The sequence below is a fragment of the Deltaproteobacteria bacterium genome (assembly GCA_016180845.1).
In the GTDB taxonomy this organism is placed as follows: domain Bacteria; phylum UBA10199; class UBA10199; order JACPAL01; family JACPAL01; genus JACPAK01.
In genome coordinates this window covers 1-229,025 of sequence record JACPAK010000002.1, presented here as the reverse complement: position 1 = coordinate 229,025, position 229,025 = coordinate 1, and the positions used below count along the sequence as shown (strand labels likewise).

Annotated in this window: 228 protein-coding genes, 5 tRNA genes and 1 pseudogene (1 of these 234 running past the window's edge); 92 read left to right on the top strand and 142 right to left on the bottom strand. The window is 50.0% G+C overall.

The window, feature by feature from the left end; genetic code table 11:
* The 3 genes in view from glnD to mutS are tightly spaced (each overlapping or abutting the next) and all read right to left on the bottom strand, a layout consistent with a single transcriptional unit that may run on beyond the window.
* A protein-coding gene (gene glnD, locus HYT76_05295) for a [protein-PII] uridylyltransferase (GenBank protein ID MBI2082965.1) crosses the window boundary here: on the bottom strand, window positions 1-126 show its 5' end (the start). The gene continues 2,439 nt to the left of window position 1, outside the view; only the first 126 of its 2,565 coding nucleotides appear in the window; the start codon lies at window positions 124-126; its stop codon lies beyond the left edge, outside the window.
* Window positions 123-872: an N-acetylmuramoyl-L-alanine amidase gene (locus HYT76_05290; GenBank protein ID MBI2082964.1), complete on the bottom strand. Its 750-nt coding sequence runs from the start codon at window positions 870-872 to the stop codon at window positions 123-125. Before HYT76_05290 ends, glnD begins: the two co-directional genes overlap by 4 nt.
* Window positions 850-3,315 (bottom strand): DNA mismatch repair protein MutS, encoded by a 2,466-nt coding sequence (gene mutS, locus HYT76_05285; GenBank protein MBI2082963.1) that lies wholly within the window; start codon window positions 3,313-3,315, stop codon window positions 850-852. The genes HYT76_05290 and mutS overlap by 23 nt, the downstream gene beginning before the upstream one ends.
* A 73-nt stretch (window positions 3,316-3,388) precedes the next feature.
* On the opposite strand from mutS, the gene HYT76_05280 reads away from it, so the two are divergent.
* Window positions 3,389-3,850 (top strand): hypothetical protein, encoded by a 462-nt coding sequence (locus HYT76_05280; protein ID MBI2082962.1) that lies wholly within the window; start codon window positions 3,389-3,391, stop codon window positions 3,848-3,850.
* A gap of 1 nt (window position 3,851) precedes the next feature.
* Here the strand turns inward: HYT76_05280 and HYT76_05275 are convergent, their stop codons facing one another.
* From HYT76_05275 to eno, 4 genes are read right to left on the bottom strand one after another with little or no spacing between them, the layout of a single operon-like run.
* Window positions 3,852-4,748: an RluA family pseudouridine synthase gene (locus HYT76_05275; GenBank protein MBI2082961.1), complete on the bottom strand. Its 897-nt coding sequence runs from the start codon at window positions 4,746-4,748 to the stop codon at window positions 3,852-3,854.
* A 15-nt stretch (window positions 4,749-4,763) separates the two neighbouring features.
* Window positions 4,764-5,366 carry an HNH endonuclease gene (locus tag HYT76_05270; GenBank protein ID MBI2082960.1) on the bottom strand — a complete coding sequence of 201 codons (603 nt, stop codon included), beginning with the start codon at window positions 5,364-5,366 and terminating at the stop codon, window positions 4,764-4,766.
* 36 nt (window positions 5,367-5,402) lie between these two features.
* The gene (gene rimI / locus HYT76_05265; protein MBI2082959.1) at window positions 5,403-5,837 is read right to left on the bottom strand and encodes a ribosomal protein S18-alanine N-acetyltransferase; all 435 of its coding nucleotides are present in this window, start codon (window positions 5,835-5,837) and stop codon (window positions 5,403-5,405) included.
* Between the two features lie 23 nt (window positions 5,838-5,860).
* A complete protein-coding gene (eno, locus tag HYT76_05260) occupies window positions 5,861-7,153 on the bottom strand; it encodes a phosphopyruvate hydratase (GenBank protein ID MBI2082958.1) in 1,293 nt (430 codons plus the stop codon).
* A gap of 72 nt (window positions 7,154-7,225) precedes the next feature.
* Here eno and HYT76_05255 point away from each other — a divergent pair, with 72 nt between their 5' ends.
* The gene (locus HYT76_05255) at window positions 7,226-8,251 is read left to right on the top strand and encodes a TIGR04552 family protein (protein ID MBI2082957.1); all 1,026 of its coding nucleotides are present in this window, start codon (window positions 7,226-7,228) and stop codon (window positions 8,249-8,251) included.
* A 1-nt stretch (window position 8,252) separates the two neighbouring features.
* Entirely contained in the window at window positions 8,253-8,717 is a 465-nt protein-coding gene (locus HYT76_05250; protein ID MBI2082956.1) for a restriction endonuclease, read from the top strand.
* On the opposite strand, the gene HYT76_05245 is transcribed toward HYT76_05250, so the two are convergent.
* Window positions 8,718-8,882 carry a hypothetical protein gene (locus HYT76_05245; GenBank protein ID MBI2082955.1) on the bottom strand — a complete coding sequence of 55 codons (165 nt, stop codon included), beginning with the start codon at window positions 8,880-8,882 and terminating at the stop codon, window positions 8,718-8,720.
* A 39-nt stretch (window positions 8,883-8,921) separates the two neighbouring features.
* Here HYT76_05245 and HYT76_05240 point away from each other — a divergent pair, with 39 nt between their 5' ends.
* Window positions 8,922-9,749 (top strand): CDP-alcohol phosphatidyltransferase family protein, encoded by an 828-nt coding sequence (locus tag HYT76_05240; GenBank protein MBI2082954.1) that lies wholly within the window; start codon window positions 8,922-8,924, stop codon window positions 9,747-9,749.
* Between the two features lie 154 nt (window positions 9,750-9,903).
* Here the strand turns inward: HYT76_05240 and HYT76_05235 are convergent, their stop codons facing one another.
* Window positions 9,904-11,853: a radical SAM protein gene (locus HYT76_05235; protein ID MBI2082953.1), complete on the bottom strand. Its 1,950-nt coding sequence runs from the start codon at window positions 11,851-11,853 to the stop codon at window positions 9,904-9,906.
* Window positions 11,854-12,040: 187 nt separating this feature from the next.
* Here HYT76_05235 and HYT76_05230 point away from each other — a divergent pair, with 187 nt between their 5' ends.
* Window positions 12,041-12,406: a DUF2203 domain-containing protein gene (locus HYT76_05230; GenBank protein MBI2082952.1), complete on the top strand. Its 366-nt coding sequence runs from the start codon at window positions 12,041-12,043 to the stop codon at window positions 12,404-12,406.
* Here HYT76_05230 and HYT76_05225 read toward each other — a convergent pair.
* Genes HYT76_05225 through HYT76_05215 form a run of 3 tightly spaced genes read right to left on the bottom strand, consistent with a single transcriptional unit; the run spans window position 12,403 to window position 14,110 of the window.
* Window positions 12,403-13,080 carry an HAD family phosphatase gene (locus HYT76_05225; protein ID MBI2082951.1) on the bottom strand — a complete coding sequence of 226 codons (678 nt, stop codon included), beginning with the start codon at window positions 13,078-13,080 and terminating at the stop codon, window positions 12,403-12,405. The two genes, HYT76_05230 and HYT76_05225, sit on opposite strands and share 4 nt — an antisense overlap.
* Window positions 13,080-13,562, bottom strand: a complete 483-nt coding sequence (greA, locus tag HYT76_05220; GenBank protein ID MBI2082950.1) for a transcription elongation factor GreA — start codon at window positions 13,560-13,562, stop codon at window positions 13,080-13,082. Before greA ends, HYT76_05225 begins: the two co-directional genes overlap by 1 nt.
* Window positions 13,559-14,110 (bottom strand): cob(I)yrinic acid a,c-diamide adenosyltransferase, encoded by a 552-nt coding sequence (locus HYT76_05215; GenBank protein ID MBI2082949.1) that lies wholly within the window; start codon window positions 14,108-14,110, stop codon window positions 13,559-13,561. Before HYT76_05215 ends, greA begins: the two co-directional genes overlap by 4 nt.
* Before the next feature lie 192 nt (window positions 14,111-14,302).
* Here HYT76_05215 and HYT76_05210 point away from each other — a divergent pair, with 192 nt between their 5' ends.
* Window positions 14,303-16,267 (top strand): hypothetical protein, encoded by a 1,965-nt coding sequence (locus HYT76_05210; GenBank protein ID MBI2082948.1) that lies wholly within the window; start codon window positions 14,303-14,305, stop codon window positions 16,265-16,267.
* Here HYT76_05210 and HYT76_05205 read toward each other — a convergent pair.
* Genes HYT76_05205 through HYT76_05185 form a run of 5 tightly spaced genes read right to left on the bottom strand, consistent with a single transcriptional unit; the run spans window position 16,248 to window position 20,239 of the window.
* Window positions 16,248-17,585: an FAD-dependent oxidoreductase gene (locus tag HYT76_05205; protein ID MBI2082947.1), complete on the bottom strand. Its 1,338-nt coding sequence runs from the start codon at window positions 17,583-17,585 to the stop codon at window positions 16,248-16,250. The genes HYT76_05210 and HYT76_05205 overlap by 20 nt on opposite strands.
* Entirely contained in the window at window positions 17,582-18,427 is an 846-nt protein-coding gene (locus tag HYT76_05200) for a squalene/phytoene synthase family protein (GenBank protein ID MBI2082946.1), read from the bottom strand. Before HYT76_05200 ends, HYT76_05205 begins: the two co-directional genes overlap by 4 nt.
* Window positions 18,424-19,260, bottom strand: coding sequence for a squalene synthase HpnC (gene hpnC / locus HYT76_05195; GenBank protein MBI2082945.1), 837 nt, complete (start codon window positions 19,258-19,260; stop codon window positions 18,424-18,426). Before hpnC ends, HYT76_05200 begins: the two co-directional genes overlap by 4 nt.
* Window positions 19,257-19,616 carry a hypothetical protein gene (locus HYT76_05190; GenBank protein ID MBI2082944.1) on the bottom strand — a complete coding sequence of 120 codons (360 nt, stop codon included), beginning with the start codon at window positions 19,614-19,616 and terminating at the stop codon, window positions 19,257-19,259. The genes hpnC and HYT76_05190 overlap by 4 nt, the downstream gene beginning before the upstream one ends.
* 44 nt (window positions 19,617-19,660) lie before the next feature.
* Entirely contained in the window at window positions 19,661-20,239 is a 579-nt protein-coding gene (locus HYT76_05185) for a MarR family transcriptional regulator (GenBank protein MBI2082943.1), read from the bottom strand.
* Between the two features lie 37 nt (window positions 20,240-20,276).
* Between HYT76_05185 and HYT76_05180 the strand changes: the two genes are divergently transcribed.
* Window positions 20,277-20,924: a rhomboid family intramembrane serine protease gene (locus tag HYT76_05180; GenBank protein ID MBI2082942.1), complete on the top strand. Its 648-nt coding sequence runs from the start codon at window positions 20,277-20,279 to the stop codon at window positions 20,922-20,924.
* On the top strand, window positions 20,921-21,856 hold the full coding sequence (locus HYT76_05175) for a PD-(D/E)XK nuclease family protein (protein MBI2082941.1): 936 nt from the start codon (window positions 20,921-20,923) through the stop codon (window positions 21,854-21,856). Before HYT76_05180 ends, HYT76_05175 begins: the two co-directional genes overlap by 4 nt.
* Here the strand turns inward: HYT76_05175 and HYT76_05170 are convergent.
* Genes HYT76_05170 through HYT76_05160 form a run of 3 tightly spaced genes read right to left on the bottom strand, consistent with a single transcriptional unit; the run spans window position 21,846 to window position 25,886 of the window.
* On the bottom strand, window positions 21,846-23,141 hold the full coding sequence (locus HYT76_05170; GenBank protein MBI2082940.1) for an adenylosuccinate synthase: 1,296 nt from the start codon (window positions 23,139-23,141) through the stop codon (window positions 21,846-21,848). The two genes, HYT76_05175 and HYT76_05170, sit on opposite strands and share 11 nt — an antisense overlap.
* A gap of 2 nt (window positions 23,142-23,143) precedes the next feature.
* Window positions 23,144-24,733 (bottom strand): phosphoglycerate dehydrogenase, encoded by a 1,590-nt coding sequence (locus HYT76_05165; protein MBI2082939.1) that lies wholly within the window; start codon window positions 24,731-24,733, stop codon window positions 23,144-23,146.
* A complete protein-coding gene (locus HYT76_05160) occupies window positions 24,726-25,886 on the bottom strand; it encodes an alanine--glyoxylate aminotransferase family protein (protein MBI2082938.1) in 1,161 nt (386 codons plus the stop codon). Before HYT76_05160 ends, HYT76_05165 begins: the two co-directional genes overlap by 8 nt.
* Window positions 25,887-26,000: 114 nt before the next feature.
* On the opposite strand from HYT76_05160, the gene HYT76_05155 reads away from it, so the two are divergent.
* A complete protein-coding gene (locus tag HYT76_05155; GenBank protein MBI2082937.1) occupies window positions 26,001-26,423 on the top strand; it encodes a hypothetical protein in 423 nt (140 codons plus the stop codon).
* On the opposite strand, the gene HYT76_05150 is transcribed toward HYT76_05155, so the two are convergent.
* The 6 genes from HYT76_05150 to HYT76_05125 all read right to left on the bottom strand — a co-directional run bounded on the left by HYT76_05150 (window position 26,410) and on the right by HYT76_05125 (window position 32,815).
* Window positions 26,410-27,456, bottom strand: a complete 1,047-nt coding sequence (locus tag HYT76_05150) for a hypothetical protein (protein MBI2082936.1) — start codon at window positions 27,454-27,456, stop codon at window positions 26,410-26,412. The genes HYT76_05155 and HYT76_05150 overlap by 14 nt on opposite strands.
* A gap of 38 nt (window positions 27,457-27,494) precedes the next feature.
* The gene (gene rodA, locus HYT76_05145) at window positions 27,495-28,601 is read right to left on the bottom strand and encodes a rod shape-determining protein RodA (protein MBI2082935.1); all 1,107 of its coding nucleotides are present in this window, start codon (window positions 28,599-28,601) and stop codon (window positions 27,495-27,497) included.
* Window positions 28,602-28,603: 2 nt separating this feature from the next.
* Window positions 28,604-30,439: a penicillin-binding protein 2 gene (gene mrdA / locus HYT76_05140; GenBank protein MBI2082934.1), complete on the bottom strand. Its 1,836-nt coding sequence runs from the start codon at window positions 30,437-30,439 to the stop codon at window positions 28,604-28,606.
* On the bottom strand, window positions 30,439-30,759 hold the full coding sequence (locus tag HYT76_05135) for a hypothetical protein (protein MBI2082933.1): 321 nt from the start codon (window positions 30,757-30,759) through the stop codon (window positions 30,439-30,441). Before HYT76_05135 ends, mrdA begins: the two co-directional genes overlap by 1 nt.
* A gap of 152 nt (window positions 30,760-30,911) precedes the next feature.
* Window positions 30,912-31,757, bottom strand: coding sequence for a rod shape-determining protein MreC (gene mreC / locus HYT76_05130; GenBank protein ID MBI2082932.1), 846 nt, complete (start codon window positions 31,755-31,757; stop codon window positions 30,912-30,914).
* Between the two features lie 20 nt (window positions 31,758-31,777).
* A complete protein-coding gene (locus HYT76_05125) occupies window positions 31,778-32,815 on the bottom strand; it encodes a rod shape-determining protein (GenBank protein ID MBI2082931.1) in 1,038 nt (345 codons plus the stop codon).
* Between the two features lie 83 nt (window positions 32,816-32,898).
* On the opposite strand from HYT76_05125, the gene HYT76_05120 reads away from it, so the two are divergent.
* The 4 genes from HYT76_05120 to HYT76_05105 are packed head-to-tail and all read left to right on the top strand — an operon-like array spanning window position 32,899 to window position 35,875.
* Complete coding sequence (locus tag HYT76_05120) at window positions 32,899-33,639, top strand: SurA N-terminal domain-containing protein (GenBank protein ID MBI2082930.1); 741 nt, start codon at window positions 32,899-32,901, stop codon at window positions 33,637-33,639.
* On the top strand, window positions 33,611-34,999 hold the full coding sequence (locus HYT76_05115; GenBank protein ID MBI2082929.1) for an HD domain-containing protein: 1,389 nt from the start codon (window positions 33,611-33,613) through the stop codon (window positions 34,997-34,999). The genes HYT76_05120 and HYT76_05115 overlap by 29 nt, the downstream gene beginning before the upstream one ends.
* Window positions 35,000-35,021: 22 nt before the next feature.
* Entirely contained in the window at window positions 35,022-35,255 is a 234-nt protein-coding gene (locus HYT76_05110; GenBank protein MBI2082928.1) for a hypothetical protein, read from the top strand.
* Window positions 35,252-35,875, top strand: coding sequence for a dephospho-CoA kinase (locus HYT76_05105; protein ID MBI2082927.1), 624 nt, complete (start codon window positions 35,252-35,254; stop codon window positions 35,873-35,875). Before HYT76_05110 ends, HYT76_05105 begins: the two co-directional genes overlap by 4 nt.
* Here the strand turns inward: HYT76_05105 and pnp are convergent.
* The 9 genes from pnp to HYT76_05060 form a co-directional block, all read right to left on the bottom strand.
* Window positions 35,817-38,039, bottom strand: a complete 2,223-nt coding sequence (gene pnp / locus HYT76_05100) for a polyribonucleotide nucleotidyltransferase (GenBank protein MBI2082926.1) — start codon at window positions 38,037-38,039, stop codon at window positions 35,817-35,819. The two genes, HYT76_05105 and pnp, sit on opposite strands and share 59 nt — an antisense overlap.
* Before the next feature lie 108 nt (window positions 38,040-38,147).
* The gene (rpsO, locus tag HYT76_05095; protein ID MBI2082925.1) at window positions 38,148-38,408 is read right to left on the bottom strand and encodes a 30S ribosomal protein S15; all 261 of its coding nucleotides are present in this window, start codon (window positions 38,406-38,408) and stop codon (window positions 38,148-38,150) included.
* A 51-nt stretch (window positions 38,409-38,459) separates the two neighbouring features.
* Window positions 38,460-39,476, bottom strand: a complete 1,017-nt coding sequence (locus HYT76_05090) for a bifunctional oligoribonuclease/PAP phosphatase NrnA (GenBank protein ID MBI2082924.1) — start codon at window positions 39,474-39,476, stop codon at window positions 38,460-38,462.
* Window positions 39,421-39,753 (bottom strand): 30S ribosome-binding factor RbfA, encoded by a 333-nt coding sequence (rbfA, locus tag HYT76_05085; GenBank protein MBI2082923.1) that lies wholly within the window; start codon window positions 39,751-39,753, stop codon window positions 39,421-39,423. The genes HYT76_05090 and rbfA overlap by 56 nt, the downstream gene beginning before the upstream one ends.
* Window positions 39,754-40,041, bottom strand: coding sequence for a DUF503 domain-containing protein (locus HYT76_05080; GenBank protein MBI2082922.1), 288 nt, complete (start codon window positions 40,039-40,041; stop codon window positions 39,754-39,756).
* Entirely contained in the window at window positions 40,038-42,236 is a 2,199-nt protein-coding gene (gene infB / locus HYT76_05075; protein MBI2082921.1) for a translation initiation factor IF-2, read from the bottom strand. The genes HYT76_05080 and infB overlap by 4 nt, the downstream gene beginning before the upstream one ends.
* 11 nt (window positions 42,237-42,247) lie before the next feature.
* Window positions 42,248-43,720 carry a transcription termination/antitermination protein NusA gene (gene nusA / locus HYT76_05070; protein MBI2082920.1) on the bottom strand — a complete coding sequence of 491 codons (1,473 nt, stop codon included), beginning with the start codon at window positions 43,718-43,720 and terminating at the stop codon, window positions 42,248-42,250.
* A gap of 11 nt (window positions 43,721-43,731) precedes the next feature.
* Window positions 43,732-44,181 carry a ribosome maturation factor RimP gene (locus tag HYT76_05065; GenBank protein MBI2082919.1) on the bottom strand — a complete coding sequence of 150 codons (450 nt, stop codon included), beginning with the start codon at window positions 44,179-44,181 and terminating at the stop codon, window positions 43,732-43,734.
* A gap of 100 nt (window positions 44,182-44,281) precedes the next feature.
* Window positions 44,282-45,205, bottom strand: coding sequence for a YihY family inner membrane protein (locus HYT76_05060; protein MBI2082918.1), 924 nt, complete (start codon window positions 45,203-45,205; stop codon window positions 44,282-44,284).
* Window positions 45,206-45,323: 118 nt separating this feature from the next.
* Between HYT76_05060 and HYT76_05055 the strand changes: the two genes are divergently transcribed.
* Together HYT76_05055 and HYT76_05050 are read left to right on the top strand one after the other, a co-directional pair.
* A tRNA-Gly gene (locus HYT76_05055) sits at window positions 45,324-45,395 on the top strand.
* 273 nt (window positions 45,396-45,668) lie between these two features.
* Window positions 45,669-46,391 (top strand): hypothetical protein, encoded by a 723-nt coding sequence (locus tag HYT76_05050; GenBank protein ID MBI2082917.1) that lies wholly within the window; start codon window positions 45,669-45,671, stop codon window positions 46,389-46,391.
* Here the strand turns inward: HYT76_05050 and HYT76_05045 are convergent.
* On the bottom strand, window positions 46,388-47,386 hold the full coding sequence (locus tag HYT76_05045) for a hypothetical protein (GenBank protein MBI2082916.1): 999 nt from the start codon (window positions 47,384-47,386) through the stop codon (window positions 46,388-46,390). The genes HYT76_05050 and HYT76_05045 overlap by 4 nt on opposite strands.
* Window positions 47,387-47,715: 329 nt before the next feature.
* Here HYT76_05045 and HYT76_05040 point away from each other — a divergent pair, with 329 nt between their 5' ends.
* A complete protein-coding gene (locus HYT76_05040) occupies window positions 47,716-47,871 on the top strand; it encodes a hypothetical protein (GenBank protein ID MBI2082915.1) in 156 nt (51 codons plus the stop codon).
* Here the strand turns inward: HYT76_05040 and HYT76_05035 are convergent.
* A complete protein-coding gene (locus tag HYT76_05035; protein MBI2082914.1) occupies window positions 47,868-49,253 on the bottom strand; it encodes an FAD-binding oxidoreductase in 1,386 nt (461 codons plus the stop codon). The two genes, HYT76_05040 and HYT76_05035, sit on opposite strands and share 4 nt — an antisense overlap.
* Window positions 49,254-49,373: 120 nt before the next feature.
* Between HYT76_05035 and HYT76_05030 the strand changes: the two genes are divergently transcribed.
* Window positions 49,374-52,373: a hypothetical protein gene (locus HYT76_05030; protein MBI2082913.1), complete on the top strand. Its 3,000-nt coding sequence runs from the start codon at window positions 49,374-49,376 to the stop codon at window positions 52,371-52,373.
* On the opposite strand, the gene guaA is transcribed toward HYT76_05030, so the two are convergent.
* From guaA to HYT76_05010, 4 genes are read right to left on the bottom strand one after another with little or no spacing between them, the layout of a single operon-like run.
* Window positions 52,357-53,892: a glutamine-hydrolyzing GMP synthase gene (guaA, locus tag HYT76_05025; protein MBI2082912.1), complete on the bottom strand. Its 1,536-nt coding sequence runs from the start codon at window positions 53,890-53,892 to the stop codon at window positions 52,357-52,359. The two genes, HYT76_05030 and guaA, sit on opposite strands and share 17 nt — an antisense overlap.
* On the bottom strand, window positions 53,889-55,346 hold the full coding sequence (gene guaB / locus HYT76_05020) for an IMP dehydrogenase (GenBank protein MBI2082911.1): 1,458 nt from the start codon (window positions 55,344-55,346) through the stop codon (window positions 53,889-53,891). The genes guaA and guaB overlap by 4 nt, the downstream gene beginning before the upstream one ends.
* 31 nt (window positions 55,347-55,377) lie before the next feature.
* Entirely contained in the window at window positions 55,378-56,547 is a 1,170-nt protein-coding gene (locus HYT76_05015) for a PQQ-binding-like beta-propeller repeat protein (GenBank protein ID MBI2082910.1), read from the bottom strand.
* Complete coding sequence (locus HYT76_05010; GenBank protein MBI2082909.1) at window positions 56,520-57,125, bottom strand: hypothetical protein; 606 nt, start codon at window positions 57,123-57,125, stop codon at window positions 56,520-56,522. The genes HYT76_05015 and HYT76_05010 overlap by 28 nt, the downstream gene beginning before the upstream one ends.
* 39 nt (window positions 57,126-57,164) lie before the next feature.
* Here HYT76_05010 and HYT76_05005 point away from each other — a divergent pair, with 39 nt between their 5' ends.
* Window positions 57,165-57,920: an alpha/beta fold hydrolase gene (locus HYT76_05005; GenBank protein MBI2082908.1), complete on the top strand. Its 756-nt coding sequence runs from the start codon at window positions 57,165-57,167 to the stop codon at window positions 57,918-57,920.
* On the opposite strand, the gene der is transcribed toward HYT76_05005, so the two are convergent.
* Window positions 57,904-59,211, bottom strand: coding sequence for a ribosome biogenesis GTPase Der (der, locus tag HYT76_05000; GenBank protein ID MBI2082907.1), 1,308 nt, complete (start codon window positions 59,209-59,211; stop codon window positions 57,904-57,906). The genes HYT76_05005 and der overlap by 17 nt on opposite strands.
* 54 nt (window positions 59,212-59,265) lie before the next feature.
* A tRNA-Met gene (locus tag HYT76_04995) sits at window positions 59,266-59,338 on the bottom strand.
* A gap of 46 nt (window positions 59,339-59,384) precedes the next feature.
* Here HYT76_04995 and HYT76_04990 point away from each other — a divergent pair.
* Complete coding sequence (locus tag HYT76_04990; protein ID MBI2082906.1) at window positions 59,385-60,188, top strand: SAM-dependent chlorinase/fluorinase; 804 nt, start codon at window positions 59,385-59,387, stop codon at window positions 60,186-60,188.
* Here HYT76_04990 and meaB read toward each other — a convergent pair.
* On the bottom strand, window positions 60,175-61,083 hold the full coding sequence (gene meaB, locus HYT76_04985; GenBank protein ID MBI2082905.1) for a methylmalonyl Co-A mutase-associated GTPase MeaB: 909 nt from the start codon (window positions 61,081-61,083) through the stop codon (window positions 60,175-60,177). The genes HYT76_04990 and meaB overlap by 14 nt on opposite strands.
* Before the next feature lie 200 nt (window positions 61,084-61,283).
* On the opposite strand from meaB, the gene HYT76_04980 reads away from it, so the two are divergent.
* The 5 genes from HYT76_04980 to HYT76_04960 all read left to right on the top strand — a co-directional run bounded on the left by HYT76_04980 (window position 61,284) and on the right by HYT76_04960 (window position 64,767).
* Window positions 61,284-61,976: a hypothetical protein gene (locus HYT76_04980; protein MBI2082904.1), complete on the top strand. Its 693-nt coding sequence runs from the start codon at window positions 61,284-61,286 to the stop codon at window positions 61,974-61,976.
* 9 nt (window positions 61,977-61,985) lie between these two features.
* On the top strand, window positions 61,986-62,537 hold the full coding sequence (locus HYT76_04975; protein ID MBI2082903.1) for a hypothetical protein: 552 nt from the start codon (window positions 61,986-61,988) through the stop codon (window positions 62,535-62,537).
* Window positions 62,538-62,678: 141 nt separating this feature from the next.
* Window positions 62,679-63,314, top strand: a complete 636-nt coding sequence (locus HYT76_04970) for a hypothetical protein (GenBank protein MBI2082902.1) — start codon at window positions 62,679-62,681, stop codon at window positions 63,312-63,314.
* Window positions 63,315-63,324: 10 nt separating this feature from the next.
* Window positions 63,325-63,834, top strand: coding sequence for a hypothetical protein (locus tag HYT76_04965; GenBank protein MBI2082901.1), 510 nt, complete (start codon window positions 63,325-63,327; stop codon window positions 63,832-63,834).
* A 210-nt stretch (window positions 63,835-64,044) separates the two neighbouring features.
* Window positions 64,045-64,767 carry a hypothetical protein gene (locus HYT76_04960; protein ID MBI2082900.1) on the top strand — a complete coding sequence of 241 codons (723 nt, stop codon included), beginning with the start codon at window positions 64,045-64,047 and terminating at the stop codon, window positions 64,765-64,767.
* Here the strand turns inward: HYT76_04960 and HYT76_04955 are convergent.
* From HYT76_04955 to lipA, 7 genes are read right to left on the bottom strand one after another with little or no spacing between them, the layout of a single operon-like run.
* Window positions 64,721-65,080: a LapA family protein gene (locus HYT76_04955; protein ID MBI2082899.1), complete on the bottom strand. Its 360-nt coding sequence runs from the start codon at window positions 65,078-65,080 to the stop codon at window positions 64,721-64,723. The two genes, HYT76_04960 and HYT76_04955, sit on opposite strands and share 47 nt — an antisense overlap.
* Window positions 65,077-65,559 carry an HIT domain-containing protein gene (locus tag HYT76_04950; protein ID MBI2082898.1) on the bottom strand — a complete coding sequence of 161 codons (483 nt, stop codon included), beginning with the start codon at window positions 65,557-65,559 and terminating at the stop codon, window positions 65,077-65,079. Before HYT76_04950 ends, HYT76_04955 begins: the two co-directional genes overlap by 4 nt.
* 35 nt (window positions 65,560-65,594) lie before the next feature.
* Window positions 65,595-66,074, bottom strand: a complete 480-nt coding sequence (locus HYT76_04945) for a GNAT family N-acetyltransferase (GenBank protein MBI2082897.1) — start codon at window positions 66,072-66,074, stop codon at window positions 65,595-65,597.
* Window positions 66,075-66,077: 3 nt separating this feature from the next.
* Window positions 66,078-67,154 carry a threonine synthase gene (locus tag HYT76_04940; protein MBI2082896.1) on the bottom strand — a complete coding sequence of 359 codons (1,077 nt, stop codon included), beginning with the start codon at window positions 67,152-67,154 and terminating at the stop codon, window positions 66,078-66,080.
* Window positions 67,151-68,431, bottom strand: coding sequence for a homoserine dehydrogenase (locus tag HYT76_04935; GenBank protein ID MBI2082895.1), 1,281 nt, complete (start codon window positions 68,429-68,431; stop codon window positions 67,151-67,153). The genes HYT76_04940 and HYT76_04935 overlap by 4 nt, the downstream gene beginning before the upstream one ends.
* 5 nt (window positions 68,432-68,436) lie before the next feature.
* Complete coding sequence (locus HYT76_04930; protein MBI2082894.1) at window positions 68,437-69,654, bottom strand: aminotransferase class I/II-fold pyridoxal phosphate-dependent enzyme; 1,218 nt, start codon at window positions 69,652-69,654, stop codon at window positions 68,437-68,439.
* A complete protein-coding gene (lipA, locus tag HYT76_04925) occupies window positions 69,590-70,450 on the bottom strand; it encodes a lipoyl synthase (protein MBI2082893.1) in 861 nt (286 codons plus the stop codon). Before lipA ends, HYT76_04930 begins: the two co-directional genes overlap by 65 nt.
* A gap of 32 nt (window positions 70,451-70,482) precedes the next feature.
* Between lipA and HYT76_04920 the strand changes: the two genes are divergently transcribed.
* Window positions 70,483-70,968 (top strand): hypothetical protein, encoded by a 486-nt coding sequence (locus HYT76_04920; protein MBI2082892.1) that lies wholly within the window; start codon window positions 70,483-70,485, stop codon window positions 70,966-70,968.
* 16 nt (window positions 70,969-70,984) lie between these two features.
* On the top strand, window positions 70,985-71,989 hold the full coding sequence (aroF, locus tag HYT76_04915; GenBank protein ID MBI2082891.1) for a 3-deoxy-7-phosphoheptulonate synthase: 1,005 nt from the start codon (window positions 70,985-70,987) through the stop codon (window positions 71,987-71,989).
* Between the two features lie 102 nt (window positions 71,990-72,091).
* Here aroF and HYT76_04910 read toward each other — a convergent pair whose 3' ends face one another.
* Window positions 72,092-72,907: a hypothetical protein gene (locus HYT76_04910; GenBank protein MBI2082890.1), complete on the bottom strand. Its 816-nt coding sequence runs from the start codon at window positions 72,905-72,907 to the stop codon at window positions 72,092-72,094.
* 133 nt (window positions 72,908-73,040) lie between these two features.
* Between HYT76_04910 and HYT76_04905 the strand changes: the two genes are divergently transcribed.
* Window positions 73,041-73,229 (top strand): hypothetical protein, encoded by a 189-nt coding sequence (locus HYT76_04905; GenBank protein ID MBI2082889.1) that lies wholly within the window; start codon window positions 73,041-73,043, stop codon window positions 73,227-73,229.
* Window positions 73,229-73,624 carry a PIN domain-containing protein gene (locus tag HYT76_04900; protein ID MBI2082888.1) on the top strand — a complete coding sequence of 132 codons (396 nt, stop codon included), beginning with the start codon at window positions 73,229-73,231 and terminating at the stop codon, window positions 73,622-73,624. The genes HYT76_04905 and HYT76_04900 overlap by 1 nt, the downstream gene beginning before the upstream one ends.
* A gap of 1 nt (window position 73,625) precedes the next feature.
* On the opposite strand, the gene HYT76_04895 is transcribed toward HYT76_04900, so the two are convergent.
* Together HYT76_04895 and pgsA are read right to left on the bottom strand one after the other, a co-directional pair.
* The gene (locus HYT76_04895) at window positions 73,626-73,829 is read right to left on the bottom strand and encodes a dodecin domain-containing protein (protein ID MBI2082887.1); all 204 of its coding nucleotides are present in this window, start codon (window positions 73,827-73,829) and stop codon (window positions 73,626-73,628) included.
* Between the two features lie 23 nt (window positions 73,830-73,852).
* On the bottom strand, window positions 73,853-74,494 hold the full coding sequence (gene pgsA / locus HYT76_04890; GenBank protein ID MBI2082886.1) for a CDP-diacylglycerol--glycerol-3-phosphate 3-phosphatidyltransferase: 642 nt from the start codon (window positions 74,492-74,494) through the stop codon (window positions 73,853-73,855).
* A gap of 69 nt (window positions 74,495-74,563) precedes the next feature.
* Here pgsA and nadB point away from each other — a divergent pair, with 69 nt between their 5' ends.
* Entirely contained in the window at window positions 74,564-76,171 is a 1,608-nt protein-coding gene (gene nadB / locus HYT76_04885) for an L-aspartate oxidase (GenBank protein ID MBI2082885.1), read from the top strand.
* Here the strand turns inward: nadB and HYT76_04880 are convergent.
* From HYT76_04880 to dnaJ, 3 genes are read right to left on the bottom strand one after another with little or no spacing between them, the layout of a single operon-like run.
* A complete protein-coding gene (locus HYT76_04880) occupies window positions 76,168-76,704 on the bottom strand; it encodes a hypothetical protein (GenBank protein MBI2082884.1) in 537 nt (178 codons plus the stop codon). The genes nadB and HYT76_04880 overlap by 4 nt on opposite strands.
* 37 nt (window positions 76,705-76,741) lie before the next feature.
* The gene (locus HYT76_04875) at window positions 76,742-77,578 is read right to left on the bottom strand and encodes a lysophospholipase (GenBank protein ID MBI2082883.1); all 837 of its coding nucleotides are present in this window, start codon (window positions 77,576-77,578) and stop codon (window positions 76,742-76,744) included.
* Entirely contained in the window at window positions 77,575-78,666 is a 1,092-nt protein-coding gene (gene dnaJ / locus HYT76_04870; protein MBI2082882.1) for a molecular chaperone DnaJ, read from the bottom strand. The genes HYT76_04875 and dnaJ overlap by 4 nt, the downstream gene beginning before the upstream one ends.
* 113 nt (window positions 78,667-78,779) lie before the next feature.
* On the opposite strand from dnaJ, the gene dnaK reads away from it, so the two are divergent.
* The 3 genes from dnaK to HYT76_04855 are packed head-to-tail and all read left to right on the top strand — an operon-like array spanning window position 78,780 to window position 82,785.
* On the top strand, window positions 78,780-80,690 hold the full coding sequence (dnaK, locus tag HYT76_04865) for a molecular chaperone DnaK (GenBank protein ID MBI2082881.1): 1,911 nt from the start codon (window positions 78,780-78,782) through the stop codon (window positions 80,688-80,690).
* Between the two features lie 39 nt (window positions 80,691-80,729).
* Window positions 80,730-81,524, top strand: coding sequence for a menaquinone biosynthesis protein (locus HYT76_04860; protein ID MBI2082880.1), 795 nt, complete (start codon window positions 80,730-80,732; stop codon window positions 81,522-81,524).
* A complete protein-coding gene (locus HYT76_04855) occupies window positions 81,490-82,785 on the top strand; it encodes a radical SAM protein (protein ID MBI2082879.1) in 1,296 nt (431 codons plus the stop codon). The genes HYT76_04860 and HYT76_04855 overlap by 35 nt, the downstream gene beginning before the upstream one ends.
* Here the strand turns inward: HYT76_04855 and HYT76_04850 are convergent.
* Window positions 82,760-83,788, bottom strand: a complete 1,029-nt coding sequence (locus tag HYT76_04850; GenBank protein ID MBI2082878.1) for a radical SAM protein — start codon at window positions 83,786-83,788, stop codon at window positions 82,760-82,762. The genes HYT76_04855 and HYT76_04850 overlap by 26 nt on opposite strands.
* 69 nt (window positions 83,789-83,857) lie before the next feature.
* On the opposite strand from HYT76_04850, the gene HYT76_04845 reads away from it, so the two are divergent.
* From HYT76_04845 to HYT76_04820, 6 genes are read left to right on the top strand one after another with little or no spacing between them, the layout of a single operon-like run.
* Window positions 83,858-85,450 (top strand): hypothetical protein, encoded by a 1,593-nt coding sequence (locus HYT76_04845; GenBank protein ID MBI2082877.1) that lies wholly within the window; start codon window positions 83,858-83,860, stop codon window positions 85,448-85,450.
* A gap of 32 nt (window positions 85,451-85,482) precedes the next feature.
* Complete coding sequence (locus HYT76_04840; GenBank protein ID MBI2082876.1) at window positions 85,483-86,679, top strand: amidohydrolase family protein; 1,197 nt, start codon at window positions 85,483-85,485, stop codon at window positions 86,677-86,679.
* A complete protein-coding gene (locus HYT76_04835; protein ID MBI2082875.1) occupies window positions 86,672-88,126 on the top strand; it encodes a menaquinone biosynthesis decarboxylase in 1,455 nt (484 codons plus the stop codon). The genes HYT76_04840 and HYT76_04835 overlap by 8 nt, the downstream gene beginning before the upstream one ends.
* A complete protein-coding gene (locus HYT76_04830; protein MBI2082874.1) occupies window positions 88,123-88,815 on the top strand; it encodes a ubiquinone/menaquinone biosynthesis methyltransferase in 693 nt (230 codons plus the stop codon). Before HYT76_04835 ends, HYT76_04830 begins: the two co-directional genes overlap by 4 nt.
* Entirely contained in the window at window positions 88,812-89,357 is a 546-nt protein-coding gene (locus HYT76_04825; protein MBI2082873.1) for a UbiX family flavin prenyltransferase, read from the top strand. Before HYT76_04830 ends, HYT76_04825 begins: the two co-directional genes overlap by 4 nt.
* Window positions 89,345-90,190 (top strand): UbiA family prenyltransferase, encoded by an 846-nt coding sequence (locus HYT76_04820; GenBank protein MBI2082872.1) that lies wholly within the window; start codon window positions 89,345-89,347, stop codon window positions 90,188-90,190. The genes HYT76_04825 and HYT76_04820 overlap by 13 nt, the downstream gene beginning before the upstream one ends.
* Before the next feature lie 74 nt (window positions 90,191-90,264).
* On the opposite strand, the gene HYT76_04815 is transcribed toward HYT76_04820, so the two are convergent.
* The 5 genes from HYT76_04815 to HYT76_04795 all read right to left on the bottom strand — a co-directional run bounded on the left by HYT76_04815 (window position 90,265) and on the right by HYT76_04795 (window position 98,590).
* Complete coding sequence (locus tag HYT76_04815; GenBank protein ID MBI2082871.1) at window positions 90,265-93,906, bottom strand: hypothetical protein; 3,642 nt, start codon at window positions 93,904-93,906, stop codon at window positions 90,265-90,267.
* Window positions 93,906-94,934, bottom strand: coding sequence for a hypothetical protein (locus HYT76_04810; protein MBI2082870.1), 1,029 nt, complete (start codon window positions 94,932-94,934; stop codon window positions 93,906-93,908). The genes HYT76_04815 and HYT76_04810 overlap by 1 nt, the downstream gene beginning before the upstream one ends.
* 100 nt (window positions 94,935-95,034) lie before the next feature.
* On the bottom strand, window positions 95,035-96,225 hold the full coding sequence (locus tag HYT76_04805) for a hypothetical protein (protein ID MBI2082869.1): 1,191 nt from the start codon (window positions 96,223-96,225) through the stop codon (window positions 95,035-95,037).
* Window positions 96,226-96,235: 10 nt separating this feature from the next.
* The gene (locus HYT76_04800) at window positions 96,236-97,384 is read right to left on the bottom strand and encodes a hypothetical protein (GenBank protein MBI2082868.1); all 1,149 of its coding nucleotides are present in this window, start codon (window positions 97,382-97,384) and stop codon (window positions 96,236-96,238) included.
* A gap of 36 nt (window positions 97,385-97,420) precedes the next feature.
* Complete coding sequence (locus HYT76_04795) at window positions 97,421-98,590, bottom strand: hypothetical protein (protein MBI2082867.1); 1,170 nt, start codon at window positions 98,588-98,590, stop codon at window positions 97,421-97,423.
* A 106-nt stretch (window positions 98,591-98,696) separates the two neighbouring features.
* On the opposite strand from HYT76_04795, the gene HYT76_04790 reads away from it, so the two are divergent.
* Genes HYT76_04790 through HYT76_04780 form a run of 3 tightly spaced genes read left to right on the top strand, consistent with a single transcriptional unit; the run spans window position 98,697 to window position 101,601 of the window.
* Window positions 98,697-99,776 carry a M20/M25/M40 family metallo-hydrolase gene (locus tag HYT76_04790; protein ID MBI2082866.1) on the top strand — a complete coding sequence of 360 codons (1,080 nt, stop codon included), beginning with the start codon at window positions 98,697-98,699 and terminating at the stop codon, window positions 99,774-99,776.
* Between the two features lie 2 nt (window positions 99,777-99,778).
* Entirely contained in the window at window positions 99,779-100,561 is a 783-nt protein-coding gene (lsrF, locus tag HYT76_04785; protein MBI2082865.1) for a 3-hydroxy-5-phosphonooxypentane-2,4-dione thiolase, read from the top strand.
* Between the two features lie 11 nt (window positions 100,562-100,572).
* The gene (locus HYT76_04780) at window positions 100,573-101,601 is read left to right on the top strand and encodes an alcohol dehydrogenase catalytic domain-containing protein (protein ID MBI2082864.1); all 1,029 of its coding nucleotides are present in this window, start codon (window positions 100,573-100,575) and stop codon (window positions 101,599-101,601) included.
* Between the two features lie 9 nt (window positions 101,602-101,610).
* On the opposite strand, the gene HYT76_04775 is transcribed toward HYT76_04780, so the two are convergent.
* From HYT76_04775 to HYT76_04760, 4 genes are all read right to left on the bottom strand, one after another.
* Complete coding sequence (locus HYT76_04775) at window positions 101,611-102,906, bottom strand: NHL repeat-containing protein (protein MBI2082863.1); 1,296 nt, start codon at window positions 102,904-102,906, stop codon at window positions 101,611-101,613.
* A gap of 147 nt (window positions 102,907-103,053) precedes the next feature.
* Window positions 103,054-103,263 carry a hypothetical protein gene (locus HYT76_04770; GenBank protein ID MBI2082862.1) on the bottom strand — a complete coding sequence of 70 codons (210 nt, stop codon included), beginning with the start codon at window positions 103,261-103,263 and terminating at the stop codon, window positions 103,054-103,056.
* 3 nt (window positions 103,264-103,266) lie between these two features.
* Window positions 103,267-104,349 (bottom strand): lamin tail domain-containing protein, encoded by a 1,083-nt coding sequence (locus HYT76_04765; GenBank protein MBI2082861.1) that lies wholly within the window; start codon window positions 104,347-104,349, stop codon window positions 103,267-103,269.
* Entirely contained in the window at window positions 104,346-105,041 is a 696-nt protein-coding gene (locus HYT76_04760; GenBank protein MBI2082860.1) for a hypothetical protein, read from the bottom strand. The genes HYT76_04765 and HYT76_04760 overlap by 4 nt, the downstream gene beginning before the upstream one ends.
* Between HYT76_04760 and HYT76_04755 the strand changes: the two are divergent.
* Window positions 104,956-105,855: pseudogene (locus HYT76_04755) on the top strand (MBL fold metallo-hydrolase). The gene HYT76_04760 and the pseudogene HYT76_04755 overlap by 86 nt on opposite strands.
* Before the next feature lie 147 nt (window positions 105,856-106,002).
* Here HYT76_04755 and HYT76_04750 read toward each other — a convergent pair.
* A tRNA-Cys gene (locus HYT76_04750) sits at window positions 106,003-106,074 on the bottom strand.
* 120 nt (window positions 106,075-106,194) lie between these two features.
* Between HYT76_04750 and HYT76_04745 the strand changes: the two genes are divergently transcribed.
* On the top strand, window positions 106,195-106,566 hold the full coding sequence (locus HYT76_04745) for a response regulator (GenBank protein MBI2082859.1): 372 nt from the start codon (window positions 106,195-106,197) through the stop codon (window positions 106,564-106,566).
* A 76-nt stretch (window positions 106,567-106,642) separates the two neighbouring features.
* A tRNA-Leu gene (locus tag HYT76_04740) sits at window positions 106,643-106,731 on the top strand.
* A gap of 7 nt (window positions 106,732-106,738) precedes the next feature.
* On the opposite strand, the gene HYT76_04735 is transcribed toward HYT76_04740, so the two are convergent.
* Entirely contained in the window at window positions 106,739-107,566 is an 828-nt protein-coding gene (locus HYT76_04735; protein ID MBI2082858.1) for a hypothetical protein, read from the bottom strand.
* A 79-nt stretch (window positions 107,567-107,645) separates the two neighbouring features.
* On the opposite strand from HYT76_04735, the gene HYT76_04730 reads away from it, so the two are divergent.
* On the top strand, window positions 107,646-109,028 hold the full coding sequence (locus tag HYT76_04730) for a TldD/PmbA family protein (GenBank protein ID MBI2082857.1): 1,383 nt from the start codon (window positions 107,646-107,648) through the stop codon (window positions 109,026-109,028).
* 4 nt (window positions 109,029-109,032) lie between these two features.
* Here the strand turns inward: HYT76_04730 and HYT76_04725 are convergent, their stop codons facing one another.
* The 14 genes from HYT76_04725 to HYT76_04660 all read right to left on the bottom strand — a co-directional run bounded on the left by HYT76_04725 (window position 109,033) and on the right by HYT76_04660 (window position 121,763).
* Window positions 109,033-109,554 (bottom strand): hypothetical protein, encoded by a 522-nt coding sequence (locus HYT76_04725; GenBank protein MBI2082856.1) that lies wholly within the window; start codon window positions 109,552-109,554, stop codon window positions 109,033-109,035.
* Window positions 109,529-109,840 (bottom strand): AbrB/MazE/SpoVT family DNA-binding domain-containing protein, encoded by a 312-nt coding sequence (locus HYT76_04720; protein MBI2082855.1) that lies wholly within the window; start codon window positions 109,838-109,840, stop codon window positions 109,529-109,531. Before HYT76_04720 ends, HYT76_04725 begins: the two co-directional genes overlap by 26 nt.
* A 68-nt stretch (window positions 109,841-109,908) precedes the next feature.
* The gene (locus HYT76_04715) at window positions 109,909-111,024 is read right to left on the bottom strand and encodes a flavodoxin-dependent (E)-4-hydroxy-3-methylbut-2-enyl-diphosphate synthase (protein ID MBI2082854.1); all 1,116 of its coding nucleotides are present in this window, start codon (window positions 111,022-111,024) and stop codon (window positions 109,909-109,911) included.
* Between the two features lie 5 nt (window positions 111,025-111,029).
* Window positions 111,030-112,355: a hypothetical protein gene (locus tag HYT76_04710; protein ID MBI2082853.1), complete on the bottom strand. Its 1,326-nt coding sequence runs from the start codon at window positions 112,353-112,355 to the stop codon at window positions 111,030-111,032.
* 1 nt (window position 112,356) lies between these two features.
* Window positions 112,357-112,962, bottom strand: a complete 606-nt coding sequence (locus HYT76_04705) for a hypothetical protein (GenBank protein ID MBI2082852.1) — start codon at window positions 112,960-112,962, stop codon at window positions 112,357-112,359.
* Between the two features lie 34 nt (window positions 112,963-112,996).
* Window positions 112,997-113,500, bottom strand: a complete 504-nt coding sequence (locus HYT76_04700; protein ID MBI2082851.1) for a hypothetical protein — start codon at window positions 113,498-113,500, stop codon at window positions 112,997-112,999.
* A 2-nt stretch (window positions 113,501-113,502) separates the two neighbouring features.
* On the bottom strand, window positions 113,503-114,486 hold the full coding sequence (locus HYT76_04695) for a dipeptide ABC transporter ATP-binding protein (GenBank protein ID MBI2082850.1): 984 nt from the start codon (window positions 114,484-114,486) through the stop codon (window positions 113,503-113,505).
* Complete coding sequence (locus HYT76_04690; GenBank protein ID MBI2082849.1) at window positions 114,464-115,255, bottom strand: ABC transporter ATP-binding protein; 792 nt, start codon at window positions 115,253-115,255, stop codon at window positions 114,464-114,466. The genes HYT76_04695 and HYT76_04690 overlap by 23 nt, the downstream gene beginning before the upstream one ends.
* Complete coding sequence (locus tag HYT76_04685) at window positions 115,255-116,100, bottom strand: ABC transporter permease (protein ID MBI2082848.1); 846 nt, start codon at window positions 116,098-116,100, stop codon at window positions 115,255-115,257. Before HYT76_04685 ends, HYT76_04690 begins: the two co-directional genes overlap by 1 nt.
* Window positions 116,097-117,101 (bottom strand): ABC transporter permease, encoded by a 1,005-nt coding sequence (locus HYT76_04680; protein ID MBI2082847.1) that lies wholly within the window; start codon window positions 117,099-117,101, stop codon window positions 116,097-116,099. Before HYT76_04680 ends, HYT76_04685 begins: the two co-directional genes overlap by 4 nt.
* Window positions 117,098-118,666, bottom strand: coding sequence for a hypothetical protein (locus HYT76_04675; GenBank protein ID MBI2082846.1), 1,569 nt, complete (start codon window positions 118,664-118,666; stop codon window positions 117,098-117,100). The genes HYT76_04680 and HYT76_04675 overlap by 4 nt, the downstream gene beginning before the upstream one ends.
* Window positions 118,659-119,429 carry a DUF4292 domain-containing protein gene (locus tag HYT76_04670; GenBank protein MBI2082845.1) on the bottom strand — a complete coding sequence of 257 codons (771 nt, stop codon included), beginning with the start codon at window positions 119,427-119,429 and terminating at the stop codon, window positions 118,659-118,661. The genes HYT76_04675 and HYT76_04670 overlap by 8 nt, the downstream gene beginning before the upstream one ends.
* Entirely contained in the window at window positions 119,392-121,029 is a 1,638-nt protein-coding gene (locus HYT76_04665) for a tetratricopeptide repeat protein (GenBank protein MBI2082844.1), read from the bottom strand. Before HYT76_04665 ends, HYT76_04670 begins: the two co-directional genes overlap by 38 nt.
* A 5-nt stretch (window positions 121,030-121,034) precedes the next feature.
* Complete coding sequence (locus tag HYT76_04660) at window positions 121,035-121,763, bottom strand: TlyA family RNA methyltransferase (GenBank protein ID MBI2082843.1); 729 nt, start codon at window positions 121,761-121,763, stop codon at window positions 121,035-121,037.
* An 89-nt stretch (window positions 121,764-121,852) separates the two neighbouring features.
* Between HYT76_04660 and HYT76_04655 the strand changes: the two genes are divergently transcribed.
* Window positions 121,853-122,878, top strand: coding sequence for an alcohol dehydrogenase catalytic domain-containing protein (locus HYT76_04655; protein MBI2082842.1), 1,026 nt, complete (start codon window positions 121,853-121,855; stop codon window positions 122,876-122,878).
* Here HYT76_04655 and HYT76_04650 read toward each other — a convergent pair.
* From HYT76_04650 to HYT76_04630, 5 genes are read right to left on the bottom strand one after another with little or no spacing between them, the layout of a single operon-like run.
* Window positions 122,875-123,762 (bottom strand): polyprenyl synthetase family protein, encoded by an 888-nt coding sequence (locus HYT76_04650; protein MBI2082841.1) that lies wholly within the window; start codon window positions 123,760-123,762, stop codon window positions 122,875-122,877. The genes HYT76_04655 and HYT76_04650 overlap by 4 nt on opposite strands.
* Complete coding sequence (gene xseB, locus HYT76_04645) at window positions 123,759-123,983, bottom strand: exodeoxyribonuclease VII small subunit (protein MBI2082840.1); 225 nt, start codon at window positions 123,981-123,983, stop codon at window positions 123,759-123,761. The genes HYT76_04650 and xseB overlap by 4 nt, the downstream gene beginning before the upstream one ends.
* Window positions 123,984-123,994: 11 nt before the next feature.
* The gene (gene xseA / locus HYT76_04640) at window positions 123,995-125,179 is read right to left on the bottom strand and encodes an exodeoxyribonuclease VII large subunit (GenBank protein ID MBI2082839.1); all 1,185 of its coding nucleotides are present in this window, start codon (window positions 125,177-125,179) and stop codon (window positions 123,995-123,997) included.
* On the bottom strand, window positions 125,176-126,546 hold the full coding sequence (locus HYT76_04635) for a patatin-like phospholipase family protein (protein MBI2082838.1): 1,371 nt from the start codon (window positions 126,544-126,546) through the stop codon (window positions 125,176-125,178). The genes xseA and HYT76_04635 overlap by 4 nt, the downstream gene beginning before the upstream one ends.
* Before the next feature lie 42 nt (window positions 126,547-126,588).
* The gene (locus HYT76_04630; GenBank protein ID MBI2082837.1) at window positions 126,589-127,572 is read right to left on the bottom strand and encodes a hypothetical protein; all 984 of its coding nucleotides are present in this window, start codon (window positions 127,570-127,572) and stop codon (window positions 126,589-126,591) included.
* A gap of 60 nt (window positions 127,573-127,632) precedes the next feature.
* Between HYT76_04630 and HYT76_04625 the strand changes: the two genes are divergently transcribed.
* Both HYT76_04625 and HYT76_04620 read left to right on the top strand, forming a co-directional pair.
* Complete coding sequence (locus HYT76_04625; GenBank protein MBI2082836.1) at window positions 127,633-128,619, top strand: diguanylate cyclase response regulator; 987 nt, start codon at window positions 127,633-127,635, stop codon at window positions 128,617-128,619.
* A 231-nt stretch (window positions 128,620-128,850) separates the two neighbouring features.
* Window positions 128,851-130,452: a hypothetical protein gene (locus HYT76_04620; GenBank protein ID MBI2082835.1), complete on the top strand. Its 1,602-nt coding sequence runs from the start codon at window positions 128,851-128,853 to the stop codon at window positions 130,450-130,452.
* Window positions 130,453-130,758: 306 nt separating this feature from the next.
* On the opposite strand, the gene HYT76_04615 is transcribed toward HYT76_04620, so the two are convergent.
* The 3 genes from HYT76_04615 to HYT76_04605 form a co-directional block, all read right to left on the bottom strand.
* Window positions 130,759-130,986 carry a YgiT-type zinc finger protein gene (locus HYT76_04615; protein MBI2082834.1) on the bottom strand — a complete coding sequence of 76 codons (228 nt, stop codon included), beginning with the start codon at window positions 130,984-130,986 and terminating at the stop codon, window positions 130,759-130,761.
* Window positions 130,983-131,240, bottom strand: a complete 258-nt coding sequence (locus HYT76_04610; GenBank protein MBI2082833.1) for a DUF4258 domain-containing protein — start codon at window positions 131,238-131,240, stop codon at window positions 130,983-130,985. Before HYT76_04610 ends, HYT76_04615 begins: the two co-directional genes overlap by 4 nt.
* Window positions 131,241-131,386: 146 nt before the next feature.
* Complete coding sequence (locus HYT76_04605; protein ID MBI2082832.1) at window positions 131,387-131,926, bottom strand: hypothetical protein; 540 nt, start codon at window positions 131,924-131,926, stop codon at window positions 131,387-131,389.
* A 112-nt stretch (window positions 131,927-132,038) separates the two neighbouring features.
* Between HYT76_04605 and lgt the strand changes: the two genes are divergently transcribed.
* Genes lgt through HYT76_04570 form a run of 7 tightly spaced genes read left to right on the top strand, consistent with a single transcriptional unit; the run spans window position 132,039 to window position 138,805 of the window.
* Window positions 132,039-132,818, top strand: a complete 780-nt coding sequence (gene lgt / locus HYT76_04600; protein MBI2082831.1) for a prolipoprotein diacylglyceryl transferase — start codon at window positions 132,039-132,041, stop codon at window positions 132,816-132,818.
* Window positions 132,815-133,288 (top strand): hypothetical protein, encoded by a 474-nt coding sequence (locus HYT76_04595; GenBank protein MBI2082830.1) that lies wholly within the window; start codon window positions 132,815-132,817, stop codon window positions 133,286-133,288. Before lgt ends, HYT76_04595 begins: the two co-directional genes overlap by 4 nt.
* A complete protein-coding gene (gene ileS, locus HYT76_04590) occupies window positions 133,288-136,242 on the top strand; it encodes an isoleucine--tRNA ligase (GenBank protein MBI2082829.1) in 2,955 nt (984 codons plus the stop codon). Before HYT76_04595 ends, ileS begins: the two co-directional genes overlap by 1 nt.
* Entirely contained in the window at window positions 136,239-136,760 is a 522-nt protein-coding gene (lspA, locus tag HYT76_04585) for a signal peptidase II (protein ID MBI2082828.1), read from the top strand. Before ileS ends, lspA begins: the two co-directional genes overlap by 4 nt.
* Entirely contained in the window at window positions 136,757-137,536 is a 780-nt protein-coding gene (locus HYT76_04580; protein ID MBI2082827.1) for a prolipoprotein diacylglyceryl transferase, read from the top strand. The genes lspA and HYT76_04580 overlap by 4 nt, the downstream gene beginning before the upstream one ends.
* Window positions 137,526-138,146: a CPBP family intramembrane metalloprotease gene (locus HYT76_04575; GenBank protein MBI2082826.1), complete on the top strand. Its 621-nt coding sequence runs from the start codon at window positions 137,526-137,528 to the stop codon at window positions 138,144-138,146. The genes HYT76_04580 and HYT76_04575 overlap by 11 nt, the downstream gene beginning before the upstream one ends.
* On the top strand, window positions 138,146-138,805 hold the full coding sequence (locus HYT76_04570) for an RluA family pseudouridine synthase (protein MBI2082825.1): 660 nt from the start codon (window positions 138,146-138,148) through the stop codon (window positions 138,803-138,805). The genes HYT76_04575 and HYT76_04570 overlap by 1 nt, the downstream gene beginning before the upstream one ends.
* Here HYT76_04570 and murJ read toward each other — a convergent pair.
* From murJ to HYT76_04555, 3 genes are all read right to left on the bottom strand, one after another.
* Entirely contained in the window at window positions 138,786-140,336 is a 1,551-nt protein-coding gene (gene murJ / locus HYT76_04565) for a murein biosynthesis integral membrane protein MurJ (protein MBI2082824.1), read from the bottom strand. The genes HYT76_04570 and murJ overlap by 20 nt on opposite strands.
* Window positions 140,337-140,403: 67 nt before the next feature.
* On the bottom strand, window positions 140,404-141,459 hold the full coding sequence (locus tag HYT76_04560; protein ID MBI2082823.1) for a hypothetical protein: 1,056 nt from the start codon (window positions 141,457-141,459) through the stop codon (window positions 140,404-140,406).
* 281 nt (window positions 141,460-141,740) lie between these two features.
* Complete coding sequence (locus HYT76_04555) at window positions 141,741-143,054, bottom strand: hypothetical protein (GenBank protein MBI2082822.1); 1,314 nt, start codon at window positions 143,052-143,054, stop codon at window positions 141,741-141,743.
* Window positions 143,055-143,115: 61 nt separating this feature from the next.
* On the opposite strand from HYT76_04555, the gene rpsT reads away from it, so the two are divergent.
* Window positions 143,116-143,427 carry a 30S ribosomal protein S20 gene (gene rpsT / locus HYT76_04550; protein MBI2082821.1) on the top strand — a complete coding sequence of 104 codons (312 nt, stop codon included), beginning with the start codon at window positions 143,116-143,118 and terminating at the stop codon, window positions 143,425-143,427.
* Between the two features lie 5 nt (window positions 143,428-143,432).
* On the opposite strand, the gene holA is transcribed toward rpsT, so the two are convergent.
* Genes holA through trpE form a run of 11 tightly spaced genes read right to left on the bottom strand, consistent with a single transcriptional unit; the run spans window position 143,433 to window position 154,435 of the window.
* Window positions 143,433-144,332, bottom strand: a complete 900-nt coding sequence (holA, locus tag HYT76_04545) for a DNA polymerase III subunit delta (GenBank protein MBI2082820.1) — start codon at window positions 144,330-144,332, stop codon at window positions 143,433-143,435.
* A complete protein-coding gene (locus tag HYT76_04540) occupies window positions 144,329-146,767 on the bottom strand; it encodes a leucine--tRNA ligase (protein ID MBI2082819.1) in 2,439 nt (812 codons plus the stop codon). Before HYT76_04540 ends, holA begins: the two co-directional genes overlap by 4 nt.
* A 59-nt stretch (window positions 146,768-146,826) precedes the next feature.
* Window positions 146,827-147,489: a hypothetical protein gene (locus tag HYT76_04535; protein MBI2082818.1), complete on the bottom strand. Its 663-nt coding sequence runs from the start codon at window positions 147,487-147,489 to the stop codon at window positions 146,827-146,829.
* Between the two features lie 13 nt (window positions 147,490-147,502).
* Window positions 147,503-148,057 (bottom strand): hypothetical protein, encoded by a 555-nt coding sequence (locus tag HYT76_04530; GenBank protein MBI2082817.1) that lies wholly within the window; start codon window positions 148,055-148,057, stop codon window positions 147,503-147,505.
* Window positions 148,058-148,116: 59 nt separating this feature from the next.
* On the bottom strand, window positions 148,117-148,899 hold the full coding sequence (locus HYT76_04525; GenBank protein MBI2082816.1) for a tryptophan synthase subunit alpha: 783 nt from the start codon (window positions 148,897-148,899) through the stop codon (window positions 148,117-148,119).
* Window positions 148,880-150,034, bottom strand: a complete 1,155-nt coding sequence (gene trpB / locus HYT76_04520) for a tryptophan synthase subunit beta (GenBank protein MBI2082815.1) — start codon at window positions 150,032-150,034, stop codon at window positions 148,880-148,882. Before trpB ends, HYT76_04525 begins: the two co-directional genes overlap by 20 nt.
* Window positions 150,031-150,648: a phosphoribosylanthranilate isomerase gene (locus HYT76_04515; protein MBI2082814.1), complete on the bottom strand. Its 618-nt coding sequence runs from the start codon at window positions 150,646-150,648 to the stop codon at window positions 150,031-150,033. Before HYT76_04515 ends, trpB begins: the two co-directional genes overlap by 4 nt.
* Entirely contained in the window at window positions 150,645-151,427 is a 783-nt protein-coding gene (gene trpC, locus HYT76_04510; protein MBI2082813.1) for an indole-3-glycerol phosphate synthase TrpC, read from the bottom strand. The genes HYT76_04515 and trpC overlap by 4 nt, the downstream gene beginning before the upstream one ends.
* Window positions 151,420-152,427 carry an anthranilate phosphoribosyltransferase gene (gene trpD / locus HYT76_04505; protein MBI2082812.1) on the bottom strand — a complete coding sequence of 336 codons (1,008 nt, stop codon included), beginning with the start codon at window positions 152,425-152,427 and terminating at the stop codon, window positions 151,420-151,422. Before trpD ends, trpC begins: the two co-directional genes overlap by 8 nt.
* Complete coding sequence (locus tag HYT76_04500; GenBank protein MBI2082811.1) at window positions 152,424-152,990, bottom strand: aminodeoxychorismate/anthranilate synthase component II; 567 nt, start codon at window positions 152,988-152,990, stop codon at window positions 152,424-152,426. Before HYT76_04500 ends, trpD begins: the two co-directional genes overlap by 4 nt.
* Entirely contained in the window at window positions 152,990-154,435 is a 1,446-nt protein-coding gene (trpE, locus tag HYT76_04495) for an anthranilate synthase component I (GenBank protein ID MBI2082810.1), read from the bottom strand. The genes HYT76_04500 and trpE overlap by 1 nt, the downstream gene beginning before the upstream one ends.
* 64 nt (window positions 154,436-154,499) lie before the next feature.
* On the opposite strand from trpE, the gene HYT76_04490 reads away from it, so the two are divergent.
* On the top strand, window positions 154,500-156,932 hold the full coding sequence (locus HYT76_04490) for an MMPL family transporter (protein ID MBI2082809.1): 2,433 nt from the start codon (window positions 154,500-154,502) through the stop codon (window positions 156,930-156,932).
* A 90-nt stretch (window positions 156,933-157,022) separates the two neighbouring features.
* Here HYT76_04490 and htpX read toward each other — a convergent pair whose 3' ends face one another.
* The 7 genes from htpX to HYT76_04455 form a co-directional block, all read right to left on the bottom strand.
* The gene (htpX, locus tag HYT76_04485; protein ID MBI2082808.1) at window positions 157,023-157,865 is read right to left on the bottom strand and encodes a zinc metalloprotease HtpX; all 843 of its coding nucleotides are present in this window, start codon (window positions 157,863-157,865) and stop codon (window positions 157,023-157,025) included.
* An 18-nt stretch (window positions 157,866-157,883) separates the two neighbouring features.
* Window positions 157,884-158,840: an ROK family protein gene (locus tag HYT76_04480; protein MBI2082807.1), complete on the bottom strand. Its 957-nt coding sequence runs from the start codon at window positions 158,838-158,840 to the stop codon at window positions 157,884-157,886.
* Between the two features lie 18 nt (window positions 158,841-158,858).
* On the bottom strand, window positions 158,859-159,284 hold the full coding sequence (locus HYT76_04475) for a type II toxin-antitoxin system VapC family toxin (GenBank protein MBI2082806.1): 426 nt from the start codon (window positions 159,282-159,284) through the stop codon (window positions 158,859-158,861).
* The gene (locus HYT76_04470) at window positions 159,281-159,526 is read right to left on the bottom strand and encodes an AbrB/MazE/SpoVT family DNA-binding domain-containing protein (GenBank protein MBI2082805.1); all 246 of its coding nucleotides are present in this window, start codon (window positions 159,524-159,526) and stop codon (window positions 159,281-159,283) included. The genes HYT76_04475 and HYT76_04470 overlap by 4 nt, the downstream gene beginning before the upstream one ends.
* Before the next feature lie 126 nt (window positions 159,527-159,652).
* Entirely contained in the window at window positions 159,653-160,168 is a 516-nt protein-coding gene (locus HYT76_04465) for a hypothetical protein (GenBank protein ID MBI2082804.1), read from the bottom strand.
* A gap of 227 nt (window positions 160,169-160,395) precedes the next feature.
* A complete protein-coding gene (locus tag HYT76_04460; protein MBI2082803.1) occupies window positions 160,396-160,782 on the bottom strand; it encodes a hypothetical protein in 387 nt (128 codons plus the stop codon).
* A gap of 15 nt (window positions 160,783-160,797) precedes the next feature.
* Window positions 160,798-162,276, bottom strand: a complete 1,479-nt coding sequence (locus HYT76_04455; protein ID MBI2082802.1) for a hypothetical protein — start codon at window positions 162,274-162,276, stop codon at window positions 160,798-160,800.
* An 85-nt stretch (window positions 162,277-162,361) separates the two neighbouring features.
* On the opposite strand from HYT76_04455, the gene HYT76_04450 reads away from it, so the two are divergent.
* From HYT76_04450 to HYT76_04400, 11 genes are read left to right on the top strand one after another with little or no spacing between them, the layout of a single operon-like run.
* Window positions 162,362-163,159, top strand: a complete 798-nt coding sequence (locus HYT76_04450) for a 16S rRNA (uracil(1498)-N(3))-methyltransferase (protein MBI2082801.1) — start codon at window positions 162,362-162,364, stop codon at window positions 163,157-163,159.
* A complete protein-coding gene (locus tag HYT76_04445; GenBank protein ID MBI2082800.1) occupies window positions 163,140-163,880 on the top strand; it encodes a hypothetical protein in 741 nt (246 codons plus the stop codon). The genes HYT76_04450 and HYT76_04445 overlap by 20 nt, the downstream gene beginning before the upstream one ends.
* Entirely contained in the window at window positions 163,855-165,285 is a 1,431-nt protein-coding gene (locus tag HYT76_04440; protein ID MBI2082799.1) for an RDD family protein, read from the top strand. Before HYT76_04445 ends, HYT76_04440 begins: the two co-directional genes overlap by 26 nt.
* A gap of 58 nt (window positions 165,286-165,343) precedes the next feature.
* Entirely contained in the window at window positions 165,344-165,556 is a 213-nt protein-coding gene (locus tag HYT76_04435; protein ID MBI2082798.1) for an AbrB/MazE/SpoVT family DNA-binding domain-containing protein, read from the top strand.
* Window positions 165,553-165,963 carry a PIN domain-containing protein gene (locus tag HYT76_04430; GenBank protein MBI2082797.1) on the top strand — a complete coding sequence of 137 codons (411 nt, stop codon included), beginning with the start codon at window positions 165,553-165,555 and terminating at the stop codon, window positions 165,961-165,963. The genes HYT76_04435 and HYT76_04430 overlap by 4 nt, the downstream gene beginning before the upstream one ends.
* A 53-nt stretch (window positions 165,964-166,016) precedes the next feature.
* Entirely contained in the window at window positions 166,017-166,775 is a 759-nt protein-coding gene (locus tag HYT76_04425; GenBank protein ID MBI2082796.1) for a YebC/PmpR family DNA-binding transcriptional regulator, read from the top strand.
* Between the two features lie 3 nt (window positions 166,776-166,778).
* Window positions 166,779-167,270, top strand: a complete 492-nt coding sequence (gene ruvC, locus HYT76_04420) for a crossover junction endodeoxyribonuclease RuvC (GenBank protein ID MBI2082795.1) — start codon at window positions 166,779-166,781, stop codon at window positions 167,268-167,270.
* A complete protein-coding gene (gene ruvA / locus HYT76_04415) occupies window positions 167,267-167,872 on the top strand; it encodes a Holliday junction branch migration protein RuvA (GenBank protein ID MBI2082794.1) in 606 nt (201 codons plus the stop codon). The genes ruvC and ruvA overlap by 4 nt, the downstream gene beginning before the upstream one ends.
* Entirely contained in the window at window positions 167,869-168,897 is a 1,029-nt protein-coding gene (ruvB, locus tag HYT76_04410; protein MBI2082793.1) for a Holliday junction branch migration DNA helicase RuvB, read from the top strand. Before ruvA ends, ruvB begins: the two co-directional genes overlap by 4 nt.
* Complete coding sequence (locus HYT76_04405; GenBank protein MBI2082792.1) at window positions 168,897-169,163, top strand: septum formation initiator family protein; 267 nt, start codon at window positions 168,897-168,899, stop codon at window positions 169,161-169,163. The genes ruvB and HYT76_04405 overlap by 1 nt, the downstream gene beginning before the upstream one ends.
* Window positions 169,164-169,218: 55 nt before the next feature.
* Window positions 169,219-169,455 carry a cold-shock protein gene (locus tag HYT76_04400; protein MBI2082791.1) on the top strand — a complete coding sequence of 79 codons (237 nt, stop codon included), beginning with the start codon at window positions 169,219-169,221 and terminating at the stop codon, window positions 169,453-169,455.
* A 1-nt stretch (window position 169,456) separates the two neighbouring features.
* Here HYT76_04400 and HYT76_04395 read toward each other — a convergent pair whose 3' ends face one another.
* From HYT76_04395 to HYT76_04335, 13 genes are all read right to left on the bottom strand, one after another.
* Complete coding sequence (locus HYT76_04395) at window positions 169,457-170,716, bottom strand: sigma 54-interacting transcriptional regulator (protein MBI2082790.1); 1,260 nt, start codon at window positions 170,714-170,716, stop codon at window positions 169,457-169,459.
* A 420-nt stretch (window positions 170,717-171,136) separates the two neighbouring features.
* On the bottom strand, window positions 171,137-172,030 hold the full coding sequence (gene gspN, locus HYT76_04390; GenBank protein ID MBI2082789.1) for a type II secretion system protein GspN: 894 nt from the start codon (window positions 172,028-172,030) through the stop codon (window positions 171,137-171,139).
* A 5-nt stretch (window positions 172,031-172,035) separates the two neighbouring features.
* Entirely contained in the window at window positions 172,036-172,617 is a 582-nt protein-coding gene (locus HYT76_04385) for a type II secretion system protein M (protein ID MBI2082788.1), read from the bottom strand.
* Window positions 172,607-174,244, bottom strand: coding sequence for a pilus assembly protein PilM (gene pilM / locus HYT76_04380; protein MBI2082787.1), 1,638 nt, complete (start codon window positions 174,242-174,244; stop codon window positions 172,607-172,609). The genes HYT76_04385 and pilM overlap by 11 nt, the downstream gene beginning before the upstream one ends.
* A 16-nt stretch (window positions 174,245-174,260) precedes the next feature.
* On the bottom strand, window positions 174,261-175,583 hold the full coding sequence (locus HYT76_04375) for a general secretion pathway protein GspK (GenBank protein ID MBI2082786.1): 1,323 nt from the start codon (window positions 175,581-175,583) through the stop codon (window positions 174,261-174,263).
* 34 nt (window positions 175,584-175,617) lie between these two features.
* The gene (locus HYT76_04370; protein ID MBI2082785.1) at window positions 175,618-176,304 is read right to left on the bottom strand and encodes a prepilin-type N-terminal cleavage/methylation domain-containing protein; all 687 of its coding nucleotides are present in this window, start codon (window positions 176,302-176,304) and stop codon (window positions 175,618-175,620) included.
* A complete protein-coding gene (locus HYT76_04365) occupies window positions 176,301-176,792 on the bottom strand; it encodes a type II secretion system protein (GenBank protein ID MBI2082784.1) in 492 nt (163 codons plus the stop codon). Before HYT76_04365 ends, HYT76_04370 begins: the two co-directional genes overlap by 4 nt.
* Window positions 176,770-177,444, bottom strand: coding sequence for a prepilin-type N-terminal cleavage/methylation domain-containing protein (locus HYT76_04360; GenBank protein MBI2082783.1), 675 nt, complete (start codon window positions 177,442-177,444; stop codon window positions 176,770-176,772). The genes HYT76_04365 and HYT76_04360 overlap by 23 nt, the downstream gene beginning before the upstream one ends.
* The gene (gene gspG, locus HYT76_04355) at window positions 177,398-177,859 is read right to left on the bottom strand and encodes a type II secretion system major pseudopilin GspG (protein ID MBI2082782.1); all 462 of its coding nucleotides are present in this window, start codon (window positions 177,857-177,859) and stop codon (window positions 177,398-177,400) included. The genes HYT76_04360 and gspG overlap by 47 nt, the downstream gene beginning before the upstream one ends.
* A 26-nt stretch (window positions 177,860-177,885) precedes the next feature.
* Entirely contained in the window at window positions 177,886-179,118 is a 1,233-nt protein-coding gene (gene gspF, locus HYT76_04350) for a type II secretion system inner membrane protein GspF (protein MBI2082781.1), read from the bottom strand.
* A 4-nt stretch (window positions 179,119-179,122) separates the two neighbouring features.
* On the bottom strand, window positions 179,123-180,892 hold the full coding sequence (gspE, locus tag HYT76_04345) for a type II secretion system ATPase GspE (GenBank protein ID MBI2082780.1): 1,770 nt from the start codon (window positions 180,890-180,892) through the stop codon (window positions 179,123-179,125).
* A gap of 25 nt (window positions 180,893-180,917) precedes the next feature.
* Window positions 180,918-183,425: a type II secretion system secretin GspD gene (gspD, locus tag HYT76_04340; GenBank protein ID MBI2082779.1), complete on the bottom strand. Its 2,508-nt coding sequence runs from the start codon at window positions 183,423-183,425 to the stop codon at window positions 180,918-180,920.
* A gap of 40 nt (window positions 183,426-183,465) precedes the next feature.
* Window positions 183,466-184,434 carry a hypothetical protein gene (locus tag HYT76_04335; GenBank protein MBI2082778.1) on the bottom strand — a complete coding sequence of 323 codons (969 nt, stop codon included), beginning with the start codon at window positions 184,432-184,434 and terminating at the stop codon, window positions 183,466-183,468.
* A gap of 127 nt (window positions 184,435-184,561) precedes the next feature.
* Between HYT76_04335 and HYT76_04330 the strand changes: the two genes are divergently transcribed.
* Complete coding sequence (locus HYT76_04330; protein MBI2082777.1) at window positions 184,562-184,783, top strand: DNA-directed RNA polymerase subunit omega; 222 nt, start codon at window positions 184,562-184,564, stop codon at window positions 184,781-184,783.
* A 10-nt stretch (window positions 184,784-184,793) separates the two neighbouring features.
* Here the strand turns inward: HYT76_04330 and HYT76_04325 are convergent.
* A tRNA-Thr gene (locus HYT76_04325) sits at window positions 184,794-184,865 on the bottom strand.
* 146 nt (window positions 184,866-185,011) lie between these two features.
* Between HYT76_04325 and hisA the strand changes: the two genes are divergently transcribed.
* From hisA to HYT76_04305, 4 genes are all read left to right on the top strand, one after another.
* On the top strand, window positions 185,012-185,725 hold the full coding sequence (gene hisA / locus HYT76_04320; GenBank protein MBI2082776.1) for a 1-(5-phosphoribosyl)-5-[(5-phosphoribosylamino)methylideneamino]imidazole-4-carboxamide isomerase: 714 nt from the start codon (window positions 185,012-185,014) through the stop codon (window positions 185,723-185,725).
* Window positions 185,726-185,845: 120 nt separating this feature from the next.
* A complete protein-coding gene (gene hisF, locus HYT76_04315) occupies window positions 185,846-186,610 on the top strand; it encodes an imidazole glycerol phosphate synthase subunit HisF (GenBank protein ID MBI2082775.1) in 765 nt (254 codons plus the stop codon).
* Between the two features lie 178 nt (window positions 186,611-186,788).
* Window positions 186,789-187,175 carry a phosphoribosyl-AMP cyclohydrolase gene (gene hisI, locus HYT76_04310; protein ID MBI2082774.1) on the top strand — a complete coding sequence of 129 codons (387 nt, stop codon included), beginning with the start codon at window positions 186,789-186,791 and terminating at the stop codon, window positions 187,173-187,175.
* Entirely contained in the window at window positions 187,172-187,510 is a 339-nt protein-coding gene (locus HYT76_04305) for a histidine triad nucleotide-binding protein (GenBank protein ID MBI2082773.1), read from the top strand. The genes hisI and HYT76_04305 overlap by 4 nt, the downstream gene beginning before the upstream one ends.
* Window positions 187,511-187,517: 7 nt before the next feature.
* On the opposite strand, the gene HYT76_04300 is transcribed toward HYT76_04305, so the two are convergent.
* Complete coding sequence (locus HYT76_04300) at window positions 187,518-188,999, bottom strand: response regulator (protein MBI2082772.1); 1,482 nt, start codon at window positions 188,997-188,999, stop codon at window positions 187,518-187,520.
* A 192-nt stretch (window positions 189,000-189,191) separates the two neighbouring features.
* Between HYT76_04300 and HYT76_04295 the strand changes: the two genes are divergently transcribed.
* From HYT76_04295 to HYT76_04285, 3 genes are read left to right on the top strand one after another with little or no spacing between them, the layout of a single operon-like run.
* Window positions 189,192-190,280 (top strand): hypothetical protein, encoded by a 1,089-nt coding sequence (locus tag HYT76_04295; protein ID MBI2082771.1) that lies wholly within the window; start codon window positions 189,192-189,194, stop codon window positions 190,278-190,280.
* Between the two features lie 9 nt (window positions 190,281-190,289).
* Complete coding sequence (locus HYT76_04290; protein ID MBI2082770.1) at window positions 190,290-194,135, top strand: protein kinase; 3,846 nt, start codon at window positions 190,290-190,292, stop codon at window positions 194,133-194,135.
* The gene (locus tag HYT76_04285; GenBank protein MBI2082769.1) at window positions 194,136-194,510 is read left to right on the top strand and encodes a response regulator; all 375 of its coding nucleotides are present in this window, start codon (window positions 194,136-194,138) and stop codon (window positions 194,508-194,510) included.
* Here HYT76_04285 and HYT76_04280 read toward each other — a convergent pair.
* The 4 genes from HYT76_04280 to HYT76_04265 all read right to left on the bottom strand — a co-directional run bounded on the left by HYT76_04280 (window position 194,499) and on the right by HYT76_04265 (window position 199,913).
* On the bottom strand, window positions 194,499-195,905 hold the full coding sequence (locus tag HYT76_04280) for a hypothetical protein (GenBank protein MBI2082768.1): 1,407 nt from the start codon (window positions 195,903-195,905) through the stop codon (window positions 194,499-194,501). The two genes, HYT76_04285 and HYT76_04280, sit on opposite strands and share 12 nt — an antisense overlap.
* Window positions 195,906-195,923: 18 nt before the next feature.
* On the bottom strand, window positions 195,924-196,367 hold the full coding sequence (locus tag HYT76_04275) for a hypothetical protein (protein MBI2082767.1): 444 nt from the start codon (window positions 196,365-196,367) through the stop codon (window positions 195,924-195,926).
* Window positions 196,364-196,918: a nucleotidyltransferase domain-containing protein gene (locus HYT76_04270; GenBank protein MBI2082766.1), complete on the bottom strand. Its 555-nt coding sequence runs from the start codon at window positions 196,916-196,918 to the stop codon at window positions 196,364-196,366. Before HYT76_04270 ends, HYT76_04275 begins: the two co-directional genes overlap by 4 nt.
* Window positions 196,919-196,988: 70 nt before the next feature.
* Window positions 196,989-199,913 (bottom strand): hypothetical protein, encoded by a 2,925-nt coding sequence (locus HYT76_04265; protein ID MBI2082765.1) that lies wholly within the window; start codon window positions 199,911-199,913, stop codon window positions 196,989-196,991.
* A gap of 70 nt (window positions 199,914-199,983) precedes the next feature.
* Here HYT76_04265 and mfd point away from each other — a divergent pair, with 70 nt between their 5' ends.
* Entirely contained in the window at window positions 199,984-203,349 is a 3,366-nt protein-coding gene (gene mfd / locus HYT76_04260; GenBank protein MBI2082764.1) for a transcription-repair coupling factor, read from the top strand.
* A 39-nt stretch (window positions 203,350-203,388) separates the two neighbouring features.
* On the opposite strand, the gene HYT76_04255 is transcribed toward mfd, so the two are convergent.
* Window positions 203,389-204,108 carry a hypothetical protein gene (locus HYT76_04255; protein ID MBI2082763.1) on the bottom strand — a complete coding sequence of 240 codons (720 nt, stop codon included), beginning with the start codon at window positions 204,106-204,108 and terminating at the stop codon, window positions 203,389-203,391.
* Entirely contained in the window at window positions 204,101-204,523 is a 423-nt protein-coding gene (locus HYT76_04250) for a hypothetical protein (protein MBI2082762.1), read from the bottom strand. The genes HYT76_04255 and HYT76_04250 overlap by 8 nt, the downstream gene beginning before the upstream one ends.
* A 169-nt stretch (window positions 204,524-204,692) precedes the next feature.
* Between HYT76_04250 and HYT76_04245 the strand changes: the two genes are divergently transcribed.
* The 8 genes from HYT76_04245 to HYT76_04210 all read left to right on the top strand — a co-directional run bounded on the left by HYT76_04245 (window position 204,693) and on the right by HYT76_04210 (window position 214,907).
* On the top strand, window positions 204,693-205,628 hold the full coding sequence (locus tag HYT76_04245; protein ID MBI2082761.1) for a SurA N-terminal domain-containing protein: 936 nt from the start codon (window positions 204,693-204,695) through the stop codon (window positions 205,626-205,628).
* Window positions 205,625-206,182 (top strand): SurA N-terminal domain-containing protein, encoded by a 558-nt coding sequence (locus HYT76_04240; protein ID MBI2082760.1) that lies wholly within the window; start codon window positions 205,625-205,627, stop codon window positions 206,180-206,182. Before HYT76_04245 ends, HYT76_04240 begins: the two co-directional genes overlap by 4 nt.
* A gap of 22 nt (window positions 206,183-206,204) precedes the next feature.
* A complete protein-coding gene (gene pdxA / locus HYT76_04235; protein ID MBI2082759.1) occupies window positions 206,205-207,071 on the top strand; it encodes a 4-hydroxythreonine-4-phosphate dehydrogenase PdxA in 867 nt (288 codons plus the stop codon).
* A 5-nt stretch (window positions 207,072-207,076) separates the two neighbouring features.
* Complete coding sequence (locus HYT76_04230; GenBank protein MBI2082758.1) at window positions 207,077-208,477, top strand: phosphoglucomutase/phosphomannomutase family protein; 1,401 nt, start codon at window positions 207,077-207,079, stop codon at window positions 208,475-208,477.
* Window positions 208,471-210,522 carry a hypothetical protein gene (locus HYT76_04225; GenBank protein MBI2082757.1) on the top strand — a complete coding sequence of 684 codons (2,052 nt, stop codon included), beginning with the start codon at window positions 208,471-208,473 and terminating at the stop codon, window positions 210,520-210,522. The genes HYT76_04230 and HYT76_04225 overlap by 7 nt, the downstream gene beginning before the upstream one ends.
* A 101-nt stretch (window positions 210,523-210,623) precedes the next feature.
* Window positions 210,624-213,470 carry an excinuclease ABC subunit UvrA gene (gene uvrA, locus HYT76_04220; GenBank protein MBI2082756.1) on the top strand — a complete coding sequence of 949 codons (2,847 nt, stop codon included), beginning with the start codon at window positions 210,624-210,626 and terminating at the stop codon, window positions 213,468-213,470.
* 56 nt (window positions 213,471-213,526) lie between these two features.
* Entirely contained in the window at window positions 213,527-214,156 is a 630-nt protein-coding gene (locus tag HYT76_04215) for a hypothetical protein (protein ID MBI2082755.1), read from the top strand.
* Window positions 214,137-214,907: a nucleotidyl transferase AbiEii/AbiGii toxin family protein gene (locus tag HYT76_04210; GenBank protein MBI2082754.1), complete on the top strand. Its 771-nt coding sequence runs from the start codon at window positions 214,137-214,139 to the stop codon at window positions 214,905-214,907. The genes HYT76_04215 and HYT76_04210 overlap by 20 nt, the downstream gene beginning before the upstream one ends.
* Here the strand turns inward: HYT76_04210 and mltG are convergent.
* Together mltG and ruvX are read right to left on the bottom strand one after the other, a co-directional pair.
* Entirely contained in the window at window positions 214,882-215,838 is a 957-nt protein-coding gene (mltG, locus tag HYT76_04205) for an endolytic transglycosylase MltG (GenBank protein ID MBI2082753.1), read from the bottom strand. The genes HYT76_04210 and mltG overlap by 26 nt on opposite strands.
* Window positions 215,835-216,272, bottom strand: coding sequence for a Holliday junction resolvase RuvX (gene ruvX, locus HYT76_04200; GenBank protein ID MBI2082752.1), 438 nt, complete (start codon window positions 216,270-216,272; stop codon window positions 215,835-215,837). Before ruvX ends, mltG begins: the two co-directional genes overlap by 4 nt.
* Window positions 216,273-216,331: 59 nt before the next feature.
* On the opposite strand from ruvX, the gene HYT76_04195 reads away from it, so the two are divergent.
* Together HYT76_04195 and HYT76_04190 are read left to right on the top strand one after the other, a co-directional pair.
* On the top strand, window positions 216,332-216,607 hold the full coding sequence (locus HYT76_04195; GenBank protein ID MBI2082751.1) for an acylphosphatase: 276 nt from the start codon (window positions 216,332-216,334) through the stop codon (window positions 216,605-216,607).
* A gap of 70 nt (window positions 216,608-216,677) precedes the next feature.
* A complete protein-coding gene (locus HYT76_04190) occupies window positions 216,678-217,640 on the top strand; it encodes a peptidylprolyl isomerase (protein ID MBI2082750.1) in 963 nt (320 codons plus the stop codon).
* On the opposite strand, the gene HYT76_04185 is transcribed toward HYT76_04190, so the two are convergent.
* Both HYT76_04185 and gyrA read right to left on the bottom strand, forming a co-directional pair.
* Window positions 217,573-218,043, bottom strand: coding sequence for a DUF192 domain-containing protein (locus HYT76_04185; GenBank protein MBI2082749.1), 471 nt, complete (start codon window positions 218,041-218,043; stop codon window positions 217,573-217,575). The two genes, HYT76_04190 and HYT76_04185, sit on opposite strands and share 68 nt — an antisense overlap.
* Entirely contained in the window at window positions 218,033-220,468 is a 2,436-nt protein-coding gene (gyrA, locus tag HYT76_04180) for a DNA gyrase subunit A (GenBank protein ID MBI2082748.1), read from the bottom strand. Before gyrA ends, HYT76_04185 begins: the two co-directional genes overlap by 11 nt.
* Before the next feature lie 196 nt (window positions 220,469-220,664).
* Between gyrA and HYT76_04175 the strand changes: the two genes are divergently transcribed.
* The 3 genes from HYT76_04175 to HYT76_04165 all read left to right on the top strand — a co-directional run bounded on the left by HYT76_04175 (window position 220,665) and on the right by HYT76_04165 (window position 223,166).
* Complete coding sequence (locus HYT76_04175) at window positions 220,665-220,937, top strand: HU family DNA-binding protein (GenBank protein ID MBI2082747.1); 273 nt, start codon at window positions 220,665-220,667, stop codon at window positions 220,935-220,937.
* 64 nt (window positions 220,938-221,001) lie between these two features.
* Complete coding sequence (gene gshB / locus HYT76_04170; protein MBI2082746.1) at window positions 221,002-221,943, top strand: glutathione synthase; 942 nt, start codon at window positions 221,002-221,004, stop codon at window positions 221,941-221,943.
* Window positions 221,944-221,945: 2 nt separating this feature from the next.
* Complete coding sequence (locus HYT76_04165) at window positions 221,946-223,166, top strand: hypothetical protein (protein MBI2082745.1); 1,221 nt, start codon at window positions 221,946-221,948, stop codon at window positions 223,164-223,166.
* Here HYT76_04165 and HYT76_04160 read toward each other — a convergent pair.
* The 3 genes from HYT76_04160 to HYT76_04150 all read right to left on the bottom strand — a co-directional run bounded on the left by HYT76_04160 (window position 223,105) and on the right by HYT76_04150 (window position 225,457).
* Window positions 223,105-223,878 (bottom strand): TatD family hydrolase, encoded by a 774-nt coding sequence (locus HYT76_04160; protein MBI2082744.1) that lies wholly within the window; start codon window positions 223,876-223,878, stop codon window positions 223,105-223,107. The genes HYT76_04165 and HYT76_04160 overlap by 62 nt on opposite strands.
* A gap of 152 nt (window positions 223,879-224,030) precedes the next feature.
* A complete protein-coding gene (locus tag HYT76_04155; protein MBI2082743.1) occupies window positions 224,031-224,744 on the bottom strand; it encodes a hypothetical protein in 714 nt (237 codons plus the stop codon).
* A 41-nt stretch (window positions 224,745-224,785) separates the two neighbouring features.
* Window positions 224,786-225,457 (bottom strand): hypothetical protein, encoded by a 672-nt coding sequence (locus HYT76_04150; GenBank protein ID MBI2082742.1) that lies wholly within the window; start codon window positions 225,455-225,457, stop codon window positions 224,786-224,788.
* Window positions 225,458-225,511: 54 nt separating this feature from the next.
* Here HYT76_04150 and HYT76_04145 point away from each other — a divergent pair, with 54 nt between their 5' ends.
* Window positions 225,512-225,685 (top strand): hypothetical protein, encoded by a 174-nt coding sequence (locus tag HYT76_04145; GenBank protein ID MBI2082741.1) that lies wholly within the window; start codon window positions 225,512-225,514, stop codon window positions 225,683-225,685.
* On the opposite strand, the gene HYT76_04140 is transcribed toward HYT76_04145, so the two are convergent.
* Window positions 225,672-225,887 (bottom strand): hypothetical protein, encoded by a 216-nt coding sequence (locus HYT76_04140; GenBank protein MBI2082740.1) that lies wholly within the window; start codon window positions 225,885-225,887, stop codon window positions 225,672-225,674. The two genes, HYT76_04145 and HYT76_04140, sit on opposite strands and share 14 nt — an antisense overlap.
* Before the next feature lie 6 nt (window positions 225,888-225,893).
* On the opposite strand from HYT76_04140, the gene HYT76_04135 reads away from it, so the two are divergent.
* Window positions 225,894-227,303, top strand: a complete 1,410-nt coding sequence (locus HYT76_04135) for an aspartate aminotransferase family protein (GenBank protein MBI2082739.1) — start codon at window positions 225,894-225,896, stop codon at window positions 227,301-227,303.
* Here HYT76_04135 and HYT76_04130 read toward each other — a convergent pair.
* Window positions 227,300-229,025 (bottom strand): hypothetical protein (locus HYT76_04130; protein ID MBI2082738.1); only part of this gene is annotated, 1,726 nt, incomplete at its 5' end. The genes HYT76_04135 and HYT76_04130 overlap by 4 nt on opposite strands.

Here is a 229,025-nt window from a genome sequence, read left to right as displayed (position 1 = left end):
AGATAAGAGGGCGATTTTAAGACCCCCCTTCTCTTTCTCTGCTGTTTCAAAAAGGGTGATCAGGAGCTTATCAATCTCATCTGTCCGACGAAGGATCGCTTCATACGATTCGCTTCCTTTTTTCACAAATCACTCCTCGCCTGACCCTGTCTTGTTAAATAGAGCTGAACACCATCCGCTAACGCCTCAGCGACTCGTGTCTGAAATTTTGGGTCTTTCAGCCGCTTCGCCTCCTTCGAATTTGTGAGGTACCCCATTTCGACCAAAAGGCTCGGACATTTTGCACCGACCAAGACATAAAACAGGGCTGTCTTCACACGAACCTCCGAAACCCCTTCCTTTCGCAGCCCATTCGCCAAAGATTTTCGTAAAATCCCGGCCAATTCCGCTGACTCTTCCGTCACCGCCGTCTGGATCAGATCAGACATGATCGCATCGACATCTTTCTGGCGTCTCTTGGATCCACGATTTTCCCTTTCGGCAAGACGCCGTGAAGCAGCGTCGGTTGCCTTATTCAGATAATAGATCTCTACCCCCTCTGCCTTTTTGTTTTTGGCAGAATTGGCATGGAGTGAGATAAAGAGATCACACTGTTTTGCATTCGCGACACGATTTCGTTCCTCCAGGGGAAGATACCTGTCGCGATTTCGCGTCAAAAAAACCTTCGCCCCTGTCTTTTTCCGGAGGGTCTCCTGAAGTCGTTTGGCGAATGTAAGAACCAATTTTTTCTCCGAAATCCCCCGATTCGCAACACTCCCGGGATCTTTTCCCCCATGACCGGGATCGATGACCACGATAGGTCCCTGGGCCAAGAGGTTCTGTGACAAGAAAAGAAAAGTCAGAAGGATTTTAAAAAAGTGTCCTTTGATCATTTGATGTTTTCTGTTTTTTCCCGAGACGTGGCGTCCCACGTTCGAACTCGCCTTGTTCCAGATTCTGAAGGACCTCCTTCGCCCTCTCCAGAATTTTTCCTGGAATACCAGCGAGGCGGGCGACATGAATCCCGTAACTATGACTCATCCCCCCCGGCGCCAGACGGTAAAGAAAGACAATCTCCTCCCCTTCCTCCTTGACCATCACATTATAATTCCGAATCCCCGCATGTGTTAAGGCCAGATCAATCAGCTCATGATAGTGTGTCGCAAATAACGTCCGGCTCTTCAGCGTGTCATGAAGATATTCAGCAAGGGCCCACGCGAGAGAGAGGCCATCAAAAGTCGATGTGCCTCGACCAATTTCATCGAGTAGAATCAGGCTCTTGCCTGTCGCATGGTGGAGAATCGATGCCGTCTCGCTCATCTCTACCATAAAAGTGCTCTCCCCTTGCGAGAGCCGGTCAGAGGCCCCGATCCGTGAAAAGAGGCGGTCGACAATACCGATCACCGCGGATTCTGCCGGGACAAAACTCCCGATCTGGGCCATCAAAACGATGAGACCGGCCTGACGGATCACGGTCGATTTCCCCGCCATATTCGGCCCTGTAATCAAAATAAGCCTCTGTTCTTCTGTATCCAGATGAAGATCGTTTGGGACAAAACGTCCCGCCGGGAGATAACTCTCCACTAGCAGATGCCTCCCCCCCTCGATCTCCAAGATCGATTCATCCACCATCGTGGGATGAATCAGTCGCCTGTTCAGCGCGACGCTGGCCAACGAAACCAACGTATCAACCTCCGCAACAAGCTCACTCTGGGCCTTGATGCGTGAAATCTCCTGGGAGACCTGGTCTCGAAGTTCGATGAAAATCTGATACTCGAGCGCCCGAATCTTGTCGTCGGCGCCCAAGATCTTTCCTTCAAATTCCTTGAGCTCCGGCGTGATAAATCGTTCGGCATTCGTCAGGGTTTGCTTGCGGAAATAATCGGACGGTACCTTTTGGAGGTGGGTCGTCGTGACCTCGATATAATACCCGAAAACTCGATTGAAACCGACCTTCAATGAGGAAATCCCTGTCCGCTCCCTCTCCTTTTTTTCAATCGCGGCGAGAGACTCCTGACTCGATTGTTTGATCTTCCGGAGTTCATCGAGATCCTCGCGAACCCCTTCCGCAATCATCCCCCCCTCATGCAGAGACAGAGGAGGATCGGATCGCAACGTCTTGCAGATCCGGGAAGAGCTCTCCGAAATCGGGTCCCACCGGCTGGCAATCTCTTTCATTCTGCTAGATGAGAGCTGTTGCAAAGACGTCCGCATCTCCTCCAATGCCCGGAGAGAGACCCCAAGGGCGAGCAGGTCCCGCGCATTGACTGTCTTCAATGATAATCGTGCCGTAAGCCTCTCCAGATCATAGATCTTCTTCAATGACTCCTGAAAACCGGCCGAAACAGTTTCCTTCTGAGTCAGCTCCTGGACCGTCTCAAGCCTCGATTCGATCTTTTCTTTTTGGGTCAGCGGATATCGAATCCATTGGCGGAGTCGCCGCCCCCCCATCGCCGTTTCGGTCCTGTCGAGGAGTTGGGTCAGACGATCGACCTCGAGGCTCTGATAGGTCTCATCGGAATAGACGAGAAAATCCCCCCTCTGATGCCGCTTCAGCGCCGTGATGTGTGGCAAGAAGTTCGTTTTCTGCGTCTCACGCACATAATGAAGGATCGCCCCGGCCGCGATCACCCCGAAGGGAATCCCTTCACAATCAAATCCGGAGAGCGTTGCCACCTGAAACTGTTCCTGAAGCAGCCGACGACCATAGGCCTCATCAAAAATCCACATTGGAAGACGATTTACTAAAAGATCCTTCAGCAAAGTTTTTTCTGAATCGGTATTGAAAGACTCTGGGAGGAGAATTTCCCGAACCGGTCGTGATCGGATCTCCTCACAGATCTCTTCGTAGGAAAGCTCGGCCACCTTAAACTCCCCGGTTGAGAATTCCAAAAAAGCAAAACCCCATTGCGGAACCTTAAGACAGGACCCGCCCCTATTTGGAGAAATGGCAACAAGATAGGAGGATCTAGGTGACGGATCGGTATCAATACTCAAGGAAGGAGTGATAACGCGCGTTACCTCGCGTCGCACGACCCCCTTCGCCTCTTTCGGATCCTCTACCTGATCACAGATCGCCACCTTACGACCGGCCTGAATCAGTTTCGCGATGTACGGCTCGACCGAATGATACGGGACACCGCAAAAAGGGATCGGTGTCGGATCGTTTTTATTCCGTGAAGTCAGGACAATATCGAGAATCTTCGAGGCTTGAACCGCATCGTCAAAAAACATCTCATAGAAATCCCCGATCCGGTACATGAGAATTGCATCACGATGACGCTCCTTGATCTCGAGATACTGGCGGAGCATCGGGGTGAGTTCTAACGGTGCCATGACTATAAAGAGCTGATTAACAAGGAACGGATTTTTTTAGCAACTTCAAAAGGCTGGGAACGAAAAGAGGGCAATGATTAGGGCAGCACAATTAACCCAATTGGGAGGCATTCCACTGGGACGTGAGCTTCGAGCTCTAGCGGCACGGACAATCCGCGAGGTAGAGGAAGTTGCAGGGCGTCTCTTAACAACACTGGGTGCCGAAGATCCGTTGCGTCCTCTTTTGGATGACCTCAATCGGCTTCCACCCCCTACCCGACTTTGGCGTGGCAGGATAGTTTTACTCTCAGCAGCAGTCGATTCGATAACCGACCGAAGTACCGATCTGGAAAGATTGGCGACCGGTGCGCGTAGACTCGTTATTATGAGCGATCCTCATGAAGCGAATGCTGCTTACCGGCTTGCTGCTGCCGCTAGTACGGCTCAACCTCGGTGGACAGCAGGGCCCTTACGAGCCCTATCGACAACCACGACGGGCGATGGACATGCGTCCATTTCAAGCGGTTATCGTGTCTCTCCCGGGGGAGCCGAATAAATTAGAGCCGATTGATAAGGCTCAAGAGCTCCTCAGGCAGTGAGGCAGAGAAACCCAATTCATTTCCCGTCTCCGGATGACGAAACTTGAGGGAGGCGGCATGCAAAAAAGGTCGAGTCAGGCCCTCGAGTCTCTTCGCCCCGTAATGTGTATCCCCCACAATCGGATGACCTGACTCGGAGAGGTGAACGCGAATCTGATGCGTCCGGCCTGTCTTCGGATAGACTTCCAATAACGACAAGGGGGGCAAAAATTCCCGAATGACCTTGTAATGTGTCACCGCCTCCCTTTTAAAACGGGACTTCGATGAAAATTTTCGACGATGAATTTGATCGCGACCGATTGCGAAATCGATCATCCCCTCTTTTTTTTTGAAATGACCAGAGACGAGGGCGAGATACGTTTTCTGAACCTCACGCTTTTTGAACTGGTTCATGAGATTCTTAAGCGCCGAGTCGGTCTTGGCGACAACCATGACGCCAGAGGTCCCTTTGTCGAGACGATGAACGATACCGGGTCTTAAATCTCCCCCTTCCCCCTCTTTGTCAAAGAGGGGGACTGAGGGGGGGATTTTCAAATGCCACATCAACGCATTCACGAGCGTCCCCGAATAATTCCCGGCCGCCGGATGGACCACCATGCCAGCCGGCTTGTTCACGACGAGGATCAGATCGTCTTCATAAAGGATATCGAGCGGGATCTCCTCGGGACCACTTTTGGGACGCGGTGGAGAACGCCTCTTGAACTCGATCTTTTCTCCACCTTTTAAGAGATAACTTGGCTTCCGGACGATCCCATCGACAGTGATCGCCCCCTCATCGATCCTATTTTTGAGTTCGGTTCGGCTGAGTTGGGGATGGTTCTTTGTGAGATAAATATCAAGACGGGTACGTTGCATTCAGATCCCCCGTCTTTACTCTTCCAATTCCAAATTCCAGTAGCTGAAATCGACCAGGTTTTTGAAGAAAGGTTTCCATTCTTTGTAGGAATGGGCCCGTCCGGAAAAATCAACAAACGGCGTCCATCGAGGTCTGATCGGATGGCGGATCAACGCAAGACCCGCCTCTGAAGGGAGACGCCCCCCCTTTTTTCGATTACATTCGATGCAGCTTGTGACCACATTTTCCCATGTCGTCTTCCCCCCACGAGACCGCGGAATCACATGGTCGAGATTCAACTCGTTCCGGGAAAAATCCTCACCGCAAAACTGGCACCGATTTCCATCACGAAGATAGATGTTGTTTCGCGAAAAACGAACATGACGACGCGGCATCCGGTCATAAGCGGTCAGGAGAATCACGCGCGGGATCCGGATAATATGGTTTACGAGACCGATCGTTTCATGATGCGAGTTGACGGAGAGCTCGGTCCAGCTCTTGAAATCAAACGTCTCAAAGAGTTCGTGGTCGACCGCCTTGGCAAGCCCCTGATAAAAGAGGACAAAGGCACGCCGCACCGAGGTGATATTGATGGGAACAAAAGAGCGGTTGAGGACTAATACGTTTGAGGAAAGCATTATTAATATCCATTATTTACTTAATTTGATGCCGAGTCAAGGTCTCCCACCCATCCCCTTTCGCATCACGAGCGCATCTTCATTATTATCCTTATAATACGCCTTCCGAACGGAGCTGGTTTTGAATCCATATTTTTCATAGAGGGCGATCGCGCCTTTATTAGAGACCCGAACATCGAGGTAAATTTCCTCGACATGATTCCCTTCACCATAAGAGACCATCGTCCTCATGAGAGATTCGCCGATACCGTGACGACGATACTCCGGGTGGACAGCGATATTGACGAGATGGATCTCAGGCCCCACATGCCAGAAGTCAATATAGCCAACCACCCTCCCCTGTTTTTTGGCAATCAAGAGATGCGCGATATCCAGGTAAAGCTCCATCTGAAAGAGTTTCAGCGTATAGGGATTCGGAAATGAAACCCTCTCGATCGACAAGATCTCTTCCAAATCCTCTACTTTTGCCAAAGAAATATCGAGATCCGGATCCATTAGTGCTTTGAGAGAAAAGTTCGATCAGGGAACCTGGCTGATTTTCCGAGTTCCTCTTCGATCCTCAAGAGTTGATTGTATTTGGCCAATCGCTCCGAACGGGCGAGACTCCCTGTCTTGATTTGACCCGCCTCAACCCCGACAGCCAAATCAGCAATGAAGGAATCCTCCGTCTCCCCGGATCGATGGGAAATGAGACACCGATAACCATGACTCTTCGCCAATCGAATTGTTTCGAGCGTTTCGGAAAGGGTTCCGATCTGATTGACCTTGATCAGGATCGCATTCCCCGCCTTGAGTTCGATCCCCTTACGGAGCCGGTCAGGATTTGTCACGAAGAGATCATCTCCAACCAACTGAAGAACACCACCCATCTGCCGGGTCATTGAAACCCATCCGGACCAATCCTCCTCCGCAAGACCATCCTCGATCGAAATAAGTTCAAAATCATTTTTGAGACGCCGGTAGTAATCTGACAGTTCTGCCGCTGTCCTTTTCACCCCCTCCTCGGTCCTCAATCGATACTCCCCATTCATAAAAAACTCGCTGGCCGCCACGTCCAATCCCAGAAAGACCTCTTTCCCAGCTCGATACCCCGCCTTCTTGATCGCTTCACACAAAAGCTCCAATACCTGCCGATTGGAATCGACCCGTGGCGCAAATCCCCCTTCATCCCCGACCGCCGTCGAAAGATTTTTTGACGAAAGGAGTTTTTTCAAATTCTGAAAAACCTCAACACCGATTTGAAGCGAGTGTGAGAACCGCTCTCCGATCGGAACAATCATAAACTCCTGGATATCAATATTATTGTCCGCATGCCGTCCCCCGTTAATCACATTCATGAAAGGGACAGGGAGCAGAGTTCCGGATTCCTGCGCCAAATCAGACAGGAGACGATAGAGGGGGATTTTTTTGGCGAGCGCGGTCGCCCTCGCATAGGCGAGCGAGACCGCCAGCATCGCATTCGCCCCGAGATGAGATTTTTCCTTCGTTCCGTCAATCTCAAGCAGCAGACGATCCAAGTCACCCTGTCGGCCGATCTCAAAACCCTTTAACTTTTCCGAAATCAGGGAATGGATATTCTGAATAGCCCTCCGGACACCTTTTCCAAGATACCGCTTTGAGTCACCATCCCTTAATTCGATCGCCTCAAAACTTCCGGTCGAGGCCCCTGAAGGGACCGCGGCACGCCCGATCATCTGGTTATCCAAAACAACATCTGCCTCTACGGTCGGCCACCCTCGGGAATCGATGATTTCACGCGCGTTAATCGCCAGAATTTTAGAAGTCATTTTGAATTTCTTTGCAGAAAAGCTTACTTATTGTCAATAAATGTAACATCTGATACGTTTTTGCCGACTGACATGACAACCAGAACTCCCAGAGAAAAGATCATTCTCAAGACGGCTCTCTTAGGCGAATCCGTGATCGACTGGCCTCAATTCTACTGTTCGACAAGAGAGGATGTGGTGCAAATTCTAAAGATCAATGAGTTTCATCTCAGCAATCCCAGAGACCATACAGCCCTCATGAGTCTCCAGAGTGAAGCGATCGGTTATATCCAGAATCAGCTTCGTCTCACACTGCCTGTTTCCCTTCTAAAACCGACATCGATCGAAGATATTTTTTTTGCCGCTTCCGATCTCAAGGATCCAAAAACCCAGAAGCTGGCCTGTGCCTTATTGAAGGTCATGAATGTCATCCATCTTCTGAACGGACGGGAACTCCTTTACAATCTTTCGATCAGCAATCGGAATCTTTTTAGTCTTGTCGAAGACAAAATGGAACGTGAGCTCTCTTCCCTGACCCGGATAGGGATAAAATACCAGGGAGGACGCAAACAAAAGGAGAGTCTCATTACCCGCATCATCTCCAAAAAAGGGACATTGGGGGTCCCCACTCATGATCGATTACGATTTCAGATCGTGACTCCGAAAAAAGAGAATCTCCTCGAGGTCATTCTTCATCTTTTCCAGACAGTTTTGCCCGTTAATTACGTAATTCCCAATCTCTCTGTAAATCGGCTGATCAATCTTCGTGACACTCTCCCCTGGAAACATCGTGCCTCCTATGCGTTTTCCAAAAAACTCAAGTCCATCAACAATCATCTGATCACCTCCCTTCCTTACGCGATACCTGATAAAGAGCATTCAGGGAAAAAATATGACCTGATTAAATTCGTGGTCGCGGTGCCTGTCCGGCTGGATCATTACGTCAGCAACTCCCAGCACCCGCTGGAGTCACTGGGCTGCATTACCCATGTACCCGTTGAAATTAGAATGATGGACCAGGAGACTGAACGCCTCAATAATCTTGGAGAAAACGTCTACTCTCTCTATAAGGAAAGACAACGAATCGGTGTCACCAAAAGAGTGATCCAAGGAGCTTGATGTGTCTGTCTTTTTTGTCATCGGATTTGGTCTTGCTTTTGGTTTTTTTCTGATCTTCCTCATCGCCCTTTCTGATCGGAAAAGAAAAATTCAGAAACTTCCCGAATCTTTTCAAAGTCCGATTCAGTTTTATCGTTCTTGCCTCGATCTGATCGATGCGATGAAACTCGAACTGATCGAAAAAGAAGAAAAAGGAAATCAGATCGATATCATGGCGCAAAACCCCGCTCCGATTACCGGTGGCCTGCTGCTGATTCGCGGACTCTTTCTTTCCCCATCGAGTGTTGTCGAGATCTCGCAAATCCTCGAATTTTCAAGCATGGTCCTTCAGGAACGCGTGACAAAAGGGATCTTCATCACTACAGGAGAATTTAGTCCGGAACTAAAGACAGTCATCGAGTTGGCACCGATAGAATTTATTGACGGGAAAAAATTCCTCGCCCTCCGCGAGAAATATTACCTTTAACTAAATCATTCTTTTGTAGATCTCGTCCTTTTTTCCTTCTTTGATGAGGCGATCATTCCGGACGATCTCGCGAAAAGCGGTATAGGTACAAGCGATCACCGCTACCATCATGATCAAGATAGCGATGTTGTCAGGTTGGGTGATAATTTTCAGAAAATTTTCCATTGATATTTCACCTAAACTCAATAGTTTACTGATGTCAATATGATCCAATATTTGATCCAACTGGACCCTATCTGGATATCGCTAGCACCCTTGATTGCAGTCAATATCCTTTTCCTCACGACGCTTGCTACCTTCAGATTCGTTCGCAACAAAAGGCCACGGCATGAGGATGTCGATCGGAAGGAGTATTCCAGATTCCTCTCAAAATTCCTCGTGGAGTATTGGTATTGGCTTCTGGGGCCGGTCGAAAGGTCTTTGGTTCGTCTCGGTATCAGCCCTGATGCCTTGACACTTCTTGGGCTCGTTGTCTCAGCCATCTCAGGTTACTTCTTTCACTTGGGGATGGTCGGTGCTGGTGGCTGGCTCATGATTTTTGGGGCGACGTTCGACCTGCTGGATGGACGCGTTGCCCGATTGACGAACCGGGAGACACGTTCGGGCGCCTTTTTTGATTCGGTAATTGATCGATTTGCTGAGGCGGTGGTGTTCCTTGGACTTGCGAGCTGGTACCGGGACAGTTGGGTCCTCTATTTCGTCGTCTCAGCATTAATTGGTTCCCTGATGGTTTCTTATACACGGGCTCGTGGAGAAGGGGTCGGTGTGAAAGTAACAAAAGGGATCATGCAAAGACCGGAACGTATCGTCTATCTCGGCGTTGGATCGATCTTCAGCCCGATCTTCGCTTACCTCGTTTCTTTTATCTGGGGAGTGCCGCATGACTTCCTGACAATGCTAGCACTCATCATTATCGCAATCTTTACGATCATCGGCGCCATCTATCGGATCCAGTATGTACTGATCCAACTCGATCCAGCACCTCAATCCAAACGGCTTTTTCGACGGTTTGTACAGAGATGGTTGATGTAAAAATCCCCCCTCAAATTAAAGCCACTGAATTCCTCAACCCCCCTTTTTCAAAGTGGGGTAAAAGGGGTAAAAAATGAGCAATCCAAATTTATTGACGCCCCACTTTAGCAAAGGGGGGCAATTGAAACTTGGGCAAACCACGGCGGGGGGATTTTTATTGCCTATACGCCGGCAAATCGAGAGAAGCCGGCAACTTCACATCAAACCCCTGATCCGGTACCGGCATCGGCCGGCTTCCCGCATACACGGCATGGCGACCATTCTTTTTGTACCAATCGCCAACATCGGCATTCTTGAACATATTTTCAATGATCTGCCTCCAACCAACTCCGGTATTGTAGGCACAGAAAGAGATCTCCCCTAATTGGGTGCCGTACGGGATAATACACATTTCTGTCCGGCGAAAATCATAATTGAAGAGATCCTGGAACCACATCCCGGCGACAAACATGAAGTGCCAACGATCCTTCTGGCGCTCGCGGCCAACCCCGTAATTTCCCTTGCCACCGCGCAACCCGCCACCGGTCCCTTTATCAAATTTTAAAAGAAAATCCTTGAGGGTAAGCTCCCTCGGAGCCTTTGAGGCGTTGTAGTTTCTCAAGAGAGAACAGGCGACCTCTGCCTTTGTGAGCCAAGCAGGTTGGCAGGCATCCGTGATTTCCTGAATGTCACTTAAAAGCTGCTCGATATTCAGAAACTCGGACATTGGCAACCACTCCTTGGAACGCTTATCGACAAAGAGCGCCATGCCAGTCCCACAATTAGGATGACATCCACATTTCAAGGTCCCCCAATCTTGATTGGGTCCCTTGAGATAATCGGCCAGATCGGAAAAGGGGCCAATCGCCGAAAGGGGGAACCAGTCCCGCAGGGGTTCCGAAATCCCAGTCTGTTTTTTCAGGTCATGGGCGAGATGAGAGAGGGTGTAACGTTGCTTTTTTCGATCCTCGTCAGAAACATCTTCGTCGCGTCCCGTGAATGAAACCGGCTGGAATGAGACAAAGGTGATCTTGTCCGAGTTTTGAATCGCAAAATCAACAATCGCTCCTACCTGGTCATCGTTTATGGTGTTCACAAGAGTCACGACGAGCACCACATCGATTCCGGCGTCATGCAGATTGGTAATGGCCCGAAGTTTTACGTCAAACAGATTACTGATTTTTCGATGCTCATTCTTCTCATTCCCGACACCATCGAACTGGAAATAGGCAATCCGAAGCCCGGCATCGTACGCCGCTTTTGCAAATTCAGGATCCTGAGCAAAACGGATCCCGTTTGTCGCCGCCTGCACACTGAAGTAACCAACCTCTTTGGCATACCGGATGGCATCGAGAAAATAGGGGGAGATCGTCGGCTCACCGCCGGAAAACTGAACTGACATCTGACGGCGTGGCTTAATCTTCAAGGAATTGTCGAGAATCTCTTTGACCTCATCCCAGGAAAGCTCATGGACATAACCGACCTGATTGGCATCCATGAAACAAGGATCGCACATCATGTTGCACCGGTTCGTCAGGTCGACAGTCAGAACCGAACCACGACCGTACTGAATCGAAGAGGTGCCGTGATTTCTCAGTTCCGTCAGCGGGGATTTAAAGTCTCTTCCGGGATAGAGCTTCTCAATTCTCTTCAAAAATTTCGGATCGATCGCCATCACATCCTCAAAATGGCCATGCTTCGGACATTCCTTGACCATCAAGATCTTGCCGTCTCGCTCGACGATCTCCGCCTTGATCTCGCCCGGCTTCTCTTGAATAAGCTGTGTGTAGTCTTTAACCCCGGAAACAATCTCTTCCCGAACCTCTTTAACGCAACGAGGGCAAAGAGAATCGGTGGTGCGTGGCCAGCCGAGCTGAGGAAACGTCCTCTCCTTCTTTTTGAGAAGAGGCGCCGGTGCCCATTTGGGTTGAAAGGCCTTTCCCTGATGAATCTTGTTGATCAAACGAAGAAGCGGCCAGAGGCTCTTGGCAAGGCCAACGACAATTTTATCAAGAAGCTTGAACCCCCCTTGGGCCAACTTCGTTGAGGAAAGTCCGGGACGATCCCCCTTCGGAGAGTAAAACTCGGTCTTGTTGGGTTGATGACTCCATTGTTCCTCTTGCATCTCTTTGAGTTCATCGTGGGCAATTGCCATTTTCAACTCCTCTTTGTTTAGATTGTTTTAAACGTTCTAAATATTTGATATTACTATAGAATTTCATTTTTCAGATAAACCTTATCTCTCGCTCAAAGTCAATAATTTTTACAGATCGGTTGACGAAAAACTCCATTTCGTCTAACGAATCATTCCCGTGAATAACGTCGTCGAACTCAAGAAAAATAAAAAATTCACCCTGAAAGAGGCTGAGGCGGTCCTACCCATTATCAGAAAAATTACGAGGGAAACGATTCGGCAGGTTCAGGATTTTGAATGGCGAACCAACTTTGGCAATTTTGCAAAAGATCAGCAACATCTCAGCCAGGAGGAGTCCCAACTCCAGATGATTATTGAACGCTGGACTGACAAGGTCTCAAAGCTTGGCGCCGAGCCGAAGGGCTTCTGGCTTGTCGATTTCGATTCTGGTGAGGGTTATTTTTGCTGGAAGTATCCTGAAGAACAGCTCAACTACTTTCACGAGTATAAAGGCGGATTCACAGGACGCACACCGATTGTCTAACAGCCCCCCACGATTGCTTTAAGATCAAATAAAGAAGCAAGAACCCAATCAGCAGCCTTGAGGTCTTCAGATTTATAGGAATTCGTTACCGCAACCGATTTCATCCCTGCCTTCTTCGCCGCCTCGATCCCCCACGGTGAATCTTCGATCACCAAGCATTCCTCAGGAAGCAGCATCTCGGATTCCGGGATATAATCACGATTGAGAAGTTTCAAGGCGGTCAGGAAACCCTCTGGATCCGGCTTTCCATGATTAACTTCCTCGGCGCTCACAATGACTTGAAAAAAGGACCCCAGTTTTTCTTTGGATAAAATCGCAACAATCTCACTCCTGAGCGCCCCAGAAACAATCGCGAGGTAATAACGCCCCCCCAAGGCTGTAAGCAACTCACGCACCTGTGGAAGCAAAAGAGACCCTGATTCGATCTTCTGAAGAATTTTTCGATTCTTTCTTTGAATCAGCTCCTTCAATTTTGGAGCAGAAAGAGGCTGCCCTGCCTTTTGATAAACTGCCCGAAAACAGCCGCGATCATCAAGCCCCAAAAATTCAGAATAATATTCCTCTTTTGTTAAAAGAATCCCCTCTTCTTTCAGGAGATCGTGAAACGCCCCGAAGTGAAGTGGTTCGGTATCGGCAAGAACTCCATCAAAATCAAAAAGGAGGGCTCGAAACATCATTCAAATCGGATTTCGAGGATCTCGAATTCCTTAGTCCCCTTCGGTGTCGAAACCTTGACCGTATCCCCTTTTTCTTTTCCAATAAGAGATTTCGCAATTGGTGACTCAATCGATATCTTTCCTCCCCGCACGTCGGATTCATCAGCCCCCACAATCTGATACTGGATCTCCTCTCCATTGTTGATATCAGAGATTTTTACCGTCGCCCCGAAAACGACCTTTTGATGATTCATCTTTGAAGGATCGATTATATGGGCCTGTGCCAGTTTGTTTTCGATTTCAGCAATCCGTGACGCGATGAAGCCCTGCTTCTCCTTGGCCGCGTGGTACTCGGCATTCTCAGAAAGATCGCCGAGCGATCTTGCATGTTCAATGTCAGCGACATTCTTCGGCCGATCCACCGCCTTCAGTTTTTTAAGCTCCTCATGAAGCCGCCGATGTCCCTCCGGAGTCATTGGAATCTGTCTTCTAGTTATCATCTCTTGATCCAGGCTGTTTCGGGAATACTCTGCTTAAAATTTACCCACCGTGCCAGGACAAATAACAAATCTGAAAGGCGATTCAAGTAAACAAGAATCGAGTTTTCAATAACCTCATTCTCACTCAAAAAAACAACCTCTCTCTCCGCTCGTCGACAAACGGTCCTTGCCAAATGAAGGGAAACAGCCAGATCAGATCCGCCAGGCAAGATAAAGTTTTTTAGCGGTGGCAAGTCCTCATCGTAATGATCAATCGTCTCCTCCAAAAAATGAATATCCGAATCCCCAAGCCCAGAAACTCCCCGCCCTGATAACTTTTCCCCTCCCGGTGTTGCGAGCTCTGCCCCGAGGGTAAAAAGGTCATTTTGAATACGATCCAAAAGTCGATCAACAGACGCCTCGGGATTCTTTGAACGAATCTGACCCAAGTGAGCATTCAGCTCATCGACGGTCCCATAGGCAATAATTCGAGGATGCGACTTTTTGACACGCCCCCCTCCGAAGAGGCCGGTCTCCCCCTGATCACCTGTCTTTGTATAAATTTTCATCTGTCAAATTTTTAACAGCTTTCGGGTTAAAAATAACCCGTCCTTTCTCACAAAATCAGAAGAGGAATAATCCGTAACTCCCTAAATTCCGATAACAATTCTTTTTAACAGACGCAAGCCTCTTAAAGGGAATAGATCTTGCATCCTACTTCCCCTCATGTAAAAGGTTTTCATCAAAATAGGGGGAAAACTATGAATACAAGATTCGCATTTAAATTCATTGCACTGACTATTGTGACAGGATTGCTTGCCAGTTGTTTTGGTGGAGGGGACGAAAATCAGGGGACCCGTGGATCCGGAGGCGAAGATGACGGCCGATTCGAAAGTGGTGAGTGCGAAGGGTTCTGCGGGACGGAAAAAACCGACGTCACGGTGGACCTTGCCGGGGCCCAGGCCCTCTTTACCGTCCAATCAGATAACTCATCTTCTGGAACATCTAAGAGTGAATCGGGACATTTGATCGCCTTGAAAGATGCGAGCAACGTCACGATCAATACAAGTTCACCCCTTTTTGCCGTCACAAATGACGGAATTAAGGGGATTTTGAGCGCCCTTGACCCCGAAGGTGGGGATGCCATCTCAGGTTTGCCTCGACTCTCTTTTGTTGCCGTCAGTCCCATAGGGGACGTCTTTCTAGCCTTTGAACACTCGTGGATCTATCGTGACAGTTATGATGATGGACAAGGGGTCATCACGATCGATGAATATTCCGATCCCTGGTCCCCCTCGTCTCCGTTTACCTGCCAGCTTTATTTAGTTGACCAAAACATTACTGAAGCCTCGGGAACTAGTGGTCTGATCTGCGTTAAGAACGGAATCGAGATCAATACCTACGATCAGCGAACGAAGAAGATCATGTTTGACGACGCCGGAAATGTCTATTTCACTGCCCATGTCCCTGGAAACTGGAAAGACCTCCTCTGGAAATATTCACCCTCTTCAGGTGAAACCTCTGAAGTCATCAACGCCAACATTTCATTCCGGAGGGTCCTTGTTACCGGATCAGGCGGCGTTCTCTACACAGGAAACACCTCCGTCGGAAGGGAAGACCATGGAGGTGAGAGCTTCTTCCGCTATATCAAACCAACGGGAGAACTCGTCCAGATCACAAGCGGTTGGTGGGATTTTGTCTTTGCCCCGATCGAGTCGAAGCTCGAAAACGGAACAGTCTCAAATAACTATTACAAAGGTCAGATCCTGTTTTTTGGTCCGGACCCTCAGGTCGCCACAAAGCCGGAGTGGGATGATTCTTGCCTCTTCCGGTTTGATCCATCGGCAACCGGTTCGGCCCGCTCAACAAAGATCGCCGACTGTAATATCGACATCTGGAATTACATCAATTTTGACAGCACCGGCGCCGTGAATACGATGGCGACCCAAAGAAGCCGCTGTCTTGAGACCAAATCAATGATGGGGGGTGGCAATCAGCCAGAGAAGATCCTTTTGGCCGACAAATTGGATGGAGATGGCCTGAATGAGATCTACGTCGTTGGTGACATCTTCGAGAAGTCGGCAAACGAATGGAAATGCGACCTCTGCACAAATGGAACCGTTTCATCCTATTGTGTCGTAAGCGGAACGTTACATTTCGAGGCAACTACCGCTTCGGCCTGTACGACAGCAGGTGGGACATTCACGACGAGTAGCGGATGCTTCAACGGTCAGGTGGACAAGACAGCGACCGGAAGTGTCTGTTCCTCCACCTTGCCGACCAATTGGGAGATGAACCATCAATGGTGTGAGTTTTCCGGAAATGCCGGTCGGGATACGCGCGCGTCCATGGCCCGTGTCGATGAAAACTACGATGGCGCCAACAGCAACCGGATCGTCCGACTCTCCGCAAATAATGAAATGGTGACGAACGGCTGGGCCATCGGAAACCGACTCGCTTATATTGCCTTCAACTCCACGAGCGGCGAATATGAGCTCCACGAGGTTGGAAAAACAACGACGCTTTTGACAGGGATCGAGGTCTATGAGTTGATGCAGGACCCGCGAGATTCGACAAAGTGGTTTTTCAACGGCCTGCGATTTTCCGATAACAGTTACGTCCTTGGAACCTTCAACCCAGACGCCTCAAGTCCTAGCTCGACACTGTCTGTAGAATCGGGGTTGACGGGACAGATTGATACACTGGTCATTGTGCCGGATTTATAATGAATTTGACCACCCTCTCCGCCGATCTCACCGCTCCCTCTATCGTCGCCGGGAGACCGGTATCGGTCCAGTCTCCCGCGAGATAAACATTTTTAAAGGGTGTTTTTTGCGAGGGGCGCAACGCCTCAATCCCGACGACAGGTGAGAGCGTTGCCTCGGGTTCCTTCATCACATGACTGTGAATCAGCTTTGCCTCTTTAAATTTTGGAAAAATCGATTCCAATTCACTTAACGCCAAAGAAACAAGTTCTGAAGCCGGTGTTTGAAGTTCGGCCCTCGCCCCGCTGATCACAAGTGAATAGTAAGAATTCTTTTCACTGTCTTTTAAGAGACGCCCCTTATTAAAGAGCCAATGAATCCGGGTTTCCCAAAAAGCGATAAAATCCTTCTCCACAAAATCCCGATCAAACCACAAATTGATCGCGACAATCGGCGACGATTTCATCAAACGCAGGGAATGAAAAAAAGGATCCTGGTAAATCATCCATTCCGGCAAAATTTTCCTCAAAGACCCGAAAGGTATCGCCAAAATCAGAATTTCCGGGGCGATTCTCCTCCCATCAAGAAGTTCGATCTCCCGAAGTTCATGCCCAGAAAAATGAAGCTTCACAACGCGAGTCTTTAGGAAAACCGATCCCCCATGCTCTTCAATAAAGGCACGGGCCGGATCCGCATAGAGCTCGGAGAGACCGACCCTCGAAAAACCGAGGCAGGCATTTTGAGCGCTTGAAAAAAGTGCCTCCCGAAGCACCGATTGAAAAACAGCTGCCGAAGAGATCTCCGGATCATCATTCAATGCTGCGAGGGCAATAAGATTCCAGAATCTCTCACACGCAACACGACTCTGTCCCAACTTCTGAAGCCACTGGGGAATTGTTAGCCGATCAAGCTGATCACGATGATCTTCTATCCCCCGCTTCAAGGCAAGAAATTGTCTCTTCTCCCGCCACGACAATCCGGAAAAGGAAAAAAGCCCCCCCAAGAGATGCCAAGGATTCGGAAGGGACCAGGAACGAAAATGGGAAAACTTTCCCCCCGGCGCCCCAAATTCAACAGCGAGTCGCCTCTGGAAAACAATATCCTCCCGCCGACCAATACGCTCTAGAAAACGAAGCGTCGCCTGATAACATCCCATGAAAAGATGCTGTCCATTATCGAGGAGTGAACCGGTCGCCGGATCGCGGAAGGAATAGGCACGCCCCCCCAAATGTCCTCGCTGTTCCAGAAGATGAACCTTATGACCCAAGGCCGCAAGCTCAACACCCGCCGAGAGCCCCGCAAAACCTCCGCCCAGGATGACCACATCTTTCTTGCTCATTTTGTTCTTAAATGAATCCAACTCGAGAGCAAAATCCGCCCTTTTTGGATCGGACCCAGACCGACACGTCGTCGAAGAGAGGGGAATTTTTCCCTCTCCATTTTTTTGAGAATCCCTTCGTAAAAACGTCGCATCACCTCGGCCGTCACGAAACGATTCCGCTCTGACGGTGACAATCTCTTTTTTGCCTGATCGAAGTAGCCCCAGGCCCGAGAGGCCTGAAATTTCATGAGCTCAAAAAAAGCCTTGTTTTCGATTTTTTTCTCAAGATCCTCAACACGGCAGGAAAAAGAGGCGACCTCTTCAAGTGGAAGGTAGAGACGCCCGCGATCGAGGTCCCCTCCAATATCTCTCAGAATATTGGTTAACTGAAAGGCGGTCCCCAACGACAAGGCATAGGCGCGATGGTTTTCAGAAGAGCCACCAAAAATCTGATTGCATAAAAGACCGACCGTTCCGGCAACGTGATAACAATACTTCTCTAATTCCTCAAAGGTCTTGTAGCGTGTCTTCACAAGATCCATCTCAACACCGATCAAAAGATCCTCAAAAATCGACTGGGAGATTTCAAACTGCCGAATCACCTCGGAAATCTCAGGAAGAAGCGGATGGGAATCAAACAGACGGCCATTGTAACAGCTTTTCAGGCGTTGTCTCCAGAGCTGAATTTCTTTCCTCGCATTTTCCCGATTTGTCGCCTCGTCCACCGAATCATCGACGAATCGACTAAACGCATAAATGGCGCAGATCGCCTCCCTCTTCTCCGCAGGAAGAAAAAAGAAGGCGGGATAAAAATTGGATCGACTCTTCTTGGCAACGGACTCACTAAAAGGGTATCTCATCTCGATATCCTCCCGAGGCGGTTTTGGGCAAAGAGACGAAGAAAATCGATCTTGTTCAAGGTTGGCCTCAAGCGGAAGATATCGTAATCGGCTAATTCAATCCTCTCGAGAATCTTGAGCGGCCCTGTCCACATCAGCTCGACCTGCCATCGGAGGCGACGGGAGAGAAAATTAAAAAGAGGCTGCCCGGCATAAAAAAGGTCTCGTGTCCTCCCGATCTCAAATCGGAGGAGATCGCGAAACGAGTCGTTGACCCTTCTCTCTTGCAGATCATCATACGAATATCCAAAACGTCTTAAATCTTCATGCGGCAGATAAACACGGTCCTTCTCGAGGTCGATACCGATATCCTGCCAATGATTCACAAGCTGAATGCCGGTACAAATCCGGTCTGAGAGTTCGAGAAGCCTTGGATCCTCATGTCCATACAAAATCAGAACCGCACGACCGATTGGGTTTGCAGAATACTGACAATACTGCTCAAGCTCACTGTAATCCTTATATCGAGATTTAGTGAGATCCATTCGAAAGGCGGTCAGAAGATCGGCCAAGAGTTGAGGAGGCAGAGAGGTTTCTCTGAAGGTAATGGCAAGCGCCTCGAAAAGCGGATGATCCGCCTCCCCTCTGCTCGCTTTTTTCAAACGCTCGGACCATTCTTCCAGACGACTCATCCTCTCTTCAGCAAATTGAGGCTCGTCGGCGAAGTCGTCCGCTGTTCTGGCGAATGCATAAAGTGCATAAATATATTTTCGGACCGATTTTGGAACAAACCAGCCAACCGGGAAATTCTCGTCATGACGAGCTATGTTTTCACAATATTGAAATGGATTCATAGGTCCTGATCGGAGAATTGAGTCACCTTCCAAACACCTTCCTGCAGTCTTATTCGGAGACGACTCTGTTTTTTGATCGGTTGAAAATCAGATGGGGAAATGGTCACGAGGAAAAGATAAACCGCCTCATCGCCATTGACCTGCCCTTCTATTTTTTTGAATGAAACCTCCGGCCGGCGCGTCGTCTCATCAATCGTCTGTCCCTCCCGCAACTGAACACTCGACTGAATTTTCTCGAGGGCCAGCCCGCTCGCTAGTTGTTCCGCCCTTTGGAGATCGGCAGAGACGTAATACGCCTCCATAAAATCATAGGCAACTCTTTCAGAGGGAACTAGGGAAGAGCAATTTAAAACCAAAAGGATGTTGAGAAATAGTAGATGGGTTTTTATCAACATCTTGGTTATTCGAGAATAGCTTTGCGAAGGAGATTCGTATTCACATCCCGACCTTGATAAAAATCATCGAAAATATGACTGGCGGCATTATAAAATGCGGAAAGCAACTGAAGCTGTAACTCCATGAATTGGGCGTCCTCGACCTCTTCCCCTTTTAACCCCTTTGACCCCTGTTCCAGTTCTGCAAGGCATCGGTGAATCACACGTGTCGAGTCTTCGATCCCGCGCCGCACACGATCGAAAAAATCCTTAAGCAGTTTTCGTGGATAATCCCTCTGGGCCTCATAATAATCCCGACGATCCCCCTTGACCCAAACCTTGCGGACGAGGCCAGCCTCTTCGAGCATCCGCACATTGACGCTGACACCCCCCTTCGAAACCTTCAGTTGCTCGGAGATCTGGTCCAGTGAAAGCGGATTTCGCGAGAGAAAGAGGAGGGAATAAATCTGCCCCCCTACCTTGGAGACCATCCCAAGCATATTTGCCGAAATTTTTCCGGCACTTTCGATCAGGCGGTCGCGAACCTCATCCAGTTTTGAAGAGGTTTTTTCAGACTTCTTGTCAGGAATAAGTTGTAACGCCATGGGGAGATGGTTTATCAGGGGCCAAGAAGAACTGTCAATGATCCCTTACAAAGACCTCAACCAGACACACCACGTTCCTTGGATGACTATCTTATTGATTTCAATCAATATTTTTGTCTTTGGACTCCAACTCCTTCTTCCTCTCGAAGCCTCCAAAGAGTTGCTCTACCGCTACGCGATCATCCCTTATGAGTTTAAAGTTGGTCCTCCTCCCGTAATCACCCTTTTTACCTCGATGTTTTTACACGGTGGTTTTTTCCATATCGGCAGCAATCTCCTCTACCTCTGGATTTTTGGAGACAATATTGAAGATCGCCTCGGTCCTTTCCGTTTTCTTTTTTTCTACCTCCTTTGTGGCCTCATCGCCGCCTTTGCCCAGATTTATTCTGATTTTGATTCCAGGCTCCCGGCCCTTGGGGCCTCCGGGGCGATTGCGGGCGTTCTCGGCGCCTACCTCTTCCTCTTTCCTCGGGCAAAAGTCATGATCCTTGTGCCGATCTTTTACTTTTTCCGAACCATCATCCTCCCCGCCTGGCTCGTCCTTGGGGGTTGGGTGCTGCTCCAGTTGATTCAGGTTTATGGACCGACCCGAGCCTCCACGGGGATCGCGCTTTATGCACACCTCGGAGGTTTCGTTGCCGGGCTCCTCCTCCTTCCTGCCTTCAAAAAAAGGAGCCGGCGATGAGCGACCCAAAATTCCAGACATGGCTCACAGACCACCTGTTCACCCCTTCTGAGTTTGAAGATTTTCTGCTCTGCCCGTTTCGATTCTATGTTGAATCCTATCTGGGTCTTGAACCGATACCTCCCCAAGAACCAGAACTGACCCCCTTGGAGATTGGAACCCTTATCCACCGCATTCTCCAGTTTTTTTTTGAAAAGCATGCGAAGGAAATCGGGATATCTTCAAAAGACAAATTGCAAGCGTCCCTCCGGAAAATCACAGTGCAGACATTGGAATCTTATCAGAAGAATCGGCCTCACCTGATCCCTGCCCTGCTCTCCTTTCAAAAAGAAAGGATCGAAAAAACCCTGACACAGGTCCTGGAAAAAGAAATTTCAATGGAACAAACAAAGAGCTCCTTAAAACCAACCACCTTCGAGTGGTCGTTTGGAAAAAAGGGGCCGTTGGAATTACCGGATGGCAAAGGGGGGGGAATTCGGATCAAGGGGAGAATCGACAGGATCGATGTCGATCATGAATCAAAACGTTTTCTCATCATTGATTATAAAACAGGCTCTCAAAAGATTACCGGAAACCAGTTGCGGCGAGGAGAGGCATTTCAACTTCCTCTGTATCTTCTCGCTGTCCAAAAACTCCTCCTCCCGGAGTACGAACCAATCGGCGGGCTCTACTACCATCTCTCGGATCTCTCAATGGATGCCGGCATGATCCGTTCGTCTCTGCTCCCCGACGGATTCAAGATCCACCCCTCCTCAAGCAGTTTTTTTTCCGAGATCGAATGGAAAGAGCTTTTCGAGACCACAACGAAGCACCTTCAATCAATCGTACAGGAAATTCGTGAGGAAAAATTTCCGTCTCGCGAGGAACCCTGCGAACCGTGGTGCCCGTGGAAGGATTTATGTAAAATTCGTTCGTTTGAAATTAGCGAGTGAAAGGATCCTTGATTAAAATGTACTGATCCCTCGAAGGGCCTATCGAAATCAAGCTGAGAGGAACCCCCGATTCCTTTTCGATCCGTTCCAGATAGGTACGAGCCGCCTTCGGAAGATCGGATAATCTCTTTACCCCCTCCAGATTTTCCTCCCACCCCTTCATCTCGTCATAAACTGGTTCACACTCCTGCAAGATTTCAACCGATGACGGCATTTCCCTGAAGAACTCTCCACGATACTTATAGGCGACACAAACCTTCAGGGTCTTGAGCCCCGACAGGACATCAAGCTTGGTCACAACAAGCCCGGTTAATCCGTTGGCACGAACGGCATGCCGTAAAACAACGAGATCCAACCAACCGCACCGACGCGGACGACCGGTCGTCGCTCCGAATTCTCCCCCTTTTTCCTGAAGCCTCTTCCCCACCTCATCCTGAAGCTCAGTAGGAAAAGGCCCCCCGCCAACCCTTGTCGTATAGGCCTTGCAGACACCAATCACCTCATCGATCGATTTTGGACCGATGCCGGAACCGACACAGGCATTCGCTGCGACCGTATTGGAGGAGGTCACAAACGGATAGGTGCCGCTATCAACATCGAGTGAAGTCCCCTGCGCCCCCTCAAAGAGGATATTCTTTTTTTGGCGAATCTCCTGATCCAACAAGATCGAGGTATTCGTCACATATTTTTTAAGCTCCTTGCCATCCTGCAAATAGCTTTCGAAAACCTCCTGAAAAGACTGTGGACGACCTCCCAGTATTTTTTCGATATAGAGGTTCTTCTCCGGCAACACCTCTTCCAGACGTTTTTTCAACCTCTCCGGAGAAACAAGCTCCTGCATCCGAATCCCCATCCTTGCCACCTTGTCTTCATAGGCAGGACCGATCCCACGACCCGTTGTCCCGATCTTCGATTTTCCGCGTCGTTCCTCACGCAGGAGATCGATCTCCCGATGATACGGAAAGATCACATGGGCATTTTCACTGATAAAAAGCTGGTCCTCTTTCTTAAGATAGCCGCGGGACTTGAGATCCCGAATCTCTTGAAGACAAACCTGGGGATCAATCACGACTCCATTGCCAATGATACAGGTAACCTGCGGATGAAGCACCCCCGAAGGAATCAGATGAAGAATGGTTTTCTGACCGGCGACCACAAGGGTATGGCCGGCGTTATTCCCCCCTTGAAATCGGACAACGAGATCCGCCTTCTCGGTAAAGAAGTCAACGATCTTCCCCTTCCCCTCGTCTCCCCATTGAGTCCCTACAATAACAACGTTGGACATGGTTAGAGGACAACCTTTTTCACAGAAATAATATTCGGCAACTTTCGGATCTCATCCAGAACCTGTTCGGAGACATCCCCATGGACATTATAAAGGGCGATCGCCTCAGCGGTCCCCTTTTCCATCCCGAGCTGCATCCGATCGATATTGATATTCCGTTTTCCCAAAAGGGTTCCGATATTTCCGATAACACCGGGACGATCATAGTTATGGATCACAAGAATCGTCCCCTCAGGAACCGCCTCGAGATAAAAATCATCGATCTGCACGATACGGGGGTTCATCTTCCCAAAAATGGTTCCGGAGATGGAGCGGATTGTCTCCCCATTTTTTAGCGTCAGGGTAACCAAGCTTGCGAAATCCCCCTGCTCACTGACACGAGACTCCACCACCTTAAGCCCCCTATCCCTGGCAATCATCGGGGCATTCACAAAATTGACGGTAACATCATTGACCATCCTCGACATCAGTCCTTTGAGCGCCGACTGGGTGACTGCGGTCACATTATATTGCGAAATATCTCCGCGATACTCGATATGGATCTCTCGAGGTAGTTTTTCCAAAAGCTGCCCCTCCAAGGAACCAAGCTTTTCTGCGAGTCGGATGTAAGGACCGAGAATCTTCATCACCTCTCCGGAGATAGAGGGAAAATTCACAGCGTTTCTGACAGTCCCCGTGGCAAAAAAATCGACCATCATCTCGGCCACCTCAATAGCGACATTCTCCTGGGCCTCATCGGTCGCCGCCCCGAGATGAGGGGTCACGACGACTTGATCCATCTTGAGAAAAGGATGGTCCGGCGGAGGGGGCTCTTTTTCGAAGACATCGAACGCAGCACCTTGAACGATCCCTTCCTCAATAGCGACTTTTAGATCCGCCTCATTCACGATCCCTCCTCGAGCACAATTAATCAGATAGACACCACGCTTCATCTGGGAAAACGCCTTGCGATCGACGAGATTCCGGGTCTTCTCATTTAAAGGAACATGAAGGGTAATGTAGTCCGATCTTTTGAAAAGGTCGTTTAACTCAACCAATTCAATCCCCATCTTCTCCGCCATCTCCCGCGAAAGAAAAGGATCGTAACCGATGACCTTCATCTTAAGCCCCAAAGCCCTGTCGGCAACGATACGACCGATATTCCCGACCCCCACGACACCGAGCGTCTTGTTACAGAGTTCGCTTCCGATAAACTTACTCCCCTTTTCCCATCGACCACTCTTGAGCGAGGCGTTTGCCTGCGGGATCCGTCGTGAGACCGCGAAAATCATCGCGATCGCATGTTCCGCCGTCGTGACCGCATTCCCGGACGGTGTATTCATCACCACGATCCCTTTTTTAGTCGCCGCCTCGACATCGACATTATCAACACCGATACCGGCTCGGCCGATCGCCTGAAGATTGGAAATCTCTATCAGATCCCCGGTCACTTTTGTGCCACTCCGAATAATAAGCCCCTGGTAGAGGGGAAGAATTTTTCTGAGCTCTTCGACTGAAAGCCCAGGCTTGTAATCAATCTGCAGATGAGTCGCCTTGTTTAAGATCGCCAATCCTTTTTCCGAAAGCTTGTCGCTGATTAATATTTTAACCACTGTCGCTCCTCTTTGGAGGGGAGTTACGTAGTGCCTGCATCGCCGCTGCAACCCCACTCCCCATCGGAAATTTGTAACCAAGATCGGTAAGCGTCCACTCTAGAGCCGCCAGTACCGATACGACATCCAGCTCATCGTAGTAACCGAGATGCGCAATCCGGAAAATCTTCCCCTTGGCGTCATCCTGACCACCGGCTATCGTCAGATTATATTTTTCCTGGAGATGTTTGACAATTTTCTGGGCATCCATACCGTCCGGAGAACAAACCGCCGTCAAGGAATTGGCCGGAGATTCGGCATAGAGTTTGAGTCCCAACCCCTTCATCCCCTCACGCGTAGCACGCGCCATCCGCTCATGCCTGCCGAACAACTCTTCAAGCCCTTCCTTCTTGAGTTCCCTGAGTGCCTCTGCCAGACCGACAATGAGGCTGATCGCCGGTGTATAGGCGGTCTGATTCTTCTGGAGATTTTTCTGTTCTTTTTTGAAATCAAAATAAAAACGAGGCAGGGTCGACTTTTCAACAAACCCCCACCCCTTTTCGGAAAGCGCCACAAAGGCGAGGCCGGGAGGAAGTCCCAACCCTTTTTGAGAACCAGCCAACAAGACATCGATCCCCCACGAATCCATCGGAAGATTGATCGCCCCCAAGGCAGAAATCGCATCGACAGCCAAAAGACAATTCGGATATTTCCTGACAATTTCGGCAATCTCCCGAATCGGGTGATAGACCCCGGTCGAGCTCTCGGAGGCCTGGACCAGAACCCCGCGAACATTCCCGCTTTTGAGCCTTTTTTCGATCTCCTGTGGAACGACCGCCTTCCCCCACTCTACCTTTATAATGTCGGTCTCGAGGCCGTAAGCCTGTCCAATCTTCCACCACCTCTCACCAAATTTCCCACCATCAACAACAATCAGACGATCTCCTTTTGAAAAGAGATTTGTGATTGTCCCTTCCATCGCCCCTGTCCCGGAGGAGGCGAGCAATAAAACATCCTGTTTTGTCTGAAAAAGCCATCGAAGTCCGTCTCTTACCTCCTGGATAATCCCCTCAAACACCTTTGTCCGATGGTGGATCATCGGATGGGCCATCGCGAGGGAGGCCTGTTCAGAAACAGGCGTGGGACCAGGTGTAAATAGACGATATTTTTTCATGGTTAATCGAAAACGACGGCAATGTAAGCGTATCGACCGAAATCCGTCAAGGAGAAGAAAACAAGAAACATTATTAGGGATTTGCCGAAAATAAGAACGTTTTAAGGAGGTTCTATGTCACGAATCAGACTTGCATTGGCTACGGCCCTTTTGGGGACACTCGCTGGCTGCTTTAGGTTTGAAACAGGGAATCCACCCACAACAACCCCTGAAAAGGAGTATCGCAAACTAAAACCTTACCCCTTGGGATCGGGAAACGCATTGGTCGCGATAAACTCAGATCCGACTAACGTCTTAGTCGAGGTGATCGGCCCTTGCGAAAGTGATGCCGAGGCCTCTGCAGCAGCGATGAGACCCGATGAGATTGCCGAATTTGTTTGTGGTAAGGGGAAAAAATTTCGGATCACCTCGCCTGTACGTGACTTCTTCCAACTCCAGACAACATGTCACGAAGGTCGCTTCCAGCAGCTTATTGGCAGGCTCTGTCAATTACCCCCGCTCTCCTGTGAACCAAACCAATCTTTCAATTGTCCCTAGCAGGATTCTGTCCATAATCAATTGACGTCTGCCAGATTCCGAGTGCAAAGGAAGGAATCATCAGGAAGGCCGACAAAAATCCAATCGCCGGTAGGGCAGAAACAGCACCAAGTATATTGACCCCTCCCATTGCCAAGCCAATACACGACGACTTTTCTTCCTTTTCATTCGTGGAAAGGAAAAAAAAGTTAACCAAACTTATCAACATAACCAAAAGTCCTGAAAGAATGGGGAGTGTTCTCCCGGCAAGAAATGCAGATCGATTCCACCGGGCAAATCCAAGGGCCGCCTGTTCCGCCTGTACGATGCTTCCTCTCCCTATGAAAGATTTTGAGGAAGAAACAAAATAAAGCGCACTCAAAACAGAAGGAGCACCGTACACAATATCCATTGTGGAATAAAGGATCGTCGAAAGCCTCCTGGAGGGAGGGGTATTTTCATCCGGTTTCAGGTGTTCCTGAAGTAGCTTGAAAATCCCCGTGACAGCAATAATACCAGAACCGATCGCCGAGGCTATTTGACCTCGAGCCAGCATCGTTTGTGAAAATAAGGACGAGACACGCGTCGCTTGAGAGGTCCCTAAAAGATAATGGATGGAGCGCATCGCAAAGAAAAAGACACCGAGTGTATCTCCTATGATGATACCGAACTTTAATGGATCTCCAGACGGCTCACCGATGTTGCCAAACAGACGGATCCCTTGGGAGATGAGAAATCCGGCGCTTGTTGCCGCCATCCATGGCATTGCCGCTCGATGAAGCGTTGTTGGCAGATCAGAAGAAGGACCAACGGAGGGATAAAAGAGACGCCGGCAAATCCTTCCTGTCCTTTTTTCAGGATCATAAAGATTCCTCGCCCAGGAAGGGGCCTGGGAAAACATCCCATCGAGAGACCCTGTTTCATATTCCGATGCCGCAATACGATATGACGGAATAATATTGGCGAGGGAGCTCACCGCAAGCGCTGCCGCCGCAAATTCCTGACGGAATACAATATGTCGGTTGTAAGGATCTTGGGCGATAGGTTCAGCCATTGGAGTCATCATCGAAAGAATCGCCCGGCAGTTGCTCCTTAAAACATAAACCGTCTCATCGAAACATTCAGCAGCAATCCTATCCCGATCAGGATCGTCACGAGGGAAGAGCCACCGTAAGAAAGGAGCGGAAAGGTCACCCCTGTCAACGGGATGAGCCCTAACACGCCGCTTAAATTGATCACTGTCTGCCAAAAAAGGAGGGCCGTTATCCCCAAGGCCAGAAAAAACCCGAACCGGTCCCTCGCCTTCCGTGTAATTTCAAGTCCGAAGACAAAAAGAGCGCCGTAGAGCCCCAAAACAACCATGGAACCCACAAAACCCCATTCCTCCGCCAGAACCGGAAAGATAAAATCAGTATGCTTCTCGGGGAGAAAGAGAAGCTTGCTGTGCATCCCCTTGAGATAGCCATTTCCTAAAATTCTCCCTGAGCCTACTGTGATCTTCGACTGAAGGATATGATACCCTTTCCCGCGAGGATCAGCCCCAGGATTCACAAAGGCCTCGATCCGCGCCCGCTGATGAGGAGAGAGAACAAATTGATAGGCAGTCGTCCCGGCAATGAGGATAAAGGCAAAACAGAAAAGCAAAACCTGCCGTCGAATACCGACAAAAAGCAGCAAGGTGACTGAAACAACAAGAAAAAAAAGAGCAGAACCTAAATCTTTTCCTAACACAATGAGAAACAATGGAAGCGCTGACAAAAATCCTGGAAGCAAGAGATCGACAAAACCATATCCCCCTTTCTCTTTTAAATGATCTGAGAGATAGCGGGAAAGAACGACCACAAGGGCCAGTTTTGCAAATTCTGATGGCTGAAATGTCAAGGGTCCCACAACAAGCCAGCTACGATTTCCAGCAACTGTCTTTCCAAAAAAAACAACCAGAATCAGAAGGAGAAGGGAGACTCCATAAGCCGGATAGGCCAGTCGAATCAGAATCCGATAATCAAGGATCAAAAAGAAAACGCCAACCCCCGTACCAATCACCAGCCAGGTGATTTGCGACCACAAGAGAGGAGAGGTCTCTCCTCGAGCCAAATTATAGGTGGCGCTGTGGAGATTCAGAATCCCGATAAAAACCAAGGCGACGGTGACACCCAATAGGGGCCAGTGAAAGTGAGAACGGTAAGTTTTATTCAACATTCTTACTTCTCCTTCGAAATCTCAAAAAACTTTTCGATAACCTTCTTGGCAATCGGCGCGGCAGCCGAGGCACCAAAGCCACCATGCTCGACAAGAACCGCAACGGCAATTTTTGGATCCTCTACTGGAGCAAAGGCGACAAACCAGGCATGATCACGAAATTGCTCCCCTCCTCCGACCCTCCGCCTCCCCTCCTCACTGATCACCTGGGCGGTCCCTGTCTTGCCTCCCATAGAAACGAGGGAGGAACGACTCCCATGGGCTGTCCCTGAAGGACTCGCAACAACATCTCCCAATGCAGTGCGGACAATCTCCAATGTCTCTTTTGAAACTGAAATCTTTTCTGAGGGAATCTCTCCCGCTTCTTTTAAAAGAGTCGGACGAATCCTGAGACCACCATTTGCGACCGAAGAGACAAGCAGCGCATTCTGAAGCGGAGTTACGAGAACCGATCCTTGCCCTACCGCAATAGACAAGGTCTCTCCAGGGAGCCAAGGCTGACCAAAGAGCTTTTTCTTCCAAGCCTCGGTAGGGATCAGCCCTTTCTTTTCCTCCTCCAGATCCAAACCGGTTCTCTCTCCCAAACCGAAAAGAGCGGCATACTTTGCCAAACGATCAACCCCCAATTTCAGGCCAACCTGGTAAAAATAGGTATCACAGGATTCGGCAAGGGCCCTCCGAAGATCGGTGAGACCATGCCCCCCTTCGCGCCAACAGTGAAAGAATCTTCCACCAAAATGAAGACCGCCGGCGCAGTTTATCTTTTCCTCGGGTTTAATGACCTTTTCTTCAAGTGCTGCGATGGCGGTTAAAATTTTATACGTCGAGCCAGGCGGATAAGACTGAACCGCTCGATTGAGCAATAATTTCCTCGGGTCGGCAACAAGCTTCTGCCAAAAATCAGCTGTGATATTCGCAGAGAGGGCTCGAGGATCATAAGAGGGAAGACTCACAAGGGAAAAAATCTCTCCCGTATGAGGATCCAGGGCCACGAGCGCTCCACTTTGACCCTGAAATTGTTCTTCCGCATACCTCTGAAGCTCTCTGTCAATTGTCAAAATCAGATGACTCCCTGGAAGAGGGGCCTTTTTTTTCAGAAGATAGGCGACATCCGGCGTCGTAATTTCGCGACCTACCGCATCCACAACTTTAATCTGATGTCCATCCTCGCCTTTAAGAACAGTCTCCCACTGCTTTTCAATACCAGCGACTCCAATCAGATCCCCCGGCCAATATTTGTCAGGATCGCTCTTCTGAAAATGTGTCAAATCCTCTTCTGAAATTTCCCTTAGATATCCGAGGATCGATGAAGCGGTAGAATCCAGCGGATAGCGCCTTAAAGGGCGCTGAACAATTTCGATCCCCCTCAGATCCCACGAATCCTCTTCCCCGACTGCTGTCACCTGGGCAACCTTCAGGCGAGCGGCAAGATCATACGAAATATCCGAAAAAATTCGTGAAGGATAGAAAGGGGGGAGACGTTTAGCCACCTGCCAGCTCGATTCAAATTGCTCCATAGGAAGAGAAATAAGATTTTCGAGGGTTTTTTGAAGCGCCGCCTTATTCACCACATATTGAGGAACCACAACTAGATCGAGTGAAGGTCTGTTATTAACAAGAACACGACGATGCCGATCCAGAATCGCTCCCCGAGTCGCCGGAATACGAATCTCCTTGAGCTTGTGTTCTGAAGCAAGCATCCAGAAGAAATGGCCCCGAACCACCTGGAGGTAACCAAGTCTGAAAATGATAAAAATAAAAAACGCGGCGACGGCCAGGTAACCAAAAATGACTTTTGAGGAGAGCTCTTTGACCCCTTCCTGAGAGAAATCAAGCATTACGTTCTCCTTCGAAGTTGCCCTTCTGCCTTAGAAACAAGATAGAAAAACCCAAGAAAAACAAATCCATGAAGTAAAGCTTGTCCTGTCAGCCAAAACCAGGATGGGAACAAGGTCTCTTCGTGAAAGAAAGCAGCCACAAGACCTTTTTGAAAAAAAACAAAAACAACTGTCCAGAGACCTCGCATCAAAATTCCTTCGAGAAACAAATGATTCTCCAGAATCTTTACGGTAAAAAAGACAATAAGATAAGATGTTGTCACGAGACCGACTGAAGGAACCGACCACGCCTCGAGAAGAAATCCAAAAAGAAGAATCAAAAGGCCTCCTTTTAAAAGAGAAAAGGTAAAACAGATATAAAAAATGACAAGGAGAGGGAGTTCCAATCGACAGGAAGCAAAAGGAAAATGGGGAAAAAACGCTTGGAACGATAAGGAAACCAGAAAAAGAAATGTCATCAGAAGAAGGCGTTTCAAGGTTTTAAGATTAAGACTTCTCTCAGTTTATAAAAATCAACAAAAGGGACGACGTCTCCATTGATAAAAACATCGAACTCCCCTTTGCGAACATTCCTCGTGGTCCCAATCGGAAGATTCTTTGGGAAAACCCCATCGAGTCCTGATGTCAGAAGGATGTCACTATCGGCAACCTCCTGAGAACTTTCCCACAACTCAAAAGCCCCCACAAAGATCTCTCTCGTAAAACCGAGGGCAACACCACGCCCCACGACAAGTCCCCTCGCCCCCGTTCTCTTGACCTCGGCATCCACAACACTCGTAGGGTCGGTAACCAAAAGAATCTGGGATTCATGAGGGTAAACCTTGATCACACGTCCTACCAACCCCTTCGATGAGAGAACCACCGCTCCACGCCGGATCCCTTCCTCTTTCCCGCGATCAACGGTCACTATTTGAAATTCGCCCACCGGAGAAAAACTGATCACACGAGCGGGGATCGTCTGAAAATCAAGATGCTTCTGAAAATCAATGAGTGCCGTTAATCGTTCGCTCTCACGGGCAATCCCTTCATAAAAAATTTCTTTGAGGTGGTATTGCTGAAGCTCGGAGCGCAACTTTTCGTTTTCTTTTGCCGTGTTGACGAGATAAAAATATCGGTGAATAACCGTGGAAATCTTTCCCCGAATTTCCACCATAGAATGAAAGACAGGGCTCAGCAACCAAACGGAAATCCGTTCAGACCAGCGGAGTTGACCTCCCATTCCCTGAGATGACTGATAATAAAAATAGGCTGGGGCAAGAAGAAGACCGATCAAGATAAGGATGACTCGATATTTTTTTAAGGGAGGACGCCTTGCCATTTTGGGTTAAAGAAAGGCTTCTAACTAATCGTTATCCCGCGAAGCGTATCCAACTGATCCAACGCCATCCCTGTCCCTCGAACCACACAGGTCATTGGATCCTCGGCCACCATCACCGGAAGCCCTGTCTCCTCACGAATCAGAACATCAAGATTTCGAAGCAAGGCCCCGCCTCCAGCAAGAAAAATCCCGCGATCAACAATATCGGCTGAGAGTTCTGGTGGCGTTCTTTCGAGGGCAACCTTGACGCTCTCAACAATCGCATTGACCGGCTCCTGGATCGCCTCACGGACCTCTTCTGAATTGATCTCAAGAGTTTTTGGAACTCCAGCAACGAGATCACGCCCCTTGACCTCCATGGTTCGAACTTCACTCTCTGGATAGGCAGTCCCGATAGCGATCTTGATCTGTTCAGCGGTCCGCTCTCCAATCAGGAGATTATATTTTCGCTTCAAATATTGAATAATCGACTCATCCAGCTTGTCCCCCGCAATCCGGAGAGACTTGCTAAAGACGATACCGGCCAGAGAAATAACCGCCACTTCCGTCGTCCCCCCACCAATATCAACAATCATATTTCCAGAGGGCTCCGTAATCGGTAGACCGGCACCGATCGAAGCGGCCATCGGTTCCTCGATCAAATAAACCTCACGAGCGCCGGCAGATTCTGCAGATTCGCGTACGGCACGTTTTTCCACTTCCGTAATCCCCGAAGGGACACAAATAATGATACGCGGGCGAATCAGGGTCTTCCGGTTGTGAGCCTTCCGAATGAAATAGCGGAGCATCGCCTCGGTCACTTCGAAATCGGCAATAACCCCCTCTTTCATCGGACGAATCGCCTCGATCGATCCGGGGGTCCGACCCAACATCTCCTTCGCCTCTTTTCCTACTGCAAGAACCCGTTTGGTTCCCCCCCGCGCGTCTTTTTGAACCGCAACAACAGAAGGCTCAAAGGCAATGATCCCTTTCCCCTTCGCATAGACAAGCGTGTTCGCTGTCCCAAGGTCAATCGCAAGATCATTGGAAAAAAGACCGATAATGGAATCGAAAATCATTGAATTCGCTTTCTAATCTTTCCATCCGGTCATGGCAATATATTTGTTGATTTTCAAGCATTTTCCAAGCTACTTCACCACAGGTGAATGAGCCTCTGGCTTTGCCAGGGCGAATGAAGGGGGACTGGGGGGATGGGGCCCGCTCCGCCGGAGGCGGAGGGGCAGCGATCCCCCCAATAAAAATGTTAGATCTACTTCGAAAAAGGGCTAGCTCCTGGGTCATCAAGATAACCCTCCTCTTGATTACGCTCTCGTTTGCCCTTTTTTTTGGCTACAACCAATTTGGAGGGGACATTCTAAATCAAAAACAGGCAATTGCACGTGTCGGGGAAAATCTGATCCCGCGGCAGAAGTTTGACCTTTTGTTGGAAGATACCCTCTCGAGGACCAAAGAGTCATTTAAAGAAGGGATGCCAAAAAATATTGAAGAGTTCCTTCGCCAGAATCTTTTGGATCAACTGATCTCACAGGAAGTCCTCTTTCTTTATGCGAGGAGTCTTGGAATTAACGCCTCTGATGAGGCATTGGCCCAGGAGATCCAGGGGAACCAAAATTTTTCCAAAAACGGGGTGTTTGACATCGAAGGTTATCATCAACGTTTTCGACCCTATTATCGACGGGCCTACGGAGAAGAGTTTGAAGACGCCTTAAGAAAAGACCTCATTCGAGAAAAACTCTTTCAGCTGGCTCAGGTCTCGTTTGAACCGTGGGAAAAGACCTTGGCAAAAACCCTCAAAGAAGGTGAATCCCCTGTTTCCTCAAACAGTCTCTTATTGCATTGGATCACAGAATTTCGTGAACAAAGAGAAATCGAACTTTATTAAGGCCCTGCTCGAAAAAGGAGCTGGAGTTTATGAGGTGGGAGGTACCGTTCGGGACCGGCTCCTGGGACTCGAACATAAGGACCGAGACCTTCTGGTCACCTCTCTGCCGCTCACAGAGCTTACCCATCTCTTGAAAAATTTCGGAGAGGTTCTTCTGGTCGGCAAAAGCTTTGGAGTCATCAAATTTTATCCGAAGGGAGAACCCCATGAGTCCTATGATATCGCCCTTCCGCGTCGTGAGATGTCGAGTGGACCGGGGCATCGGGATTTTGAAATCAGTTTTGATCCCTCGCTTCCGGCAGAAATCGATCTCTCCCGTCGCGATTTCACGATCAACGCGATGGCAAAAGAGATTGCGACAGACCGATTGGTGGACCCCTTTAATGGCCAAGAGGACCTTCGAAATCGGCTGTTGCGAATGGTTTCTGACAAGGCTTTTGAGGAAGATCCTTTAAGAATCCTGCGTGGGATCCAGTTTGCCGCCCGGTTTCAGCTCACGGTGGAAGAGAAAACCTATGAGGCGATGAGTAGAAACGCCTCCTTGATCAAAACAATCTCTGCAGAAAGGATCGCGGAAGAAATTCGAAAACTGCTGAGTGCCGAAAAACCCTCCTTCGGATTTATCCTGATGCAGAAAACAGGCGTCTTGAAAGATATTTTTCCTGAATTGGAAGAAAATGTCGGTGTGAAACAAGGAAACAAGTTTCAGGACGACGACGTCTTTATGCACACGATGCGAGTCCTGGATGCCTCTCGCAAAGATACAGCCATTCCGTATTCCGGAACTCTGGAACTGATGCTTTCTGCGCTTTACCATGATGTCGGAAAGGCAAGAACCCAAAGATTTGACCCTGCAAAAAATCGGATAACCTTTTATTGTCATCAAACCGTCTCTCGCAAGATGGCCAAAAAGAGATTTGAGGCACTGAAATTCTCAACCATTGGTCTCAAAACGGAAGAAACTCTGAACATGATTGAAAACCATATGTTCCAGACAAAATCGTTCTTTTCGGAACGGGCTATCCGCCGGTTCATCAATAAAATCGGTCCTGATGTTATCCTCAAACTTGTCGATCTGAGGATCGCCGACAACCGTGGTGGACGCTATCCCGAGGGAATCCGCGGTGTCCTGAAGCTCCGAAAGAGGATCGGCGAGGAACTGGAGAAAAAAACCCCTTTTAGTATCAAAGACCTTGCTATCAACGGACATGACATGATGAAGCTTGGTGTTCCAGAGGGGCCGCTCATCGGAAAGAGCCTGAAGGAACTCCTGGAGGTCGTCTTGGATGACCCTTCAAAAAACACCAGAGAGGAGTTGATGAAAATTGCCGAGGAAAAAATCAAAAAAGAAAAGAAATAAAAAGTTTGGTGAGAAAGAATTTGTGAAGGATCTTTGGGGGATGATGGAGGAACAGGCGAAGGCAAACCCAATGGTCGCCCGCCTTCATGAACGGCTCTCTCCAGAGTATGAACAGGTCTCTGAATTAGTGAAAAAACTTCTGATTTCCTCTCAAGAGACAGAAAAAGAGATCATCGAAAAACTCCTTGAGTTTCGGGATCGAGCCGTGCTTCCTATGATTGATTTTATTAAAGGGATCAAGGGTTCTCGTGGATGAAGCTCATCGGCCTCACAGGGGGGATCGCGAGTGGAAAATCGCTTGTCGTTTCATTTCTCAAAAAGAAAAAGATCCCTGTTGTCGACGCCGATCGGATTGCTCATGAGGTAATCAAACCAAAGAAGCCGGCCTATCGGGTAATCGTCACAGTCTTTGGTGACGGAATCCTAAATCCTGATAAGACGATCAATCGATCGATCCTCGGAGAGATCGTCTTTTCCCATCCCGAAAAGAGAAGGATCCTGGAATCAACCACTCACCCGGAAATCTTGAAAAAAATCCAAGAAGAAATATCAGGATTCAAGAGGCGCAAGGCGAAGATGGTTGTTATTGATGCCCCTCTTCTCTTTGAAAGCGGTCTCAACAAGAAGATGGATCTCAACGTTCTTGTTAAAATCGATCCGAATATCCAACTCAAGCGACTGATGAAACGAGATAAGCTCAGCGAGACTCAGGCGATGACACGAATCCTTTCACAAATGTCTACTGTGACGAAGGAAAAACTTGCTGATTTTGTTATCGATAATTCCGGGACAAGCAAACAGACGGAGAGGCAGCTCCTTAAAATCTTGAGCGTCTTGCTGGGCCTCGGTCACGATCGCGATCACCGCGCCCCCTGAACCCTCCGCCCTCACGACCTCGCCGGGGTCGCTCACTGCGCTCCCGTTCCGGTGGCGGAACCCAACCTTCCGGGGCCGGCATTGTTTGACGACGGGACAGGGCAACCTTTCCGTTGTCTTCAATCCGGATCACCTTGACATCCAGCTCATCCCCTTCATGAAGCAGATCCTCAACACGATTCACCCTCTGGTAATCGATTTCCGAGATATGAAGCAGGCCATCTGTATTAGGCAGAATATTAACAAAGGCACCGAAATCTGTCGTTTTGACAACCTTCCCCTTGTAAACCTTGCCCAGTTCAGCAACAGCGGTAAATCCTTTGACCCGCTCAACAGCCACCTGCATCACCTTTTCATCCGCGGCAAAAACCTTCACGGTACCATCATCCTCAACATCGATCTTGGCACCTGTCTCATCAATAATCCCTCGAATATTTTTCCCTCCAGGACCAATCAAAGCCCCAATCATATCCTTTGGAATCGTCAGTTGAGTGATTCTCGGCGCATAGGGAGAGAGGTTGTCACGTGAGGTTGAAATAGATTCCAACATTGTCTTCAAGATATGCAGCCGTCCTCGACGGGCCTGTTCTAATGCCTGTTTCAAAATTTCCTCGGAAATACCAGAAATCTTGATATCCATCTGCAGAGCAGTAACGCCTTTCTCAGTTCCTGCCACCTTGAAATCCATATCTCCGAGATGGTCTTCATCACCAAGGATATCCGAGAGGATCGCCACCTTCTCCTTCTCGGCAACAAGACCCATCGCAATTCCAGCAACAGGATCTTTGATCTTAACACCAGCATCCATCAAGGAAAGAGTCGCCCCACAGACTGTCGCCATCGAAGAAGAACCATTGGATTCCAGAATTTCTGAAACAACCCGGAGGGTGTAAGGAAATTCACTCTCAGACGGGATCATCCTCTTCAAGGCCCTCTCCGCGAGATTTCCATGACCGATCTCACGACGCCCGGGTGATCTTAAGAATTTAACCTCCCCAACCGAAAAGGGAGGAAAATTATAATGCAGCATGAATCGCTTCGTTGATTCCTCCAGCAACGCATCAATAATCTGCTCATCTTCGCCAGTACCCAGTGTGGTGGTCACAAGAGCCTGGGTCTCCCCACGCGTGAAAAGGGCCGACCCATGCGCACGAGGAAGAAGCCCGACCTGACAAGAAATCGGTCGTATCGCTTCGTAGTTTCGACCATCCACACGCCGTCCCTCTTCGAGAACCATCTTTCTCATCAAGAAATAATGAAGGTCCTCAAAGGCCTTTTCAATAACCCCTTCTTTTTTCTCGTCCTCTTCCTCAGGCAGTAACATCTCGGCTAAAACCTTTTCGTGAAGCTGGCTTACCGCCTCTTGTCTCTTCTGCTTCTCCGGAATTCGAATCGCCTTCCCCAAGGCATCTGCATAGCGATTCCTGACCTCCTGCTCGACTTCATTCCCTTCAGCTTCTTCAGGAACGGTCACAACAATCTTCTGTTTTCCAGCCTTTTCTCTCAATGCCTCCTGAATCTTTAAGATGGGTTGCACCGCCTCATGGGCAAACCGGATCGCAGCAAAAATCTCGTCTTCGGGGATCTCCTGCGCTTCCCCTTCGACCATGACGACAGCATCCCGGCTGGCGGCAACAATCAATTCAATGTCACTCGCTGACGATTCCTCAACACTAGGATTGCATTTGAACTGACCATTGACCCGACTCACACGAACACCGGCAATAGGTCCCTGAAAGGGGGCCTCGGAAAGCATGAGGGCCGTAGAGGCTCCAATCATCGCCAAGGTATCCGGCTCTGTACCCGGATCCGCAGAGAGTACCGTCGCGATCACTTGAACTTCATAATGAAATTTTTCGGGAAAAAGAGGACGAATAGGACGATCGATGAAGCGGCTTGTTAAAATTTCATGTTCACTGGGACGACCTTCTCTTTTAAAAAAACCTCCTGGAATCTTACCGGCAGCGAATGTCTTTTCGACATAATCACACGAGAGTGGTAGAAAGTCGGCGTCTTTTTTGGGTTCCTTGGAAACAACCGCCGTCACGAGGACAATGGTATCCTCACATTGAACAACAACAGAACCACCAGCCTGTTTAGCCATGCGACCGGTTTCTATAGTAACACGTTTACCGCCAAGATTGGCCTCTACTGAATACACCATGTTTTTGACTCCTTTTTTGATTAACTTTTGGGGAGGGAAATCACTGATAACTTACAACAGCCACTTTCCAATCAAGCAGCTCTGATAAATTATCAGGCAGCCCACTCCCTATTTTCTCAAGCCAAGTTCCTTCGCAACCCTATGATATCTAACCTGATTCCGCGTCTTCAAATAAGTCATGAGCCGACGCCTCTGCCCAACCAGTTTTAAAAGACCCCGACGCGACTGATGGTCTTTCAGGTGTGACTTAAAATGTCCATCGAGATGATTAATCCTCTCCGTCAAGAGAGCGATCTGGACCTCAGGAGACCCTGTGTCTTTTTCGTGAGTCTTATGTTTGGCAATCACTGACTGTTTTTCTATAGCCATATATTGTTTCAAGAAACTATCACAGCGTAAAACATTTTGTAAAGAGGCCTTTTATTTAAGAGCCTCTTCAACCGCCACAAAGATCTTTTGCCGGACCTCTTCCAGAGGCAAACCCTCGAACGTGCACCCCGACGCCCGGATGTGGCCACCACCGCCAAATCGGGCAGCAAGGGTAGCGACATCCACAAACTCTTTCGACCGAAAGCTGACCTTCCACTTTCCGTCCGGGGTTTCGCGAAACTGGATCGCCACTTCCACCGTGTTGATCGACCGCGGGTAGTTGATAAACTCGTCAATCAAATCGGAGCTCGCTCCAACCTCCTGGAACGACTGTTGCGAAATCACGATCGAGGCGTATCGTTTGTCCGACGAAATTTGAAGCGTCGGGAGGATCTTGGAGAGAAGCAGGATCCGCTCCACCGGGTAGTTATCATAAATATTCTTCGACACAATCCATGGAGAGACCCCCGTTTCGACGAGTTCCTTGGCGATGCCAAAGACCGAGGCATCGGTATTGGAATAACGAAAATTCCCGGTGTCGGTCACGAGTGTGGTGTAGATATTTTCTGCGATCGCTCGCGTGATCGGAATCCTCAGCTTTTTTAAGAGAGATCGAACGACGACACCGGTCGAGGCGGCAGTCGGCTGGATCAGATTAATATCCCCGGCCCGTCCACTCTTTCGATGATGATCAACAACGATCAACCTGCCACGATTCGGATGTTTTAGAAAAATTTCACCGACCCTCTCCGGCTCCGCACAGTCGACAATAAAAGCGGCATCAAAACATTCGTCTGCACTCAAACTTGACGTCACCTGCTTTGACTCTGAGAGGAAACGCAAGTTTCCCGGTACCGGATCAGCGTTATAAATTTTGACTTTTTTCCCAAGCTTCTTGAGCCCCAACCCCAGCGCGATCGCACTCCCGAGCGCATCGCCATCTGGATTGGCGTGGGTAGTAATGAGAAATGACCTCCCCTTGCGAATCTCTGCGATCACCCTCTGAAAGGGATCAGATTTTCGAGAAGAGCTCTTCGATCCTTTCCATTTCTTCCGATGTTTCGTCATAAAAAAAATCTATTTTTGGGATCAAGCGAAGCTTTAGCCTGGAAGCCAATGCTGATCGCAAATAACCTTTTGCCTTTTCAAGGGCCTGTTCAACGCTGATCCGATCTGCGCCCTTTGGTATTTCATAGTAAATTCTGGCGAATCCCAAATCTTTTGCCAAACGGATCCGGGTCACCGCAACATTTTTAATCCGTGGATCCTGCACCTCAAAAAGAAAGATCCCGCGGATCAACTGTTTCATCTCTTCCTGAAGCCTCTCCAGTCGATAGGTCGCCATCTAAAACTCCATAAGCTCAGTTTCTTTATCAATGATCTGTCCCAAATCCAGGGTTTCCATGAACCGGATTATCTGATCAGCAAGTCTCTGGAGGGGCTTGATCTCATTTCCGACAATCGCAAAGCCCAAAACAGCCCTCTGCCACAAATCATGCTGATCCACTTCAGCGACTGGCACTCCAAATTGATGACTCGTTTTTTCCTTCAGCTTCTGAACAAAATGCCGCTTTTCTTTCAAAGAGTGACATTCGGGGAAGAAAAAGGCGATCTTGCCAGCGACAATTTTCACAGCTCTTGTGCAATTTCCTCAATCGTAAAGGCTTCGAGAATATCATTGGGCTGAAGATCATTGAAGTTTTCGATCCCAATCCCGCATTCCAATCCCGCAAGCACTTCCCGGGCATCATCCTTAAATCTTTTTAACGAGGAGATTTTCCCCTCATAAACAACCCGACTGTCTCTCAAGACACGAACCATCGCCGGTCGTGAAAATTTTCCATCCACAACTTCAGAGCCGGCGATCGTTCCAATCTTGGAGACCTTGAAAAGTTCTTTCACCTTCGCGCGCCCCAAGTACTGCTCTTTTCTTATCGGTTTGAGAAGGCCTGTCATCGCCTTTCGGATATCGTCAACCGCCTCATAAATAATCGAGTACTTGCGGATCTCGACCTTTTCAGACTCGGCCGTTTCACGCCCCTTGGAGTCAGGACGGACATTGAACCCAGCAATAATCGCCTTTGAAGCGAGGGCCAACATCACATCGGATTCAGTGATCGCCCCAACCCCCCAATGAATAATCACCACTTTCACCTTTTCTGTGGAAAGTTTTACCAAGGCATCTCGAAGCGCCTCGGCAGAGCCATGAACATCGGCCTTGATGACCAATCGAAGCTCCGGAACAACCCCCTGCGAGACCTCTGAAAAAATATTTTCCAAACGAAGAGGGCGCGCAGCCGCCTCACGATCCTTGCGAACCGTCAATGCCCGATGGCTCGCAATGGCCCTTGAATCAATCTCTGAGGAGGCAACATCAAAACTCTCTCCAGCCTGCGGGAGCTCGGCGAGACCAAGGATTTCAACCGGCTGAGAAGATCCCGCCTCTTGAAGATTCTTTCCGGTGTCATCAATCAAGGCACGAATTTTGCCATAGGTAGGACCGACCACAATAGGATCCCCGACATGAATCGTCCCCTCCTGAACAATCACAGTCACCACGGGACCCCGACCTCGATCCAGTCTGGATTCAATGACAACTCCTCGGCCATGGGTCGTTGGATCCGCCTTGAGCTCAAGAACTTCCGACTGGAGAAGGATCATCTCGAGAAGCTCTTCGACCCCTTGTCCCGTTTTGGCCGAAACAGGAAGGATGATGGTATCCCCTCCCAGTTTTTCGGAGACAAGACCATGTTCCATTAATGCCCTCTCGACACGACTCTGATTCGCATCAGGTTTGTCAATTTTATTAACCGCAACAAGAATAGGAACCTTGGCCGCCTTCGCGTGATTGATCGCCTCGATCGTTTGAGGCATGACGCCGTCGTCTGCAGCGACCACAAGGACCACCAGGTCGGTCACCTTCGCCCCTCGAGCCCGAATCGCTGTAAAGGCCTCATGACCGGGGGTGTCCAAAAAGGTGATGTCTCCTTTTGGAAGATGAACCTGGTAGGCTCCAATATGTTGGGTAATCCCTCCCGCCTCACCGGCGGCGACCTGTGTCTTGCGAATCGTATCTAAAAGCGTTGTTTTTCCGTGATCGACATGACCCATGACCGTCACAACGGGGGGACGTGGTTTCAGAACTTCCCCTGACGGCCCCCTTTTCAAAACCTGAGATTCCTCAAAGGCAACGTTTTCAATTTCATACCCAAACTCATGAGCAATAAGAGTCGCCGTATCGAAATCGATGAGATGATTCACTGTCGCTACAATTCCCAAACCGATTAGTTTTTTGACAACATCAGGCAGCTTGATCCCCATCCGATGGGCAAGCTCGCCTACACGAATTGTAGTCTCGATCCTGATAAGCTTCTTGCTTGCCTTCGGAATCGTAATCTCGGTTTTCTTGAATTCCTTTTTGAGAACGACCCTCTTTTTCTTGGAGCTCTTCTCAGGTCGATAGACCCGCTCCAATCGCTCCGGACTGGTCGTCATCAATTCAGCCGCTTTTCTCAATCCACCGGCACGTTCGATCATTTCCATCTCAAGCTCATCCCGTGTCTTTCGCTTGACGACCTTCTTCGGCTTGTACTCTTCAGCAGAATCTTCCTTCCCCTCAACAGGAGGTAAAACTGCCGACGGAAGCGCCCCTTCTTCCTTTTTCTCTTCTTGAACAATCTTCGGTTGAGCCTCCTGAGTCTTAGGCTCCTCGGGAGAAGAAACCTGGGAAGGAAGAGGAGCAATCGGTGGAGGAGCTTCAGCAACAGCACGACGACGAATGATCGTCGATTTTACCCGTTTTTCTTCAACACTTGACTTCACATCCATAAAATAATTCCCTAGGCCCCTTCGGCCTCTCTCAGATCACCGGCAAGGATAGCCCGTCCATTCTCAATAAGTTGATTCGCCTTCGCAGGAGGAATCCCGGTTTTTTCCGAGAGTTGTTCTGGCGTCAACTGAACAACCTGCTGGAGCGTTGTCACACCAGCCGCAACCAGCAACTCCAATGTCTTGGAGCCAACTCCCTTGATGTTTTTGAGAGAAATCGCCTCTCCTCCGCCTTCGACTGTCTGTCTCTTCTGCTCCACATAACGAACCGCTGCGGTCCGGATATTTTCCAGTTTTTGAGGCTGAATTCCGGGGATTTTTTTCAAATCCTCAAAAGGGGTTTCAACGATCTCCTCTGGACTCCGGAAGGCCTGACTGTACAGAATGGTGGCATCCCCTTCATCGACGCCTAAGGCCTCGACAAGGGTTGCCTTCGCCTTCTTCGCCATCTCCTCGAGCTTGGTTTCACTGTAGATATCAATACTCCAACCGGTCAGCTCCGCAGCAAGACGGACATTTTGCCCCTTTTTCCCGATCGCCAATGAAAGCTGATCATCAGGAACAATAATCTCCATACTGTGATCTTTCTCATTAATAATAACCTTGGACACCTCAGCAGGTGAGATCGCATTGCAAACAAATTTCGCGGGGTCCTGATTCCAGGCAACGATATCGATCTTTTCTCCCCTTAATTCCTGAACAACGCTCTGCACACGAGACCCCTTCATGCCGACACAGGCTCCCACAGGATCGACATCAGAATCCCTCGAATAAACAGCTATCTTGGAGCGTGCCCCCGCCTCACGTGCTGCATTCTTGATCTCAACAATTTTTTCGCTAATTTCGGGGACCTCGAGTTCAAACAACTTCGTCATTAATTTTCTATCCCGACGCGAGAGGATCAGTTGAGGTCCATGAGGACTCTTGTCAATCGAGAGAAAATAGGCCTGGATTCGCTCCCCAGGCCGGTAACTCTCTGTCTTCACCTGCTCTCGCGGAGGAAGAATCGCCTCTGTCCTGCCCAAATCGACAATGATGGTTTTATTTTCGATTCGCCGAACAATCCCGGTGATGACCTCACCGACACGGTCTTTGTATTCGTTATAAATGATATCCCGCTCGGCATCCCGAACTTTCTGAATAATCACCTGCTTCGCCGTTTGTGCAGCGATTCTTCCCAAAAAAGAATTATCCAGTTTTTCGCCAATGGAATCACCGATCTTCGCATCGGGATCGAGCTTGCGTGCCTCTTCCAGACTCATTTCAGTCAGTTCATTGGTGATCTGCTCTGCCACGGTCCGAAACTGAAAAAGTTCGACCTCGCTGATCTCTTCATTATATCGCGCCTCGATCTCTCTTTCGTGACCATATCTCTTGCGAGCTGCCGTCAACATCGCTGATTCGAGCGCTTCAACAATCAATTCCTTTGGAATCGACTTATCCTTGCTGACAGTCTCAATGATTCGGTTTAAATCCTGCATCATAAATACCTCCTCTAAAAAACCAAATGCGCCCTCTTAATCTCACGAAACGGAAGCTGCCTGGAGCGTCCCTCCGACTGAATACTCACAACCCCCCCCTCAATCCCTTCGAGAATTCCCTTAAAGTTCCGCTGATTCTCGATCGGGTTTTCCAGCCTGATCGCCACCTTTTGCCCCACAAATCGCCTGAAATCAGCTTCCTTGATCAGTGGTCGATCAAGACCGGGGGTCGAAACCTCTAGGTGATAACGGAGAGGGATCAGCGCTTCCACCTCCAGAGGTGTTTCAATCTCACGGGAGACGCAGCTGCAATCACCAAGCGTCACCCCTCCTTCTCGATCAATATAAACGCGCAGGACCCACCTTCCCTGCTCACTCAGAAACCGAACATCGATTAGTTCAAAGCCGAGCAGGGTGAGGATCGGTTCCAGAACCCCCCGAACCTTTTCGAGGTCGACCTGCATAAAACCCCTATAAAGCAAAAAAGTGGGCTTAAGGCCCACTTCCGGAAATTGCCGAAAATGTAGTTACTTAGTAAACCAAAGCAAGGGGGCGTTGCAACTTCTATTTTTGGGGTTTGTAGCTGTGAACATTCTGATCCGCATGGGCGAGCAGTGCCCCGATTAGCACCACGAGCCAGGTGTAATAAATCCAGATCAGAAAGATCGGGACCATCCCCAGCGAACCGTAGAAGGCGTAATTCTTTATAATACGGGTCGCATAGAGGGTGTAGCCATATTTCGCGATCTCCCAGAGGGTCCCCCCAATAACACCCCCCATGAGCGCAGACCGGATCTTGACCTTCGTATTCGGCATGATCAGGTAAAGCCCGGTAAACATCCCCCAGGTAATGAGCCAGGGGATCTTTCCGATGAAAAACTTCTCGGCACCACTCAATGCCAAGATCTGGTTTACCAATTTGCTGCTCTGCAAGGCACCTGTCACGGTCAATGTGACCCCGACCAGAACAGGCCCGGTCGTGATCAATGTCCAATAGGTGGTAAATCGCCTGATAAAAGATCGGCTCTGCGGAATCTCCCAAATATCGTTAAACGCCTTCTCAATCGTGGCCAGAACCCCCACCACCGAAAGGATCAGAAGAAAAAAACCGATCAGGCCGACCGCACCGCTCCGAAAATTTTCGATGAACTGATCGAGATAACCGGTCACGGCAGTCCCGGTCCCTGTCGCCAGATTGGACAAGATCAGTGCCTTGATCGGTTCCGCTGATTTTTCCAGCCCCCCAAACGCCTTGAAAAGGGCAAAGGTCACCGCCAAAAAAGGGACAAGGGAAAGGAGCGTCGTGTAGGCGAGCGCCGTTGCCCGCACCGGAACCATCTTTTTCTGATACCCCTGATGGACAATCAAACCGACACGGCAGAGATAAAGGGGGATCTTTTTAAACCAACGGAGCGTTTTGAGATCGATCTCCCAGATCTCTGCTTGAAAAAAGCTTTTGGTTTTACGTGCTCGATCTTTGAGGGTCATGAAGGTTAAGCAGGAATCTACGTCATCTTTTATAACGAAGCAAGTTTTCCTGTAATTGCTTTTGTTTTTTATCTCTTGATCGTCAAGATGGGCGTGTATTAGATTGAATTGGATCGATGCGGGAGTAGCTCAGCGGTAGAGCGCAACCTTGCCAAGGTTGATGTCGCGGGTTCAAATCCCGTCTCCCGCTAAAACAAGAAGGCCCCCTTCACGGGGGCCGACTTGTTTTTAGAAACGACGGGATTTGAACGGCCGTAACGAAACGATCCAGTGAATCGTTTCGTAGGCCGACGCCCTGGAGTGAGCTGTATAGCGAACGCAAGGGCAAATCCCGTCTCCCGCTAAAACAAGAAGGCCCCCTTCGGCCTTTCGTGTTTCTAAACTCGATGAGGGATTTGGGGCCTGTCTTTTACTCACAACATTAGTCACCAAAAAGCGATAAGATAATCTGAAAGGAGCATTTATGCCAAACCTTCGAATTGGGGCCTTGGTCGTTGCTGTGCTTGGGGCTGCATGTGCGGGAGCGGATGCCGTCACCAGAAATACTACCGCCGTACCTAAGGATGCCCCCCCTTCTCCTCTTCCTCAAAATAACAACCTTCTTCGAGGAATCAGATTCGCTCATACGCTCTTCTCAAGCATATTTAGAGGTTATCGAACGGGAACAGAAAAAGTAAAAACGGATATTGAAAACGGCGTTTGTGCCAATGACCCTCAGTGCCTGGGTGAACTCCTAACAGGTTATTTACTCATGACCAAATGTCTCGCAGAAGATCTGAACCCAGCCAATAATCCAGAGGATTTGATAGCCTCTCTCCACGAAACAAGCAGGATCTGTGGCGAGACAGCTGTCCAAACGGCAGCAATACTTAACTCCCGAAATTTTCTTGATGGGGCAAAGACTGTCTATGATGCCTACGAAAGAGCCATCTCCGAACTTGGCCCCACAATCACAAAGACCACGGAGGAATGCCACGAAAATGAAAATTGCCTTGATGAAACTGCAGAGGGGATGGAAAAACATATAACTTGTTTTACGGATGAGATGACTCGCCCTTCGCAAACACCCCCATCTCCTGAAGAAGGCAATATAACAGCAGCGCTTGATGCTAGAATAGCTGAAGTTGATCGTCTGATCGAGATATCAGCTCGCTGTGAGCAAACGCTAATAAGTCCCTCTCACTAAAAATCCATACACCGATAAATTTTGTCGGCAGGGAGATTTTTCAGAAGCTCTGATTCGAGTATGCCCTGCATCTCTTCGCGTAGATCATCCGGATAATGGAGAACTTTTCGATGGGTCGAGACCAGTTTCTCCAGGACATTTTTATTCTTCGGAAATCTTTTTGCCATGATTCGCGCCTGACGCGCGGGAAAGCGAAGTGTTCCGATACTGATCCAGGCGACTTGATCGGGTTTCACCTTCTTAAAGATCTTCTGCACCACTTCTTGATAATTTTCTTTCCATCTCTCGTGAAAGATCATCGGATCGAAGTGAAAACCAACCGGATAACCAGCCTCTACCACTTGAGAGGCGGCCTTGAGTCGCTCCTCGAGCGAAGCGGTTTTATACTCTTCACGATCAATGATTGTCTGAGGATTAACGGACCAGGAGACGACGGTTTTACCCCGATGATCGAGACCCAGCAGGTTTCTTACAAAGGCAGACTTTGTCTTTAATTCGAGGAACGACCGATCCTGTTTTCCGAAAAAAGGAACCATCTCCCGCGTATGACCTGTCAGGTCATCCAGCGCAAGTGAATCGGCGATCCGTCCTGTCCCGACCACACTCCCCTCCGGGAGTGATGGAATCTGTGTGGCAAGCCTTTCAAGGATCTCCTCGAAATTCGTATAGACCGTAATGACAGGATTATTCTCAAGATAACTCTGCAGGATGCAATACGTACATTCGAGATGGCAGTTTGAAACGAGATCGAGTGAGAAATAAGGACGCCTGGAGCTCTCGGACATCATGCGAAAATCCTTGATCGGATCGGATTTAAGTCTCGTAAGATAAAGCCCCTTCTTCGCCCAGGTCATCTCGACAGGACGCTTTATTTCTCTTCGATCCAGGACAATTTTTACCGGAATTTTTGGGAATTTTTTCAGGAGTCTCTTTGTCAAAGCAAGCTCGGAAACAGCCTGATCGACGAAGAGTTGGAAAGGACGAAATGTTGGCACGGCCCCTGCATTATCTAAATACCGATGAAGCGCAAGTTAGTTTTTCTGAGCCGTTGTTGGCCAATTCTGTCAGCTCAACCACTTTGGAAACCCCTCACTCATGAGCGATGTCCAATTTGATTGTGATTGTGGAGGAAACAACAATTTCTCCTAAAAAGCGATAAAATAGTCATGGGACTGAATCTCATTGCCAATGCCGTTGGACTTCTTGTCCCCCTCGGGACCTTTTTTGGCGCCGTCTTTACTGGAGAAAAGGTGTTGCCAATCTTCTAGAATTAGGTTCCTTCTTCCTTGTTCATCGGCCTGCCGCCCGCTCTATCGGTGGCTTCATGCAGGGGATCGCACTTGTGATGACCCTCGGTGGCTATCTTTTGAGAGGAGTTGAGGTCCTCTTTGAACGGATCATTGAAGATGATTCAGATGATAACTTTGATCTTTATCCTCGTGATTTTGATGCTGATAAGAATAAAACAATCCAAGCCTAAAAAATATTCCCTTTCCCCAAAATATTATTCGGATCAAATTCCTTCTTGATCTGTTTCATCTGACGAATGACGGATGAGGGCCACTGGACCTTCAAGAGATGCCGGTACAGCTTCCCAAGCCCATGCTCACCGGCGACCCCCCCTCCGAGCTTGACCGCCCGGCGACATTGATGGAGCAGCAGTTTCTGGGCGCGAGCCATCTCGCTGTGATTTCGAGCGACGTAATTGATATGCGGATGCCCTTCCCCGAAATGCGCATAGGCGAGATAACGAAGCCCCAACTCCTCGCTCTCCCTCTTCACCTCATCCATCATCTCGCGAATCTTTTCGACAGGGACCCACCAGTCGGTCGAGATCTTCCCTCCCCCATCGATCCGATAACGGCTCACCTCTTCATTGACGGTACTTGGGACTGCGTGGCGTAACTTTCTCAGGCGCTCCTTTGAGACCGGATCGTCCGCCACCACAATATAATCCAGAAAACCCGAGACCTCTTTTGATTTCAAGAGCGGCTCGATAAGGCCGAGCCAGCGCCCTAAATACAGGTCTCCTTCCGCTTCATTCGCATACTCCTGTTTGAAGGTCACTGCCGCCTTGCCTCGCAACGCCCCTGTCGGCGGCCTCTCCTGGGAGGCGACAATCTTCAGAGACTCCTCGTCCAGAAGCTCCATGGACCTCGGTCTTACCTGTTGATCTCGCCTCGCTGTGATCACAAATTCAAGCGCTGATTCGAAATCGGGGAAAAAGGCCCAGGCGAGGAAAAAGGGATTTGAGGGGGGGAGCAGGTCGACAGTCACCTCGGTCACAACCCCGAGCGTCCCCTCAGATCCGATAAAGAGATCGATCGGATCCCCATCAAGGCAATATCCTCCCCGTCCCTTGTGGGGACCGTTGAAGGGTAACTTTCTCTCGATAACGATTTCCGTGCCATCCGCCTTGAACAACTTCAATCGTCGCACATAATCGCGTGTCGATCCGTAGAGAAGACAATCCTCTCCGGCAGCGTTTGTCCCGACGGTCCCACCCAGTTGGGCCTCATGCCGACTCGTCGGATCCGGTGGATAAAAACAGCCTGCCTCTTCAATCTGCCTCTGAAATTGACCAAGCAGGATCCCCGACTCTGCTGTCGCCTGATTTTTCTCGATATCTAAAACCCTGTCCCGATGCCCCATCCAGACCAGGAGCCCACCAAAGGCAACGGAGGAACCGGTCAGGCTCGTCTGACTCCCACAAAAGGTGACCGGAATCTTTTCCTGGTGACAGTATTTCAAGATCTCCGTGAGATCCTGGCTATCGCGCGCCCGATAGACAAGCTCCGGATCGCCTTGAACCACGGTATCGGAGAGATAAGGCCCGATCCTCTGATCTCCACGCGGGATCATCTGGTGGCAGTGTGGAATCTTCTTTAATTTTTTCAACAAGTTAGAACTTCATTACCTCCAAATTTTTGTGGTGTAAATAGTGAGAAACTTTTGTATTTTAAGCCCGATAACAAACACGAGATGGGAGACTCTTACACCAAAATACTAAAAGGCAATCCTCGGGAGAACCATCCGGACAATTTCCTGCCACCCACTTATGACCTCAATCATGACGGCGTTGGGGATCTCCTCACGGCGCAGTGCCACAAGGAAGGAGACAAGGAGGTCTGTAAAGACTATCAGGTCAGACTCGGTCTTAGAAAAGGGGGGTATGTCGATCTCTATGGAACAAATGCGGATCCAGAACCGATAAAGCCGGGCGATACTGTCTATTATTCTGCGAAATTTTATGCCGAGAATCCGTATGCGGCAGCCTCTCCCGGCCAACCGATCCCCTATCCCGTGAAGCTCCTCGGTCCCCAAAAGGCAAAACTCCTTTCAAAAAAGGAGTTGCAAAACCGTTGTAACGAAGAGCTCAAAAATCCGGATCAAACCCCCCAAAGGCTTGACTGTATCCGACAGGCAGAAACGGGACCGGAGGACCATACTTTCCAACCGCACTCCTATCCGGAGCAGTTAGTCTATTTCGAGCCGCCAAAAAAAGCAACCGACTCCGAGAAGGCCGACCTTCCAAACCCTGCCGGGCCGATCCCGCCCGATTATCTGGTGAAAGAAGGGGCGATCCGTCAGGATATTTTTGCGAAACCGAAGGACTTTGACTTCCTCGATTTCGGGACAGAACTGGCCGGCAATATCATTGCGCGTGTTAAGGACGGGACCAGTACCAACCTTGGTGACTATCTCTTTGCCTTGGAAAAAAAGGCGATCACCGAGGAGGAGCTGGTGAAAGCGATTGCCACCCATTGGGCTGACCTCAACACCTTGTTCGTAAAACCAACTCACCAGCTCGATGATCGCGAAAAAAAGAGTGTTGAAAAGGTCACAGATATCGTCCTCAAGGTGACGAAAAAATCGGCCGAGCTCAAGGATGGACTCTTCACGATGCTCGTTCAGTGGGACAAGCCACGCTACCGGACGTACGAGGCGCTCTCCCTCGCCTATAAGATGAACCCCGAAAAAGCGGAGCCCCTCTTCCGGAGCTACCTGAAATCTTCGCAGATTGATGAAGAAACGAAAGAGATCTGTCGCGAGATCCTTGGAGAAAAGGATAATTCAATCCTCACGACAGACGCCCTGATCGCGCAGATCCGGAAGATCATCGTCTCAGATCATCCCCTCGTGATGATCCCAAAGGAGCCGAAAGAACGCGCGAAGGTCGGGAAGAGACTCAAGACAGACGCCAATCGTTTGATTGCCACCTTGGCGAAAAGAGAGCTGACCCCTGAACAGTTCATCGCGGTATTGGATCTGATACACGATAACAAGACCCTCTCAAAGGATGAGTTAAAACCGTTGAGCGAAATCCTGAACGGGAGATTACAAAATCCCAACTTCCTGATCCCGTTCGTCAACTATCTCCTCGCCGTGACAAAACCGGACAACTGGTGTGATACGCGTTGGCAACACCGGCTCGAAAAAGTTCTTCCAAATCTGACACGCCTATTGGGCAATGTCACAGATCCCGAAAAAATTCCTGAGATTGAGAAACTTCTCGTCCTTGCAGACCGGATTGTTGCCGCCCGAGGGGCTGTCCTTGTCGCCTCGGCCCACAAGATCCCCTCTCTCAAACAACCGTTGGCCAGCGAGACGGCAACAAAACTAAAAAAACTCTTTGGAGAACAGGCCCGTAGTCTCTCACCTGGCAGCCTCCTCTCCGTCGCCTATTCCGCCCGTCAAATCATTGGACAAGAGGCGGTCCCGCTGCTCATTCGTTTGAGTCAATACTTTCCCCCAAGATCAGAAAAATCGGATGCGTACAGAGACGATTATGATCTCGTGAAGACCCTCGAACCTGTCGTCGTTTTTGAGGGAGAGGGGACTGAAAGGGTTGTCAAAGAAGTCCGCTACAGGACCTACGATAAAAAAATATCTCGAAAAGCTGTGCCACCAAAAGCAGATCGTTTAAAGAAGAAGATAGGGGAGCCAGAGGTCGATGTCAGTGCCATTTCAGAAGAACTGGAACGATTAAAAAATAGGGACAAGGAAGCGATCGCGGTCCGGCTTGCGGCGTATCAGGCGTTGACTCCCTTCCTCTCTGAAGCAGATGACGAGGTCAAAAAACGTTTTCATGCGGCACTCGATGATGATTCGGCCGCTGTCCGGGTGTGCGCGGCCCAAGCGATGATTGAAAAAGGGGATCCGTATGTTGTCAAACAACTTGTGGACCGGCTGACCGCTTATCTTCAGGACCCGCTTTACCTCTCGGGACGACGAAAAGATCTCAAAAGCATGACCAACGATGAATATTACTTTTTTAATCGTTATAAAATGGAGGTCCCCGTCACGATAACATCAGCTCAAGGAAGACAGGCGGTAGCGGTAGCGCTAACCCTAAAAACCGTAACCCTGCTTGCAATGTCGCGATTTGCCGATGATCTGGAAGAGCCTCGAGAAAAAGCGAATTTCCTCGCGGGGCTCATAGCACGAGAAGATCAAAAGGGGGATCTCGTCGTCGCGATAGAGGCGCTCGCGTCGCTTGTCGGTCCCTTTTCGCTCAGTGTCATAAAGGCGCGCATCGATAAAATCAAAATGGACAAGAAACCGATCCCACCAGAGGTCAGCCTGCTTACTATTGCAATCTATCAAAAGGGGATAGAGGCCCTACCGAAACTCCCTCCAGAGGCGAGGGAACCATCAGAAAGAATCATCGTGGCTCACTACCCGATGATTTTCGACTTCCTGGCTGACAAAAATCCTGACGTCCACAGGCAGGCACTCATCACACTCCGCGCCACGACAAATGACCTTGCAACGCTTGAGAGTTTGCTTTCAGAGCTTCATAGTCCCTACGAACTGGCCCAACAAGAGGCGACACGCGCGCTCAAGACCTATGAGAAGATTGCCGGTGATAAGTACGCGGGAGAATTAAGAGAGGTCATGGCCAAGACACAGAATCCAAAGGTCCGGGCAGAGGCAGCTACAAGACTTGAAGCGCTTGGTACACCTATTCCCACTCAATAGTCGCAGGGGGTTTGGATGAAATATCGTAAACCACACGATTCACCCCCCGCACTTCATTAATCACACGACTTGAGATCTTCTCGAGGAGCTCATACGGGAGGCGAACCCAGTTCGCCGTCATCCCATCCTGACTCTCCACAACACGTACCGCGATCACATTCTCATAGGTCCGTGCATCCCCCATCACCCCGACCGTCTTTACAGGGAGGAGCACCGCAAAAGACTGCCAGACCTTCGTATAGAGGTCGGCCCGTTTGAACTCACGGACCACAACATCATCCGCCTCCCGGAGGATCTGTAACCTTTCTTTCGTGACCTCGCCAAGGATCCTAACGGCCAAGCCAGGCCCTGGAAACGGCTGTCGGTTGATCACCTCCTCGGGAATCCCCAGGAGCCGACCGATCAGGCGAACCTCATCCTTAAAAAGCTCGCGAAACGGCTCCAAAAGTTTGAGATTCATCTTTTCCGGAAGCCCACCGACATTGTGATGACTCTTGATCGTCGCCGATGGACCGCGAAAAGAGACCGATTCGATCACGTCGGGATAGAGCGTCCCCTGGGCCAGATAACGAACTCCAGTGATCTTCTGGGCCTCTCGTTCAAAAACAGCGATAAACTCACGACCGATCTTTTTTCGCTTCTCTTCGGGATCGACGACTCCCTCGAGACATTTTAGAAAATCCTCGCTCGCATCGACACGGATCAAGGGGAGATTCATATTCCGCTTCAAAAGATCGAAGACACGATCCCCTTCGTTCTTTCTGAGTAACCCATTATCAATAAAGAAAGGATGCAGCTGATCCCCAATCGCCCGATGCAGCAGGGCGGCCATGACGGAAGAATCGACACCACCTGAGACAGCACAGATGACATGATCGGAACCGACCATGCCGCGGACATCGCGGATCGTCTTCTCCACAAAAGACTCCATCGACCAATCCGCTTTCAATCCGGAAACTGAAAATAGAAAATTCTTCAAAATCTCTTTTCCCCTCGGGGTGTGAAGGACTTCGGGATGAAACTGGATCCCGAATATTTTTTTCTTCGGATCACCGCAGGCAGCGAGGAGACGATTCAGACTCTCGCCATAGATCTGATAGCCGGGAGGAAGGAGGCTCACATGATCCCCGTGGCTCATCCAGACATCGATCTCGTTCTCCTTCAATCCGGCAAAAATCCCCTCTCTCTTCACGAGATGGACCTTCGCAGGACCATACTCCCGAACAGAGCCCGGACTGACCTTCCCCCCCTCTTCCCGCGCGATCCACTGAAGACCATAGCAGATACCGAGAACTGGAACCCCGAGGGTCAGAATTTCACGATCGGCAGTTGGCGCCTCCCGGTCGTAGACACTCGCCGGTCCTCCGGAGAGGATAATGGCGGAAGGGTTAAAAGACTTGATCTGTGAGATCGAGGTAGAGCAGGGATAAATTTCACAATAGATCTGAAGCTCACGAACGCGACGCGCGATCAGTTGGGTGTATTGGGAGCCGAAGTCGAGGATCAGAACCTTGTTCATTCTAATCGATAGTTTGGTGCTTCTTTTGTAATAACGACATCGTGAACGTGGCTTTCTTTCAATCCTGCTGAGGTAATCCGAACAAAACGTGCCTTCTTTCGGAGTTCATCAAGATTCTTCGCCCCCAGATAACCCATCCCTGAACGAACCCCGCCAACGATCTGCGTAATCTGGGTCGCCAGAGGACCGCGATGGGGCACCATCCCTTCGATCCCCTCCGGGATCAGTTTTGAGCGTTCCTTGATCCCCCCCTGCGCATAGCGATCCCCGCTCCCTTTGAGCATCGCCCCGATCGAACCCATCCCGCGATAGCTCTTGTAGGAACGTCCTTGATAAAGGATGTTTTCACCTGGCGCCTCATCTGTGCCAGCGAGGAGACCACCGATCATGACCGTATCGGCCCCTGCCGCGAGCGCCTTCGTCACATCACCTGAAAATTTGATTCCCCCATCGGCGATCAACGGAATTCCGTGCCGGGTCGTCACCTTCGCGCAATCGATCACCGCAAAAAGCTGAGGAACACCGATACCGGTCACGACACGCGTCGTACAAATCGATCCGGCACCAACACCAACCTTCACCGCGTCGACACCCGCCTTGATCAACGCCTCGGCCGCCTCACCGGTCGCCACATTCCCGGCAATGAGGGGAATGTTGTAGGCCTTCTTGAATTGCCTGACCGTCTCCAGAACCCCTTTTGTATGGCCATGGGCGGTATCAATCACGACCAAATCGACCCCTGCCTCGACGAGTTTCCCGGCCCGCGCCAAGGCTGGCTCACCCACCCCAATCGCCCCCCCCACCCGGAGACGTCCGATCTTGTCCTTTGTTGCGTTCGGAAACTCAGTGACCCGCTCGACATCCTTGATCGTAAAGAGTCCCTTGAGATTCCCCTTTTTATCGATGACAGGTAATTTTTCGATCCGGTTTTTTTGTAAAATTTCCTTCGCCTTTTCGAGTGTCGTCTCTTCTCCCGTCGTGATCACTTCTTTTGTCATCACCTCTCGAACCTTCAGATCAAGATTCCTCTCAAAACGCAAATCACGATTTGTGAGAATCCCCACAAGCCTCTCCCCCTCCGTAATCGGGACCCCGGAAATATTATGCTCTTTCATGACACGGATCACTTCATGCAAGGTCTGATCTGGGGAAAGGGTAATCGGACGGAGAATCATGCCGGACTCGGCACGCTTGACCTTCTCTACCTCCAACGCTTGCTCTTCGGGAGTCAAATTGCGATGAACAATCCCGACCCCCCCCATACGGGCCATGATGATTGCAGTGGCCGATTCGGTCACCGAATCCATCGCCGCAGAGATCACAGGAATATTTAAGGTAATATCCGCCGCTAATCGGGTGGTCGTATCGACCTCGTGAGGCAAAACCTCGCTCTCCTGGGGCAGGAGGAGGATATCGTCGAATGTGAGGGCTTCTTGGATTTCAGGGAGTACCATGGGGGAGGGTTATAGTAACAGGGCTCAACTGTCAAGGGACCGACTTATCGACCATTTTTAGGGAATAGAGGCGTCCCCCGTTGGAGAGATAGCAGAGTTGGTCTCCGTCCAGAAACGGATCCGAGGAGATCCCCTTTTTGGCAAACCGGCGGAACATCAGGCGACCTGTGGTACGATCAACAAAGTTCATGGTAGACGAAGAAAGCCCCACGGCAATGACATCGTTGTGCAGAAGAGGAGCGGTGAGGGCCCCCTCTCCGACTTTTGTTTTCCAGAGTGTCGATCCATCTTTTTTCTGGAGAGCGAGCAAAGACCCTTGGGAGTCAGAAACATAAAGGAGATCTTTTTCAGAGAGAAAAGGGACCGCACTCCCGACAGAAACAGACCAGAGGATCCTGCCACTCTTTGTCACAGCGGTCAGGGGGCCGTCGAAACTCGAGATATAGATCCGATCCCCCTCAATCAGAGGGACCCCATCCAGGTCATGAAACCGCTCACCTGATTCAATCCGGCGCTCCCAGAGAATCTTTCCTGTTTTTGAAGAAAGGGACCAAAAGGTCCCATCGGCAAAACCGACATAAAGATTACCTTCCGGATCCAAAACAGGCGTTGAGTTCCCCCGAATCGTCATCTGCAGCGGCCGCGTACTATGCTGTCGCTCCCAAAGAATCGTCCCCTCCCGCTCGGTCAGGGCGACAACCCGACCTTCCACCGTCACGAGAAAAAGCTGATCCCCTTTTAAAGCAGGAGCGGTCAGGATCTCGGCATCGAGATTGAGGCTCCAGATCTTCTCCCCTGTCTGAAGATCCAGTGCATAAAAATATCCTTCATCATCTCCAAAAAAAACCTTTCCATTTCTAATACCCGGTCTCGAACTAACAGAACCCTCCGTCTTGAAGCGCCAGACCCGCCGGCCATTTTTCTTTTTCATTGCATAAAAATAACCACTCTCGGTCCCGACAAAGATCCGATCCTCATAAACAACCGGTGACGAAAATTCCCGTCTCTTGTATTTAAAAACTCCCCCCTTCTTGACCCGCGAAACCCATTTCGGCTTATAAGGAAGCTTGAAGGCAGGTTGCCGAGGGTAGTTCCGATTCCTTACATGAAATGGCTCAAACCCATAGGCACCGTTCCCTGAGCTCTGAAGTAAAACCAAAAAAAGAAAAAAGATTAGGACTTTTTCGGTGCGTTGATCCATTCGAGATGGGCCTCTGCTTCTTTTCTGACTTCCGGTTGCAACGCCTCTTTTGAAAGACTTTCCAGAAGTTTCTTCGACTCCTCAATCTCCCCCTTTTCCCAAAGAACCTGAGAGATCAAAAGTCTCGTATAGTCAGGGGTCTTGTTTTCCGGATCTTTTTCCGCCCTGCGAAGTTCCATGAGGGCCCGATCCCATTCCTGCTTTCCACGATAGGCAAGGGCCAGATTCTGAATCGCTACGACCCGTAAGACTGCCTGATCTTTCGAAAGATTTTGAAAGGCCCTATCCTTATAATGTCCAATCGCCTCATCCCACTTCTCCTCCTCCAACGCCTTCTTCCCCATCGCAAGTTGTGCGATGACCGCAGCATCGGAACGTGGGTATTTGGCGATTACCTCTTCTGCCTCTGACCATGGACGACCCTCTAACAACCGAAACGCCCTTCTTGAATAACTCTGCGTGTAGCTGTAAAAGGCCCCCCAAAGGGCTCCCAATGCAACCAGAACCACGAAGAAAGTCAGCAGAGCTTTTTTCTTCGCGATGATAAAATGAAGAAGACGAATGGCGACTGTTTCCATTGACTTGTTTGTTTGCCTGACCTAGCGAGCTCTGTCAATATGCCTATCCAAAGGATCAAAAAATTCGGAAAGGGAATTCAAGAAGATCTGAAGATACTACTCACTTATTTCAAGCTCTCCCTCTCAGGAAACAAAGTCGACCGCCGTACAAATTTCCGAAAATGTTCGTCGCCCGTGCTTCTCATTTATGGTTTTGGAGCCGGACGTCGCGTGATGCATATTTTGGAGAGGCGTCTCCGCCGCGACGGATTTTGTGTCTTCAGCCTCAATCTCGGTGGTGTTTTTGGCACCTTCAATACCCACTGTATCGAGGCGTTGTCAAAGTTGGTCAAAAGGAAAATTAAGACGCTTCGTGAAAGATACAGGCTTCCCAAGATCAGTATCATCGGACACTCAAAGGGTGGGCTCATCGGTCAATATTACGTGAAAAGGCTTCAAGGCGATCGACATGTCAAAACCTTGATTACGCTCGGAACCCCTCACTATGGAAATCCACTGGTCTTGTTGGGATTGGTCTCTCCGCTCGCGATCGTCTCAAAAAGTGTCTGGCAGATGTATCCGCTTGCCCCGTTTCTCCGACGTCTGAACCGGGGGCGATTCCCCAAAAATGTCCGCTTTGTTTCGATTTATTCAAAGAAGGATAAAATTTGTTACTACAAGAGCGCCATTTTAAAGATCCCCCGAAATACCAGAAATATGAAAAATATAGAGCTCGAAAACATTGGGCATGTCGATTATTTGATAAAGAAAGAGGCGTACCAGGTAATCCGCAGGGAACTTACGACTTCCTCTTGAAAACGAGCTGGATCGGCGCCCCGTCAAACCGAAACTCTTCACGTATCTGGTTCACCAGAAATCTTTGGAAAGAAAAATGAACCCCCTCAGGTTCGTTTGTGAAAACAACAAACTGCGGCGGAAAGGTCCCTGTCTGTGTCATGTAGTAAAATTTCACCGGCTTCCCCTTGTAGACAGGGAGGTTATGGGTGAGCACAAGCTTTTCAAGGAGCGCATTGAGATCCGATGTCTTCACTTTTTTCCCCATCGAGAGATGAAGACGATCCACCATCGACCAGATCACCTCGGTCCCCTCCCCTGTCTTCGCGGAGATAAAGGCGAGGGGGGCATGGGCCAGAAATTTCAGGCGCTCTCTCGCCATTTTTTTTAGAGAATCGCGGACCCCTTTTTTATTGGGCAGGAGGTCACATTTGTTCCAAATCAGGACGACCCCCTTTTTCTCCTCAAAGGCATACCCAACAACATGGGCATCCTGTTTCTGGATCCCTTCTTTGGCATCGAAAACCGCAAGACAGATTTTGGATCTTTCAATCGCCGATAAGGCGCGAAGGACCGAAAAACGTTCCACCTTCGACGCTGATTTTCCGTGTCTCCGGATTCCAGCAGTATCCAAAAGGAGATAGTCTTGGCCATCACGGCTGATCGGCGTATCGATAACATCACGTGTTGTTCCCGGAGTCTCATCGACCACAACCCGCTCTTCTCCAAGCAGACAATTCAGCAGAGAAGATTTCCCGACATTCGGTCGACCGAGGATCGCAATGGAGATCTTCTCCGGTATCGCCTCTTCAGAGAGGGTCGAGGGGAAACCGTTGACCACCTCCTCCAAAAGCTCTGCCACCCCATAGCCATGTTCACCAGAGACCGGCATCGGTTTTTCGGAGAGGGAATAGAAATCGGCGAGACGCTCCTCGTGGGAAGGCTGATCAATTTTGCTCACGACAATGATAACCTTTTTGCCTGACTTCCGAAGTCGATCCCCTATCTCCTTTTCTTCCGGAAGAAGCCCCGCCTGACCATCGACCACAAAAAGGATCGCTTCCGCCTCATGGATCGCAAGATTAATCTGATCCTGAACCTTCTTCTCGAGACTCCCTTTGACATCAGAGGGAAAGCCGCCGGTATCGACACAGATAAATTCCTTACCATCCCAAGAGGCATTCCCATAATGACGATCCCGAGTCACACCCGCGACATCGAGCGTGATCGACTTCCTCTGGCCGATGATTCGGTTAAAGAGGGTCGATTTGCCGACGTTGGGACGACCGACAATGGCGACGATTGGTTTCATAAATTTACTTCCCTCCCCCCCTGTGGGAGAGGGTCAGGGTGAGGGGTAAAATTATGGCAGCGAGAGGATTCGAACCTCTGACAGAGCGGGTATGAACCGCTTGCTCTACCAACTGAGCTACGCTGCCTAAAATCTTGAATTGCCTCGTAACATCGGGTAGGGAAGGAATCAATATGAAACCCCTGATCACCCTCTCCTCCGATTTCGAAAAACAATCCTATGGTTGTGGCGCGATGGAGGGGGTTATCTACGAGGTCAATCCTGATGCCCATCTGATTCACCATATGCATGGGATCGAGGGGTTTAATCTCTTTCAGGCGGCGCGCACAATGGAAACGCTCGTCACGATGCCGGTCGGGTTTCACGTCTGTGTCGTCGATCCGGGAGTCGGAACAAAGAGACGTGGGATCGCGATCCAGACGGTCCGGGGAGATTATCTGATCGGGCCTGACAACGGAATTTTACGTCCAGGTGCTGAAGCGCTGGGCGGCATCGTGAAGGCGCATGAGCTCCAGAACCCGAAATATCAGCGCCAGCCGGTCTCTCCTATTTTTCATGGACGCGATGTCTTTGCGATGGCGGCCGGTTACCTTTCAAAAGGAGTTTCGCTCGAAGAGTTCGGCCCGTCGATCCCTGTGACCGACCTGATCCCTTCACCGTATCTGAATGCCGAGATCCTTGGGAGTTCGATTCCGGCGATTGTAATCCACAAAAACGCGCTCGGTAATATTTTTTTTAACATCCTGCAAAAGACCTGGGATGAATTCGGGGTCCCGCTGCGAGGTTCGGTTACCCTTTCAAAAGGTACAAAGACGATCCGCCTCACCCATGTCCGAACCTTCGGAGAGGTTTCAAAAAATCATTTTTGTATCATGAAAGATGACTATACGCGCATCGAGGCGGCCGTCACGGAAGGAAATTTCCTGAAGAAATTTCCAGTGAAATTGGGAGAAAAAGTAATTTTCAAAAAATCCTAGAGAGCTTCGCGAGGATCTCCTGCGCACGCTGGTAGGGATTCGCCCCTTTTTTGATCGAAAAATCTGCCTTTTTCACCAGTTCATCGACAACAATCTCCCGAAGTTCTTCTTCGGCCCTCTTTTGTTGCCATTTTTGATCATTCGTTTTTATCCAATGACTGCGATGCCTTTCGAGGGATTGAACCAGCTCAGGGAGACCGGCCCCTTTGACCGCCTGCGTGAGGAGAACTGGAACCTTCCAAGAGTCCTTCTGCGCCCCCATCTCCATCATCGCGAGAAGTTCCTGCCTCAAACGTTCTCCCCCCGGTCGATCCGATTTATTGACCACAAAAATATTGGCGATCTCCAGGATCCCCGCCTTCATCGTCTGGATCGCGTCACCCGATTCGGGTGTCAAAAGCACGATCGTTGTCTGGGCGATCTCCATGATATCGAGTTCCGTCTGACCGACACCGACCGTCTCGACAAGAACAACATCCATCCCTGCTGCATCGAGGAGCCTCACCACCTCCCGCGTCGCCTTCGAGAGACCTCCATGAGATCCCCGACTCCCAAGGCTTCGAATAAAAACGCCGTCGTCACCGGCATGGGATTGCATCCGGATCCGATCCCCGAGAATCGCCCCCCCTGAAAAAGGGCTTGAGGGATCGATCGCGATCACGCCGACTTTTTTTTCTTCTTTGCGAAACGCGGCAATCAACTGGTCAACGAGGGTGCTTTTTCCTGAGCCTGGAGGACCTGTGACGCCAACGACATGGGCCTGTCCTGACCGTTTATGAACTTCAGCCATTAGGGGAAGGAGATCGGCGGATCGATTCTCAATCAGCGAGATCATCCGTGCCAGCGCGGGGCGATCTCCTTCGAGCATTTTTTTCAGAAGTTCCGAGCTCCTCATGAAGACCTCTTTGCCCAGTTTAAACCCGAAAAACAAGCAGTTTTGCCCATGGGGTTCCCTCTCCCCACTTTGGGACTCCTCCCAACAATAAAGGCCAAAGCCGGTGTCAGGCACACTTTTAACTATTTGAAATTAAATGGTAAATTAGATTCAGAAGACGGCACGCTGATTGCAATATAGGGGGCTGAGGAGTGTTATAGATGTTAGTCGAAGCTATCAGATGGGCTACTGGCGAGGAAGATCCGGCGGTTACCGCTGCCCGGATCAATGCCGAATCGGCCGAGCGGGTTGCACGCATGGGTGCCCGCGCCGCTTCTTATGCCGCACAGCAGGAAAGAATTGCTCGCCGGACAGGGCAGGCGATGGAGATGTCCGCAATGCAGGAGGCGATCCGTCAGCAACGTGAGGCGGCACACCTTCAGAGACTCCAGACGGAAAAATTGGCGGCGAAAGAAGAGCTGCGTTTTGCCGTCGGTGAGGCAACCAAAGATAGCTATGAAAAAGTGACAAACGCCTTTGTGAGTTGGGCCCAAACAAACAATACTGCCGAAGAGCAGATGCTCCGGAGTCAATTTGGTTTGAATGAGGATCATCGGTTCGATGCCCCGATCCAGGAACCGAGCATGTACGACATGGCGAATGTTGACCTCCTGACAGGGGCAACGGTCGATAACGATAACCCCTATCAGTTTTCGAGCGATGCCGATAACGAGATGAATGGTTATGTCGATCGACTTTATCCTGATCAGATGCCATCGGCGGACGATCTGGATATAAGAGACGAACAGTTACTCGGTTTGATTAATGAATGGACCGATGGATTTAATCGTGGCGAGACCCCATCAGAGCTCCCTCCCGACCCGAATGCGCAGTTTCATCGGGAGGAGGAATAAGGAGGATATATGGACTTCTACGGATTTGACAAATCAAGCTTGAATCTCCCCGGAGAAAAATTTGGAAACTATATTAGCGACGGGACCCTCATTGGATTCGGAGCTATGGGAGCATTAGCCGGCTATGAAAACAATAAAACGATGGCCAACATGTACACGTCAATGGCCGACACAAATGCCAAGGCGATGGAGGCGATGAATCTGCAGGATAACCTGACCGCCCGTTATATGGCCGAACAGGGTGCGTATGCCTCTGTCGAAAATACACGCTGGCAGGTGATGGGGATGATGTTTCAGGCCAATACGCAGTATCTCAGCACCTCGATGCAGCTCTCCTATGCCGATATGGCAAACCGCAGGGCCTCCTTCAATGAGAGGAAGGCGCTCTCAAACGACCTGCGCGCGATGACGCTTCAGTACAATGCCTATATCCATTCTTTAAATCTCGAGCATGATCAATCCATGACCTCCATGCAGCTCCAGCATGAGGAGAGGATGGCGGAGTATGAGAGGCCGGTTGTAAACGAAGTTGCGATCGATCCGGCGACTCTGTTGTCATAACCCCTGATGACTTCCCTCCTCAATTCCCAGATCAAAACCCCAAAAAGCTACCAAAAAGGTACCTGCCACCTAGCTAACCAATTGTAATCAATAGTAATTTTAATATGTGGGACGGCACGCTGATTGCATATCTAAGAGGACATGAACCTCTACGGATTTGAAAATATAAATCTCCCAATCAAAAGGGGCTTTCTTGATATCAACGGAATTCCAGGGGCTGCTGGAGCGACAGGATTTTCTCCAATAAGTGCACCTGCTGAACCTCCCCCAACAACCGCTGCGGCTGAACCAGCCGGTGGTGGTAGTGGTGATAGTGGTGGTGACGGGAATGGAGCGATGTGGGGCTTTGGCGCGCTGGCACTCGCCAGTTCCGCGGGCAATTCCTTAATGAACAACGAGATGATGACGAGTCTCGCGAAGATCAATACCGGCCTCTGGGAGACCGTCAATGCCAGCAACAACGAGACACAAAAAAGACTTGCCGAGATCAGCACCGGTGCCGAAACCGATCAGACCCGTTGGCAGGTGATGGGGATGATCTTCAATGCAAACACACAATATCTGCAGTCCGTGGATTACAAGAGGTACATGGATCAGGCAAGTCGTCGCGCCTTTTTCAATGAGAGAAAACAGATCACCGGCGAGTCGAAGGTCATGACACTCGCCCATAACGCCGAAATCCATGTCTCACGTCTCGAACATGACCGTGAAATGACGAAGATGGAGTATAATTTCCAGGAGAGGATAGCGGCGTCGACATCGACGGCGACTGGCTAAAGGAGTCACGATGGATTTTTACGGATTTGACAATCAGAATCTGAAATCACCGGGACAGAAATTCGGCTGCCACGCGTGGGTGGCGCTTGTTGTGGCTGCCGCGAAACAAGAGTTTGATGCGGCAATGTATTATTGGAATAGCCCGCTCACCGATATCGCTGATATTAACGCCAAATCTCAGTTGGCGATTGCGAGGGAAAACAACAAAACACTCGGCGAAATTACCCAGCTCCGTACCGATGCGATCATCGATCAAGCAGAACTCCGATCTCAAGGAATTCTGGCCACCGCCAGCCTCCAATACCAACAGGTCAAGGATCAGATGCGAATGATCGAACTTACCGACAAAAGAGAGCATAGAAATTGGAGATTCCAACTTCGTAATGATGTGAAATCACTGACCCTCATGGCGAGCGCCCGACTCCATGCCGACCAACTCGCCTCGGTCCGTAACAAGACTGCAATGCATTACGAGCATGCCGCCCGGCAGGTCGAAGGGGCAAATACCGAAAATTCATAACTCCTGCTTTATCAATTTCTTTGACTTAGATCCCAAAGACCGTTATATTAAAAGACAAGTAAATTCATGTAACTAGAAGGCTGTTGAGAAAGGTCCCAGATACGAGGCGAGCTGCTGAGGCACGACGCAGGCGTACTTGAGTGGTACGTCGAGGAGTGACCGAAGCAGCCAACGAAGTAGATGGGCCTTTGACAACAGCCGTGGGGGGTTATGCCAAAAGATCCGATGGAGGAGCTCTGGGATGTCGTTGCTCAAGAGAGTGATGACGGACAGAAATACATTATCTATCAGAATCAATACGACCTGCTTTACCTCTACGCGAACGGTTTCGTCGATTTCAAAAAACAGACGCTCGAGCAGTGGATCAAGGCGTTTGACGACAGCAAACAAAAGGATGGCGGTTACAAGGTTACGAAAGAGCAGTGGCTCAAAAAAGGTTCCTATCGATATTCAGGACCTATTGGAGAGCCTTTTGACCCTGATCGCCTGCAAGAAAGGGAATTTTCTGAAAAGGAGTTTGAGGCGGTCTTCAAACAGTTTGTCTGCCCTTCCACCTGGATCCCCGAGGCGAATATTCCTCTGATCCTCGACCACTACCGGAAACAAAACAAACTGGTGAATGGAAAAATCAGGATTAATAAGGAAATAAAAAATGAGATCCGGACAGCCCTCGAGAAAATCCCCTCCCCATTAAGAATACTTCAACTCGATATTGCCAGCATCCAGAACAAGGGTCGAAAAGGATTTCCGATACCGGCAGCGACGGCTCAGACAGGCTACGTCCCGGGGATGAATATCCAAAAACTTGCCGCCAAAGGATTGGAACAACTTTCCCGTCGTGCGCCAGAACCTGCCGCACCGGTTCCAGAAGGTTCTACTCTAACACTCAAGGATTTGAGGAAGAAGGGAAAGAAGGGTCCTGCTCGGGCGTAGAGGGATTTAATCTCGCCTCATCAAGCTCCCTCTCCAACTCCCGGATCCGTTTTTCCTTCGCCCGGATCTCGGCGTTCCGAAAGATCGTTGGAATTAATTGAAGCAGGGGCAGGAAAACCATTCCGAGACAAAAGGCAGTGAGAATCACAAAACCGGCAGGAACTGAAAGCGACTTCAGGGTGAAAAGATGTGGTACACTAAAACGAAAACTCATCGGGTAATTAAAATCAATACTCCCGACATTGCTGTAAATCGAATTCAGGACAATAAAACAGGCCAGAGCGATGATGATCGCATAAATGACCTTTTTCATAGATTTACCCATCCTTTCTTTAAGATTTTATAGGTATCCTGCAAATATTGTGGAAGAGATCGGGTATCCGCCAGCACCGGCATACATCCGGTATCAGCAGGCCACCTCGGGACAACATGCATATGAAGATGTTCGGCAATACCGGCACCGCCAGCCTGGCCGATATTCATACCGATATTAAATCCATGGGGTTTGAAGGCCTTTTTCAAAACAAGGACAGATTTCCTGATGAGCTGATGATGTTCCGCCATCTCATCCTCCCTCAAGTCCTCAAACCGGGCGGTGTGACGGTAAGGAACGACCATCAGATGTCCATTGATGTACGGATATCGGTTCAAAATCACAAAGTTCTTCTTCCCTCGATGTAGAATATAACTCTGCTGATCTTGCTTTCCGCGGCTCCTTTTGCATAAAACACACCCCTTCTCTTTTTTCGCCTTCAGATATTCAATCCTCCATGGCGCCCAGATGACTTTCATTGTAAATTTCCTATATCATAATTTCAGTGTCTTACCTATCTGGCAAGTTTTTTAAACAGGTTCATAACAGACACCTGATACCCCAGTCGTCGGTAGAGTCGCGCCGCTGTCTCATTCTGACCCAAGACATGGAGATTAATCCTTTGAACCCCCATTTTTTTTGCCTCCTCTTCCATGAGTGAGAGCGCTTGAAAACCATACCCCTTTCGCTGGCATTCTTTGATAATCACAATGTCATAAAGGTATGCCTGAAGAGACTGACCCACCTTGGAAGTTCCGTACCAAAGGTGTCCGATTTTTTTCTTTGATGAGGTATCGATGAGCGAATAGAGACAGTGGTTCGGCGTTGACTTCCCTTGAGGTAGTATCGAACAAAATTGACGCTCGGCCTCCTGAAGTGCTTCGTCATCACTAACTCCCCGAATGCCCTTTAATTTTTCTGCAGAACTTTTGATGGAGTCTTTCGCAAACAATTTGAATTCATCTTCATCCATCTTTTTGAATGCAATCTTCATCTCTTACAATTTCAACGCCTTGATCAGTTTTTTTAACTCCGGCTTTATCGTGACCGGAGATCTGGAAATCCGGATAGCGTTATCCGGATCCTTTAATCCATGTCCGGTCAAAGTACAGACGATACGATCCCCTTCCCCAAAATACCGTTGCCGCGCCAGCTTATTAAGGCCAGCGACAGAGGCCGCTGAGGCCGGCTCACAAAAATACCCTTCCAATGTGGCAATCATCTTATACGCCTCGAGGATCTCCCGATCAGTGACTTTATCAATCACCCCGCTCGACTCGTCTCGAGCCGCTACCGCTCCTTGCCATGAGGCTGGGTTCCCGATCCGTATCGCCGTCGCGACCGTTCGAGGCTCTTTCACAACATGCCCCAGGACAATCGGCGCCGCACCGGCTGCTTGGAAACCAAGCATTTTGGGGAGAATAGTCCGACCGGTCGGACTCGTCGGACTGGTCTGACAAAATTCCCGATACCCTTTCCAATGTGCAGTGATATTCCCCGCATTTCCGACAGGCAGCAGATGATGGGTCGGCGGTCCACCTAACTGTTCGCAGATCTCAAAGGCTGCTGTCTTTTGACCTTCGAGTCGATGGGGATTAATCGAATTGACAAGTGTTACCCCCCCTTCTTGCGCTATCTCTTTAACCAAACGAAGCGCCTCATCAAAATTTCCCTCCACAGCCACCACACGGGCCCCATGCATGACCGCCTGCGACAGTTTTCCCAATGCGATCTTTCCCTTCGGGATAACAACGTAGGCCCGTATGCCAGCACGGGCCGCATAAGCGGCCGCTGAGGCGGAGGTGTTACCGGTCGAGGCACAGATGACCGCTTGACTCCCAGCTTCCAGCGCCTTCGAGACGGCATAGGTCATCCCGCGATCCTTGAAGGAACCGGTTGGATTCAACCCCTCCAGTTTCAGATACAATTCGGGAGGATTTTTAAGAAGTGAACCAAAAATCTTTGCCGCCAATCGTGGCGCCGGCAATAACGGCGTATTCCCTTCAAGCAAAGTAACAATAAAACGATCGTTGATTGGAAGAAAAGAGTGATATTTTCTAATGATCCCACTCAAGCGAGAGGCTCCACACGAATGCACAAGGTCTTATCCAGCACCGGCTCCATTTGATCAATGATCTGAATCGCCTTTCGGACATTTTTTTCCTGTGCCCGATGGAGCATGATCACGATCGGCACACGCCCCCCCTTGTCTTGGCCATGTTGATCGACAGAGGCGATACTGATTTCATTGGCCCCCAACGCATTGGCAATCTGACCCAAGACCCCGGGACGATCGACAACAGTGAACCGCAAATAATATTCCATCGACAGCTCTTCCAGTGAAAAGAACGAAACGGGACGTGCCGTGGGCAAGAGAGAGGGGTCAAAGACGGTCCTCTCGACAGAAACGATATCGGAGACAACCGCTGAGGCGGTTGGCATCATCCCCCCCCCACGACCATAAAACATCGTCTCGCCGACAGCATCCCCCTTCACATAAATAGCATTGAAGAAGCCATTAACGTCCGAAAGCGGATGGCGAAGCGGGATAAATGTGGGATGCACACGCGCCTCGATCCTCCCCTCATGCTGTTTATAGACAGCGAGAAGTTTGATTCTAAATCCAAGCTGTTCTGCAGATTCAATGTCAAAGTGGGTGATCCGACTGATCCCTTCGACATAGATCTTGTCCGGGGCAGGGGAAGAACCGGAGCTAAGTGCTGTTAAGATAGAAAGTTTCTGGGCAGCATCATGCCCCTCGATATCCATGCGAGGGTCGCTCTCCACATACCCCTCACTCTGGGCGTGGGCAAAAACCTCCTGAAACTCGCTCCCCTTCAGGGACATCTCCGAAAGGATATAATTCGAAGTCGCATTAACAATCCCATAGATTTCATTGATCTGGTTCCCGACAAACCCCTCCTGAAGTGCACGGATAATCGGAATCCCTCCTCCCACAGAGGCCTCGAAACCGACCGGGGTTTTGCATTCCCTCGCCAGCTCAAAAATCTCTCCCCCCTTCTCGGCAAGAAGCAGTTTATTCGCCGTCACAACTTTTTTTCCCGATTGGATCGCCTGAATTAGATAAGACCGTGCCGGCTCAATCCCGCCAATCAATTCAACCACAGTAGAAATTTCAGGATCAGCCAAAACTTCTTCTGGGTTTGTCGTCAGAAGTCGTGGATCGACCTCCACCTTTCTCGGTTTTTTGAGATCCCGAACGAGAATCTTTTTAATCTCAAAACGAACACCCGACCTCTCTTCCAAAAGTCCACACCGCTCCGTGATCAGTTTAAAAACCCCAGCCCCGACAGTCCCGAACCCCAAGAGACCTATTTTCACTGTTTTCATAAATATTATTTGTTTAGGATTTCCTTTATTCCGCGTACCGCTTGCCTAATCCTTTTCTCATTTTCAACCAACGCAAATCTCACATAACCCTCACCACACTGGCCAAACCCAAGTCCAGGAGAAACTGCCACCTTCCCCTTGCTCAAAAGAAGTTTTGAAAACTCTACCGAACCGATTTTTTTCCACGGCTCCGGAATCTCCCCCCAGACAAACATCGTCGCCTTCGGTTTTTCGATCTGCCAACCAATCCGTGAAAGTCCGTCACAGAGGACATCACGGCGCTGCTTGTAGGTTTCGACAATTTCCTTCACACACCCCTGGGGTCCATCAAGCGCAACAGTCGCCGCCACCTGAATCGGCGTGAACATCCCGTAATCGAAATAACTCTTGAGCCGCGTCAGTGCAAAAACCATCTCCTGATTTCCAACAACAAACCCGACCCTCCAACCCGGCATGCTGTAACCTTTTGAGAGGGAATAGATCTCGACCGCCCTCTTCTTGGCGCCAGGAACCTGAAGGATCGAAGGGGCCCGATACCCATCAAAGACAAGATCAGCATAGGCGAGGTCATGGATGACTAAAAGATCATGCTCCTCAGCAAAGGCGATCACCTTTTCAAAAAAGGGAAGATCGACGACATGGGTCGTCGGATTTGAGGGAAAGGAAATAATAAGAATTTTTCCCCTTGTTCCCACCTCTTTTTTCGCCTTTTTAAGATTTTCGAAAAAATCGCCGTAAAGCGAGACCGGCTTTACCTCCGCACCAGCAATCACCGGGGCATAGGTATGGATCGGATAGGCAGGATCGGGAACAAACACCACATCACCCGGTTTTGTGATGGCGATCATGAGGTGGGATAGCCCCTCCTTCGCCCCGATCGTCACAATTGTCTCCGAGTCATGATCGAGATCGACGTTGTATTTTTTCTTGTACCAACGAGAGATGGCGGTCCTTAGTTTTACAATCCCTCGAGAAACCGAATAGCGGTGATTTTTTGGTTTGTCCGCCGCCTCTTTAAGCTTCTCAACAATATGTCGTGGCGTCGGGAGATCCGGATTCCCCATGCCGAGGTTAATAATATCCTCCCCATTTCGCCGCGCCTCGATCATCATCTGGGTCACTTGACCTAATATATAAGGTGGTAATTTTTTGATTCTTTCAAATTCCATCACTGAGTGCCTCCGCCATATAGGAACTCCTGACAAACGGCCCTGAAGCGACATTCCGAAATCCCATTCCAAGTGCCTCTTCCCGCCATCTCTCGAAAATCTCCGGACGAACATATTCGACAACCGGCAGATTCTTCATCGTCGGTCGCAGGTATTGTCCAATCGTGAGGAGTTCACAGCCGACATCCCGAAGATCCCGGAGTGCCTGCCCCACTTCCTCTTCCCTCTCCCCTAACCCGAGCATGATCCCTGATTTTGTCTTCATCATTGGCGCCCTTTTTTGCACATAATCAAGGACGGCCAAAGACCTTTCATAGGTCGCCTTATGTCTCACCTGCGAGGTCAGTCGCTCAACCGTTTCCAAATTATGGTTAAAGATATCCGGTCTTGCCTCAATCACCTGATCGAGAGAGCCCTCCTTTCCTTCAAAATCGGAGGTAAGAATCTCAATCTGTGTCTCCGGATTTCTTTCCCGCACCGCCCGAATGACCGCAGCAACATGCATCGCCCCGCCATCTGTCAGATCGTCCCGTGCCACCATCGTGATGACGGCATGCTTGAGCCCCATTTTTTGAACCATCTCGGCGACCTTTTGTGGTTCATGGGGATCTGTCTTTCCGGTTTTTCCCGAAATCACGGAACAAAACCCACAATGCCGGGTACAGACTTCCCCTAAGATCATCAGGGTCGCGGTCCCCCGCGACCAACATTCGTGAAGATTCGGACAACGCGCCTCTTCACAAACGGTGTGGAGACCAAACCGATGAAGATCCTTCTTCATCTCGTGAACTTCAGGGTAATTTCCAAAACCCTTTTTGAGCCATGAGGGGAGTCGTTCCAGTTGCTTCATAGAGATTTTCGAATTACACAGAGATTGAAGTCATGGCAAGTATCAAAGAAACAGTTCAAAAGTGGCTGACAGACTACCCCACAGTCTTCGTCTCACAGGAGATTCCCAATGGAATCCTCCTCAGGGAAATCACAACCTCCAAGGAACACTCTATTGAATATCCAAAAGTCACTCAATTTCGAAGGCGAGAGCATCCTGAAGGATTGGGCGATTATCTGAACCTTGTTTTTGAAGGGGGACGTGAACTGGTCTTGTGTCATGCCGGATTTGCCTTTTCTCCCTCCTATCTTTCTACCCGATCGTTAAATCTTCTTCCTGATGTCGTCTGTTTTCAGGACTTCTACCGTCTCCTGGGTCACCTCGAACACCTTTATCAGGAGGAGACACAACGAGACGAAACGATCAAGACGCTGACGTCATGCCTTGCTATTCTCGAAGGGGCTAGGCTTACGGAGTTCGATGTTTCAGCGGAAGAGAAAAGGGTCGAGACAATTTTGAATTGGCTTGAGACACATTAAACTGTATACCCCCTCCATGCTCATCGTTCTCAAGAAAGACGCGACGCAGCCTCAAATCGACGAGCTGATGGAGAATATCCGAAAGGCCGGCTACTCACCCGACTTTCTGCCGGGCGCTCAGAGGACCGCCATCGGGATTCGGGGAAACAAGGGATACATCGATGAATCGGAACTCGGACTGAACGACGCGGTCAAAGAAGTCTTGCATGTCACGAAGCCATATAAACTGGTCTCTCGCGAATGGCATCCCACCGACACCGTTGTCTCACTGAAACAGGGGGCGAAATTTGGCGGGAATAATCCCCCCGAACTGATCGCCGGCCCCTGCAGTGTCGAAAATGAAAAACAGGTCTTTGAGACCGCTGAATTTCTCTCGAAACTCAAGGTCAAGGCGATGCGAGGCGGAGCCTTCAAGCCACGGAGTTCCCCTTACTCTTTTCAGGGACATGGCGTGGAGGGACTCAAGCTCCTCCGAAAGGCAGCTGATAAATACAACCTCTCCGTCGTCACAGAACTCCTGCATCTCGAATACTTCGATCAGGTCTTGACCCACGCCGACATGATACAGGTCGGCGCACGCAACATGCAGAACTTTGAGATGCTCCAACGATTGGGAAAGATCCAGAAGCCGGTCCTTTTGAAGCGCGGCATGGCGGCGACGATCGAAGAGTTCCTTCTCGCTGCCGAGTACATTTTAGCCGGAGGGAATTCCCAAGTGGTCCTGTGCGAACGGGGGATTCGTACTTTTGAGACCGCGACAAGAAACACACTGGATCTCAACGCGGTCGCTTATGTTAAGGAAGTCTCGCACCTCCCGATCATCGTCGATCCATCGCATGGCACGGGACGCACCAGCCTCGTCGCCCCGCTCTCCCGCGCCGCAATCGCCGTCGGCGCGCATGGCCTGATCATCGAGCTCCACAAGGAGCCCTCAAAGGCGCTCTCGGATGGATTTCAGGCGCTGAATTTTGAGCAGTTCGAGAATTTGTGTAGGGGCGTATCGCGATACGCCCCTACTTAAGCAAACTCTAAGATCTTGAGGGTCTCAAGGACCGAGCTATTCCTGGTTGGGAGGATCTTGATCGGACAATGACAGGTTTTTTTCAGCCCCGACAGGAATTCATCAGCCCATGATGGTTGAAAAAACAGCCGATCCCGCGAGCAGGGCCAGCGCCAAGCAGGAGCCAAACCGCGCAATTTGAAGATGCCTCGCCACCTTACAACCGACACTCGCCTGGCAGCTGGCTCGCCTGCTGAAGTTACTTTTCAAAAAATCATCCAGTTGATGGCCGAGGGGCTCCAACTGATCTTCAGGCCCTTTCAGGAGCCCGTTCAATAGCCTGAATCCCCGGTTTGCCTCTTGTCGTGGCAGGGACTGGAGATTGCAACCAATGAGATAAAGAGATTCAGAGGCAGAGGCGCGACACCGGTCAATCGTAGAAAAGTGGCCAACAAGCTTCACGGATCTAATAGGAGAAGACCCAAGCAGGAGATTCGCGGGGTCCTGCAACACCTCAGACAAGGGGGGGACGAAGCGGTAAATAAGGGGGTCGGCTGCGGCGAACGCGAGCAGATTTTGCCAGAACATCCTTTCCGATCGGAGCCCCCCATAGGCAATCTTCGAGATGCCACTGGTGACTTCCTTGTAGACCGTTTCGAGACACCGGACTACCTGATCAATCGTTCTAACCGCGGACTCACCTAAGTGGGCACGGGCCTCATCCAAGACTGCCTCGTTGCCAAACCGGAGTCTTTTGGCATGCCAAGGGACGGCAAGATCCCGAAGGACATCGCGGAGAGGCCGAATTTTAAAGGATCTGCTCTCCCTCAAGGGCCATCCGGGATCCCGGACAGGGCGGTCGAGCGCGTTCTGAAGTTTCCGGCCTGGCAAGTCATGATACAGGGGCAGTGATTCACCTGCAGAAGGTACGGGTCTCATTCTGGAATCGTTATCGTCGGACTGAAAGAAATGTTTCTAGTTTATGACATAGTTTTTGACGACCTGTAAGTCTTGACTTATATGTCTATCTTACTTTATATTATGCATAATAGATATGTCTAATAGAACCTCAATGAACATACCAAAAGGACTCCTCGAGGAGGCGGTGAAGGCGAGCGGGGCCTCGACCCAGACGATGGCGGTCGTCATGGGGCTAGAGGAATTGATCCGTCGCAAGAGGCTTGAAGGACTGATGAAACTCAAAGGAACGGGTGCGATCGGGTTGACCCAAAAAGACCTCCGCAAGATGCGATCCCACTGATGATCCTGATCGATACCTCAATCTGGATCGAGTATTTTCAGAAAAAACCGACCGTGGACGTCTCGGCTGTTGACCTTCTTATCGAGGAACGCAGCGCAGCGACCTGCCTTCCGATCAAGGCCGAGGTCCTGTCGGGAGAGATGACGACTCAAACGAGATCTGTTGTCACGTTAGCACTGAATGCCTTGGAATCAATCGACCCCAATTGGAACTCCGATGACATCTGGAACCAGATCACTCAACTCTCCATTGAATCAAGAAAGAGAAAGATAGGTCTCCCCGGAATCGTCGACAGGATGATTCTGATCAGTGCAAAGTTGGCCAATGCCCAAATCTGGACTCTGGACAAAAAAATGAAGCAGCTGGCCCCGATCGTTCCGGTAACGCTTTTTTAGATTACTTCTCCAAGACAAACGTAATCCGGCAATCAACCCGATACTCAGCGATGCGGCCATTTTCGACCTTCGCATTCTGCCGAAGGATCTCAACGCCGGTAATTCCCCTGAGCGTCTTTGCAGCCCTTGCAATTGCCTGACGGGCAGCATCCTCCCAGCTCTCCTTCGATGATGCGATGATTTCAGTGACACGTGCTACGGCCATAAGATAAACCTCCTTTTGGGGAGTTATGATCCTCCCCCGCTTTTTTGTTTGACCAACACCTCACCAAAAAAACACCAGATATAATGAAACCCCGATCCCAAAGAAATGAGCATCGTGAGCCAGAGCAACACAATCCCGATCCGGTGCGGATCCAGCCCCCACGTCGGGTAGTGGACCAACAGAAATCCCAAGGCGACCATATGCATCGCCATCTTCCTCTTCCCCCAGGCGGAGGCGGCCAAATCAAGCCCCTCATCCGCAGCCATCGAACGCAAACCGGTGATTGTGACATCACGAGCGATCAAAACAATCACGATCCATGCCGGAAGTCTCCCCATCGGGATCATCATGATCATGACCGACATCGTGAGCAGCTTGTCGGCCAAGGGATCCAGGAATTTTCCGAAAGAACTGACAACTCCATAACGACGCGCATAATATCCATCGATGACATCTGAAATCCCTGCCGCCGTCGTGAGAGACGTACAAAACCAGCTCAGGAAATAATTCATCCCCTGCCGGCCGAGATTCTTGTCGTCGATCATTGAAAGCAGGAACAAGACGATTGGGACAACCGCAATCCGTCCATAGGTAAGGTAATTGGCAATCCCCAACAGTTGATCGGTGGTCAGTGGTTTCCTCGTGCGTTTTTCGAGCCAAGACATGGAGCCGGGGTTATCATAAATGAGGAATTGCGAAAAGGAATAATTGTCACTAAATGAGGGATCATAACGATGAATGAGGTTCAAAAAACGGACTTTCTCGTGATCGGCTCAGGGATCGCAGGACTCAGCTTCTCAATCGAGGCGGCGAATCACGGTCAAGTCATCCTGATCACAAAAAAAGAGGCGCTCAACGCCAACACGAATTATGCCCAGGGAGGGATCGCCGCCGTGATGTCTCGCCTCGATTCAGTTGACGCCCATATCCAGGATACGCTGCAAGCCGGTCAGGGACTTTCTCAACTGGAAGTGGTAAAAACAATCATCGCAGAGGGGCCGCAGCGGGTTCAAGAATTAATCCGATTGGGGGTTCAATTCTCCAAGAAGACACCTCAGGAATACGACCTGGGTCGCGAGGGGGGACACAGTCAAAGACGTGTCCTGCATGCCGGAGATCAGACAGGTGCCGAAATTGAGCGGGCCCTCGTGTCGAAGGCACGTTCCCTGTCGAACCTCCAGATTTTCGAACACCATTTCGCGATCGATCTCATTTTATCCTCTTCCAACAAACGCTGTATCGGTGTCTCTCTCCTGGATAGACAAACAGGTAAAATAAACACCATCCTGTCTCGTATTACCCTTCTCGCAACCGGTGGCGCTGGAAAGGTTTATCTCTATACCTCAAATCCGGATATCGCGACCGGCGACGGTATGGCGATGGCCTATCGTTCAGGGGCACGACTCGCGAATCTGGAATTTGTCCAATTCCACCCAACCTGCCTCTACAACCCCGGCCTCACGAAAGATTCGTCCACCCCCTCGGAGGGACGTTCTTTCCTGATCTCGGAGGCAGTCAGGGGAGAGGGGGCCAAACTGAGACTCAAAAACGGTGACCTGTTCATGAAAAAATATGACCCTGCCGGAGAGCTCGCAACACGCGATATTGTCGCACGGGCTATTGATACAGAATTGAAAAAGACAGGGGATGATTACGTCCTTCTCGATATCACCGAAAAACCGGCCTCATTCATCAAACAAAGATTTCCCGGAATCTACGAAACCTGTCTCAAGTATGGGATCGACATCACGACCTCTCCTATTCCCGTGGTGCCGGCAGCCCATTATTTTTGTGGCGGTGTCATCACAAATCTGAATGGCCAAACCAACATTCCAGGACTTTATGCTGTTGGCGAGGTCGCCTGTACCGGCCTGCATGGGGCAAATCGGCTTGCCTCGAATTCCCTCCTCGAGGCGGCGGTCATGGCGCACCGAGCGATCCAGGCATCAGCTGAAGAGATAAAACAGGGAGGGACAATCGAGTCCCCCTCACGAAGCGGCCCAGACTGGAAGATTGAAACAGCGCTCGATTCCGATGAACAGGTGGTAATCTCTCACAATTGGGACGAAATCCGGCGGACGATGTGGAATTATGTGGGGATTGTCCGTTCCAACAAACGCCTCTTGCGTGCGAGACGCCGTCTCGATCTCCTGATCGATGAGATCAATCAATACTATCGAAATTTCAAACTAACCCCGGATCTGATCGAACTCCGCAATATCGCCACGGTCTCCGACCTGATCATCCAATGCGCGCTGCTGCGCAGGGAAAGCCGCGGGCTCCATTACACGATCGACTATCCGGAGATGAAGGATGAATTTCGGAGGGATACGGTGATTTAATCCCAGGTTAATTCCGATGTCGCCGGGACTCCCAACATCTTCAAGGAAAAATGATCCCCTTCCCGAATCGTCTTTGGGAAACGAACAAGATAGGCATGCGACCAGTGATTCAGATAGGGATAGAGCTTTCTTTCCAGATCGGTGACATGTACTTTTTTAATCGACTCTGCCTTGACAACTTTTCCACCCACATCGATCGCAAGCCGCCATTCACCGGAATTTTTCCCAATATCTGGATAGACATTCGAACCAGCATAAATCCCGACAAAAAATTCGTCGTATTTTGAATTCGACTCCTGGTCTTTAACCTCTTCTTCTCCCCTCTCAACCTCCGTTAATTGGAGTACTGATTGAAGCTTCTCACGACGCGCCCCACGAAATTCATCGGAAAAAAAAGTCGCCTTCCAATCCAGTCTCATTTCCAAATCCTGAAAGGTGTAATCCTTCGCCCCTCGGGTCCATTTTTTGAGAACCGACTTGTAGGAGGATGCAAAAGAAACACTCGAAAAAACAAAAAGAGTTAAAACAACCACGAGGCTGATAAAAACCGATCCAGATGCAAGGCGAAGCCTAAAGATGTTTTTCGATCCATTGAACCATGTCATTGAATACCCTCTCCTTTCCGACTTCATTAAACAATTCGTGATAAAACCCTGGATAGATCTTTAATGTTTTATCCTCAACAGGAATTTTTTTGAAAAATTCTTTTGACGCCTCCGGTGAGCAGATCCTGTCCTCGCTTCCAAGCAGGAAGAGAGAGGGAAGACGAATCTTTTGGGCCAGTGAATCGATCATCTCCTGATTCCGGAGGATAAGATCTCCCAGACGCGTCGTGATTTTTGTCTGAACAAGAGGGTCTCTATTGTAGGCCTTGACCACCTCAGGATCATGGGAGAGGAAATCGATCGGGATCTCATTCGCCAAAGAGAGCCGAGGAATCATTCTGGAGAGAAGACGGCTTGCCTGAACCTTGACCAGAGGGATGTCGATCGCCACCCGGATGTTCGGAGATGAAAAAATGATCCCATTGAGCTTCTGAATACCGGGATAAGAAGAGGTCACATAATTCAAGGCCAACTGCCCACCAAAGCTGTGTCCGATCAGGAAAAGAGGGTCGCTATTGGCGCCAAACTTCGTTATAAACCGATCGATATCGGCCAAGAGGTCTGCAAGTGATTCTGCAAAGCCACGCTGGCCTTCAGACTTCCCATGCCCCCTCAAGTCAAAGTGAAAAACAGAGTATCCTGCTGAGACAAAAAAATGGGCGGTATGGTGGTAACGATCCGAATGCTCCCCCAAACCATGGATAAACAAGAGCCTCGCCTTCGGTTTAGGAGCAAGCCATTGCTGAAAAAAAAGCCTTGTCCCCTTCGCCCCCTCAAAGTTTCCGGAAGAATGGTTTGTCACGAAAAAAATCCCTTCTTCTTCGGCCTTTCGGCCTTCTCACCGGAGAGCAGCGCAAACTCTTCCAAAAGCTGTTCCTGTTTTTTGGTCAGGTGTCTTGGAATTTTCACCTCAAAATGAACCACGAAATCCCCCCGCTCCTTCCTCCTTAAATCAGGGAAACCCAAACCTTCCAGGATAATCTTGCCCCCTGTCTCTGTTCCTTTTGGGACCTCGATCTTACGCCCCCCATCGAGGGTCTCAACCTCCACCTCACCCCCAAGCGCCGCCTGTACAAATGAGATCGGAAGTTTTGTGTGAACGATATGCCCCTCGCGAATGAATCGCTCATGAGGTTGGACCTCAATAAAAACATAGAGGTCCCCCTTCTCGCCCCCCTCCAGACCTGCCTCTCCCTCTCGTTGCAAGAGAAGCTGTGTGCCTGTATCAACGCCTGGCGGAATTTTAACAGAGAGCTTCTTGTGAACTTTTTTCCTCCCCTCCCCTTTGCACTCACGACAGGGGTTCTCCAGAACCGACCCTGCCCCATGACAGACATTGCAGGTTGTCGCGATCATAAAAAAACCCTGATTCCGAGTAACCTGGCCTGAGCCATGACACCGCGTACAGCTCCTTCGTGAACTCCCCGCCTCGGCACCACTCCCATGACAGGCGTCACATTTCTCTAGGCGAGCCACCTCAATCTTCTTTTCACAACCGGCAAAGGCCTCCTCCAGAGTCACACTCACCTCCGCAGAAAGATCCCCCCCTCGATGCCCCCTTCCGCGCGCATGTCGGGAGGGACCAAATCCAAAAAAATCCTCGAAAAGATCTCCGAAGCTGGCAAAGATATCGTCCACATCTGTAAAATGATGAAATCCGGTCCCGGAAAGTCCGGCATGGCCGTATTGGTCGTACCGCTGCCTCTTTTCAGGATCGGAGAGGACCTCGTACGCCTCGGCCGCCTCTTTAAATTTTTCCTCTGACTCTTTATTATCGGGGTTTCGATCCGGGTGGTGTTGCAAGGCAGCTTGTCGATACGCCTTCTTCACCTCTTCAGAATCGGCGTCTCGTGAGAGACCCAGGACATGATAGTAATCTTTCTTGGTCACAGCGGGGTTACGTTAATCATTTAATAAGAGAAGTCAAATTTCACCTGTAGAAACCTTGACTTTGGTTGTTTCATGCATAAGTTAACGCTGACCCAGATAAAAAAGGAGCTCATATGGCTAAAAAATCAAGCAAAATCATAGGCATAGACCTTGGGACCACCAATTCTGTCGTTGCGATCATGGAGGGGAGCGAGCCGAAGGTGATTGTGAATGAAGAAGGGTCCCGACTCACACCCTCTGTTGTCGCGTATACAAAAGATGGCGAGGTGCTTGTTGGTCAGATCGCCAAACGACAATCGATCACAAATCCAGAGAACACTGTTTATTCAATCAAGCGTTTCATGGGACGAAAACTGGGTGAGGTCTCCGAGGAACAAAAGATGGTCCCTTATCAGGTTGTCAAATCAGACAATGGGGATGCCCATGTCAATATTCCCAATACAAGTAAAGTATACTCCCCCCCCGAGATCTCTGCGCGGGTCTTGATGAAACTTAAGAAAGCGGCTGAGTCTTATCTCGGTGAAGAGGTTACCAAGGCGGTCATCACGGTCCCTGCCTATTTCAATGACAGTCAGCGCCAGGCGACGAAGGATGCGGGAAAGATTGCCGGTCTCGAGGTCTTGAGAATTGTCAATGAGCCAACAGCCTCTGCTTTGGCCTATGGGCTTGATAAAAAGAAAGATGAAACGATTGCTGTCTATGACTTCGGTGGAGGAACTTTTGACATCTCGATCCTCGAGGTGGGTGAAAATGTCGTCGAAGTTATTTCGACAAATGGTGATACCCACCTTGGCGGTGACAATATCGACCATCGGATTATCGATTATCTCATTTCTGAATTCAAAAAAGATCAGGGGATCGATGTCTCCAAAGACAAGATGGTCCTGCAACGCCTCAAAGAGGCCGCAGAAAAGGCGAAAATTGAGCTCTCCAGTACGCTCGAGACTGAGATCAATCTCCCTTTCCTGACCGCAGATGCCTCGGGACCAAAACACCTGAACATCAAGCTGACCCGAGCCAAACTCGAATCTCTCTGCGAAGATCTGTTTATTCATTCCTTTGAACCGGTGAAACGGGCACTGGCTGACGCAAAGATGAAACCATCCGATATCGACGAGGTGGTCTTGGTCGGTGGTTCAACCCGAATCCCAAGGGTCCAGGAAGAGGTGAAGAAATACTTTGGCCGTGAGCCTCATAAAGGGGTGAACCCGGATGAGGTCGTCGCACTCGGGGCTGCTGTTCAGGCCGGGGTCCTCGGGGGAGAGGTTCGCGATGTCTTGCTCCTTGACGTAACACCGCTGACTCTCGGAATCGAAACCTTGGGATCTGTCATGACGAAGTTGATCGAGAGAAACACAACAATCCCGACAAAAAAGAGCCAGGTCTTCTCGACCGCCGCTGATAATCAAACCTCGGTAGAGATCCATGTCCTCCAGGGGGAGCGAGAAATGGCGAAGGATAACCGAACACTCAGCCGCTTCGTCCTCGATGGGATCCCTTCGGCACCTCGAGGAGTTCCCCAGATTGAAGTCACCTTCGATATCGATGCCAACGGCATTATCAATGTCTCGGCCAAAGATATGGCGACAGCCAAGGCCCAGCATATCACCATCACCGCCTCCAGCGGTCTCGCAAAAGATGAGGTCGAAAAGATGGTCAAAGAGGCAAAAGAGCATGAATCGGAAGACAAAAAACGGCGTGACGATATCGAGGCGAAGAATGCCGCCGAATCCCTGGTTTATATCACCGAAAAGACCGTAAAGGAAAATCGGGAAAAAATTCCGGCCAAGATCTTAAACGATGTCGAAACAGCGGTCGAGGCCTGCAAGAAGGCGCTGAAGGATGACGACATCGATGAGATCAAAAAGAAAAGTCAGGAATTAACAGAGGCGTCCCACAAGATGGCCGAGGAGCTCTACAAGGCGGGGGCCGAAAAGGCAAAAGAGGGGGAAAAAGAGGACTCGGGCAAGAAGAAAAAAGACGAGGATGTCGTCGACGCCGAGTATACGGAGAGCAAGGAATAACGTTGACAGAATAGTAGGGGCGGGGTTACCCCGCCTACGATGCGATTCGGCGCCGTCCCGTATCTCAACGCCCTCCCTCTGATCCACGGACTCCCATGGGAGGTTCGGCAGGCACCACCGGCAGCGCTAGACCGACTTCTAAAGATCGGTGAGCTTGATCTGGCGACAGCTCCGATCGTCACCCTGTTTGAAAATCCAGATTATTCCGTCGTCCCCGGAGTTGCTATCGGCTGCCGTGGACCGGTGAAGAGTGTCCGACTGATCTTCCAGAAGGAAGGGATGACGCTCGGGGATGTCGGGAGCATCTATCTCGACATGGAGTCCAAAACCTCCGCGATGCTACTCAAAATATTGCTCCATTTTAAATATAAGATCGATCTCGCAAAGATCCGCTTCGATCATCCGCTTCCGGGACCCGATCCGGATGCGGTCTTGTTGATTGGGAATAAAGCAATGCAAAATCCCCCCCCAACCCCCCTCTTTGACAAAGAGGGGGGCAGAGGGGGGAGATTTCTCGACTTAGGAGAAGAATGGACCTCCTGGACCGGTCTCCCTTTTGTCTTTGCCACGTGGATTGGCCGACACCCTCAATTAGAAAAAAACGTCGTCGAGACGCTGATCAACACCTGTAAAAAAAATCTCTCCTCTATCGACACACTGGTCACGCATCAAACCGACTTCCCCGAGGACCAGACGCGAAAATATCTGCTGCAGAATGTTTCGTATCACCTAGGGGATCAGGAAATTGAGGGGTTGAAGAGATTCCATTCCTACGCTAGAGAGCTGGGTCTCATTAACCATGAACTCCGACTCCATTTTTACCCTCGCGGATAGATATCAGATCCCACTGGAAGCGGTCATTAAGTCAGATCTGCTCCGACTTGGAGTTTCATTTTCACCTGAGGCGCTCAAAGTTTGTGCACAGGCAAAACCAAAGTCATATTTCATCTTCTCATTCGATCGAACAACCCAAAAGGATCTTTCAGAATTAGAGCGAAAATCAGTCCCGGAAGAGATTGCACTGATCCGTGGGCCGTACGATTTGAAGCGAACCATTGTGTCGGTGAGGGTGAATCCAAAGTCGCTGTATCGAATCGCTGTAGGGGCAACCGGCCGGTCGCCCCTACAATTACGTTACAACAATGAAATAATCGCCAACATCCTCCTTCCTCAACAACCACCTTACTACACCACTCCCCTCAAATCCGGCAAACCGGTCACCGATATCGCCCCAACGATTGAATGGGGTTACCTGATCTACCTGACCGCCTTCCGCCTTTGTCAGTATTGGGGCGAACAGGAGGAGTGTCAGTTTTGCGACATCAACAACAACTATCGACAGCAGTTGCGTGCAGGACGTTCCTACACCGGTATCAAAAATTCTGGGGAAATTCTGGAAGCGCTCCAAATTATTAACGAGCTGGATCAAGGGAAGGTCAGCCAGGCCTACACCGTCTCAGGAGGTGCCGTCACAAAGGAGCTGAACGGGATGAAAGAGGCGGAGTTTTATGCGCAATATGCGCGGGCAATCGAGGAAAAGTTCCCAGGACGATGGATCGGAAAGGCGAATGTCCAGGCCTTACCGCTTGAAGAGGTAAAGATTTTGAAAAATGCCGGCTACCAAATCTATCACCCAAACTTTGAGGTCTGGGACAAAAATCTCTTCGTCCAACTCTGTGCCGGCAAGGAAAGATATATCGGACAAAAGGAATGGATTCAAAGGACACTCAATGCTGCAGAGGTCTTCGGAGCAGAGGGTGTGATCCCGAATTTTGTCGCAGGAATCGAGATGTCAAAACCCCATGGTTTTCGATCAGTCGATGAGGCGATCGCCTCCACTCACGAAGGCCTGGAGTTCTTTATGTCCCGAGGAATCTTGCCACGCTTCACCAGCTGGTGTGTTGAACCAGGCACCGCCCTCTTTGAATCAAACCCCGAGCCACCTCCACTGGAATATTATGTTCGACTCCTCGCAATCTATCGTGAAACTTTTCACAAACACAAACTTCCCTCTCCAAAAGGATATGGTCAGCCAGGCCTCGGCAAGGCGGTCTTTTCGGTCAGTCCGTTTATGGATGTTTTGGGGTCAGAGTGAGCGGTTTGCGCTTCACCGGCTCTATCCCTGTCTGACGAACCCAACTCAATACCTTTTCGACATTTCTTTCAATCTTGATCCCAGCCTTCTCGGTCACCTGATCCTCAAGTGGAATATCGAAATCATGCGCCCCGGAAAGTAGGGCCTGGGCGGCCCCTTCCCCTTGAGTCAGCACGGAGGCACGGATGACAGGGATATTATCGAGATAGAGCCGACTAACCGCTACCGTCCGAAGATAATCTTCGTTAACAATACGAACCCCCCCCAAGGCTGTGTTGTCTGGTTGATAGCTCCAGAGCAGGAAACTGGAGAATCCACCGGTCTTGTCTTGGAGATCGCGGATATGGCGCAGATGTTCGATCCGGTCTTCTGGACTTTCACCAAACCCGATCACCATCGTCGCTGTCGTTCCGAAACCTAATCGTTGAGCCAACTCCATTCCATCCAGGTATTCTTTGACCGAATATTTTTTGGGTGACAGTTTTTTCCGCCATTCATCGGTCAATATCTCTGCCCCCCCGCCCGGAATCCATCGGAGACCCGATTCTTTGAGTCGAATCAACGCCTCTTCGAGCGAAATCCTTGAGGCCTTGGCAATAAAGATTATTTCAACGATCGTCGGCCCGTAGATTTCAACGCAATCCCCATATTTTTTTCGCACCGACCGAAACAGCCGTTCGTAATGGTCGATTTTCAACTTCGGGTTGAATCCCCCCTCCATCGCGACCAAGGAACCACCCGTCGCCAGCAGATGATCGATCTTCGCAAAGATCTCTTCTTCTGTCAGGACGTACCCTTCAGCGTTTCCAGGACGGCGATAAAAGGCACAATAGGAACAATCTGCAACGCAGATGTTCGTATAGCTGACAATCCGCATGATGATGTAAGAGGCCTTTTTGTCGGGATAAAATTCACAGCGAGCCTCGTGCGCCTTGGCCCTCAGAAGAGAAAGGTCCCCTGCCCCTAAACGTAGCCCTTCTGAATCAGTAAGGCGCTTTTTCATGGTTTCGGCTGACTACCATCAGCGCTCGAACATCGCAACTTCTTAAAATCACTGACGATAATGGTTTTGATGGTTCATTTCGTTGATGACAGAACGCTGGGCACCTTCGGGAGTTTCATGGGTGACATCGGCATGTTTGTCGCGAGCCCATTCGTGCCAGGACTCCTCCCAGCAGCCTCACTCGTAAGAACAACCGTTCGTTGCGCGACAGGTAAGGAAGAGTGGAAAGACGAAGCCCCACGACTGGTCTTTGGGACGTTGACAACCCTCCCTTCTCTAGCCTCAGGGGCCTACATCACACCGATGGTCTTAACCTCTCTATCCAAGAGGATCGAGAAAGGGAAATGGGCCACTCTCGCCAGAGACCTCAGCAAAGGATCGCAACACCCTGTCTGGACTGCCTTACAGGAACTGATTGAACGCAAGGGAATTGGAAGACTAGCAAAGGCTTGGAGCCTCCTAAGCCTCCCGCTTCTCCTCATTTCAATCGACTCTGCAGTAAGACAAATCTACGAAAGTGGCCAACAGGCACTTCGAGGAAATCAGGCGATCCTAACCGCCCTCTTCGCATCCGGAGGCAATCTCACCCTTGTCGGTTCTACTTTCTTTTTCTCCGGTATTCTCCCGGCACCACAATTTTCCAAAGAGGCAAGATTCGATCGTGAGGAACTGACCGCTAAGTTTATGCAGCCACGTGAAAAAACATTCAGTGGAAGTCCCCTGGAACTAATCCGCGGCTTTCGATATTTGATCGATATGGCGCTGAAGGCGATCAGTGGTTTCGATCCTAAAAACAACAGATATCATGAGGCTGTCCGTGCCCAAGAGGCATTTGATGACCGTTGCCTCTGGCTTGCCAGCACGGAGAAGCTCACCGTCCGAGGCGGAGGATTGGTTCAAAAAGCGGTTTCAGAGGGGAAAATTGTTTTCAATATCCAACTCTGTCACGGAGGTTTCACTGATTTTGTGATCTCGGACAAGGCGGCAAGACTTCTCGGATGTCGACATGGTCAGTTGATGAAGGAATCTCTTGGCGCCATTGGACCTTTAGCACGTGTCACTTCACAAAAACTCGGCCGTCAACTGGTCATCATTGATCGAAAGGATATTGTGGGTGGTGCCAGACAAATGAGTGAAGGTCTCAAAACAAGATATGCCGACCACGAAGGGGGTATGGTCTACACTATTTATGCGCCGATGACGAGAACAGCCTCTGGAAAGAATGAAATGCTGGAAAAAGAGGCCTGGATCTACACGCGGAAGAATAAGCGGCCTGAGCGAGATTTTGGTCCCTGTGGACCAGACGACTCCACAACACTCTGGATGCCTCATCTCCCCCCATTCCAATATGCCCTGGAGTTGGCACGACAGAATCCCGGAAGGGTCGAAGTCGTGTTCTCAACAATGCAGTATCAAAAAGGTCATACCCTTGTCGATTTTCACCAACCCAAGATGCCCCTCGAACGTTATACAGATCGTCTCTCATTGAGAAATGAGCCATTGGATATTGTCGCCGAAGATTTCCGACGAAATACGATCTCCTGGATGATTACCAACCTTGTTCATGATGGGAGTTACTTCACCCGATATATCCACCGCTATTACTGGATCGATCAAAAGGGGGTCTTGGGAAAGAACATCGGCGGCCCCCAAAATTCATAGACAATCTCCCTCTTGTCTTCTAATTTTCTCAAATGCTCCTCACCGCCAAATGGCTCCTCACCGGTGCAACGCCTCCGCTTAAGGATGCCGCTGTCTTGATTGAAGATGGAAAAATTAAAGATATCGGATCCCGTACCTGGTTTTCCAAAAGGGATGTGAGTGACATCATCGACCTCGGAAATTCTATTCTGATCCCGGGACTGGTTAATGCCCATTGCCATCTCGAGTTTTCGGCATTGAAGGGAAAGATCCCGCCGACCCATTCCTTTACCGACTGGGTCCTCCAACTCCTCGTAAAAAACGCCTCTCTGACTCCCGAAGAATGGAAAACCGGGGTTACAAATGGGATCGCAGAGCTGATTCAGGGAGGAACCACCACGCTCGCCGATCATAGATCCCCTCTTTTGGAACCGATCGAAACCGTGTTTCGGGAATTTCTCTTCTTCGAGATCTTGGGACCGGGTGAAGAACGCGCACGAGAGTCTCTCAAGAAAGGTCATGAAAGACTTGCCGCATTGGAAAGCGATCTTGGCTCTGCTCAAATCTCTCCGCATTCTTTTTATACAGTCCCGGTACCGATCCTTCGTGAGATCCTCGAACCGCGCGCGGGGAACACTCCCCTTTCTATTCACATGCTGGAAAATCATGAGGAAGATGAATTTTTCCGAAAAGGTCTTAGCCCTCTCTCAGAAGAGGTTCTCGAAGCGGGAGGGATAGAACGTTTCCCAGACCCCTCTCCGATACACTGGCTCAAGGAGAACGATTGGCTTAGGTCCCACCTGATGCTCGTCCATGGAAATCACTTAACCGATGAAGAAATCCGGCTCTTGCGGGGGACCGACGTCACTGTTATACACTGCCCCGGCAGTCATCGATTCTTTGGCAACCGTCGCTTCCCTCTGGAAACTCTGCTGCGTCATGGAATCCGTATTGCCATAGGAACAGACAGCTTGGGATCCAACGAGTCCCTTAGTATGTTGAAACAGATGAGAATCATGAAAGAGGAATATCCGTCGCTGGGTGGAGAAGATCTCTTGAGGATGGCGACAATCGATGGAGCCACTGCATTGGGGTGGAATCATGAGATCGGGACGATTGAGATAGGGAAGAAGGCGGATATTATCGCCATACCGATTCGGGATGATAACGTCGACCCTTATGAGGCTTTATTGATGGTAGACGAGGTAAATTTTTCGATGACGGGGGGGAGGGTGATGCGACATGTATAATTCCCTCCGTCATTTTGTCTCCTTCCTCGAAGAACGCGGCCAACTCGTTCGGATCAAGGAACCTGTTTCGGCCGATCTCGAGATCACCGAGATCACCGACCGCACCACGAAGTCAGGCGGCCCTGCCCTCTTTTTTGAAAATGTCATCAAGGTCGATGGGACCCGGTCACAATTCCCCCTCCTGATAAACACCTACGGCACCTGGAAGAGGATGGCCTGGGCCTTGGGTGTTGAGGATGTCGAGGAGATCGCCCAAGAGATCGAAGGGATCCTGAAGACCGAACCGCCGACAGGAATTCTCGATAAACTCAAAATGCTCCCGAAGATGGCCCGGTTCGCCAGCTTCCTTCCAAAACCAGTTTCACAAGGGTCCTGTCAGGATGTTGTTCTGAAAGAGCCGGATCTTTCAATTCTGCCTTATTTAAAATGCTGGCCGGGTGACGGCGGCCCTTACATCACCTTTCCGATCGTGATCACAAAAGATCCTGATACCGGAATCCGGAATGTCGGCACCTACCGGATGCAGGTCTTTGATAAGGAAACAACCGGGATGCACTGGCAGATCCATAAAGGAGGTTCGAAACATTATCAGCGATACCGTGAGCTCAAGAAAAAAATCCCGGTCGCTGTTTGCCTCGGTGGGGATCCTGCTTATGGTTATGCCGCAACCGCTCCATTGCCGGATAATGTCGATGAGCTGATCCTCGCCGGTTTTATCAGAAAAAAAGGGGTGGAGCTGGTTCGATGCCAGACGGTCGATCTCGAGGTCCCGGCCGATTGTGATTTTGTCATCGAAGGGTACGTCGATCCCACAGAACCGCTCGTCCGAGAAGGTCCGTTTGGGGACCATACCGGCTACTATTCACTCGCCGATGACTACCCCCTCTTCCATGTGACCGCGATCACACATCGAAAAGATCCGATCTACCCCACAATCATTGTCGGTCCACCGATCCAGGAAGATGGATGGCTTGGAAAGGCCTCCGAAAGGATTTTTTTACCCCTCATTAAGATGACTTTTCCGGAAATCCGAGATTTCTGCGTTCCGATCGAGACCTGTTTTCACAATCTCGCGATCGTTTCGATCAAAAAACAATATCCAGGGCATGCGAAGAAGATCATGCACTCGATTTGGGGATCTGGGCAATTGATGTTCTCGAAGTGTATCATTGTCGTCGACGAGGATGTCCCTGTACAGAATTTGAAAGAGGTTGCCTGGCGGGTCTCAAACAATATCGATGCCAAGCGTGACATTATCTTCGCGGAGGGACCGGTCGATGCGCTCGATCATGCCGCCCCACAATTCGCCTATGGATCCAAGATGGGAATCGATGCGACGCGCAAGTGGAAAGAGGAGGGTTTTTCACGAGAGTGGCCGGAGGTGCTGAAGATGAATGATAATGTAAAAAGAAGGGTTGATGAAATCTGGAAAAAGTTGGGTCTATGACTGAACAGATACAACAACTTTTCACCTCCATCGCCCCAAAATACGATCTCCTCAACACCCTCCTGAGTTTCGGACAACACAAGCGCTGGAGAAACAAAGGGGTCTCCTATCTCAAAAACCAGAAAAAGGTCCTGGATCTCTGTGCCGGAACACTCTCCATGACCATGGCTCTTCTCGAGATCAATCCTTCAGCAGAGGTCACGGCAGTTGATTTTTCACAGGAGATGTTGGATGAAGGACTCAGACGTCACCCCACTTTGAAAAAGGGGGGACGGGGGGGATTTTCGACAGTCTGCGCCGACTTTTTCAAATTTGATGCCCAACCTTCGTTCTTTGACGGAATGATGTGTGCGTATGGAATGAGAAATCTAGACGATAATCAAGCTGCACTCCGAAAAATCCATCAACTCCTCTCTCCGAAGGGAAGATTGGTGATCCTCGAATTTTTCCGTCCGGATAATTGGGTCATGCAGCTTTTTCATTCGACCTATGCCCAGTTTGTGATCCCACCACTCGGTCGTCTGATCTCGCGTCATCCCCATGCCTATGAGCACCTTCGAGATTCGGTGAGGGGGTTCTACACGATTGACGAGTACTGCCATCTTTTGCAAGAGAACGGTTTTGAGGTGAAGGTGGTCAAGAGGCTGACGGGTGGAATTAGTGGATTGATTGTGGCGGAGAAGAAATGAAACTAGTCATCGGCATTTCAGGCGCATCAGGGGCTATCTACGCCAAGACCCTGCTCGATTTCCTGAAGACCACTCCTCATGAAGTGACCCTCACCGCCTCGGAAAATGCCCTCGAGATCGGTCGCGAGGAGTGTGGGATCAATTATCGGGAGTACGATTTCAAATATTATGGAAGTCGGGACTTTTCAGCCCCGTTTGCCAGCGGATCAGCAAAGTACGATCAGCTGGTTGTGATCCCCTGCAGCATGGGGATGCTCGGTCGGATCGCTCATGGTTACTCCGATGACCTGCTCGCACGGACCGCCGATGTCTTTTTTAAGGAGAGAAGACGGGTCGTTCTCGTCCCACGCGAGACCCCTCTCAGCCTCATCCACATCGAAAATATGCGACTCGTCACGCTCGCCGGCGCCGTCGTGCTCCCGGCAATCCCCTCATTTTATTCGAAACCAAAGACGATCCAGGAGGCGGTTGATACGGTGATTGCGCGGGTACTGGATCAGATGAGGATTGAGAATGATTTGAGGGCGAGATGGGGAAGCTAGCTGATACCCTCTCCCTCATCAAATTCTCCCACACCCTATTTGCTTTGCCTTTTGCCCTCGCCTCGATGTTGGTTGCTGCGAATGGTCTTCCCCCCTTACGAATCATCCTTCTGATCCTCGCTTGTATGGTCACAGCCCGCACCGCCGGGATGGCCTTCAATCGTTATCTCGATGCGGAGATTGATGCGCGGAATCCTAGAACCGCCACTCGTGAAATCCCCCGCGGTGTTATCAGCCGCCGTTTTGCCTTAAGCCTCTCCGTGATCTCTGCCCTTCTTTTTGTACTCAGTGCCGCTGCGATCAATCCCCTCTGTCTTCGCCTCTCACCTATCGCCCTTTTCTTTGTTTTTTTCTATTCGTACACAAAACGATTCACTCCACTAGCGCATCTCTTTGTCGGGATTGCCCTGGGGCTTGCTCCAATCGGGGCCTGGATCGCCACCACGGGAGAGTTCGGTTTGGAATCATTGATTCTAGGAATTGGTGTCCTCTTTTGGGTCGCCGGTTTTGATATTATTTATGCAACGCTCGATTCTGAATTTGACAAAAAAGAAGGCCTGCATTCGGTGGTCGTCGCGCTTGGAATCAAAAAAGCACTTTTAGTTTCCAGACTCTTTCACGTGATCACTTTTTTGGGTTTTTCACTCTTTGGAATTTTGATCGAGGCTTCCTGGAGTTATTGGTTCGCCCTTGCCATCTGCCTCTTCCTGCTTGTCTATGAACATACCCTCGTAAAGCCGAACGACCTCTCGAAGGTCAATGCCGCCTTCTTCAATATGAATGGGTATGTTTCGGTGGTATTCTTGGCGGGAGTAATTATTTCAGTGTTCTGAAATAAAAAGGGGCGTCCCGCGCTGCGGGGCGCCCCTTGGAATTCCCTACTGGTACTCCAGCAGGATGCCCAAGCCTATTTTTCAGGGATCAGCGTACACCCGCTCATCCCGAGTTTTCTCTGAAGCCTCGAGGTATCTGGCTCTCCGAAGGTGTGTGGCGAAATCGGGCTTGTTTCGCCATCCTTCCAGTTCAGCGTCCCATTGCCATCCATATCTTCCTGGCCATCAAACAGAGTGTCACCGTCCGTATCGTTATCACACGGATGCGATTCACCAAACTCAAGCACCTTTTCAGCCGGCAACGGTTGACCACCGACCATGAGGGTCGATTTGAACCGGGAACCGATATTGGTGAAAAGACCGTTCAAGTTAGAGTCTTCGAAATTATCTTCGATACCATCCAGATCCGAATCCTTCAGATACCCGGAGCTCTCAGGATTCAGTGAATTCCCCGTCGCATCGAGGAGTCTTGCACCAGAGGCATCGGTCAGACGGCAAGGACCGGTCGCCTGCAACTGACCGCCTTCCCAGAGACCATTCCGGTTTCGATCCTCAATACCGTCCGGAATAAGATCTCCATCGGTATCATTCAAGCGTGGATTCAGTTCACCATAGTCATACCGACCATTCTGATTAGCATCCTCGACACCATCCGGAATTCCATCATCGTCGCTATCGGCATCACGTGGATTCGTTTCTCCAGTCCCCTTTTCCGCATCCATTTCTACCTCACCACTCTTGTTGCTATCCTCAACACCGTCCGGGATCCCATCACCATCGGTATCGGGATTAAACCGGTCGGTTTCGCTCTCGGCGCTGATGATACAGTCAAAATCAGGGTCTTCTTTAATATCTGGAACACCATCGCGATCGGAGTCCTTCAGGACACCCGGATCTCTGCCGGTCGCTGCCAGACACTGCTCACGCGAGCAGACCTCTTCTTCCAGAGAAACCGGTACTGTGATACTCGGCAAGACTCCACCAACATCAGGCCGTTTCTGACAACCATCAACACGGTCTGAGAGTCCATCACCATCAGAGTCACGCGCATAGAGACTCGTATCAAAAGGATCCGACTCCGTCGGTCCATGACCATTCTGAACGATGATCCCAAAGTAGAGACAGTTCTTGTTCGAATCTTCCTCGACATCCTTCAGTCCGTCGCCATCGGAGTCTTTCCCTTCGTCATCAAAGCTCGAGGCAGGATTACATCGTGTCAGACAGGTCGCATCCGAGCTGTAGGCACAAGGATCCTCAAAGTCGTTTCGACCATCATCATCGGTATCAGGATCAAATGGATCGGATTCATAAGGACCGACCTGACAATTTCCATCGGAATCCTCATCACCGTTCGTTAAGGTATCACCGTCGGTATCGCGCGTTTCCCACTGACCCTTAAGCTCAGGGTGTCCGCATGAGTCATCGCGATCGTCAAATCCGTCTCCATCCGTGTCGGCACTATATGGATTCGTCTCGAACTGATCGATCTGACAGTTGCCATTGGCGTCTTCGTCACCATTCGGCAATCCGTCAAAATCGGCATCAAGGGCCGCCCATCGTGAATGAAGAGTCGGATGCCGGCAGGTGTCGTCGCCGTCCCTAATACCATCATCATCGGTGTCATCATCATAGGGACTCGTTTCCCATTCATCGAGATCGCAATCCGATACGTCTCCTGCCGAGTCCTCCTGACCATTCGTGAGACCATCCCCATCACTATCGAGGTTGGTCCACACCTCGTGCAATTGTGGATTTCGGCACGAGCGATCACGGTCTTCCAATTCATCGTCGCTGGTGGCGGCAGGACTATACGGATCGGTCTCAAGCGGATCCGCTGGGAAGAAGATACAGTCACCATCCCAGTCCTCCTGCCCGTTCAGAAGACCATCACCGTCGGCATCAAGGCTCTGCCAGAGTGCCGGATGGCTTCGGCAGGTCGGATCCGAAGTGTCGATAATACCATCACCATCCGAGTCAGCAGAGAGCCAGTTCGTCTCGTTCGCATCGTAACGGCAATTCCCGTTCGTATCTTCCTCAATATCATCGAATCCATCGCCATCGGCATCTTTGTCACTGTCACTCGTGATCGTATAGTTGAGCCTCCCGAGACCCTCATTGTTACAATAATGCCTGAGACAATTTGGCCATTCATTCGACTCATCCTGACTTGGATTCAGGTGAGGACATCCATCATAATAATCGGTTCCTCTCGCCTGTTGGGTTCCAGAAAGAGGATCAAACAGCGGATCTCCGGTCGGATCGCCATTTTCATCGTAGATATAGGCATCATTATCGGTATCGGCATCCCTCCAATCGGTCTCTTTACTCACAACAGCCCGACCCATCTTCGCACCCCGAAGATCAGTGGGACCGGTATAGTCACAGTAACCATCCGCATCTTCTGTCAGATCTGACAAATTATCACCGTCATAATCATATCTATCGCGATCGACCAAGTTCCCATGACCGACATGCTTCCCATTCTTGATATCGCCGTCAAACCCACCTGGTTTGCAAACGTAGGCGCATTTCGGGTCGGAATCGAGGGGGCAGGGATCTTCCCTGTCACTTAAGGGATAATTTGTTGTTTCACTCTCGCTGCACGCACCATCACCATCGATATCGATACAATCATCATCGGAATTATAGTCAAAAGGACCCGACTCCTCAGTCACCCCAATGCGATCAATCGCACAGTTTCCATTCAGATCCTCAATCTTGTCATTCCGTCCATCGCGGTCGGTGTCCCAATTGTCCGGCAACATCGCAAAGAGGTCCGGACGGCAGAGTGACTGAACGCAGCTAAAATCAGCGGTGGCAACCGCAGCCAAATTTTCTGGAAGAATTTCTCCTTCAGGAGCTTCGAGTGTCCCCTGATTCGGACAGAGATCCTTTCCCGGTGAAACAGCTCCCTCAGGAATCCCATCACCATCGGTATCATCGCTGTAGGGATCGGTTTCCTGCCAGAGATAGATCTTGTTCCCGAAAAACTGCATCCTCTCCGGGGAAAGACACTTGGTATAGGCGTCTCCTTCTATTTCAGCGATCGGCTGTGTTTCTGGTGTCCCCTGGACAAGCGCACCGTTTTCTCCACTATCTGGATCCCAATACCGCGCACCTGCTATATTTCCTTCAATATCTCCGTCGCAGTTTTCAAAACGATCCGGGATACCATCATTATCAGAATGGAGATCGTTGGCATTGTAACCATCGCTCCGACCATCACAGTTGAACGGATTCGCTGCATTCGGGCATCGGAAGACCCGATCTTTTTGCGTCTGGGTTAAAAGAGTATTTCCCTCATTATCATCGATACGTTGCTCCTCCGCCGCAAGTACCCCAACCAAGTCCACATATTCATTATGTGCCGCTTCATTTCGAAAATATTCATGCAGGTCATCGATACCATCACCATCGGTGTCCTGTGCCATCAACCGCTTCATCTCATCCGTCGCATCACCTGGAATCGGACGGGTAAAACCAGAAAAAGGGAGATACGGGACCGACTCACCGGGATCCAACTGGCAGTTATGGTTTCGATCCTCTTCCCAGTCTTTCAGATCATCCCCATCCTGGTCGATATCATCATACTCAAATCGGGAGTTTCTCTGGCAACGGGTGTCCGAAACCTGCTCCGAAAAGAGCGGCTGAACAGTCCCTAGTAAAAAGAGAGAAAAGACGAGAAAAATTTTGAATGTTTTTTTGTAATTCATCATTATTTCCCTCCCAATGCTTCAAATCTCCACCCAAAACCACCCCAGATAAATTGTTCATTGGGAGTGGCCACACTGATCGGCTGATTCTGCCTATTTGGAGGAATCTCACTCCGCGGAATTCCACGGGCAACAAGGCGCTCTTCGTCACCGATTTCTGAATCAATATCTCCTGTCCATCTAAAACCATATCCGAAAACAACATCGATCCACCGACTTAAGTGGACCCGACCTTCGAAATCGAGTCCAAAACTATTCGTCGACAGACCAGGAAACCGGTGGACCGTTGGGGCCAAGGTCCGACCATCCTCATCCTCATTGATTTCCAGACCGGTAATGTAGGCCCCTCCTGTCTGTCCGACTCCTTGGGCATCTGCCATGTAGGTCGTACGCACATAGCGGGGCGTCACGAAAAACGAGACACCCGTGATCGCATCATTTCTAATGGGAACCTCCACTCCGATCGGCACCCCAAGACTCCAATCCTCCTGTTTCACCGGAGAATCCTGGACCAATTCTCTGAGGGCTTCCGGTAGATCACCTTTATCCAAGTCCCACTTCGTCTGGTCCCAACCAACAGCAACACCAGCTAAGAAGTAAGGGCCATTCGGCGTAATCCTGAACCAGCGATTGTGCCATTCTCCATAAAACCCCAACGCCCCAAAAAGCCCATTGGATTTTGGGTCGTAGGTGTATTGAGGATTAGGGGAACCATGCGGATCGTCCGTGGTCTCAAAAGTACCGTTTCCGGCACTCGAATGGACAACCCTCCAGGTCGCCCCGAAACGGGCAACATGACACCATTTTCCTTCTCTGAAATTGCATTGGGGGAGGGGATCTTCTTTCGGCTCGGATTTCTTCGCATTCGCAGCCTCAACCCGCGCCTTTTCGGCCTCGGCATTCAGCTTATCGATCTCGGCCTGAGTCTTTTCCCGTTCTAATTGCTCTTTTGTTTTAGGGGGTGGTGGGGCAGCAGGGGCAGCTGTGAAACTACCCAAAACGAGGGGGTGGATACCTGGAGTAGAGGCCATATTTTTTCTCCTCACCTTTCATTTCTCCCCCCAAGAAGAAATTATGTTTCGCGCACCGAAATTTTCGTCGCCAACGACAAAAAGTTGCTAATAAATATCGTTAAAGATCAAATTCCCACTTCAGCAGCGCCATCCCCCCAGAACCGTCGAAATGAACCGGGTTCAGGACCTCCTGTTCCTCCTCCATCCCGATCTTCTCTCCATCCACCTCCTGCCGGAACCCGAGCACATCCAATGAAACCCCATGACCAAAATCCTTGGTCAGCTGGACCGACGTGACCCCACCCTCCATCCGTCCCCTCTCGGCATCCTCCTCCCCTTCGGTAAAGACCTGCTGACCATGCATCAGGGCAATCTTCATTTCCCAAGGGAGGCTTACAGCAATCGCCCCATACGACATCACACGAGTTTGTTCGTGAGCTGTTTCACCCTCATCCGGGTCGACATGACTCTTCACTCCTCCCCCATACAGGGTCACACGTTCGCTGAACAAACCCTCCAACACCGCATAACCCCCTGTCACATGCGTCGTCCCTTTCCCATCGGTAAATTTATTCAGCGCCGGCTCCTGAAGGGCATTCCGCCTCGTATGCTGAAACCCTCCTCGAAAGGTCAAGGTGTCTGTTAAGAAGATCCGACCGGAGACAAGGATCGACCATCCGGATGCGGCATGACCACTACCAAACGGACCCGCCTGTTCTGTCACGAGACCAGCACCTCCTTCTACATTCAAGGAGATAGCCCTGTTTACATCGATCTCTTGCAATCCACCTCGAACCGCAAATGTGGAGGGAACCCCTGTCCCCGTGATGACCGCCGCAAAAGGGTGATCGATCGCAGGGCGCAGCTCTTTAGTAGAGGGCTCAGCTGTTGTTGATCCTAAGGCGATATAAGGAACAAAGAGCGGTGGTTTTCCCTTGTGAGAGACAGCAATAGAGGGAACGAGATTGTTATGCTTGGCCTTGACTCCTCCCTTCGATCCTTTCGCATCGATAAGAAAAGGGACAAAGATCCATTCAGCCTCAAACAGATGATATTCATCCCCTGGTTCATCCCCCGTTGGCCTCACTCGAATAGGGGTAAGGTCCGTCGGATCCCGCTCAAAACTGGCTGCCTTCCCGACATAGCCACTGATCGAAATACCAGTCGCCATACCGATCTTTTTGATCAGTGGAAGTCCAGCCTCCACCTCTCCTTTCGCCTCGGCGATCTGGCATTTCTCGGCACTCGTGGAAGAGCCGTTACAAAACCCCACATTGGCTCCCCCCGTGACTTTTACCCCTTCAGCCATAATTCAATTTTTAAAATACGAACGTCAGCTGGGTCCGGATGATCTGATCATTGACATTGCGAACACCATTCACATTCATGATCTGGGAGTATTCCATCTGAAGTTTCAAATCGTGTCCCCTGAAGTAGGTGTTGATTCCACCAACCCATTCATGAACCGGGGTTCCAGTCCCGATCTCCGAACCTGTTTTCGTAATTCCTGTACTGGCCAACGCGGGAAATGGAAAATCAGGAAAAACAGACGCCCATCGACCAGCGACCTCCACTCTTTTGGGAATGATAAACATCCCGTTCTGAACCATCACCCCATGGTCGATCGTTCGAAAAACGGTATTATAGGCGAGTTGCCACTGACTCATGAGACTGAACCCATGCCAGGTAAATGAACCATCGAGGTCACCACGCAATATCTTATCCTCCAGGGGATCGATCGACTGTTCCACAAAGGTACTGAATCCCTCGGTCTCCTGATCGGCACCGAAATCAAAGAGGAGTGTTCCCCCCAAGCCTATATTGGGTGACTCTGACATATCGTAATCACCCTGATAACTTGGTATCGTCCCCATAATGACTGATTGCAGGCGGGCACCAACAAGCATTTCTTTGTTGAGGTTCTGCCCCGCTTTCGCCGGATTGTTTCCGCCACCATTCGCAATGAAAACAGCATAGTCGAGCGGTTTGACGATCTTTCCTGAAATCTGAAGACCATAATCGCGATTGACCGTAAAATGGCTCCAGACAATGGAGGTATCGACGAGATGGAGACCAACAGAGGAATAAACATCTTCACGATTGATCGGTATGTAAAATCTTCCAATCCGAACCTTGAAATAATCAGCGAGCTCGAAATTGACATGCGCATCCCGAACGTCGGCCCCCTTATTAAATTCAACGGTCAGGGTGTATTTAAACTTCGGTGAAAAACTGTGCCCGGTAAAATAGGTCCGCATCCGTGAGAGCCCAAAGCTATTGGTGTCAAGGGCTGCCTCTTTTGCGACATACTCGTGGCGGGGCTGGATCTGAATATTGAATTTAAATTTGAAGTTCTTGTCGTCGGAAAGCAGGTAAAACCCCTTGTCATAACCGCCGTCAACGGCAAGTCCGATCCGACAAACAAAGAGAAAAACGATACCGAAGAGAATCTGGAAAAATTTTCTCATGGCAATCAAATTATCGACCGCAACTCCTTAAAGTTGCTAGAAAACAAAGGTTAACTGTGTCCTGACCCGCTGATCGTTGATATTTCTCGCACCCCCTACATTCAAGATCTGCGAGTAATCGATCTGGAGCTTCAGATCATGCCCCCTGAAATAGCTATTGAGTCCAGTAACCCACTCATGAACCGGCATCCCGGTTCCCAGTTCACCTTCCTCTTCATCATCAGGAGCAGTAATCCCTGTATTGGCAAGGGCCGGAAAGGGAAAATCGGGAAAAACAGACGACCAGCGACCCGCAATCTCAATCCTCTTCGGAACAACATAAAAGCCGGTCTGGGCTGTGAGACCATGGTCGATAGTACGCACTCGTGTATTATAGGCATACTGCCACTGGCCGATCAGGCTAAAGCCATACCAGGAAAAACCACTATCAATGTCTCCCCTGACAAGCGCAGGTTCTAGCGGATCGATCTGCTGAGTCCGAAAATCCTCAAAATCCTGGGTTTCTTGATCCGCACCAAAGTCATAGAGAATAGTTCCTGCAATACCCAGATTTGGGCTTTTTGAGATCTCCGGATCTCCCTGATACTCAAATTGTTCACCCAGGATGTTGTATTCCAGTCGAGTCCCAACAAGCAGATCCTTGTTCTGATTTTTGCCTGTCGTTGCCGCCTTTTCACCGCCACCATTCGCCACAAAAAGATAATAGGTCAGTGGGTCCAGGGGACTCCCATAAATCTCCATTCCATAATCCTCATTCACACCGAAGTGGTCAGAAACGATCGAGACATCGACAAGCTGCAACCCGGTATTCACAAAGACATCTTCACGATTAATCGGAATAAAGTAGCGTCCGGCAATCACCTTAAAATAATCGGTAAAGGCAAGATTCAGGTAACCTTCATTCATCCCGGCCCCCTTACTGAATTCGACAGAGAGGAAATACTGATACTTCGGTGAAATACCATGCCCCGTAAAATAGGTCCTTAAAAGGGCGAGCGTGAACGAGTTTTCATCGATGGAAGACTCTTTTGAGACAAACTCATGGAGCGGTTGGGCCCGGATATTGAATTGAAATTTGTAGTTCTTGTCATCCGAGAGGAGGTAAAAACCGCGTTCATAACCAGCATCGAGGGCATATCCCAGATGAGGGATGAGAGAGGTCACAAAAATGATAAGAAGAACGCTCCTCACGGTCCTGATAAGCATCTCAGCCAATGTATCGAAAAATCAGGGCGAAACGTTGCTAGTGAAATAAAGGGCATTTGACAGGAAGTGGCTGAAAATACTAGGGTGCTCCAACTTTTAAACAGCAATGAATTCGAATCTTAAAGAAATCCTCGGCAATCTCGTCTCCTTCAAGAGCTACACTATCGAGGAGTCTAACCGCTGCATTGATTATATTCATCAGTATCTTCAACAAAGAAATATCCCCTCGGAGGTTATCCTTAATAAAGGGATGAAGATCCTTGTCACCACTGTCGGACAAGGAGATCGATGTTTAATCCTCAATGCCCACATCGACGTCGTAGAGAATGATCCCGGCAAATTTATGCTTCGTGAAGAGGGGGATCGACTGATCGGTCCAGGAATTTTTGATATGAAGGCATCGGCTGCTGTTTTTATGGAGATCCTGAGTGAGCTCGATCTCTCGAAACTCAAGAACCGGATTATGTTCCAATTCGTACCGGATGAAGAGGTGGGAGGCAAAGAAGGAACCGGCCACCTTGCGCAGAAGGGATATAAAGGAGATTTTATTGTTTGTTGTGAACCGACAAATCTGAAAATTTCTGTACAATCAAAAGGGGCTGTTTTTCTCAAAGTCGCCGTTCGAGGAAAGGCGTCTCATGGCTCCCGACCATGGCTCGGAGACAATGCCATTCTGAAGGCGATACGTATCTACGAAGATTTACAAAAACTACCTTATATCTCCCAGTCATCGGAGCTCTTCAAATGCGCGTCGGCTAACCTCACAAAAATTGCTGGGGGAGACTCTGTTAACAAGACACCGGATCTCTGTGAAATGACACTCGATGTACGCCATCTTCCAGGACAAGACCTTCGAGAGGTGAAACGACAGATTGCAGAGGTTATGCAAAGATATGGCGCTGCCATGGAGGAAATTCGATCGAGTCCCCCTGTCGTCACATCACTGCAGAATCCCCATGTCCAGCAACTCTACAAGATCTGCAGGAAGAGGTACCCCGATTGCATCTTATTCGGTCAAGATGGGAGCTCGGATGCCCGATATTACACGCCTCTCGGAATTCCGGGAATCGAGTTTGGACCGGTCGGAGGGGGGCAACATTCCGCTGAAGAATACGTTGAGTTTTCAAAACTCCTTATCTATAAGGACGTCCTTAAAGAATTTATCCTAAATTTTGGGAGGGAATAACCATGGACTGGGGAATCAAAAACCGACTTTCACAAATCTTGCGACCTCCTCAAGGTCGCACCGTCATGTTGGCAGTGGATCATGGCTATTTTCTGGGACCAACGAGCGGTCTCGAAAATCCGCAAAAGACAATCGCGCCACTCCTGCCCTATGCCGATAGTCTGATGTTAACTCGCGGTGTCTTAAGAAACTCCGTTGATCCCGAAAGCCGAACTCCGATTGTGCTGCGCGTCTCCGGCGCGACGAGCATCCTTAAAGAGCTTTCGAACGAGGCGATTACAACATCGATACAGGATGCGATTCGATTAAACGCCTCCGCAGTCACCTGTTCTATTTTTGTGGGTGCTGAATATGAGAAGCAATCCTTATGTAATTTGGCGAGCCTCATTAATGAGGCTGAGAATTTTGGGCTGCCGGTCCTGGCCGTCACAGCAGTCGGCAAGGAGATGGTCCGAGATGCCCGATACCTGTCTCTTGCATGCCGGATTGCCGCTGAGCTCGGTTCGCACGTCGTCAAAACCTACTACTGTGACGATTTTGAAAAAGTGGTTGGGAGTTGTCCTGTGCCGGTCGTCATCGCCGGTGGGAAAAAGCTCCCGGAACGCGAGGCGCTTGAACTCTCATTCAATGCGATCCAGCATGGGGCCTCTGGCGTTGACATGGGACGGAACATTTTCCAATCCGACTGTCCCGTTGGGATGATCCAAGCGGTACGCTCGATCGTGCATGAGAAAGCTACGGTGGGACAGGCGTTTGAATTATATGAGACGATAAAAAAGAGATAGTGAGCGAGTAAATGCGAGTTGCCAATTACTATAATAACAGTGATGTCCGAATTGAAGAGAGACCGGTTCCAAAAATCGGTGAAGGAGAGATACTCCTCCGAACACGCGCCGCAGGTATCTGCGGCAGTGATGTCATGGAGTGGTATCGGGCCGGCAAGGCAGCTCGCGTTTTGGGTCACGAGATCTCAGGGGAGATCGTCGAAGTCGGCAAGGGAGTCACTCAATATAAGGTGGGGGATCGGGTTGCCGCCTCCCATCATGTCCCTTGTTTCGAGTGTCACTACTGTCGCCTTGGGCACCACACCCTCTGCGACATGATCCACAAGACCAATTTCGACCCCGGTGGTTTTTCCGAATGGATCCGCCTGCCCAAGATCAATGTTCAATACGGCGTTTATCAGCTGCCCGATCACGTCTCTTTTGAAGAAGCGACGCTTATTGAACCACTCGCCTGTGTTGTGCGAGGACAAAAAAAGGCTGCTGTTCGTCGTGGTCAGACGGTTCTCGTCATGGGATGCGGTCCCGCTGGCCTGCTCCATGTTGCCCTTGCGAAAAATCAAGGGGTAGAGCGAATCATTGCGACGGATGTTGTCCCTTTTCGATTGGAGACCGCCAAGCGCTTTGGTGCCGATCAGATTTTTCTGGCCAATGAGTTTTCTCCCGAGAAATTACGTAAAGCAAACGAGGGACGCCTGGCCGATGTCGTCATCACCTGTGTCGGTATTGAGAAAGTAAACCAGCAGGCGTTGGAGTCTGCAGACCGTGGAGGAACCGTCCTCTTCTTTGCACCGGTCAGCCAAAGCCAACACCTCGATCTTCAGCTCAACGATATCTTCTGGCAACGTGGAGTCACCTTGTTGAGTTCCTACGCCGCAAGCCCCGAAGATCATCGTCTCTCACTGGATCTGATCCAAAGCGGGAAGATTCGCGCCAAGGAGTTCATCTCCCATCGACTTGGCCTCTCTGAAACTCAAAAAGGGTTTGATCTCGTGGTGAATGCGAAGGACTCACTGAAAATTATCCTCGATCCTTCGCGTTAGAATAAAAATCTATTCGATGATCTGTTGGAGTTCTGTGAGGTCGAAGACGATGACCCGTCTGTTGCCTTGATCGGCAACGGCGAGTCGCTTCCCATCGGCGCTGATCGCAAGTCCATCGGGGCTTTTGAACTGACCTGCCCCCGAACCGTAGCTCCCAAACGATCCGATCAATGGGGTTCGTCCAGGATTTTCAGGATTAGAAATATCAAAAATAACAATGCGGCTCCGCGGTTGGACTCCCTTTCCTTCTGTCACATCCTCAAACCCTTCATCCACTGCGTAGAGATATTTTCCTCGAACCTGAAGCCCTTCGACACTGGCCTGGAAAACCCCTTCGCCAACTGTTCCCATAATCTGGCCTGTTGTTGAATCGACGACCTCAATGCGTCCCCTCTTTTCATTCGCAACAAAGAGCCTCCTCCCATCAGGGCTCAAGGCAAGGGACTCCGGTTCCTTAAGAAGCGCGGGTTGAGTCTCTGCTCCCTTTGCAAATAGACCATCAACCATCCCCTCCGGATTCATCTTCAAAACCTTCCCCCATCCTAAAAATGAGACGTAAAGATTTCCGCCATGGTCCAATGTAAGCCCCTGTGGGGCATCAAAAGGGGCTGAGGCCGGTTTATAGGCATTTAAAGCAGCAAGGGAGAGAGGGCTTAACGGATCCCCATTCTTCCTGAATCGATTGATGCGATAGTTCCCCTGATCAACGGCATAGATAATCTCGCGGGCAGGATCGTAGGCAACCCCCTGAACCTCATCATGTTCAAATTTCCCGTCAAATTCACCCAGCCCAGTCCCCCGCTTTCCCAGGGTCTCTGCCACAAACCAGCCACCGTTCATCGATTCAACGTAACGATCAACCTTAAAACCCTTTGGGTCGGTGACCAAGAGATTACCATTTGGCAAAAAGGCCAGGGCATCCACCTCAACACCGACAGGGATCGTTTGATATTTTAGAGAGGCTTTTAAAGTGCTCAGATCAATATCATCTTCACAGGTCATCGCGGCATGGCCTGCATTCGGTGCTGAATCAAAAGTGACCGGAACCTCGCCATCCCAAATCGGCCGTACAGAACCACCAGCAGGGAGATCCTCTGAGGGACAACCGCAACCGCCGGCAGAATACGCCGCTACCTCAGGGCGCCAAAGACCAGGGACGGCAAATCGATCATGATTTCCGATAACAAGCTGACGGAGTGAAAACACAGCCTGTACCGGACCTGCTAGATGCGCAAAGGGTCGATACTGAACATCTGCAATAAAAGGGACCGTGCCTTTGCAAGAACAATCAATTGTATTGGCCATGACAATTCTCTTATCGAAATCCAACCATTCCTGTTGCTATTTTAATTTGGATATTACTTGTGATGTTTATGGGAATAATGGTCAATCAAAACTATCGTAACGGCCAGGATAGCGACAAATGCCATAACAGCTGTAGATATAATCATTTTACCCCTCCTCAGGTCTTGAAAGAATGATTCCCATTGCCGATGTTATAATAAAACACATCACACCAATAATCACAAGAAGGACAATGACCTGGTTCTGGGACGAAGAGATGAACGGCCCAATGACCAGTGAGGCAAAGAAAATTTTAGATAGATCAAGAAACATATCGGCTATTTTTGCCCGTTGCTTGGGATGCAAGTTCCGAAACATGACTCAACTCCCCGGCGTCGGAACTTCCCTCTCCACAAAATCAGCCGCATTGTTATCCGTGTCCTGTCCCGGAGAAACGCGCTCTATGGAATGCCCGCTTGGGACATCGAGAGTAGGAGAGAGTTCATACATCGCCAAACTATTCTCCCCCGATTGCATTATCCCCTCCCCATAACCAACAACATCCAATAGAATCCCATCAGGATTAACCAGCTGAACCGCATCCGGCCCATTTTGGGGATCAAATTCATCGATCAAGTCTGCCTCGGCAACTTGTGTTGCAGAAGGATTTCCGGTTTTTGCATCGGCAATCAGATAAAAACCATCAGGACCGATCACAGCACCTTCCGGAATTGTGATCGAATCTTTTTGCACCCCATCCTCTCCATTCATGAAGAGGATCTGATGTCGACCAAGAGAAAGACCCGCAGTACCAAACAATTCGACAAAGACAACACCATCGGTGTCAGAGCCAACCGCATCATAAAAGATCTCGTTGATCACAACGAAGCCTTCCGAAACGGCGTCTGAAACTGATTCAACTGGGGGATCTTCAGTGACTACTCCTCCTTCCCCGGTGGAAGGCTGAGGTATTGGACCATCCCCTTCTGTCAGGACGACATCGGATTCATCCGAGGGGAGCGTACTATATCTCTTGCTAAAATAGGTGAGGGAGAGACGTCTCTTGGAAAGGAGACGTGGGGTTAATACGATGGTGTAACGCGTCTCCGACTTCAACTCACCCTCTGCCTGAATAGAAATGGTCTGCCCCTCATCCGTCAAATCGATCTGAATAGGCACCGATACAATTTCATTTTTCTCAAGGGAGCGAACCAACTCCTTTGCGTCTACTAAAACGGGGGAGGGAACCTCTCCTTCCAGGAGGAATACCGCGTTGGGGGTTGCGGTCGACTCATCCAAAGGCTCTGAAATTGTCAGGAGAAACTCACCCTGCAAGGAGGGAACCTCTGCCTCCTCGGGCAAAATGGAGAGGACATGGGGGAGTTTTTCCGTAAGAGAAGTTGGCCTTTCAGGTAGTTGGTAACAACCAATAATGAGCACCAGCAATAAAAAGATCCGTCTCATTGCCCACGGACCTCCTCAGAAAACCAGCCGTTGGTAAAACCATCCAGATACCCCGCCAGCTCCTCCCGTAGTTCTTTCCTCTGCTCTTTCTTCCAGGCAAAATAGAGGCGGGTTACTTTTTCCAAAAGGCGCGTCCTGTCTTCCAGCCAGCTTCGTCTCTCCCGGCTCACATCGATCTGATCCTGGTTGAAAAGAAGCTCGTTGAGATACCAGACCGCCTTGACCTCGACCCCAATCCCCTGCTGAAAATCCTGATCGAAGTTATTTTCATCGGGACCAACAAAAACCTGACTATCGGTTACGGAAACATTGTCACGCGTGGTCAATTTCAAGACATCTTTGATGTCACGATCCATCCCGACCTGGAGACGCGGAAGGGCTGCCGACCATTTCGCCCTCCGTTTCCATTGGTCGAGTTCAAACCGATCATAGCCGGATTCTCTGAGCGCCATTTGCTGAACCTCATGAATCTCTGGAACCCTGGCATGCAAGGCATTCAGGGGGATAAGAAATAACAAACCAATGAGAAACAATCGCCGCATCGTCTGAACTGAAAGCAAAAACGATGCCAGCGCCTGCAATGATTTTTTTGCCCCGAAAGTCGGGATGGTGTCCGAAATCCGGACGGCACCGTCCGAAATTCGGACCTGCAACAAGCTCATTGCCGAAAAAAACAGCTCCCGGTTTGGCATGCCGCTTGCTCATTCAATAGGAATGAGATTTCTGCTGCTCTTGATCCTTTGTTTACTTTCCTGTGGACCTGTTGTCCCGATTCAGGATCCGTTTGAATCAGAATCCCAGCTCCCTGAAGAGGCGAGTCTCCCCTCGGAGAGATCTCCCTTGCGCATTGTCGCTATCGATGTCGGCCAGGGGGATGGAACACTCGTGATTGGACCCGATGGGACAACCCTGCTGATTGACACCGGTCCACTTTTTTCAGGTAGTCAGCCAATTCTAGAAAAACTCACGAGGGAAGAAATTACGAATCTCGACCTCATCTTGCTCACGCACTTTGATACAGACCATATCGGGGGAATACTCGAAATATTGGCGAAGTTTACCCCAGATCTCCCCATCATTGACCGGGGAGATTCAACCGCACAGGACCATCCCCTCTTCTTTTCCTATCTGGATATCGTAGGCGATCGCCGACGGGTGGCTGTTCCTGGGGAAATATTTTCACTTGGTCATGGAGCGACAGCGACGGTTATAGTGGTCAATGGTCAGTATCTCGATGGGACTAAAATCCATCTGAACCCTGACGAAGAGAATGAGGCGAGCATTGGACTCCTTATCGAATACGGAGAATTCCGCTATCTCACCTCGGGAGACCTGACAGGCGGTGGCTCCCCTGGTGGTTACCCCACCAAGAATCTCGAAAAGAAGTTGGGTGAGATCGTAGGAGATATCGACATCCTCCATCTCTCTCATCATGGAAGCGACACTAGCACACAAGACGACTTTCTGGAATCTGTCGCCCCCGAAACGGCGATCATCTCGGTCGGCCGAGAGAATACCTATCATCACCCTGCTATTAAGGTGCTCGATAGGCTTGAAAAAAGGGACATCGAGACTTTCCGAACTGACCAAGATGGCAATATTGAAATCCGCTCGGATGGGGAGCATTACGAAATTAAATCAGAAAGATCAAAAAGGCGCGGGGGGGAATCGAACCCCCGTATATCGGTTTTGCAGACCGATGCATTACCACTTTGCTACCGCGCCACTGTTTAAAGAACTCCTATACAATCCCTCCAGCCTCAATTCAAGAATCATTCATAACAAGGTAAATTATTTGACTGTCTTCCCTTATCGGGCCATAATGATTCCAGGGGGGATTCTCGAATGGATCAAAAATATACGATCCTCATCGCCGATGATGATCATGATATCGTCAATGTTCTGAAAGAGCGACTCGAGATGGAAGGGTATCAAACAATCGAGGCTTATGAAGGGGTCAGAACGATCGAGGCAGCAAACAAAAAAAATCCTGATCTCATTCTCCTCGATATTCGGATGCCTGTCGGAACAGGTTCCTCTGTTCTCGATGCCTTAAGAGCGAGGGAGCTCACCAAGAAAATTCCGGTCATTGTCATGTCAGCCCTTCAGGAAATAGGGCTTGAGGAACGACTCATCGCACAGGGGGCCCAGGCCTTCTTGAAAAAGCCGTTTGATTCCAACGAGCTTCTCAAGAAAATTCATTCTTTCCTTCCTTAAATACTCCGGCAATCCAATATAATCTTGAGTCGCTTACCAGGACTGGTATAAAGAACTTAACTTTTCAACAAGCCAAGCCCGGGTGGTGGAATCGGTAGACACACAGGACTTAAAATCCTGAGCTTCCAGCAATGGGGCGTGACGGTTCGAATCCGTCCCCGGGCATTTTCATCTACCACTCAGTCCCACCTAATTCAAAAATCAAAAGCCCGATCAGACGGATATTATCCGCATCTCGAGTGAGTCCCAATGGGACACCAACACCGATCTCCAGCGAACTTGGCGGATCCCAAACAATCCCCGGTGTGTCATAGAGCGCATTTTCACGACCGTTATTGTTCCACTCGTTATAAGACCAATTGATCTCATTCACAAAGCGAAGTTCCCAGAAAGGAATAAAGAAACCGGCATTGATATTAATCTGATGGGCCCCCGGTTCGTCATTCACAGGATTCCGGTGTTTTCGAACCCGCTGAACAAGATCGATATTGCTTTCCCAAAAAATCTGGCTGTTGTTGAGATTCGCCAAATCATACGCCATCATCAGCTGTGGGGTATATTCAATGAACCCATCCGAGAGGTCGCGTCGAACACTTGCAATCGGAAACTCAATAGCCGCCCCAATCGCCATATGAAAATCAGAGGCGCCGATATTCAGGATCGAATATTTGGTGTTGATCTCAATATCCCCGATTCCCCATGTCGTCGACCCCACTGTCGGTTTTCGGTTCTGGAAGGCGATCCAACCAAATCCCAACTGCCAATGGTCTGTTAATCCAAGCTCTACCTTTAGCGGAGCCAGGAGAAGGTCGCGACCACTCCCCTCAAAAAAAGCGGGCTGAAGGATAAACTGAAATTCCCCCGCCTCCTGAGGATAGACCAACTGGGTTTGGAAAACCTCCTGGATCATCTGCTCATAATCCCGTTCCGGGCCAACATCGAAGGCATGAGCAGGCTGAAAAAGGCCAAAGACAAAAAAGACAAGAAAGATAAAAAACATCTTTTCTTCCTATCATCGGAGGAAGAGAAAACAACGAAAATTCTTTGACAGGTTTCACTATTTCCTTCATAAAAACTCTATGATTGAAAAATTCAACCTCCCGAAAATCTTAAAGGCGGCCCTCAAGCGGGGAGGAGAGTTCGCGGAAATTTACTTCGAAGAAACAGAAAGTCTTCAACTGATCGCTGAAGAGAGAAAGCTTGAGAAGGTCAATCCCTCAATCGATTGCGGCATCGGAATCCGTCTCCTCTGGGAGGGAAAAACAGTTTACGGGTTTACCAACGAGTTTTCGGAAAAAGTTTTGCTCGACCTCGCTGAAACGATCTCTCAAGCGGTTTCAGCGAAAAAGTTTGACCAATCGTTTTCCCTTCATCCCGTTTCCCCTCCATTCCATTTCTCAGTTGAAAAAATACCCGAAAGATTTTCCCTGGAGCAGAAAAGAGATTGGATGCGAGAAGCTGAAGAGACGGCATGGAGTTATGATTCTCGTATCTGTCAGGTCAAGGTCCTCTATGCCGACATCAGAAAAAAGGTTGAGATCGCCAATTCCCTCGGTGAAATCGCCAAAGACGATCGAACCTATACCCTTTTTTATGTCCAGTCTGTTGTCAGGCAGAATGGCCAGATCCAGACCGGCTATCATCCGGTTGGTGGTCTCATCGGCTTAGAGCTTTTCGATGAAAATCCACCATCAAAAGTCGCCAAAAAGGCCTGTGAACAGGCGGTCCGGATGCTCTCAGCTCGAAGGGCCCCTGGGGGCCAGATGCCTGTCGTGATTTCCTCAGAGGCAGGTGGAACGATGATTCATGAGGCCGTGGGACATGGATTGGAGGCTGATCTGGCGAGTGAAGGTCTCTCAGTCTATCACAAAAAAATCGGCCAAAAAATTGCCGATGAAAAAATCTCCGTCGTTGATGATGCCACCCTTTCGAAAAGAAGGGGCTCTTTTGTTTTTGATGATGAGGGAGTTCCGGCAGAGAGAACCCTTTTGATCGATCGAGGGATTTTGAGAAATTATATGTATGACCGTAAGATGGCGATGAAGGATGGAACCCGTCCCACAGGAAACGGCCGTCGGGAATCCTACCGGTTTAAACCGATCTGTCGGATGACCAATACCATGATCCTCTCCGGGACGGATAATCCGGACTCAATCCTCCGATCGACTGAACGAGGGCTTTTCGTCAAGAAAATGGGAGGGGGACAGGTCAATACCGTCAACGGCGATTTCATCTTCGAAATTAATGAAGGATACCTGATCGAAAAAGGAAAGATCGGTGACCCGGTCCGTGGCGCCGTCCTGACTGGCAATGGTCCCAAGGTCCTGGAGACGATCGATAAGGTCGGCTCCGATCTTGGATTTGGCATTGGAACATGCGGAAAGGACAATCAAGGGGTGCCGGTCGGGGATGCGCAGCCAACGATCAGAATACCGGAACTTGTTGTTGGGGGAGCAACATAAAAATCTAATCTTTATCCGGCATCAGATTCTTTTCTATCATCAATTTAAGGGCTTCGAGTTCGTCAAGATGAAGCAGGTCTTTTCTTCGACCTGCGGCCTTCTTGGCCCGAATCAAATCATCCAGCGAAATGACGTTCAATTCAAGACCGTATAAATCTGATTTCTTAACGGCCTGAATCAGCTGCTCATAACCGCCAATTCCAGAAAGTTCGCCCAGGAGATCGATATCTCCCACATCTGTTGTCAGGGTAAAATTCATTCCGTTCTGAATGGTCTTTTCATCAAAGAGAAACGGGATGCCCTCCCCCTTTGGTCCTCGAAGCCGCGGTTTAAAAGGACGCAGTGCCCTCACCATATTCTTATAATTCTGTTTATCTCTTTGATAGCAGATATCCAGATCATTGGTAATATAGGAATACCCATGAAGAACCCCTGCAAAACCCCCCACAATAATCATGGCCACCTTTTCCCGGTGGAGGGCTTCGAGAAATTCCCTGAATTCAAGATTTGTCCTTGATTCCGGCACGTCTCGCCTCCTGAACCAATTCCCACATGCGTCGATGGTTCTTCACTCGCTCCTCAGGAGTTCGACTCAAATTTTGCTCAAGCAAGGTTAAATCAACGCCCCGTCGTTCATATTCCCTCAAGGGATCTCCCTTTTTTTGGACAACGGAAACCGGGACGAGAATAAGTCTTGCCAAAGAATTATCAATTTCAACTTGAATGAAGTCTCCGGCATGAAGGGACAGCTTTTTCCTCATTCCAGCCGGAATACTGATCTGCCCATGCCGGTTGATTTTCGTTAATTCCATATTAATTTAATAATATATTAATTTCATAATAAAACAAGGGCGTTCTTAACTGCTTGTTATTTTTAGTCTTATTTCTGAATTAACTGATCAAGTTCCTGCTTGAGTCGAGGCAGGATTTCTTCATACGAAAACGTCCCAATCTGTTCTTCCTTCTTTTTCAAATTCACAAAATTCGGGGCGCACCAGAGGCCTAAGTCAGCATCATCGGTTTCACCGGGGCCATTCACGCGGCACCCCATGACGGCGATCGTGACCGCATGCTCTTTCGCATACCGGCTCATCTCCTTCACGGCGATGGCGAGCTCGACAAACTTTTCGTTCTCCACACGTGAACAGGAAGGACACGAGATGATGTTCAATTTTTTCTCACCAAAATCCGGGACGGAACGAAACCGTCCCTCTGCGATATCGCGAAGGATCTCTCGCGCCACATGGATCTCGTCCCCCTTTTGATCGAACGGAACCGTCAGCGAGACACGGACCGTATCGCCAATCCCCTGAGAGATCAGTCGCTCAAAGGCGATCCGCGTCTTGATGACCCCTTCGGGAGGAAGCCCTGCCTCGGTCACACCCAGGTGAAGCGGCACATCCGGCCGCATCTCATGAAAGCGGCGATTCGTCTCTACCACCTTCATCGGATCTGAATCTTTCAAGGAAACCAGATAATTTTTAAAACCCAAATCATCCAGAAATTGACAATGCTCAACCGCAGAGGAAACAAGCGCCTCTGTTTCGTTGTCGGGATATCGTTCTTTCCAGACCGGATCGACAGAGCCACAATTCACACCGATACGAATCGCACACCGGTTCTTTGAGGCCTGCTCGGCTAACCAGGCGACCTTGTCCCGACTCGTCTTCTGTTTTTCATGATGGTGGAGATGGCCTGGATTGTAACGGATCTTCTGCACACAAGGAGCGATCTTTTCAGCCAACCGATAATTTTCCTGCAAATCGACCGAAAGCGGAACATCCGTCTCCTGAGAGAGTTCCCTCAAAACCTCCGCATCTTTTTCACTATCAATCGCGACACGAATTAGGTCGGCTCCAGCTTTTTCAAGAAGACGAATTTGACGGAGCGTCGCTTCACGATCCTGTGTGCGCGTCGCACACATGCTCTGAACGGCAATCCGGTTTTGTCCACCGAGCCTCAACTTGCCAATCAGGATTTCACGGCTTGTTCGCATAAATCTTATCGGGGGAAAAGCGTACAGCCACCGCTCGAGTTTGAGGATCCTCCACTATCAACAGTGGAAGTGGTCGAGCAACTATCCGAGACACTCTTCGCCTCAATCGCCAAAACAGCCTCCTCAAAAAGCGAGTCATCAGACCCATCCTCCTCCGAAATGTCAAGGGGGGAGAGGATCAGGCTATTGACGTTCCCAGTCGTCCCGGAGAGGGTAAAATCAACACCGCTGGCCTCAGTCCCTGCCGTACTTGTGATTGAACTCGACCGCGTTTGCGTGGTGAAACCCGGTTGAAAACCGGTCCCTTCGCACGGGGGAATTCCGGATGCCGATTTGATGTCTTTGTTAATTTTCTCGACGGTCACGAGATAAGAGGCCGCCGGATCAAGGCCATGGATCTCATAATTTCCATCACAGGATTTGTCAAAATCTCCGTCAGCACACATCTGACCGGAGACAAAAGAGACCGCATCGACTCTTGACTTGGAGGTGTCCGCATTTCGGGCAATCACATTCGCACAGGCAAATTCTGTCGTCCCATTGGTGTCATGAATCGTCCCGGATATGGTAAAGGTGGATGAGGAAAAATTACTCGCCGGATAGAGAAACGCAAGACCGACCTTGTCATCTTTCTCAGGCGTTTTGAAGTTGGCACCGTTTCCCGGCGTAAAAAAGGGATGCATCGTCGTGATCTTGTCGTCGTTCGAGGTATCAGTGTCATCGGCCTCATCTAGATTGACCTGGGCATGATTGAGCCCGAGGAAATGCCCGATCTCATGCACAATGAATGAGGTAAAATCATCATCCGAAAAACTTAAGCCTCCACAATCTGACAGGGCAACCCCCGAAAGACAGGCGGCATTAAACACAGCCTCCCCCTTCACCGCCTTGCCGGTGTCCTTATCGTGACTGATCACCGCCGCAAAACCCAGGGTCGTGTACCGATTTGAGGTCCCAAAAAACTTCGCGACAACAGCCCCATCGTCGTCGATCACAATCGGATTCTTTCCGTCGGTCAGAGGACCATTTGGACAGGCCGAACCATCATAAAGATAACAACAAACATTATCCGCATCGACAGCCACCCCCAAATCCTGTTTGGAGTAGGTAAGGCTCGCTTCACTCACATCAGACCACATCTTGAGCCCCGCATCGAGAAGGGCGCTCACATCCTTGTCCCTGACACTCAGATCAGACTCAATATCCAGACGAACCGGCAGCTCCCATTTCACGATCTTCCCTGTGGCGCTCACGGAACGAGGTCCATAGGCGTGAACCCCCACGGGGCAAAAAAAGATCAGAAAGAAAAGAAGAAGCTTTTGATAACTCATGTTAATCGGTAACCAGTTTTTTAACGAGCGAAACAAAATCCTGAAGGGACGGGGTCGAAGAGGCAGACTCCATCATCTTTCTCTCACGAGTCGAGAGGGTCAGCGCCTTGACTCGCGGGCTTTTCGAAAGCCCCAGAAAGAGTCCCTTATTTCCCAAACCATTGACGACCCTCTTTTCCCCTTTCGCATTCGTGACAATTTGAAACTTGCCCTGAAGAAGTCCGACCGGTGCTGTCAGGCCAATATCGCTCTCTCCGCTCAAGAAGATGACATTCTCCTCTCCCACTTCGTAATTTGGAAGATCACTAAACGCGGTCGTTGTCGTGAAATCTCCCCTCTCTCCCCCCTCCCCTAACCGAATCTGCTTGAAGGTAATCCTCTCTTCAGGGGCCCCTTTGAGTGTTTCCGTAACCTCGTAGGTCACGTATTGAACGAGCCGCCCTCCCTTGTCCTTGGCCGGTTTTACCTCGAGACAGCGCCCGACAAAGATCCGATCCGAGAGAGAGGTCAGTTGTTCGAGATTCAATCTCAAAACCAGAAAAGAATGGGAAGAAAAGGGGAAAATCAGGAAAAGGGCAACAATGAGGAAGAGTTTTCTAAACGACATAGTTTGGGGAAGATAACACAAATGGAATTTCATTTCACTTGTAGATTTTAAAAAGTCTGTGGAAGGCGACATTTTTGTAGTGCACCTCCTCGAACTTCTCCAGATCGACCCTTTTTGGAAAGAAGAGATTAAAAGTCGCCGTGTAGTTAATCGGGACAGACTCCGGATAGTCGACAAGTTGTTGAACTTCTTCAGGAAGCTTTTTCCAACGTTTGGCATCCTTTTTTCTTAAGCTATTGATAGCCTTATGCCTTTTCCCGCTTTTATCGATCAAAACCCATTGATCCTTTTCATTGTTCATCTGGATCACGGTAAGCGACGTATTGCGTATCGCAACGGTCAGGAGTTTATAACTGGGGACCAATGAATCGAGCTTTTTATCATAATGGGCATCGATCGAAAACCCATGCCCCAGGATGAAATTCCCGGCGCGACTTTCAATCGTCTCCAGTTTCTTTCCGGCACAGCCCACAATTAACAGTGGAAAACAGACAAGAAAAAGGAGTGGCTGAAGCAAGCAACGAAGCAGATGGGCCATTATCAACATCCTGCACCTCCAATTTTGTCAACAAAGTGACACGCCGCCCAATGAGAGGGCCGCCATTCCTTAAGCTCCGGCTCTTCCCTCCGACATCGATCCTCCGCATAAGGACATCGTGGATGAAAGGCGCATCCTGTTGGCGGATTGATCGGAGAGGGAACCTCTCCTGAGAGAAAGATTTTTTTCCTTCTCGATTTTGGATCCAAGACAGGCACCGCCTCAACAAGGGCCTGCGTATAAGGATGCAGAGGTGTCTCAAACCCGCTTTTGGGTGCCATTTCCACAATCTTTCCCAAGTACATTACCGCCATACGATCGCTCATATATTTGACCATTCTCAAGTCATGCGCAATAAAAAGATAGCTCATCTTGAATTTCTTCTGGAGGTCCCGCAAGAGATCGAGGATCTGGGCAGCAATGGAAATATCGAGAGAAGAGACAGGCTCATCGGCGACAATCAAATCCGGCAAAAGGGCGATCGCCCTCGCGATACCGACCCGCTGTCTTTGCCCCCCTGAAAACTCATGGGGATACCGATGATAGGCCTCGGGAGAGAGACCGACGCTTTTCAAAAGCTCTGAGACCTTCTCCTGCTTCTCTTTTCTTTTGATCTTACGGTGAATCAGCAGAGGCTCCGCAATAATTTCTCCGACCGACATCCGTGGATTCAACGAAGAATAGGGGTCCTGAAAGATCATCTGAATCCGCTGACGAAACGACTTCAACGCGCCCCCTCGGCAACGGGTCACCTCTGTCTCTTCAAACAAGACCCTCCCCTCATCAGGCTCTATCAGTCGTACCAATATTCGTCCTAACGTCGTCTTGCCGCAACCCGACTCTCCCACAAGCCCAAGCGTTTCTCCTTTTTTAACGTAGAGATTCACGCCCCGTACCGCCTGAACGAAGTCTCGGGAACGTCCCAAAAAGCCTTTCCGAATCGGAAATCGCTTGATCAGATTTTCAGCAGCGATCAAATCGGTCATAGATCTCCATGAGATGTTTGGTGTAGGGGTGTTCCGGTTTTCCGACAATCCTCTCTGTCTTTCCGGATTCAACAACAACCCCTTCCTTCATCACGACAACCTGATCCACTGATTCAGCAACAATCCCCAGATCATGAGTAATCAAAATAAGCGCCATCCCGAGGGAGGATTGAAGCTCATTCAGGAGCTCCAAGACCTGCGCCTGGACCGTCACATCCAGGGCGGTCGTTGGCTCATCGGCAATCAAAAGACGAGGTCGACAGGAAAGCGCCATCGCAATCATCGCCCGCTGTTTCATCCCGCCGGAAAGCTCATGCGGATAACTCTTCGCAACCCGTTTCGGATCGGCGATTTTCACGAGATCGAGAGACTCCACAACCTTTTCCCCCCTCTTTTGCCTGGAAAGCTCCGGTTGATGGAGTTGAAGCACCTCCTCAATCTGATTCCCAATCGTAAAAACAGGATTCAGCGAGGTGCTTGGTTCCTGAAAGACCATTGCGATCTTTCCTCCCCTGACCTCTCGTATCCCCTCCTCGCTCATTGTCAAAAGGTCCCGCCCCTCAAAAACGATTTTGCCACCGACAATTTTTCCCGGTGACGAAACAAGCCTCAAGATTGAGAGGGCTGTGACTGATTTCCCGGAACCCGACTCCCCCACAATCCCCAATCGTCCCCCCTCTTCCAGAGAAAAGGAAACCCCATCGACCGCCTTCATGATGCCTTGAGAGGTAAAGAAATGGGTTTTCAGATTTTCGACTGATAATAACATTACACCTTCATCCTCGGATCAATCGCATCACGCAACCCCTCTCCCACCAAATTATACGCCGTGATCGTCAAAAAAATGGCGAGCCCTGGGAATAAGGCCAACCACCAGGCAATGTCCATAAAATCCCGAGATTGTGAAAGCGCCTCCCCCCACGAGGGGGTTGGAGGCTGGACACCAAATCCCAAAAAAGAGAGTCCCGACTCGACCAAAATAGCGGATGCCACCCCAAAGGTCGCTGAAACGAGGACGGGGGCGAGGCTGTTCGGCAAAATGTGCCGGAAAATTAGCCGCGGGACAGAGGCCCCGATCACCCGACCGGAAGTCACAAAATCCTGGGATCGTAACTTGAGAAACTCCCCGCGAACCAATCGGGCAATGCCAGGCCAACTCGTGAGACCGATCACAACCATAATATTGTAAAGCGAAGGTCCGACAAAGGCCAAAACCGCCAGGATCAGGAAAAACGTCGGGAAACAGATCATGATCTCGATCGCGCGAGAGATGATGGAATCAATCAAGCCCCCGTAGTATCCAGCAATCGCCCCAAGGATGATCCCTATGGAGACATACAGGACAACCGCGATCAATCCGACCGAAAGAGAGATTCTTGAGCCAAAAATCAAACGTGAAAGCAGATCCCTCCCCTCCTCATCGGTCCCAAAAGGATGGTCCCAGGAGGGGGGAAGCAATATCGCATCGAGATCGTAAGCGGTCGGTGAATAAGGGGAGATCCAAGGGGCTAATAAGGCAACGCCAAAGAGAAACAGGACGAAAAAAAGGCCGAACATCGCCAAGCGGTTCAGATGAAATTGTCTCCAGACGAGATGCCAGTAGGATTCCCTCATCGTATCCCCTCGAAGCTGATGCGTGGATCGACCATCACATACAAGAGATCCGAGATCAGCATCCCGACCAGCGTCAGCACAGCCTCGATCGTCGCTATCGCCATCACGGTCGGATAGTCGCGTGACAAGACCGCCTCAAACCCGAGTCTCCCCATGCCGGGGATCGAAAAAATCTGTTCGACAATGACACTCCCGCCAATCATCGCCGGCAAAAGTGTTCCCATCAACGTTATCAGAGGGATTAATGAATTTCTTAAGGCATGTTTATAAAGAACAACCTTTTCAGAGAGCCCCTTGGCCCGTGCCGTCCGGATAAAGTCCTGGCGAATCACCTCAAGCAATTGGGCCCGCGACAGTCTCGAGAGAAAGGCAAACCCCCCATAGGTCAGCACCGTCACCGGAAGAATAAGGTGCCAGAGAAGGTTTCCCATCTTTCCCCAGAAAGGGAGTTCTCCAAATCCCGCGGAAATAATCCCGACGATCGGGAAAATATTCAGATGTTCCCCTCCCCCCAAATAAATAATGAGCAACATCGCAACCCAGAAGGAAGGGAGGGAGTAAAGAAAAAAGAGGGTGAGGGTCAGGAATCGATCGACCCAACTTTTTCTGGCAACAGCAGAGAAGACCCCAATCGGGATCGAGATCAGATAGATCAGAAAAATGGAGATGATGTTCAAAAGAAGCGTCACGGGGAGTGCCTCGGAGATTTTTTTGAGGACAGGACGATGATCTTTGTAGGAGGTACCAAAATCGAGGGTGACCAATCGCTTGAGCCAAAGAAGGTATTGAATATGAAGTGGCCGATCGAGCCCATAAAGTTTTTTGGTCTGCTCAATAACCTCTGGCGAGACCGATTCGGCTCGAACGCCCCCCCCCAGTTGCTGAATCTTGAGTGAGATCGGGTTCCCAGGAGCCAACTGAATCATCAAAAAAGTCATCAGTGTGATCCCGATAAAGGTCGGGAGAATCAAAAAAAGTCGTTTAATAATATAGGATGTCATTGAGGCATCATCTCCCTAACAACCTTCCACTCGAGAGGATCCATCCCACCGGGATAAACTTTCACATTCTCAAACCGTCGATGGAGGGCGACAAGATTCGGCATCGTGTAGAGAAAGGTATACGGTTGGGCCTCATAGATGATCTGATGAAGGCGTCGATAAGAAAGAGCCCTCTTCTCACGATCAAACTCCCCTCTCCCCTCTTCAATGATCCGATCGGCCTCCGGATCTGAAAATCCGGCAATGTTCGATCCTTTTTCTGTTTGAGACGAATGCCAGAGCTGATACGGATCCTGTTCCAGACTGAGACTCCAGCCGAGGATCACCACATCGAAATTCCGTTCAGAGAGGTATTGGGTAAAAAGGGCCCACTCCAGTTTTCGGATCGTCATTTCAATACCGACCTCCTTCAGATCCTCCTTTAGAATATCAGCAAGCCTTTCTGAAAAACGGGCCCCCGATGGAAGAAGAAATTCGAAGTGAAATGAGAGACCGTTTTGATCCAGCACCCCGTCTCCATCATGATCTTCCCAACCTGCCTCTTTCAAAAGACGCCTCGCCTCTTCCTTATTATACGGAAGAGGTTTGATCTCGGGATTATGATCCTTCGAAAGAAAATAAAACGGCCCCGTCACTTCTGTCCCCAGTCCAAAATTAAGTTTTTGGAGAATCTGCCCGCGATTGACGAGCATTGTCATCGCGCGTCGAACACGAACATCAGAAAAAAAGGGACGTCTCATATTCCACCCGATATAACTGTAGGAGGGGGTATAAAATTGGTACTTCTGAAACCTCTCCAGGAAATTTTTAGAACCTGTCTGGCGCACCCATTGAATCGGTCTCAACCCTGAAAAGTCGAGCCCCCCTTTCTTCAACACCTGCAGCGCCACGGTATCATCTGTGATAAATTCGAACCGGATCCTTTTGATCTCCGGCTTTTTCCCCCAATAATCTTCATTCCTTTCGATAATAATCTGCTTACCGGTCTCCCATTTGACAAACCGGTACGGGCCTATGCCGACGGGTGCCCTATTCAAGGGATGACTGTTAAAATCGTCACCTGACTCGTATAAATGTTTCGGCACCAGCGGAATCCCTCCGCAGAAGGTAAGTGCCATGAAGTAAGGTCGCTTCATGGTAAACCTCACGGTACGCTCATCAACTTTCTCTACCTTCTCAATATCCTGGTAATAGACGCGCAGGTGAGGCGTATCGACCTTCGGATCCATGACCCGATCAAAAGAATAGAGAATATCGTCGACCGTAAAGGGATGCCCGTCATGCCACCGAATCCCTTCTCTCAAGGTAAACGTGAGCCGTTTCCGATCTGCCGAGATCTCCCAAGCGGTCGCCATCTTCGGCTTCCAATCGAGCGTTTCATTGTCTCGCTCAATCAGGGAATCAAAGACAAAACCATCAATGCGAGAGGTATAAACATCGGTCCCTGTAATTGGATTCAAGGTGTCCGGCTCAGCCCCTAATTGCCAAACCAGTGTCTCAGGATCCTTCGGAACCTGATACGAACACCCAACAAAAAGAAAAAGGAATACTAAAATCCTAATCATCGTAGATACGATCGGCTCCCTCGGGAATTTCAATTTCAAACAGATCGCGAGGCAAGGAAGGATTCAATTCAACCTCTTCGAAGGCAATTTCAATCCGTTTCCCTCGAAACCGTCCTCGAATCCGATAAGGAAAAAGGGAATCTTCAGAATAGTCATCATATTCGATCGAATAGAGCGCCTCTCCACCGATATCGAGGGCACGGTATTTGACAGGAAGATATTCGGTCCCCATTTTCCGGACGGTTATCTCGCTCCTCTCCCCCCTCAAAATAAAATAATCCCTCTTCCGCAGAGGAAAGAGTTCATAATTTTCCTCTTCCTCAATCGGAGGAGAGCCAAGCAGGAAACTGACCACTTCACGAGGGGTCAGCTTGATAGAAAGATATCTCCCCACCTGTTCGGACGTCCCCACACCCCGGAAATAACGATTTTCCTCATACCAGATCACGGTAAAAAGACCGGAGAGGGAAACAGCCTGCTGGAGGTAATAACCAAAATCAGAAACAACGTCGAAACGAAAATCGAGCGGGCGTTTGACCAGAAGGAGGATCTCTGCTTGCTTCTGACCGCTCCACCGAAAAGAGGCGCTCCCTCTCAAACTTTTTCCTATTTTCTCACGATCTTGAAGGGACCGAACCACCTGCCCTTTGAGACTCGAAAGAGAAATCTGGGAATACTTCGGCCCTGTGGCGCAGGACGAGAAAAGGACAAAGACAAGGATAATCTTAACGACTGTTAGAAAAGGTTCCTTTAAGCTTTTCAATCTTCCCCTTCACCCTCTCAATATCTTTCTGTGTTCCTGTAGATTCATTAACCTTCTCTTCCAAAATCTCAAGAGATTCTTCAAAATACTGAAGCGCCTTTTCCCGATCTTGCTTTGCCCAAAAAATATCACCCAGATGCTCCGTAATGGTCGGTTCCTTCGGAGAAAGGTCATACGCCTTCCGGATATAAAGGTACGCCTGATCCAGATCCCCCTTGCGATAATAGACCCAACCCAGACTATCAGTGATAAATCCATCATCCGGTTTGAGGAGCAGGGCTTTTTGAATCAAAATCAGCGCCTCATCGAGTTTATCTCTCAGATCCTGATCCGCATAGATATAGCCGATATAATTCATCGCATTCGCATTATTCGGATTCAGTTTCAGCACCTGCCGCATCGCCTTGATCCCTTCCTGATATTTTCCGGCACGGTCGTAAAGAAGTCCTAAACTATAATGGATCGATTCCTTGTTCTCGACACGACGAAGTCCTTCCTTCAGGATAGCGACCGCCTCTTTGAATCGGTTTTGACGACCATAAATCTCTGCAAGATATTCATAAAATGCCGACTCCTCTGGTTTCAAAGGGATCGCTTCTTTGAGAAGCTGAATCGCCTCAGGATCCTTTTTCGCCCGCTGGAGCAGGTAAGCCATATGAATCCTGGAATCCTTAAAAAACGAAGAGGCAGGTGTTATCTTCGAAAATTCAGCCATCGCCGCTTCATCCTGTTTTACATTCTCCAAAATGACGCCGAGATAGTAGATCACACGATCCAGATTGGGATTTAAGACAAGGACCTCCCGAAAAGTCTTGATCGCCTCTTCATATTTCTTCGCTTCGTAATAAATAAGGGCGATCTTCAGGGCGACATTCAGATCGGTCGGCGCTGCCTCCCGGATCGTCTTGAAGATCTGAAAGGCCTCTTTTTCCCGATCCGATTCCAGATAAACAGCCGCAAGGCTGGAAAGGGCTCGGATATCATTCGGGGACTGGCGAAGAATCCTTCGATAGGTTGCGATCGCCTTCTTCGAATCCTTCAGACGGTTTTGATAGAGAGAGGCGAGATAATAGAGAGGCTCGAGCTCTTCGGGATGCTCACGACTCCAGGCATCGAGAAGCGCAATCGCCGCCGTGTTATTTTTTTGACTGAGATAAACACCAACCAGGAGTTGAAGAATCTCCTCATAGTCGGGACGGAGTTTGTACGCCTTTTCATAAATCACTTCCGCTTCGGAAATCTTTCCCAACCCCTGTTCAATCTGCCCGAACAATACCAGCGTATCGACATCGTCTGGTTTTAGCTCCAGCGCCTTTTGGATATCAGCCTTGGCCCCCTCCAGATCATTCAGGGCCGCCTTCAAGAGGGCGCGCTTTGTCCAGAGGTGGGGGCTCTCTGTTTGCTTTTCGAGGATCCGGTTCAGCCGTGAAAGCGCCTCGTCCGGGTGGGATTGATAGAGTTCCATTTGAAAAACAAGATAGTCAAAGGCGAGCTGCTGTTCTACCGGTCTCTCCGGGGGACGCACCGCTATCCGGTTCGCGGCACAACCTGAAAAAATAAAAAATAAAATAAACCAGATCACGGAAGTATCGTATCTCAAATGCGTCATTTATTCAACCAAAGGAAGATCTCACGATTCCCCTTCGGACCGGGTAGTGATGAATCAACCCTCCCCCGCACGGTCATCCCCAAACCTTTTGCATGATCCATAACCCTTTGGACCGCCTTTTCACGCAACGCCTCATCACGAACCACCCCCTTCTTCACTTCTTTTGGACTCAGTTCAAATTGCGGTTTTACAAGCGCCAGAAGATGCCCCCCCTCCTTTAGGAGGGTGCAAACTTTCTCCAAAACCTTCGTCAGTGAAATAAAGGAAAGATCCAGCACCGCAAGATCGATCTTTTCATGAAGCGCCGTGAGATGCCTCAAGTTCGTCTTCTCCAAGACGACAACCCTTGGATCCTCTCGGAGCTTGGGATGCAACTGTCCATGACCGACATCGACGGCGTAAATCTTTTTCGTCCCGCGTTGCAGGAGACAATCAGTAAAGCCACCCGTCGAGGCCCCCGAGTCGAGACAGACAAATCCGTTGGGGTTTATCTGAAAATGGTCAAGGGCTGAATTGAGTTTTAATCCCCCCCGGCTCACGAACTGTTCTCCTTCCTCAAAAGTGAGGGGGACCGCTGGGTCCAGAAGTTGACCTGCCTTTTCAACCCTCCCAGAAGAGGTCCAGACGCGCCCGGCAAGGATCAGGGCGGCTGCCTGGTGACGTGATTCCGCCAATCCATGCTCCACAAGCAAGAGATCCGCCCGAACTTTTTTAATTCCTGACATTCTCGTTGACATTTTGGACGATATTGGGAATGTTTTTCGATCTCTTAAAGTCAAATGTCAACAATGGAAGGATTTGTGAAAAAATGAAGATGCAAGCAGCCCTCTGGTATGGGCCAGAAGACGTCAAAGTCGAAGAAGTCAATATCCCGGAAATTGGACCTGATGAAGTTTTGGTAAAAGTTGGTGTCGCCCTGACATGTGGGACGGACTTCAAGCTCTTCCGCACAGGCCATGCCGTTCTTGTCAAAAACCTCCCTTCTCCCTTCGGTCATGAGCTTGCCGGGACGGTTGCGGAGATCGGATCGAAGGTTAAAAATTTCCAGGTAGGGGATCGGGTTGTTGCTGCTAATTCGGCCCCCTGTGGCAACTGCTTCTTCTGTCACCGAGGGCAACTCAACCTGTGCGAAAATCTTGAGTTCCTGAACGGTGCCTATGCGGAATATATCCGGATCCCCGCACGCATTGTTGAGAAAAACCTCCACAAGATTCCTGAAGGGGTTCCGTTTCGTGAGGCGGCCCTGACAGAACCCCTCGCCTGCGCCCTTCAATGCATCGAGAGGATCTCTCCGAGGTCAGGAGAGACCCTTTGTATTATTGGTGCCGGTCCCTGTGGACTTTTGTTTGTCCAATTAGGAAAACTCTATGGGGCGAATGTTACCGTTCTCGGACGCGGAGAGGAAAAACTCGCCGTCGCAAGGCGTCTCGGTGCCGATCATATCTTCAGTGTCAACTATGAAGGGTTCCTCGAAAAGGTCAAAGGATCGACCCCTGAAAATCATGGGGCCGATATCGTCGTCGAAGCGGCTGGACGCCCCGAAACGTGGGAGTTGGCGACGCGTCTTGTCCGCAAAGGCGGCCGGGTCTGGTTTTATGGAGGATGTGCGAAGGGAACTCAGGTCACGCTCGATACCCATCGGCTTCATTACGATGAAATCTCTCTTGCCGGGATCTTTCATCACACACCGGCACATTTTGCGAGGTCCCTCTCTCTGATTGCAACCAAGAAAATTGATGTCTCGCCGTTAATCGCCGGTGAAAGAAGGCTGGCCGACCTGAATCAGGTCTTTCAAAAAGGTGTTTCCGAAAATCCTCTAAAGATTGCGATTATTCCTTAAAATTGCCTTGAAATAATATAGCGTGCAATCTCCCGGAGCGGCTCTGCCTGTCCATTAAAAATCTGAAGCGCGCTGATCGCCTTATCTGTCGATTCCTGCGCAAGCCGTTTGGATTTCTCAAGACCCAGCAGAGAGGGATATGTCGATTTCGCATGCGCTGCATCACTCTGCGCTGTCTTACCCAAAACCTTCGACTCTCCTTCGACGTCCAAAATGTCATCGGCAATCTGAAAGGCAAGCCCGATGGCGAACCCGTAGTTTCGAATCGCCATAAGCTGTTTCTCAGCAGCCTCCGCTAATATCGCCCCGGAAACAACCGCCGCACAAATCAGGCGACCTGTCTTCATCCGATGGAGTCTTTCGAGCTCCTCAGGCGAGATCCGTCTCCCTTCGGCATTCAGGTCGAGTGCCTGTCCACCTGCCATCCCCTCAACCCCTGCGGAAGAGGCAATCTCTCGGATCACATCGAGTATCCTTTGAGGCTTTTGGGTCTTCAACGACGAAATAAGATTAAAGGCCTCCGTCAGAAGAGAATCGCCCGCCAGAATTGCCATCGCCTCCCCATAGACCTTGTGATTGGTCAGTCGTCCCCGACGCAGGTCATCATTGTCCATCGCCGGGAGGTCATCATGGATCAGCGAATAGGTATGGATCATCTCCAGGGCAGCCCCGACCGGCAGGGTCAGCTCTTCAATTTCATTTCCTGCCCCACACGCCTCGGAAGCGGCCATCAAAAGAATCGGACGGATCCTCTTTCCACCCGCGAGAAGGCTATAGCGAATCGCCTCCTTGAGCCGGTCGGACGAACCTTCTTCCCGAACAACCGATTCCAGAAAACGGTCTGTTTTCTGCCTCTTCTCTTCCAGGTAAAGAGCGATCTTCATTCCCCTTCCTCTAATTCAATTTTTTGCCTCTTCCCATCCTTCATCAAGACCTCGATCTTTTTCTTCGCCTCATTCAGGCGCTCCTCACAGCCCTTCGACAGCTTCATCCCCTCTTCAAATTGCTTCAGTGATTCCTCCAGAGAGAGCTCGCCGGATTCAAGACGCTCGACAATTTTTTCAAGTTTTTCGAGAGAGATTTCAAATTTTTCAGCTTTTGGCATCGGAAGCGGTTCTATAGGAGATCTCTTTTTTTGACAAGGGTCTCCAAGCTGCCACGGGCCAGCTGGATTTTCACTCGATCATCAATATCAACATCCCGTGAGTCTCGAAGCGCCTTTCCTTTAGGACCGATCGCAATCGCATACCCCCTCTCGAGAACCGCAAGGGGACCCAATGATTTTAAATGCGCTTGAAGCCTTTGCACTGTCTCCCGATAAACCTCCATGCGACCCTCAAAGACAAGCCGAATCCTCTCCTGGTAGGAATCAACCCTCAGAAGCAGTTCTTCGAGCCTCCGTCTCGGATCCCGTAGAAACCCGATCCATTGTTTGAGCTTCAAGCGCTTCTCCTCCAGGACTGCTTGAATCCCCCTCTTCAGTCGGGTCTGGAGCTGAAGAATCGTTTGTTGAAGTTCCTCTTTGACAGGAACCGCCAACTCAGCCGCCGCGGAAGGAGTCGGCGCGCGAAGATCGGCAACAAAATCGGCGATCGTAAAATCGGTCTCATGACCGACGGCCGAAATGACCGGCAGGCGCGAATGATAGATCGCCCTCGCCACGATCTCTTCGTTGAAGGCCCAAAGATCCTCGAGCGATCCACCCCCTCGTCCGATAATAATCAGATCGAGCTCTTCCTGATTGAGCGCCTCTATCCCCGCAGCAATTTCGGCTGCCGCTTCACGTCCCTGCACAGCCACCGGTGCGATAAGAATTTCCAGCGTCGGATAACGACGCGTCAGGATCTGGAGCATATCGCGAATCGCAGCCCCTGTCGGTGAGGTCACGATCCCTATTTTTTGTGGAAGAAATGGAAGGGGCCTCTTGCGAGCGGGATCAAATAAACCCTCCGCTTCCAATTTCTTCTTGAGTTGCTCAAAGGCAAGCTGGAGAGCCCCCCACCCTTTCGGCTCCAGATGATCGACGATGATCTGATACTCACCACGAAGCTCGTACACCGAAAGGTGACCGTAGGCGAGGACTGACAAGCCATCCTGCAATGAAAAACGAAGGGCACCACTGTTCCCACGAAAGAGGACCGCTCGAATCTGGGATCTCTCATCCTTCAATGTAAAATAAGAATGCCCCGCCTGGGACTGCTTGAAATTGGAGACCTCGCCTTCGATCCAGACCTCAGGCCATTCGGATTCCAGTCGATCCTTGATCGCCTTTGTCAGTTCCGAAACGGTGTAGATTTTCACGCACGATGGACTAAACGAAGATGACTCTTAGGAAAAGAAGAATCGTATTCCAAAACATTCATGATCGTCGCATCATCCGAGGTTGGCTTGGTAATCTTCTCGTAATCGAGGTCCGCCAATTCTCGTGTCATCTTGATTCCATAAGAGCCGAGAATCGTCGAAACCTCTTTCCAGTTCTGTTCGATCGCCTCACGGACCGATGCAAACCCAAGCGCCGCCGCATGCGCGCGATTCCAGAAGGAGAATGGATTCATCTCAAAAAATGTCTGATCGTCTTCTTTCGGTTCGATCAGGATGATATCCCCCTTGAAATTTGGATCAGCTTTCATGTGATCGATAAAATACCGGATACGCGTATGAAAGACGGTTCTGAAGACCTGATTGAAGATCATCATCACACCATAGGAAGAAATTCTTCGATTCTTCGTCACATATTTGTCCTCTTCACGCAGATACTCCAGGACAACGTTATTCGAATAAGGACCAAAAGGATTGTAGCAAATCACCAGTTCGGCCCCCTTTCGGACCGCCACATCCATGTTCGTTGTGCGACGAACCCCTCCATCAATATAATCAACCCCCTTGACCCGTGCCGGTTTGTAAAAGAAAGGGAGCGCCGTCGAGGCCTGCACCGCCTCGGAAATTGTGACATCATGTTTTTCGTCCGGCCCAAAGATCACCCGTTCCCCACTGTCGAGATCCATCGCCGTGATATAAAGCGAATTCCCTCTTTTCTTCTTCAGCGCAAGAAAGCTGTTTGGAAGCCGATTTCTCTTCATATTGGTCCGGAGATACTTTTCCATCTTGTGATTATCAAAAATCCCTGACGGAAAGGCCTCCGAAAAAGAGGGAAGCGTCCGTTCCGAATAGACGATCTTCGCCAGGGGTCGAAGCGCCCCTTCAAAATTAGAATAATTCGGTTCATGAATAAACTTCGTAACCCCCTCGCGTAGATGACCCCACATCTTTGGAAGGGAAACGAGCGAGTCATAGAAGATCCCGGGAATATAGGTCGCACGCCGGTAGAGAAACGAAAGAGGCCTCTCAATAAACTCCCAAAGATTCGGCCAGTAGAGATGAAACGGTGAAATTTGCGAAAATGTTTCGGAAGACCCATCAAGACTTTTCAAAAGTTCCTCAGGGCTAATCCCCCCTGCCAGTGGGGTTGCCAGCATCGAACCGGCGGAAACACCGACATAAATATCAAAGTCCGTGACTTTTTTATTGATCAAGAAATCGTTAAAGGCCTTGAGTCCCCCTACCTTGAATGTGGCGCCTGTAACCGCCCCTCCCGCGAGGACAAGGGCTGTCTTTGAATGGAGTTTTTTACGGCTAAGATCGCTCTTCTGGACTATGGTTATGCCCATTAGATGAGAAAATCTTATCACAACGCACCGCGTTGCCAAGTGTTATTTCACTGACCTCAATCGCGCTAACGCCTCCTCCGCCAGTTTCTTCCAATGAGTCGTCGCGGTCTTGTCCAAATCGAGATAGAGTTGCAAAAGCCGCCTCGCCTCTTTTGGATTCTTCCCTTCATACGCCTCGATAAGCCCCAAAAAGAGCCATCCCTTCGTCAGACTCGAATCGATCGCGAGAATCCTTTTAAACTCCTCACGGGCCCTTTGGTAATCTCTCATCTTAAAATAGGTCTGTCCTTGAAGCATCCGGACCACGATGTTGTCCGGATAGGAAGAGAGCATCTTTTTGGTTACAACAAGCGCCTTGGGATAATCTTTTTCCACATAATCAATAAAACCGAGCGAAATTTCCGCCAAGGGACCAACGACCTGCCCCAATTCTCCTGCCATTCGAATCTGTCTCTTCCCCAAATTTCTTCGGTCCGCCACGAAGGGCAATAACTTCAATCGTCGGGTAAAGTGGCTCATCCAATAATGATAAAAACCGATCCCGAGGAGGGCATCGGTCAAGGTGGTATCCCGCTGATAGGCGATCTTCATCGCCCTAAGCGCCGTCTGTCCATCCCAAAGAGACGCCAACCATTTCCCATGATGGGCCTTGTAAAAACCGGAGACACCCAAAATCCCCCCCGCTACGAGGAGGTCCCATCCACTCGATTTTGGATCCTTATAGACATCAAGCGCTTTCTTCCGACCCCCTTCAGCAAGCACCAGATATTCAGAATCAAAGCGATAATCATAGTTCTCGAGATTCCGAATCTGGGTGTAGGCCATGATCCCAAAATAGCCGAGGAGTCGTGTCTCTTCTTTCTCGAGCAGTTTGTAGATAAATTTTCGGGCCTCAGGATAGTTTCTCTTCAGGAGAATCTCGGTTCCGTTGCGTGTCAGCTCTATCTGTTCCTTGACCGGGGTATTGGCAGCAACACTCGTGGAGAAAAAAATGAAAAAAGCTATGACACATCTTGTCAAAGTCATTTTAAAAGGATATAATCTCTTTTAAGTTGCATCAACTAACTCCTGAAGGGGGCATCGGGGTTGGAAAAAAATAACCTGCGTATCCTTTTGATCGATCCAGAACCATCGGATCAAAACACGATTAAAAAAACACTCGATCAGTGCGGGCTTCCTATCGATCTCGAAATTTCTAACTCAACCGATCTGGCCCTCGAGTCTCTGCAAAAACCCGAAGTCGATCTGGTCTTTTCGGATCATCTCCCCCCGCAGGTCAGCGCGATCCGGCTCTTGCAAACATTACGTGAGCGGGAGATCTGTCTTCCTGTCGTCCTCTTGACACGTGAAAGTCATCTCCCTGTTATCAGGGAAACCTTCAAGCTTGGGGCGAGTGATTATCTCTTAAAAGAAGAACTTCAAACAATCTCGCTTGCAGATGTCATTAGCTCGACGCTTGAGAGAAACAGGAACCGTAACGAATCCCATCGGACATGGCAGCAACTGAAAGAAAAGGCGAACCGTGACAGCTTGACCGGTCTTTATAACCGCCATTTTCTTGTTGAGGCGCTCGAAAGAGAATTCCTGAGGACACGGCGTTACGGTCGGCCACTTTCGCTGATGATCATCGATCTCGATGGTTTTAAGGCGATCAACGACAACTGCGGCCACCAAAAAGGAGACCAGATCCTCTCCAATATCGGCTACCTGCTCGGACAATCGGTGAGGCATATCGATATTGTTGCTCGATACGGGGGGGATGAATTCATTGTGCTGCTCCCGGAGACAGATCTCAATGCCGCAACGAAGATCTCTCATAGAATCCTCCAGGAGATTCGTCGTAATCCCTTTCTCGATGGGAAAAAGATCTTTCCACTTTCGGCAAGTATAGGAATCAGCAGCCTGCACCCCTCTCACAAGGGCCCCTCCGAACTCCTGAAAGAGGCTGACAAGGCGCTCTACCTCGCGAAAGGGCGCGGTCGAAATCGGGCTGTTGTCTTCCATAAGCCTGCTGGAGACCCAAAAAATGGGTCTCTCTCCACTCAGTTGATCCTCGGGAAGCCGATCCTTTAACCCTTTGAAAGATATCAAAAAAAATCGAATTTCCCATAAAAAGGGTTAATAAATACCCCTTTTTCTCTCTGTATTCAAAAACATATAGTTTATTATTTAAATATAACTATTTAATATTAATAAGTATTTATTAATTTATAAGTATTATTATCAATATGGCACATTCATTGCACTGCATCATCGTTGGGTGGGGTTGTCCAATCTGGCTTTCCCCAAATGAAAGAGGGGAAAATGAAGAGCCGACCGTTCAGCATGTTCCTGCTGATAATGATGATTATCTCTCTGACAGCCTGCATGAAGGGGAGCGAAAATCCAACAGACGGTTATTCTGCAAATACCGAAGCGGCGACAACCTCAGAGGTCGACTTCACAAATCTCTCTGTCGAAGAGATCACACCGGTCTCCTTTTCGAGCGGACGCGCCTCAATCCAGATAGCCGATCGGACCACCTCCTACCTCCTGATCCTGAATGCAGCGAATACCCTTCCGGGAAACTATGGGCTCCAATTGGCCGATGAATCGGCTCCCCTGCTCCAGCTCCCCCATCTCGAGGTCGAGAAGGGGCTCGAAGATCCTGATAGCGCCCTTTTTCACCAATTTCTGAATGAAAGTGGTGCGGAGATGGCCCAATCACCGGAATTTCAGCAATTGGGATCGCGTTCCAGCTTTTCTGCGCTGACAAAAACGATGGCGGTGGGTGACAAACAAACGTTCAAGGTGCTGTCATCGATGACCTCGCTTTCCCGATATGAACAGGTAGAGGCAACACTTCGGGTCGTCACAGACGATCTCCTCTTCTTCGTTGAGGATGACTCTGCAGACCATATCAGCGACGAAGAGATCCAGGACCTGGCCAATAAATTCCAGAATACTATCCTCCCGACCGACAGATCCCTCTTCGGCAACGAATCGGATATCAACGGAGACAGCCATATCTCTATTGTCATGACTTGTGTCACAAATCGAATGGCCTCTTCGGGCATCGTCACAGGCTTTTTCTTCCCCGGTGATCTTTACGCCTCTTCCTCTGTCAATCCGGCATCAAACGAACAGGAGATCTTCTATACCCTGCTTCCCGATCCCAATGGACGATGCGGTATCCCGATCTCCTCGGATTTTGCCTTGACCAATATCCTTCCCGGTGTCCTGGCCCATGAATACCAACATATGATCAGCTTCAATCGCCACGTCTTCTTGGGAAATGGAAAAACGGAGGAGCCATGGTTGAACGAAGCGCTTTCCCATCTGGCAGAAGATCTGAATGGTTTCGGCCTCGAAAATTACTCCCGTGTCAAACTTTTCCTCAGTCGTCCCAACGCCACTCCACTCATCTCAGCTGCTTCACCAACTCTCGCTGAACGCGGGGCCGGTTATGCCTTCCTGCGTTACCTCTATGAACAAAGCGGTAACGGTCAGCAATTTCTCCAAAATCTTCTGGAAGGGAAAGCGACCGGTGTTTCAAACATCGTCTCTTCTTTCGCAAGTGGCGACTCAAGCTTTGACGAATTTCCAGAGTTTCTGAATAACTGGTCAATTGCACTGGCGCTCACAGACACAAACATGACCACCGATCCCAGATTTAACTATGAACCGCGTGGTACCGACGCCACCAGTGGTAATCCAACAGGCTTGTGTCTCCGTTGTACCGCCAATGATGGCCGCGGTACGATTCTCAATGGACCGTCTATTGTCGAAGTGGAGAGTTATCCGTTGACATCGAATCTGAACGCGACGGCAGCACAGTTTTTTCTGATTCAAGACGCCCCAACCGATCTGTGGATTCAGAGTACCGGCAGCCCCACCCTAACCGGCTCGATCCTTCGGTTGGAATAACCAAGTGCCCTAGCCCTGCCACTCCGCCAGAGGCGGACTCCGGCAGGATGCCCCAAGCAGCTTCCCCTCTCACGAAAGTGGGAGGGGGAGCACCCTTTTGATTTAAGGGGAGATACTCCCTCCGGCTGTCGCCTACGGGACTTCCTCATCCACCCGTAAACACGGGTACCCGGATTCGGTCGCTGCTCTCTCCCCAAGCCCCTCATCTGATAACCTGTGCACCATCGCTCACTCCGCTCAGTAAAACGGAGCAAATCCGATTTTGCTGATGCTCGTTCGCTATAAAATTTTGTTAGGTTTTTAAGGTCAAACAGCCTGATAGACTTGGCCCACCGGCGTAAACTGCTCTCTGTGGCTCTTTAAATCTTGTTTCAATTTCTGGAGATAATCGACTGTTCCTTCCGGGTAATACCTTTCATGACAATTTTCGCAAACCTCTGCTTCTAGATTCACCATGATATGGTCATTCCCAACGGTAATATCTTCTTGAACAACCCTCTTTGCCACTTTTCCTTTACAAAGAATGCAAATCATTTTTTTCTCCTTTTAAAATTAATCCATTTGTCCGGATCAGGCTCGTACACTGTTATAATAACCAAAGTCTCTTCACCAAGCAATGGGGCACAAACAATGTGTAAAGGACGTCTTTTTTTAGTATTGCCGTAAATAAGGCAACTTGGAACTGGCCTGTCTTTGGGATAACTTTCAATAATCTCTCCACTGGTAACCGCCTCCCTGATTTCAGCCTCGGTGACCTCCCCAAACTCTTCCTCAAGCATCTCTTTCAAGGCATGGCCACTAAACTTGAGGCGTTTGAGACATCGATGTATTTGGTCGGCGTCCATTGGATAATACTTACCAAAAACAAAATGGTGTTCAAGAAACTTCTCCCCTGAGTCAGAGAAGCTAGGTCATTATTATTGAGCCGCCGATTTCAGTCGGTGGCGATGGAGGTGGCGAAACAGTAGGTGACAGCACCCAATACGAGACAAGGTAGTGTCATTTGAGGGATGCCTTCTTTAATCATTAATCCGACTGAGAGGTACGCTGCATCAGCAGCCCTTAAGATTGCCTGTCCCAATTTAGCCGTCACTCTTCTTGCAAGATCAAGATTCCTTCCCTTGGTAGCCTCATAATCCGCAACTACTATGCCAACCTGGTCAAAAAGCATTTGCCGAAGATATTGCATCCCCTGATGCGCCAATGTAATTGCTTGAATGCCAGAAGCTCCCAAGCGGCTGGTAGCTCTAACTGGATTCATAAGGACCACTCCACCACTTCGGCTCAGAACCATTCCCTCTGCTCGGCAGGCAATGAAAAGATCTCTTTCGACTGTTTCCAAGTTTTGCCCCACGCGACGGAGATCACGCGCCAGCACGGGGTCCCAAACCCCCTCTTTTCTGAGATAAGCAACAGCCTGCTCAAATCCTGAGTGACTTCCAATCGATCGGGCTACATCTGAAGCGCTTGCCATAGGTGACTCCTCCCTTCAAAGGTTAACAAACGCTCCAGATTCAGTGTCCTGTCATTTAAAGTTGCTATTTACTTTCTTTACAAGACCCGGGTGAATCGCTATCTCACATCTTATGTGGCCGGTTTTATTAGAAATACCGATCTTCGGTGGGATTCGGATCTACACCTATGGGGTCCTTGTCGCGATCGGATTTTTGGCCGGTATTTATTGGACGGTACACGAGGCCAAAAAGGCAGGGCTCTCGAAAGAGATCATCATGGATCTCGCCTTTTATATTGTCCTCTCAGCGCTGATCGGATCCCGCATCTTATATATCCTGACGAATCTCGATGACTACTCCGCAAACCCGTTCGATATCCTGAAGATCTGGAAGGGAGGACTCGTCTTCTTCGGAGGCCTCCTGGGGGCGATTGCGATGAGTCTTTATTATTCAAGAAAAAAGCGAATCCCGTTTCTGAAGCTGGCAGATCTTTTTATGCCGGGGGTTGCCCTCGGTCATGCGATCGGAAGGCTCGGTTGTTTCGCGGCGGGGTGTTGTCATGGCCGTCCCACAGACAGTTTTTTTTCGATCACCTTTCCGAACGTCCCACTGACCCTGGCTCCAGCAGGCATTCCACTCTTCCCTTCCCAAATCATGGAGTCGCTGGCCGCCTTCCTGATCTTCCTGTTTCTGGCTTTTCAAAGTCGAAAGAAAAAATTTGAGGGGCAGATCCTCTTTTTGTATCTTATCATCTACTCAATCGCCCGGATCATTCTGGAATATTTTCGGAATGACCTGGCGCGTTCTTATCTGATTCCGCATTGGTTCTCGGTCTCTCAGGCGATCAGCCTGGGACTTGTGCTTGTCGCCATTGTCGCCTATGTTCAAAAATCAAAAGGAATAAAAACATGAAACATTTTATCTGGCCACTGATCACTCTTCTGATTGGGGTTGGTTGTAACAAGGTCGTGGTACATGGAAAGGATCGTCCAAATCCCTCCGTCTCTCGCACCTACTCGGCATCGCTTGATGAGACCTTTTCTGCCTCGCAAAAGACCTTGGCCACGCTGGGATACGAGATTTCTGAAGCGAACCCTTCGGGGGGGACGATCCGAACCCGCTGGATCAGTACAAAGGCGACCTCTCATTACACCGATGTCTTTGGCGAAAAGGATTATGGGGTGGTCGGTACTTATTACCGGCTCGAAATAGCGCTTGAGGAAAAGGGGGAGAAAACCTCCGTTGCGGTCTCGGCCCCTGTGCGAAGCCTGGTCCACAAACAGAAAAGCACCTACCGCGAAGAGAAAAAGTTCTTAAAGAAACTCGCTGATTTCCTGCGTAAGGATCAGTTCGATCTGACCAACATCGGTGCGAGCGAGTAATGGACTACAAAGAGACTCTGAATCTCCCCAAAACCGATTTTCCGATGAAGGCCGACCTACCGGTGAAAGAGCCTCAGTGGATCAAAAAATGGCAGGAGACCGATCTGTATCATCAAATTCTCAAAAAAAATGCCGGGAAACCGAAATTTATCCTGCATGATGGTCCTCCCTACGCCAACGGCAATATCCACTTTGGCCATATCCTGAACAAGGTGCTCAAAGATATCATTGTGAAATACCGAAACATGAGCGGTTTTCTCGCCCCCTATGTCCCCGGCTGGGATTGCCATGGCCTACCCATTGAACATCAGGTCGACAAAGACCTCGGGGCCAAAAAAAAGACACTGTCGAAGTCGGAGATTCGAAAGGCGTGTCGGAGTTATGCCGCAAAATTTGTGGAGATTCAAAAACAGGAATTCATCCGGCTTGGCGTTCTGGGAGAATGGGAACACCCCTACCTCACGATGAACCCGGAATACGAGGGGACCATCGCGCGTGAGTTTGGCCGTTTTGTTGCCAATAAAAATATCTACCGCGGGAAAAAACCGGTGCTTTGGTGCCCTCACTGCCGGACCGCGCTTGCCGAGGCAGAGATCGAGTATGAAAATCGTGAGTCGCCATCCATCTATGTCAAATTCCCCTTGTCAGAACCTCTCGATCAGCAGATTCCAAAACTGAAAGGCTTGCGCCCTTCCGTCGTGATCTGGACCACGACCCCCTGGACACTGCCGGCCAACCTCGCTATCGCGCTTCATCCCGGTTACGATTACGTTGCGGTCCCGTTCAAGGGGGATGTCGTTATTATTGCCAAAAACCTTCTTGAACCTTTTTTTCAGATTTTTGGGGAAAAGGTCCCAGAACCTCTCGAAAGATTCTCAGGGAAAAAACTTGAAAAATTGACCTGCGACCACCCCTTCCTCCCTCGAAAATCCCTTCTGGTCCTTTCCGACCACGTCACGATCGATACGGGAACCGGTTGTGTCCATACCGCCCCCGGACATGGTGAAGAAGATTTTGTCGTTGGAAAACACTATGGTCTGGAAACACTGACCCCTGTCGATTCAGCAGGACGATTTACAGAAGAGTGCGGGGTTCCGGAATGGGTTGGTCTCAAGGTCTTCGAGGCCAACGGCAAGGTAACGGAAAAGCTGAAGCAGTCCGGTCATCTTCTGAACGAGTCAAAAATACAGCACAGCTACCCTCACTGCTGGCGATGCAAAAATCCTGTGGTCTTTCGGGCGACCGAGCAGTGGTTTCTCTCTCTCGAGACGAATGACCTCCGAAGCAAGGCGCTGGATGCTATTCGCCGGACCCAATGGATCCCGAAGTGGGGACGAGACCGGATCCAGGGGATGATTCAAAACCGGCCTGATTGGTGTCTCTCCAGACAGCGAAGCTGGGGGGTCCCTGTCATCGCCTTCCGATGTTCGAAATGTAACTATCTCCTGATCGATGCCGGCCTGATCGAACAGATTTCATCACGCATGGAAAAAGAAGGCTCTGATATCTGGTTTGACGAGCCAGCTGAAAAACTTCTTCCAGCTAATACGATCTGTCCCAATTGTATAAAAAATCAGATGGGGGGCAATCGGGGGGAGAGCGGTATCTCCCCACGATTAAAGCGAGGATCCGGCTCTGCCGGTCCGAGCGAATGGACGAAGGAAGAAGACATCCTCGACGTCTGGTTTGATTCCGGGGTCAGCTTCGCCGCTGTCCTTGAAAAAGATCGGGACCTCAAATTTCCGGCCGACCTCTATCTGGAAGGAAGTGATCAGCACCGCGGCTGGTTTCATTCCTCCTTACTCACATCGATCGGCACACGCGGACGAGCCCCTTATGAAGCGGTCCTCACACATGGGTTTGTGGTCGACGGCGAAGGGCGAAAATATTCGAAGTCAGCCAAAAATTACACCCCCCCCGATCAGATTATCCAAAAAAACGGGGCGGAAATCTTGAGACTCTGGGTTTCTGCAGAGGAATATCGAAGTGACATTCGAGTCTCCCCCGAAATCCTGACCCGTCTCGTCGATGCCTATCGCAAGATTCGAAACACCTGCCGTTTCCTCCTCGGCAATCTCTATGACTTTAACCCTGACCAAACAGGTTTTACGGGCGGGTGGCTCGGGTCGGGCGCCCGCCCGCGCGCAACGGGTGAGCACGGGTGGGCGGAACCCGAGACAGGACCCGCCCGTCTGACTGACGCATTGGAAATCGACAGGTGGGCACTTCATACTCTTCAGAAACTTATAATCCGGGTCAAGCAGGCCTATGAATCATACGACTTCCATATCATCTTTCATGAAATGAATCGTTTCTGCACGATGGATCTCTCCGCCTTCTATCTGGATATTCTCAAAGATCGTCTCTACACCGCCCGGCCCAACGATCCTGCTCGCAAGACAGCCCAGTGGGTCCTTTTCAATATCGCCTCCACCCTGGCCCGCCTGATGGCCCCGATCCTTTCTTTTACCGCCGATGAGATCTGGACCTATCTGCCCCCCTTCTCCAACAAATCACCTTCGGTGCATCTCTCCAATCTTCCGGAACCTGAGACTCAATGGATCGATGAGACCTTGGGAAGAAAATGGGAAGTACTCCGCGAGATCCGGGACGAGGTGATGAAGGCGCTCGAAAACGCGCGGGTTGAAAAGGTGATCGGGAGTTCCCTCGAGGCGAAGCTGATCCTTACTGCAGAGGGAGATGCCAGAAAGACATTAGAATCTCTCGGAGACTTCCTTCGTTCCTTTTTTATCGTCTCTCAGGTCGAATGGGGAATTGATATCGATGAAAAAGCGTACCAGAGCAAGACGATTCAAAACCTTTTTGTCTTTGTTCAAAAGGCGGATGGGAAACGATGCGAGAGGTGCTGGAACTGGTCAGTCGCTGTTGGACAATTCACCGATCATCCTAACCTCTGTGAACGATGCCATCCGGTGATCAGTAAAATCTCATGAAAGCCAGACTAAAAATTCTCGCGCTCCTCTGCCCCCTCGTCGTTCTGTTTGATCAGCTGACAAAATTCCTTATTGTCCTCGGGCTTGAGATCGGTGGGAAAATTTCTATAATCCCAGGTCTTTTCGATATTGTGCATGTGCGAAATCCGGGGGCTGCCTTTGGCAGTTTCTCAGGTCTCTCTGATTCTGTCCGGCTCCCCTTCTTTTTTCTCACCTCAGCGATCGCACTGATCGTCCTTCTGATCTATTTTTTCCGAACCCAAGAGGATCAAAAGTCGATGTTCGTTTGTCTCTCCCTTATTCTCGGAGGGGCGATCGGCAATATCACCGACCGGATCTTTCGTGGTGAGGTGGTCGACTTCGTCTCCTTTCACTGGTATGATCAATGGCTGAATCTTCACCTCGGGTCGTGGCAAAGGAGAATCCTGCTGGAGTGGCCGGCATTCAATATCGCCGACATGGCGATCTCTGTCGCCGCGATCTGGATGATGATTTTAATGTTTAAAAAGAAGGCATGAAACCATTTATCTTTTCCATCGGCTCGACCCCGGTCCCTTCGTTTTTCTTTTTCATCGTTATTGGAGCCCTTGCGGCAACATTTTACCTCTGCTGGATCGGAAAGAAAAAAGGGCTTCGAATTGATGTAGCTTTGGATATGGGGATCATCGGAATGATCTCCGGTATCCTCGGAACAAGGATCTTCCATATCCTCGTCGAGGCCCCCCTTTATTATTGGGAAAAACCGCTCCGGGTCTTTGAGTTCTGGCGAGGTGGATTCGTCTCCTGGGGCGCCTTCATCGCGATCCCGCTCTGTTTCCTGGTCTATTTTCGCTGGCGGCAGGTCCCTGTTTGGCCTTACCTCGACATCCTGGCGGTCGCTGCGCCGATCATCAAATTCTTTATACGACTCGCCTGTCTGCTCGCTGGTTGCTGTTACGGAAAACCGACAAGTCTCCCCTGGGCGATCACCTTCACGAATCCTGATTCGACCGCCTATTATTTTATCGGTGCGATCCCGTTGCACCCTGTCCAGATCTATTCAATGATCCATGCAGTCCTGCTCTTCATTTTCATCAACTGGTTTTACCTGAAGAAAAAAAGTTTCAATGGTCAGACCGCCTGCCTACTTGCTTTTGGCTGGGCAATTCCGCGTGCCTTGATCGAATTCCTAAGGGCCGATACCGATCGAGGCGTTTACTTCGGTGTCATCTCGACCGGACAGATCATGGGGATCCTGACAATTATCCTTTTCGCCTTTCTCTATCGTTACCTCTCCAAAAAACATGCGACGTGAGGCCTCTCTCATTTTCATCCTTGTCATCGGATCTTTGAGCCTGCTGTATCGTTTCCGCGGAATCCCCTGGCTCTCGAACAACCTCTCATGGATCGCCGCCCTTCTGCTCTTTTACATCCCGATCATCCACAACCGCTTCCGAAGACTCTCGCTCCATTTTTTTGAATCGAATCTGAGACATCTGACAGCTTCACTGAAGATCTTTTTCTTCACCTCACTCCTGATCTTCCCGCTTTTTCTGATCGGAAACCATCTTTACCAAACGGTTATCTGGGGTCATTCTTTTAACCCCAGCCTTCCGGAACGGCTCAGCTCTCTCCTCCTTTTACAGGTTGCGTTGATCGCCCTTCCGGAGGAGGTTTTTTTTCGCGGCTGGCTACAACCCTTGATTCGAAAGCACTTGCCGCCGTTCAAAACTATTGCACTCACCTCCTTTATCTTCGCCTTTTCCCATAGCGTGATCGCGATGCAGTGGTGGCACTTCGCAATCTTCTTCCCAGGATGCGTCTTTGGATGGCTGAAGGAAAAAACGGGAACGGTGACAGCATCAGTCCTTTTTCATACGGTGAGTAATCTCTTGGTGGCGTGGATTTCGAGTGCATACCGGTAATGAAAATTCTCTACACCGACCCCGACCTCATCATCATCGACAAACCACCGGGCTTGGCCGATCCGGCATCCGAACTCACAAAACAATTTCCGGAATTATTGAAGGTGGGTGGCAAGGACCGAGGCGCCTGTCACCGGCTCGATGTCGGCACGTCGGGGCTTCTGGTCTTCGCTCGTAATGAAGAGACGTATCAAAAAATGCGCGAGGCATTTTCTAAAAATAAAGTCGAGAAGGAATATCATGCCCTCATTCAGGGAATTATCGCAAAAGAGGGGAAAATTGACTGGCCGATCGGTCCGGATCCGAAGTCGGCGAAGAGGGTGAAGGTTTACAAAAACCTCAAAGAGGCGCGGCGGAATAAGGCGCAGGAGGCACTTACTAGCTATAAACCATTTATTATGAAACGGGTGGCTGGGGGTCAGGCACCCGACCCCCAGCCACCCGTCCCATCAACATTATTGTGCGTTAAAATAAAGACGGGCCGTCGTCACCAGATTCGAGCGCATCTGGCAGTGATTGGTCACCCGATCGTGGGAGATACCTTATATAAAGGTCCACCGGCCGATCGACTTTATCTTCATGCGAGCCAACTGGAATTTGATCACCCAAAGAATGGACGACGGATCTCCGTGGTTTCAACTACCCCCTTCGGCGCCTGACCACCTGCAAAATCTCCCGTATCTCCTCCCCCCCTAACAACCACTCAATACCAAAAAACAAGACAACCCCTAAAACAATGAGGCCAAAGACGAGAAACATTGCGGAAAGATCGAGAACAAACGGAACAATTTCTAAATAAAGAATAAAAAGGATCAGCATCATGATGGCGGTCGAAGCACTCGTTTTAAGAAGGCCTCTGATTATCTTTCGTAACCCAAGTGGTCCCACCTTTTTTCGGAAATACCAGAGCTGAAGTGAAAAATTAAAAACTGACGAAAGGCTGATCGCCAGCGCGAGGCCATTGTGGCGTAGCGGCCCCATTAAGATAAGTGAGAGAATGAGGTTAATCGCCATGGAGGCTATCGCAATCCTGACCGGCGTCCTGGCGTCCTGCAGGGAATAGAAGGCATTCGTCGTCACGCGAACGGCTGAAATAAACGGGAGTCCGATCGCAAAGAAGGTGAGCGCCTGCGTCGTATGAAGCGTCGAGGTCGCGGTAAATGTCCCATGTTCAAACAGAAGTTGGACAATCGGCCTCCCCAGAACGAGCAATCCACCCGCTGCAGGAAGGGTCAGAAAAAAAACCATCCGAAGTCCATACTGAAAGGTATCCTTGAGTGCACGATCATCGCGATCGGCCGCATGATCGGAGAGCGATGGAAGAAGGACTGTTGCGAGGGCGACCCCCCAGATCCCCAATGGAAATTCCATGATCCGATCGGCATACCAGAGATACGAAACGCTCCCCTCAGGCAGAAACGAAGCCAACAGCGTTGTGATAATAACATTGAATTGATAGACTGCCGCCCCGAAAGATGCAGGTCCCATCATCCGGACAATCTTCATGACACCGGGGTGGTGGGGGTTCCAGGAGAGGCGTGGCAAAAAACCGAAACGTCTCATCACCGGAAAATGCACGACAAGTTGTAAAACCCCTCCCAGGAGGACCCCAACAGCAAGTCCCGTAACCGGTGGATCAAAAAGATGAACGATCCCTAGGGCCCCAACAATCACACCCAGATTCATGAAGATCGAAGAAGAGGCGGGGACGGCGAAATGCTTGAGCGAATTTAAGACCCCCATCGCCAGCGCCGCGAGCGAAACGAGCAGGATATACGGAAACATCACGCGCGTCAGAAAGATGGTGAGCTGAAATTTTTCCGGATCGGCCGTAAACCCCCAGGCAGTCAATCGAACAAGCAGCGGCGAGAGCAGAATCCCAAGTCCGGAAACGACACAGAGGATCGCCGTCATCAGACTCCAGGTCGCATTCGAAACTTGCCTCGCCTCATCGGGAGAACGCCGGAGCGACTCGGAAAAGATCGGGACAAATGCAACAGTCAACGCCCCTTCGGCAAAAAGGCGGCGAAGCAGATTCGGCAGCCGAAACGCAACGAAAAAGGCATCGGCGACCATTTTCGTCCCAAAACCATACGCGATCGCCATGTCGCGAAAAAGTCCGGTAATCCGGCTCAAGATCGTAAAGAAACTGACGACCCCAACACGCTTGGTGATTTGAGAATGGCTCATTGAGCCCCCTCTTATCTTAAGAGGGGGAAGATGACTACTTTTTAGTTATTTAAGGGGGAGTTATGAATTAATGAAAATGAACCTCGATGTCGATATCAATTGATTTGTCGGATACTCTTTTTGCCGTGCGGACCGATGTTCGGAAAACATCATTACCAACAAGGTATGAATAAAGACCACCGAAGAAAAAGACTTCAGAAACAAAACGATCCCGATCATTAAAGAAACTCATACGAGGATAATCATCAATATAGGGTACAATCCGACATGAAAAAAACTCAGGAGCAGACATTCGGAAGGGATAGGCAAGACATTCTAAAATTTCATCGGCTAGCGCGCCTGCTTCTTTAAATTCCCATTCAGAACCACTCTTCTCAATGACTCCTGCACAAGTTTTTTGCCAATTAATTCCAGCCAAGGATTCACGAACTGCCTGGTAATTCGCAAGTTGACCTTCTCTCTCCCATTTTTGTTTCGGCTTGACTAACCAAATTTTGATCGATTCCCAAAGAAGTTTGAGATCTTTGCCGCCAAAGAGCTTGTAGGTTTCTCGAGGGGTTGGACGATGATCAATCCCCCCCCGATTCACACACGCCCACCAAAGCCTTGGAGCCGACTCGTAATATTGCCGTAAGTGCCTCGCCTCATGAATCCGAAGAGCCCAGGTATAGACATTAAACAGTTCCCCCAAGAGCGGAGGTACTTCCTCTACGTAATGTGAAGCAATCAATATGCGATCCGGAAACGAAGCCGCTGCAACGACACGCAAATTGCCAAAATTTGTGGGCTCGGGGTTCTCTACGGAGTGCCTTATTTTACTGGCAACATCACCCGGCAATCCTTTCAGATCCCGATCCAATTGCCTCTTAAGTTTCTCAACAGATTTCCTCAAGTCTTCCACTTCTGTTAAAATGGCTCCTTCTTCTGTTTGTTTTTTGGCCGCCTGCTTCAGCATTCGTACTTGTCGTGCTCTGACGGTTCTCAGTAAAAAACCACCGAATGGAATCAGATAGAAGAATCCACTGCCAATTCTCTTCCCTGCCTCTTCTTGACCCTCTTGGATCGAAAAGTAGAGACCCGTAAGTAGATTCAATCCTCCCCAAGCCAAACCAATTTTTGTCATAATGACGAAAATCCATCCCGCCCAAGGAAGTCGACTGGGGATAGCGCCAGCTATCGCTGTTGCCGTACCAAAGATAAGCCCATTAAGAGAAAAGAGCGCCTTGAAAGAAGAAATCCCCTCCTCCACAAATCCCAACCCAACATTCTTCCCCCAGCTAATATAAGAAAATGAAGATGCTGGATGAGGTAAAGGGGCAACATCGGCTACCGGATCTACTCCGGGTTCAGTTCTGCCCCCTGCTAAAATTGTTTGAGCAATCGAAGATAGGCCAGATGAAATCATCAATTTTCACCCCGCATTCGAACAAGCCGGATCCCGGCATCATGGGCGTAGAAGAAGAGATAGGCGCTTCGATAAAAGAGGTGATCTGATTCACCGAAGTATTTAAAAAGATCGTAGCCCCTCGTCCGATAATAAACATATTGGGATTCTGTCAGGCCAAAGGGAATCACGAGGTTCGATCGGACTGTTTGCCGCATTTCTCTCAACTGAAACCATTCCTTGAAACGTTCCCACCAATTCCGCATCTCCCTCTTTTCAAATCTTTGATAAAGACGTGTAAAAGTCCGTTCCCAATCAATCCCCCCTAACGTCTCCCGCACCGCCCAATATTCTTCCTGAAATGACGGGATCTCATCACGCCTCGTCCACTCATAGACGCGATACTTGACCGCCTCTCGAATCAGTTGCCGATCCTTTTTCCAAACAGCTGTAAAGACATCTCGAAGCCGCGACTCATGCCGAGCCCTTAATCGAAAACAGTTTTTGATGACCTCCAGGATCTCGACAGTCCCTTCCACCTCATTCTCAATGCAATAATCCCAAAGCATCGGAAAATCGTCATGGAATTTAGTGAGATGTCTCGACTCGTGAAGTTTATCGAGGGAGAGAACGACTTTGAAAAAATCCCTCATGCGAGGGGAAAGAAATTGATTATATCGATCGGCCACATGAATGGTATTGGGGAAAGAGGCGGCAGCAACCCCAATTTCGTACTCACTATTAAAAACCGGTTCGCCGTGGGCCTCCCTGATGACTTGGACAATCGGTTCCTCATAAGGCTCCAACATTTTATCGAGACGTCGATCAAGCGTCTCCGACAGCCTAATAAATTCCCGCTGATCTTTGACAACCTCTCCTCGTGACTGAATATTCCGATAAGCCTCTCGCCTTAGATGCGATCGTGTCACCCTCCGCTTCAGAACATTGGTTAGTGGCAGACAGTAAAAAAGTCCTCGACCGATCTGCTCCGCCCCCTTCCCCTGACCGGCTTCGTCACCTCTAAAGGTCATCACAAGCCCCCTGAAGATATTGAACGCCCCCCCTCCAACTCCCAGAATAACCAAACCCTTAAGGAGTCCCTCGTACTGTCGTGCAATCATGCCGATCCCGATCGCAAGCGCCGCTCCCCCGACCGAGAAAAGCCCTCGAAACGACTCGACGCCTTCGTTCACGAATCCGCGACCGACATGACTGGTCCAATTTCCAATGGAGAAAGATTGAGGAGAATCGTCTCGAGGTGCGAAGCGGGCAAAAAGAACATCTATATCGAGTTCCGGTACTGCCGACCTGAAGAGTCCGTCGACAACCTCCATAAAGCCCGCCTAGCTCTAACAACTTGACTTTGCAACCCTTTCCTACTACTGAGACGCCACCATGGCAGAGGCACCAAAGAAAGCTGGCCAAGCAGCCAAAAGACGACTCCCGAAGGGACGCCATCGTTCCACGATCAAGAGACAGCGTCAAAATCTGAAGCGGGCGCTCCAAAATCAATCGGTCAGTTCCGCACTCAAAACAATCGCCCGGAAGGTCAGAGATGCGGTTCGGCAGAAGAGTCAGGAGAAGGCGAAGCAGTTTTTAAAAGAGGCGATGTCTCTCTACTCCAAGGCCGCCGGAAAAGGGGTCGTGCATGCCCGCCATGCCTCGAGGCATATTGCGCGACTGTCCTCTCTCGTTCAAGGGTTATAACTCCCCTACCGACACAACTCCCACACCAACCTCTCCATCAAAATCTTTTGCGGAATCGGTGAACTCTTGAGCTGCCAGTCGGTCTCAAAAATTCTTTCGACCGCTTTTCCAAGTTTTTCGAGGCTGAAACGATTCGCCTGTTCCTGGTAATTTTTGAGAAAATAAGGTGGGGCCCCCTCCCCAGTCTCTTTCACCTTCCAGAGGATCCGAAAGTGCCGCGCGATCAACGCCAGCATCCCGACAGGACTCTCACCGGCTATCATCATGCGATCGAGCAGGGAGTAAACCCGCGCCCTCTCCCCCCTCCCAACAGCATCGGTCAGATCAAAGAGACTCTTCCATGAGAAACTATCGACCCCCTTTTCGAAATCCTCCGCCAGGATCGGCCGATCGCGCCCAACGAGCAGCGAAACTTTTTCCAGAGAAGACAAAATAAGTCGCTGTTCCGATCCGACCCGTTCGATCAACCACAAAATCGCCGACGGTTCGATCCGGATCTGGCGCGCACGGCACTCCGCCTGAATCCATGAGGGAAGGTCTCGAGCGGTCAAGGGACGAAATTCCCTCCATTGGCCGATCTCCTTGACCCTCTGCCAGAATTTGAGTCGCTGATCGAACTTGGGGGCAACAAAAATCAGGATGACAGAACGATGGACCTCACCGATCGTCTCCAAAAGATCCTCCAACACCTTCTTGGAAATCTTGTCGGCATCCCGCACAACAACGACACGTGTCGGGGCGAGGAGTGGCAGGCTCCGACACCGTTCTGAGAGGAGTGGGAGCGAGATCTCTTTTCCCTCTAAAATATCGAGATTGAAGTCACGTTGTGAGGAGAGTTTCTCCTCGATCAGCTTTTTGTAAGCTGATTCGACCTGATACTCTTCGCCTGTAAAGATGTGGATCATTGAAGCACCAGATTAATCAACCGATCCTTCACATAAATTGTCTTCACCAGCTTCTTATTCACCGCGAATTTCTGCACAGCCGCCTCGGCCAGCGCCAATTTTTTCACCTCATCCTCCGAAATACCCGAGGAAACTTGCAGCCGCCCTCGCAAAACCCCATTCACCTGGATAATCAATGTCACCTGGTCGGTCTGCACAAGCGACTCCTCATACCGTGGCCAAGTCGATTCACTCACGTTTTCATGATGCCCCAGGGTCTGCCAAAGCTCCTCCGCCAAATGCGGCGCGAATGGGGAGAGAAGTTGCACCAGTCCGTTCAGAGAGGCACGTGACGGCTTCTCTTTCCGATCATGGAGAAAATTATAAAATTCCATCAGCGCCGCGATCGCCGTATTAAAATGAAATCTTTCAAGATCCTCCGTCACTCTCTTGATCGTGCGATGAAGCCACTGTTTCTCTTTCTGATCCCCTTCATCAACAAGCGATCCCTCTTGAAGTGACTCGTAAACAAGCGCCCAAACCCGCTTCAGAAAACGGAATCCTCCCTCAACCCCCGTATCGCTCCAGTCGAGATCCTTCTCCGGTGGCGCCGCGAAGAGACAGAAGATCCGAACGGTATCCGCGCCATATTTTTCAATCAACTCATCCGGGTCAACGGTATTCCCCTTCGACTTGCTCATCTTCGAGCCATCTTTGATCACCATCCCTTGGGTTAAGAGGTTTGCAAATGGTTCGGATAAAGAATGATCTCCAAAATATCCGAGATCTCTCAAGACCTTCGTAAAAAACCGGGCATAGAGGAGATGCAGGACGGCATGCTCGATCCCGCCGATATATTGATCAACCGGCATCCAGTAGGCAGCCGCCTTGGGATCAAACATCTTGGAATCATTGCGGGGAGAACAGTAGCGTAAAAAGTACCACGACGACTCAACAAACGTATCCATCGTATCGGTCTCACGACGGGCCGTCGCGGGGCATTGGGGACACCGAACCTCCAAAAAGGACTTCGCCTTGGAGAGTGGCGATCCTCCCTCTCCGGTCAAGGGAACATCGGTCGGCAAGACGACCGGCAGATCTTTTTCAGGGATAGGGACCATCCCGCAGTTGGGACAGTAGAGGACCGGAATCGGCGTCCCCCAGTAGCGCTGACGGCTGATCCCCCAGTCGCGGAGCTTCACCATCGTTGTTTTACGACCGGCCGGACCCAACAGTTTGACGATCTCTTCTTTCGCACGTTCTGATGGCGTTCCATCCAAAGCACCTGAGTTCACCATCACTCCCGCTTCCAGATACGCCTCTTTCATCGTCAAAGGATCGAGAGGTTCTTTGGGTGACGGTTGAATAACAACAACGACCGGGAGATTGTATTTTTTTGCGAATTCAAAATCCCTCTGGTCATGCGCCGGCACCGCCATCACCGCGCCGGTGCCGTAATCCATGAAGACAAAATTGGCAGCATAGATCGGCAGGCGACGGCCATTCAACGGATTCAAACAATACGCCCCAGTAAAGACCCCCTCCTTCTCATAATCTCCAGCGAGTCTCTTCTCTCTTTCGATCTTGGAAACTTTTTCAACGAATCGTTTCACCTCGACCTCTTGTGGCTTCCCTCTCGCAAGACTCAAAACCAAGGGATGCTCCGCGGCAAGCGACATAAAAGTAGCGCCATACAGTGTATCCGGCCGGGTTGTAAAAATTTCAATGAAGCCCTCTCCCTTCCCCTCTAGCTCAAATCGAACAGTCGCCCCTTCACTCTCGCCGATCCATTCGCGTTGCATCGTCAGGACCCGCTCCGGCCATCCTTTCAGGTTCCGAGTCTCCTCAAGAAGCTCCTTCGCATAATCGGTGATCTTGAAGAACCACTGTTCGAGGGGCTTCATCCGAACCGGTTGGTCGCACCGCCAACAGGCCCCTCCCTCCACCTGTTCATTGGCCAGAACTGTTTGACACTGATCGCACCAGTTCACATAAGATTTCTTTTTGTAGACGAGTCCCTTCTTGAGCATCTGGAGAAAGAGACGCTGTTCCCATCGGTAATATTCTGGAAGGCAGGTCGTCACCTCTCGATCCCAGTCATAGGAGAACCCCATCTTCTGAAACTGCAACTTCATGTTCTGGATATTCTGGATCGTCCAGGTGTGGGGATGTGTCTTGTTGGCGATCGCTGCATTCTCCGCCGGCATCCCGAACGCATCCCAACCGATCGGATGCAGGACATTAAACCCTTTCATCTTCTTATAACGGGCAATGACATCCCCGATCGAATAGTTCCGGACATGCCCCATATGGATCCGACCGGAGGGGTACGGGAACATCTCGAGGCAGTAGTATTTTTTCTTCGAGGAATCCTCGCGAACCTTGAAAACCTGCTTTTCAGCCCAAAGTCTCTGCCATTTGGGTTCTATCTCTTTAGGATTGTAAAAACGCTCCATGGGGTGGTTTTGTAACGAAATGGACCGATTTCGCAACTGTTTTGGGACCTAAGAAAAAATCAGGCAGGATCAGAAGACAAAACTTCGAAAAGACCCACTACCAACGCTATCGAACTAAGGACTCCAAAAACAAGACTGAGTTGACCGAATGTCGCACGCCAAGAGGTCTCTCGAACCTGTGCCTGGAGCGCACTGAGTCCATTCCCCCAAAAGGCCCGATGACTACTTCGATTTCTCATCGCCCCAATGGTTGTCCCGATCGGGGCATCGGCCTCTTTTTGAAGCCTTTGCAGTTTTTGGTAAGTTGTCGCCAGCATCGCCTTTGCCCTCTCCAGTGAACTCATTGGTGGAGCGATTTCCAAAGGGCCACCTTTTCTACCCCCTTTTTTCCAATCAATAGGCTGAACCACGCTCCCCCTCGTCACCTCCCTCACTGCAAGTCTCCTATCTAATTCCGCTTGATCGATTCCCACATGAAAATCTTCTTGAGGGAACCGGACCATTCCTTCCCCCGCATCGAGCGAGTCCCACAGGCGTTGAACACGTCCCATTTCTTGCTCACAAGTTCTCGAAACTGACGGGGCGACCGCTCCCCAAGGGCTCGAGTCAGGAATAACTGCTTCATCCGCTGCATAAAGCATCACATCATCTACCCTTTGAAAAACAGCGAGAAGCTCCCTAAAGAGGTCTACCGGTTGGGTTAAATAGGAGGCGGTCGTCATAGACTCAAGAGGCTCATCGACAAACCTTCAGAAGGGTTGCTAGTCCTCTCCGTTGGGTACTCTCGACTGAAATTTCTGTTGGTTTGCCAAGCCTGACATGCCTCTGCAAGCTCCAGGTTCGAAAATAAACATCGGCCCACAGGAAAGGGGCCTCAACCCCTTCTTTGAAATCCCGGTTTCGATGTAAACCCCCCAGTGTTACAACTTGAGGCTTCCTTCCCCGAGGAGGAACCACCGGCTTTAACCGATCAACCCTTCCTGCCAATTCGTGACACAAACGGACAACATCCTTTCGACGACAGATAGGTACCCCTTTTAAGGGGCCGTCAGCCAAACGGAGTCCTGGATTCCTCTCAACCTGCCCTGCCAGATGCATCAATTCCAGATAGGCGGTTCGAAGTTGCATCGCGATCGCCTGCTGGCGAATCCCGCGAATGCGCGTACCATGAGAGAGGAGAGGACGAACCGGGCTTGCTCCTTTGGAGGTATTCATCGTCCAGATCCCCTGATGGAGATGTTCAAGGATCGTTGCCAAGACTGAAAAGGCGGTCGATCGATTAACATTCACAGCTTGGTTATCGGCTTAGAATTCAGCAAGTTGTGGTTGGGCTATGACACAGGAGGTCATCAAATGACCTTCCTGATGGAATGAACAAACCGCTGGACTACCTGAGCCGGCTGTTTCGAGGTGGCGATCCGACGGACAATCTCACTCCCGATCACAACCCCATCGGCCAGACGGCTGATCTTACGGGCATCAGAGGGGGTACGAATCCCAAATCCGATCGCGATCGGTAAATCGGTCTTACGACGAATCTCTCGAATCTTTTTCTGGATCTCATTCGGCCCCTTCAACCGTGCCCCTGTAATTCCGGTCACCGAGACAAAATAGATAAACCCGCTCCCTTTGCGACAGACCTTCTGGATCCTCTCAGGAGTCGATGTCGGGGCAAGCAGGAAGATCAGATCGATCTTCTTTCTCTTGAGCTCCCTCTTCAAAGAACCCGCCACTTCCGGCGGGAGATCGACGACAAGGGCCGCATCGATCCCAGATCTCGCCGCATCGGTGGCGAACCGCTTCAGGCCGTAGGCCAAGATCGGATTGTAATACCCCATCAATAGAATCGGGATCTCGGTCGTCTTGCGAACCTCCCGAACGAGTCGGAGAATTTTTGAAAGCGTCACCCCTTTGTTAAGCGCCCTCTCGGAGGCCTTTTGGATAACCGGCCCATCCGCCATCGGGTCGGAGAACGGGACCCCGAGCTCGATGATGTCGGCCCCTCCCTTCTCCAAGGCAAAGATCAGTTTTTTCGTTGTTGGGATGTTCGGATCCCCGGCGGTGATGAAGGTAATGAGCGCTTTTCGTTTTTTCTGGCGGAGAATTTTAAATTTATTTGAGATTCGCGACATACTTCGCAATCGTCCCCATATCTTTATCTCCTCGTCCGGAGAGATTAATAACAATCACCTTATTTTTCGGCAGCTTCCGTGCGTACCGGGTACCGAAATAGATCGCGTGGGCTGATTCGAGCGCCGGGATGATCCCCTCTGTCTCGGAGAGGAGTTTTAAACCTTGAAGCGCCTCTCGATCATTCACCGTCACGTATTGAACTCTCTTCGCTTCTTTTAGATAGCTATGCTCCGGCCCGACACCGGGATAATCAAGCCCGGCTGAGATCGAGTGTGTCGTCCGCACCTGTCCCTCCCGATCCTGCAAGAGATACGATTTGGATCCATGTAAAACTCCTACCCTGCCCTTCGCCAATGTCGCTGCACCGGCCGCCTCGACACCGATCATCCGAACCGAACGATCCTTTAAGAACGGATGAAAAAGGCCAATCGCGTTGGAACCGCCGCCGACACAGGCGATCAGGCAATCCGGCCTACGGAATTGATATTGGACCTCTCTTCCAATGATCGACTGAAAATCCCTGACGATCATCGGATACGGATGCGGCCCCGCGACAGAGCCGATCACATAATAGGTCGTCCGGATATTCGTGATCCAATCCCGAAGCGCCTCGTTCAAGGCATCCTTGAGAGTCCGACTTCCTGAACTAACCGGTTTCACCTTCGCACCGAGGAGTTTCATCCGAAAAACATTCAGAGATTGCCGCTCGATATCCTCTTCCCCCATGTAGACCTCGCAAGGAATCCCGAGGAGGGCCGCCATCGTCGCGGTCGCGACGCCATGCTGTCCTGCACCGGTCTCGGCGATGATCCTCTTCTTCCCCATCCGTTGGGCCAGCAAACATTGGCCCAAGGTATTGTTGATCTTGTGAGCGCCGGTGTGACAAAGATCCTCACGCTTGAGATAAATCTTCGCCCCACCGATTTCTTCCGACAACCTTTTCGCGAAATAAAGCGGTGTCGGCCTTCCGATATAATCTCGGGCCAGTTGATTGAATTCTTCCTTAAATTTTTTTGATCGCGCAATCCGACGATACGCCTCTTCCAGTTCCTTGAGCGCCGGCATCAAGGTCTCAGCGACATATTGGCCGCCAAACTCCCCGAAAAGACCGCCCCTGTCTGGCAAATGACTCATTGGATATGCCCCTTCGCCCTCACAATAAATTCCTCCATCTTTTCGTGATCTTTCTTCCCAAGCTTCTCTTCGACTCCGCTAGCGACATCAACCCCATCCGGCCCTACCACCTGAATCGCCATTTCCACATTCTGCGGTGTCAATCCGCCGGCGAGAATCACCTTCCCAACTTCTTTTGCCTGCCGTGCCAGTTCCCAATTTCCTGTCAGCCCTGTTCCTCCTCGCTGACTCTCTACATAGGCATCGACGAGATAATAATCACAATGATATTTTTTCATCAGATCGATATCTCTTTCGCTCTGGAGACGAAAGGCCTTCCAGTAAGGTGTCGCAAATTGATCACAATACCCAGGCAGTTCATCTCCATGAAACTGAAGATAATCAAGTCCAAGATCAATCGAAATGTCTTTCACATTTTCATAATGCTCATTAACAAAAACCCCCACACGCATCACTGACGGTGGAATTTCATCGATAATTTTCTTGGCTTTTTCGAACGGAACAAAACGGGGAGACTCCGGCCAAAAATTAAACCCGAGAAGGTCAGCGCCGAACTCCACTGCCGCCATGGCATCTTCGATATTTGTAATACCGCAAATTTTGACGAGGATCATAAAAGTTCTCTTAACTTCTCTCCCGGATTTTTCTCACGAAGCAACGCCTCTCCGATCAGAAAAACACGAACCCCGACCTTATTCAATCGCTCAATATCCTTTCTCTCTGAAATCCCACTCTCAGAAATAACAAGTAGGGGCGTATCGCGATACGCCCCTACTTTCGGCGCCAATCTCTCGGTTACCGCAAGATCGGTTTTCAGGGTCTCCAAGTCACGATTATTGATTCCTATAACCGCCGCCTTTGCCTTCAACGCCCGTTCGAGGTCTTTTTCATCATGAACCTCCACAAGCGCTGCCATCCCCAAATCGCCTGCCAGCTGCAGATAATCCTTCAATTGAAAATCATCAAGAATCCGCGCAATGAGCAAGATCGCATCGGCCAAGGCCCCTCGGGCCTCATAAATCTGGTATTCGTGAAATGTGAAGTCCTTCCGAAGCAGAGGGAGTTTTACCGCCTCATGAACATTACTCAGATGTTTCAAACTTCCCTGAAAAAAATGCTCATCGGTCAAGACCGAGATCGCCGCCGCCCCATTCTCCTCATACTGCATCGCAATGCCAACTGGGTCATATTTTTGTAAAATCACACCACCTGAAGGAGAGGCCTTTTTGATCTCGGCGATGATTTTTATTTGCTGAGCGAGTGACTCAAGGTCTCCATGAAAATCCCTCGCCGGCTCCGCATCCTCCGCCTTCGCCTTCACATCAGGCAAACGGACCCGTCGCATCGTCGATTCGAGTTCTTCTTTCTTGTATTTGAGAATCTTCTCAAGCATTCGTCACTTCTATCAGTTTTTTCAAACACTCATACCCCTTCCCTTGGTCCAATGAATGATTCGCCAACATAACCCCCTCCTCAAAATCTTTAGATCGCCCGGAAACAACCAGTGCCGCAGCGGCGTTCAGAACCACCACATCACGGAGTGGTGAAACATACCCTTCCAAAAAACCACGAAGCAGTGTGGCATTGTGAGAGGCCTCCTTTCCCTGAAGATCCTGGGGACGACAGTAGTTGATCTCATAATCTTTGGGATCTATTTGGAATTCGTGAATCTCTCCCCCCTTTAGCTCAACTATCTTCGTTTTTCCCGTGAGGGTAATTTCATCGAGTCCATCGTCGCCATGAACAACCCAGACATGCCGCGATCCGAGCGCCTTCAGGACACGCGCATAGGAAACCATCTTCTTCGGATCATAGATGCCGACCACCTGGCTCAACGGGGTTGCCGGATTGATCAAGGGTCCCAAAAGATTAAAGATCGTTTTCCCCACTTTTTTTCGAGCAGCCGCGACATTTTTCATCGCCGGGTGATAGCGAGGGGCAAAGAAAAAACCGATCCCTGCCTCACTCAGTGAGCGTCGAACCACAATCGGCTCGACATCGATCTTCACCCCCAAGGCCTCCAGGACATCCGCACTCCCGGCTTGCGAGCTTACGGCACGGTTTCCATGTTTGGCCACCCGCACACCGGCCCCGGCCACGACAAAAGCCGCTGCAGTAGAGATATTAAAAGTCCCCTTCGAGTCCCCCCCCGTTCCACAGGTATCGACGAGATTTTCAGTATTCACAGAGACTTTAAGAGAAAATTCTCTGAGGACTTTCGCCGCCGCCAGGATTTCTGACTCAACCTCCCCCTTCTGCCGGAGGAGTGCCAAAAACTCGATGATTTCTCCTTCGGGAACCTTGCCCCCCATGATCTCCTTCATGGCAGAGGCCATTTCATCTTCTGTCAGGGAGGAACCAGCCGATAGTTTTTCTAAAGGTAAAGAGATCATACGAGATCGAGGAAGTTTTTAAGAAGCCTCTTCCCCTCCTTCGTCAGGATTGACTCGGGATGGAATTGGACGCCTTCAATGAATAACGATTTGTGTCGCACCCCCATGATTTCTTGATCATCCGTCCAGGCGGTGATCTCCAGACAATCAGGCAGAGATTCTCTTTCAATCACCAAGGAATGATACCGGGTTGCCTCGAAGGGATTCGGCAGGTCCTTAAAGACCGTCTTTCCATCATGATGGATCATCGAGGTCTTGCCATGCATGACGCTCTTGGCCCGAATAATTTTGCCGCCAAATGCCTGCCCGATCGATTGATGGCCGAGACAGACACCCAGGATCGGGATCTTTCCTGAAAATTTCTGAATGGTCGGGACCGAAATCCCAGCCTCGCTCGGCGTGCAAGGGCCTGGGGAGATGACGATCTTCGCCGGTCTCAATCTCCCAATCTCATCGACCGTGATTTCGTCGTTCCGAAAGACACGAACCTCTTCACCAAGTTCCAAAAAATATTGGACCAGATTGTAAGTGAAGGAATCGTAATTGTCGATGACCAGTAACATTACACCCCCTCCACCGCCATCATCATCCCCTTCGCCTTATTCAAACACTCCTGATACTCCAACTTCGGCTCCGAATCAGCGACAATCCCCGCCCCCGCCTGGACATAGATTCTTCCCTTGTGAAAGATCGCCGATCGGATCGTAATCGCCATATCCATATTCCCATTATAAGAAAAATAGCCGACACATCCCCCATACGGCCCCCTCCGTAAAAGCTCCAGCTCCTCAATAATCTCCATCGCACGAATCTTTGGCGAACCGGTCAGCGTGCCAGCCGGAAAGGTGGCACGCAGGAGATCAAAGGCATCTTTCCCCCCCTGAAGCGTTGCCTTCACGTTGGAAACAATATGCATGACATGGGAATACCGCTCAATCGTCATAAGCCGATCGACGACGACAGTCCCCGGCTTCGCCACTCGACCAAGGTCGTTCCGGCCGAGATCAACAAGCATCACATGCTCGGCCCTCTCTTTTGGATCGGCAATAAGTTCGTGCTCCAAAGCAAGATCTTCCTCCTCACTCTTCCCTCGTCTCCTGGTACCAGCGATCGGGCGAAGCACCGCTTGATCTCCTTCGAGGTGAACCATTGTTTCCGGCGACCCCCCGACGACGATCGTCTCCCCAAGCTTCAGATAATAAAGATAAGGAGAGGGATTCAGCTGCCTGAGTGTTCGATAAACTTGCAAAGGATCCCGACGCCCCGCTGTCTCGAATCGCAGTGAAAAAACAGTCTGGGTCACATCCCCCGCCATGATGTAATCCTTGATCCGTGAGACCTTTTCACAAAAAGTATTCTCGGTAAGGTTTTTCTTCCACGACAAGGGTCGCGCTTTTTTCTGCTTCTTCAAATTCTTCGAACCACCTCCCAAAGATTTCCGGACCCGTCCAATCATCGCCTTGCCCCGTTCATATTCCTTTCTGGAGGCCTCTCCCGATTTTGGAATCCAGAGGATTTGCAATGATTGCTTCAGATTATCGAGGACAAGAATCAGACGGGGAAAAACAAAGAAAAGATCGGGGAAGTTTCCATCGTCTTTTGTCAAAACCGGAATTTTTTCGAAGAGGCGAACAGCATCATAGGAGACAAAACCGACCGCTCCCCCCGAAAATCGCGTCTCGGAGCCTGCTACCGCAAACCTCTTCACAAGTTGACGAAGGGTATCAAGCGGATCTTTTTGCCTCTCAAAGCGCCGCTTCCCATCTTCGACGATCTCGATCGTCTCCCCACGACTCTTAAAAATCAAAAAAGGAAAGAGACCGATAAAACTGTAACGTCCCCACCGCTCCCCCCCTTCGACACTTTCGAGCAGAAACGCATATTTTTCCTTCTGCCATCTGGAAAAAAGGGTGACCGGTGTCTCGAAGTCACAAGGGGTTTCGGCAACGATCGGTCGTCTTCCTCCACTGGACCTGAACTCCTCAAAAGAAGTTATGTTGGTCTTCACACCAACATTTCTCAGGGGAATTCAATATGTTGTCAATCGAGAAAAAAAATGAGAGGAGGGAAAAATGCTGGCCCGCTGGGCGCTTAAAATCTGGCCTCTCATTCTGATTGTTAGCCTCGCTATCGGAGCCTTTTCCATCCCTCGAACCATACGACTCTATCGCCAGATCAGCACAGATCCTGTCGATCTGCTCCCGAACGATCATCCGAACGTCCAGACATTGACCCAGATCCGCAAGAAGGTTGAAAATCGAACGCGGATCCCGCTGATCCTCGAATCAGAAAATCCCGACAGGACAATCTCCTACCTGAAGGATCTTGCCTCTCGGCTTAAGGCAACTCCATTTGTCGGGAAGGTCAGTCTCACAAAACCGGGGCATCATTTTTTCGATCAATACAAACTGCTCTTTCTTGAGCTTGGCGATCTGCAGGAGATTCGCGACCGGATCGATCGAAGGATCCAGAAGGAAAAGTTGAAGGGGTTTTTGTTCGACCTCGAAGGGGAAGATGAATTCAGCTTCAAGGATCTGGAGGAAAAATACCGGGTCGAATACTCTGAGGCGTCACGCAGCGAATATTATGTGAGTCAGGATGGAAAGACCTTCAGCCTCTACGTGGAGTCGCTCGACCGAGATTCTTCGCTTAAATCGGCCTCAAGGTTTTATGATGAATTGGAGGCGTTCGTCCGACTTGAAAAACCGTCGGACTTCGAACCGACGCTAAAGCTCTACATCTCCGGCCCCTCAAAGGTTCTCGAATACCGCGCCCTCCTGCGAGATCTCAAGCTTGCCGGTCTTATTTCCGGCATCTGTATTTTTATCCCTCTCTTGATCCGGTTCCGAAATCCTTTTGTTGTGTTCCTGATCTTCACCCCTCTCTTGATCGGTATCCCGGTCACCTTCACGATCGGCTCGCTCTTCATCTCGAAGCTCTCTGTCACGACATCCTTTTTGTTCGCCATACTGGGCGGACTCGGCATTGAAAACGGTATCCACATCTATAGTCGTTACCACGAGGCAAGAAAAAACGGACTTTCTCTGGAAGAGAGGCTGAGAGAGATTTATGGACACCTGGCACCGGCGATCCTGACCTCGGTTCTCTCCGTAGCGGTCACCTTTTTGCTCCTGATCGTGAATGACTTTCGCGGATTTTCGGAGTTCGGATTGATTGCCGGCATCGGTCTTGGCGTTATTTTTCTACTCTATTTTTCTTTTTTCCCAGCGTTGCTTGTTTTATTGGAGAAAATCAATCTACTGAGAGCAACTAAAGTTCCTGGGAAAAAAGATGTGGTGGGTGGGTGGCTTGGGTCGGGCGCCCGCCCGCGCGCAACGGGTGAGCACGGGTGGGCGGAACCCAAGACAGGACCCACCCGCCATACGTGGGTAGTACTATCACTTTTTGGTTGCTTCAGCCTCTATTCCCTCCTCTCCCCCTTCCTGATTAATTTCGAATACGACTCCAAAAAAATCCGCGCCGATATCCCGGAGGTCCGGATCGCAAAAGAGAAGCAGCGCTCAACCCTCTCCAGGGTCAACAACCCGGCTGTATTGATTGTTCAGGATCGTAACGAAGCCGATCAGATTAAATCCTATTTCAAAAAGAAGAAGGAGGAATCCGCGAACTCAACGATCGACACGACACGATCGTATTACGATCTCTTCCCGATCGATCAACCAGAGAAGATGAAGGTGATCGGCGAGATGCGTGAGATGCTCTCCGATCCCACAATACGTCTGGTCAAGGGAGAACAAAAAAAGGATCTGGACCGGTTCAAGGAGATCCTCCAGGAGGCAAAGCCATTTGCCGAAAAGGATATCCCGACGGAGCTCAAGGAATTTTTTATGGGAAATCCGGAACCGCCGGGAACCCTTTTCTTCATCAACGCCCAACCGAAGCTCGAACTGGATGACGGCCGGAATGCGATGCGATTTGCCAAGGAGATCCGTACAATCGAAACCTCTACCGGGCTTCGGCATCCTTCGAGCGACGCAAGTCTCTTTGGAATAGTCCTCGAAACGATGTTCAAGGATATCCCACGTGTCCTGATCCTCTCCCTCCTCTCGGTCTTCGCCTTTGTCATGCTCGACTTTCGATCGTTCCGAAAAAGTCTGCTCGTGATCTCATCTATTTTGATGGGGGTTTTTTGGCTGATGGGGGTCATGAATATTTTTGATATCCGATTCAATTTTTACAACATGATCATCATCCCGTCGGTCATGGGAATGAGTATTGATAACGCGATCCACCTCATGCACCGCTATGACGAGATGGGAAAAGGGTCTCTCAAAAAAGTGATTTCGACAACAGGGCTTACCTGCCTCCTCGCTTCACTGACAAATGCCGGTGGTTTTGCGGGACTGCTTTTTTCAATCCATAAGGGACTTTATTCAATCGGCCTGCTCGCTGTGATTGGTGTTGGGACCTGTCTGCTGTCGACGTTGGTGTTTTTGCCACTCATTCTGAAATTGCGGGAAATAAAATCCCCCCTCAGATTATAGTCAGAGGATTCCTCAACCCCCCTTTGTTAAAGTGGGGTTCCATGAACGCCCCTCCCACTTTGAAAAAGGGGGAGGCCGGGAGGGGGATTTTCATCTCATCGATTCGAGACGTTTGATTCTCTCCTCAATCGGCGGATGCGTCGAGAAGAGGTGCATGAGGCCACGACCGGAGAGTGGATTCATGATGAAGAGGTGAGCTGTTGCAGGACTGGCTGTCAGAGGAATCTGTTCGGCACCGGCTTGAAGTTTTCTCAAGGCGTTCGCGAGCGAACGGGGATTTCCACAAAGTTTGACCCCACCAAGATCGGCGGCATACTCACGAGAACGAGAGACCGCCATCTGGATCAACATCGCAGCGATAGGGGCAACGATCAGCATGACGATACTGGCAAAAGGATTGTGCCCATTCCGATCGTTTGAGGATCGACCACCACCAAAGATCAGCGCCCATCGGGCCATCGAGGCGAGCATCGAGATCGCACCAGCGGCCGTCGCTGCAATCGTACTGATCAGCATATCACGATGGATCACATGCGAGAGTTCATGGCCGAGGACCCCTTCTAGTTCGTCACGATTCAGATGACGCAGGAGACCATCGGTCACCGCTACGACCGCATGCTGAGGAGATCGACCGGTCGCAAAGGCATTCAACGCCGGTGACGGGATCAAATAAAGTCTCGGCATCGGGATTCGTGCCTTCTGCGCGAGCTGTGCCACGGTGCTGTAAAGAGCAGGCGACTCCGCCTCGGTGATCGGCTTTGCACGATACATTTTGAGGACAATCTTGTCGGAAAACCAATAGCTGCCGACATTAAAAATCGCCGCGAAGATCAAGGCGTAATACATCCCACCCCGACCCCCAAGGGCACGACCGACAACCAGCATCAGGGCGGTCAGTGAGGCGAGAAGGATGGCCGTTTTAAGATAATTCATAGCGAGGAATATGGGTCGTCATCGCGTCGCTGTCAAGATCGACCTCGCGCCACCGAGAAGCCCGGCCTCATCTCCTAGCGCAGCGCGCAAGATCTTCACTCGCCTCGCGGTTTCCTTGTAGGTCCTCCTGGCTAACTCTTCTTTCAAGGGATCAACGAAGAAATCAAACGCCCCACTCACACCACCCCCCAAAATCACCGTCTCGATCCCGATCGCATTCACTAAGGACGCAATCCCAATCCCTAAATATTTCCCCAGCTTCTGAAAAAGGGAATGCGCGTAGATATCCCCTTCCTGAGCGGCGTGATAGATCTTCTCCACAGTTACCTTGGAAATCCCCCCAATCTTCTCAAGAAAACGCCGGCGATTCTCTCCCCCATCGGTATCCTTTTCAATCTCATGAAGAATTCCTGTGGCAGAGGCATACATCTCGAGGCAACCCCGACTCCCGCAATCACACCGTCTCCCCTCTGTCTCGATCACGATATGCCCCACCTCTCCACCAAATCCGCTATCCCCGGAAAGGATCTCCCCCTTCCAATAGATCCCACCACCGATCCCGGTCCCCAGCGTCAACAACATAAAACTCTCGAGTCCTTTTCCAGCCCCTTTCCACGCCTCACCGCGCGCGATCATGTGGCAGTCGTTGTCGACAACCACTTTGGTTGAAAATCTCTTTCCGAAAAAAGAACGGATCTCTAAATTTTTCCAGTTCGGAAAATGGGGCGCCTGATAAATCACCCCTTTCTTGATGTCGACAATCCCCGGAATCCCGAGCGCAATCCCGGCGATCTTTTTCCGGCCACCCGCTTCGATAACTTTTTGAATAACCGAAGCGATCTCTTCTAGACTCTCCTGGGTTTTTAATTTTGAAGGAGACGGGACCTTGTCTTGAAAAAGGATCTCCCCTTCTGGAGAGACAAGCCCAACGCGGAGATTCGTTCCGCCGAGATCAACGGCGATGGCGTGGTTCACAGGAGGGTCTTATCGCATTTACCAAATTGTGACAACCCCTTCCCACTGGTGCAATCGTTCATCTTTGGTAATGAGCGGAATCCCTAACGAGCAAGCGGTCGCCGCAATGATCCGATCGGGCATTTCCGGGACCGCTTCCCTCGGGATATTAGAAAGTGACAGGGCAAGTTCATAGTCAAGACTGACCACTTGAAAGCTGGCATTTGTCTCCTGAATAAACGATCTCTTGAATAGCTCGAGGAGTTGTTTTGGAATCTTTCCCTTTTCCTGCAAATAAATCATCTCGATAATCGTCATGACGGAAACGAAAATGATCCCCTCACCTTTTTCGGAGATTTCAAAACGTCGCCGCGCCTCTGTGGAAAGCCTGGTATCCGAGGTGAGGTACCAGATCAGCGAATGGGTATCCGCCAGATACTGTTCCATTTCAAAGAGAGACTTCACTTAAACCTCACCCCCCACATCTCACGCCTCACCTCGCTGATATCCTCCTCGGTAATTTTGATCCCCTTCCAGAGACCAGCAAGCTTTGTCGGCTTGATCTTGATCGCCGGCACAATCTTGAGAGACTTCCCATCGGAGTAGATTTCCACCTTATCTCCTGGCTTTAGATTGAGGCGCTTCACCTCATTCGTCGGGAGGGTAAGACCTAGGGAGTTACCGATTCTAATCAGCTGCTTCGCCATAGTTTAACCTATTTAATTATAGTTAAATTTGGTTTAACTTCAAGGGCTAATTCAGCGATTGCAATAAACAAAGTCGACTGTCAACTTTTGCCCATAATAAAGTCGACTTTTGCTACAGGGCCATCTTCAGCGCCTCCAGTCAGAGGGGCGCATACCAAATTTGTCCGTCACTGTGTTATGTATCGCCACAATTCCATAGAATGCCACGATGACACCAGCAAGGATATTGAGAGGGCCCAAGTCCTCAACAACGTGTGTGAAGAGCCCTACCAGAAGAGCAGCAATAGCGGAGCTCGTAAAAAAATATCCCTTGTTATCGGGCTGATTCCAAAGAAAGTAAGTCAGGGCCCCTTGCAAAGGAAGATAAAAAGCGGCTGTCAGTAACTTTACAGAAAGAGGGGTGGATACCAGACATTCCGAATATCCAGTAGAAATAGCAAAAAGACCGGCCGAGACGAATGCAGCACCGCCATAGTACAGCCACGACGGGCTAGGAGCTGATTTAAACTCTGAGCTAACCCCTTCATTGAGACAATTGATGAAATCAGGATGATCCATCTGTGGTGTCCTGTCTGTTGGGGGATGCTCTGCCAAACAACGCTCTATAATGGACTGAAACTGTGCCTTTGCTACCGATGTCATTTTGAACTCCTTCTTTTTGTGTCCTTGTTAAAGTCGACAGTCGACTTTTACGTGGCTTTAAATTCGCCGACTTCGTGACTATTGTTGCGAAAAAGGACTGGTGAAGATCATCTTTTCGTACGCTGGCAGGGTACAGGAATTGGGGAGGTGGATAAAAACTCAAACATCCGCAATAAAGTCGACTGTCAACTTTTGCCTGAAAATCGACTGTCGACTTTTATGTTGGCCTACAGTGGCTGCCGTTCCGGCAACTGGCAGCCGGTCTCTCGGATAAGATTTTGATAGTCCTGGCTAATCCCTCTGAAGAAGAGAAGCGCCCCGACTGCGATAAGACCCAAGCCAACAAAGGCTACCCGATTCCAGCCTTTCTCGTTTTGGCGAATTGCGGCAAAATAGGCCGCCTTTGTACCTAAAGGACCTCTGCGCAGGGAACCTCTTGTCTGGCGGGCCTCTCGAGCAAGTCGAGAAGTTATTGAACCACAAGTCAGGCCGGCCGCACACGTAACGACGGCACCGCCTATTGCCGCTACGGCACCAACCATGGATATCCCGCGAGTTGGTGTGTTACAAAGCGGGGGACAAACATTAGGTGAAACAGATGCTGTAGTGCCCATTTTATTTCTCCTTTTTTACGAAACTCCAAGACGATGAAGTCTGGCAATCGCCCTCAAAACCGGGTTTCCGGCATATCCCGGTTCTTTTAAGACAGCCATCAAGGCGGGGAGATTCTGCTGAATCAAAACGTCTCCTGAATCAAACCAGCCGCGCAAGACCTGAGTTCCAAACATCTGCCGCACTTCACCGACCGTAACACTCATAATAGGCGCCTCAGCCTGCATGATATGCGGTTCGCTCGCCCGATCGGCGAATAGTTTCAAGACACGCTCGCGTAAGCCCTTCTGGTCAGGATTAGACCAAAGGAAGTCAAAGACAGAGATATCGACATCCGAACGGTCACAAACCTTCAATCCAATCCTTTGTACCCCCCCGAACCCACCCGGCACTGATTGAAAATAGAGCACCACATCTTCCAGAAGCGGCGTCTCAGCGACTTTCTCACTATAATAATCCTTCGTCCGAATAAACTCATCGAGAAAACGGTCGTAACCCCCACGGTCAACGACCTTCCAGATCTCTCGGGCGGAACGTGAATTAACATGATACACCGGTACAAGGAGCACTGGATCTATACATTGATTAGATGCCTGATTTAACAGTCGATCTTTCCATGAAACAAGAAGCGTTCTTCGGTTTTCCTCTTCAAGGTTTCTCACCCAAATCCTCCGGAGGGAGTCTCCAAATTTTTCCCAATCATCCCTCCTAAAAACCAATCCTGACTTATTCAAAACTTCTCTTCCAAGGTCAGGACGACTCGTGATCAGTCTGTCGAGAAATTCGGGGCCTCTGTCGGACCTCCTGAGTTGGCCCAGAAGGTTGGGGATATCCGAGGCATTAAAGAGGGCTGGACGGCTTTCAATCGCAACTCCGAGCAGAGGGGCAGAAATAATATGCTGTCCGGGATGACTATTAAGAAGCTTATTAAGGACAATCCGGGCCGAGCCGTTATCAACCGTGTTAGAAAAAAGGACAGCCGAATGGTTCGCCGCAAAACGATAGGGGTTCGCAACGGCGATTCGGGAGAGCGCCTCCGCTGCCTTCTGATCTTTCTTCCCATACCATCTCATGTAGAGCTTCGTCAGCGCCTGATCGTCACCTCCTTTGGCCATCGCCACCAAGGCGGGGAGTGAAAAACGGGCGTACGAGAAACCGGAGACAGCAACGGCGACCTGGAGACCGGCAAGCAGGAGGTCCGTTCCGTTATGACCCGGCTCTTTTTCGGAGTAGGCGATCCCGCCGATCAGGAGCTGACTCGCCGCGAAAAAAAGAGAAAATACTGAAACGGTTTGGGCAACACGAAATTTCCCGTAAAAAATCGCTGAGGTCTGAATGATCGAGAAAACGGAGGCAGTTGCCCCCAACCCCGCATCAATCGAAACAGCCGGTTTATCGGCGGGAGATTTCGACGCCCCAAGATCATAGGCCGACTCGATCAGGTGAACCACACTGATCCCCATCCCTGCCGCCAAAACCGCTTTTGCTGTTGACATATGCTCCCCTCCTAAATGTGCCCTTCAGTTCGCCGAATCATGACAATGGTTGCTAAAAATCGATACAATTTATATTGATAGATCAATGCCCCAATTCCCGATCCCATCAGGGAAAAAGGTCGGAGAGATCGTCACGTTGGATCCCGATGACTCAAAACATCTCTCAACCGTCCTCCGGATGGTGAGAGGTGAAAAGCTAAGCCTTTTTGACGGTAAAAAACGGTTTGCCGGAGAGATCGTCTCAGCGAAAAAAAACAGGGTGACTGTCCATCTTCTTGAAGAGATTTCTTCTCCCGTTATCAAAGGCGAAGTCACCCTCTGTCAGGCGATGCTGAAGAAGGACAAGATGGAATGGGTGATCCAGAAGGCGACGGAACTCGGCGCGGCACATTTTATCCCCTTCTACTCCGAACGAACGATCCCGACCGGAAAAAACGAGGCGGTTCTTTTGAGATGGCAAAAAATTGCCGATGAGGCGGTGAAGCAGTGTGGACGGGTGACGCCGATGATGATTTCTTCCGCTGTACGTTTTTCTGAATTAATGAATCGATCGGAAGAGAACCCGATTAAAATCCTGTTTCACCAAGAGACTGTTGATTTTGGTTTGTCTGAGGCGGGTGGCGAGGGTCGGGCGCCCGCCCGCCCGCAACGGGTGAGGACGGGTGGGCGGAACCCGAGACAGGACCCGCCCAATCTGGACCAAAATCAACAGCCCAAGGTGTTCTGTTTCATCGGTCCCGAAGGGGGTTTCTCAGAGAAGGAAATAGAACTGGCAAGACAGGCAGGGTGTGAGATCGCCTCGCTCGGTTCATTAACCCTTCGCGCTGAAACCGCCGCGGTCGCGGCTTTAACACTGATCCAACATGAACTGGGAAATATCTAAAAGACCTCTGATCCTCGCGCATCGGGGATTCACGAAGAATCACCTCGAAAACACACTCGAGGCGGTCGATGAGGCGATCCGACTCCATGCGGATGGTGTCGAGGTCGACCTGCGCCTTACTGCCGATGAAGAGCTCGTTGTTTATCACGATGCCGACCTGCTCCGCCTCGCTGAAATGCCTCAGCAAATTGAGAAAATGCCCCTTTCAGAAATAAGGGGCGTCCGACTCAAAGGAAGATACAAGATCCCGACGCTCTCTGAGTTGCTGGACCTGGTTGGAGATAAAATTCTTTTGAACCTCGAGATCAAGACGGTCCGTCTGCTTTCAAAAACCGTTGAACTTAAATTGCTCGATGAGCTCCAAAGATTCCAGTTACACGAGAGCATCCTGATCTCCTCTTTCCATCCCCTCCCCCTCATCCGATTGAAAAAGATCGCCCCAACCTTGAAACGAGGCTACCTCGTCTGTGAGAAATATTTTCAAACACGATATCGACCCCTGATTTCCTCATTCATCAAACCGTTCTCCTTAAACCCATCGACCCCTATGATCACCGAAGAGTTCGTTAAAAAGGCCCATCAAAAAGGCCAGAAGATTTTTTCTTGGAATGTCAATGACTTACATGCTATGATGGAGTTCGTAAGATGGGGGGTTGATGGGATTTTCACCGACAAACCGGATTTATTATTAACCCATGGAAGTCAGCGAGACAGTTCTTGATACATCTCAAGCAAAGGTCGAGGAACCTTCTCACCGGCTTTACCGTATCGCGACACTCCAGGAACGCTTCGCCAGTTTTTGTGTCGATCTGATCATCAATCTCTACTTGATCGGTGGCTGGGGGTTTCTCTTCAGTTATCTGCTCAAAGAGCCCCCTTTTCATTTTGAGGGAAATTACCGAACCCTCTTTATCACAAGCTCCCTCGCCCTCTATTTTCTCTATCATCTTTTTTTTGAAGGGGCTTTCACTGCGACTCCGGGCAAATTTTTGGGGGGATTGATTGTCCATAAAAAAGGAGGAGGCCTCCCTTCGCTACTGGGGATCTTCCTCCGAAACCTCTTTCGGTTTGTTGACTACCCGCTGTTTTTCCTGACCGGCGTCGGCATGATGGAGTTTAGCAAGAAATGTCGGCGGTTGGGGGATGTTGTCGGAAGAACAGTCGTCCTCAGAAAATTTCCATCCCAGGAGAATCTCCGAATGGATGAGATCACCTCCGGAGGGGCGACGGTTCGAACGATCGCCTTTTTGATCGATCTGATTTTTTTAATCGCCTTTTACTATGGATATCTCTTGCTCATCCCGATCAATCATCCATTCCTCTCAGTTGTCCTCTTGAACCTGACTCCTTTGATCCTGCTCCTTTATCTCTCTCTCGCCGAAGGCCTTTTTCACTCCACGGTGGGAAAAACAATCTTTGGACTGAAGGTGATCCATGAAGATGGCTCTCGCCCCTCATTTGCGATGGTCGTTGTGCGTAACCTCTTTCGGATCACGGATACGAACCCTGTCGGTTATCTCTGCGCCCTGCTTTCCTCACGCAAACAGCGACCCGGCGATATCGCCTCCGGAACACGGATCATCCGGGCCAAACGAACGCTCCGCTCGTGGCTCGTTCTTCCCTACATGATCCTCTTGTCAGTAGCGATCGGCACTCTCGATTTTCTGCAACCCCACAATTTTCTGAAAGAAGATCTGCGACTTGAGTTCGGAAATTATCTGATCGAACCGATCCCAAAACCTCTGCAAAGATACTTCTACGACTCGGTCCATATCGAAGAACTTCATTTCGGATTTGATGAGGTGCGTCCAAATCAAGAAGGGCGTTTTGGTCGTGGAGCTATGATCTTCGTCCAGATACGGGCCTCGGGCTTTTTCATTCAGAGTGACCGGATCTGGGTCCAGGCGGATCTCAAGGTGCGAGATCCCAAGCGTCACATCGTTCTGGATCGGCCCAATGTCATCAACAGCAGCCTCCAACTCCGTGGCAAAAACTATGCGAACCTCGTGAGTCGCTTTGCACTTCATGCCGAATCATTGCCCGGACGCTACGAACTCGAGATCACGATTCGAGATCGGTTTGCGAAAACCAAAGCTACCCGATCCGCGCAGTTTGAGGTGTATTGAGTAAGGCCCTTGACGGATACCTTAAAAAGTATTACTGTATTACATAATAGGTATTACTATGAATATTACGACAAAAGGCCAGGTCACGATCCCCAAAGAGATTCGGGATAAATACGGACTCGACGAGGGAGTGGAGGTTGATTTTATCGACGAGGAGGGAATCGTTAAGCTGATCAAGAAAGGCACCTCCTCTCCTATCGATAAGGTTTATGGTATTCTCAAATCAAAAGAAAGATCCGATGATGTTGTGGAGGAGCTCAGAGGTCGATGATCACCGCCGTAGACTCCAATATACTTTTTGATATTTTTCTGCCGGATCCAGAATTTGGTCTCAACTCTAAACAAGCCTTAGAAAACCAATTCACCCAAGGATCCCTCATCATCTCCGAGATCGTCTATGCGGAACTCGCCGCCTACTTTGGCCTTCAGTCATTCCTGGAAGATACACTTGAAACCATGAAAGTTCGTCTTGTCCCCTCTTCCCCTAAAACACTTTTTGAAGCAGGACATATCTGGTCCAGCTATCGTAAAAAGAGGAAAGGAAGTTCAGGACGAGTCCTTGCCGATTTTCTCGTGGGGGCTCACGCCCAATATCAAGCCGATACCTTGCTGACCCGAGATCGTGGATTTTATCGAAACTATTTTGGAAATTTGAAAATCATTAATCCGACAGAATAATGTGGGATTCGTTTATTGCTTTCCAAAAAAACGTATGTTACCAATGAATCAATATGTCAGGTCACTCCAAGTGGGCAACAATTAAGAGGAAAAAGGGCGCGGAAGATGCGAAGCGCGGCAAGGTTTTCACTAAGTTCATTCGTGAAATCACCGTTGCGGCCCGTCAGGGGGGTGGAGATCCCAGCGGTAACCCTCGCCTCCGAACCGTCATCGACAAGGCCAAGCAGGCGAACATGCCCCAGGACAACATCGCACGCGCTATTAAAAAAGGAACCGGTGAACTGGAAGGGGCCGCTATTGAAGAGCATGTCTATGAAGGGTACGGCCCCGGTGGCGCCGCGATTATTCTGGAGATCATGACGGACAATCGAAACCGAACGATTTCAGAGATCCGCAACATCCTGAGTAAGAACGGCGGAAATTTGGGTGAGGCCGGGTGTGTCGGGTGGATTTTCAAGAAAAAGGGGGTCATCCAGTGCGACAAGGGGTCCGTTCAAGAAGACCAACTCATGGAGATCGCCCTCGATGCCGGGGCGGAAGATATAAAAGATGAAGAGGATGTGTGGGATGTCTTGACTGCTGCCGAAAATTTTGAAGAGGTCAAGAAGGGCCTCCTCTCGAAAGGACTCAAGTTTACCAACGCCGAGATTACGATGGTCCCGGAAAATACCGTTCAACTTACAGGAAGCAATGCGGAAAAGATGCTCCACCTGGTCGAGGCGCTCGAGGACCATGACGATGTCCAGAACGTCTACTCGAACTTCGATATTCCAAAGGAAGAGATGGAGAGAATTAGTCGGCTGGTCGCCTAAAATATGAGAGTCTTGGGAATCGATCCGGGGTCAACTATCACAGGATATGGAATCGTTGAGAAAGATGGGGCGCGGTTTCGGCATGTTGATAATGGGCTTGTCAGGGTCTCTCCTTCTTCCCCATTCGCAAAGCGATTGCAGGATATTTTTTCCAGGATACGACAGATTATTCGAGAGCTGAAACCAGACGTGATGGCGATTGAAGAGGTTTTCTTCGCCAAAAATCCGATGAGCGCCCTGAAACTGGGCGAAAGCCGTGGCGTCGCGCTGCTCGCCGCAGCGGAACATGAACTCAAGGTCTATGAATACTCGACACGCGAGGTGAAACAGGCGATCACCGGATATGGTCAGGCGACCAAAGACCAGATTCAGAAGATGGTTCGTCAACTTTTAAATCTGCCAGAGGTTGCCACAGAAGATGCCTCCGATGCCCTGGCGGTCGCGCTCTGTCATCTGCAGTCTTCAAAAATGAAGGAGTTGCTCGAAAAGGTATGATCGCTTCCCTGACAGGCCGGTTAAAGCAAAAAAATCTCTCTGAAATCATTATTGATGTCGGCGGGGTCGGCTATCGCGTCTTTGTCTCGAAAGAAACATTTTCTCAACTCCCTCTTGCCGGTCAGGAGGTCTCTCTCCCGATCTATACCCATGTTCGTGAAGATGAGATTTCCCTCTACGGCTTTGCAAAAGAGCTTGAAAAAGTTTTTTTTCAGAAATTGATCTCTGTTTCAGGGATCGGACCCAAGCTCGCTCTCACAATTCTCTCCGGAATTTCGACCCAAGATCTCACCTCTGCCCTCCACTCCGAAGATCTCGTGAGACTGACCTCAATTCCAGGGATCGGGAAGAAGACAGCGGAAAGGATGATTGTCGAACTCAAAGACAAACTGACCGAGATCGGTGGGGCTCTCCTGGCGACCGAGAGGAAAAAAGATGGCAAACGGCAGATGTATGATGATATTTTATCGGCATTGATGAATCTCGGTTATAATCGCTTCCATGCGGAACAGGCGGTTTCCAGGATAACGTTGGCGGAGGGGATTTCTTTACAACAAAATGTCAAGGCGGCATTGAAGCTACTCAGTGAAAAACATTTATGACGACCGATAGAGGACTCACACCAACCCTTCTGGAGGGAGAAAAGCAACTCGAGGAAACCCTCCGACCTCAAAGCCTTTCCGAATATATTGGTCAAGACAAGATCAAGGAGAATCTCTCGATCTTCATCGAGGCAGCCCTAAAAAGAAAAGAGGCGATGGATCATTCACTCTTCTATGGTCCGCCAGGTCTCGGCAAGACATCACTCGCCCATGTCATCGCAAAAGAGTTAGGGGTTAATATCAAGGCGACCTCGGGACCTGTTATCGAACGACCGGGAGACCTCGCAGCGATCCTCACCAATCTCGAGGCCCACGATGTCCTGTTTATCGACGAAATCCATCGATTGAATAATGTCGTGGAGGAGATCCTCTACCCCGCCATGGAGGATTACAAGCTGGATATCCTTGTTGGGCAGGGACCCTCTGCAAAAATAATCAAACTCGATCTCCCTAAATTTACACTGATTGGCGCCACGACGCGGGCCGGTCTTCTGACCTCTCCTTTGCGTGACCGATTTGGCATCACCTGCCGTCTTGATTTCTATAACCCCGAACAGCTTGCCAAAATCTGCATCCGTTCCGCTAAAATTCTAAAAGTTACCCTTCATCCTCCAGCCTCAACGGAAATTGCGGGGCGTTCACGGGGGACACCGCGCATTACCAACAGACTTTTGCGAAGAATTCGTGATTATGCCGAGGTCCGGGGTAGCGGGGAGATCACATTGAAGTCGGCTCAGGAGGCGCTCGAACTTTTTGAAGTGGATGAAAAGGGGTTCGATACGATGGACAGAAAGATCCTGACGACATTGATCGATAAATTTGATGGGGGGCCGGTCGGTGTAGAGACACTCTCTTCGGCGATCAGTGAAGAGAGAGAAACGATCGAGGATGTCTACGAGCCTTTTCTGATCCAGAGTGGGTATCTCAACAGAACTCCACGGGGTCGTGTCGCGACACCGCTGGCTTACGAACACCTGGGGCGCCCGCATCCCGGCAAGAACCTCCAAGGAGCGCTTAAATTCTGATGCGTTGGAAACTGGTCCTTCTCGCCTGTTTTCTCATTGCCCTGACTGTCATTGGTGAACGGGGGGCGTACCGGCTCTATCAACTCAAAAAAATCGCTCAAAAAATGAAAAACGAAAACCATCTTCTCCAGAAAGAAAATGAATCGCTGATCAAAGAAATCGAAAATCTCCAGGAGGCTGATTACCTCGAACGCCTGATCCGCGAGCAATGGGGGTATCTCCGAGAAGGGGAAACCCTTTTGGAAATCCCCGGCAATTCTCCTTGACAGATTTACCTTGCGTATAATAGGCCGAAAATCTCAAACCACGAGGAGGTATTCAATGAGTTCAGATCAAAAAGGACGTGGCCGCGTTAAATGGTTCAATGACTCAAAAGGGTACGGATTCATCGAACAGGAAAATGGTCAGGATGTCTTCGTGCATTATTCAGCGATTCAGGGTGAGGGTTACAAATCCTTAAGAGAGGGGCAGGAGGTCGTTTTTGATGTTATTCAGGGAGCCCGTGGACCTCAGGCAACAAACGTCGAAAAGGACGCCGCCTCTTCTGTCCAGGCTTAAATCAAACTTTCTTCTCCAAACTGTACTGTTTGATCTTGTCGTAGAGGGTTGACTTCGCGATTCCAAGAGACTTGGCCGTTCTTTCTTTATTCCAGCGATGCTTCTCGAGCGCCAGCAAGATCGACTCTTTTTCCTGCGTTGCCAGAGATCTTGGCCCTTCCTCCCCTTTTGCTTCAGCTCCTTCAGAGGTTGCAAATTGAATATCCTTTGGATGAATCAAAGAATCTGCTGAAAGAAACAACGCGCGCATGATCGTATTTTTCAATTCCCGAATATTCCCCCGCCAAGAATGTCCTTGCAGAAGCTCCATTGCCTCCGCAGTCACCGATTTTTTCTGTGGGGAGCGACATTGATAAAGAAAATAGGAAACGAGTTGGGGAATATCCTCTCTTCTTTCACGAAGAGGGGGAATCATGACCGGTAATCCAAAGAGACGATAAAAGAGATCCTCGCGAAATTTCCCTTTCCTGACCTCCTCTTGTAGATTACGGTTGGTCGCGGCAATAATACGCGCATCGGTCTTGAACTCCTCTCTGCCACCAATCCTTCGAAATCTCTGATCCTCGAGCACGCGCAAAAGTTTTGGTTGGAGATCAAGTGGAAACTCCCCGACTTCATCCAAAAAAAGTGTCCCCCTTGCCGCCTGTTCGAAGGCGCCGGCATGACGACCAGAGGCCCCCGTAAAGGCACCTGCCTCATGCCCGAAAAGTTCACTCTCAATCAGTTGAGGAGAGATCGCACCGCAATTCAGGGCGACAAAAGGTCCACGAACCCGTTCCGAAAGCTCATGTAAGGCGTGCGCAACAAGTTCCTTTCCCGTCCCGGTCTCCCCCGAAATAAGCACCGGCGCCGAAAGGGGGGCCGCCTTTCGGAGCCATTCATAAACCTCTTTCATCTTCTGACTCTTTCCGACTAATCCACAAAAGGTTTCGGGAAGGTTGCCTCTCTTTTCAACGGCGGTCTCCCGATCCGCCCATTCCTCCTGAAGCAAAAAACGGATCCGCCAGGGACCGATCTCCATTTCGTCACGATCTTTCAGTGCGGCATTTTTGACTCGACGCCCGTTCAGAAATGTCCCGTTTCGACTGAGGTCATTCAGATGAAAACCACCCTCCTTCGGTTCAAGGGTACAATGAAAACGCGAGACAGACTCGTGGGGAAGATTCAGATCATTATCAGGATGTCTCCCCAGCTTGATGAGGCTGTTAAATGGGTAGCGGATGACCTCCTGATGATCTCGATAAAAAATAAGTTCGGGCATAAAAGATTCTTACAAGAAAAAATTAGACCTTCTTTTGAGACTTTCGAGAATCAAGTTTTATTAAAATTAATGCCCCTATGCAAACAACAAGGCCAAATATTCCAAGAGCATACATCATTTTTCACTCCTTGGGATGCAAAAACACCCCCATTGTAAGGAAGACAAAGGCAATAAGTAAAGTGAAAACCAGTCTCCGGATATTCAGATTTTCACCAGAAAAAAATTTAGACGCAACTCCAGCGCCAAGATACAGTAAGACAAAATTATTCAGAAACTTGCCGAGGGCCTCTTTTCTCTTAGATGAGAACATATATAGATCCACACCATACAAGAAGCGTGCCAACATGATGGCAAGATAAATTGAGTATGAATATTCTCTAGCGTCCGATTTTCGGACGGTCCGTCCGAAAATCAGACGGGTTAAATCGGCAACTTGAAAGTCCCGATCCGGATGGATGGTTTTGTGAGACGGCCACTGATCGCAAACGGGAACTTCCCCTCCTGCTTTTGGGCCTCAATGAGGCCCAAGAACGGCATTTTCTCTTCGCTCCCTGTCTGTGGCACGAAATTTCCCTGAAGGTTCAAACGGTAATTTTTGACCTGCTTCGCGGCGTAGACCTTGCCGGTCGCCTCGAAATTGATGTCACTCCCGATCAGTTTGAGGGTCTTGAGCTCCCAATTCCCGCGAACAACATCAATATCGATACGAGAATTCTCTCCACCCTGTTTGGCAAGATTCAGGGCAGGTAATGCCAATCCGGCAGCCCCTGCCCCTTCGGCAAGACCCAACTCCTGCACCTCGAGTTCAATATGACCGGAGTTTCGAAGTGGATCGGCTGAATACAAATCTAAAATAATCTCTCCATTGAGACTCCCCACAAAAGGAACTGTCTCCGGCAAGAAAAGCCGACTGAGAGAAACGTCCCACTCATCCACCTCCAGATCAAGACGCGTCAATTCCTGATCGAGCTTGACCGAGCCCTCTACACGTCCTTTGCCTGCCCGAAGATCGACCGTAAGAGACTTCGTTCCCCAGAGGAGAGGGAAGAGACCGATTTTAACCTTCGCACGATCCAGCAAAACACTCTTCTCCTTGCCTCTTTCCTGAAGTTTCACTTTTTTCAAGACAAGGCCGGTGAAAAGGGCAGGAGAAACCTTCTCAATCGCGACGTCATATTTATCTCCAAAAGTCTTCCCGATCTCACTCTGAATCCGACCGGTTAACGCCTCAAAAGGAAATAGCAGGAAGGAAAAAATGATGAGGCAAAACAACGCAAAGATCGGATAAAGAACCAGTCGAATCGTGAGTGACATTTCTCTCAAGTCTCCTTCCTCATGGAAAATGTCGCGATCTCACAAGAGGCATCGAGCAGTTGTCGATTCGCATACTTTGTCTTGATTTGGATACGCCGCACTCGCATGATCTGATTCGGATCGCGTTCAATCTCAAAAAGAAAATCCATCAGCTGTTTCAGTGTTGTGCCGACCAATTGAACCTCCACCGAGTGAATCTCGAGAAAATCAGTGTCTTGAGGCGGTTTTTCCGTCAGCTGCTTGACCGAAATGCCGACCTTGTTCGCGGCATTTTCGACCCGACCGGTGACTGAACCCCCCTGCCCCAAACCTTTCTCTATCGTTTGAATCTCTTTTTGGGATAACTGATACTCTTGAATTTTTTTCTGAACCTCCAAAAATCCCTTCTGGGCTTCAGCAATGTTATGCTGCATCGACCGAAGTTTTCCTGAAACAAGAGACATCGGCAGAAAAAGCAACAAAACAACCACAAGGGCCATCGCACCGAGGGCGATCCATTTTTCCCGAGGGGCAAGCCCACTAAAGGCATGATAGAGGTTCTCAACAGAAAACCTCTGGAAGGGGGAATCTTTCATTTTAAGCGCCACCTTCGTCCCCTCCTTTCACCACCTCCGCCTCTCCTCCCTCACCCAGTTTCACATCAAATGAGATGTCGAATTTGACCTGATCTCCAACACCCTTTCGAACATTAGTCGTCGCGACATTTTGAAATTGTGGTGAACTCGCCAAGGCTGTCTTGATCTGATCCACCGCCTCGAAGGAATTGGTTTGACCCGTAAGTCGAATTTTTCCTGCGGTAAGGGTAAATTGATCCACATCGATCTGAATCGTCTCGCGATTTGGGAGTGCCTTCGAAACCCCCTTCAGAATTTCCAGAACAGAAAGGGCGGTCTCTTCCTGAAGCTTCCGCCTCTTCTCCGTAGATTCACCGATACGACCACTCAAGATGGAAAGGACATTCTTTGGCTGGGAGAGACTTTTTTTGGGAAGTTCCGGAAGCGTTTCGGCCGCCATGGAGGCGAGTTGTTCTTGCTGATCCTTGAGACGATCCCGAAGACTGAAATAACTGATCAGAAAAGTCCCCAAGACAAAAAAGCTGATAATTCCAATCTGGATCGCAACACTCCTGACCAATCCGACCAAATCACGAATCTCGCCCCGATAGGCAAATTCACCGCGACGAAACTGCAGATCCCTCGTTCCCCCTCCGATCACCCCGCGATAAGCGAGTGACAAGGCAGGTGCGATAATCGGTCGCGCCCAGGCAGAATCATGCAAGCGGTTGGCGGGGATTTCCAGACAGTCCAGAAAACTGACATTTTTCCTCAGAGTTTTTGAGACAAATTGATCAATTCCGTTCAGCCGAGAGGTGCCACCGGTCAGCAGAAGCGCTGAAACCACCTCCCCTGTTTCTTCCTGAAACCCGACAAAGGTCTGTCGAAGCTGAACAAGAAGCTCGCTCAACGGTTTCTTGATCGCTTCAGCAACCTGTTGGACCATCGGATCGACAATTTCGGCGCTCTCTCCAACCTGTCCCATTTCGACCTTGATCTTTTCAGCCTCTGCCTCCGAAATCTTGAGGCTCTGGGCAATCGTGTGGGTCAGGTCACGTCCTCCTGTCATAATCGTCCGTGCCGAACGCAATTCACCCCCCAGAAAGATACAAATATTGGTTTTCAGATGTCCGAGATCCACAATGGCATAAGCCCCTTCGGGCACAGCGACCCCGAGTTTGACAAGGTTCGTCATTTCGACCAACTCGGATCCGACAAACCGAGGATCGAGCTCTGCCCCACCAAACCGATTTAAAAATTTAATGAACTCTCCCTTCCTCGAGTAGGCGACAAGCACGCGGGAGTGGGTCTTTTCGGAGGAAAGGATCTTATAATCAACAACCGCCTCTTCCAAGGGAATCGGAAGATAGTTCTCCATTTCAAACTCAATCGTCGAATCAATTTTCTTGAAATTGCTGAAGGGGAGGTCAATTGATCGAAAGGCGGTAAAATGGCCGGGGAGGGCTGAATAAATAAACTCCCCGCTCAGATTGTACTCCTCGAAAAGACGCTGGATCGCCTGAGCCTCTGCCCCCTCTGTCGAAGAGGTTACCGGCTGCTCATAAAATCCAACCACCTCAAATTCACGAAGGGAACGCTGGATCTCGACCACCTTGATCGAGTAGCTGCCAACATCGACGCCCAATATTCGCTGTGACATTGTTTTTATACTACCTTTATTCGACCCGATAATAAAGTATTTTCCATAAGTTAGGATTAGTCCCGTTCGTATCCAGGACCGACCGAATCCGAACCTCGATCTCCCCCACGGTTCCTGTCGCCTCCAGAGAATAGAAGCGATTCTCCGTCCGAATCTGTGAGGCCAACCCAGATCCCCCTCCCTTGGGACGTCGCCCCTTGGCCCTCCCTTCGGTAACCTCCCCTCCCTCTTCTCCAGTACCTGCCTGTTCAGTACCTGCCTGGCCTCCAAGGGCAGAGGTAATCACCTGGGCGATCTGTGCTGGCCTTGGATTTGGTTGTGAGCAGGCCTCACGGATCGCATCGATCAAAGAGGCAACACGGGTTTCGTCGTTGGGATTGAACGGAAAGGCACCGGGTGTCGTCTGACTATAGTTTTGTAAAAAGGCTCGAATCGTCTCATCACTGGATTGACAGATATTAATTTTATCGTCTCCGTACACCGTCACACTCGGCTCCATCAACTGGAAGAGCTCATCCCCTAGATTGGGAATCAAAAGAAGCTCTGCCTTTGTCGCAAATTTTCCATTTTTCGGTTTGTAGGGAAGATCTGAATAATCGGCATCTTCATAACCCCCTTGAAGACCGGCCGCTTCGTTAATCCGGTCATCCAAGTCTACCCAATCGGCAATCGCCGTTGCGATCTTCCGCATACTGTCAACACTCCCCCCGGAGGTCTTTTCAAATTCTGGTTGGGTCAGAAGCGAAACGAGGAGGCTTTTTTGATTTTCATACGTACGACTGGCCGCGGGATTGACAGCCCCTTCTTCGTTTTCGAAGGCGCCGGGTAAGACGCCTACTCCACCAACTCCCCTCGCAGAAGGTCGGAAGGCATTGAGGTTAATCTTCCCTTCTTCGGTATCACACTTCCCTTCAAAATCCCCTCCCAGATTAAAAAGATCTCCCCCCTCCTGCTCTCCACCCCCTGTCTCTTCCTCGCCCCCTTGGGTCAACCCTTCCTCACCCAGAGAGACAGAGCCACTCGCAATCCCCTGAATCATCTGCGTGGAGAGGGGAAACATTTTACAGAAGGGATCGTTGCTGACTCCCGTCCCTGACATCTCGCTTAAAAGACTCGCAAACTGCTGACGCATCTGGCGTTCCTTCGACAATTGGAGGCGGGTTAGATTCATCGCTGATTGCGCGAGATAGTAGGCCTTCATGCGATTGCGAAGTGTCGTCGCGACACTATAGGCAACATGGGCGTTGTAGGCGAATTCAACGACGACAGTCGAGACAATCAAAAGAGAGGCCAAGACAATCATCAAGGCAACGCCGGATTCTGATTTCCATTTTCCCATACTCAATTTCTCCCAATTGGGCGGGTCCTGGCTTTCAGAAATCATTCGGTCCCGGAGCCATTCCCAGGAACGCCGTTGTTAAAAATCGATGCGTGACCTCTTCATCCATCGGATCCTGAACAATCAGAAGGATCTCCACCGCCCTCGGAAGCTTGTTAATATTGTCCAGACTGGACGAATCCCAGCTCTCGACAAATTCCCCTTTCACCGAATCAAAATAGCGAAAATTAAGTTCGGAGATCCCTTTAAAAAGAATCGAGGTCCTCCCTCCCTCTTTTGAATCGGCATCGGGAGGAGATTGCTCCCTTTTCTTCAACACCCAAAGCTCCTGCTCACTCTCCTCGTCCGGCTCCAGGAAATAACTCACCTCCGCCTGGTCTGACTCCTTCGAATCCTTCAGGTAACGGACATGGGTGAGCGTTGTGAAGGTAAGGCTATCCTGATCCCCTTCATCAGATCCGATAAAGACAGTCTTGACCCTCTGTTCCCCTGCCCCGGAACGGCCCAGAAAATCGGGTGTCGAATAAAGGTAGGCGGACTCGAGCTCTTTCGTCATCTGCTGAAGACTCAGTCCCGCCGACTGGAAGATTTCGTAGCGGGTGTCGAATCTTTCTTTAGAGGCAAATGTTGTCCCGGCAGCCTGCCAGACTAACAAGGAAATAATTGCCAACAAGGTAATCGCAATTAAAACTTCTATTAAAGTAAAGCCTCGTTGGTTCATCTCGCCCCCAAGGGATTCACGACATGAGTGATGAGTGTCAGCCCAGGCTCCTCCTCTTCAAATTCCATCCAACCAACCTCGACTCGAATCTCCCTCGATGACTTGGAGAGTTCCTCCGAAAGCATCTGCATCGCCTGACCTAAAACCTCCGTCTCTCCTCCCTCAGGAAGGGAAGGGGTCGGTAGCTCGACCTTCTTGACCGCCAACTTCCAAAAAAAATCAGGATACTTCTCCTCCTCAAAAACCCCTTTCTCCTCTTTTTCGTCAGGAAATTCCCCCTTCGGGATCCCCTTTTCGATTTCTAAAAGGACCTCGGACATCTTTTGTTTCGCGAGAAGAGTCGCAATCAGAAGTCTTTCAGCCCTCGCGGAGGCGAGGATCGATTGGCTCTGGAGATTCATGAGGGCGAGCAGGGAAACAGCGAGTATCGCTACGGAGACCATCACCTCCAGAAGTGTGAAACCTTTATTCCTTTTTTTCGAGATCACGATATTCCCCCTGAATATTGACCCCCCCTGACAGAGACATCACCTCCACCGAAAAATGGTCCTCGTCCCCCTCGTCACGCAGATTGATCATCCCCTCCGTCGCATAGCCGTCAGGGAAAAAATAGAGATAGAGAACCCCTTCTGTCTTTTTTTCAGGCAAATACCCGACGGTCACATCCTTAAAAAAAACACCGCTCCCTAATTTCCGACGACGAAGGAGCGTGTCATCCTCGATCTCTTCGAACTTTTTTTTCTCCTCAGGGACCCCTTCTTCAGGGTTTTCTTCCGGAACCGCTTCTGCCTCTTTCCCCTTCCCCTTCCCCTTCTTCTCTTTACTTTCCTTACTATCGTCTTCTTCACTGGAGATCACAAAAGGATCGGCACTGACCTCCACCCAATACTCCGACTCACCAAAATCGAGGGCAAGACGCAGATACTTATGTTCGGTAATCGCCTTGGATCGAACGTAGCGAATCAAGGAACCGAGCTCACGTGCAGAGCTTTTGAGTTCGACATTCAGGGCAGTCCGAAGGCCCGAGGTCGCGAGCGCCACGATCACCCCGACGATCGCGAGCGCCACCAGAAGCTCGATCAGGGTAATCCCGCTATTTTTCCTTAGTGACGCCAATCTCCCAGGAATTAATATCCTCATCCGTATCCTCTCCCCCTTCCTGGCAGTCAGCACCCAGAGAAGTCATTTCATAACGGTTTCCATGGAGACCGGGACTATAGTAGATAAAATCACAACCCCAGGGATCCTTTGGAACCGCGTTCCCCTTCAGGTAACCATCACGCGGATAAGAGTTGGGGATCCTCCCGACAGACGGTTTTTCAATAAGCGCCTTCATCCCCTGCTCTGTTGAGGGGTAAAATCCATTGTCACGACGAAATTCATCAAGTCCCGTCTCGAGACTTTTCATCTGCGTCTTTGCCGCGGTCACCTTCGCCTGATCCAATCGTCCCAAGACGTTGACGGTCACGATTGTCGCGATCATGCCCAGAATGGTCACGACAACCATGATTTCAATCAAGGTCATCCCTTTCTCGCTCAGCATCTTTTTCTTCATGATTCCCCCTTTTTGTTTGACTCCACTCAAGCTCCCAATTGATTCAATTGCAAAATCGGCAACAATATCGACATCACAATAAACGACACCGCTCCTCCCATAATCAGGATCATCAGAGGCTCCAGCAGTGTCGTGAGTGTCCCGACCAAATTATCAATCTGTTGATCAAAATTTTGAGCGATGCGGTTCAGCATCGCCTCAAGCTCCCCTGTTTTTTCTCCAACAGCGATCATGTGAATCACGATGGGGGGGAATTGACCACTTCGACGCAGAGGTTCTGCCACCGGTTCCCCCTCTCTGACCGCAATCCGCGTCTCCTCGATCGCTTGAACAAGGAGCGTATTTTGCACAATTTTTTTCACAATATCCAGTCCATTCAGAAGATTTACCCCACTGCTCATAAGAGTCGCCAGGGTTCGCGTGAAACGTGAGATCTCAACCATCCGAAACAGTTTTCCGAAAATCGGCAGCTTCAAGACAAGACGATCGTACAGGTCCTTGCCTTTCGGGGTTCGGAGAAAACGCCGCAAGCCGTAGAAAATCCCGCCAGCCAGGATCAGCAGGAGGTACCAATAATTTCCGATCAGATGGGAGAGACCGATCAACAGGCGTGTCGGGAGGGGAAGCGTTGCATTCACATCCTCAAAGATCTTCGTGACCTTCGGGACAACATAAACAATGAGGAACGCCATGAGTCCTGTCCCAACAAGCGCCATAATCAGAGGATACATGAGGGCCCCAAGGATCTTCGCCCGCAATTTTGCCTGACTCTCCATCAGATCGGCCAGCCTCTCCAGCACAACCTCAAGCGCCCCGGAGGCCTCACCCGCCGCAATCATATGGATAAAAAGACCGGAAAAAACTTTCGGGTGTTGACCTAACGCCTCAGAGAGTCTGGAGCCCTGAACCACTGCCTCCTTGACCGACCCCATGATTCCCCGGAGCTTCAGATTCGCCGTCTGTTCTGACAAGGCGGCCAGGGCATCCACCAAAGGGATATGCGCCGAGACGAGGGTTGACAGCTGCCGGGTCAGGGCCGCGAGATCCTGAAGTTTGATTCTCTGAAAATACTTTGCGAAATCGACATCCCCACCCAGGCTTAAACCTTTTGAAGAGCGAGCCCCCTCCAATCCAATATGAGTGGGATAAACACCGATCTTTCTGAGCTTCAGTCGTGCTGCCTTCTCGGACTCGGCATCCATAACGCCTGAAGCCGCCTTGCCCTGAGTGTTTAACCCCTTGTATGCATAAACAGGCATTATCTCAGCTCACCGGTGACTCGGAAACATTTTGTTCGGCAGATGGCTCAAGAGGCTGCTCCAGCCGCTCTCGCAAGACATCTTCCTGCGTCACAAGCAAAACCTCTTCGAGGGTGGTCTGTCCCTTCATCGCCCTCTGAAGCGCATCCTCTCTCAGGGTGACCATTCCCTTCCTCATCGCAGCCCTCTTCAGCGTGGTCGCATCACAATTCTTCATCACAAGGGAACGAAGCTCTTCATCGATCAGGAGAAGCTCATGAATACCGCTACGACCTGAATAACCGGTCTGCATGCAGTTGGGACAACCGACCGCTCGATAGAGCTGGCGTCCTTTCAGATCCTCGCGTCTTAAATTCAGACGTCGGAGCTCCTCTTCGTCAGGGTTGTATTTCTTGGCGCAATCCCGACAAACAGTCCGCATCAGTCTTTGGGCCAGGATGGCAATGACGGAGGAGGAGACCAGAAAAGGTTCCACCCCCATATCGAGAAGACGCGTAATCGAAGAAACGGAGTCATTGGTATGCAAAGTTGAGAAGACGAGGTGACCTGTCAGCGCCGCCTGGACAGCAATCTCGGCGGTTTCCTTATCACGAATCTCTCCCACCAGCACCACATCGGGATCCTGACGAAGGATCGCCCGCAGGCCGGAGGCGAAGGTCAGGTTAATCTTGGGATTGACCGGAATCTGATTGATCCCTTCGATCTGGTATTCCACCGGATCTTCCACCGTAATAATCTTGAGGTCCGGTTTATTAATCTTGGTCAGACACCCATAGAGCGTCGTCGTCTTGCCGCTTCCGGTCGGCCCCGTCACAAGGACAATTCCATGACTCATGTCGAGCAGTTCATTGATCCTCTTTTGTATCTGGGGATTGATCCCCAATTTTTCGATGTCCAGAACGACGCTGCTCCTATCGAGCAGACGAAGGACGATCGATTCACCGACCGCCGTCGGGACTGTCGACACACGAAGATCGATATCTTTTCCGGCAATTTTCAGACGAATGCGGCCATCCTGGGGAAGACGTTTTTCTGCAATATTTAAGTTGGCCATGACCTTGATTCTGGAGGTAATCGCCGCCTGGGCCTTCTTCGGAGGATGCATAATATCATACAGGGTCCCATCGACACGGAACCTCACAATCAGATCCTTCTCAAACGGTTCGATATGAATATCAGAGGCCTTCTGTTTCACCGCACGAAAGATCAGAGAGTTCACAAGGCGGATAATCGGGGCCTCATCCGCGGAATCCAGCAAATCCTGAACCTCCTCCAATTCCTGGCCAATCGTATCCAGATTCTCCTCCTCGAGCTGTCCAGCCCCCTTCGCCCCCATGTCGCTCATGCGGTTATACACAGAATTAATTGCAGAAACGATCTCATAGGAGCTGGCAATAACAGTCCGAATCGGTGCCCCGTAAAGAACACGTAGATCATCCACAATATAATGATTCAGGGGATCCGACATCGCGACGATCATGGTCCTGTCTTCCTTTTTGATCGGAATCACCTCATTTTTCTTCGCGTAGTTGAGCGGGACGACGCTCATAAGTTCCGGCGAAATAGACTCAGGTTCGATGCGCGTCAGATAGGGGATTCCCAATTGGATCGAGAGCGCCTTCAAGATATCCTCGTTCCTTAAATATTTGAGTTGAACGAGGGCATCCCCCAACTTAACACTTTTTTCCCGTTGATAGGCGAGAGCCTCCTCCAACTGCTGTTGGGTGAGGGAGGTGTTCTCTAATAAGATCGCCCCTAATGATCGATCTTCCATAAGATAGAAAGCAAGTTTAACACCATTAAAGTGCCAGGTCCACTTCCTCATCAGGACTCGAGGGAGCCCCCGACTCTTTTTTGGGTGACTCTTTTTTTGGCTCCAGCGTGGGAGCAGGAGTCGGGGCCTTTTCAGGAGTTGGCGCCTTTTGAGGTTCTTCAAAAGGGGCCTCTTCCGTAGAAGGTGTATATTCCAGGAGATGACGGGAATGAGTTGCCATTGACTGACGAATCTGCTTCCTTTGGGCCTTGCTGTAATTCTCATCAATAAAGGCATTCTTTTCTTCGATCTTTCTCTGCAGGATCGCCAGAAAATCCCTCGGTTCCCGAATAATGTTAGGGGTCAGGAAAACCACAAGATTGACCTTTTGTTTTGACTTGCGCCGGGTCTTGAAGAGCCAACCTAAAATCGGGATATCCCCCAAGAGAGGGACCTTGCTGATGACGGTCGTATATTTATCCTTGATCAATCCCCCAAGCACAATCGTCTGCCCGTTCTGGGCAACAATCGCGGTCTTGATCGATCGCTCCGTCGTCGAGGGACCCGCCTGAGTCGCAATACTCGGCTGTTCCTGTTGAGGCAAGACCTCGCGATCCTCCTGACTCACCTCAAGACGGACCGTATCGGCCGCCGAAATCTGTGGTTTGATCTTCAACGTCAATGCGACATCTTCCCGAGTAAAGGTTGTCTGCAGACTTCCTCCAATAGTCGTTGCTGCCGCCGTGGGAAATGGGACCTTTTGACCGACCTTGATCTCCGCCTCCTGATTATCGAGGGTCAAGATATTCGGTGTCGAAAGGATGTTCACATCCGTTGTCCCTTTGGCCAACTGAAGCGCTGTAAAAAAGGCAGGGACACTCAACTGGGTCGTTCCTGTCCCGCCCGGGGCCCCGGGTGTATTGATGGTAATTGTATCCCCCGTATTGACAGCCCCTGCACTTCCGCCCAAGAGACGTGAAGGGTCGAGGAAACCAAAGGTGCTCCCAAAGGCGGCAACCTGAGTCCCACCCACATTAAAGGCCTTCCCTCCAATCGCCCCGAATCCTAACTGCTGATCTTCAGAGATTGAAAGCTCGACAATAACCGCCTCCACATAGACCTGCTTTCTCGGGATATCGAGTTTCGAGATCACCTGATCGACAAGGATCTGGTAGTCCTTCGCGCTCGAGGTAATCACAAGCGAGTTTGTCGTTTCATCTGCCGTTACCGACCATTTGCCCCCCAATGCAACACCACTGAGCATCTCAGGACCGCCTGGTCCAGGAGGCCTTGGGGCCCCCGGAGGTCCCTTGTCTTTTGAAAGGGCCCCTGACAACGAGGTTAAAACAGAGGCGATATCCTTGGCGGCGGCGTGTCTCAGATAATGAACATGGATCTCGCCCACCGCCCCCTGGAGTGGACTATCCAATTTCTTGATCAGATCCCGGACATCTTTGAGCGCCCTCTTGGAGGCCAACACGATCACTGAGTTTGTCCTCTCATCAGGGATCACCTTGCGAAGAAGTGGCGTCTCATCACCACCTTCCCCCTCTGCTCCTTTTCGTCGCGGACGTGCCTTGTCCCCCCCTTTTTCTTCTTCAAAAATCTGCGTGATTTTCGACGCGATATCTTTCGCATCGGCATAGACAATCTGGATGATCTCCATAATCTCCTGAGGACCTTCGGTATCGAGCTCTTTGATGAGACGAAGCAGACGATCAATATTGGTTCCGGTATCGGTAATGATCAGGGTATTCGTAACCGGGTAGGCAAAAAGGTTCCCCTCTTTTGAGACGAGACTCTTGATCACATTCGACATATCAATCGCACTGATATTCTTCATGGTAATAAGACGGGTAATGAAGCGATCTGTGTAGGGACTATCGGAGGTATAAAAATCGATCGGATTGCTAATCGCCTCCCTCGTCGGGACAAGTCGATACAGACCGGCCGGTCCCTGACGAATGGTACACTTGTTCGCCTCCAGCGCAGAAAGGAACGTCTCCCAAACTTCATCCTTCGTCATCTTTCTTTCACTGATAATAGTGATCTTCCCCTTGCAGGCCTTGTCATCGAGAATAAAATTTTTGGAGAGGGCGCGACTGATCTGCTTGATCACCTCGGTGATATCCTCATCGGCCACATTAAAATACATCCCCTCCTCTTCCAGAATTTTCTCTGTTTCTGTTGCTGGGGCCGGGCCAATCGGCTGGGAGACCGTAGGAACTGCCGTCTCTACCGGGGGGGGAACTTCTGCCGCTGGTGTTGGAGGAGTGGTCGGCGCTGCAAGATCACTCGGGGCAGGGACCGCCGGTGGTATCTCCGCTGGAGGAACCGTCATCGCCGGCGGCAATCCAATGACCGGCGGGCCGACTTGACTTGGTGACGGGGCAGCTGGCTCCAAAACAGGGGGTTGAGTCGGTGAGACAGGTTCAAGACTGACCGCCGGGGGCAATGTCGTCGGAGGTGATGGTGCCGGTGCGGTCATCTTTGGAGTTGGTAAGGTGACGGGGGGATTCGGCGCGACATCGGCCGCCCAACTGAGTTGAGTCACAAAAAAAGTAATGACCAAGACACAGCTAATGAGTCTTTTTCTACCTAATTTCGTATTCGAGTGTGGTATGTTTATCCCCCCGCAGCACATCAATGCTAAAGGTCTTTTGATCCTTCAGTTCACTGAAGAGTGCCATGCCCCGTTTAACATCAAGCTCCTGCCCATTAATTTTTTCCAAGACATCGCCCCGTTTGATTCCCAATTTACTTATAATACTTCCTGGCTTCACGGAAAGAACTTTCATGCCGGCAACCCTTCCATCTTTGAAATGAGGCACGATCCGGACCTCCGTATAGAAACGATCAAGATTGGCCAAGGCATCATCAATTGCCGATTGATCTATCACCGTAACATTCCCTTCCTTGCCAACCGTCTCTACCACCTTTTCCTCGGAAGGACCAGAACTCCCTGCCGCTTTTTTCTCTCCATGAACTTTTTCAGCCGATTCAAAAATCGATTTCTTGCCACTGTCAAGGGAAAGCTCGGCATATTCAAGCCGGCCATTATTGATAAACTCTATCCGATCTTTCATCACCTTCGTCAATCGGACATTCGCTGAAAAAGATTTTTCATCTCCGACATAATAGACGTCATCCTTGCCCCCCTTTCCTTTTCCACCTCCCACCGTGACCGAGGAGCGTCGATCAATCCCTTCACCAACGACAAGAGTTCCCAAGACTCGAACATCGAGTGAGGTCTTCACGGCAGGACCGCCTTCATTCAAGATCTCTCCCGCCATATCTTCCGTGGAAACTTCTTCCAGACCAGAAGCTTGCGAGTTAAAGATATTCCTTTCAGCAATAACTGAATAATCCTCTACGGTGGGCGCTCCCTTTTCATCTTCAGTAATCTTCTCCTCAGCAGGGGTTGTCTCCACAGCAGGGGTGAGAAGATTGGAGCCTAAAAGAGAGGAGACAAAAGTTGAGATCGCTTGCGCGACTAAAAAACAGGAAATCGCAATGGTAACGAAGTGCAGACACCAACTGTATCTTTTGAGAATGATAACCACAGGCCCCCAGCCTCCCGACGTTATAAATTAAGCTAATTTATGCATAATTATATCACATTTTTAGGATCGGGCAAGCGGTTTAATTACTTGACTTTTAACCGTTATCTCCCATAAGGTACTGCGCTCCATGGCAAGAATAACTGTCGAAGATTGTCTCGAAAATTGCGAAAACCGATTCGCGCTCGTCCATATCGCTGCAAAGAGGGCCCGCGAACTCTATAAAGGGGTTGAACCTCTTTATCCTTGCAAAAACAAAGAAATCGTCACCGCCCTTCGAGAAATTGCCGCCAGCCTCATCGGATTTAGTGAGACTCGGGAAGAAGAAGAAAAGAAACCCTCGAAAAAATAAATTGTCAATAAGCCACGGGTCGGGATTGAACCGACGACCTATCGCTTACGAAGCGATTGCTCTACCACTGAGCTACCGTGGCAATATCAAACTAGTTGCAACACTTATCGAATCCCTTTAAAAATACAATGTGAAACACATGAATAGAGCGAGCGTCGGATTCATTCCGCGCGAGCGACCTTTGTGGGGGGCTCGGGGGGGAAGTCGACGCAGTCGCCCCCCGATATTATGATCCTGTATCCGGCCATTGATATTTATCAAGGAAAGTGCGTCCGTCTGGCACAAGGTGACTTCAACCAGGCGAAGGTCTATTTTGAAAATCCTGTCGATGCCGCAAAGAAATGGGTGGACGAGGGGGCGCAGTGGTTGCACGTCGTCGACCTCAATGCCGCTGTTGAAGGACACCCCATCAACGTGAAGGCGATCGAAGAGATCATGACCTCTGTCGATGTTCCCGTCCAGATCGGCGGTGGGATCCGAAATGAGGAAACCGCTGAAATCTTTTTAACCCTTGGAGCGGGTCGGATCGTCATTGGGAGCGCTGTGATTGAGGATCCTGATCTGTTGCAAATTCTTTGTACCAAATTCGAAAATCGGGTCGCCCTGGGTATCGATGCGAAGGATGGACTAGTCGCTGTCAAAGGATGGAAAGAGATCACCTCACAAGAGGCACTCAAATTCGCTCAAGAATTAGAATCTAACTCACCAGCCTGCATTATCTATACGGACATCTCGCGTGATGGAATGCTGACGGGACCCAATTTTGAGGCGATTCAAAAAATGGTGAATGGACTCTCAACCCCTCTCATCGCCTCGGGAGGCATCTCTTCCCTTGACGATCTTAAAAAATTAAAGGAAATCGGTGTCACTGGTGCTATTTTGGGAAAAGCCCTTTATGAGGGAAAAATTAATTTGCTCGATGCACTCCAAACAGTTTCTTAAAAAGCAAGAAATGGCGTTAGACAAGGAGCACGAGCGAGGTCGACCGAGACGTACTTGTGTGGTACGTCGCAGGGAGTACCGAGTGAGAGCGACGCCGTATAACGACATTTATTGCTTTTTATGCTGACCAAAAGAATTATTCCTTGCCTTGACGTGAAAGACGGCCGTGTTGTGAAAGGAACCAAGTTCGTTAATCTCCGGGACGCCGGAGATCCGGCCCTTGTGGCCAGCCAATACAATGAAGAAGGGGCGGATGAAGTCACCTTTCTCGATATTACAGCCTCTTCAGAAAAGAGAAAAATCTTAATCGATGTCGTCGAACGGACTGCAGATCGAATTTTCATGCCCCTGACTGTTGGAGGGGGGATTAAAAACCTTCAAGAGATTCGTGAACTCTTGCTGGCTGGCGCCGACAAGATTTCCGTCAATACAAAAGCGGTCGAAAACCCCTCTTTCATCCAGCAGGCGGCCGAGAAATTTGGCAGTCAGTGCATTGTTGTCGCTATCGATGCAAAACGGGTCGTGCCCAAAACAAAAAAATGGCGCGTTTACACACATGGAGGACGGAAGGAGACGAAGCTCGATGCGGTTCAGTGGGCCAAGCGAGTGGAAAAGCTGGGTGCCGGCGAGATCCTCCTGACAAGCATGGATCGTGATGGAACAAGAGAAGGTTATGATATCGAGCTCACACGAGCCGTCTCTGAGGCGGTGAGTATCCCCGTCGTCGCCTCCGGAGGGGCCGGAAATCCGGGTCATATCCTCGAGGCCTTGACAAAGGGAGAGGCGAATGCCGTTATCGTCGCCTCCATTTTTCATTTTCGAAATTATCGCATTGAAGAGGTAAAGGAATTTTTGTGGCAACATGATGTCCCAGTCCGACTTTAATAAGACAGTGAACCCCAAGTGTTCTCTCTCCAGGTCCTGCGAAACTCGCCCGGCATTGTTCCGCGATTTCGCTCTGGTCCAAGGCTTCCCGCCGCGAAATCGCTCACTTTCAAAGGTGGGTCTCAAACAGGTTCTCGGACCTTCCGAAAGAATACTTGGGATTCACTGGAGATAAGTTATGATGAACTCAGTGATTGACCAACTGAAATTTGACGAAAACGGCCTCATCACCGCCGTCATTCAGGATTACAACAATAATGAAGTCCTGATGGTCGCCCATATGAACCGTGAGGCGGTTGAAAAAACTCTCAAAGGCCCCTATGTCACGTTCTGGTCGCGATCCCGAAAAAAATTGTGGGTCAAGGGGGAGGAATCAGGCCATACGCAGGAAGTGAAGGAGGTCTTCATCGATTGTGATGCGGATACCCTTTTGATCAAAGTAGATCAGAAGGTCGCCACCTGTCATGAGGGGTATCGAAGCGACTTTTTTAGAAAAATTGAGAAGGGAAAGATAGAGATCATCGCGGAAAAGATTTTTGAACCAAAAGAGATTTACAAAAAATGAGTACATGTCTTTTCTGTAAAATTATCAAAAAAGAGATCCCATCCAAAATGATCCACGAAGATGAATCCTGTATCGCCTTTCATGACATCTCCCCTCAGGCCCCCACGCATATTCTTGTTGTCACGCGTAAACATATTGAAAAAGTGGCCCAGCTCGACCCTCAAGATAAAGAGTTGGTCGGACATCTTCATTGGGTTGCGAAGGAGATCGCACAACAATTGAAGTTAACCGATTTTCGGCTTGTTTTGAATAATGGCGCTGCCGCTGGTCAGTCGGTCTGGCACCTACACCTCCACCTTCTCGGTGGACGCCCTTTTCATTGGCCGCCAGGATAAAAAATTTTCAAATTAAGGCCTGAATCTTGGCAAGAAGCATCTCTGAACTAAACGGCTTTCTCAAAAAATCCTGCGCCCCATCAGCGATAACCCGTTCCGAAAGACCCGGTTCTGAGAGCGCTGTCTGAACAACAACAGGAATTCTTTTCGTTTCCTCTTTTGAACGAAGTGCCTCGAGGACCGTCCTGCCGCTCCCCCCCGGGAGTCGAAGATCGAGGAGGATCAGATTCGGTCTTGCCTTGTGCGCCAACTCTATCGCCCGAACCCCCTCCGCAGCCTCAATCACCTCATACCCCTCCATCTCCAACAGATCACGGATCGCCAGGACCTGATCCGGCTCATCATCAACCACCAAAATCTTTTTCCCCCCACCGCTCATTTGTGGAGATTCCACAACAGGCAACGTAAAGTGAAAAGAAGCGCCACCTGTTGATTGATTTTCCGCCCAGATCTTTCCACCATGTTGATCCACAATTTTCTTGCATATCGCGAGACCCAAACCGATCCCTTGGTAACCAGCTCCCCCTTCAGGCCTTTCCAGTTGACTGAATTTGCCAAAGAGACTCCCCATCTTCTCCAGAGGAATTCCAGGTCCATCATCGATTATCACAACCTCAACAAAACCCTTCTGTTTTTGAACACAAATCCTGATTTCTCGCCGCACATACCGGCTCGCATTGTCGAGAAGATGTCTGAAAATTTGTCGAACAAGATAATCATCAGCCTGTACAAAGATAGGGCTGGTTGATTCTGTTTCTGATTCAAACTTGAGCTGAAGTTTAATATCCCGATCCTTTGTGACTATCTGGAAGTTTTCCATAATTTCACGGAGTACTGTCTTTAAATCAAATTTCAGGGGTTTGAATTTCGACTGTTTTGATTCGAAGCGCGAGAAATCAAGAAGGTGGAGAACGAGTCCTTCAAGACGGCTCAAATTCCGGGTAATAACCTCCACAAGTTCTCTCTGCTTTTCTGTCAGCTCACCCCCAACCCTATTCTGGAGATTCGAGGCAACACCTTTGAGATGCGAAAGGGGTGTCCGAAGTTCATGGGAAATCATCGAGATAAATTCGTCCCTTAACTTCTCAAGCTCGCGCATCCTCTCCTTTTCCCTTGCCTCGCTAATCGCCCTCTCTATCGCAGGCCCCAGACGTGACAGTCGATCTTTCAAAAGATAATCAACCGCCCCTTGCCGAAGGGTCTCAACGGCAACCTCCTCCCCAACAGTCCCGGAAACAACAATCACCGGAGTCCCGGGAACCCTTTCTTTCAGGAGCGGAAGGACCGTGAGGACATCAAATCCTGCAAGATTATAATCAACAATAACCAGGTCCGGCTTGAAAAGATCGAGCGCCTCCAAAAACTCCTCTTTTGTCTCAACCCCTTTCAGGGAAAAGAGAGGATTAAACTCCCGAAGCTGAAGGGCAACAAGCTCCCTGTCACCGGGATTATCCTCCAGATAGAGGATCCGCATTTCTTGATCCATCATCATCTCCCCCCTTGCGATCGAACGTCCGATTGTACCCGAAAAAACAGGCAAAGCTAAAGTCCTAAATACCCCGCCTCTCTTCCTGTAACATATTGACATCATTTATCTTTTCAAATTGAAAAAAAGTTTACAAACATATAGTAAAGAGCTATTATATCAATAAGTTATTTTAATTTAAGGAGATCGCTCCGTATGGTGGGTTTTCTCCGCAGGTATTTTGTATTCCTCTTTTTCATGACCCTCTTCGGCTGTCTCGGGAGTGATCAAGCAACAAACGGGAAATTCCTTTTGAATGAAAACAGTGAGGGGACCGCCTATTCTCCCCCGACTCCTATCTTCAGGGATATCCGGATTGTCGCCTCAGCGAATCATCTGACTGCAGACCTCCCAGAAGGAAATCTGGAGACCTTCGCACTGACGTTGGATGACGCTACCCTCTCCTCAAACTCTGGGGATGAATTATCATTACTGGCGGACGAGAACCTCCAGCTTGACCTCACAACAGACGAACCGGCCGAAATTGCCTCAACAAGACTCCTCCAGGACTCCCCCTACGAAGAGGTCACGCTGACATTCAGCTCCATTACGATCGAAGGTTCCTTCACAACCAATGGACAAACCTACACCTTCGAGGTCAACTCAACAGAACCGATAGAAACTGTCGCCGCGATTCCAGAAGAGATCCTGACCTTCGCAGCAAGTCCAAATCTCCAGGCCTTGGCCTTTTCTAAATCACTCGAATTCGACCTCAATATCACATTGCCAACTCTGGAAACCTATCAGGAGGTTGTTGTGGAACTCCAAGAGGCTGTCTCTCTCTACAATCTCTCACCCAATGAAACGATCCGGATCTCCGAAGACTCGGATGATCCGATGTCACAATCGGTACGAGAGTCAATTCGAAGTCATTTTGAAGAAGCGGCCAGCACGAAAGTAACCAAAAAGACAAAGCCTGCAAAAGAGAAGGAAGAGGCCAATGAAAAACAAGATGAAATAGAAGAAGACGGAGAAGAACAAAATAACTCATCGAGTGAGAGCGAGACCGCTGATCACAGGGGAAACAGTCCGAGACAAGAAGAAGGAAATCGAAACTCAGATCGTGAGGAAAACCGCAATCAGCAGAACGACAACAACGATGAGAAGAACAAAAACAGTAATGAAAACGAAAACAAGAAAGATGATTCGGGAAAAGACAAAGACGATGACAAACAGGACAAAAAGGGAAACTCGGATCAAGGAAACGACAATCAGCAGAAGGAAAATAAGGGGAAAAAGAAATGAGGTAGGCGAATGAGTCTTTCAGTTGGAGATCGTTATCAGATTTGCGGAGAAATCGGAAAAGGAGGGATGGGAGATCTCCATATTGCACTGGATAGAACCAATGGGGGGAAAAGGGTCGCCCTGAAGATGATCTCTCGTCCTGTCGAGGGGAGAGACCTGCAATACCTGAGGGCAGAATACAGTTGTCTCACGCATCTGAGTCACCCCAATATCGTCCAGATTTACGATTTCGGTTATGACAAGGAGAGTCAGCGTTTCTATTTTACAGAAGAATATATTCCGGGAGAGTCCCTCCAAAATCATATCGGTCGACTCCCCTTCCCCAAGATTCTGGAAGTTACGGTACAAATCTGTCAGGCATTGGCCCACCTCCACGAGCGTGGGATTGCCCACGGCGATCTAAAACCCTCCAATATCCTTCTCGAATCCGGTCAGATAAAGCTGGTTGATTTTGGACTCGCTCGGGAAATGAAAAAATCCAAAGACGACCGACCGATCGGAGGGACACTTGCCTATCTCGCACCAGAAATCCTCTCCGGCGGAGACCCCTCTCCCCGATCGGACATCTATAGTCTCGGAATTCTTCTTTTCGAACTCACCACAGGCCGTCTCCCCTTCCAGATCGCTGACTTCCCAACAGCCCTGAAGGCCCATCATCTGGACACACCGGATCACCCAAGCCGGCTTCTCCCTTCCCTGCCACCTGCCTGGGGGGAATTCATTCTGCGTCTCCTCAACAAAGATCCGCAGGATCGGCCTGCAGAGGCTGCGGAATTGATCCGTGAAATCAATCTGACCTTCGGCACAAAATTTCCGACAGAAACAATCCCTTCGCGTCAAAAACGGCTCTCCTCCCTCCCGTTTGTGGGTCATGAAATGACCTTCAAAACCCTTTCCCGGTCACTCAAAGATCAAAACACAACGCTGATTCTCATTCGAGGCCAGCCGGGGGCTGGGAAGACACGATTCCTCAAGGAGGTTAAAAGAATTTGTGAAGAAAATGATGCCCCCTGTGAAACGATTCAATGGATCGACAATTTCGATTCGCTCTCTCTTCATGAACAAATGGGTCTCGTCAGCAAAAATCAAAAAGGGGGAGGAAAGGTCATCGCCACTGTTACGGAATGGCCACTCCTTCCGCTTCCCCAGGAAACGTATCAAAGACTGGAGCTCCCGTATCTAACAGAAGATCAAACGACGAGACTCCTTGAAAACACATTCGATGGCGACATTCCGACGACCTTCGCCAAAGAAGTTTTCCTCCTGACAGAAGGGTTTCCCTCCAGAATTATCTCCCTTGTCGACAAACTTTACGAAGACTCACTGATTCCCTTTGAACCAATCTCCGCCCAGCTTGCCCAGACAGATCTCTTCGATCTCTATGAAAAAGACTCTCTCCATGGATTTCGACAGAAAGAAAAAAATGACTATTCGAGATCGCTGGAGCGAACGATCCTCTTCTACGAAGGGAGGCTGCAACAAGGAGACGAATCCCATCGGGACACCCTGGCGGAACTTTATTACGAAAAAGGGGACCTGGATAAAACCATCTCCATCCTGGAAAACAGTCCTCAGGCAACCTTTGCCAGGCAACTCCTGTTATCAAAGGCCTGGATTAAAAAAGGAGATCTCAACAAAGCGGAAGAGATCCTTCAGACGACAGACCCAGACTCACTGACTCAGCCGGAGCTGGCAAATCTGATGAACAATCGTGGAATGCTGAACTTTTATCGTAGCCATTCACAAAAATCAGAAGATTGTTTTCAAGAGGCACGAAAATATTATCTCAAAATCGGCGATAAACTCCATGTCGCGGCAGCCGATAATAGTCTCGCCAACCTGATGCTTAGAACCAACCGGGAAGAAGAGGCGGAAAAACAGTATCTCAAGGCGCTGAAGGGAGCGCGGGAGATTTATGACCTGATGGGAGAAGGCTCCTATCTGATGAACCTGGGCGCCCTGTATCAGCAGCGTCAGGATTATGCCAAGGCACTCGAACGGTATTACGAAAGTCTTATCCGTTTCCAAAGGATCAATTACACACTCGAGATTCCACGGGTCCTGAACAATCTCGCCAATACTCATCTCCAGATGGGAAATCTCCTTCGGGCCAAGGAGTTGATACGAGAGTCACTCCATCTCACACAGGCCAAGAAGCTCCCCTATCTCGAGGGATATGGCCTCCTTATCCGTGGAGATATCTACGCCTCTGATGGAAAACTGTCCGAAGCAGAATTGAGTTATGCGGAGGCCCTGAAGCGTTTTACGACGCTCGGCACCAGAGAAGAGGAATCCCTTGCTAAAATTGGACTCCTCCGGGTCGCACTTGAAAAAGAGGATTGGAAAACCTTCGATCAGGAAAGAAATTTCATTGAATCCTCCCTCACCCCTGATTCAAGACACTCCCTTAAACAGGATTTTCAAGGCCTCCAACTCCTCGCACACTATGCCCGAAATGAATTGAAGAGCGATGATCTGACGCAAATCCTGCAACAAGAGCTCCCCCGAAACCTTTTTCCGATCCTCGAGCGAATCAGCAAGAAGAGGCATGATTTCATCACCCTCGAATGGGTGGCGGCAAAGCTGGGACGCGCCGGTCTCTCTTCGGCAAGGAATCAGGCGCTATTCAAAGAAAGGGGAGGAGATCTTGTCACCCTTTTCGATCGACTCCATGTCGTCCATGCCATGATCGCCGCTGCCCGGCCGACATCTGAAGTGGTCAGCTCAATCCTCAAAAGCGTTCTGGAACTCTCCCAAACCGACCGAGGAATTTTAATCCTCAAAAGTGGTGAGAGCTTTCAGGTCAGCGCCTCCCAAAATCTGGAGGGGAATATCGCCCAGGAAATCGGTCGTCGAATCTCATCGACCATCATACACAATGTCCTTCAATCCGGGCTCCCCTCTTTCATTGAAGATGCCCAAGAACTCAACCCTGTCATCGAGAGTGTCGCTAATTTGGGACTTAAATCGATCCTCTGTTTGCCCATGAATGCGAACGGAGAAACCTTGGGGATCATTTATGCCGATTCTCGAAAGAATACTTCTTATCAAGGGGTCTTCCCCCTCCTGCAAGCCTTTGCTGACGAGGCCTCTCTGGCCATTATCAACTCAAGGCTTATGGAAGAGGTCCGGGAGAAAAATCGTACGATGAAAGAAAATGAAACCCTCATGATTCAATCAGAAAAAATAAAAACCTTGAATCAGATGGCTGCCGGAGTTGCCCATGAAATTTCCAGTCCCCTCGCCGCAATCCGCTGCCATGTGGAAATGGCGCTGCAAGAAGGGAATGAGTCACTCAAGCCTGTTCTGAACTCAGTGGAAGAGATCGGCAATCTGCTTCATCAAGTCCGATCCCTTGCCGGCAATCAAAAGCCGGAATTCCAGCTCCTCGACCTCACTGCAGTGACGAAGAATACTTTAGAAGAGTTTGCCTCTCTCAAAAATCCGACGATTCAACTCAAAACATCACTCCCCGATCACCCCTTGTGGTTTCAGGGGAACTTTAATCTCCTGCATCAGGCGATCCTGAATCTTCTTTCGAATGCACATGACTCCTTGCTCCCTCAGGGAGGGGGCACCATTCAACTCCAGATTCAATCCTCCGACTCCTGGCATAAACTGATCATTTCAGATGATGGACCTGGAATCCCCACAGAAATCATGACGAAAATTTGCGAGCCGTTCTTCACAACAAGTTCCGGTTCCGGTGAGGGGAAACTGGGGATCGGGCTTACGATGGCGTTAAGTATTCTCCATCAACATGGCGGTAAAATGGCGATTGGCAATCAACCAAACGGAGGGACTTGGGTCACACTGATGATCCCAGCTCATAAACCTTCTTCAGAGGATGCCTAAATGGGAAAACTGATCATTGCCGATGACAATCGAAGCCTAACGATAGGGCTTCAGCGATTCTTTCGAAAAAAAGGATATGACGTCTCAATCGCCTTCGATGGAGAGGAACTGCTCTCCCTCTGCAAGGATAACCATGTCGAGGTGGTCGTCCTCGACCTCCGGATGCCCCGCATGAATGGTTTGGCCGCATTGGAAAAAATCAAGGAACACTCCCCCAAAGTCCGCGCTATTGTGATCACCGGGTTTGGAGACTCTGAGGCCCTCGCAGAGGCAACGCGCCTCGGGGTGCGTGACTTTCTCACAAAACCGTTTGGTCTCGACGAGATCGAAAAAAGTGTCTTGCGGGCGATGAATCAGGAAGAACTATCTTTGTAAAAGAAATTTAAAGACGTAGACCGATCCCAACCCGATCGTCGACGCGGCAATCAGATAAAGCAGGGGGACCCACCAGCGAGGCCTTCCCTTCCACTTGCGCGGTTTGAAAACCAATTCATACCAGGGGACAAAACCGGGGATCAGGATCTCATCGATATCCGCCCCCCCCATTCCACCCCTCTTCCTCTTTTTTCTAAAACCGAAGATCGTCTTGGCTGCCTCTTCCCCCACAGACGGTGTTTGACCGGAACCCAAAACCCCTCTCCCCTCATCAGTCACCCCCTCCTGAGCGGTAGGCCTCAGCTTGAGGTCAAGCTCCCGAGCGACAATCTCTTCGGTCCGCGCCGAAAGGGCGATCCCTTTCGTCACCTCGGGCTGGTAGAGTCCCTCGACCGATCTCGCCTCCACCGATTCTGTCAGGGCGCTCTTGAATGCCTTCGCAAGATCGGGCTGCACGACCCTGTGTGAGAGGACGAGAAAGCTAAGCTCGGAACCGCCAAACCATTCTGCCAAAACAGCCTTCGCCAGAGGGTCACCGGGTTGCAGGGAAGAAAGCCTCTGCAACATCTGGGAATACTGGAGCGGATTCGTCACCAAAAGTTGGGCGAATTTTTCTGATTTACCGTTCATAAATTTGAGATCCGAAAACAAAATCGCGAGCACCTTCTCGGCCCTCTCCCTCTGGCTTGATCTGGAGACAAGGAACTCAGGTGGATTTTGAACCATCCCGCGATAAACAGCCTTCTCGACATTTTTCCAATCGGTCTTCTTTCCCATGACAAACGGGAGAAACCTTTTTCCGAAATCAACCCAGGCCTTTTCTTCCTTCTTCGCATAACGCTCCTGACCGGGCGGGAGGGCAAACTCCTGCTTCTTCGCCTCCCCTTCCCCCTTCGCAAACCAGGAATAAAAAACCTTTAGAAACGCAACGAGCGCCTTTTCCACTACGGGAGGTATCTTCGATGATGACGTTGCAATAGAAGGAGACAGCAGTCCTTTTTGAAGGATTGTCTTGACCTCTTGAAACTCCTCTCCCTTTTTCCCGGAGAGAGCGATTCGTTCTGTAATAAGGGTGCTGGTCTTTCCGGCAGACGGTTCCTGTTGAGAAGCCTCCTTCGGGGCCAATTCGGAGGCCCTGATTTTTGCCTCAATCAGACTGAGATTGCGCCCCTTCCACTCATCAAGTCCCCTGCCCTGATGGCGATCATAATGAGGCTTTCCTAATTTTCCACCCTCATCGCGGACAAAAGAGGCCCCAGGCTTGTGGGCACCGGCGTCCTTATGATCGATCGTTCCTAAAACAGTCCCCTTTTCGTCATGAACAGTATGCGCATGGGGTTTATGATGCGCATGGCCGTCATGGTGGGCTTTTTTTACTCCTCCGCCTCCTCCCATGAAACCTCCTTAGTTTTGTTATTCTACCTTATTATGACTGTGCGGTCGATCCTCTTTCAATTTCCCTTCGACCAACTCAAGATATTGCTTCGCGACTTGTAAAGCATCTTTGACTTCATGATCGCTCGCAAAGAAATCTCCCCCGTAAAGGAAGATGTTCCGATTTCTTCTCATTTCATCAAAGGACCGAATCAAGTCAGCAGACTCGCCTCCCAATAAAAAACTGGCCATTTCAATGATGGCAATATGATGTCCGACCTGGCTGCGGGGACGCTTACCATGCCGCAGGATCAGGGCCAAAGAAGCCTTCAACATCGCCTCATAGGACAACTCGTAGGAGGATTCTTCGTCCAGATCGGCAATTTTATAGGCAGCCTTTAACTTTTTACGAGCTCCTTCGAGATGCCCTTTGATCTCCTCGGGTCGATAGGAATGATCTTTAAATCGCCGGTCTTCTTTCATTCGGGACCTTTGATGGGTATTTTACGCCCACTCATCACGTTGGCTAAAAAAAAATCCTTCTTCTTGAGCCGATTTTCAAACTCTTTACGATTAAAAATCCGATAATGGATCTCACGTCCTAACTTCTTCTCCAAAGGACGAATGAGCCTGACCAGATCGATAGTGCGGATGGTTCCGACAACCATCAAATCAATATCGCTTTGGGCATCCGGCCTCCCGCCAGCAAAGGAACCGTAGATAAATGCCTTTTCTACTTCCGAAATATCCTGAAACGCTTTCCGAAGCAGAACAGGCGCCCCTTCTGTTTTTAAAATAAGCCCCCGGATCTCCTTGAAGAGGGGGTGTTTCTGATTCAGGGTGAAGAGCTTGAGACGCCCTTTTTCGGAGACCGTAAAAAGCCCCATCTCGGTGAGTCGTTTCATTTCTCGCGAGAGATTGCCTGGGTCCATCGAAAGGAGCGTGGAAAGCTCCCTCAAATGATGAGTCCGGCCCGGATTCGTCATAAAATAAACGAAAATCTGCCGCACCCCCTTTGAATAAAGATCCATCATGTTGTGTTAATATACAACATATGTTGTACTTTAATACAAGTGAAAACTGCGGGCAAAAAGAAGTGCTCGATCATCTTTCGAGGACAAAAACATCTCCTCCCAAACTTTCAGGCGCCTTTGCATTCGGAACAATCAGGTCATTAAACGCATCCGGATTTCGTTTCCGGATCTCCTCGATAATACGCGCAAGATCCGGAGGTGCATTAAGAAAGATTTTCTTGCGGACGCCTCCAGGAACTGCAAACTCAACCGTCTCTCCTGTATCTATAAACTTGGTCCTTGCACCTTTCGGATAGGCACGAATCAGGTTCGGAACGACAACCAAAAATTCACGATCCCGCTTCTCATCCCGTGTCATCCGTTCAAACTCCCGTGTCAGTGACGGATTCCATCGGGCGGCAACTTCAGTATTACGTCCAAAACGAAGTATCAGATCGACCATCGTCGATGCCGAGATGTAATGCCTCGCCTCGACCTTACTGGGAAAGGGCCGCTCCCCCTTTTTCCCAACCGTTTTTTGGCCCTTTTGATCGATTGGCCCTTCGGGTCGTTCGTCCGTCTTTGTTGGTCCGAGTGTCGGCAGATCGACTGGAGAGTTTGGCATGTAGACCAGATTGACCTTAACCTTCAGTGGTTCGAACCCCTCCCTCCTTCCGACACCTATCAGACGCCTGTTGGCGATCGCTTTCGCAAGCCAATGCGAGGCCTCCGGAGCTCCCCCAAGCTGCTGGACCAGATCCATGAAGAGCTGTCGCCTCTCGGGAGGGAACCTGTCCATTAACACGATGAAATTCTCCGGTGACTTGTAGATCGCATAATAGAGCTCTCTCTCTTGCTGGTCCAGATATTGATAGCTCGGAATTTGTGACAAGAGTTCGTTGTACTCTCCAGCAGCATTCGGGTTCGTCTGAACTCCCATACTCTTCTCTACCGCAGCAATATGTCCTGCATAAGAACTTTTAACCGTCCCGATATCCTTCAAAAATTTAATCGCCGATCGAATCGACGGAACCTCTTCCCGCCGCATCACCTCCCCAGGTCTCTCAAGAAGCGCCTTCGCCCGATGGTAGGTCGGACCCGTAAGCATTTCGGAAATAGACTGCTCAGCGAGATGGAGCAGAAATTTCTTCTTCTCCATAGTGGGAAGGAAAATAAAAGTCGCTGCATCCTCCCCTCGATAAAACAGGATCTGGTCAATTCCTCCTTGATTCCTAGTCGTGTCGTAGTGAACGACAAAGTGTGAATTGCGATAGACCTGACGCTCTCCGTCATTCATCACTCTAATCTTAAATACATTCTCGCCAGCCCCTTCCCAACGCATATCAATAGGACCCTTCTCAAGTGCATCAAGAAGACCTTTGAGACGAGGGTCCGAGGTGGAGAGCTCAACACCTCCGGAACTACTCGTCGAAAAGGCGCGCTCAGGTGGTGGGCTATCGGAGTAACTTCCGGCACCACCGGGAAGTATGAGATTCGAATTTGTCTTGATCGCTTCACCAGCCGGAGAAGCGGTTGCCGATCTCTGTGCTGCCAGCAGCTCTGGAGGAGGTGAAGCGATCAAAAGTTTTTCGAACGGGATCGGCGGGGTCACTCCCTGGGCCAACAACAGACCGAAGAGGAGATAATGGGGATCGAAGATCGGCGCCCTGACCACCGGCCCATTCGCCTCGGTGAAGGTTTGATTGTCCACCAGATGCCAGACCTCTTGAACCTCTTTTGTCCCGGCATCGATATAAACGAGAACCGGTTCTATATGGGAATCAAACGCCTTCTCCCCCTGATATCTCTGGACCGCGAATCGCCATCCCTCTGGAAGTGGAATCCCAAGCTCCTCCATCGCATAGAGAAAAAGCTTTGTCCTCGCCTCACAATTTCCCCCGTGCTTGTCGAGAAGCCCCAAGAAACTTGCCTGTCCCGATCGGTAGTCGAAAAAATAATCCCGAAAGAGAAGTTCCCTTAAGAGCTTGACCTTCTCCCTCCAGTCCGAAACCTCGGCGAGCTCTTTTCGATATTGATCGAGATGTTTATCCAAATCCTTTGCAAGGAAGCTGAAATATTCACGAGTCATGCCGGATTTATCCGTCGCTTTGTCGTAATCCAAAAGTGTCCGCCCAATCTTGAGTGATGAGATCCCTTTTTCTCCGAACTCGGTAAGCGCCTTGACTATTTTGGTGACGATCTCCTCCACCCCGGACAGAGGCCGCAGATCCTTTTTTGCAACCGGGCTTGCGGGCCGTGTCTTTTTCTCAATCTCCTCGAATGCAATCTCCTTCACCTCCGGTGTCAGACACCGCTCTCCGCCTTTGATTCCTTTGCCTTTTCCATCGAACCCTTCACAGAGAAGCGGCTTCTTTTCTTCCTTCTTTGATTCATCTTTTTTTGCCTTAATTCGAGTCGCACCGGGACCGAGCAAAGACATTTGTTTCTTCTCTTCTTTCTCTGGAAGGGGATTGAGCAATCCAAAACCATCCCCCGATCCGAAAAACGCCCCGATCAATCCGCCACCAACCGCCATCGAGGCAGCAGCGGCAACGCCCAATCCCAAGGCAACGGCCCCGAGTCCAACACCCCCCATCACGAGAAAACCCTTTGAAAGGGTGCTTAGTCCTGTCTCCGCCGACTCGGCACCCCCTCTCGTTGTTCGTAGATAACCTCCCCAAAAAAGTTCCGCGCGATCGAGGTATCGATCGGCTTCTCGAAGTGCAGAAAGTGCCACCCCTCGATTGCCAGAGGCCAATTCTTGTTTCGCCTGATTCAGGTAACAACTTCCGTCCCAGAGCGCTTGAGAATAGGTCTCTCGAAATTCTTGCGCACCGGAGAGCCTGTCGGCAATGCCACGAATAAATGAGTTGGTTTTTTGAGTAAAATATCGGTTTCGCTCCACAAGTGAGACAAACCGCTGCTCGAGATTTTTATACGATCTTTCGAGATCCGCCGGCAATGACACCATATCCCAATTATTATCGGTAGTTAGAGGGGGTGGAGTTGCCTTCATGTTGAATAAAAATAGAAGCAATATCAATTAGTTACTTGATTTAATTTGATGAGGACCCTAGTTTCAAAAAATGACCCCGCTGGAGGAACTTACCAAGCGCCTCGCGGGTGGTGAAACTCAAGTTCGTTGCACCGGTCTCGTGGGGTCGTCAAAGGCATACCTGCTCTCCCGTCTCTTGGGAAAAGAGACGAAGAAGGCGGTGGTCTATCTCGCCCCCTCCTCAAAAGAGGCCTCACAAATCCAAAATGACCTCGAATTTTTCGGCATCGCTTCCGAATTCTTTCTCCCCCACGATGCGTTCCCCTTCACACCACTCTCCTCGCACCTCGACGTCACCTGTCAGCGCATGGGGATCCTCGCACGCCTCTTAAAAAAACAATGCCGGGTCATCGTGACCACACCAACAGCGATCGCCACTTTCCTCCCCCCCTCGTCGGTTTTTCAAAAAGTTCTGCTCGAATACAGCCTGGAGGTCGATCGAACCGCCTTGATCCGGAGACTCTCGGAGTGGGGTTATGAAAAGGTAACATTGGTCACCGATCGCGGAACCTTTGCAGTCCGTGGCGCACTCCTCGACCTCTTCCCCTCCACGGAAGAACGACCGATTCGCGTCGAATGGATCGGGGATTTGATAGAATCGATCCGCATTTTTGATCCGAGGTCCCAAAAGACAATCGACCCGATCGATCGGATCGAAATCGCCCCGGCACGCGAAATCGTTTTGGGGAAAGAAAATTTCAAAAACTTTCAGCAGGCGATCCGAAGTCGGGCCGAAACAGAGGATATCCCGAAGAGCTACTGGGGACCGCTTCTGGAAAAGATCGGGTCCGAGATCTATTTCTCCGGGATCGAAACCTATCTCCCTTTCTTTTATGAAAAGCCGGCCACTTTTTTCGATTACCTCTCGAACCCTCTTGTGATTGTCGACGATCCATCGGCGGTGAGCAGTTCTCTTCAGTCTTATCTCGATGAAGTAAACTCACTCTGCCAGAGCCTGGAACATCCATTGATCACGCTTCAAGAGGTCATCAATCAAAACAAACTATGGGAGAATCAATCAGGAACTCATCTTGAACTCGTCCCGTTTGGGGGACCGGACACCCTTTCATTTCCCATAGAAACCCACAACCTTCGAAGCGAGATCAAGAAATCGAGTCAGGAACCGCTCGCCCCGATCGCTCGAGCGATTAAAGGCTGGCTCGAGACCGATCGTGTGATCCTCGTCGCCTCCAGTGAGACCCAACGGAGCCGACTCCAGGACCTTTTGTCTCCTTATTTCCCGACTCCCTTCCCTTTCGAAATAAAAGTGGGACTCCTTGCGACCGGATTCCGGGATCCCGCGGGGCATCTCACCTATCTGACAGACGAAGAGATTTTTGGGCCGAGAATTCACCGACCCCAAAAAAGCTCCTCCTGGGAGGGACTCTCGTCTCTCGCTGAAATCAAATTGGGTGATCCACTCGTCCACACACAACATGGGATCGGCCTCTATCGCGGGATGACCCCGATGACGATCGATGGGATCACCAACGACTTCCTGCTGATCGAATATCGCGGGGAAGACAAACTTTATCTGCCGATCTACCGGCTCAATCTGATCCAGAAATATACGGGGGGTGATGGGGCGCCGAGACTGGACAAACTCGGGGGGACCTCCTGGATCACGATCCGTCAAAAGGCGGAAAAAACGATCCGTCAGATCGCCGGCGACCTCTTGAATCTCTACGCCGCACGAACCGCGGGCAAGGGGTTTGCCTTCTCCCCTCCGAACGAGATGTTTGAGGCGTTCGAGGCGAGCTTCCCTTATGAAGAAACGCCGGATCAGGAGAGGGCGATCGCCGAGACGCTCGCTGATATGCAGCATGAGCGACCGATGGACCGCCTTATTTTAGGCGACGTCGGCTATGGGAAAACGGAAGTCGCTATGAGGGCCGCCTACAAGGCAGCGCTCGATGGGAAACAGACAGCGATCCTGGTCCCGACCACCCTCTTGGCCTTTCAACATGCCGAGCGGTTTGCCGAGCGATTTCGCGACACTCCCGTACGCATTGAAATGCTCTCTCGATTCCGGCCACGTGCCGAACAAAAGAGGGTGCTTCAGGAGATGGCCTTGGGAAATATCGATATCGTGATCGGGACCCATCGTCTCCTCCAACCCGATATCTCTTTCAAAAATCTCGGCCTTTTGGTGATCGACGAAGAACACCGGTTTGGTGTCAGTCATAAGGAAAAAATTAAACACCTCCGAAAAAATGTCGATGCCCTCACCCTCTCCGCCACGCCGATCCCAAGGACCCTTTATATGTCGCTGGTTGGGATCAGGGGCGTGAGTATCATCGAGACACCACCAACCGATCGACTGGCGATCCGAACCTTCGTCATGCCGTTCCAGGACTCGGTCATTCGAGAGGCGATCTCGAGGGAGATCAAGCGAGGCGGGCAGGTCTTTTTCCTTCACAATAATATCCAGACGATGGGGAAGATGAAGGAATTTCTGGAAAAGCTGATTCCGGAGGCAAAATGCGAGATCGCGCATGGCCAGATGGAGGAAGAGGGGCTCGAGGAGATCATGATCCGGTTTTATCATCAGGAATTCAATCTGCTGCTCTGCACAACGATCATCGAGTCAGGCATTGATATCCCGACCGCAAATACCATCTTGATTAATGAGGCGGATCGCTTCGGTCTCGCCCAGATCTATCAGCTGCGTGGGCGTGTCGGTCGCGGCGCGCACCGCGCCTATGCCTATCTGCTGATCGCCGAGGATAAGGAATTGACACCCGAGGCGACACAACGCCTGCAGGTCCTCCAAAAATTTTCCGAACTCGGGACCGGCTTTCGGATGGCAAACTACGACCTGGAAATCCGCGGCGCCGGAAATCTGCTCGGGAGGGAACAATCCGGCCAGATGACCGCCATCGGCTATGAACTTTACTCCGAGCTCCTCGAACAGGCGGTCCGAGAACTCAAAGGGGAAAAGGTCTTGGAGGAAATTGACCCAGAGCTCCACTTCAAACTCCCCGCCTACATCCCTGAATCGTACCTACCAGACCCGCCGCTTCGCCTGGAACTTTATCGCCGTCTTTCGTCGCTCGATTCCGAGGACGAGATCGAGCCGATCCTCGATGAACTCAGAGACCGTTTTGGAAAACCTCCTGTGGAAGTGGAAAATCTCCTGGAACTCTCCGCTGTCAAGACGTACGCAAAGAGGCTCCGACTTAAACAGATCCGTTACGATGGCCGAAATTTTTCGTACGCCTTTGATCCGACCTCACCCCTCCCACCGGAGGTCTTGACGGAGATGATTAAAAAAGATCCGAAGGTGATGAAGTTGACACCGGATTTGAGATTGATTATTCACAAACCGGTCCGGGATGATCACCTCTTGATGGAAACAAAGAAATTTCTGAGAGAGCTGACGATTAGGGTTCAATGACCAAAAGGTACCGGGTACCAAGTGGTTTGAAAGATCGTTCTACTGCATGGCGAGTTGTTCGACCCGGTCTCTGACGGATTCCGATGCCGATTCACTGGCGTATCGGGAAACACGCTTCCCAATAAACTTGGGGACCTGGAAATCAAGTATCGTTGTGTTGCCAAAATGAACGACTGTCCACGACGGATTCTCGGGATGAGGTTCAACACGCCAGAGACCATAACCCTTCATGAGCCCACCAACCGCCTCCACCTTTCGAGTTAGAACACGATCCCCGGCTCTATCCCAACACTTGAAAATGACCCACCGATTTTTAATTGGCCAAGGGAGATCAAAAAACTCGACGACGTAATTTTCGACCTCCTGACCCCAGACCGCTTTTTTTAGCCGCTTGTCAACGGGGCTTTTATCTCGATCGATAAATTCGCGGATCTCCTGGAATGATCGATCCTTCCAATCGAGGAGGACCTTGGCATCCGCTTCGCTGACCGTCCTTCCATACAGAAAATTTTTCATAAATTGATCCATATGATCGATATCGATAATGACCTCCCAAACATCTTGATAAGGCGCCTCCACAATAAAATCAGCCTCGGCGACATAAACCCGGTTATCGATCGCGCTAACCTCTATATCGATCTTCTTCAAATCTTTATTTGGCTGTGTGGTTGCAGAGGAAACGGGGGTTGTTATGGAGAGACTCGCAATAAGGACGGTGTATTTAAGAGGTACCGGGTACCAAGTGGTTTTCTCAGCCATTTAATTTACTCTTCGTTTCTTCCCTATCATCACCATAGGCCACCGCGAAGAGTGGGCCGCCCAAGAAGAGCAGAATTGAGGCCATTTGGGAAAAATGTTCAGTCAGCGCCTGTTCGAGCCAATCGCTTAAAAGAAAGGCATCGACTCGACCGATACCAAATTTGGGATAAATCAGAGGCTCTCGTAATAGTCGAACAACCTGTCTTGCCCCGTCTGCGTTCACATAATAGGGCGCTCCACTATCTCTCATAAAGATGGTCGCGCTCACTCGACGTAACCCTTCCAAGAACTCATCCCCCTTCGCCTTCACCAGCGGAAGGGTCAGTGACTTAACACGCCCCTGAGCTTGAAGAGTTTGAAATACCCGCCGTGCCGCGTCTGTAACCGCCCCTGGAATAGTTGAAGCCCAAGACATTACGAATCTCCTCTTTGTTTTTCTACCCAGTCTCGGCTCTGTTATCGTCCCCAACTCGAAATAGTTTCAGGCAAAGATTAGGCTGGGTTCACTATTTTTTTAACCTATTGAAATCACAGGATAAAAACTCATCTTGATTTAGCGATGACCAAAAGGTACCGGGTACCAAGTGGTTAGGCCCCTTTTTTATCTCTGCCTTTTTATTGTCGTGCTCTCCGCCTGTGGCGGCACACCGGATACGACGATTGCCTCGGTGAATGGGGAAAAGATCGCCTCAACTGAATTTCTTGCTCGATTTCAGGAAGAGACCAGGGCCCTCAATAGTGATCTTGCCTCCCACGCCGAGGCGCAAAAACTGATAAAGAAGAAGGTGTTGGATACCCTTATTGAAGAAAAACTCCTGCTGCAGGAAGCAAAGCGGCTCAAAATAACTGTCTCGCGGGATGAAATTCAAAAAGAGATTGAGAGGCTCAAGTCAGGATACGACCAGTGGGAATTCCATGAGGCGCTCAAGAGACAAAGAATTAATGAAGAACAATGGATTCGTCGAATCAAAAACAATCTCCTTCTCTCAAAACTAACCAAACAGGTCCTCACCCAACAACACCCCTCCGAAAAAGAGATCGCGGCAGAATACCAAAAAAATCTGTCCCTCTACATGGAATCGGAACGTTCTCACTGCCGTCAGATCGTCGCCTCAAGCCGGGAGAAGGCCGAAAAAATCCTGGAGCTTCTAAAAAAGGGTGAAAACTTCGCCGCCCTCGCGAAAGAATTTTCTGAAAGCCCGGATCGTGAAAAAGGGGGGGATCTCGGTTTCGTCGCGAGGGGAGATCTTCCGCCGATCTTGGACGAGGCCTGCTTCCGTTTTCTTCCGGGACAGACCAGTGGCATTGTGACAAGCGCGTATGGATTTCATATCTTTCGGGTCATCGAACGAAAACCGCCGAGAACCTTGAGTCTCAAAGAAGCCCGCCCTCAGATCGAAGCGGAATGGAGAGAAAAAAATCAAAAAGAGATCCTCAAAAAATGGTTGAACGAGCTCTATAAACATTCGAAGATTGAGATTGACGAGGCGGCTCTCTTGGAGACAAAGAAGCTTTCATGAAAAAACTCCTCACCCTCCTTATTATAATGATCATAGTCCCCCTCTGGGCCGATTCAGCTGAGATCGTCGACCGGATTGTTGCCGTCGTCGGGACAGAAATTATTACCCTTTCGGATCTCAAAAAACAGTCCTCTTCGGGGAAAAAAGAGCCGCTGACGACCCTGATTCGCGAAAAACTCTTCGAATCCGAAATCGAACGACTGCAGATTACCGTCAATGATGAAGATATGGCCCAGGCGATCCGAGAGATCCTCTTCCGTAACCATCTGACCCCGGAACAATTTAAGAAAGAGCTCGAAAAAGAGGGACAAACTTTTGATCAATACAAGGAATCCTTAAAAGTGGAGATTCGAAAGATGAAGTTTTTGGGACAAGTCATCGTTCCGAGGATCAAGATCAGCGAGGATGAAATCGCCCGCAAGGCAGGTCCGAAGCCTTCTGAAGAGGATCGAATGAGGGCAAGGCAGGAGATTGTTCAGTCGCGCCTGAATCCAGAACTTGAAGCTTATTTAGACGAGGTTCGTGAAAAAACTTACATCGAAATCAAGGAATAGGATCCCAATCATCGGCATCACCATGGGCGATCCTCAGGGAATCGGCCCGGAGGTGATCGAAAAGGCGCTGGCTGATCGTTCCCTCCATCGCCTCTGTCGTCCGATCATCTTTGGCGATCCGAAGTACTCCAATTTCAGATCGGCCAAAAAACTGACGCCGAAGGAATGCGGTCAGCTCTCAGCCCTTTTTATTCAGCAAGCAGTTCATGCCGCCATGAACGGCGAAATCGACGCGATTGTGACGGCATCCATATCCAAGGAACGGCTTCAGCTTGCCGGTTATCGTTTCCCTGGACATACAGAATTTCTGGCAAAACTCTGCCGGGCAAAAAAAGTCCGGATGATGATGATGGGTCCCAGACTGAAGGTGGTCCTCGCCAATATTCATGAGCCATTAAAAAGAGTCCCTGAACTTTTGACTGTCTCTTCCATCCTCGAGACGATCGAGATGACTGATCGGCATCTCAAGACCTGGTTCCGCATCAAACACCCGCGTATCGCCGTCGCCGCACTGAATCCCCACGCCGGAGAGGCTGGAATTTTTGGGTCTGAAGAAAAGAGGATCATTCGACCTGCGGTGGAGAAGGGATGCCAGAAACGGATTAACGCCGTCGGCCCTTTATCACCGGATACTGTCTTTTACCGCGCTGCCAACGGAGAATTCGATGCAGTGGTCGCAATGTATCATGATCAGGGACTCATCCCGCTGAAACTCTTGCATTTCCATGAGGCAGTGAATATCACATTGGGGCTCCCTTTCATCCGAACAAGCGTCGATCACGGAACCGCTTTTGAAATTGCGGGGAAAGGGAAGGCGAATCCGTCGAGTATGGTGGCAGCGATTAAGATGGCGGTGGAGTTGGCGCAACATAACGCCCCCTCCCATTAAACAATATGATCAAATTCGGCACTGACGGCTGGCGTGCGATTATTCACGAAGATTTCAACGAGCAAAATGTCCGCCGTGTTGCTCACGCGCTCGCAGAGTATCTCCTGGCACGAAAGAAAAAGGGGCTGATCTATGTCGGGTTTGACCGTCGTCTTTTGTCCGAAGAATCTGCAGGGCAGGTCGCCGAGGTCCTGACCGCCAATGGCTTTCTGGTCCGTCTTTCAAAGAATTACTGCCCCACTCCTGTTGTCGCCTGGCAGACAAAAACGAATCAGGCGATTGCTGGTGTCATGATCACAGCGAGTCACAACCCCCCTCAGTGGAACGGGATCAAGATCAAAGAGGAAGATGGCGGGGCCGCCTCTCCAGAGTATACCGCCGCGATCGAAGAGATCCTGAACTCTCTCACGGATCGAGAAGTCAAGCAGATCCCTCTGAAAGAGGCTCGGGCAAAAGGGCTCCTCGAAATTTTTGATCCGATGGAGGGGTATATCCAGGCGTTGCAAAAAAGATTCGCGACCGACGAAATTCGAAAGGCAAACTGGAAAATCGGCTTTGATCCCCTCTATGGCGCTGGAACCGACTACCTTGGGAAGATTCTCGAAACAGACATTTTTCAAATTCATGGTGAAAAAGACCCGAACTTCGGGGGATTAAATCCTGAACCGATCCGAAAAAATCTTTCAGAGATGATCCGAGTGGTTCGCGACAAAAAACTCGATCTCGCCCTCTCGACCGACGGGGATGCCGATCGGATCGGAGCGGTCGATGAGGAAGGGAATTTTGTTGATTCCCACCATATCTTCGCTCTGATCCTTCGACATCTCGCATCGGTTCACAAAAAAACCGGGCTTGTGGTCAAGACAATCACGACAACAAACATGATTGATAAATTGGCCAAGCGATACCATCTCCGCCTTTTGGAAACCCCTGTCGGTTTTAAACATCTCGGGGGAAAATTGAGGGCGGCCCCAGACCCCCTCATGGGTGGCGAGGAATCCGGTGGGATTGCTGTCACAGACTGGCTCAATGAGAGAGACGGTATTTTCTCAGCCCTCTTCCTGCTGGATATTATTACCTACCATCGGAAAAAACTCTCCTCTGTAATCGAGGATCTCCATCGCGAGATCGGTCCTCATTATTTTGAAAGATTGGACCTCCATCTCGGGGAAGAGGTGATGAAGAGACTCCGAGAAACCCTTCCTCGTCTGAAGCGGGATCGGTTAGGAGGACAAACGGTTTCTGAAATAAAAACATTCGATGGGACGAAATTCCTGCTCTCGGATGGGAGTTGGCTCCTGATCCGCGCCTCGGGGACAGAGCCCCTCCTTCGGCTCTATGCCGAGTCGTCAACCCCTGATCAAGTCAAACGCCTTCTCGAGGAAGGACAAGCGCTACTGTGCTAAAGCTGATGATAAAGGCCCACCTCTTCTCATCAGCTTTTATTATTTTTTCGATTCTCTTTGTTCTAGGATGTTGTGATGCCAGCAAAGAACCGCTCTCTTCAAAAGTACTTCAATTCAATGAAACCGCCTACAACTTAGGCCTCGCTCTTCGATGGCAAGACGATGGTGATGAACGTATCGAAGAAAAAGAATTGCTCGGACTCGAAACCATTTCCCCAAAGGCGAAATTTGAAGAGGGGGAACCCAACAGCTTTCTCCAAAAACTCCTCGACAAGATCGACTGGACAACGATGAATCTTGATCGGATCGCCTTGCTCCTCCATGACACCTCTTTTCTGGATCAGAGATTGGCCAAGCTCAAACTCGCTTATCAGGAACAACCAACCCCAAAAAATCGTCAGGCCTATCGTCGGGTCTTGAGAAATCGCGAACTGGCAACCCGCCGGCTTCAAATCATGGATCTCGATTTTTCTATCCTCCCAAAACCGGATCAAAGGGCGATCAAGATCCTCATCGATGAGGTGGTCCCCTATGTGGAAGAGATTTATCTCGCCCAAATCGATCCTCGTAACCTTACCTATCGAGAGGAGATCATTGAAAAAGGAGATCCTGAAGACCTCTTTGCCCTTCATCACCTGGGAGGAGTTCAATGTCTGACAGCAGAAATCGATCCTCTTTGTAGCGCCCATCCTGAAAGCCCGAAACCGACACCCAATCAAGGCTTTTGGCCCGAAGACCATGATAAAAGGGGCCATGACCTGCTTCTTCAGGGCTCCGCACCGAATCTTGAAATCCTAAAAAGCCCCTTTGTTGTCCGCCATCGATTACCGACAGGTATCTGGAACTGGGAAAGCATCAATAACCACCCTCCCCTCAAACCTTCCCAGACACGACTCGTTGCGGGACTTAAAAAGGCAGCGCAAGTTCCCGGTATCGATCCCTCTTTCTCCCATTTTCTGATGACACGAGCACGAGAACTCGAGAATCTCACGAACCCCTACCCTTTTTTTGAGGGAGATATCTCCTGGATTCAGTTGAATGGACCCTGGGACATGACGCTCGGTTACTATGAAGAGTATCACAGCCCATTTCATCTCAATGCCATCATGGAGGCGTTTATTGGAATTGTTGACGAAGAATGGGAAAAGAAGGGACAGCAGTTTCGTGAGCTTCTCTACTGGATGGAAGACGAAATCGCAAAAGATCTCGGGCCTCAGTATCAAAAAAGAGACTTCAAGACCTTGCCCCCATTTAAATTTATCCAAGGCCTCTCTGCAGGAGACGGCAGGGCCAAGTTTGTAACGCTGGCCTATTATCTTCCGAATGTAAAACCGTATGGTCGAGCCGATTTTTCGAAAAAGGTCCTTCTCACCAACAAAATGCTGGCCCGATACGATGCGGTCGCTCGACCGATGGCTGAGCGAACGATGGATCCTGCGCAGGTGGCGCGCTTAAATCCGGGTGATATCAGCCTTTTTGTGATCGGTCATGAAAATGCCCATGGGGCCGGACCCTCCCGATCCTATGTCGTTAAAACAGACGGGGAGAAAAAAATGACCTCCCATGAACTCCTTGGGAAACATTCCAGCGCCCTGGAAGAGGCCCGCGCGGATATGCTGGGACTCGCCAGTCTTCCGGAGGCAGTCCGTCGCGAAATCATGACGCAGGAACAGGCGGATAACGCCGCTATCGGCCTTCTTGCCCTCCTCACACGAGGTGTGGCGATGGGAGAGGAGGATGATCATGGAAAGTCAGCGATCCTTACCTTTTATGCACTCTATAAAAATGGTGGCATCCTTTTGACACCTGAAGGACGATTCGCTGCCAATCTCGAAAATGGAAAGATCTTCGAGGTCTGCGACAAGATCGGAAAAAAACTCAACAAGATCCAGATGACCGGTAACTTCCGTGACTATGACCAATGGTACCGGGAGGCCCAAAGGAATCTCCCGAAAAAGATGAAAGAAGAGTACCTTCCTGCCCTCCGTCAGATGCCGAAGGATTTCTTTCCGTATTACCGGTTTCAGTTTTCGCCGAATCTCTAGCATTTTCCCCACAACCTTCCTCCTCCTTCGTGCGACAAGATTACTGGAACTGGTCTTTGTTCTTGAAAGAGGAGTAGCAGTAAAGATATTCTGGGAGATTCATGGAACCGTCGGTTATCTTTATAAAAGGGGCACGGCAGCACAATCTCAAAGGGATCGATGTCACGATCCCTCGAAACAAACTGGTCGTCATCACCGGTCTCTCCGGATCAGGCAAATCATCGCTTGCGTTTGATACCCTCTATGCCGAGGGGCAGCGTCGGTACGTTGAATCGCTCTCTGCCTATGCCAGGCAGTTTCTCGAACAGATGGGAAAACCGGAGGTCGATTCAATCGAGGGGCTCTCCCCCGCCATATCGATCGAGCAAAAGACCGTTTCCAAAAACCCACGGTCGACCGTTGGGACGATCACAGAGATCTACGATTATCTAAGACTCCTCTTCGCACGGATTGGGCATCCCCATTGTTACAATTGTGGAAAACCGATTACCGCCCAGACCGTCTCCCAGATGGTCGATCAAATTATGAGGATGAAGGAGGGGACGAAGATCCATATCCTCGCCCCGATCGTGAGAAATCGAAAAGGGGAATACACCCAGGAATTGGCGCGGTTGAAGGCCCAGGGGTTCGTCCGGATCAAACTCGACGGAGAAACGAAGGAACTCGACGAAGAGACCAAGATCGACAAGAAAAAGAAACACGATATCGATCTCTTCGTTGATCGGCTCATTATCAAACCAAAGATCGAACAGCGCATCGCTGATTCATTAGAAACCGCTTTGAAGCATGCCGAGGGGCTGGCTAAGATTGAAGCGCTTGGAGGAGAGACAGTCCTCTTCTCGGAGCGTTTTGCCTGCGCGGATTGCGGCATCTCCTATCCGGAGATCGAACCCCAGATGTTTTCGTTCAATAGCCCACTGGGCGCCTGCAAGGAGTGTAATGGCCTCGGGACCAAGATGTTTTTCGACCCCGATCTTGTCGTCCCGAATAAAAATCTCTCCCTCCGGGAAGGAGCGATCGTCCCGTGGGAAAATCGCTCGTCTGAATTTTACTGGAACATGCTCGAGACGCTGTCAAAACACTACCATTTCGAACTGAAAACCCCCTTCGGAGAGCTCCCGAAAAAAATCCAGAATGTGCTGCTCTATGGATCCCAGGATGACGTGTTAAAATTTTCTTATGAATTTGAAGAGCGTAAGGAGTTCTACTCGAACACCTACGAAGGGGTGATCCCGAACCTCTCGCGTCGTTATAAGGAAACCGATTCGGACTGGGTCCGTGAAGATATCGAACGCTTCATGAATATCCGCCCCTGCCCCACCTGTCAGGGGGCGCGGCTCAAGGCAGAGAGCCTGGCGATCAAAGTCGGAGAGAAATCAATCCACCATGTGACCCAGATGTCGGTCCTGAAGTGCCTCAAATGGTTTACCGATCTCAAGTTCTCAAAAAAAGAGAACGAGATCGCGGAAAAGATTCTCAAAGAGATTCGGGAAAGGCTCTCCTTCATGGCAAGTGTCGGGCTTGATTATCTGACCCTCGACCGGACCGCCGGCACACTCGCCGGTGGCGAAGGCCAGAGAATCCGGCTTGCTACTCAGATCGGTTCTTCCCTTGTCGGTGTCCTTTATATATTGGACGAACCTTCGATCGGCCTTCACCAGAGGGATAATGATCGTCTGATCGGGACACTCAAAAAACTCCGGGATCTTGGAAATACGGTGGTGGTTGTCGAGCATGATGAAAATACAATCCTCGATGCCGATTATGTCATCGACATGGGGCCGGGGGCCGGTATCCATGGTGGCGAGGTTGTTGCCGCCGGGACCGCTGAACAGATCTGCCAGAATCCAAAGTCTCTGACCGGCCAATATCTTTCCGGCAGGCTCCAGATCCCTGTTCCTGAGACCCGTCGCAAACCCCGCGGGCAATCCCTCATCCTCGTCGGGGCGACCGAAAACAATCTGAAAGACCTGACCATCGAAATTCCGCTTGGCCTCTTCATCTGTGTGACAGGGGTTTCCGGCTCCGGAAAAAGTACGCTGATCAATGACACCTTCTACAAAAATCTGGCCCAGCGACTTTACAGCTCAAAGGAACCGGCTGGCAAATTGAAGGAGATTCGCGGACTGGAGTTGATCGACAAGGTGATCAATGTCGATCAGTCCCCGATCGGTCGTACACCAAGATCGAATCCCTCTACATATACCAGCATCTTCACCTTCATTCGTGACCTCTTTGCCGATCTACCGGAATCCCGTGCGCGTGGCTACAAGGCAGGCCGGTTTTCGTTCAATGTGAAGGGGGGGCGCTGCGAGGCGTGTGAAGGAGACGGAATTATCCGGATCGAGATGCATTTCCTGCCTGATGTCTATGTGGAATGCGAAGTCTGCAAGGGAAAGCGCTTCAATCGCGAAACGCTGGAGATTGACTATAAAGGTAAATCGATCTCGGACATCCTGAATCTCACCGTGGAGCAGGCGACTCAGTTTTTCGAAAATATCCCGCCGATCAAGAACAAGCTCAATACGTTAATCGAGGTCGGTCTTGGGTATATCGAACTGGGCCAATCAGGCACCACGCTCTCCGGCGGTGAAGCACAACGGATCAAGCTCGCGCGCGAGCTCTCTCGTCGCAGCACCGGAAAGACAATCTATATCCTCGATGAACCGACCACAGGACTGCACTTCGCCGACATCCAAAAGCTGCTCGACGTCCTCAATAAATTTGTCGAACAGGGGAACACGGTGGTTGTGATTGAACATAATCTGGACGTCATCAAATCGGCCGATTATCTGATCGACCTCGGACCCGAAGGGGGGGATGGGGGTGGAAAGATCGTCGCACGGGGCACACCCGAAGAGATCGCCAAAACTCCCCAATCCTACACAGGTCAATATCTGAAGAAAGTCCTCGCCTCGAAACCTCTCAAGAGGGCGAATTCGCGGTAAATACCAAAATTATCATATTGACACATAATATCTAATTTATGATATTATACTTCATAATGAAATTAGAGCCGGACCAACTCCTTCTCCTTCAGTCGCTGATCCCAAAACATCGAGGCGTCTTCTCAACCTATGATCTGGCCAATCTTCTTTCAGCCAATTCATCTGTTGCACTAAGCCGTAAACTAAAACCGTTTCTAAAGGCCGGGCTCCTGCACCCATTTTGCCGAGGGTATTATGTTGCCGATAACTTTAGCCTGGAGTGGCTCTCCCAACGCCTCTCACCCGGCTCCGCATTAAGTTTCGGAACGGTGTTAGCCAAAAAAGGATTGATTGGAAATATCCCTCAAAAAACAGTTTATGCCATCAAGATCGGCAAAACAAGAATCTACCAATCCCGTTTGGGAAACATCGTCCACTTCGGATACGCCTCTCCCGCTGCTGGCCGGCGTCACTGGTTTGGTTATGCCGATTGGGAGGGCGGTATCCTCTCTGCCGACACGGAAAAAGCTTTTCTTGACACGCTCTATTTTTATCAATCAGGGAACAAATTTTCATTCAATATTTATTCGGACATTGCTGTTGAAAAACTCGATTCCAGGAAAATCGAAAACTATCTCAAAAAATACAAAAATCCAAAATTTATCGTCTTCGTAAAGGGGGTGTTACATGGATACCATTCAGTCTGATGAAGGCTTGCGGCTCTGGATCATCAATCATCTGTCAGAGAAATTAGGAAAACACGCCATCTTGAAAGGAGGGATGGTTCTCCGACTGCTCAACTGCCCTCGTTACACGAACGATCTGGATTACGTCTTTGTTCCATTTCGCTCTAAAAAAGAGATCGGTCCGTTGATCGACAAGGCAATGGCGGACTTGAAAGGTGCCCGCATTGAAAAAAGGCTCCATTCGACAAACGTCCGTTATGATGTGGTATTTACCAATGCTTCTGGCACTTTCCGAACACATCTGGAAGCGAACGTATCCGATTCGTGCGAGTCAGAACCAATCAGCACTGCTGATCTGGCCATCTCAAATAAACAATCACCTCACATCGTGCGTGTCATGAGGTTTGATATCGCCTTGGCTAATAAGTTGGCTGCCTGGAATGAAAGGGAGTTGATGCGGGATCTCTATGATGCCTACTTTCTCTACAGACATCTGGGCAAGACCCCTCACTTGCCGACACTCCGTTCCCGTTTGCAAAAAATAAACTATGCGAGAAGAGTGAAAAATTCTTCCCTCCCAAAAAGCATGACTTTGCCGGAATTTTTGGCTCGCTTGGAGCAAAATGTCAGAGGCCTGACCGATGACTCCCTTCATGAAGAATTAAGGGATACACTCGATCAGGACCAGATCGCCGGTCTAGCTCATAAAATGAAGGTTGGCCTGATTCAAATGATCGAGGGCCTGCTCACTGAGACCTCTGATATTCCATAACCGCCCTGTAATGTTCTTCCGAGGTCTTGGAGAATTGATGAGTCCCGTCATTCTTCGAAACAAAATAGAGAAAATCAGTCTCCGCGGGATAAAGCACCGCGCGGATCGAGGCAAGTCCGGGATTGCAAATCGGTGTCGGGGGGAGTCCGGCATTGAGGTAGGTATTATAAGGTGAGGGACGTTCCAGATCGGCGCGGGTCAGATTCCCATTGAAATTAGGGATCCCATAGATCACGGTCGGATCCGAGGCGAGTCCCATCTTCCGCTTCAGACGATTCAAAAAGACGGAAGCAACAAGCGGTTGTTCCTCCCGATTCCCTGTCTCCTTCTCCACGATCGAGGCTAGAATGAGAACCTCATAATCACTCAACCCAACCTCTCTCGCGCGAGCCTGAAGTGAAGGATTAAAGACCTCATGAAAATGACCGACCATCTTCTGGACGATCTCCTCAGCCCCTTTGGGTTGATACATTTCGTAAGTATCCGGAAAAAGGTATCCCTCAAGATCCTTGGCCTTTTGAAGAAATTCGTCCGCACGAACCAAACCCTGCCCCTCCAGAAATTTCGCGATCTCTCGTGCCGTCCATCCCTCGAGAATAGTTATCCGGAGGCGGGCAAAATCTCCCTTCAACAAGAGTGACACCATCTGATGAGGCGAAACGCCTGAGTCAAATTGATAATCCCCCGCCCGTATCTTTCTATCGAATCCCCTCGCCTTTAGATAAAGTTCAAAAAATACCGGATTCGAAACCAATCCCTCCTCGGACAGCTTTTTCAGAATCTCATCAACCCTCATCCCCGGCTCGATCACGAGGGAAATCGGCCCCTCCGTCTTTCGATAGGGGGTCACCAAAAAAAGGACAAAATTAAGCAGAAAAACAGAGACAATCACGAACAGGACGAGAGACAGTGTCGCAATGATTCTTCTCACCCCTTTGTCTCCTCCTCTGAAAGGGAATGAAGAGAGTCCAGATATCCTTGCAAGATAAACACTGCCGCCATCTTATCGATCACCTCTCGCCTCTTCTGTCGGGAGAGATCAGCCTCCAGGAGGGAACGATCCGCAGCGACCGTCGAGAGGCGTTCATCCCAAAACTTTACCGGCACTGAAACCTTCCCCTCCAGATTTCTGGCGAAACCTCGCACCACATCGACCTGCTTTCCTTCGGAACCATTCATATGAAGCGGCAGACCGATCAGGATTTCCTCGATCTCATACTCCTTGATAAGGGTACAGATCTCCTCTTCATCCGAGAGACGGTTTTTTCTGCGGATCGTTTTGATCGGCTGAGCGGTCCAACCCATCGGGTCCGAGACGGCAACCCCGATCGTCTTACTCCCAATGTCGAGTGCCAAGATTCTCATAATAAAAAGGATACAGAACGTGATTGAACAGATCAACCTAATAGCTTAAAAGGAAATGCATGGAAAAAGTTAGCGCCCATCTTTGGATCTCAGGCCGTGTTCAGGGGGTTTGCTACAGGGCCTGGGCGGAAACAGTCGCCAATGAACTCCTGCTAAGCGGTTGGGTTCGAAACTCCCCGGATGGTCGCGTTGAGGCGTTTATTGAGGGAGAAAAAGGATTCGTCGACCGAATGATCGAGAAGTGTCACGAAGGCCCCCCTGCCGCCCGTGTGAAGGAGATCCGGGTCGAATGGGAGGCATACCGAGGTGAATTTCCTGATTTCAGGATTGTTTGATCATTGAAATTTGTTTGACAAGAAGAGGCCCTGTGAATATTCAAGTCCTTAAAAAAAGGGGAGAAATCTTATGCATTTACGACTCGCTTTGATTCCGCTTATCGCGATCCTTCTCACAACAGCCTGTGAGAAAAATCCGACGCTTGCGAAGGTCGGTGGAAAAAGGATTACCGAAAAAGATCTGACTGTCCTGGGAGAGGTGAATCCCCGCCTCAAACCTCGCATGGCAACCCCGGTAGGGAAAAAGAAGATTTTGGAAAACTACGTGGAGCAAACCCTCCTCTACGAAGAGGCGAGAAAACGTGGAATCCATCGTTCCGACAAAACCAAGCAAAAGCTCGACCTTTATGAAAAGATCATCATCGCCCAGGCTGTTTTAGATGATGAGCTCGAAAATCAAATCAAGCAGTATTATGAAAATCATCGAGATGAATTTGAACGGCTGAAACTTTCGCACATTCTGATCCGGACTGTCGAAGAGGAATCAGGGGCCAAGAAAAAGGCTGCTGCGAAACCAGCACAAAAACGGACCGAGGATGCCGCCAAGAAGCTGATCGCGAAGATCAAAGAACGATTAGATAAGGGAGAGACTTTTGATAAGGTGGCGAGCGAGGTTTCAGAAGACTCCCAATCGAAACAGAATCAGGGGAGTCTCGGCTACATCACCCTTCGGGACAAACGACTCGAACGGATGGGGTGGTTGCCCTTGGCCGAACAGGCCTTTGCCCTGCAAGAGGGGAATGTCTCCCCATCACCGATCCAGACAAAAGACGGGTTTCACTTGATCAAGGTGGTCGAAGAGAAAAAACTTCAACCTTTTGAAGAGGCGGAGACTGGGATCAGATTTCGTCTTCAGTCAGATGTTCGAACCAAATTCCTGGCCGACCTGAAAAAGAAGTATAAGGTTGATTACATCGAAGAAAAGAAGCCTGCCTCTCCCTCTCCCTCTCCAGAAGCGGTGGAGCCTAATGAGGGCGCGGGCGAACCGGCACCTGCCCCTGGACCGGAAGCTGCACCGAGTCCCCAATCCTGATCCCTTCTCGAGGAATCGTTCCGCCGGAGACCTCGAGCACATAGGAATAGGGAACCTGAGGCATCAGGAGTTCCTCCGAGTAGGGGACCGCGTTTTCGATCAGGCCAACAACGACTCCATCTCTATCCAGAAAAATCATATCGAGAGAAAGAGGGGTATTTTTCATCCAAAAGGGAGACTGGGTCTCTTCGGGGAAAACAAAAAGCATCCCGTGGTTGAACGCGAGTTCCCTTCGGTGCATGAGCCCTTTCTCGCGCTCTTGAGTGGTTCTCGCAAGTTCCACTCGAAAAGTAATTTCACGACCTACACGAGTTTTGAGGATAACAGATTCGAGAGAGGCAGAAGAGCAGGAAATCAGAAGGACGAGAAAGAGAGCCGTCAGGAAATGAGCCCTACTCTTCATCTTCCTTTTCGGCCAATTTTGCGAAGGCGACAACCTTTTCATCTTTTTCAAGATGAATCAGCCGGAACCCCTGCGTGTTCCGACCAATAACTGAAATCTGGTCGACCCGAATCCGGATGATCTTTCCTAGATTGGTGATCAGCATGATATTCTCATCATTAGTCACCTGAATGACTCCCACAACAGGGCCGTTACGGTCTGTCGTCTTGATGGTGATAATCCCGCTCCCGCCGCGTCCCTGAATTCGGTACTCCTCAAGCGCTGTCCTTTTGCCATAACCGTTTTCCGTCACCGAAAGGGCTGTCTGTCCTTCCTGCAAAACTTCGAGACTGACCACCTCATCTTTTTTATCCAGACGAATCCCGATAACTCCAACCGTCACACGCCCCATCTCACGAGCTTCCTTTTCATGAAACCGGATCGCCTGACCATCACGGGTTGAGAGAAGGATGTCTTGTTCTCCATTCGTCAGGGAGGCACCAATCAGGGCATCCCCTTCCTCGACTCCCAGAGCAATAATCCCGGAGGCCCTTGGATTCGCGTAAGCGGTGAGGGCGGTCTTCTTGACTATCCCCTTCTTAGTCGCAAAAATAATATTCTTCCCTTCGGCAAACTCTTTTACGGTCAGGACCGCCGCAATCTGTTCATCGGAGCCCATCTGCACAAGATTCACGATAGGCTTCCCCTTCGTTGCCCTCCCTGCCTGCGGAATCTCATGAACCTTCAGCCAATAAACCTTCCCGCGGTTTGTAAAGATCAGAACATAGGCGTGGGTCGAGGCGATAAAGAGATCACTAACAAAATCTTCCTCACGCGTCGTCATGCCGGTCTTCCCATGTCCTCCACGACGCTGAGCCCGGTAGAGACTGATCGGATTTCTCTTGATATACCCCTTGTGGGAGATGGTCACAACCATCTCTTCTTCCGCAATGAGGTCCTCGACGGTCAGTTCCTGGGTTCTCCCTTGGATCTCCGTCCGACGAACATCACCATAGGACTTTTTGATCTCCGTCAATTCTTCCGAAATAATCTGATAGATAAGCTTCTCGCTCTTGAGAATCTCGCGATATCCCTTGATCTGTTTCTGAACCTCTTCGTACTCTTCGACAATCTTCTCTCGTTCCATCGCGGTCAGTCTCTGCAACCGGATCTCCAAAACCGCCTGAGCCTGGATCTCCGTCATCCCATACTTCTTCATCAACCCTTCCTTGGCTTCCACAGGGGACTTCGATTTCTTGATCAAGGTGATGACAGCATCGAGGTTATCGACAGCGATCTTCAATCCTTCGAGGATATGCGCACGTTCCTCCGCTCTTTTCAGATCATAGGCGGTTCTTCGGATCACCACCTCATGACGATGATCAATAAAAATCTTAAGCGCCTCTTTGAGATTAAGCGTGCGTGGTTGTCCCCCCACAATCGCCAGCAGGATGATACCGAAGGTCGTTTGCATCGCGGTATGACTGTAAAGCTGATTCAGGATCACACCAGCGACCGCCCCCTTCTTCAGCTCCACAACAATCCTCATGCCGTCCTTGTCTGATTCATCCCGAAGATCCGAGATCCCTTCGATCTTTCCGTCCCGATGGAGTTCGGCGATCTTTTCGATGAGACGTGCCTTATTGACCTGATAGGGGATCTCGGTGACGATGATGCTCTCCTTGTCCCCTTTCGCCACTTTTTCAATCAAGGCCCGTGCCCGGAGCTGCAGAATCCCCTTCCCTGTCTCATACGCCCCGCGAATCCCTTCCCTCCCATAAATAAAACCGCCGGTCGGAAAATCAGGCCCAGGAATGATCTTCATGAGATCTTTTACAGAAACATCGGGATTCTTGATAAGCTCGAGACAGCCATCAATAATCTCGCTCAAGTTGTGCGGCGGAATCTTCGTCGCCATCCCGACAGCAATCCCGTCAGAACCGTTAATCAGCAGATTTGGAACCTTCGAGGGAAGCACGGTCGGTTCCTGAGTCGAACCATCAAAATTTGGGACGAGATCGACCGTCTCCTTCTCAATATCGGCCAACATCTCCTCGGCCAGTCGCGTCAGCCGTGCCTCAGTATAACGATAGGCGGCTGCCGGATCGCCATCGATAGAACCAAAATTCCCCTGACCATCAATCAAGGGATAACGCATGTTCCAATCCTGGGCTAATCGGACGAGGGCATCGTAAACGGCGAGATCCCCATGCGGATGATATTTTTTCAGAACCTCTCCAACGACACCGGCGCATTTTGAATATCTTTTATTGGAAAGAAGCCCCTCTTGATACATCGCATAGAGAATCCGGCGATGAACCGGCTTCAATCCATCCCGAGCATCCGGAAGGGCGCGACCGATGATGACGCTCATCGCGTAATCCAGATAGCTGTGCCTCATCTCATCTTCGATATTGACTGGGATAATTTCTGCAGACGTTGGCATGGGCGATGAAAATAAATCGTGGGGAGCCCCGAGTCAATTCAAAAGCCATGCCAATGCAGAAAAAATCAGCATCAGCCGTTTTTTTAATTGACTCTTCCTTGAGATTGATACATACCGCTTTCATTAAGTTTAGGCCCTAAAACCCGCATCAAATAAGCCTTCGCGGGGAGCCTAAAAATGAAGGGGGGTGAAAATAATGACAAAAGGTGAATTAGTCGCATGGGTCGCAAGAGACTGCAAAATTTCCAAGGCAGTCGCAGAAAGGGCTTTGAATTCCGTCACTGACGGGGTCCAGAAGTGCCTTAAGAGAAGGGATAAGATCACTCTGACAGGCTTCGGCACATTCTATGTTGCCAAGAGGCGTGCTCGCAAGGGTCGTAATCCCCAGACAGGTGCCGAGATCGATATCAAGGCCTGTAATGTCCCGAAATTCAAACCCGGGAAAGAGCTTCGGAAAAGCACTCAGTAGTACCAGGCTCTTGATGGTTTTGAGGTAAAAACCCCTTTAATTCAAATAAAGGGGTTTTTTATTTATGACGAGCAAGATGAAAGTCCTCGGGGTTCTTGACAAATACACCGGTTACAATTTTCACAGAGATTCGTCGCATCTTCTGCTGCTAACGCTCTATGATCGAAATCATACGATCTATTATACCGATCCGACCTCGCTATTTAGCCAAAAAGGCGAGCCCTGCGCGATGGTCTCCGAGGTAAAAGTCACCCGGGGAACCCCTTATTTCCATTTTAAACCTCCATTCCCCAAACCTCTCGCCGAGATGGATATCATCCTGATGAGGAAGGACCCGCCGGTAAACACCTCTTATTATTATGCGACCCACCTCCTCTCTCTTGTTGAGGATAAAACATGGGTCATCAATCGCCCTTCCACGCTACGGGATTGGAATGAAAAACTCTCAATCCTCTTCTTCCCTGAATGGATACCGAAGACTCTCGTGACGGGTGACTGGCACAGAATCGAGGCGTTTCAAAAGGAGAGAGAGGGAGCGGTTGTCGTGAAGGAGCTCGATAGTTATGCCGGAAAGGGGATCCACCTCTGCCCCTTCTCCGGAGATCATTCAAAGCTGATCCATCAGCTGACCCGAGGCGGCGATCTCCCGGTGATGGTCCAGGAATATCTGCCGGTGGAAAGGGGAGAGAAGAGGGTCTTCTTCATCGATGGCAAAACTTTCGGAGCGATCATTCGCCATCCCGCTGCAGGAGGTTTTTTGACAAGCCCTGATCATGGCGGCACCTATGCCGCTACCCAACTTACGGAGCGCGAAAAGAAAATTTGCTCCTCACTCGAACCTTTTTTTCTTAAAAAAGGGGTCTTCTTCGCAGGGATCGATCTCATCGGGGAATATTTGACGGAAATCAATGTGACCAGTCCCGGACTCCTGTGGGAATGGAATGAGGTGGATCATCAGAAATATGAGGAAAAGATCGTCGATTGTATGGAAAAGAAATTAACCTGATCATGACAAAGTTCCTGCTCATCCTCCTCCTTTTTCCGTTTTCCCTTTTTGCCTGGAACGGGTCTGACCACCAGCTGATCGGTAAACATGCATTGGAACCGGTGAAATCGAATTTCCAGCTCGGGATCCCTGTCCAAGTCACTCCCCTCTCCGCCCTCCTTAAAAAACTCCCTGCCGGGATTGGAGATATATGGCATTTTTCAAATTGGCTTGGAATTGATCCGGGAATCGATATCGAGGAACCGGTTCCGGAACTTATGGGTAAGGAAACAGTCACACCCATTGAGGTCTTAAGTTTATACGCGATTGATCCTGACGATGGAAGGGATCAAAACCTCTTTGATCGGGATGAAAAGGGAAAGCCGATCGCGCGCTACGCGGATCAGAAATGGTTTGGGGCTCTTGAAGGACCAAATTCCCAAGCCTTTCGTCATATTGAGAAACCACCGTTCTCGTTTAGGAAACCCCGTTCAACCTTTGGATTCCCTTTTCGTGCCGTCGGTGAGGCGTCGAAACGTGCCGAGATCTGGTTTCAACTCTCCCAACTCGCCTTCGAACTTGGTGAAGATTACTGGGGTTGGCGATTTCTGGCCAACTCCTTTCACTACCTCCAGGACCTTCACAACCCGTATCATGCAGGACAGATCACGCCTGAAATGGCGTTCAAGGGGTTCCGTGCCTGGTTCGAATGGGGTCGACAACAAGAGGGATTTGTCGGGACTTTCGCCCATCTGATCTCAAACTCCCATCGCTTCTTTGAAAGTTATGTCGCAAATCCGAGGGGCCACGATGAAGGGCTGAAGCAACAGGCCCTTCTGGCACTCGAGGGACGCGATTTTCAGTCTCCTCTTTCATCCGTCCAAAAACTAGCCGAAGAGATCCGGGATCAATCAAACAACTTCTTCCCCTCACTGCTCGATGCGGTAACCGAAGCAACCGACCCTCGCCTCCTCGGTCCCATTACTTACAACTCAGACGACCCGGGGGCCGACAATCCGGAACAATTTTTAAGGAAAAGAGACTCTTTTCAACAGGCGAACCAGAAGATCTTTCGGATCACCCACGGCCGCTTTGCGTCAGCAGGATCTATCATGAGATCGGTCGTCAAGAAGTCGCTCGATGAAAGGGGGAAGAAAAAAACGGAGGAGTTAATCCAGCAACTTAATCAACTTTTGGAATACGAAACAATTCTCCTAGATTCCGAGTCACCGCCTCATCAATGACAGACAACGAAACCCCCCGAATCTCGGCAAGCCTCTGCGCCACCAGTTGGACATAAGCCGGTTCATTCCTCTTCCCCCGGTGCGGTTCAGGAGCGAGATAAGGACAATCGGTCTCCACCAAAATCTTTTCGAGGGGGGCCTTTTCCGCCACTTCCCTTAGATTTCCGGATTTCTTGAAGGTCAGGATCCCTGAAAATGAGAGATAAAAACCTTTTTTCAGAATTTTTTGGGCAATCCCCCAGTCTCCTGTAAAGCAATGAAAGACCCCTCCCCTCTTCCACCCCTCCTCTTCATCCATGATGGCAAAGCAATCTTGAAAGGCATCGCGGCAATGGATGATGAGTGGAAGCGCTGCCTCATGGGCGAGACCCACTTGCTCGCGCAATATCCTCAACTGCGCCTCTCGTGGTGAATGCTCGTAATAATAATCAAGCCCGATCTCACCGATCGCCACGACCTTTTGATCTGCCGCCAGGAGTTTCAGTGCGGCGAGATCCTCTCGCGTCACCTTCGCCGCTTCATGCGGATGAAAACCGATCGCAACATAAATTCCAGAATAATTTCGCCCAATCTCCAACGCCTGACGACTCGACTCGAGATCGGTGCCGACATTGATAATCGTCTCGACACCCGCCTGTCGTGCACGTTCAATGACCTGTGGGATTTCTCCCTTAAAATCATCAAAGTGTATGTGGGCATGTGAGTCGATCATGAATACAAAATCCCCCCTCAAATTATAGCCACTAAATTCCTCAACCCCCCTTTGTTAAAGTGGGGTTCCTTTCCTGCCCGTTATAGATGTAAGGGCCGCTCCACTTTGAAAAAGGGGGGCAGATGAAACACTGGCAACCACGACGGGGGGATTTAGTCTTGTTTATCGACCACAATATCGAGAACCTTATCTCTGGAATTATAGTTATGCTTGAATTCCTTGGCAGCGACCGGAAGCTCAAATTCACGATAAAACCGATCCGGAAACGAATTCGCCATCCCGCAGAGTCTCTTCACCCTCTGATCCTCCAACCACCCTTTCAGCAACAGGACCTTGCCACCTCGGGCCAGCTGAATATCCAACTTATAATCCGGCATCTTGTTCGGAAGATTCCATTGATACTTCAATGGATGTTCCGGGACTGTCTCCGGCAACGCAAAATGATAAAGAAGTTGATGGGGGGTCTCCTCGACCGTATAGGCCTGCCCATACCGCTTCATCCGCTCCCAATAGGTCTCCGGACCTCGACCCTTCGCCTCTTCCCACCGGATCTCCCACGGCCGGTCATCGAGGATCTCCGCCGGATCGGGGGGTGGTAATGCTTCCCCTTTTTTCGCCGAGGCAGGCTTTTTGTCAGCCGGCGGCGGGGGTAGCTCCCCTTTGATCAGGGAGATCGCATCGACGGGGCAATCATAAATAATATCCCACGGATTGTATTTTCCCTTCGCGACCGGGGCAAACGCGATCGCCCGCGTATGATCGGCGTTCATCTTGAAGACATCGCCGAAATCGTTGCAGCAGGCATCACAGGCGATACAGGCCTCGGAAACCGCGTATTCTTCCATTTTTTGAGACTCGTCGGGCATGGTGAAGACTATATTTTATTAAGAGACTGTTGTTGTCAAGCTCACCAGTCAATCCTCTGTCGTGATGTATCGGGAATCAGCCGTCCCACAAATTTAAACAGAAATGAATGCGGGTTCGTTGCGAACTCCCGATGCGAGACGCGAGACTTCACCTTCCCCTCATCCGTCCCGGCAATAAACTCGACCCGCTCAAATTCGGCATAATTGATATCAATATCGAAAATTCCACGATTCCCAAATTTACCAAACGCCTCTACCTTCTCGAAATCATCAACGACAAGATTTTTCCCTGATTTTTTCAGCTCAAAATTAAAACCATCGTAGAGGACAATCTCCTGGGCATGCTGGCACATCCCATGATCCCAAACCGCGAACCCAATTCCCTGATTGAGAGGAAATCGGACCTCTTCGGCATCGAATCGCACCTGATACCGTGATCGGTCTTTTCCTTCAGATCGGTCCAAGGTTACTGATGCAATCTGATCGGGAAATGAGCGATCGGTAAAAACTTTTGCCGCCAACAAGATCTCCGTAATTTTTGGGCGAGTCACCGTGACCGGCAACTGATCCTTCTTCTGCTCTTGAATCAGGTAGAGGAGCTGGAAAAACTGCTCCATCTTCGTCTTCTGCGGCTTCCCCTCAAAAATCTCATACAGCTCCCCATCTCCTGTATTGATCCCAACCTCTTGCAGAGACCTGATCAAGGCCGGCATGTCGGCGGATCGATTGGGCGGGGGTGGGAGGTCGGCGAGGGGGCATTTGTTATCATGGCTGACGGCATGACCTTCTTCCGAGGTCTTCGAAAACTCGCCTGCGTCGTGATTGCTTGGCAGGTTCCACCCTGTGAAGGCTACAGGGTCCCCCTGCAACAACTTGATTCCGATCGCAGGACTCCTGGTTCTCAGACCTCTCCACAAGATCGTGCCGTCAGCAAAAATTGATGACGAGCGATCGGAGGGATTTCTTGAGAAAACTGAACGCGACCTTTCGGAGGCCGTCGTCTCCATGCTCAGAATGCCACGACGGCCGAGAAGGAACGCGCGAGCGTGCGTAAACGCGAGCGACGTGTGTCGCGAAGGTTTTTGAAAGAAACCCTCTGACAGCATCGGCATGTTGCAAACGATAATGATAAATGTTACCCACCACCACATGTCTTTTTCCCTCAAGAAGTTGATCGAAGAGCGATGGGGCGAGAATTACGAGCTGCATGAGCAGTATGTCAATCCCCAGTTTGTGAAAGTGCTTCGAACCATCGGCTTCGATAAGGTCTATAAAAAGGCTGGGGGGCAATACCTCTATGATGGTGAGGGAAATCGCTATCTCGACTTTCTTTCCGGCTACGGAGTTTTTGGGATCGGCCGGAATCATCCGCACATTAAAGAGACGATTCGAGAGCTGCTCGACCTCGATCTCTCGCAGCTGGTCCAGATGGACTGCTCCCTCCTCTCGGGGCTGCTCGCGGAAAAATTGGTCTCACTGACGTCAAAACAGCTCGATACCGTCTTTTTCACGAACTCCGGAACAGAGGCGGTCGAAGGGGCACTCAAGTTTGCGCGTGGTGCGACTGGTCGCAACCGGATCCTCTACCTCGATCACTCGTTTCATGGACTGACGCTTGGCTCGCTCTCCGTGAACGGAAATGCGGAGTTCCGAGATGGATTTGGAGAGCTGCTCCCAGCAAGCGCGATTCCACTCAATGATCTGACGATCCTTGAGCATGAACTCAAAAAGGGGGACTGTGCCGCCTTCATCTTCGAACCGATCCAGGGAAAAGGTCTTTATCTCCCTGAGGAGAAGTTCCTCCCGGAGGCACAGAGGCTCTGTAGAAAATACGGCACGCTCTTCATTGCCGATGAGGTCCAGGCAGGGCTCGGACGGACGGGAAAATGGTTCGCCTATCAACACTGGAATCTCGAACCGGATATTGTCTGTATCGCCAAAACCCTTTCCGGTGGTTTTACCCCGGTCGGTGCGATCCTCTATCGACGCGAAATTTACAAAAAGATCTTTTCGCGCATGGATCGCTGCGTCGTCCACTCCAACAGTTTTGGGAAAAACAATCTTGCGATGGCCTGCGGATTGGCAACCCTTCAGATGATGGAAGATGAAAAACTCCCGGAAAAGGCAACGAGTCTCGGGGAAAAGATGATTTCAAGGCTTCGTGAGATCGGACAGAATTATGAAATGTTCAAAGAGGTACGCGGAAAGGGGCTGATGTTTGGTGTGGAATTCCACGAACCTAAATCCTTAAAGCTCAAGGCGGCCTGGAAGATGATCCATGCCGCTAATAAAGGGCTCTTTGGTCAGATGATCGTCGTCCCACTCATGGCGAATCATCGGATCTTGAGTCAGGTGGCGGGACATAATATCGACCTTGTGAAGTTTTTGCCGCCTCTTATTATCAGCGACGAAGACGTTGATTATTTTCTGAAGTCATTTGAAAAAGTTGTAGCGGATTGCCACAAGTTCCCCGGGGCGACATGGGAAGTAGGAATGACGCTCGCGAAAAATGCACTTCGGTCAAAAACTCCCCTTTCGGTCACTTCTCCACAACCTTAGCGGTTTCTATTGCCAAGCCGGCCAAAGGCCCTGCCAAGTTGCAGTTCCATGCTATTATCTTCCCACTCTCGAGCCCTGCAGATACCATCAGTTTGACATTCGAAACAGGGGAGGTCTCCATTGAGATCGGTGCAATTGTTTGGGCAATCGGTCGTTATCGTGCAATGAGGGAGTCTGTAGTTAAACAGATTACCATCGTCCCCTCTATTAATAAGAAACTGGATTACAGTCACCTCTCTAAACGGATCCCAATAGCCCGGTTCCACAAACATATAATCGGGTCGCACAAATCGGGAATTGTACCGTGGGACCAGTTCCCGGTAAACGACACGATCTTCACCATCGATCCCATGCGCGGTAATCTTGAATTTCAGGGCCCGAAAACGGGTCTTCAAGAGGTACTGGATCAAGGGGACTTGTCTCGTATCGACGGCATTTGTCGGATCACCATCAAAGGCTGCCTCCAGATTTCCTTGGTAGGTATACTTGCTACTACTGAAGCTGCTATCCAATCTCGGATTCGGGGTTCGGTTTTCAATCCCCGACCCCCAATTGATCTCCCGATCTCCATCCTCCTCTTCCACTGTGGCATCCGGCCCCCCTTGGAAGGCATAGACAACATCTTGATCCGCGGACGATGTTTGATCAATCCACCCCTGGCGGGCCGGGATATAATAATCGTAAATGGTCCCATTGATGAGCAACAGGTTTTCGACCTTTAATTCCTTCAGACAACCATCGGTACAACCATAATAAAGCAGTTCGATCTCGATCGGATTCGTCGGGGCGAGATGTTGTGCCTTGAGCGGAATCATATAAGTCCTCTCATCCTGAAGGATCGCATCGCGATGGTCAGGATCCCGATCAAGATCGTCCGGAGTCGGTATATCCTCACCTTCAAACGCAGCGAAATACCAGTCGTCCCAGCCGGTCACGAAATTGGAACGTTCCATGATCGTCTCCTCATCAGCGACTTTAAATTCGGACCGATACCGGAGATCGACCGTCTTTTGTCTCGGGAGATACCCATCCGGCGGATAATCCCTCTGCCACCCAAACTGCCAGACGGTTAATTTATAGCGATTGCAGGTGTCATGTTTTCGATTCCGGTCATGGAGCCCGGTCAGTTTATATTCCCTCACACGATTGGAATCGGCCGCAGGGGCCGATGTCACCTCAGCACTCGAGACGCTGTTCCGCTTCGTAATCCCAATCAGATCCTGCGCATATTCCTCCCACGATCTCCAGGCTGCACGATTAAAGACAGAGGAAGGGACTGTTCCTAGAACCCCTTGATTGCGCGTGATCGCACCAAGATCTAAAACAGGGACCACAAGCTTCGAGTCGCTGCTGCTGTTGGATCCCTTCGATCCCTTCCCGTTCTTCTTCTTCCCGGATCCAGATTTCGTTCCTGAAAGGGAGGTTTTTTCAAGATTCTCCGTGCCAACCCCCTCATCATCATGACAACTCGATGGCCATTCCCCGGTCGTCGGATCCCGATAGGTCTCCAATTTGATCTTGTCGGCCCATGGGAAGCTTAAGTCATCCCGGCGTGTCCCGACGGCAGGACCGGTCGCGTTCAAAAGGAACCCGGCATTCGCAGGCTTCGGTTCAATCGTTAAATCTTGTGAAAATCCCCAGTTCAGTTCCAGATCGCATCGGCCGATCAGGTCATCCTCCTCGATCGGATCATCATAATCATTGTATTCCGCCTCCCCACCC

What these genes read in the sequence shown, in the direction of transcription:
- HYT76_05290 (MBI2082964.1), bottom strand. Translation starts at nt 872, where the DNA reads ATGATCAAAGGACACTTTTTTAAAATCCTTCTGACTTTTCTTTTCTTG.
- mutS (MBI2082963.1), bottom strand. Translation starts at nt 3,315, where the DNA reads ATGGCACCGTTAGAACTCACCCCGATGCTCCGCCAGTATCTCGAGATC.
- HYT76_05280 (MBI2082962.1), top strand. Translation starts at nt 3,389, where the DNA reads ATGATTAGGGCAGCACAATTAACCCAATTGGGAGGCATTCCACTGGGA.
- HYT76_05275 (MBI2082961.1), bottom strand. Translation starts at nt 4,748, where the DNA reads ATGCAACGTACCCGTCTTGATATTTATCTCACAAAGAACCATCCCCAA.
- HYT76_05270 (MBI2082960.1), bottom strand. Translation starts at nt 5,366, where the DNA reads ATGCTTTCCTCAAACGTATTAGTCCTCAACCGCTCTTTTGTTCCCATC.
- eno (MBI2082958.1), bottom strand. Translation starts at nt 7,153, where the DNA reads ATGACTTCTAAAATTCTGGCGATTAACGCGCGTGAAATCATCGATTCC.
- HYT76_05255 (MBI2082957.1), top strand. Translation starts at nt 7,226, where the DNA reads ATGACAACCAGAACTCCCAGAGAAAAGATCATTCTCAAGACGGCTCTC.
- HYT76_05245 (MBI2082955.1), bottom strand. Translation starts at nt 8,882, where the DNA reads ATGGAAAATTTTCTGAAAATTATCACCCAACCTGACAACATCGCTATC.
- HYT76_05240 (MBI2082954.1), top strand. Translation starts at nt 8,922, where the DNA reads ATGATCCAATATTTGATCCAACTGGACCCTATCTGGATATCGCTAGCA.
- HYT76_05235 (MBI2082953.1), bottom strand. Translation starts at nt 11,853, where the DNA reads ATGCAAGAGGAACAATGGAGTCATCAACCCAACAAGACCGAGTTTTAC.
- HYT76_05225 (MBI2082951.1), bottom strand. Translation starts at nt 13,080, where the DNA reads ATGTTTCGAGCCCTCCTTTTTGATTTTGATGGAGTTCTTGCCGATACC.
- greA (MBI2082950.1), bottom strand. Translation starts at nt 13,562, where the DNA reads ATGATAACTAGAAGACAGATTCCAATGACTCCGGAGGGACATCGGCGG.
- HYT76_05215 (MBI2082949.1), bottom strand. Translation starts at nt 14,110, where the DNA reads ATGAAAATTTATACAAAGACAGGTGATCAGGGGGAGACCGGCCTCTTC.
- HYT76_05210 (MBI2082948.1), top strand. Translation starts at nt 14,303, where the DNA reads ATGAATACAAGATTCGCATTTAAATTCATTGCACTGACTATTGTGACA.
- HYT76_05205 (MBI2082947.1), bottom strand. Translation starts at nt 17,585, where the DNA reads ATGAGCAAGAAAGATGTGGTCATCCTGGGCGGAGGTTTTGCGGGGCTC.
- HYT76_05200 (MBI2082946.1), bottom strand. Translation starts at nt 18,427, where the DNA reads ATGAGATACCCTTTTAGTGAGTCCGTTGCCAAGAAGAGTCGATCCAAT.
- hpnC (MBI2082945.1), bottom strand. Translation starts at nt 19,260, where the DNA reads ATGAATCCATTTCAATATTGTGAAAACATAGCTCGTCATGACGAGAAT.
- HYT76_05185 (MBI2082943.1), bottom strand. Translation starts at nt 20,239, where the DNA reads ATGGCGTTACAACTTATTCCTGACAAGAAGTCTGAAAAAACCTCTTCA.
- HYT76_05180 (MBI2082942.1), top strand. Translation starts at nt 20,277, where the DNA reads ATGATCCCTTACAAAGACCTCAACCAGACACACCACGTTCCTTGGATG.
- HYT76_05175 (MBI2082941.1), top strand. Translation starts at nt 20,921, where the DNA reads ATGAGCGACCCAAAATTCCAGACATGGCTCACAGACCACCTGTTCACC.
- HYT76_05170 (MBI2082940.1), bottom strand. Translation starts at nt 23,141, where the DNA reads ATGTCCAACGTTGTTATTGTAGGGACTCAATGGGGAGACGAGGGGAAG.
- HYT76_05160 (MBI2082938.1), bottom strand. Translation starts at nt 25,886, where the DNA reads ATGAAAAAATATCGTCTATTTACACCTGGTCCCACGCCTGTTTCTGAA.
- HYT76_05155 (MBI2082937.1), top strand. Translation starts at nt 26,001, where the DNA reads ATGTCACGAATCAGACTTGCATTGGCTACGGCCCTTTTGGGGACACTC.
- HYT76_05150 (MBI2082936.1), bottom strand. Translation starts at nt 27,456, where the DNA reads ATGGCTGAACCTATCGCCCAAGATCCTTACAACCGACATATTGTATTC.
- rodA (MBI2082935.1), bottom strand. Translation starts at nt 28,601, where the DNA reads ATGTTGAATAAAACTTACCGTTCTCACTTTCACTGGCCCCTATTGGGT.
- mrdA (MBI2082934.1), bottom strand. Translation starts at nt 30,439, where the DNA reads ATGCTTGATTTCTCTCAGGAAGGGGTCAAAGAGCTCTCCTCAAAAGTC.
- mreC (MBI2082932.1), bottom strand. Translation starts at nt 31,757, where the DNA reads ATGGCAAGGCGTCCTCCCTTAAAAAAATATCGAGTCATCCTTATCTTG.
- HYT76_05125 (MBI2082931.1), bottom strand. Translation starts at nt 32,815, where the DNA reads ATGATTTTCGATTCCATTATCGGTCTTTTTTCCAATGATCTTGCGATT.
- HYT76_05105 (MBI2082927.1), top strand. Translation starts at nt 35,252, where the DNA reads ATGAAGCTCATCGGCCTCACAGGGGGGATCGCGAGTGGAAAATCGCTT.
- pnp (MBI2082926.1), bottom strand. Translation starts at nt 38,039, where the DNA reads ATGGTGTATTCAGTAGAGGCCAATCTTGGCGGTAAACGTGTTACTATA.
- rpsO (MBI2082925.1), bottom strand. Translation starts at nt 38,408, where the DNA reads ATGGCTATAGAAAAACAGTCAGTGATTGCCAAACATAAGACTCACGAA.
- HYT76_05090 (MBI2082924.1), bottom strand. Translation starts at nt 39,476, where the DNA reads ATGACGAAACATCGGAAGAAATGGAAAGGATCGAAGAGCTCTTCTCGA.
- rbfA (MBI2082923.1), bottom strand. Translation starts at nt 39,753, where the DNA reads ATGGCGACCTATCGACTGGAGAGGCTTCAGGAAGAGATGAAACAGTTG.
- infB (MBI2082921.1), bottom strand. Translation starts at nt 42,236, where the DNA reads ATGGATGTGAAGTCAAGTGTTGAAGAAAAACGGGTAAAATCGACGATC.
- nusA (MBI2082920.1), bottom strand. Translation starts at nt 43,720, where the DNA reads ATGATGCAGGATTTAAACCGAATCATTGAGACTGTCAGCAAGGATAAG.
- HYT76_05065 (MBI2082919.1), bottom strand. Translation starts at nt 44,181, where the DNA reads ATGCAGGTCGACCTCGAAAAGGTTCGGGGGGTTCTGGAACCGATCCTC.
- HYT76_05060 (MBI2082918.1), bottom strand. Translation starts at nt 45,205, where the DNA reads ATGACCCTCAAAGATCGAGCACGTAAAACCAAAAGCTTTTTTCAAGCA.
- HYT76_05050 (MBI2082917.1), top strand. Translation starts at nt 45,669, where the DNA reads ATGCCAAACCTTCGAATTGGGGCCTTGGTCGTTGCTGTGCTTGGGGCT.
- HYT76_05040 (MBI2082915.1), top strand. Translation starts at nt 47,716, where the DNA reads ATGCAGGGGATCGCACTTGTGATGACCCTCGGTGGCTATCTTTTGAGA.
- HYT76_05035 (MBI2082914.1), bottom strand. Translation starts at nt 49,253, where the DNA reads ATGATCCCGCGTGGAGATCAGAGGATCGGGCCTTATCTCTCCGATACC.
- HYT76_05030 (MBI2082913.1), top strand. Translation starts at nt 49,374, where the DNA reads ATGGGAGACTCTTACACCAAAATACTAAAAGGCAATCCTCGGGAGAAC.
- guaA (MBI2082912.1), bottom strand. Translation starts at nt 53,892, where the DNA reads ATGAACAAGGTTCTGATCCTCGACTTCGGCTCCCAATACACCCAACTG.
- guaB (MBI2082911.1), bottom strand. Translation starts at nt 55,346, where the DNA reads ATGGTACTCCCTGAAATCCAAGAAGCCCTCACATTCGACGATATCCTC.
- HYT76_05015 (MBI2082910.1), bottom strand. Translation starts at nt 56,547, where the DNA reads ATGGATCAACGCACCGAAAAAGTCCTAATCTTTTTTCTTTTTTTGGTT.
- HYT76_05010 (MBI2082909.1), bottom strand. Translation starts at nt 57,125, where the DNA reads ATGGAAACAGTCGCCATTCGTCTTCTTCATTTTATCATCGCGAAGAAA.
- HYT76_05005 (MBI2082908.1), top strand. Translation starts at nt 57,165, where the DNA reads ATGCCTATCCAAAGGATCAAAAAATTCGGAAAGGGAATTCAAGAAGAT.
- der (MBI2082907.1), bottom strand. Translation starts at nt 59,211, where the DNA reads ATGAAACCAATCGTCGCCATTGTCGGTCGTCCCAACGTCGGCAAATCG.
- HYT76_04990 (MBI2082906.1), top strand. Translation starts at nt 59,385, where the DNA reads ATGAAACCCCTGATCACCCTCTCCTCCGATTTCGAAAAACAATCCTAT.
- meaB (MBI2082905.1), bottom strand. Translation starts at nt 61,083, where the DNA reads ATGAGGAGCTCGGAACTTCTGAAAAAAATGCTCGAAGGAGATCGCCCC.
- HYT76_04980 (MBI2082904.1), top strand. Translation starts at nt 61,284, where the DNA reads ATGTTAGTCGAAGCTATCAGATGGGCTACTGGCGAGGAAGATCCGGCG.
- HYT76_04975 (MBI2082903.1), top strand. Translation starts at nt 61,986, where the DNA reads ATGGACTTCTACGGATTTGACAAATCAAGCTTGAATCTCCCCGGAGAA.
- HYT76_04970 (MBI2082902.1), top strand. Translation starts at nt 62,679, where the DNA reads ATGAACCTCTACGGATTTGAAAATATAAATCTCCCAATCAAAAGGGGC.
- HYT76_04965 (MBI2082901.1), top strand. Translation starts at nt 63,325, where the DNA reads ATGGATTTTTACGGATTTGACAATCAGAATCTGAAATCACCGGGACAG.
- HYT76_04960 (MBI2082900.1), top strand. Translation starts at nt 64,045, where the DNA reads ATGCCAAAAGATCCGATGGAGGAGCTCTGGGATGTCGTTGCTCAAGAG.
- HYT76_04955 (MBI2082899.1), bottom strand. Translation starts at nt 65,080, where the DNA reads ATGAAAAAGGTCATTTATGCGATCATCATCGCTCTGGCCTGTTTTATT.
- HYT76_04950 (MBI2082898.1), bottom strand. Translation starts at nt 65,559, where the DNA reads ATGAAAGTCATCTGGGCGCCATGGAGGATTGAATATCTGAAGGCGAAA.
- HYT76_04945 (MBI2082897.1), bottom strand. Translation starts at nt 66,074, where the DNA reads ATGAAGATTGCATTCAAAAAGATGGATGAAGATGAATTCAAATTGTTT.
- HYT76_04935 (MBI2082895.1), bottom strand. Translation starts at nt 68,431, where the DNA reads ATGAAAACAGTGAAAATAGGTCTCTTGGGGTTCGGGACTGTCGGGGCT.
- HYT76_04930 (MBI2082894.1), bottom strand. Translation starts at nt 69,654, where the DNA reads ATGTCGCTTCAGGGCCGTTTGTCAGGAGTTCCTATATGGCGGAGGCAC.
- lipA (MBI2082893.1), bottom strand. Translation starts at nt 70,450, where the DNA reads ATGAAGCAACTGGAACGACTCCCCTCATGGCTCAAAAAGGGTTTTGGA.
- HYT76_04920 (MBI2082892.1), top strand. Translation starts at nt 70,483, where the DNA reads ATGGCAAGTATCAAAGAAACAGTTCAAAAGTGGCTGACAGACTACCCC.
- aroF (MBI2082891.1), top strand. Translation starts at nt 70,985, where the DNA reads ATGCTCATCGTTCTCAAGAAAGACGCGACGCAGCCTCAAATCGACGAG.
- HYT76_04910 (MBI2082890.1), bottom strand. Translation starts at nt 72,907, where the DNA reads ATGAGACCCGTACCTTCTGCAGGTGAATCACTGCCCCTGTATCATGAC.
- HYT76_04905 (MBI2082889.1), top strand. Translation starts at nt 73,041, where the DNA reads ATGAACATACCAAAAGGACTCCTCGAGGAGGCGGTGAAGGCGAGCGGG.
- HYT76_04900 (MBI2082888.1), top strand. Translation starts at nt 73,229, where the DNA reads ATGATCCTGATCGATACCTCAATCTGGATCGAGTATTTTCAGAAAAAA.
- HYT76_04895 (MBI2082887.1), bottom strand. Translation starts at nt 73,829, where the DNA reads ATGGCCGTAGCACGTGTCACTGAAATCATCGCATCATCGAAGGAGAGC.
- pgsA (MBI2082886.1), bottom strand. Translation starts at nt 74,494, where the DNA reads ATGTCTTGGCTCGAAAAACGCACGAGGAAACCACTGACCACCGATCAA.
- nadB (MBI2082885.1), top strand. Translation starts at nt 74,564, where the DNA reads ATGAATGAGGTTCAAAAAACGGACTTTCTCGTGATCGGCTCAGGGATC.
- dnaK (MBI2082881.1), top strand. Translation starts at nt 78,780, where the DNA reads ATGGCTAAAAAATCAAGCAAAATCATAGGCATAGACCTTGGGACCACC.
- HYT76_04860 (MBI2082880.1), top strand. Translation starts at nt 80,730, where the DNA reads ATGCGATTCGGCGCCGTCCCGTATCTCAACGCCCTCCCTCTGATCCAC.
- HYT76_04855 (MBI2082879.1), top strand. Translation starts at nt 81,490, where the DNA reads ATGAACTCCGACTCCATTTTTACCCTCGCGGATAGATATCAGATCCCA.
- HYT76_04850 (MBI2082878.1), bottom strand. Translation starts at nt 83,788, where the DNA reads ATGAAAAAGCGCCTTACTGATTCAGAAGGGCTACGTTTAGGGGCAGGG.
- HYT76_04845 (MBI2082877.1), top strand. Translation starts at nt 83,858, where the DNA reads ATGGTTCATTTCGTTGATGACAGAACGCTGGGCACCTTCGGGAGTTTC.
- HYT76_04840 (MBI2082876.1), top strand. Translation starts at nt 85,483, where the DNA reads ATGCTCCTCACCGCCAAATGGCTCCTCACCGGTGCAACGCCTCCGCTT.
- HYT76_04835 (MBI2082875.1), top strand. Translation starts at nt 86,672, where the DNA reads ATGTATAATTCCCTCCGTCATTTTGTCTCCTTCCTCGAAGAACGCGGC.
- HYT76_04830 (MBI2082874.1), top strand. Translation starts at nt 88,123, where the DNA reads ATGACTGAACAGATACAACAACTTTTCACCTCCATCGCCCCAAAATAC.
- HYT76_04825 (MBI2082873.1), top strand. Translation starts at nt 88,812, where the DNA reads ATGAAACTAGTCATCGGCATTTCAGGCGCATCAGGGGCTATCTACGCC.
- HYT76_04820 (MBI2082872.1), top strand. Translation starts at nt 89,345, where the DNA reads ATGGGGAAGCTAGCTGATACCCTCTCCCTCATCAAATTCTCCCACACC.
- HYT76_04815 (MBI2082871.1), bottom strand. Translation starts at nt 93,906, where the DNA reads ATGATGAATTACAAAAAAACATTCAAAATTTTTCTCGTCTTTTCTCTC.
- HYT76_04810 (MBI2082870.1), bottom strand. Translation starts at nt 94,934, where the DNA reads ATGGCCTCTACTCCAGGTATCCACCCCCTCGTTTTGGGTAGTTTCACA.
- HYT76_04805 (MBI2082869.1), bottom strand. Translation starts at nt 96,225, where the DNA reads ATGGCTGAAGGGGTAAAAGTCACGGGGGGAGCCAATGTGGGGTTTTGT.
- HYT76_04800 (MBI2082868.1), bottom strand. Translation starts at nt 97,384, where the DNA reads ATGAGAAAATTTTTCCAGATTCTCTTCGGTATCGTTTTTCTCTTTGTT.
- HYT76_04795 (MBI2082867.1), bottom strand. Translation starts at nt 98,590, where the DNA reads ATGCTTATCAGGACCGTGAGGAGCGTTCTTCTTATCATTTTTGTGACC.
- HYT76_04790 (MBI2082866.1), top strand. Translation starts at nt 98,697, where the DNA reads ATGAATTCGAATCTTAAAGAAATCCTCGGCAATCTCGTCTCCTTCAAG.
- lsrF (MBI2082865.1), top strand. Translation starts at nt 99,779, where the DNA reads ATGGACTGGGGAATCAAAAACCGACTTTCACAAATCTTGCGACCTCCT.
- HYT76_04780 (MBI2082864.1), top strand. Translation starts at nt 100,573, where the DNA reads ATGCGAGTTGCCAATTACTATAATAACAGTGATGTCCGAATTGAAGAG.
- HYT76_04775 (MBI2082863.1), bottom strand. Translation starts at nt 102,906, where the DNA reads ATGGCCAATACAATTGATTGTTCTTGCAAAGGCACGGTCCCTTTTATT.
- HYT76_04770 (MBI2082862.1), bottom strand. Translation starts at nt 103,263, where the DNA reads ATGTTTCGGAACTTGCATCCCAAGCAACGGGCAAAAATAGCCGATATG.
- HYT76_04765 (MBI2082861.1), bottom strand. Translation starts at nt 104,349, where the DNA reads ATGAGACGGATCTTTTTATTGCTGGTGCTCATTATTGGTTGTTACCAA.
- HYT76_04760 (MBI2082860.1), bottom strand. Translation starts at nt 105,041, where the DNA reads ATGCCAAACCGGGAGCTGTTTTTTTCGGCAATGAGCTTGTTGCAGGTC.
- HYT76_04745 (MBI2082859.1), top strand. Translation starts at nt 106,195, where the DNA reads ATGGATCAAAAATATACGATCCTCATCGCCGATGATGATCATGATATC.
- HYT76_04735 (MBI2082858.1), bottom strand. Translation starts at nt 107,566, where the DNA reads ATGTTTTTTATCTTTCTTGTCTTTTTTGTCTTTGGCCTTTTTCAGCCT.
- HYT76_04730 (MBI2082857.1), top strand. Translation starts at nt 107,646, where the DNA reads ATGATTGAAAAATTCAACCTCCCGAAAATCTTAAAGGCGGCCCTCAAG.
- HYT76_04720 (MBI2082855.1), bottom strand. Translation starts at nt 109,840, where the DNA reads ATGGAATTAACGAAAATCAACCGGCATGGGCAGATCAGTATTCCGGCT.
- HYT76_04715 (MBI2082854.1), bottom strand. Translation starts at nt 111,024, where the DNA reads ATGCGAACAAGCCGTGAAATCCTGATTGGCAAGTTGAGGCTCGGTGGA.
- HYT76_04710 (MBI2082853.1), bottom strand. Translation starts at nt 112,355, where the DNA reads ATGAGTTATCAAAAGCTTCTTCTTTTCTTTCTGATCTTTTTTTGCCCC.
- HYT76_04705 (MBI2082852.1), bottom strand. Translation starts at nt 112,962, where the DNA reads ATGTCGTTTAGAAAACTCTTCCTCATTGTTGCCCTTTTCCTGATTTTC.
- HYT76_04700 (MBI2082851.1), bottom strand. Translation starts at nt 113,500, where the DNA reads ATGGCCCATCTGCTTCGTTGCTTGCTTCAGCCACTCCTTTTTCTTGTC.
- HYT76_04695 (MBI2082850.1), bottom strand. Translation starts at nt 114,486, where the DNA reads ATGACCGATTTGATCGCTGCTGAAAATCTGATCAAGCGATTTCCGATT.
- HYT76_04690 (MBI2082849.1), bottom strand. Translation starts at nt 115,255, where the DNA reads ATGTTATTATCAGTCGAAAATCTGAAAACCCATTTCTTTACCTCTCAA.
- HYT76_04685 (MBI2082848.1), bottom strand. Translation starts at nt 116,100, where the DNA reads ATGAGGGAATCCTACTGGCATCTCGTCTGGAGACAATTTCATCTGAAC.
- HYT76_04680 (MBI2082847.1), bottom strand. Translation starts at nt 117,101, where the DNA reads ATGACATCCTATATTATTAAACGACTTTTTTTGATTCTCCCGACCTTT.
- HYT76_04675 (MBI2082846.1), bottom strand. Translation starts at nt 118,666, where the DNA reads ATGATTAGGATTTTAGTATTCCTTTTTCTTTTTGTTGGGTGTTCGTAT.
- HYT76_04660 (MBI2082843.1), bottom strand. Translation starts at nt 121,763, where the DNA reads ATGTCAGGAATTAAAAAAGTTCGGGCGGATCTCTTGCTTGTGGAGCAT.
- HYT76_04655 (MBI2082842.1), top strand. Translation starts at nt 121,853, where the DNA reads ATGCAAGCAGCCCTCTGGTATGGGCCAGAAGACGTCAAAGTCGAAGAA.
- HYT76_04650 (MBI2082841.1), bottom strand. Translation starts at nt 123,762, where the DNA reads ATGAAGATCGCTCTTTACCTGGAAGAGAAGAGGCAGAAAACAGACCGT.
- xseB (MBI2082840.1), bottom strand. Translation starts at nt 123,983, where the DNA reads ATGCCAAAAGCTGAAAAATTTGAAATCTCTCTCGAAAAACTTGAAAAA.
- HYT76_04635 (MBI2082838.1), bottom strand. Translation starts at nt 126,546, where the DNA reads ATGGGCATAACCATAGTCCAGAAGAGCGATCTTAGCCGTAAAAAACTC.
- HYT76_04630 (MBI2082837.1), bottom strand. Translation starts at nt 127,572, where the DNA reads ATGACTTTGACAAGATGTGTCATAGCTTTTTTCATTTTTTTCTCCACG.
- HYT76_04620 (MBI2082835.1), top strand. Translation starts at nt 128,851, where the DNA reads ATGAAGAGCCGACCGTTCAGCATGTTCCTGCTGATAATGATGATTATC.
- HYT76_04615 (MBI2082834.1), bottom strand. Translation starts at nt 130,986, where the DNA reads ATGATTTGCATTCTTTGTAAAGGAAAAGTGGCAAAGAGGGTTGTTCAA.
- HYT76_04605 (MBI2082832.1), bottom strand. Translation starts at nt 131,926, where the DNA reads ATGGCAAGCGCTTCAGATGTAGCCCGATCGATTGGAAGTCACTCAGGA.
- lgt (MBI2082831.1), top strand. Translation starts at nt 132,039, where the DNA reads ATGTGGCCGGTTTTATTAGAAATACCGATCTTCGGTGGGATTCGGATC.
- HYT76_04595 (MBI2082830.1), top strand. Translation starts at nt 132,815, where the DNA reads ATGAAACATTTTATCTGGCCACTGATCACTCTTCTGATTGGGGTTGGT.
- ileS (MBI2082829.1), top strand. Translation starts at nt 133,288, where the DNA reads ATGGACTACAAAGAGACTCTGAATCTCCCCAAAACCGATTTTCCGATG.
- lspA (MBI2082828.1), top strand. Translation starts at nt 136,239, where the DNA reads ATGAAAGCCAGACTAAAAATTCTCGCGCTCCTCTGCCCCCTCGTCGTT.
- HYT76_04580 (MBI2082827.1), top strand. Translation starts at nt 136,757, where the DNA reads ATGAAACCATTTATCTTTTCCATCGGCTCGACCCCGGTCCCTTCGTTT.
- HYT76_04575 (MBI2082826.1), top strand. Translation starts at nt 137,526, where the DNA reads ATGCGACGTGAGGCCTCTCTCATTTTCATCCTTGTCATCGGATCTTTG.
- HYT76_04570 (MBI2082825.1), top strand. Translation starts at nt 138,146, where the DNA reads ATGAAAATTCTCTACACCGACCCCGACCTCATCATCATCGACAAACCA.
- murJ (MBI2082824.1), bottom strand. Translation starts at nt 140,336, where the DNA reads ATGAGCCATTCTCAAATCACCAAGCGTGTTGGGGTCGTCAGTTTCTTT.
- HYT76_04560 (MBI2082823.1), bottom strand. Translation starts at nt 141,459, where the DNA reads ATGACAAAAATTGGTTTGGCTTGGGGAGGATTGAATCTACTTACGGGT.
- HYT76_04555 (MBI2082822.1), bottom strand. Translation starts at nt 143,054, where the DNA reads ATGGAGGTTGTCGACGGACTCTTCAGGTCGGCAGTACCGGAACTCGAT.
- rpsT (MBI2082821.1), top strand. Translation starts at nt 143,116, where the DNA reads ATGGCAGAGGCACCAAAGAAAGCTGGCCAAGCAGCCAAAAGACGACTC.
- holA (MBI2082820.1), bottom strand. Translation starts at nt 144,332, where the DNA reads ATGATCCACATCTTTACAGGCGAAGAGTATCAGGTCGAATCAGCTTAC.
- HYT76_04540 (MBI2082819.1), bottom strand. Translation starts at nt 146,767, where the DNA reads ATGGAGCGTTTTTACAATCCTAAAGAGATAGAACCCAAATGGCAGAGA.
- HYT76_04535 (MBI2082818.1), bottom strand. Translation starts at nt 147,489, where the DNA reads ATGACGACCGCCTCCTATTTAACCCAACCGGTAGACCTCTTTAGGGAG.
- HYT76_04525 (MBI2082816.1), bottom strand. Translation starts at nt 148,899, where the DNA reads ATGTCGCGAATCTCAAATAAATTTAAAATTCTCCGCCAGAAAAAACGA.
- trpB (MBI2082815.1), bottom strand. Translation starts at nt 150,034, where the DNA reads ATGAGTCATTTGCCAGACAGGGGCGGTCTTTTCGGGGAGTTTGGCGGC.
- HYT76_04515 (MBI2082814.1), bottom strand. Translation starts at nt 150,648, where the DNA reads ATGATCCTCGTCAAAATTTGCGGTATTACAAATATCGAAGATGCCATG.
- trpC (MBI2082813.1), bottom strand. Translation starts at nt 151,427, where the DNA reads ATGCTTGAGAAGATTCTCAAATACAAGAAAGAAGAACTCGAATCGACG.
- trpD (MBI2082812.1), bottom strand. Translation starts at nt 152,427, where the DNA reads ATGATCTCTTTACCTTTAGAAAAACTATCGGCTGGTTCCTCCCTGACA.
- HYT76_04500 (MBI2082811.1), bottom strand. Translation starts at nt 152,990, where the DNA reads ATGTTACTGGTCATCGACAATTACGATTCCTTCACTTACAATCTGGTC.
- HYT76_04490 (MBI2082809.1), top strand. Translation starts at nt 154,500, where the DNA reads ATGCTGGCCCGCTGGGCGCTTAAAATCTGGCCTCTCATTCTGATTGTT.
- htpX (MBI2082808.1), bottom strand. Translation starts at nt 157,865, where the DNA reads ATGAATTATCTTAAAACGGCCATCCTTCTCGCCTCACTGACCGCCCTG.
- HYT76_04470 (MBI2082805.1), bottom strand. Translation starts at nt 159,526, where the DNA reads ATGGCGAAGCAGCTGATTAGAATCGGTAACTCCCTAGGTCTTACCCTC.
- HYT76_04465 (MBI2082804.1), bottom strand. Translation starts at nt 160,168, where the DNA reads ATGACATCGGTAGCAAAGGCACAGTTTCAGTCCATTATAGAGCGTTGT.
- HYT76_04460 (MBI2082803.1), bottom strand. Translation starts at nt 160,782, where the DNA reads ATGGGCACTACAGCATCTGTTTCACCTAATGTTTGTCCCCCGCTTTGT.
- HYT76_04455 (MBI2082802.1), bottom strand. Translation starts at nt 162,276, where the DNA reads ATGTCAACAGCAAAAGCGGTTTTGGCGGCAGGGATGGGGATCAGTGTG.
- HYT76_04450 (MBI2082801.1), top strand. Translation starts at nt 162,362, where the DNA reads ATGCCCCAATTCCCGATCCCATCAGGGAAAAAGGTCGGAGAGATCGTC.
- HYT76_04445 (MBI2082800.1), top strand. Translation starts at nt 163,140, where the DNA reads ATGAACTGGGAAATATCTAAAAGACCTCTGATCCTCGCGCATCGGGGA.
- HYT76_04440 (MBI2082799.1), top strand. Translation starts at nt 163,855, where the DNA reads ATGGAAGTCAGCGAGACAGTTCTTGATACATCTCAAGCAAAGGTCGAG.
- HYT76_04435 (MBI2082798.1), top strand. Translation starts at nt 165,344, where the DNA reads ATGAATATTACGACAAAAGGCCAGGTCACGATCCCCAAAGAGATTCGG.
- HYT76_04430 (MBI2082797.1), top strand. Translation starts at nt 165,553, where the DNA reads ATGATCACCGCCGTAGACTCCAATATACTTTTTGATATTTTTCTGCCG.
- HYT76_04425 (MBI2082796.1), top strand. Translation starts at nt 166,017, where the DNA reads ATGTCAGGTCACTCCAAGTGGGCAACAATTAAGAGGAAAAAGGGCGCG.
- ruvC (MBI2082795.1), top strand. Translation starts at nt 166,779, where the DNA reads ATGAGAGTCTTGGGAATCGATCCGGGGTCAACTATCACAGGATATGGA.
- ruvA (MBI2082794.1), top strand. Translation starts at nt 167,267, where the DNA reads ATGATCGCTTCCCTGACAGGCCGGTTAAAGCAAAAAAATCTCTCTGAA.
- ruvB (MBI2082793.1), top strand. Translation starts at nt 167,869, where the DNA reads ATGACGACCGATAGAGGACTCACACCAACCCTTCTGGAGGGAGAAAAG.
- HYT76_04405 (MBI2082792.1), top strand. Translation starts at nt 168,897, where the DNA reads ATGCGTTGGAAACTGGTCCTTCTCGCCTGTTTTCTCATTGCCCTGACT.
- HYT76_04400 (MBI2082791.1), top strand. Translation starts at nt 169,219, where the DNA reads ATGAGTTCAGATCAAAAAGGACGTGGCCGCGTTAAATGGTTCAATGAC.
- HYT76_04395 (MBI2082790.1), bottom strand. Translation starts at nt 170,716, where the DNA reads ATGCCCGAACTTATTTTTTATCGAGATCATCAGGAGGTCATCCGCTAC.
- gspN (MBI2082789.1), bottom strand. Translation starts at nt 172,030, where the DNA reads ATGTCACTCACGATTCGACTGGTTCTTTATCCGATCTTTGCGTTGTTT.
- pilM (MBI2082787.1), bottom strand. Translation starts at nt 174,244, where the DNA reads ATGTCACAGCGAATATTGGGCGTCGATGTTGGCAGCTACTCGATCAAG.
- HYT76_04375 (MBI2082786.1), bottom strand. Translation starts at nt 175,583, where the DNA reads ATGGGAAAATGGAAATCAGAATCCGGCGTTGCCTTGATGATTGTCTTG.
- HYT76_04370 (MBI2082785.1), bottom strand. Translation starts at nt 176,304, where the DNA reads ATGAACCAACGAGGCTTTACTTTAATAGAAGTTTTAATTGCGATTACC.
- HYT76_04360 (MBI2082783.1), bottom strand. Translation starts at nt 177,444, where the DNA reads ATGAGGATATTAATTCCTGGGAGATTGGCGTCACTAAGGAAAAATAGC.
- gspG (MBI2082782.1), bottom strand. Translation starts at nt 177,859, where the DNA reads ATGAAGAAAAAGATGCTGAGCGAGAAAGGGATGACCTTGATTGAAATC.
- gspF (MBI2082781.1), bottom strand. Translation starts at nt 179,118, where the DNA reads ATGCCTGTTTATGCATACAAGGGGTTAAACACTCAGGGCAAGGCGGCT.
- gspE (MBI2082780.1), bottom strand. Translation starts at nt 180,892, where the DNA reads ATGGAAGATCGATCATTAGGGGCGATCTTATTAGAGAACACCTCCCTC.
- HYT76_04330 (MBI2082777.1), top strand. Translation starts at nt 184,562, where the DNA reads ATGGCAAGAATAACTGTCGAAGATTGTCTCGAAAATTGCGAAAACCGA.
- hisA (MBI2082776.1), top strand. Translation starts at nt 185,012, where the DNA reads ATGATCCTGTATCCGGCCATTGATATTTATCAAGGAAAGTGCGTCCGT.
- hisF (MBI2082775.1), top strand. Translation starts at nt 185,846, where the DNA reads ATGCTGACCAAAAGAATTATTCCTTGCCTTGACGTGAAAGACGGCCGT.
- hisI (MBI2082774.1), top strand. Translation starts at nt 186,789, where the DNA reads ATGATGAACTCAGTGATTGACCAACTGAAATTTGACGAAAACGGCCTC.
- HYT76_04305 (MBI2082773.1), top strand. Translation starts at nt 187,172, where the DNA reads ATGAGTACATGTCTTTTCTGTAAAATTATCAAAAAAGAGATCCCATCC.
- HYT76_04300 (MBI2082772.1), bottom strand. Translation starts at nt 188,999, where the DNA reads ATGATGGATCAAGAAATGCGGATCCTCTATCTGGAGGATAATCCCGGT.
- HYT76_04295 (MBI2082771.1), top strand. Translation starts at nt 189,192, where the DNA reads ATGGTGGGTTTTCTCCGCAGGTATTTTGTATTCCTCTTTTTCATGACC.
- HYT76_04290 (MBI2082770.1), top strand. Translation starts at nt 190,290, where the DNA reads ATGAGTCTTTCAGTTGGAGATCGTTATCAGATTTGCGGAGAAATCGGA.
- HYT76_04285 (MBI2082769.1), top strand. Translation starts at nt 194,136, where the DNA reads ATGGGAAAACTGATCATTGCCGATGACAATCGAAGCCTAACGATAGGG.
- HYT76_04280 (MBI2082768.1), bottom strand. Translation starts at nt 195,905, where the DNA reads ATGGGAGGAGGCGGAGGAGTAAAAAAAGCCCACCATGACGGCCATGCG.
- HYT76_04275 (MBI2082767.1), bottom strand. Translation starts at nt 196,367, where the DNA reads ATGAAAGAAGACCGGCGATTTAAAGATCATTCCTATCGACCCGAGGAG.
- HYT76_04270 (MBI2082766.1), bottom strand. Translation starts at nt 196,918, where the DNA reads ATGATGGATCTTTATTCAAAGGGGGTGCGGCAGATTTTCGTTTATTTT.
- HYT76_04265 (MBI2082765.1), bottom strand. Translation starts at nt 199,913, where the DNA reads ATGAAGGCAACTCCACCCCCTCTAACTACCGATAATAATTGGGATATG.
- mfd (MBI2082764.1), top strand. Translation starts at nt 199,984, where the DNA reads ATGACCCCGCTGGAGGAACTTACCAAGCGCCTCGCGGGTGGTGAAACT.
- HYT76_04255 (MBI2082763.1), bottom strand. Translation starts at nt 204,108, where the DNA reads ATGGCTGAGAAAACCACTTGGTACCCGGTACCTCTTAAATACACCGTC.
- HYT76_04250 (MBI2082762.1), bottom strand. Translation starts at nt 204,523, where the DNA reads ATGTCTTGGGCTTCAACTATTCCAGGGGCGGTTACAGACGCGGCACGG.
- HYT76_04240 (MBI2082760.1), top strand. Translation starts at nt 205,625, where the DNA reads ATGAAAAAACTCCTCACCCTCCTTATTATAATGATCATAGTCCCCCTC.
- pdxA (MBI2082759.1), top strand. Translation starts at nt 206,205, where the DNA reads ATGGGCGATCCTCAGGGAATCGGCCCGGAGGTGATCGAAAAGGCGCTG.
- HYT76_04230 (MBI2082758.1), top strand. Translation starts at nt 207,077, where the DNA reads ATGATCAAATTCGGCACTGACGGCTGGCGTGCGATTATTCACGAAGAT.
- uvrA (MBI2082756.1), top strand. Translation starts at nt 210,624, where the DNA reads ATGGAACCGTCGGTTATCTTTATAAAAGGGGCACGGCAGCACAATCTC.
- HYT76_04215 (MBI2082755.1), top strand. Translation starts at nt 213,527, where the DNA reads ATGAAATTAGAGCCGGACCAACTCCTTCTCCTTCAGTCGCTGATCCCA.
- HYT76_04210 (MBI2082754.1), top strand. Translation starts at nt 214,137, where the DNA reads ATGGATACCATTCAGTCTGATGAAGGCTTGCGGCTCTGGATCATCAAT.
- ruvX (MBI2082752.1), bottom strand. Translation starts at nt 216,272, where the DNA reads ATGAGAATCTTGGCACTCGACATTGGGAGTAAGACGATCGGGGTTGCC.
- HYT76_04195 (MBI2082751.1), top strand. Translation starts at nt 216,332, where the DNA reads ATGGAAAAAGTTAGCGCCCATCTTTGGATCTCAGGCCGTGTTCAGGGG.
- HYT76_04190 (MBI2082750.1), top strand. Translation starts at nt 216,678, where the DNA reads ATGCATTTACGACTCGCTTTGATTCCGCTTATCGCGATCCTTCTCACA.
- HYT76_04185 (MBI2082749.1), bottom strand. Translation starts at nt 218,043, where the DNA reads ATGAAGAGTAGGGCTCATTTCCTGACGGCTCTCTTTCTCGTCCTTCTG.
- gyrA (MBI2082748.1), bottom strand. Translation starts at nt 220,468, where the DNA reads ATGCCAACGTCTGCAGAAATTATCCCAGTCAATATCGAAGATGAGATG.
- HYT76_04175 (MBI2082747.1), top strand. Translation starts at nt 220,665, where the DNA reads ATGACAAAAGGTGAATTAGTCGCATGGGTCGCAAGAGACTGCAAAATT.
- gshB (MBI2082746.1), top strand. Translation starts at nt 221,002, where the DNA reads ATGACGAGCAAGATGAAAGTCCTCGGGGTTCTTGACAAATACACCGGT.
- HYT76_04165 (MBI2082745.1), top strand. Translation starts at nt 221,946, where the DNA reads ATGACAAAGTTCCTGCTCATCCTCCTCCTTTTTCCGTTTTCCCTTTTT.
- HYT76_04160 (MBI2082744.1), bottom strand. Translation starts at nt 223,878, where the DNA reads ATGATCGACTCACATGCCCACATACACTTTGATGATTTTAAGGGAGAA.
- HYT76_04155 (MBI2082743.1), bottom strand. Translation starts at nt 224,744, where the DNA reads ATGCCCGACGAGTCTCAAAAAATGGAAGAATACGCGGTTTCCGAGGCC.
- HYT76_04150 (MBI2082742.1), bottom strand. Translation starts at nt 225,457, where the DNA reads ATGCCGGCCTTGATCAGGTCTCTGCAAGAGGTTGGGATCAATACAGGA.
- HYT76_04145 (MBI2082741.1), top strand. Translation starts at nt 225,512, where the DNA reads ATGGCTGACGGCATGACCTTCTTCCGAGGTCTTCGAAAACTCGCCTGC.
- HYT76_04135 (MBI2082739.1), top strand. Translation starts at nt 225,894, where the DNA reads ATGTCTTTTTCCCTCAAGAAGTTGATCGAAGAGCGATGGGGCGAGAAT.